We start from the raw sequence: 172,819 nt of genomic DNA, 5'->3' as shown, positions 1-172,819 counted from the left end.
ACGCCGTGCCCTTTGGCCTCTTTCGCGTCCTCTGGAACCAGCTTCTTGAGCTCGCCCTTGGCGGCCTCGTGATCGACGAAGGCGGCCCGGGTTCGGCAAAACACCCCTGCGAATTCCGCCCAGGAGTTGGAGGCACTCATGTCGACGATCCTGACCGCTTCGATTCGCGGCTTAGGCGGCTCGACACCAAACAGGTGAGGGGTCTCGCCGGTCTGGACGCAGTGCCAGAATTTTTTCTCCGCCGTGAGCAGCAGGTGCTGGTAGAGCGGATCGGCCGGAATGGTCATCTCGACCCATTTGCCGCCTCCGGTGATGATAGATAGCACCGCCGTCCTCGAAGCGGTGACCCACATATTGTGTTGCAGCTGCGCCATGTGCTTCTCGGCTGCCACTTCCTCCGAGAACGACCACGGCAGCATGAACTTGGCCTCGAACACCGCGCCGGTCGCCTCGACCCTGCCGTCCAGGGTGGCGGCCATCCACCTCTTGATCGGATGAAACACTTGCCGCTGCACCTGGGTGATGAATTGGCCGGTATTGCGTTCGTACCAGCGCCGGTTGAGGTCCTCGGTCGTGGTGCCGAGTTGAACGATCAGGTTATTTGAAAAATCCTCGGGCTCGAGCTCGCCGCGCTTTTCCCGCCACAGGCGGAGCAGGGCGGCCTCATCGTCGCCCATGATGATCCGGGCGTCGCTGCCACCGATAAAGGAGCGTCTTTGGTCATTTTGCAGCTTCAACATCCAAGTTCTCCCTAAAAATAATATTATAAACGATAATATTTATCGTTTACAGAGTCAATAATTTTCATTGGATTTGTAAAAAAACATCGAGTCGCGGATGATCAGGGAATGATTACATCCGCCCAATGCAGAGCAGCCCGAGGCCTACTTAGCTGGAGCCAACAGAACTTAGCTGATCGCGCCGGCGTCGGCATCATGACCATTCACCAATTCGAAAAGGAGGGGAGCCGGCCGCGTCGAGCTACCCTCGAAGTCGTAAGACGCGCCCTTGAGAATGCTGGCGTCCAGTTCATCGACGAGAACGGGGGCGGCCCCGGCGTTCGTCTACGAAAAGCAAATCGTGCTAAGCCATGACCGCTTATGCGCGAGCGGAGAAGGTTCAGAAGAAGGCCTCTGGCATAAGAGGAGTTCGATGCGTGATCTCGACGTTCTCCTGAACTCACTCGTGAGCACGATCGCAAAACCCTTGTTGCTATTCTGATCACCGAAGCTGCGTAGCGGTTGGTCAACGCTGCTCGACAGCGTACTGGCTCGCAGCGCGCGCCAGGCGGACGCACGAAAGCGAACAGCGCGCTGCGCGTGTCGACCGGATCTTGTCCTTTTTCCAGCACGGCGATCGCACTGGACATTCCGAGCACGACGTTGAACTCTGCGAATCAGTTTATGAAAAGCTACACTCTTAGGGCCCAAGGCTGGATGGTTGGGGACCACCTAGCGCGGAACGCAAAAAAATTTGCAGACCGGGCTACGGTATTGGTGAAGTTGAACCGCGCAATCTCCGCGACCGCAAATACTACGACGCCCTGTCGTAGCTCGCTCGCCTGATTTGCAGAACAAACCCAATTTCTCTCTGCAGAATCAATCCCACGCGTTTTTTGGACCGAGCTTAATGTGGTCGCACCGAATTCGCGGCCTTGCCGATGAAGCCCGCAAGCCCACGTTAGATCGCCAGCCCTGACGGCGGCATACGTTAGAGGGTCGTTAATTTTTGTTGTAAATGTTGCCACTGTGGAGCTTGGCGAATGTCGCCGGCTCCATTTCCCAGAGGGGTACATCGGGAACCTTGTCAGACCATGTTGTCTGCAGCTCGTTTTCTTTGGGAAAAACGGCATGAAGCATAACTCAAAGTCCAGATCCGCATCACGAAAGCAGCCGCCGGAAAATCCGTTCGATCGCATCTTCAAGACGGCTCTCTTGCGCTCGGAATCGAAACGCGGCTTCGAAGTGTTCCGCAACGAGATTTACGTCGAGCTAGGTCCTCAAACCCCAATTCAACACTTGGTCGCGCGGCAGATCGTAAACGCGCTTTGGCAGGTTGAGCGCCACCAGAACTTGGAGTCCGGAATCTTAAACAATGCCAGCTTGCCCGCATTGCAGAACCTTATTGAGCCGACATCCTTTTTTCACGGTATCGACACCAATGGTCTTGCATCGAAATACTTCAGCGATCCGGAGGCAAATCGGGAAATTCAAAAGCGTTTGGCTCAGCTCGGGATGAAAGAAAGTGATGTCGATGCCGAAGCATTCCGAATTCGCGCACCGGACCTGCAGGCAAATGACAGGCTCCGGGCATCCGCGCAAAGTCGCGCAATAAAGTTACTGCGAACCTTCAACGAACTCCGTCCTCGCTCCCAAGTCCCGCACAGTGAGGCAATGGATCATGTGCAGACCGACGGAATGGACAAGAGCCGAAACTGCGACGGGATCTCGGCCGATGAAAAAGAGCAGGACGCGTGACCAGTGCCCGCCAAATTGAGGCGAACAGGTGCAATGCAGCTCGGAGCACTGGGCCGCGCTCGCGCTCGGGTAAGAAACGGTCGAGCACGAATGCGTTCCGGCATGGCTTGTCTGTTGATCTACCTGCAATTCGCGGGGAAGAATTCGAGCTGGTCGTTGGCCTGCTCGCGGATTATCAAGTTGACGAAAGGGCCCGCAAGGACGCTCAAAACCTCGCTCGGGCCACTGTTGAGCTCGAGCGAGTCACGCAATACAAGTTATCACTCATCGAGCGCGTCGCGTTGGTTGGTCGGTTGAATCGTTCCTATTGGCTAAACCAACTGGACTCCATTATTTTCAGCACCCGCGAGATGCGGCAAATCGACCGGGCGTTGAAAGGCGGCAGAATGCCGCGTCTGCGCCGGATCAAGCCGCTCCCTTCTCTGCCGCCCGACGAACCGGAGCGTTTGTCCGAGGCGTTTCGTCGAGCCGTACCAGAGCTTTTAGCAGTCGAACGCTATGAAAGAACATCTGTGGCCCGGTTTATTCGGGCCTTGCACGCGATGGTTCGCTGGGAGCGTCTATGACAAATCCGATTGCAGCGCTTGTCGTGTGGGAAATTGGCCGTTGAATGTCCGCCAGCCTTGGCGTACATCCGCGGGCCGCAGGCCGCCCAGCCTCTTCCAGGTGGGGCTGAAGGCGAAAGCAAAGTGAAAAGTTGGAAATGGCCCAGCAAGCAGAAAATTCAAATCTGGGTTAGCCGCGATCGGCCTGGCGATCATTCTGAAGCTGCGGAATAGCCAATGGCCAGCGAGCGACAGGTCACCGCCAACCGTATAAATGCCCGCAAGAGCACCGGACCAAAAACTCGTGCCGGCCGGCAGCGCATACGGACCAACGCTTATCGCCACGGCCGCTGTATTCAATCGCGAATCGCGGGCGGAGATTGAAATACTCGCTCGCCAACTGGCCGGGGAAACCACGAATCCAATCATCCTTCAACATGCTCGGGATGCCGCGCATGCTGTTTTCGTTTTGGCGAGAATAAAGGTTTTGCGGATTGCTTGGGTCCAGCGCACCTATGAGCTCGGAACCGTGGAGTTTCCACCTGCATCCGTCATCCGGAAAAGTTTCTTCGCTTTCCTTGATGGAAAAGCCGGGCTGACACCATTTCCGTTCCAGACCATGCCGTCAGAAGGGCCTGAACGCCTCTCCGAGGCCATACGTAGGGCTCTGTCCCAACTTACCAAGCTTGACCGCTACGAAGCGCGAGCCGTTGCTCGACGCAACCGCGCTTTTCGCGCGCTCGTTAGCTTGCAGGGTAACAAACGAAATTAGGAGGTACCAATCGGCAGAACAGAATGAACGGGCCAGGATCCTCACCATATCAAAACATTTTTCGCTTCACCAAATTATGGCAGAGCTTTCGGTCCTTTAAGTACCAAGCTGCCACCTCCTCCCGAACGCCTTGCGGAGCCATCCGCAGGGCGGTGCTCGAAACAGCGAAATTTGGAAGGTACGAGGCGAGTTATCGCGCGCCGTGATCAGGCAATAGGCGCCATCGCTTGTCAAACGGTCAAGAGATCATGAGCATGAATTTGGCAGAACGAACCCAAAGTTTCGCAGTCAAGGGACGATGGGGCTGAAACCATCGCCGGCACCGTGCCCGAGCTTACGGATCTGCACCAACAATGGCGGCTGCGCTATACGCAGGCGGACGGCCGCCCCGGCCAACGCTGCGTTCTTCTGCCACGGCAAAGAAATAGCGGAGACGCCGAAGGTCATTTTTGCCATACCAAAATCGTATGGCTTGGTTGTGCGATGGTATTGGACCTGAAGTCAATGCGGGTGTCATCTTAGCGTCAACTCGATCCTGGGATTTTAGCGCGATGAGCGACGAACTTTGCCTGCTGCCCGCCACCGAACTCCGCGCGCGAATTGCCCGCAAGGACGCCTCACCGGTTGAGATCATGCGTGCCGTGCTTGCGCGCGCCGAGCGAATGCAGCCCGGGTTGAACTGCTTCATCACGCTCTGCGGCGATGAGGCGATGGCCGAGGCAAGCAAGGCCGAGCGTGCGGTCATGGCCGGGGAGCCGCTTGGTCTTCTTCACGGCATTCCGTTCACCGTGAAGGATCTGGTCAATACCCGGGGGGTGCGAACGACTTTCGGAGCGGTCCCCTACAAGGATAACGTTCCTGACCATGATGCGGTTGCCGTGGCGCGAATGCGGGCAGCGGGTGCCATCCTCGTAGGCAAGACCACGACGCCGGAGTTCGGCACCAAGTGCCTCACGGATTCGCCGTTGTTCGGCCGCACGCGCAATGCCTGGAGCGGCGCGCGCTCGAGCGGCGGCTCAAGTGGGGGAGCGGCGGTTGCCGTTGCCAGCGGCATCGCGCCTCTGGCGATCGCGACGGATGGCGGCGGCTCGACGCGGATTCCGGCGGCCTGCAACGGCGTTGTCGGGCTGAAGCAAAGCAACGGCGTCATTCCCCACAGCCAGGTGCAGGACGCGTTCGGCAACCAGACCTATGTCACCCCGATGACGCGCACCGTCGCGGACACCGCCCTGATGATGCAGGCAATGTCGGGAGAGGACGCTTCCGATCCGTGGTCGATGGGATTCCCGCAATGGAATTTTGTCGAGGGATCGGCTCCAAACGGCGATTTGCGCGGGCGCAAGGTTGCATTCTGCCTTGCGCCTTCAGGCCGGCCGGTTGCGGCCGATGTCGCAGCCGCATTCAAGGCGGCGCTTGTCAGGCTGGAAGCCCTTGGGGCCGAGGTCGAGGAGATGTCCGCCGACGGATTTGAGGTGGAGCCGATCTGGCGGGCCATCAATCACACCGCTTGGCGCGCACGATTCGAGAAGCTCGCGGCCGATCATGGCGATGTGCTGAGCGAGACCTTCATGAAGCAACTGGCGCTGGCCACGAAGGTAAGCGGTGTTGACTATCAGCAGGCGATGTTTGACCGTACGGCTCTGTTCCGGCGGATTCAGAGTTTGTTGCAGAGGGTCGATATTCTCGCGATGCCAACCATCACCCGCACCGCGCTTCCGATCGATCAGGACCTGTTCGGCACGATAGAGATCGACGGGCGGGTGTTGAGCGACGTCCGGCCAAGCTGGTTTCCCTGGACAATGCCGTTCAACATGACCGGCCATCCGGCGGTCAGTCTGCCCTGTGGCTTTGATGCGGACGGCCTGCCGATCGGCATTCAACTCGTCGGCAAGTTCCGTGGAGACATCGAACTGCTGCGCGTCAGCGCGTTGTTCGAGGGCTCGCAAGATCTTCTTGGCCGGTGGCCGGGGCTGGACGGCTAAACGAAAATGCGGCCGCCATCACACCTGATCACCGGCAAGGGACTGGCCGCCAACGAGGGAATCGAGACTTGAGCGTCTTCCTTTTCCGCCGCTTTCTGACGCTGCTGGCGACGCTGGTTGGCGCGTCGCTCATCATCTTTTTCGTTCTGGATGCCTTGCCCGGCAACGCCGCGCAGATGCTGATGGGAGCGGATGCCTCGCCTGACGCCGTCCGGGCGCTGACGGTCAAGCTCGGGCTGGATCAGCCGCTGTACTATCGGTACTTGCATTGGATCAAGGGGATGCTGACCGGCGATCTGGGCAACAGCTATGCCTATGGCACCCCTGTCGCCGGCCTGATTGCGGAGCGCCTCACGCTAACCATTCCGTTGGCGGTCTTGTCCATGTCCATGACGGTCGTGCTGGCCCTTTCTGCCGGAATCTATACGGCGGCAAATCACAACAAGCTCGGCGATGTGGGCGTGATGTCGCTGACGCAGTTCGGCATCGCGCTTCCCAATTTCTGGTTCGCGATCCTGCTGATCCTGCTGTTCTCGGTGAAGCTGCAATGGCTTTCGGCCGGCGGATTTGCCGGCTGGGACGAAGGCATCATTGCCGGGATCAAGTCGCTGCTGCTGCCCGCGATCTCGCTATCGGTGGTGCAGGCGGCGATCCTCGCAAGGGTCACGCGTTCGGCGGTGCTTGAGGTGCTGCGTGAGGATTTCGTGCGCACCGCACGCGCCAAGGGTTTGAGCAAGCGCGCCGTCTTGTGGCAGCACGTGCTGCGCAATGCGATGATCCCGGTGATGACGATCATGGGCCTTCAGTTCGCCAACCTGCTGGCGGGGACGATCGTGATCGAGAACGTGTTCTATCTGCCGGGTCTCGGCCGGCTGATCTTCCAGTCGATCGCCAATCGCGACCTGATCGTGGTGCGCAACTGCGTGATGCTGCTGGCTGCTGTGGTCGTCATCGTCAACTTTGTGGTTGATGTGCTCTATGCCTTCATCGATCCGCGCATCAAGGTACACAGCCTATGAGCACCCCGCTGAGCGCCTCGGTCGAAGTTGGGGCCACCACCGCGCGTCCGCGGCTTGCGAGCGGCTTCTGGCGGCGCGCGCTGCGCCACCGCAGCTTTGTCACGGGCGGCACGCTCACCCTGATGGTTCTCTGTGCTGCTTTGCTGTCGCTGGTTTGGACGCCGTGGTCGGCCTATGAAATCGACGTGGCCTCCAAGCTGCGACCACCGTCGGCCGCGCATTGGCTCGGCACCGACGTGCTCGGCCGCGATATCGTCTCGCTGCTGCTGGTAGGCGCCCGTTCCACCATCATGGTTGGCATCATCGCCGTCGGGATCGGTCTCACTTTCGGGGTCTGTCTTGGACTGATCGCCGCCGCGCGCAAGAGCTGGACCGAAGAAATCATCATGCGGATGAGCGACTTCACCTTCGCGTTTCCTGCGGTGCTCTCGGCCATCATGCTGGCGGCGGTGTTCGGCCCGGGCATGGTGACCTCGATCGTCGCCATCGGCATCTTCCAGATTCCGACCCTCGTCCGGTTGACCCGCGGATCGGCCAATGCGATCTGGGCGCGGGAGTTCGTGCTGGCCGCGCGCGCCTGCGGCAAAGGCGGCTTTCGCATCACGATCGAGCACGTACTGCCCAACGTGCTGCCGATCCTGATCGTGCAGGCGACGATCCAGTTCGCACTCGCAATCCTGGCCGAAGCGGCGCTGTCCTATCTCGGGCTCGGCACGCAGCCGCCGCAACCGTCCTGGGGCCGCATGCTGAACGATGCGCAGACGCTGCTGTTCCAGTCGCCGATGCTGGCAGTCTATCCGGGCGCTGCGATCGCCATCGCTGTGCTCGGCCTTAATCTGTTCGGAGACGGGTTGCGCGATCTGCTCGATCCCCGGCTGGCGCGGGAGCGTTGAACATGACCGGGTCCGCCAACGCGCCTTTGATCGAAGTCAGCAACCTCGGCGTGCGGCTCAACACCAGCCGCGGCCCCGCGCAGGCCGTTCGCGGCGTCAGTTTCTCGCTGAGGCGCGGCGAGACCCTGGGTCTCGTCGGCGAATCCGGATGCGGCAAATCCGTCACCGCGCTGGCGCTGATGGGCCTCTTGCCTGACAGCGCCGTCATCAGTGGCAGCATCCGCCTCGACGGCAGCGAATTGGTGGGCCTGCCGGATGCGAATTACTGCAAGCTGCGCGGTAATCGCATCAGCATGATCTTCCAGGAGCCGATGACCGCGCTCAATCCGATGCACACGATTGGCCGTCAGGTGGCCGAACCATTGCGGCGCCACACCAATTGTTCGGCGGCAGAGGCGCGCAAGCAGGCCATCGCCTTGCTGGATCGTGTCGGGTTGCCCGATGCGGCGAAACGCGTCGATGCCTATCCGCACCAGTTCTCCGGAGGGCAGCGGCAGCGCGTTACCATTGCCATGGCACTGGCCTGCCAGCCCGACGTGCTGGTCGCCGATGAGCCGACCACGGCCCTCGACGTCACCATCCAGGGACAGATTCTCGACCTGATCGCGGACATCGTTGCCGAACGCGGCATGTCGATGATTCTGATCTCGCACGATCTCGGCGTCATTGCCGAGAATGTGCAGCGTATGATGGTGATGTATGGCGGCACCGTCGTCGAAAGCGGCGCGACGGATGCGGTGTTCACGCGCATGGGACATCCCTATACGCAGGGTCTGTTTCGCGCTCGCCCGCGCCTTGGTGCGCGCAAGGGCACAAGGCTGAAGACCATCGCCGGCACCGTGCCCGAGCTTGCCGATCTGCCTTCCGGTTGCACTTTCGCCGACCGCTGCGCAATCGTCGAGGATCGTTGCCGCGTGGCGCCGCCGGCCGCGGTGGACGTCGGCGCCGGCCACGGCGTGCGCTGTCTCAGGACGGATGTTTCGATGGCCGAAGCGGTTGGAGTTTTGGGTGCATGACCATGCTGGACCAGGTGTCATCGTCCGCCGAACTGCCGCTGCTCGATGTGAAGGACCTGGCGCAGCGCTACACCTTGCCGCGCGAAAGCGTGTTCAAGCCGGCCGGACAAGTGCATGCGCTCAACGGCGTCACCGCAAAGGTGACGGCGGGCCGAAGCCTCGGTGTGGTCGGCGAGTCCGGATCGGGCAAGTCGACCTTCGCGAGGCTGGTGATGGCGCTGGAGCGGCCGTCGTCGGGTTCGGTATCGCTCATGGGCCGCGACCTGAACCGGCTGCCGGCCGACGAGCTACGCCGCGCCCGGCGTGATTTTCAGATGGTGTTTCAGGATCCGTACGGCTCGCTGGACCCGCGACAGACCATTGCACGCATCGTCGCGGAGCCCTTGACCGCGCTCGGACGCATGGATCGCGGCACGCTGCGTCAGCGCGTTGCCGACGTGCTGCGGCAGGTCGGACTGCGCGAGGCCGACATGGACAAGTTCCCGCACGAATTCTCCGGTGGCCAGCGTCAGCGCATCGCGATCGCACGCGCGCTGATCACCCAGCCAAAACTGATCGTCGCCGACGAGCCGGTCAGCGCACTCGACGTCTCCGTGCAGGCGCAGGTGCTCAATCTCCTGCAAGACCTGCAGGATCAGTTCGGGTTGAGCTACGTCCTGATCAGCCACGATCTGGCGGTGGTGGATTATCTCTGCGACGAGATCGCGGTGATGTATCTCGGGCGGATCGTTGAGCAGGGTAGCCCTGAGGATCTGTTCGCGCATTGCGCCCATCCCTACACGCGGGCGTTGCTCGAGGCGGTGCCGCGCGCCCGGGCCGGCGGTGTGCGCCGGCGCCGCGGTGCGCAGGTGATCGCCTCGCATTCGGTGGGCGCAACGGGATGTCCCTACGCGTCACGCTGTGCGCTCGCCGACCAGCACTGTCGCGAGGTCGCGCCTGCGCTGCGCAAGGTGGGCCCGGCGCAATCAGCCGCGTGCCACCGCGCCGAGACGGTGATGGCATTGCCTCCGGTAGCGTCGGAGGAGGGTTAGCCTTTTATGCGCGACTGGCTTAATCTGGTCGCGCGATATGTCAGGGGAGCAAGCGATGTTGAGGAAGTTAGCCATTTTTGCAGTTGTGGCCGCGTTCGCCGCCGCGCCGCTGCCGAGCCTGGCGCAGGGCAAGAAGGACAGCGTCGTCATGGGCATGACGCTGGAGCCGCCGGGGCTCGATCCCACCAACGCAGCCGCTGCGGCGATTGCCGAGGTCACGCTCTATAACCTCTATGAGACGTTGACCAAGATCAACGAGGACGGTTCGGTATCGCCCTTGCTGGCCGAGAGCTGGAAGGCGTCGGAAGACCTGAAAACCTATACGTTCAAGCTCCGCAAGGGCGTCAAATTCCACAACGGCGAGCCGTTCGATTCCGCAGCGGTAAAGTTTTCCTACGATCGCAACGCGGCGCCGACCAGCACCAACAAGGACAAGAGCCTGTACCAGGCGTTTGAGTCGGTCACCGCGCCCGACGCGGAGACGATCGTGGTCGTACTGAAATATTCCGAACCGAACCTACCGTTCCTGATCGGTCAGGCGGGCGGCTCGATCGTCGAGCCGAAGAGCGCGCCGACCAATGCGACGCAGCCGGTCGGCACCGGACCCTATACGCTCGGCGCCTGGGCCAAGGGATCGTCGATCACCCTGAACAAATGGCCGGATTATCGCAACGCCGCCGCGATCAAGCTTTCCAAGGTGACCATCCGCTTCATCGGCGATCCCGCCGCGCAGGTCGCGGCGCTGCTGTCGGGCGACATCGACGTGTTTCCGCGCGGCGCGGTGGCGCGCAGCGTGGCGCAGTTCAAGGGTGATCCGCGCTTCAATGTCCTGATTGGCGGCTCCAGAGCCAAGACCATCGTCGGCATCAACGAACGGAAGAAACCGCTCGACGATGTACGGGTCCGCCGCGCCATTCTCGCGGCCATCGATCGCAAGGCGATGATTGACGGCGCCGTCGATGGCTTTGGCACGCCGATCGGCAGCTTTTATACGCCGGGATCGCTCGGCTATGTCGACACGACAGGCATTAATCCATACGACCCGGAAAAGGCCAAGAAGCTGCTGGCAGAAGCGGGCGTTAAAACCCCGCTGGAGCTCAGCCTCAAGCTGCCGCCGCCATCATATGCGCGTAACGGCGGGGAAATCCTCGCCGCCCAGCTCGCCAAGGTCGGCATAACAGCCAAAATCGAGAACGTCGAATGGGCGCAGTGGCTGTCACAGGTGTTTGCCGGCAACGGCCCGCACAATTTCGATCTCACCATCGTCTCGCATGTCGAGCCGTTCGATCTCGTGAAGATAACCGAGCCTGACTACTATCTCGGCTATAACAACGAGGCCTTCAACGCGCTGTACCAGCAGATCAAGGCGACACCGGCCGAGGCCGAACGCGCCAAATTGCTCGGCGACGCGCAGCGCATGCTGGCGACCGATGCGGTTGCCGGCTTCCTGTTCCAGCCGCAATGGATCACCATTGCGAGCAAGAAGCTGAAGGGTGTGTGGAAGGAAGTCCCGCAATTCGAGAACGACTTCTCCGCCTGGTCCTGGGAATAGCCGCCTCGCGAGGGGCGGTTAGCGGACCTGTCGGAAGCTGTTGCGGCGACCATTGCGGCTGATCGCGTGAGATCATGGGGCGGCCGCTGAAATCGCGTGCGGACGTCCGCCTCTCACCTCGATCGCGGCAACGCCGATGATCGCGCCGACGCGGCGGGCGAGCCTTTCGACGGCCTGGCGGTCACGGACGTCAATGGAAGCCTGGATCTTGTATTCGCCGGCTTCCTGACGAGCATCGACGGCCGCCAAATGAAGGTCGGCCACGCGCACCTGGTCGAGAAGGCGGCCGAGCGCGGCATGTAGATCGCTTGCGTGCAGCTCCAGAATGAACACGGCGTCCCCATTCAAATTTGGAGAAGTTGTATCCGTATTTCGTGAGAAGAGGCTTCCTTTTGCCTGGCAAATTGGCAAACAAGCGGTATAAATATCCTCGGAAACTAACAAATACCCAGAATAGAGTTCTCGGTTATGAAGGCGACGCGGCGGAAGGACTCTCTGCGCCTTGACGAGACCGACCGGCGCATCCTGCGGGCGATGCAAGCCGATGCACGGCTCACGACGGCGGAGCTGGCCGACAAGGTCGGGCTGTCCACGACGCCATGCTGGAACAGACTCAAGCGGCTGGAGAAGCAGGGTTACATCGACGGTTACGTCGCGCTCCTCAATCAGGAGAAGCTCGGTCTGCCGGAAACAGTGATCATCGAAATCACGCTCGACCGTCACGATGAGGAGGTGCTGGAGCGGTTCGGAGAATTGCTCGCTGGCTTGCCCGAAGTGATCGAGGCCTATCTCACCACCGGAGATTATGACTATCTGGTCAAGGTCGCCGTCGAGAGTACGGCCGGCTACGAACGCTTCCTGCGAGAAAAGCTCTATCGCATTCCGGGTATCCGCCACAGCCGATCGTCATTCGCGCTGCGGTGCCTCAAGAAGCTGACCTCGATTCAGGTCTGATCCTCAGGTGTGCGGCTTGCGATCGCCTTCGCCCCAGACATGCCGCGAACGTTCGAGGTGGCGGCGCATCACCGCGACAGCGGCGGCCTCATCCTGCTTTGACAGCGCGTCGAGCAACTGGAAATGCTCGCTGGCCGACTGCGCGATATGCTCCCGGGTCGATCCATTCTTGAAGCCGTGAAGCCGAACGCGATCACGTAGCGTCTCGACCAGGTCGGCGAGGGGCTTGTTACCGAGTGTGGCGACGAGGCCAATGTGGAATTGGCGATCGGTCTCCAGGAACTCAATGAGATTGCCGTCATCGGCGGCGCGTTTCGTGGCTTCGGCAAGATCGCGCAGTTGCTCGGTCTGCGCGGGCGTGAGGCGGGCCCGCGCGATCTCGGCGACAACAGGCACTTCCAGCAGCACGCGGATCGCGAAGATATCGTTGAGTTCGCCAGGCGACAGCGAGACCACGCGGAACCCGCGATTTCGCACGGGCTCAAGCAGGCCTTCGCGCGCGAGATCGAGCAGAGCTTCGCGTACGGGCGTCGCCGAGACGCCGAGATCGATCGCGAGACGCGGGACGGAATAGAGCTGATCGGGTTGCATCTGTCCCGTGATGATCAGTCCGCGGATCACCTGCCTCGCTTGCTCCCGCAGGCTGGGCCCGGACACCAGGTTCGATGCACCGATTTGTCGAAGATCCATGGCTGTCACTACCCGAAACGCGCGGATGAGTAAATGTAACGTGTGACATATTACAGTTGACCACCATCATGTGCTATGTGATATATTACTGTAAAACAGCACAGATAGGGAGGTTTGCCGTGGTGGAACGCATTTTGATGATCGTGTCCGACACTGTCCGCTGGGATATGCTCGGCTACAATGGGGGCCACGTCCGAACTCCCAATCTCGATCGGCTCGCCGCGCGCTCGATGGTCTTCGATCGCTATTATGCGTCGAGCTTCCCGACAGTGCCTGCGCGCTACGACTATCTCACCGGCAAGCCTGCCTTTGCCGGCGTCGGCTGGGGTGCGCTGCCGCGCGCGGATCGCTCGATTGCAACCTCGTTGACCGAAGCGGGTTACACGACGCTCGGCGTGGTGGACACGCCGTTCTACCAGGTCAACGGCTATTCATATGATCGCGGCTTCAACTTCTTCTACGACATGAAATCCCAGCTCCTGGGAACGCCGCATTACAGCTCCTACACCGCGCCCAACAAGACCAAGCGCCAGGGCGAAGGCAAGCTCCCGCAATGGCCGATCACCGGCAAGGTGAAGCCCGATCCCCGCACCGGCGAAATGGATTGCCCGGCACCGATCACCATGGTGCAGGCAGCCAAGTGCCTGGAGGAAATCTACCAGGATAAGTTCTTTGCGCTGGTCGACACCTGGGATCCGCATGAGCCATGGGACCCGCCGGCCTATTACGTCAGACACTATCTTCCCGACTATGCCGGCGAGCGCGTGCACCCGCCCTATGGCGACTGCAAGAAGCACGGCATGACGGATCGCGACATCGCGGTGGCGCGCGCGCTCTATAGCGGCGAGCTCGAACTGGTCGATCGCTGGATCGGGCATCTGCTCGACCAACTCGTCTATCTCGGCATCGAGGACTCCACCGCCATTATCTTCGTCTCGGACCACGGCTTCCTGCTGGGAGAACACGGGCTGATGGGCAAGATGGTCCGCAGGGCGCCCGGCGAAGCGACATGGATGCGTTCGCCGCTCTACGAGGAGATCGCCAAGGTGCCGCTGTTGATCCACGTGCCGGGCGCAAAGCCGGGACGAACCAGCAAGCTGACCTGCGCGCTCGATCTGGCTCCCACGATCTGCGACATGGTCGGCCTGCCGCGCCAGGCGGAGATGCAGGGGCTCCGCTGCTTCCCGCCGTCCGCGGTCAGCCCTTCGAAGGGCGTGATCACGTGCTGACGGCTCTGCCGCTCGCCAATCCCGGCGAGACCGTCGAAGTGGTCGACGACCTGATGCGGACGGTGGTCGAATGGCAACCTGTCACCATCACCACGAAAGACTGGTCGCTGCTTTACGCCACTCCGAGCGAGCCGGTCGAACTCTATGATCTGCGCTCCGATCAGAAGCAAACGACCAACGTGGCGCCAAAGCACTCTGCCGTCATCCGTGCCTTGCTGGAGATGTACGCAGAGGACCTGCGCCGCGCTGGAGTCGCCAGCAAGTACAGCGATCCGCGTCTCGCCGCCTTGCTTGAACGCGCATGACGGTTCGCGACATCACTCGGAGGGGCTCGACGCCCAAGCTGCCGAGGCGGCATCGTCGAGATCGCTGAGGTGCCGCGGAAGACGTCGCTGAAAGCGTCCATCAAACAGCGCAAAGAATGGGACAGCGAATTGCTGTCCCATCCTCTTTCGTCCGCATCAAGCGAACCATCAACCTGCAAGAATACGGTGATGATGACGGCCATACCCTCGGCTGGCTAATCAGTCGACCCTCACCATCAGGGTGCGGCCGTTGACGTAGCCGATGGCATAGGTGTGGCCGTTCATCGTTCTATAGTGAAACTTGCGGTGACCGCCGACGACGGCATTGGGTTCGTTGTCGCCGAGTTGGCTGTGGGTGTTGTTGGGCCGGGTGGTCATGACTTCTCCATCTGGTCGAGAGGACGCGGCTATCGCTTCTCTCGGGTCGATTTTGAAGAATAGAGAACCACGCTTTGCCGCGCTGTTCCGTACGGAACAGCTCAAAGCAGCGAAATTCGAGTACTATATTTTTATCTAACATATTGAAAATGAAGAATTATATTGGAGAAATATAGTGCTGGCAGGTTGGCAATTACGAGCTTCGCGGCTATTTCGCTTCGCTGCGCCCGCATGCAGGTGGCAGAGCTTCAGAGTTGGAGAGGTCGTCGCTGCAATTTGTCGCAGCGATGGATCAAGGCAGCATCTAAATGCGCGACGCGGGCCTTGGAATATGATCCGTGACCACGTGTCATCCATTTGGTTTACAATTGGCCGTCGCGTTGACCGGCAGCTGAGTTCTGCCCGCATCCCGGAGACGTTTGCTTCCGGTTGCCTGCACTTGGTAGCTCCGCTAGCATCAATTTCCCTAATACAGCGGGTTGTACGATGCGCTTCATGATTCCGGGATCGCGGCGCTATTGCGGGCATCCGCTCGATCGACGAGAGGCCTTGGGCTTCGTCGGCACGCTGCTTGCGTCAGCAGCCCTCAGTTCGCCAGTACGCGCCGCCGATCCTGCCGGCCGCGTTGAAGAGATCAAGGGCGAAGCGTTTGTCGATACGAGCAGCCAGCAGCGGCCTTTGCAGAAAGCATCCTCACTTTTTGTCGGTGATCGCGTCGGGACGGGGCCATCCTCCCGGCTGACGATGTTGATGGGCGAGGACACGACGATCAAGCTCGGCGAAAAGGCGCAACTGGTCATTGACCAGTTTCTTTCGACGACCGGGGGCGAAATCTCGCTGCAGTCTGGTCCGATGCTTTTTGACCGGCCGAGCGGGAGCCGGCCCGTCGCAATGAAGATCAGGAGTTCCTACGGACTCATTGCCGTCCGCGGCACGAAATTCTTTGCCGGGCCGAGCAACGGCGTTTTTGGCGTGTTTGTCGATCACGGCACGGTCACCGTTTCCGGAGGCGGGAGCGAGGTCGTGCTACAGGCAGGAGAGGGGACAAACCTGGCTACTCCGGGTTCGAAACCCTCCGCGGCCTCCAAGTGGGGCACCGAGCGGATTCGCGGCGCTTTGGACAGCGTTAGTTAGCTTCTGATCAATTTCGCGCGGCATGCCGGAAAACTTCACGACGGAGATCCTGAGGACGCGGAGAGATTTTCCGGTCTGACGTCAATCATTGCAAACCGAGGCCTTTCATTCAGGCGGCAAATGTCCAGCAAAGATACTCTCGTTTCTCTTCTGTCGAAAACCGAACTCTTCAAGGGTCTGGCTGTCGAGGATATCGAGGCCTGCATTCCGTCCTTTCGCGAGGCCAAATTCAAAAAGGGACAGGCGCTGTTTACCCGCGGCGAGCGCGCGACAGGCCTTTACCTCGTCGCGGAAGGGCGTGTGCGACTGGCGATCGCCACCGAGGATGGTCGCGAATTGAGCTTTCGGCATGCGACAGCGGGCGAATTGCTCGGTGAAATTGCGGCGCTTGATGGCGGCACAAGGAGCGCCGATGCCACCGCCCTTACGGCGGTGACGACCTACCGGCTCGACAAGGAGGATTTTCGCAAGCTTTGGACCGCGCGGCCGGTGCTGTCCGAGCGGCTGATTTCGTTTCTCTGCAGCCGGCTGCGGGACACCAGCGGACAACTTGAATCGATCGCGCTGCATCCGATGCATGTCCGGCTGGCGCGCTTCTTCCTGGTCGCGATTGGCGACCGCAAGCCCGTGCCGGGAAAGCGGCTGCCGCTCGATCTCGGCATGTCACAGGGCGAACTCGCCCTGCTGCTCGGCGCCAGTCGTCCCAAGATCAACGAGGCACTGGGCAAGCTGGAGGAAGTCGGCGCCATTGGCCGCACGCTGGACCGAATCTTCTGCGATCCGCTCAAGCTCGCCGAAGTTGACGGGTCTCATGCTTAGCCAGCTGGGCAAGACTCATTCAGGCCTGATTGCCGGACTTCTAGCGCTCGCGCTGTTCCTCGCCGCCATATTGTTGATGCCGAGGGAATGGCGGAACGTATCTCGTGAACGGGCATTCGACGTGGTGCTTGCGGCTGACCGGCAGATCCGCCGATCGAAGCCGCATGAGACGGCTAGCGGCGTTCCGGTCGTCGTTGTCGACATCGACCGGCGTACGCTCGACGATTTGGGGCCGTGGCCGTGGCCGCGGGAGACGATGGCGCGCCTCGTCGAGGCGGTGGCCAGCGGCAAGCCGGCCGTCGTTGGAATCGATGTCCTCTTTACGCAGGTGGATACCCGCTCGCCAGCCGCGTTGGCACGACAGCTCGGCTCTCTCACCGGCAATCAGGACATCAGCGCGCTCGCCGGCGGTCTTCTCGACGGTGACAAGCATCTCGCCGCGGCGATGAAGAGCGTTCCGGTGGCGCTCGGATTCGTTCTCGATGCCGACAAGGCCGACGCCGTTCCAGGGGTACCGGTTCTCGCACGCCGCCCGGTCGTGCTGGATGGTCTCTGGCGCATGACCGGCGGCCTCGGGCCGGTGTCGCCGCTGGTCGACGCGGCGAAAGGGCTTGGCGCGCTTTCGTTGCCCGGAGACCCAGATGGCAGGATCAGGCGCGTGCCGCTCCTCGTCGGCGCCGGCGAAGCGATGCGGCCGGGCCTGGCGCTGGAAGCGATCCGGCTGTTTGAGCGCTCTCCGGCCTATTCCGTCGATGCCAATCCGCAGCGGATCATCGTCGGCGATCTCCAGGTGCCGCTGCCCGCCGACGGCCTGTTGCGATTGGCCGGCGCCGATATCCGCAAACGGGAGGCACGCACGATCTCGGCTGCTGACGTCGTCAACAATAACGCCATGCAACGCACGCGGCTTGCCGGAGCTATCGTACTAATCGGCGGGTCGGCGCCAGAGCTTGGCGGATTGCGCGAAACGGCAACTGATCCGCTTGTCCCGTCGGTCGAGATTCAGGCCGATGCCATCCAGCAGATTTACGCTGGCCGGGCGCCACAAGCGGTCCCGCTGGGCTTTGCTTTGACCCTGATGATGGGATTGATAGCCGTGGTCGCGGCGTCCGCTTTGTCGCCGGTGTTGGGTGCCTTTGTCGGCCTGACCGCTTTGGCGGCTCTCTGGTCGGGGGCGATCCTCGCGTCTCTGGTCGGGGATCGGCTGATCGATCCCATGATGCCGTCAATTGGAGGCCTGTTCGTCTTCATGACATCCTCCGTCAGCTCTTACGCGCTGGTGGCCCGTCGTGAAGCACGCATCCGGAGCCGCTTCGAGCAGCACCTGGCGCCTGCGGTTGTGAAGCGGATCGCCGAAAATCCGGGCCTCCTCAAGTTGAGCGGTGAGAAGCGCGAGATCACCGCGCTGTGGACCGACATCGAGGACTTTACCGCGATGACGCATCGCGCGGGACCCGAACAGCTTGTCGCCGTGCTGGACGAATATATTGAAGGGATGGCGGCCATCGTGATGAAGCATGGCGGGATGGTCGACAAGATCGTCGGCGACTCCGTCCACGCGTTCTTCAACGCGCCGCTCGATCTCAAGGATCATCCGCAGCGCTCGCTCGACTGCGCCGAGGAGATCCGGATATGGGCGAAGGAATTCCAGTCACGGAACGAACCGTCTCACATCGGCTTTGGCCGCACGCGTATCGGTATCGAAACCGGTGAAGCCATTGTCGGCGATATCGGGATCAGGTCAAAGCTCGACTACACGGCCCACGGCGATTCCATCAATTCGGCGGCGCGCCTGGAGGCGCTCAACAAGCGCTATGGATCGACCATCTGCGTCGGCCCATTCGCGGCCGCGCGCTGCACGACGACCCTGTTCAGGCCGCTCGGTGTCGCGTCACTGCGCGGCCTTGATGTGCCCGTCGAGGTTTTTGAACCCTGGCCGCCGGAGGCCTCGGCGGATTGGCGCGAACGATACATTGCGGCGTATCGGTTGATCGAAGGCGATAAGACTGGCGCGGCGCAATTGTTTGAGGACCTGGCCGCGGAGTGTCCCGGCGACCCCGTTCCGCGCCTGCTGGCCGCGGAGTTGCGGGCCGTGCTGTCGGCGTAGACCGGCGGCGCTCACAGCCTGGTCGGCGCACCACTTCCTAGAATGGCGGCAATCGCGGAATTGCCCTCCGCTTCGAGCGCTGTGATGCGCTCCCGCGCCCAGAGATAGGCTGAGTCGAAAATCTCGGTGTGGCGTTCGAATTCGGTTACGCCGACTCCGGCCGGAATCGGTGGCCGCATGACGTGATCGAGCGGTGCGGCCGGGATCGTATCATAGCGCTGATGGGCGACGAGACTCCGCCACAGCACGTTGATCGCGTTGGGCGCCGCCGGAAGCAGCTTCTTGCGGAACGGCACCAGCATCGCGGCAGCCAGTTCCAGCCGGCCGGGCAACGCCGCGTAGTCGACATCAAACCTCTCGACCTCGGGTTCGCCGAAATGCACGACCAGATTGGGGCCGCTCTTGAGTTGATGCATCGGATCCAGTGGGACGTTATCGATCAGGCATCCGTCGACCAGCATCGCACCATCCCTGGTGTAGAACGGCGGCAACAGCCCGGGTATCGCGCTCGATGCGCGCACCGCCTGCCAGAGCAACCCTGACTGGATCAGTTCAAGGCAGTGCGTCGAAAGGTTGGTTGCGACCGCCGCGAAAGGCCGCCAGCAATCCTCGATCTTGCACTCCGCCCCGTATTGTTCGGCGAGCGCGCGATCGAACGCCTTGTGATCCAGCAGCGCGTATCGTGGCCAGGTCGGGCGGCGGAAGCTGCGGCTCTTCACAAAGATCTCGTGGGCGCCGCGTTCGAGACGATCAGCCTCGAAGTTTTTGGCGAAGCCGGCGGCCATGGCGGAGCCGACGCTGGTTCCCACAAAGATGTCGAACATCACGCCGCGTTCGCGAAACGCCTTGTAGATGCCGGCATGCGCGGATCCGAAGCTTCCGCCCCCAGCGGCCACGAATCCAATCGCACGCCCGGACAGAAAGCGGATCAGGCTGTCGATGTCGTGCTGATCCTCGAGAGCGACGTGGTGGTGCATGAAGCAGGGTAGGCGCGCGAGCCACGCCGTGGTGCCGCTGACTTCGCCGCTGCGCCGGTCATGGATGCGCACGATCCGGCGGGCCGACACCGGATGCACCTGGCAGGCGAAGGTTTCGATGTCGGTCAGGCCTTCCGCGGGCGCATCTCCGCGACATGCCAGCACCACCATGTCCGCCTGCCGGATCGCCTTCCGCGTCCAGGCCGGGACCTCACCGCTGCCGAGATAGATCACGAGCGGCGAAACCTGTTCGAGCTTGTTGAGCCAGTCGGTGACTTCGGTGGCATCCAGTGCCAGGCCGGGAAACATCGAGCTGACGCGGGCCGGATCGACGATCTGGGCGTTGGTCCCGACGAGGGTCTCGCGCATACGTCGATAAAAGTCGGCTGGAATCGGCTCAAAGCCACCATCGATCAGCGCCACCGTGCGCGCCATCGGCGAGGTGCGCGTCGTTGGAATCTGCTCCGTTCGCTTTGCAAACCGAAGCGCGAGCGCTGCAAGCAGCGCCTCGGCAATCGCCGGCGAATTCTCCGCGAGGCTTTGGTAGGCGGCGCGCGTCAGCACGAGCACGCTGGTGTCGCGGATGGCGATCACATTGGCAGTACGGGCAAGGTTGGCGAAGAACCCGATCTCACCGACCAGTTCTCCGGCGCGCAGCTCGGCAATCGGGAGGGAGTCGCCAGTTCGGCGTACCGCGAGGGCGCCGTGCAACACGATATAGAGTGAGTCGGCAGGGTCCCCCTGCGCCACCAGCACTTCGCCGCGGACGAGGTCTTGCCGGACCATGGCATCAAAGGTCTTGAATCGCTGCTCCGGCGTGAGCGCCTTGAACAACGCGAGGTCCTCCGACAGCCTCCCCCACGCAAATACCGGACCTGGCTTACTCATCGGCGCCTTCCACTGCGAGGCTGTGATGCTATCGCCAGCAGGGCTCGACGGCGAGCGATATCAGGTTCGGCGTTGCTTATTGCGCTATTTCGTAACGGTCGACGCCTGACTGTGGCCGGACAGGCGGGTAGAGGATGTTCGTTGCTGCGCAGCAAAACGCGATGCGGCACTGCAACGACCGTCCAGAACAAAAGAGACCGCCTGTCGAGGCGGTCTCTTCCGGTCTGTCAACGCCTTCAGCCTTTAGAAGGGGAAGATGTTGCGGATGAGGTTACGGAGCCAGCCGAGGCCGTCGCCACCACCGGTGCCGTTGCCGCCGCCGCCGCCGGTGCCGCCACCGGTGCCGCTGCCGTGTCCGCCGGCAGGTTTGCCGCCGCTAACGATGGAAAGCTCTTTGTCATTGAGAAGTTCGTCGTTCATGGTCGTCTCCTGTTCTGTAGCGAAGGGATGATCCGCTTCGTCTATGGTCAGGAGATTAAGACCCGTGCGCGGCCTCGCGCAGTGACTGGCATCACGCTGCGAAACGACGTTTGCGCCGGGTGATTCATATCACTAAAGCAATTGGCGCTTGGCAAAGGAAGCAAACATTCCCGGCGTGTTGCTGAGCTCGTCATAGCTTCCGGTCTGCACCACCTTGCCATCGACCAGTACGATGATGCGATCCGCCTGGCGGACCGTGGAGAGCCGGTGCGCAATGACGATCCGCGTCACATTGAGGTTGCCGAGCGAGTTGCTGACGATCGCCTGCGACTGGTTGTCGAGCGCACTGGTCGCCTCGTCAAACAGCAGGACGCGCGGCCGGCGCGCGACGGCGCGGGCGATCATGATGCGCTGCCGCTGCCCGCCGGACAGCGTATTGACGCCTTCGGCGACCACGGTGTTCATGCCCATCGGCATCGCCTTGATGTCGTCCTCCAGGCCGGCGAGCCGCGCCGCCTCCCAGGCCTGGTCGAGCGGCAGCTGGACGCCACCGCAGATATTGTCGTAGAGGCTGCCGGTTGCCAGCTTGCCGTTCTGCAGCACGACGCCGAGCTGACGGCGCACCGCGCTGATGTCGAGCGTGTCGATGGCCTTTCCGTCGAGGAATACCGTGCCGGACTCCGGCTTCTCGAACCCCAGCAGCAGCCGGAACAGCGAGGACTTGCCGCTGCCTGACGGACCGACGATGGCGACGTATTCGCCTTGCGCGATTCGGAGCGAGACATTCTCGAGCACCGGCGGGCCACCTTGCGTATAGCGGAAGGTCACGCGCGACAGCTCGATCGTTCCGGACAGTTCGCCGGGGGATTTCCGTTCGTCCGACAGTTCGGCTGCCCCCGAAATCAGGGGCCGAAGGCGGGTGATGCGGGGGATCGCGATCAGGGATTCGCTGATGCCCGATGCCCAGGCGCCGATCGAGGCCATCGACTGCCCGAACGCGGAAAAGAAGGCCAGGAAGCCGCCGACGTCCAGTAGCAACTTGCTGTTCAGATATGTCGCCGCCGCGAAGATGATGAGGGTGGCGATCAGCGGATACGCCGTCTCGAAAACGCCGAGGGCATTGGAGGCCTTCTGCGACGAAATGAAATTGCGCTTCTGCCCGGCGAATTGCTTCGACCATACGGCGAGCGCGCGCGCGGTCGCGTCGGCGACGCGCAGCTTTCCGATGCCGGAGATCAGTTGCAGCACGAAGCCGTCGATCTTGCCCTGCTGGGTAAAATACTTGTTTTCGTAATAGAGGCGCAACGCGCTGGTGGCGACGATCAGCAGCGCCCGGATCAGCGTCAGCAATAGCGCGATCAATCCCAGCTTGACATCGTAGTAGAGCATCAGGGCGATGCTGAACCAGGCGAACACGCCCATCAGCATGCTGCGCAGCGCACGCCCGGTGAAGACCCGGCGCGCCGCGTCGATGCCCATCGAGCGGTCGACGAAATCGCCGACGGTGTATTCACGAAACAGCGATGTCGGCAGCCTGAGTACCCGATCGATCACCGCGGCCTGCAACCGCCAATCCATCAGGCCTTCGACCTTCAGCATCGCGAGCCCCTCCATGGTCTGGATACTGGCGATGGCGAGGGCCGTGACGGCGAGGGCGAGCGCACAGAACGTGAGCTGATCGAGTTCGCTGCGGGGGATCACCGAATTGATCAGGACGTTGGTGATCAGCGGCGTCACCAGCGACAACAACCCGATCGCGATGATCGAAATCGCGATGCGAAGGAAGCTGCCGGTGGAGTGCCGGAACGAGAAGGTCAGCAAGTCCCGGAACCGAAGCGGGCGGGCCGGAAGCGCCGGATAGAACGATACCGCCTCCGGCGCCAGTTCCATGGCGACCGATCGGTCGACCGGCCGCCGCGTTCCCGTTGTTGTGTCGAGCATCACATACCGGCGGTTTCCGCGGCGAATGAGCGCGACCGGATTTCGCGCCTCGCCGTGCCATGCGACCAGCGGCCCGGCGTCCTCGGTCCACCACTCGCCCCGCAACAGCGTCCGGCGCACGCGCAAGCGTGCCGCGCGGGCGATCTCGACGGCACCGTTAAACCCGGCCTGGGCAAGGACGGAGCGGGGCGGGACGGAGAACGGCATCTTGATCGCTTCGACGACGATCCGGCAGGCGTTGAACAAGGGATCCGCCGAGTCGGTCGCCATCTCGGTGTGGGTGGAGCGCTGTACGACGACGTCGGAAAGGCGTTCAAAGGATTCCGCGGTCTGCGTTGTGATCAATTCGGTGCGAAGCACGAGACGCCGTGCCTCCCGCTCGACGTCGCGGGCCAGATATTCCCTGATGCAGCCTGCCACGCTGAGGTGAAATTGGTCGATCGCGCGCCACAATTGGTCGGCGTCCGGCATCGTTTCACTACCGAGCGCGCCGCAGCCCGATTGACCCGCCTCGATCCACATGCCTGACGTCAGCGGCAGCGGCGGGCCTCCTGCGGCAATCGATGGTTCAAGCCCCATTGGCTTCGCCGTCCCGGCTTGCAGAGAGACCCAGACCATGCTGCGCGCCGGGCCGCGGCGCCGTTCACCCGGTGGGATCTCGGCCGCGCCATCGCTCGCGACTTCGAGCATGTCCCAGCTCGGGTTGGGTCCGGCGACCAGCCGCGCAAGCCGCCTGATCCAGGTGGTGACCAGGTCTGGGGACTGAACGTCCATGCGCGGCACAAGCAGGGCTTCGGTGCCGGGGCTTCCGACCGCGAGCACTTGAATTTGCGGATCTGACCGGTTGAAGCCTTCCTGCAGGTCGAGAATGATCTCCCCACTCTCGGCCCGAAACAGGTGATGCCGGGCGCCGTCGGTACTGCCTTCAACAAGCCGGACTGCGAATACATCGACATGCCCCGCGGTGATCTGGAGCGCGTAGCCGCGGTGATCGAGCAGCTTTGGATGCCGTCCATCGAATGCGAGGTGACCCGCCGGATGGGCGGCCCCTTCCTGATTGGCCATCGCCTGGGCCTGCTGGAGAAGAGATTCACTCATTCCTGCGCCACCAGTCTTGCGTACGTGCCCTGAAGGCCCATCAGTTGTTCGTGGGTGCCCCGCTCAACGATCTTGCCCTGCTGCAGCACAATGATCTCGTCGCAGTCCCGGATCGTGCTGAGGCGGTGCGCAATGATGATGCAGGTGCAGCCGCGCCGCCGCAGATTGTCATCGATGATCTTTTCGGTGATCGGATCGAGCGCGCCGGTGGCCTCATCGAGCACCAGGATGGAGGGGTTGGAAACCAGCGCCCGGGCGATCTCGATCCGCTGACGCTGGCCGCCGCTGAAATTGGTGCCGCCCTCGTTGATATAGCAGTCGTAGTTCCCCGTTCGCGTCGCGATGTCTTCGTGGATCACGGCATCCTTCAATGCCTGCGAAAGGTCGGCCTCGGTGATGGTCGAGTCCCACAGCGTGAGGTTTTCGCGTGCCGTCCCCTCGAACAGGAAGATGTCCTGGTCGACATAGGTAATCGAATTCGCAAATACCTGCGGCGGGATCTCCGGCAGATTCCATCCGTCGACGCGAACCTCGCCCGCCCAGGGTTTGTAGAGGCCGCACATCAGCTTTCCGAGGGTCGATTTTCCACTGCCGGAAGCGCCGACAAGGGCCACCCGCGAACCCGGATGGATATCGATCGAGATGTCGTCCAGCAGCGGCGGCTCCAGGATCGAGTAGCCGAATTTGATATTGCTGAGTTCGACCCGGCCGGTCAGTTTTGGCGGAAAGCGCTCCGGCGCGATCGTTGGCTTGTCCGACTTTCCGAGCGGATAATTGTAGACGTCTTCCAGGCGCTCCAGCCCGCCCTTGATGGTCTGCACGTTGCCGAAATAATTGACGAGCTCGGTCACCGGTTCGGAGAAGCTTGCCATCAGGGACTGGAAGGCCACGAGGCCTCCGAGGGTCAGCGATCCCTCGATGACGCGCAGGCCGCCAACACCGAGAATCGCGGCCACGGTCAGTCCCGTGAACAGCGTCGGCAGCATATCAAGATAGATCGAGGAGGCGCCGAGTTCCTGCTCGGCGTTCAAGGCCTTGGCCTGGATGCCGGCCCATTGGCCGAACGCCTCGTCCTCCAGACCGCTGGCCTTGAGGGTTTCGATGCTGCGCACCGCGCTGACGGTGGAGCCGACGAGCTTGCCTTGCTCCAGCGCGAGACTGCGGCTGAGATCCTCGCGACGTCCTCCGATGAACTTCAACGCCAGCACATTCGCCAGCGTCATGCTCACGCCAATGATGGCCAGCGGGAGATCGTAGATGGCCATCGCCGCGGCAAAGAAGATGATCGACGTCAGATTGAGAGCATTCGATGCGACGCCGCTCGAGAGCAGGCGGCCGATCTGCTCGTTCGCGCCCACGCGGTTGGAGATGTCGCCGGCGTGACGCTGCGTGAAGAACTCGACCGGCAGCGCCATGACATGCCAGAGAAAGCGGCTGACCATCACGACCGAAAGCTTGGTCTGCAACCGCAGCAGCAGCGATTGGCGCACCAGCGTCAGCAGCGCGCGGATGATCGCGGTCAAGGCCATGCCGATCAAGAGCGGAATGAACCAGCTGCTGGTGCGCTGGATCAGGATGTTGTCGATGAATATCTTCGAAAAGCCGGCTGCGACGATGGCGGGCACCACCAGCGCGAGGCTTACGAGCACCAGCAGGCCGACCGGGGTCTTCGAGGAGCGCAATTCGCGCAGCAGCAATCGCAAGCCTTGCGGCTTGCTGCCCGACCGCTGGAATTCAGCCGTCGGCTCCATGGTGAGCGCAACGCCGGTGAAGGCGAGATCGAGCTCGGCCATGTCGGTACGCCGGCGTCCGGTCGCGGGATCATTGATGTAAACGTCGTTGCCGTCGATCCCTTCGAGCACCACGAAATGATTGAAATTCCAATGGATGATGCACGGCATCGGCAGTTCGTGCAGCGTCGCCGGCTCCTTGCGAAAACCCTTGGCATCGAAGCCAAAGGTGCGCGCCGCCCGGACGATGTTGCTTGCCTTGCTGCCGTCGCGCGAGACGCCGCACGAAACGCGAAGCTGCTCCAGAGGAATCCACGCGCCATGGTGGGCGAGCACCATCGCCAGCGCCGCCGCGCCGCACTCGACGGCTTCCATCTGAAGAATGGTCGGCGTCTTCTTGACGTTCCTGCGCCAAAACAGCCTTCGGAACCGGTGCCAGAGGGAAGGCGGCCGGAACTGGGGCGGAAGCGGTTGCTGCGGCGGGGCGCTATCCATCAATTCCGGTCAACCGCCTGATGAGGGGCACCACCAGATCGAGCGGGCGTTGCCGCCGTGTGGTGATTTCCGCGCGCGTCAGCGTTCCGCTGGAGAGGCGGATCGGCGGCCCCTGTCCAACCGCCCAGCGGTATCCGCTGACGGTTTCGGGGTCCTGCTCCAGGCTGACCGTTGCGGCGTAGGCGGCTCCTTCCTTTGAAAACCGGGTAACCAGATTGTCGTTGTGGAGGACGGCTGCCATGCCCTGCGGCGTCATCGGGAAGTCCGAGATCGTCACCACGGTGCCGACCATGGTCCCGAATTCCTCGCGCTTTACCGTGCTTGGCTCGATGCGGACCGGCATCCCGAGCTTGACGTTCTTGCCGCGCTCGGCGGGAATATAGATCAGGGCTTCCAGCTTCTGGCCTTCGCTTTCGATCGCGACGACGGGTGCGCCGACCGCAAGCACGGCGCCCGCCGAGACCTTGATTTCGAGCACGCGACCATCGACCGGGCTGATGATCTGGGTGTTCTGGGTCAGCAGTCCCGCCGCGGATTCCATCTGCCGTCGGGCGTCGTTGAGGGCAAATTCGGATGTCTGGCTCTCACGTTCGCGCTGCGTTTCCAGATCGGTCTGTGTCGTCCGGATCTTCAGGATTTCATTGAACGTGTCTTCTTTTCGCTGCTGGGCGTCGTTGAGATCCCGGCGACGCTCCTCAAGCGTGCGCCGCGTCGTCAATCCCTTCGCCATCAGATCCTCGAGGGTTTTGACATCGTTCGACAGATAGTCGATGCGCTGCGTGGTCGCCTTGATGACCTGGTTGAACGCGGCTTCGAGCTTCGCAAAGTTCTGTGCCTTTGACGCGAGCTCGCGCTTGGTTTTGTCGATCAGGTCAGCGTGCTGGCGTTCCTTCTCGCGGAAAACTTCGACGGCAGCCTGGTGGCGTTGCTGGATGTCGGTCTGAACGATCTCTGCGATCGGTTGCCCCTGGGTGACGCGGTCACCGACCATGACGCTGATGGTTGCCAACCGGCCGGAGGCGGCTGAAGACGCCTCGACGACGCGGCCGCCACCGCTGATCAGAATGCCCTGGCCTTCAGCACGGGTAGGGACGCGGCCGACAATGCCCCATGTGACGGCTGCGATAAGGGCGATGCAAATGGCAAATACCAGCATCCAGTCGAACGGTCTGGTAATGCGGACGAGATGATCAAGCTGCTCGGGCGAGGCGGCACGCTGCAGCGCTACGGCGCGAAATGTCCGCTGCGAGAGATCGGTCATTTTCCCGGGTCCATAACCAAACCGGGGACGGCCTCCCCAGCCGCGAGCAGTCGCTGATTTTTCTCATCACGCACAGCTCTATTCCTCTCGGGCCGGATAATACACAAAAGCCGATGCAGAACAACCAAACGGGCCTGTCCACCCGCGCCGGAACGCGCATTCGTCGTGCAAAAATGACGCAGGCCAGCTTCGCTCTGCCCTAGCAGCGCATGCAATCGCGAACTATGCTTGGCGATCAGGTCCGAGGCTGATCCAATGGGCGTAACCGCCGTCTGGAAAATGATTGGTAGAGTGGTGGGGGGCGGCAAGAAACCCGCTTGCGCGCCCAATGGGCGATCCATAACCCGCCTGCGTCGCGAATGGGTGCGGCCGCTCGCCCTCGGCGTCACGATGCTCGTGCTGGCGCCGAACGTGTCCAGCAGCGGCGTCCTCAGCGAAAGCGATTTCAAAAAGGTCGAAGCCATAAAGCCGCTATTCCAGAACTTGATGGGTGATCTCGTTCAGACCGCCAAGCGACCCGATATTTCCACTGGCGACGCCGATTGCATCACGTCGACAATGCGGGAGCTGCTTCAGATCTCCGAGGAACTTTCGAGTTACGAATATCTCATCACGATCGAGAAGGAGATCACCGACTTCGGCGAAAACAGCCCGGTGAAGGGCGTCGTCAAATTCGCGATCGAAAAGACGAATACGATTCTTGCCGAGGAACGAAAACGATTGGTTCAATTGTCGGACCGCTGTTCGCGCTTCCCGCTGGCCTTCGGTAAAACGCAGCAGGCACTGCAGTTCATCGATACGACAACCAATCTCCTCAATTCCATTCAGGTACGCCTGTGAGTGAGTGGCGTTCATTGCCTGTCCCCTTATTCTGTGATTGCCAGAATAGGTTTGCGCGTTAGCTTCACCGTGACGGACGTCACAAAGCGCCGACACGACTTAAGGCGCTGCGCTCCTACCGCGTGAGAAGTCCGCGCTTTGCCGCCAGCGAGCAGAACCCGCAGCCGCCGGGAGCGGGCGTGGTTCGGCGGATTCCACATCAGCTCGATCCATCACGTGCATCGCCATGCCGTTCACGCGCGCAACGCTGGCAACGCCGGTGCTGAATCCCTGGCCGGTGCCCGCCGTCGGGCCGCATGGAGCTTCGATTTGGCTGGCGCCGCCGTCGGGGCTCTGGCGCCAGCCGTCGCAACGGCAAGACCACCGCGCCCGCAACAATAACACCGATCCAGCGAGACCGGTTCATCCGCCGGCCATGCCGACAGCAGGCCCGGGAATGGCAGGGGGTCAGCGACACCGTGGACTTGCATCGGCGGTTATGTCGGCCCGCCCGGCGGTGTTGCGGACTTGGCCGCCCGTGCGGGCCAAAGCCCAAAATACCGCGCTCCGCGGGCTAGCCCCGGTTGAACCGCGGGCATTTCACCTCGAAGATTCTCTTTGCATATCTTTGTATACATAGTTATACGTAGCGGAAAGCCCCGATCTGGCTTGCTGGGAGGTCGCGATTTCCAACACTGCTGAGGACGACACGCTTGTGATCTTTCCGGGCCCCGCGTCATCGCGGGCCGCCGGCGGGCTCGCCGAGCATGCCTATCGGGCCATCCGCAATGCGATCCAGGAAGGCCAACTCGAAGCCGGCCAACGTGTTCTCGAACTGGAGTTGTGCGCCTGGCTCAAGGTCAGCCGCACACCCATTCGCGAGGCGATGCGCCGCCTGCAATCCGACGGCATGCTGGTTCATGCGCCGGGCGGCGGGCTGTCGGTCGCGCAACACGATTTGCGCGCGGTGGCCGAACTCTACGATGTGCGTGAGCGGCTTGAAGGTACTGCCGCGGCACTGGCTGCACGCTTTGCCGACGCGACCGAAATCCACATGCTGCAGGCGATGCTGGATTCGCATCGTCAATTGCCTGATGACCCGAAACTACACGCCCGGGAAAACACGCTCTTCCACGAGCAAATCTACCGCGCCGCTCACAATCGGTTCCTGATCAAGAGTCTGCAGGACCTGCATGACTCTGTCGTATTGCTGGGCCGCACCACCTTCGCGGCACCTGGCCGCATCGCGGAAGCACTGGGAGAGCACCAGGCGATCGTTGCCGCCATCGCGCGGCGCGACGAGGCTGCCGCCGAAGAACTGGCCCGCCGTCACGTCCGCCGCGGCTACGAACTGCGCCTCAGCGCGATGGCCGAGGCCGCCCGCGCCGGATCGCAACATCGGATCGATAGCCGGAAAGAAATGCCCAACAAAGAATAATGCCGAACAAGACGCGAAGGCGCACGGCAATCGCCGCCTTGCTGCGATCCACACCAGGTCAATCCCACAGGAGTTGAGTAATGAGCAAGTATGACGTCATCGTCGTTGGTGCGGGCAACGCCGCTCTGGCTGCCGCGGTGTCCGCCAAGGAGAATGGTGCCGAGCGCGTCGTTGTGATCGAGAAGGCGCCGCGGGAAATGCGCGGCGGCAACACGCATTGGAGCGGTGGCGTGCTGCGCTTTGCCTTCGACGATCCCCGGGAAATCGGCGAACTGCTCCCCGACGTCGAGGATGAATACGAGAATTTCTATGACGGCGTATCGCCGTACTCGAAGGAGGATTTTCACGGCGACCTGATGCGCGTCACCAGCGGGCGCACCGATCCGGTGCTGTCGAAGCTGCTCGTCCACAACTCGTTCGACACCGTGAAATGGATGAAGAAGGTCGGCGGCATCAAGATGGAGCCGGCGATCACGCTTTCCGCGGTCAAGAAGGACAACGTCATGGTGTGGGCGCGCGGCCTGGTCGTGCGCGCCGAACACGAAGGCGTCGGCCTGTCGCGGAGCTGGTTCTCGACCGCCGAGCGGCTCGGCATCGAAATTCGCTATGGAACTGCGGCGACCGAGCTACTGGTGGGCGACGATGGCAGGATCAACGGCGTCAAGGTGCGTGACGACGACGGCGTCTCGGTCCTCAATGCCAGGTCGGTGATCCTCGGATGCGGCGGATTCGAAGCCAACGTACAGATGCGCACCCAGCACATTGGTCCGCTCGTCGGTGCGGCGAAAGTGCGGGGCACGCCGCACAACCAGGGCGATGGTTTGCGGATGGCGATGAACATCGGCGCGATGCCGTGGGGGCAATGGAGTGGCTGCCACGCCACGCCGATCAGCGCGGATTGGGGCGAGTTTGCACCACGCGAACTCACCGATCGCAGCAACCGGCTGAGCTATGTCTATGGCGTCATGCTAAACCGCAAGGGCCGGCGCTTCGTCGACGAAGGCGAAGACGGTGCGCTCTTTACCTACGCCAAGTTCGGCCGGGCGATCCTCGCCGAACCCGGCGCCAAAGCCTGGCAGATCTTTGACTCCAGGGTCGTCCACCTTCTCGAGCCGCGCTACCAGACCAGCAAGCCGATCACCGCCAACACGCTGGAAGATCTCATTGAAAAACTCGACTTCGACGACAGGGATCAGGCACTGAAGACGCTCGACGAATACAATGCCTGCGCTCGCGAGATGGACGACGGCTTCGACCCGACCAAGAAGGACGGCCTGTCCAGCAAGGGGCTGGCGCTCGAGAAAACCAACTGGGCGCTTCGGATCGCAAAACCGCCGTTCTACGCCTACAGTGCCACCGGCGGCATCACCTTCACCTTCGGCGGATTGAAGGTGAATGAGACGGCGCAGGTGATCGGCACCGACTGGCGGCCGATCAAGGGCCTGTTCTGCTGCGGCGAAATGGTCGGCGGCCTGTTCTACGACAATTATCCGGCGGGCACCGGCCTCGTATCCGGCGCGACGTTCGGGCGGATTGCAGGGCGCAGCGCGGCAGCGGCGGACTGAAGCCGTCACGGGAGAGCCGACATGAGTGAGTCGTCTGTTGCATCGTCGAAGGCAAGTTCGGCTGAGGACGCTTCGTCCGGAACAACGCTGCTCCAGCATCTGGCCCAACGGGTATTGGCCTTCGAGAAGCGTCAGCTCACGAAGGCAGCGGTCGCTTCGGCAAGAGCCTGCATCCTCGATGCGATCGGCGTGACGCTTGCCGGCTATCCGGAACCCTGCACGCAGATTCTTCTCAAGACTCCGGGCGTCGCGACGGCGCCCGGGCCCGCGCTGATATTCGGCTCAGCCCGGCGCACCAGCGCGCTCGATGCGGCGCTGATCAACGGTACGGCGTCGCACGCGCTCGATTTCGACGATTTCAGCGGCATCATGGGCGGCCATCATTCGGTGCCGCTGGTATCGACGCTGTTTGCGCTGGCAGAGGAGCGCGGCGGAACCGGCGAAGACCTCATCGTCGCCTACGTGATCGGCGTCGAGGTCGAGATCAGGCTGGCGCGGGCCGTCAATTTTCATCACTACGACAAGGGCTGGCATCCGACGGCGACGCTCGGCATTTTTGGCGCCGCGGCGGCCGCATGCCACCTCATGAAGCTCGATCACGCCAGGACGACGATGGCGCTGTGCATTGCGGCCTCGCTGGCAAGCGGCCTCAAGGCCAATTTCGGCACCATGACCAAGCCGCTCCACATCGGTCAGTGCTGCCGCAACGGCCTGCTTGCGGCCTTGCTGGCCGAGGGCGGATTTGACGCCGCTGCCGACGTGTTCGAGCATCAACAAGGCTTCCTCAACGTCTTCAACGGGCCCGGCACGTTCGACCCCGATAAGCTCTTTGAGAACTGGGGCGCGCCGTGGGAGATCGAGGCGAAATCGATCGCGCTCAAGCAATTCCCTTGTTGCGGCAGCACGCATCCCGCCATTGCCATGGCGCTCCAGCTGCGGCGCGAGGACAAGGTCAAAGCCGCGGACATCAGCCGCATCGAAGTGCTGCCGCATGGCCGGCGCCTGCGCCATACCGACAATCCGCATCCGCAGACGTCGCTGCAAGCCAAGTTCAGCGTCCAGTATGTCGTCGCACGGGCGCTGCGCTATGGCGTGCTTCGGCTGAAGGATTTCGAGGGCGACGCGCATTTCGATCCCGAGATCACACGGCTTCTGGATCTCACGACCGCAAGCCCGCACCCTGATATGGCCGACGATGGCGACGAACAATGGGGCACGGAAGTCATCGTGACGCTCAAGGACGGCACCCGCCTGTCGCGGCGCGTCGACAATCTGGTCGGTCGCGGCGGTGACAATCCGATGACTAGCAGCGAATTGTGGGACAAGTTCAACGACTGCGCCGCCCGCAGCCTTCCACGCGAGAATATCGCGCCGCTGTTCGAGCGGCTTGAAACCTTCGAAAAAGTCACCGAGATCGCGCAGGTCACGCGGCTGCTGGAAGTCAGTGAACTGCACAAGGCGCCGGCGAAGAAGGTCGTCTTCGCGCCGCGAGGTGCTCATGAGGCTCAGGAGACGACCTGGGTGCCCTGAGCGAGGCTTGCAACGACCTGACGATATCAGGCCGGCTTGGCCCAGTTCTGGTACATCTTCAGCAGCGCCACGATATCCTGGCCGCGAAAGCCCTCGGCCAGTGCAAGGGCATAAAGTTCGCGCGTTGCGGAAGCCGACGGCGTCGGCATCCGGGTCATTCGCCCGAGTTCGACCGCAAGTGCGAGGTCCTTCTCGCCCAACTCCATCTTGAATCCCGGCGAGAAATCTCCCTTGATCGCGTTCGGAAAGCGCTTGGTGAAGTGATGCGAGCGCCCGCCGCTGACCGACAGAACGTCATAAAGCTTGTCCGGTTCGACGCCTGCGGCCACGCCGAGCGCAAAGGCTTCCGCCGCGACCAGGACATTGCCCATCGACATCATGTTGTTGACGATCTTGACGACTTTCGCGGTTCCGACCGGGCCGGTGTACTTCCATTCGTTGCCGAGCAGCTTGAGGATCGGTTCGGCCCGGGTCACATCGGCTCGCTCGCCGCCGGCGATCAGGATCAGCTTGCCGGCGCGCGCCTCGTTCGGGCTGCCGCTGACCGGACAATCGACCACGGCGATTCCTTTGGCGGCCGCTGCTTCGGCGGCCTGCCGCATCGTTTGCGGATCGATGGTGCTCAGTTCGATGCAAAGGGTGCCCTTGGCCGCATGGGCGACGATGCCGTCGGCGCCGAGCCATGCTTCCGTCACCGCTTTCGGATCGGGCAGGCTGGTCAGCACGATTCCGCGGCCCGAGAGGGCCTCCGCAATGCTCGATGCCATCCGAAAGCCGTCCTTCGTGAGGCGCGCGCGCTGATCGGCGTTGACGTCATAGCCGACGACGTCGAGGTTGGACTCCCTCAGTCGTCCCGCCATCCCCGATCCCATCTGTCCCATTCCGATGACCGCGACCTTCTCAGACATGTCGTTCTCCCGATTCTTTTGTTGCGAGGTCGTGCCGAGCTATCGCTGAAGCAGACTCATCGCTCGACTCTATACAGAGGCGCCGGTGCCAAGGCGACGGCGCAGCCCCGCAGGCGGTGCAACGGCGTGCACCAAAGCCGCATGATGAAAACTGTAGACAGTTTGGGGCGAGGGCGGTAGCGTCCGTGCAATTCGGCCGGCCACCGCCGCGATGCTAGCGGCCCCGGCCTGCATCGGTTCAACAGATCATCAACGGGAGCGAGACTTGAGACAGCCTGTGCAGTTTGCCGCGATGTGTGAGCGTCCATGAAGATCGCCCAGGGAAAATTTGTCGTGACCGGCGGCGCCAGCCTGATCGGATCGCATGTCGCGGAACAATTGCTGAGTCAGGGGGCGCGGGAAGTCGTACTGCTCGACAACTACGCGCTGGGCAGTCCCGATACGGTCCGGTCGCTATTGGGAGACCCAAGAGTAAAGCTCGTGCGTGGCGATATCCTGCGCATCAACGAACTCTATGACGCCTTCGAAGGCTGCGACGGCGTGTTCGCGATCGCCGGCTTTCTGACGCTGCCGCTCAGCCAGAATCCGAGCCTTGGGCTTGCCGTCAATGTCGAGGGGCAAGTCAACATCTTCGAGGCGTGCCGCTATCGCAACGTCAAGAAGGTGGTGTTTTCGTCCTCGATCGCCGTGTACGGCGATCCGGCACCGGGCCTGATCGACGAGTCAGCCCCGGCGCAGCTCGGCACCTTCCAGCCCGCGACGGCGCTGTACGCGTGCACCAAGCTGATCGGCGAAAATCTCTGCCGTCTCTACAGCGCCAAGCACGGCATCCAGGGGGTCGCGTTGCGATACGCAACGGTTTACGGCGAACGCCAGCACTATCGCGGCGTCAACGCGCTCTACATCATGGAAAACTACGACCGCATCATGCGCGGCGAGCCGCCGGTGATACCCGACGACGGCAGCGAGGTGCACGACTATGTTCATGTCGCCGACGTCGCCCGCGCCAACGTGATGGCGATGGCGTCCGACGTGACCGCTGAAAGCTTCACGGTTGCATCGGGTGTCGCGACCGATCTCAACCGGGTGGTGGCGTTGTTGCTGAAGTTCACCGGCAGCGATCTCAAGCCCGTCTACAAATCGGCTACTTCGAGCGTGCGATCGAGCGTCACCAAGCAGCTCGATTTCAGCATCGCCAAAGCCGAGAGGATGCTGGGCTGGAAGCCTGAGGTTTCCATCGAGGAAGGCATCCGCCGGCTGCTGGAATGGCGCAAGGCGCAGGACATGCCAGCAAGCTGAGGGGAGCGCATGTCGGAATACGAGATTCTCGCGGTTCGTTACGCCCATAATGCCGACCGGCGCACATCCGAAAATTTCCTCGGCAGCGATGCGCATGACGGGCCGATGCCGATGGATTTCTTCGTCTGGGTGCTGAAGGGCGACGGCCAGACCATCATCGTCGATACCGGCTTCGATGCTGACATGGCCAGGCGCCGCGCGCGCAAGATAACGCGCCCGGTTGCGGAAGGTCTGAAAACTGCCGGCGTCGATCTTGCCGGCGTCAAGGACGTCGTCCTGACCCATATGCACTACGACCACGCCGGGAATCACGAGATCTTTCCGAACGCGCGCTATCACATCCAGGATCGCGAAATGGAGTACTGCACTGGCCGGTGCATGTGCCATTCCAGTCTGCGGCACCCGTTTGAGGCTGACGACGTCACCGCGATGGTGCGCAAACTTTTCCAGGGCCGCGTCAGGTTCCACAATGGCGCGAGCGAGATCGCCGACGGTGTCACCGTGCATCTGGTCGGCGGTCATTCGCGCGGTTTGCAGTTCGTGCGCGTCCGGACGCGTCGCGGATGGGTGGTGCTCGCCTCGGACGCTTCGCACTATTATGCGAATTTCGAACAGTACCGGCCGTTTCCGGTCGTGGTCGACGTCAGCGAGACGCTCGAAGGCTATGAGGCGATGCGTCGGCAGGCGTCGTCGCTGGCGCACATCGTGCCCGGCCATGACCCGCTCGTGCTACAACGCTATCCGGCGCAGCCGGGCGGGCCCGCAGACATCATCCGCCTGGACGCCGAGCCGCTGAAATAAGGACAGGGATCGGCCATGGCAAATGCTCGACTTCGTGCGGTGTTCATGCGGGGCGGCACTTCCAAGGCGGTGATGTTCCGAAGGGACGATCTGCCGACCAACCCGAAGGATTGGGACCCGATTTTCCTTGAAGTGATGGGTTCGCCCGACCCCAATGGCCGGCAACTCGACGGCATGGGCGGCGGCATCTCGTCGCTGTCGAAGATCTGCATCATCGGCCCGCCGAGCCGCTCCGACGCCGACGTCGACTACACCTTTGCGCAGATCGGCGTGCGCGACACTTTTGTCGACTATGGCGCCAATTGCGGCAACATGTCCTCGGCGGTCGGGCCGTTCGCGCTCGACGAGGGACTCGTGACGGCGCCCGCGAACGGCGAAGCCACCGTCCGTATCCACAACACCAATACCTCGAAGATCATCGTTGCACGCTTTCCGGTCGAGGATGGTTCGCTGGCGGCCACCGGCGACATCGAGATCGATGGCATCGCCGGGAAGGCGGCGCCGATCCGGCTGGAATTCCTCGAGCCGGGCGGGGCGCGGACCGGCAAGCTGCTGCCGACCGGAAACGCGGTTGACGATCTCGACATCGGCGGCGGGGAAAGCGTGAAGGCCTCCTGCGTCGATGCCGCTAACCCCTGCGTCTTCGTTGCGGCCAGCTCGGTCAGCAAGTCAGGCGATGAACTGCCCGACGTGCTCGACAATGATTCTGTCTTTCTGCAGCGGATGGAAGCGATCCGCTGCGCGGCATCGGTTAAAATGGGGATTGCGCCGGATCTCGATCAGGCGCGGCGGATGACCGGTATTCCCAAGGTCGCGATGGTAACGGGCCCGAGATCCGGACGAACGCTGTCGGGGCGCGAACTCGCGGCTGAAGATGCCGACATCTGGGTGCGGATGATCTCGGTCGGGCTGCCGCATCGCGCTACACCCATTACCGGAGCGATTTGCCTTGCGGTGGCGTCGCGCATTCCCGGAAGCATTCCGGCCGAACTCTGCAAGGCGAACGGTCCCATTCGTATCGCGCATCCATCGGGCGTCACGCTGGTCGACGCCGGCGTTTCGCCTGCCGGCTCCGGTGCGGTGAAGGCGGACTATGGCGCGGTCTATCGCAGTGCCCGCCGCCTGTTCGAAGGCAATGTGGTTTATCGAACGGCCATCGCTTAGTTGTATACAGTTGCGGGAACGCAGGTTTCCACGATTGATTGTCGTTCACGAAGGGACATACTAGAGCGTTTTCCAGCGAAGTGGACACCGGTTCGCGTCAAGAAAACACGTCAAAACAAGAATCTAGAGCTCCGTTCCGATTCCATCGGAACGGAAAAGGCTCTACTAAGTACAAGGGCTTGGCCGATGAGCGAACCGGCAGGTGTCTGTGCGGGCTCCCACGGGAGCGGTATCGAAAGGCTTTCATGAACGGCATCTTGAGCAACAAGGTCTCTGCCCAGTCGCTGGTGGATGCGCTCGCCGAGCGGATCGAGGCGGCGATCATGAGCGGGGACCTGCAGCCGGGCAGCAAGATCAGCGAGCAGGCGCTGGCCGCGTCGCTCGGTGTCAGCCGCGGTCCATTGCGCGAAGCCATCCGCCGGCTCGAAGGCCGAAAGCTGCTGCAGCGGACACCCAACATCGGCGTCCGCGTCGCAAGCCTGTCGCCGAGCGATCTCTATGAAGTGCTGCAGGTTCGCGAGGCGCTGGAAGGAATGGCCTGCGGGCTCGCCGCCCAGCATATGACGGACGACGAACTGGAGGCGCTTTCCGAGCTGCTGGACCAGCACCAGCAGCAGAAAAGCGTCCAGGAAGGCACCGGCTATTATCAGGAGTCGAAGGACTTCGATTTTCACTTTCGCATCGTCAAGGGCAGCCGCAATGCGCGGCTGGTCCAGATGCTTTGCGAGGACCTCTATTATCTGCTTCGCGTCTACCGCTACAAATCGAGTACAAAACCGGGGCGCGCCAAACAGGCGCTACGTGAGCACAAGGACATCGTCGCGGCGCTCATGCGGCGGGATCCCGTGGAAGCCGAACGCAAGATGCGGCTGCATATCAGCAACGCGCGCCAGTATGTCGAGGAGCAGATGAAGGAAACGGCCGCCCGGCAAGAAGTCGCGCCGCCCGTTCGGAAGCCGAAGGCGGGTGCGGCGTGGACAGGCAGAAGCAAGGCGGCGGTTCAGTCGCGCAGATAGCCTTGCGGTGAAGGACCAGCCGCCGCTTTCATCGGCCGGTTTGCTTTTGCGGCATTCCCTGCGGCGTGATCGATGTGATGATCGATGAATCGAGGGCCTCGTATTCGTGATAGCCGATGGTCGCGTATAGTTCGGCCCGCGTTTGCATGCGATCGATCAGGCGGTGGGTGCCGCCGTCTTTGCGGATGCCGTCATACAGTTCGGCCTGCGCCTTTGCGGCCACGCGAAGCGCGCTGACCGGCCAGATCACCATCTTGTAGCCGAGCGCCTCGAACTCGGACGCCGTCATGAACGGCGTTCGTCCAAACTCGGTCATATTGGCCAGCAGCGGCACCTTGATGGTTTCGGCAAATTTGCGGAACGCTTCCGGGTCATGCAGCGCTTCGGGGAAGATCGCGTCCGCGCCGGCTTCGACATACAGCCGTGCCCGGTTGATGGCGCTGTCGAGCCCTTCATCCGCGGCCGCATCGGTGCGGGCCACGATGTAGAGATGCCGCCGCGCCTTGGCGGCGGCGGCGATTTTGGCCGCCATATCCTCGGGCGCGATCAGCTTCTTGTCGTTGAGATGGCCGCACTTCTTCGGCAGGATCTGATCCTCGATCTGGACGGCCGCAGCGCCCGCGTCTTCGAACGCCCGCACCATGTTCATCACGTTCAGCGCTTCGCCAAAGCCGGTATCGCCATCCACCAGCACGGGAAGTTGCGACGCGCGGGAAACCTGCCGGACGAAGAAGCAGACGTCGTCGATCGTGAGAATGCCGAGGTCCGGAAGCCCCATCGATGCGGACATCGCCGCTCCCGACAGATACAGCGCTTCAAACTGCGCGGCCTTCGCCTGCAACGCGGCGAGGCCGCAATGGGCCCCGGGAATCTGCAGGATCCCGGGACGCAGCAGTAATTTCCGGAAGCGCTCGCCGGCGGCCAGCGTCGGCATGTCATTGGCGACCAGATATGTCATTTGGCTCCCGCCTGTTCTGTTTCGTTCCTGATCATATCCGTCATGCCTGCTTGCGTCGTGGCCCGAACGGGGCGGCAGGAATGTTTCCTGCATGAACCTTAAACTGTCAACAGTTGACTTTAGTCAATTCCCTAAGATAGGTTCCGCCATCCCGTCGCCCGATAGGGCCACGGACGAAAGCAACAGAAAAATCGAGAGGGGTTGGCAGCAAGCTGCTCCCCGACATCAGGGAGGTAGCCATGCGTGGATTTTTGAAGGTCGCGCTTCTTTCGGCGGCTTGCGCTGTTTCCTCATATTCGGCGTCAGCGCAGACATTGAAGCTCGGCGTTCTGGCGACGCTTTCCGGCGCCGGAACCGCGTGGGGGATGGCGATGCAGGGCGCGGCCGAACTCGCCGCCGAAGACGTCAACAGCAAGGGCGGACTGGAAGTCGCCGGCAAGAAGTACAAGGTCGAGATCGTCGCCTATGACGACCACTACAAGGCGGCGGACGCCCTGACCGCGTTCAACCGCATGGTCTACGACGACACCATCAAGTTCGTGGTTGGTCCGCTCGGGTCGGCGCCGGCGCTGGCCCTTCTTCCCGTCAGCACGGAAAACAAGGTCATCACCATGACCATGGCCTTCACCCCGAAGGCGCTGTCGGCGGATTACAAATACAGCTTCCGGCCGGTGATCCCGTCGGACGTGTTCTCCGATCCGCAAATCAAGTGGGTGGTGCAGAAGTTGGGTGCCAAGAAGATCGGCGGCTTGTTCCCGAACGACGAATCCGGTCAGCAGGTCGGAGCCGCCAACGAAGCTGCCTATGAGGCGGTCGGTGCCAAATTCGTTGCCAAGGAATTCTTCGAGCGCGAGCGCGTCGATTTTGTGCCGCTGCTGACGCGCGTGCTGGCGAAGGGCATCGATGCCTTTGAACTCAACGGCAACGCGCCGCAGACCGCAGGATTGCTGGTCAAGCAGCTTCGTGAACTTGGCTTCAAGGGGCCGATCATCCGGACCGGCGGTGACGCCACCGCTGACATCCTGAAGGTTGCCGGCAAGGATGCCACCGAGAACGTCTACGTCCATCAGCCGATCAATACGGATTCCCCGGCGATCCAGGAATACACCAAGCGCTTCGAGACAAAGTACAAGACGCCGCTGAATGCCTTCAGCCCGTTCTTCTACGCCAACGTGCAGATGGTGTTCGCTGCGATGCAGAAGTCGGGAACGGTGACGGATAGCGACAAGGTACGCGAAGCGTTGCTTGGCCTGAAGGATTTCGAAACCTTGCTCGGCAAGGTGAACTGGATCGGCGAAGCGCAGTGGAAATCGAACCAGCAGCTCGACGCACCATTCTACGTGGCGCAGCTCAAGGGCGGCGCGGCGCAGGTCGTGGCCAAGTGCACGCCCAAGGTCTGTGAATGAGCGTTGCAGGCATCTCCTGGAAAATAGACGCCGTCTGACGCGAGGGAACGGGCTTGGATTATTCGATACTTCTTGCGCAGGCTGTGCTGAACGGTCTCGTCATCGGTGTGATGTACATGCTGATGGCGGTCGGTTTCACGCTGGTGTTCGGGATCATGCGCGTGGTCAATTTCGCGCATGGCGAATTCTATATGCTCGGCGCCTTCACCGGATTCTTCACCTACGTCTATTGGGAGATACCGTTCATCGTCTGCCTTTTGATCGCGGCGCTGACGATCGGCATTCTCGGCATGCTGGTCGAACGCACGTTGATCCAGCCGTTTCGTTCGGATGAGATGTCGGGAATGATCGCGACGCTCGCGATCTCGGTGATCATTCAGAACGGCGCCGTGCTGCTGTGGGGACCTCAGCCGCGGGCGATGCCCGATATCGTGACGGGCACGCTGGCGATCGGTCCGTTCAGTTTTCCGTGGTCGCGGCTCGTCGTCATCGCGGCAGCCGCGCTGATCTTTACCGCGTTCTGGCTTTTCATGCAGCGAACCCGGCTGGGGCGGGCGATGCGGGCGGTCGCTCAGGATACCGAGACCGCACTGATCCAGGGCATCCGCGTCAACTACATCTATCCGCTGGCCTTCGGCATGAGCGTCGCGCTCGCGGCGCTGGCCGGGGCGCTGATGGGGCCGGTGTTCTCGGTCTCGCCCTTTGTCGGCCTCACGCCGATGCTCAAGGCTTTCGTGGTGGTCATTCTCGGCGGTCTCGGCTCGGTCCCGGGCGCCGTGGTCGGCGGCCTTCTGCTCGGCATGATCGAGAGCTTCACCGCCACGATCTTCGGGTCGCTGATGTCCGACATTCTGCAGCTTCTGCTGGTCATTCTGATCTTGCTTGTTCGGCCCGCCGGCCTTTTGGGACAAAGGGAGGCCTGACTTGGAGGGATCATCCATCGCCACGATGGGCCGCGACGAACCGCGCCTCGCGCCGCGCCGTCGTCTGCTGCCCGCTGCCGTGCTGGTCATTGTGCTCGCGGCAGCTCTCATCCTGCCGCAGCTGACGAGCAACCAGTTCTACATCCATCTGGCGAACCTGATGCTGCTCAATTCGATCTTCGCGGTCAGCCTGGGCCTGATTGCGTCGGTCGGGCAGATATCGCTCGGACACGCGGCGTTCGTGGCCGCCGGCGCCTACGTCTCGGCGCTTGCCGCGCTGAGCTTCAAGCTTCCACCCATCCTCGGCATCGTCTTGGCCGGGCTGGTGACCGGACTGGCGGCGGTGCTGCTCGGCAAGATATTGCTTCGGCTGCGCGGCGTCTATTTCGTGCTGGTGACGTTTCTGGCCGGGCAGGTCTTCACGCTGATCGTGCTGAACTGGGAAAGTGTCACCCATGGTGCCAACGGGCTGCTCGGCATTCCCGCGATATCGATTTTCGGTCTTCCGCTCTCGACCCGCCTGCGCTTCTACTATTTTGCGCTCGCCGCCTTCATTATCGTCGTGACCTTCGTCTGGGCGCTGATGCGCTCGCAGTACGGCCGGGCGTTCCGTTCCATCGCGGAGAACGTCCGCCTCGCCGAATCGAGTGGCATCGACGTGAGCCACTACCAGATCGTGGCCTTTGCGCTGGGCAGCGGCATCGCAGGGGCAGCCGGTGCGGCGATGGTCCACTACATCCGCTTTCTGTCGCCGGATAGTTTCACGTTCAACGACTCGATCGCCTACATCACCATGCTCGTCGTCGGCGGGCGTCACACGATGATCGGCGGCGTCCTTGGCGCGCTGTTCCTGACGCCCCTGCCGGAGCTGTTCCGCGGCTTCGTCGGCGCGCAGCACATCATCTACGGCGTGATACTGCTCAGCGTATTGCTGTTCATCCCGAACGGTCTGGTCTCGATCGGACGATCCTTCTTCAGCAAGGGCTCGGAGCCGGAGACGCCGAAATGAGCGCTGCATTACTGGAAGTGGATGCGATCAGCCGGCGGTTCGGCGGCCTGAATGCGCTGAAGGACGTTTCGTTCTCGATCAAGACAGGCGAGATCGTCGGGTTGATCGGCCCCAACGGCGCCGGAAAGACCACCTGCTTTAATGTCGTCAGCGGGGTCATGTCACCGTCATCAGGCGCCATTCGCTTCGAGCAGCGCAGCATTGTCGGCAAGAAGCCGAGCGCGATCGTCAGCGAGGGACTGGTGCGGACGTTCCAGGCCACGACGATTTTCCCGGATGCCACGGTCATCGAGAATGTCATGCGTGGTGCGTTCGCGACCACGCCGGTTTCGATGCTGGGTTCGATTTTCAACACCCGCGCCGCACGCACGGCGCTGTCGGCGACCCGAAGCCGGTGCGAGCTTTTGCTCGAACGCCTGTCGCTGCTGCAGTTCCGCCAGCGCCGTGCTGGCGAACTGTCCTATGGCGGTCAGCGCCGGCTCGGTGTTGCCATCGCGCTTGCCGCGCGTCCCAAGCTGCTGATGCTCGATGAACCGGTGGCGGGATTGAACCCGGAAGAAGCCGCGGATTTCGGCCGGTTGATCAAGGAGCTGCACAAGACGGAGAATATCTCGGTGCTGCTGGTCGAGCACCACATGCGGCTGGTGATGGGGTTATGCGACCGGCTTGTCGTGCTGGATCACGGCGAGAAGATCGCCGAGGGAGTTCCTGCGGAAATCCGGGCCAATCGCAGCGTGATACAGGCCTATCTCGGCGCCGAGGAAGCAGCATGAGCAAAGCGCTTCAGGTACGTGACATTCACGTCGAATACGGCCACCGGGTCGCCATATCAGGCATCAGCCTCGACGTGGCGCCGGCCCAGATCGTGTCGCTGGTCGGCAGCAATGGCGCCGGCAAGACCAGCACGCTACGGGCGATCATGGGGTTGCGGTCGCCGAGCCAGGGCGAGATCAACTTCGGCGACGTGCGGATCGACAGGATGTCGCCGCCCGACATCGTCTCGCAGGGCATCGCGTTGTCGCCGGAGGGGCGGCGGGTGTTTCCGCGGATGACCGTTCATGACAATCTGCTCGTGGGTGGCTACCTGCAACCGCAGGGCAGCAGCCTGCACGCATCCGTCGAGCGGATGTTCGGCTTCTTCCCAAAACTCAGGCAGCGTCGCGACCAGATGGCAGGCCTGCTTTCCGGCGGGGAGCAGCAGATGCTGGCGATTGCCCGGGCGCTGATGGCGGCGCCGAAAGTGCTGTTGCTCGACGAGCCGTCACTTGGGCTCGCGCCCATCATGGTGCAGGAGATCGGCCGCCTGATCGAAACCATCAACCGGGAGCAGGGCCTGTCGATCGTGCTGGTCGAGCAGAATGCCAATCTGGCGCTCCGGCTCTGCCACTACGCTTATGTGCTGGAGAATGGGCGGATCGCGTTGAGCGGTCCCGGCGCTGAGCTTGCCAAGAGCGATTACGTTCAACGCGCTTATCTCGGCGTTTAAGGCGACCGGTTCGGTAGTCGTATGGGGTGTGGACCCATTGGTGCACAGCCAAATCCGGATTGACGCGGCGTTGATGAAGGCCGACCTCCGGGATGACCGCTAACCGAACATGCTGCCGACATGCCGAATCGACACGATTGACCCAATGGATGTGAACCAGAACGCCAAACTCCGACACATATCCCAGGACATCAAGGTTCGCCCAGGGAAATGGCATGAGGCCGACGGATTGGAGATTCTGGAGCGCGCTTTTTGCCGCCACGATATTCCTGGGTTATTCAGCCGCATTCCTGGGTTATTCAGCCGCCGCTGACCAGTGTGATTCTGCGCAGGACCCCGAGGCTGCGATCGCTGACTGTACCCGGGGCATCAAGTCGGGGAAATCGAAAGGGCGCGATCTGGCGGCTTACTACAACAATCGCGCTGTCGCTTATCGCGCCAGGGGTGACAACGACCGCGCCATCGCCGACCTGAATGAGGCGATCCGGCTCGATTCGAAATTGGCCATGGCCTTCAACAATCGAGGTGCCGCTTATAACGAGCAGGGCGACAACGACCGCGCTAGCGCCGACTTGAATGAGGCGATCCGGCTCGATCCAAAGTTCGTCATGGCCTTCAACAATCGGGGTAACGCCTACAACGCCAAGGGCGATAACGACCGGGCCATCGTCGACTACAATGAGGCGATCCGGCTCGAACCCAAACACGCAAGGCCTTCCTCGGTCGAGGTATCGCCTTCAGCGCCAAGGGCGACAACGACCGCGCCATCGTCGACTTCGATGAGGCGATCCGGCTCGATCCCAAATCCGACGCGGCTTTCGATAAGCGAGGTGGCGTTTATCTCGAGCAGGGCGACCTCGACCGCGCGATCGCCGACTTCAGTGAGGCGATCCGGATCGATCGCGAAGATGCCAGCGTCTTTAACAGTCGAGGTAGCGCTTATCGCGCCAGGGGCGACCGTGACCGCGCCGTCGCCGACTACAACGCGGCGATCCGGCTCGATCCAAAGTCAGTCAAGGCTTTCGTCGGCCGAGGTGTTACCTATCACGCCAAGGGCGACCTCGACCGCGCTATCGCCGACTACAATGAGGCGATCCGGCTCAATCCGAAATCCCCGCTGGCCTACTTTGCGCGCGGGCGATCATATCTGTTTGCCGGCTCGGTCGAAAAGGCGCTGGCCGATCTTGACCAGGCAAGTGCGCATGCACCGGACAATGCCTATCTGGCCCTGTGGGTCGAGATCGCCAGTCAGCGAAACAATCTCCCGAGCCGCCTGGCGCAAACCAGTTCCCGGATCGACATGAACGTCTGGCCGGCACCTGTCATCAGATTGTTCATGGGCGAGATAACGCCCGCTGCTGCACTTGCTGCCGTAGACCATCGTGACGCCAGCAGGAAGAGGGGTCAGGTCTGTGAGGCGAATTTTTACGGTGGGGAGCTCTCACTGACGAAGGGGTTGAAAGATGAAGCAACGCGCCTTTTCCGCCTGGCGGCAAGCGATTGCCCGCGCAGTTTCCACGAGTGGGAGGCCGCCAATGCCGAACTGAAGGCGCTCGGCGTAGTTCCATGAGCGAGGGTCCGGGCCCTAGTTCACCGTTGCGCCTGATGACTGGATGATCTTCGTCCATTTCGCGGTTTCCTCCGCGAGGAATTGTCCGAAAGCTGCTCCTGAGACAGCGCCGGGCTCGGCGCCGAGTTCGGTGAAGCGCTTCTGCACGTCGGGCATCGTCAGGATCGCGTCGACCTCGCTTTCCAGTTTTGCAAGCACCGGCGCGGGCGTTTTCGCCGGCGCCACCAGCCCGAACCAGGCGGAGGCTTCGAAACCGGGCACGCCGGATTCTGCGACCGTGGGCACATCGGGAAGGGCGCTCGCGCGTTTGGCACCGGCCACGGCAATCGCCTTGATGGTCTTGGCCTGAACCTGCGGCAGCACCGCGGGGATGTTGTCGAACATCATTGGGATGTGCCCCGCGATGAGATCGTTCATGGCGGGTGCTGCGCCGCGATAGGAGAGGTGAACGATACTGATGCCGGTCATGCTCTTCAGCAATTCACCCGCAAGATGATTGGTGGAGCCGTTGCCCGACGATCCGAAGTTGATGGTACCCGGCTTTGCCTTGGCGAGCGCTACGAGTTCGCCGACGTTCCTGGCTTCGACCGACGGATGAACCATAAGCACGATCGGCACCGAGGCGACCAGCGCCACCGGAGCGAACGCCTTTGCCGGATCGTAAGGCAGAGTCTTGTAAAGCGCCGCGTTGATGGTGAGCGGTGGCGGCGCCGTAAGCAGCAGCGTGTGACCGTCCGGCTCCGAAGTCGCGACCGCATCCGCGCCGATATTTCCGCCGGCACCGGCGCGATTTTCGATCAGGAATGTCTGGCCGGTCCGCTCGCCAAGTTTTTGCGCCACGATGCGGGCGATGATGTCGTTGGAGCCGCCGGCCGGAAACGGCACGACGATCTTGACGGGGCGGGATGGATAATCCTGTGCCGTGGCGGTGCCACCGAACAGGAAGGCGCTGAAGGCGACAAGAATAGCGCGACGACGAAATGGCCCCATGCTGCGTTTCCTCATCCCTGCATCAGTCTTGCTTTCGCAAGATCTTATTGGTCGCTGATGGAGGAGAATTGCAGGATCAGGATGAATGTCAACCATGCGTTGTCCCGCACCCTATTGCCAGCAGCCTTCGAACTAGCCGAAGGCACGGTTCGGACATTCCAGATTGTATTCGCGATGGCGCGGGACGACGATACAACCTCGATTCACAATGCAACTGGCTGATGAACATGGCTCCGTATTGGCTCGTTCGGCTGAATGACGTTCTGATGTGGCTCAATCCGGTCTTGGGCCTTATCGCCGTGATCCTGGCATTGCTGACCATCGCGGCTGCGGCCGAGCGCTTTCCCCGGAATGCGGTGAGCTCGGTTGCTTACAATTACCCGGCCAGAGCGCGGCGGCCTGTCAATGTCCTCGCATCGGCCGAGTGTGCTCGTCCGGTTTTACCGCCCGAACTGCGGGACTTGCGACTTTACGATTAATCCACCCCGATCGCGCGGGCACCGCTCCCCTGCGGGGAATTGTTCCGATTGCGATGCCTCCCAGGATCAGGAGCATCGCGACCACCAGGTCGGCTGTGACCACTTCGCCAAGAATGATCGCTGAACTTGCGACCCCGACGACGGGTGTCGCGAGCAGCCCGAGCGATGTGACGGCGGCGGGCAGGCTGCGATTGACTGTCGCCATCGCCCAATAGGCCAATGCCGTTCCGATGATCCCGCTGAAGAGAAACAGCCCAGCCAGCTGCGCATTCCATTCCAGATGCGGAATACCGTCCTTTAGAAACGCCAGCACGGAGACCACCAGCGTTGCGAGCAGCGTTTGCCAGAACCCGAGCTGGAAGGGCGTGGAAATCCAGCGGTGCGCGCGCACGTAGACGATGCTGACCGCCCAGCACAGGGCAGCCAGCAGGATGCAGCCGCTGCCGGCCAGCGTGTTGGCGTCGGCCCAATTGTAGGCGAATGGATTGAACATGAGGGCGAGGCCGGCGAGGCCGACGGCCATTCCCAGTGAACGCGATGGCGTCATTCTCTCGCCGAGGAACAGCCAGGCGGCAGGCATCACCCAAAGCGGGGTCGTGTAGCCAAGGACGATTGAACGGCCGACCGCGGCGAATTGCAGCCCGAATGCGACCAGCGCTGAAAATGCCACCATGTGAAATATCGAATTGACGAAGATCACAGGCAGATCGCCGCGACGTGGCACGATCATCTCGCCCCGCGCGAACAGAAGCATGGCGAGGGCCACCGTGGCGATGGCGGAGCGAATCGCCGTGATCCACAGCGGCGAAGCGCTCTGCACGAGGATCTTGGTAATCGTCCAGTTCAGGCCCCAGGCGATCACGATCACCGCGAACAGCAGGAATGCGCCGCGGCGCGACAGATGGGTCTGCATGATGATCCCTGTTGGCGGACTGGGCTGCACAAACCATAACCTTGACTGGCACGATTGATAGGTCCATTTTCGAGAAAATCATGGATCCAGTTTTGTCCAGCCTGCTCTCCGGAACGATCGATCTGAAGTTCGTCCCGCAGGATGGCGGGAGCCTGACACGCCAGATCTACGATCGCCTGCGCACCGCAATCCTGTCGGGCGCCTTGCCGCGCGGATACCGGCTGCCGTCCAGCCGGGTGCTGGCGGAAGATTTCGGCGTCTCGCGAAACACGGTCTCAACTGTCATCGATCAGCTGGCGGTGGAAGGTTACATCGTCGTCGCACGCGGACGCCGGCCGGTGGTCGCGGCGGTCGAGAAAATGCAGCTGGTCTCCGCTGATCAATCTCCGGATCATGAGCGCTCCGGCTTCATGCGGGTATCCCGTTGGGCGAGGCAGGTCAGCCGGTCGGACTGGCACTTCACGAACGAAGGAGGGAGTCCGCGGCCATTTGCTCCGGGGCTCGCCGATGCCCGCGAGTTTCCACACGAGGTGTGGGCGCGCTGTCTGCGCCGTGCGGCCCGCAGCAGGCACGCGGCGGGAATCAGGGCCAACCATCCCGCTCTTCGCGCGGCGTTGCTCAGTCATCTCGTGGAGCATCGCGGCGTCAAGGCCGACGCGCGCAGGCTGGTCATTACGTCGTCGGCCCAGGCGGCCATCGAATTGATCGCGCGGGTCCTGCTCAATGAGGGCGATCTGGCGTGGATCGAAAGCCCGGGATATGGCGGCGCGCGCGTGGCGCTCGAGGCGACCGGTGCGCGGGTCAAGGGAATGACGCTGGATCGGAGCGGGTTGCGCCTGGCGGGACGGACTGATCGTCCGCGGCTGATTTTCTGCACACCCTCGCATTAATACCCGACGGGCAGGCTGATGCCGATCAAGCGGCGGCAGGAACTGCTGGCATTCGCCGCGGAGGCGGGCGCGGCTGTTATCGAGGACGACTATGACAGCGAGTTTCATTTCGACGGCCGGCCGGTGGTCGCGTTGCAGGGCATCGATACGGCCGGCAACGTCTTCTATGTCGGGACCTTCTCGAAACCGATGTTGCCGGATATCCGCGTGGGCTACGCGATCGTGCCCGACGGCCTCGTTGCGACATTCGAGAGGATGCAGCGGCATACCGGCCAGATGGTGATGGGGGCGATGCAGCTCGCGCTGGCGGAGTTTATCGGCGACGGCGATTTCGCCGCCCATATTCGCCGGATGACCCGCATCTATCGCGGCCGCCGTGACCACCTGACGCATGCGCTGACTTCAGCGGCCGGAGACAGGCTCGCGATCACGCCGCCGGCCGGCGGCATGCAACTTCTCGCCCGGCTGGAACCGGGATCGGATGACTGCCGTCTCGTGGCCGATCTGGCGAGGATTGGAGTCACGGCGCGGCCGCTTTCCCGTCACTTTACCGGAAAGACCGCCGAGCACGGGCTGTTTCTTGGATTCGCCGCCTGGAATGAAAGCGAAATCGATGCCGGTGCTGAACTTATCGGCAAGACGATCGCAAGGAATCTCCGCGGGCGATGATTCAGGCCGCAGGCCGGAAATGCCCGGGTGAATGTTTGGTATCGCGCCGGATCAGGCGGCGAAGGGTGGACGGCTCCGCATAGCCCACCTGCCGGGAAATTTGATCGACCGGCAGGCGCGTGGTCTCAAGCAGGTATCTTGCGGTCTCAAGCCGGATGCGTTGAACGAACTGAATAGGCGAGACGCCGCAGGTCGCGGCGATGCGCCGGGCAAATGTGCGCGGCGCGAGCGCGACGGCCTCGGCGAGTTCTTCGATCGCAAAATCGCGCGCGATGTTTTCCCGCACCCATTTTTCCGCCCTGGCGATTTTCGGGTCCTGGCTCGCCAGATAATTGATCGCCATGAACGGCACCTGGGAGCGCCGTTCATCCAGCAGCAGATAGTTGGCGCAGGCGCTGGCCAGCTTCGGTCCGGCGAACTTGCCGACAATGGCAAGCATCAAATCCATCTGCGCCATCGCCGCGCCGCCGGTCGCAATTGGCCAATCGGCGACGACAATCCGGTCGCTGGTCAGTTCGACCGTCGGATAGCGCTCGCGGAACAGCGGGCCAAGCCACCATGTCGTGGTCGCCCGCCGGCCGTCCAGCAATCCGGTTTCCGCGAGCAGGAAAGTACTTGCGCACGCCGCGGCGAGCGCGGCGCCGGCTTCGAACGATTGAATCAGCATGTCGCAAGCACGCCGGCAGGCCGGGCTCTTCAGTTTCGCGTCGAGTTCGTCTGCTGACGCAACTCCGAGGCCAAGACCCGGGACAATGACGAGGTCGGCGCCACGCAGCCTTTCCTGTTTTCGGCGCCGGCCCAGACGCACCGTCGTGACATCGAACGCCAAAGCGCGTTTGGCCGTCTTGCTGATCTGGTTGGCCGTCGCCATCACGTCATGGGTGATGGCGGCGCCGGAAGCCAGGCAGCCCTCGATTTCAACGACCGTCACCCTGGTCATGTCCAAAAATCCCCGATCAATGTCATTTTTGACACTAGGCAATCCGGCGCGGAATCGCAATGATCGGCATGAAGGCGGACGCGCGTCGTCAAATCCGGCGGCGCCGATCGTTGCGCGCGCAGGGAGTGACGCCAGATGCCAAAGCGATCCATGAAGCACGACGACCCGCTCGAGGATTTCGAGCGCCGCGAGATTACGCTCGAAGGCATCACCAAGGCGGTGCATGTCGCAGGCCGGGGGCCGGCGGTCATCGTGATGACCGAGATGCCCGGCATCAGCCCTTACGTCGCGCGTTTTGCCCGCTGGGTGCGCGACGCCGGGTTCACGGTCTACATGCCTTCGCTGTTCGGCCGCGATGGCGCTGTTCCCAACGTGGAAGAGGGCACCGCCGTGTTTCAACGCGCCTGCGTGAGCGCCGAGTTCCGTGCGTTGGCCGCCAATCAATCAAGCCCGGTGACGCAGTGGCTGCGGTCGCTGGCGAGATTCGCGCACGGGGAGTGCGGCGGTCCCGGCGTCGGCGCCATCGGGATGTGTTTTACCGGAAATTTTGCGCTGACGATGATGCTGGAGCCGTCGATGCTGGCGCCGGTCCTTTCCCAGCCGTCACTGCCGCTGAACGATCCGGCCGGCATCGAAATCGCGCCGGACGAAGTCAAGGCCGTCCGCGAACGGCTCGACCGGGAAGATCTGACCGTGCTGGCCTATCGCTTCGAGGGGGACAAATTCTGCATGGCGCAGCGCTTTGCGGCCTATCAGGAGGCGCTCGGCGACCGTTTCATCGGGCGGGTGCTTTCCGACAACGCGGCGAGCACCGATGTTCCCGAGTTCTTCGAGCGCTACGTCACGACGCCGCACAGTGTCGTGACCGCCCACCTGATCGACGAAGCCGGTCAGCCGACCATCGCTGCCCGCGACGAGATTTTGGGGTTTTTCAAGCAACGTCTGGCGCCCTGACGCGCCAGCGTCGCACAACTGCCACGAGATCAAGGGAGGAGCAATCGACAGCGCTCCGGAAAGTCTCGACCAGCCCGTCAATTTGCATCAACCTGACGCGTCTGCGTAATGTCACGCATTTAAAGTCGGCAGGGTGCAATTGCAGCTCGCCATCAGGCATTGTGAGAATTCTCCATGAGCGCTGAAATCAAACCCTATCGCATCTCGGTCGGCGACGATGTGCTGGACGATCTGAAGTCGCGGTTGCGGAACACGCGCTGGCCGGAGGCCGAACTGGTCGACGACTGGAGCCAGGGCGCGCCGTTGAAATGGATCAAGGATATCTGCCGGTACTGGGCCGACGAATATGACTGGCGCGCCCGCGAGGCACGCCTCAATCGCTTTACGCAGTTTACGACCGAAATCGACGGCCTCGATATTCACTTCCTGCATGTCCGCTCGCCGCATCCGCAGGCGATGCCGCTGATCATCACCCATGGCTGGCCGGGCTCCGTGGTCGAGTTTCACAATGTGATCGAGCCGCTCACCAACCCGACCGCATACGGCGGCAACGCCGCCGACGCGTTTCACGTCGTTTGTCCGTCGCTGCCCGGCTTCGGCTTTTCGGCCAAACCCGCCACGACAGGTTGGGGCGTGGATCGCATTGCCTCCGCCTGGGCGGTGCTGATGGACCGTCTTGGCTATGCGCGTTATGGCGCGCAAGGCGGTGACTGGGGCTCGGCGGTGACGACCGCGCTGGGCGCGCAGGACGGCGAACATTGTGCCGGAATTCACATCACGCTGGCGATGTCGGCGCCTCCCAACGTGGACGGACAGCCGACGCCGGAGGAGGCGCGGGCGCTGCAGGGCATCAAATACTATGCCGACTGGGATTCCGGCTATTCCAAGCAGCAATCGACCCGGCCGCAAACCCTGGGCTATGGGTTGACGGATTCGCCGAGCGGCCAGGCGGCGTGGATTCTCGAGAAATTCTGGGCCTGGACCGATTGCGACGGGCACCCCGAGAACATTCTCGGCCGCGACGAATTGCTCGACAATGTCATGCTGTATTGGGTGACGGCGACCGCGGCCTCATCGGCGCGTCTCTATTGGGAGAGTTTTGGGCCGAAACGCCGGACGCCCCACAAGGTCACGATCCCGTGCGGGGTTGCCGTGTTTCCCAAGGAGATCGTCACGCCGGTACGGCGGTGGATGGACGGAAGCTACACCGATATCCGGCACTGGCGCGAACTGCCGAAGGGCGGTCACTTCGCAGCCTTCGAGCAGCCGGAGCTGTTTGTCGGGGAGGTGCGAGACTTCTTCAGGACCTTGCGTCAGCCTGTGGCGCGTTGATCTGATCGTTCAGAGATACCAGGCGAGGACGGCCTTGAGCTGGGCATTCTCGATCACCGGCAGTACGACGATCTGATTCATCCCCGCCGCGCGCGCCGCCTGCGCCGCAACTGACTCATCGACCTTCAGATGCTCGTTGATCGCCGGCATGCCCGTCGCCCAGGCGCCACCGATGCTGCCTTCGCCTTTGCCGATGCTCTTTGACGCGTAAATCGATTCAAGCTCGATATTCTTGCTGCAATCGCCGGAATGAAAGACCAGTGCCGATCGCGATGAATTCGGTACCCAGATTTCAAAACGCTTGGCGATCGGGGTGGCCTGCGCGGACAGGAACGTCATCACCCAGGTTTTTTCAGGTGACGTGGTGTAGGGAATGCCGACACCGCAATTGATGCCGATTTCGGAGGCTTCTTCCCAACGCAGGAAGCGCTTGGAATTGTGCAGGTCCTTGATAATCAGCGGCATGCCGGCTTTCCAGGTCCGTCCGGGCAGGCCAAAGCCCCGTGGAAACTTGGTGTGCCGTGAATTGAACTCGAACATGTCGGCGGTGCCGTAATAGCCGTCGACAAGCCCCATTTCGTGGCTGACGTCGGCATCATTGTGCCAGAGTTCGATGGCGCCGACGTGCTTCTCGTCGTCGCCGCAGAACAGCACCATGACGGCCATCAGGAATTCACCGGCGAACACCGGCAGCGCCACGCCACAGGTCAGTCCGGCTTCGATCGCCTCGTCGGTGCGCTTGAAGTAGGAGTTGGCAAATTTGGTGAGAATGACCGGATGGCCGGAGGCCCAGGCTTTGCCGGGCAACCCTTCATCAAAGGCAAACAGCGCATTTTCGCTGACGGCCTTGAACTCCGAATACTCCTCGCTGCAAAGACTGCCGCCGAACTCCAGACGCGTGCGGGTCCGGTCGGGCACCCACAGTTCAACCACTCGAATGAACGTCTTCATCGGGACGCACCTATCGCCTCATCGGCGACCAGCATCCGCGATTTAGCGATGATATGTGCGATCAAATTACAGGCAAGCGCCGCCCAAACTTCGTGCGAAGTGCGTCAACGGGCAGGACGGAACCTCAATTCCGGTAGGACGGATCGATGCGATCGAGTTTACGCAGATAAGCGGGCCAGGCGAGGTCGCCATTTCGGGCCGGCCGGTCAACCCGCGGCCGCATCTTGTCGTAGGTCGCTTCGAGAATGCTTTGCGACGGATAAATCAATTTGGTGTTGCAGGACAATGCCATGATCTGCACCTGGCAGGCACGTTCCAGGCGCCACAGCACGTTGAACGCCGATGGCACAGTTCTGCCGACGACGAGCAGCCCGTGGTTTCGCAGGATCATGGCTTCGTGGTCGCCAAGGTCCCTGACCAGGCGGGCACGCTCGTCGACGTCGTCGGCGATGCCTTCAAAATCGTGGTAAGCGACATGCAGGAACCGCATCGAGGTCTGCGCCAGCGGAAGCAGCCCGCATTCCATCGCCGAGACCGCCATGCCGGCCGGCGTGTGTGTATGCGCCACGCAATCCATGTCGTGCTTGGCCATGTGAATGGCGCTGTGAATGACGAAGCCGGCGAGATTGACATTGTATTCGGTCGCGTTGAGCAGCGTGTTGCCGTCAACGTCGACCTTGATCAGGCACGACGCATCGATCTCTTCGTAGAGCATCCCGTAAGGATTGATCAGGAACTGATCTGTCGTTCCGGGTACCCGGCAGGAGATATGATTGGCGATCATCTCGGTCATGCCGTACAGCGCCGTGAGGCGGTAGCAGGCCGCCAGATCGACCCGCGCCTGCCATTCTTCCGCGCTTACCTGTTCGCGGACCGATTTCACGACCTTGATGGCGGGCGAGCTGACGGGGGGATTCATGGCGTTTCTCCGCTAAGCAGAATTTATGGGGTCGGGCAGGGCCCGATCATTTGGCACGGAGGATAGCTGCAGAATTCGCTGCGCCGCAAGGCAAGCCATGCCGGTTTATTGCAGGGCTGACGGGCGAAATCCGAATGCACCGGGTTGGCGCAAATCCGCTTCGATGCCAGTATCAGGGCAAGCGCGGCCGGCGTTTCAGATTTGGGACGATCGAGGGAGTACCATGACTGAAGGCCGCTATCGGCTGATTGGATCGACCGCGTCGCCTTACGCCATCAAGCTGCGCGCACTGATGCGCTATCGCCGAATTCCCTTTGACTGGGTCATCATGACCAGGGCGCTGCGCAAGGCGACCGAGCATCTGCGGCCTAACCTGATCCCGGTGCTGCAGTATCCTGACGGCACGTTTCGTGGTGAGACCACGACATTGGCGTACGACCTGGAGCGGCGTCATCAGGTACGGTCCGTCATCCCCAACGACAAGGCGGTCGCATTCGTGTCCGACTTGCTGGAAGATCTCGCCGACGAATGGGCGGTCAAGCCGTTGTTTCTGTATCGATGGTGGGATCCGGAGGATCAGGCGTATGTCTCGCGCTGGGCCGGCGAGGAGTGGTCGGTATCGGAGGCTGCGACCGGCAGCCCTGAGGAGATCGAGCAATTCCGACAGCGGCAGATTTCCCGCATGGTCATTCTCGGTGCGACCGCCGAGAACAAGCCGCTGCTCGAGGAGAGCTATTTGCGGATGCTGGCGGCCTTTGAGCCGCATGTCGGCATGACCAACTATCTGTTCGGCAGCCGGCCTTCGCTTGCCGATTTCGCCTGGTTTGGCCAGCTCAGCGAAATGGCGACCGATCCGACGCCGATGCGGATCATGCGCGAGAAGGCGCCCTTTACCGATCATTGGGTACGGCGGCTGGATGATGCTTCGGGCGTCGAGGGTGATTGGTATCCGCGCGAGCAGGCACTCAGCGGTATGGCCGAGGCGCTGTTGAGAGTTGCAGGCGAACTCTATCTGCCATTCCTAGTGGCCAACGCGGAAGCCTCTGCCAAAGGTCTCGATCGGCTGGAAATCAATGTCTGGGGCCTGCCTTACGCGCTGACGCCGTTCAAATATCAGGTGAAGTGCCTGCAACAGCTTCGCGACAAATTCGCAGCCTTGGATGCGGACGATCGTGCCGCGCTGCGACCGGTGCTGGAGCGCACAGGATGCTGGCCGCATTTGATGGCTGGCTAACAAGTGACAACGTTTCTCCCGTCATCCTGAGGTGCGCGCACTTGCGCGCCTCGAAGGACGACGGCCCGTCTGTGGCCGATTCATCCTTCGAGGCTCGCTGCGCTCGCGCCTCAGGATGACGGAACCTCGAGCCTAGTCCTTGGGAAAATCCTTGCGCATCGCGATCTCGGCGGCATCGCCGGGCGACAGGACATTGCCGTCGAATGCCGGCTGGCGTTCGGTGACGATGTCGTAGAGCGAGATCTGCTTGATGGGCTTCGCCATCAATTGCCGGATGCAGTCCGCCAATGTTCCGTTGTAAACGAGATACGGCGTCTTGCTGGTGACCCGCTCATTCCTGAGCGAGGGCCACTTTTTCAGGTCGGCAGGCGCGTCATAGGCAATCGGGAGGCTTTCTCTGAACATGCCCCGGTTCCGGCGTTTCAACCACCAGACAGGTTAGCCAAACCTGGTAAACAGATTGAAAACACAGGCGGTGGGTCACTTCCGGTGCCGGCTGCCCAGCGCGGCCGCGATCGAGTCAGGGTCCTTGATGCGCTGGATCAACAGGTCGATGCGGTCGCCGCCCCAGAACAGTTCGCCGTTGAAGATCATGGTCGGCACGCCGAACACGCCGAGATCCTCTGCCTCGTCGATGATGCGGTCATGTTCGGCCCGAGCCGGACCGTGGACATAGGTTTTGAATTCCTCGGCCGAACCGCCAATCGATGCAATCACGCCGGCAATATCCGACAGTTCGTCGATCTCGAGATCATGGCTCCAGAAGCGCCGGAACACCGTGTCGTGGTAGGAACGAAACACGCCATGACGCTGCGCGAACAGCATGCCGGCGCTGGCATAGAAGGCATCATAGATGCGCCGCGGGCCCTTCATGGTGAGGCCCTGCGCGTTGGCATAGCGCCGCGCGTCCATATAGGCGTAACGCACCTTGCGCCAGAAATGCGGTGTACGCTCTTCCACGGTGCCCATGAACTCGGCGACGCGTAGCGTATAGGGCAGCCATTCCAGCTCGACGCCGTATTCGTCCTCGAGTTCGAACAGCCGCTTGTTCGCGACGAACGCGTAGGGGCTCTTGTAGTCGGTGTAGATGCGCACGCGTGGCCTTGTCATCGCCATTCCCTGTCCCGATGGGCAATTGTTTCCGATCCGAACGGTGGAGGCAATCGGCGGATGCCGCGTTGATCGTTGGAAGAGCTAAACGAATGGATTGAGCCAAACGAATGGGCCCCGGTGCATTCAAGCAGCGCGGGGCCCTACATCTTCGTTATAGGCGAAGGATTATCTGGTAGACACCAGTGCATCTTCAAAATCGAAAAGCGCTTGGCCTTTGCGCTCCGATCTTGCGCATATGTTTGAATTTTTAGGCGGCGCAACGGGGCTAGCAGCTGCTGTTCACCCAATTTGCGTCGAGACCTTGCGGTTGAGCAAGGTCACTGGCTTAGCCGGTGGCGTCATGCTCCTCTCCAAGAGTGGGCCCGACGGACTTGCGTCCGCATCCGCTGCTTGCAGGTCGATCACATGATCGGTCGCTATTCCCGCGAAGGAGGGAGCCGAAGGCTCCGCTACGCCGACAGGTGCAGCGTCACAAATGCTGCGGCAGATATTGTCAGGTGTCAAGTTTATGCTGAGAAAAATCGCACTTGGGTTCCCGTGCATACGCCCGCCGGATGGAAGAGGGTTCCGCTCTTTAGCGTCATTTTAAAGCGATGAACTCATGCTTTGGTCTGGCGATACCGGGTGAAATCAGGATCGTGAGTCATCGTCCAGTAATCGACGAACCGCCATGGCATCGCCGAGAACACCCGGCCCTGGCTGTTGCGGTAGTAAGTCGTCATGCCCGGATGAGACCAGATCAACTGCTCATGCTCGGCGTCGACTTTTTCGATGTACTGATCGTGCGCGTCCGGACGAACATCGATCGCAGCGATGTCGCGTTCGATCATCTCGACCAGGCAGGCGCTGATGTAGCGGCTCTGGCACTCCGACTGAAAGATCACGCTGCCGCCATGCGCGGGCCCGGAGTTCGGGCCGAGCATGACAAAGAAGTTCGGAAAGTCAGGCACGGTGAGCCCGAGATAGGCGGTCGGGTTATCGTTGGCCCAGGCCTGCCTGAGGTCCTTGCCGTCACGGCCCGTGATGTTGAGGCGCGCTGCCATCTCGGTGACCTTGAAGCCGGTCGAGATCACGATGATGTCGGCCGGCCGCGATTTGCCGTCCGACGCGACAATGCCGTCTCTTGTGAAATGGTTGATGCCGTCGGTGACCAGTTCGACATTCGGTTTTGTCAGCGTCTTGAACCAGTTGTTGTCGAGCAGGATGCGCTTGCCGTAGGGCGGATAGGTCGGCACGCATTTCTCGATCAGGTCGGGACGGTCCTTGAGTTCGGACAGGATAAAATCCGTCAACTCCTCGCGATGGCGGTCGTTGCCCTTGTTTACCGCGCGCTCGGGATGCGGCCAGTTCGGATCCTTGCGCAGGAACGGCAGCAGGCCGTCGCCGTAGCGCCAGAACATGTTGAAGCGGTACCACTGCACATAGAAGGGCAGGTGGGCGAGCAGCCATTGCGCACCGTCGCTGATCGGGTCGGAATAGCCCGCGACCGGTCGCGCCCATTGCGCGGTCCGTTGATAGACGGTCAGCGATGCCACCTGGCCCGCGATCGACGGCACCAGCTGCATTGCGGTAGCGCCGGTGCCGATGACGGCGACATGCTTGCCGTCGAGCTTGATGTCATCAGACCACAATGCGGAATGGAGAGTCTGGCCCTTGAAATTTTCTTCGCCCTTGAAATGCGCGGGCGAGGGGTCGTTGAGCTGGCCGATCGCGCTCACGAGCGTGGTCGACTCAAAGGTCTCTTCGCCATCCGCCGTTTTCAGTATCGAAATCCAGCGCCGCTTGCTCTCGTCCCAGCGCGCAGACGTCAGTTCGGTGTTGAGGCGGAGGTGCTTTCGAATGTCGTATTCGAGCGCGACCTTCTTGAGATAGTCGAGCAGTTCCTGGCGCTGGGCGAAGTAGCGCGTCCATGGATTACGGGCGCCGAACGAGAAGGAGTAAGAGTGGTTCGGCGTATCGACGCCGCAACCGGGGTAACGATTGACATACCAGGTGCCGCCGAGTTCCGCGTTCTTCTCGACGATGGTGTAGGGAATGCCGAGGCGGCCCAGCGCGACGCCAAGCGCGATCGCGCAGACGCCGGCGCCGACAATCAGCACATGCTGCTGCGCCAGTTTGTCGTCGGCCGGATGTTTGGTCCAGCGCGCCTCGCGGGGGATAAAGCCCATTTCCTCGCGCATCAGCGGCGCATATTCCGGCGTGACGTTTTCGCCGAGCGTCGCGCGCATCATCTTCAGCATCAATTCGTCGCCGGGGTCCGATATCACGGGCTTGGGCTCGCCATTGGCGAACAGCTTCACGACGGCCGCGCGGATTTCGTCCTGCACTTCGGGGGGCAAGCCGGCCTCGGGATCGGGGATCAGGCGAACGTCGCGCCTCGGCTTGTAGGGCGGCTCCAGCCAGCGTTCGTCGCCGGTCATGTGGACCAGCACCATCAGCAGCACGCGGATATCGCCTTCGGCGATGGCCGATGCGAGATCGAGCTTCTTGCGGGGCATTTCGATGTTCATGCTCGTATCCTTGTTACGTGCCAGGCGCTTCGCGCAGGCCGCCATAGGCGGCCCAGGTGGTGCCGGCGATATATCCGGCGTCGACCGGCAGGTTGATGCCGGTGACACCGCTGCTCATCGGTGACAGCAACCACGCAATCGCCTGCGCGACCTCGATCGGCTCGACCAGCCGGTTCATTGCCGTCGGGCTTTCGAGCAGGCGCTTGTTGAGCGCGCCGGAGGCGATGCCGGCTTCGAGCGCCGCGGTGCGGGTGAAGCCGGGAGAGACCGCATTGACGCGCACGCCGGTACGCCCCCATTCGGCGGCAAGCGTTTGTGTGATCTGGATGACGCCGGCTTTCGCGGCCGTATAGGCGTGGATCGGACCTGAGGTCATGCCGGCGACCGAGGCGACGTTGACGATGGCGCCATGCCGGCGCTCGGCCATTTTGACGCCGACGCTGCGGGCGACCAAGAATGTCCCGCGCAGGTCGATATTGACCTCGCGGTCCCACTGATCCATCCGCACCCGCTCGATCGGATGCATCTTTCCGAACACGCCGGCGGCATTGACGAGGCCGCTGATCGGCCCGTGGGCTGTCTCGATATCGGCGATGCCGCTGACGACGGCGCTCTCGCTGGCGACATCGAATGGGGCAGGCCACAGGATCGTCCTGGTGCCGGCCAGTGGTTCCGGGACGATGTCGACGATCACAACACGCTGGCCCTGTTCGGCCAGAAGCGTGGCGGTTGCAGCACCAATGCCGCGGCTGCCGCCGGTGACGAGAACGATACCCTCAGCGCTCATTGTCGTTGCCTTTGCCGGCTGAATTGAAAAGCCCGCGCGTCATCAGCTTATGGTAGGCGGAGATGACATGGTCGGGCACGGCCGTGACTGCACCGTTCGAGTACGAATACCGCCGGCTCAGATAGCCGCGGGCACCCATCAGTATTTGGACGATGGCCTCGAATTCCTCGTCGCTATAGCTGTCAACCGTGCCGGCAAGGCGCGCGCGCTTCAGGATACGGACATAGGCCGTCGAGATGTTCTCGAAATGCTTCTGGTAGCCGATCGGCGCAAAGAACTCGGCCTCGTTGAGGATGCGCAGGAACTCCGGCACCTCGCGGATGAAGTCGAAAAAGGCGCTGAAGCGTTCGACTTCCTGCTGCGCGGTCTGTGCCGTGCCGGTGCGCGCACGGATGAAGCGCACCATGTCGATGCCGATTTTCGGCAGCAATTGATCCAGCAGTTCCTGGCGGTTTTCGAAATGATTGTAGAACGTGCCCTGCGCGACGCCGGCTTCCTCGGTGATGCGGGCGACCGAGGCTTCGGCATAGCCGTATTTGCCGACGATCTTGGTCGCGGCGTCGAATATCTTGCGCTTGGTCCAGGCGTTGCGCTCGACGCGGTTGAGTTTGGTGACCTTGCCGGAATTGGCTCGCGTTGCCTGCGTCATGAAGCCTCCAGTTCGGCGCGCAGCACGCGCTTGAGCACCTTGCCCGACGGATTGCGCGGCAGGCTTTCGCGGATGATCAATTGCTTCGGGACCTTGAAGCCGGCGAGCCGCGCGCGGCAATGATCGGCCAAAGCAGGCAGCTCCAGCGCGGCGCCTTCTCCCAGCACCACGATCGCAACAGGCTTCTCGCCCCAGCGTGCGTCCGGCATGCCGATGACGGCGCATTCGCGCACCTGCGGCAATTCATAGATCACGCGTTCAACTTCGGAAGAGGCGATATTCTCGCCGCCTGAAATGATCATGTCCTTCTTGCGGTCGGTGAGATAGAGGAAGCCGTCTTCATCGAGGTAGCCGACGTCGTCGCTGCGGAACCAATCGCCGAAGAAAGCGGCTGCGGTTTTCTCGGGATCGTTCCAATAGCCTTGGGTGACCTTCGGCCCGCGCAGGCAGATTTCGCCGTTTTCGCCGGCGGCAAGGCGGTTGCCGGCGTCGTCGCGGATTTCGATCTCGACATGGGCGATGGCGCGGCCGGTCGATCCAATCTTTTCGATCTCACGGCCGGGCTCCATAAAAGTGTCGCCGCCGCAGGTTTCCGTCAGGCCATAGGCGTCGATGTAGCGGGCGTTCGCAAAATATTCGGAGAAGCTGCGGATGCGCGCTTCCGGTGTCTTTTCGCCGCCGCCGATCGCCCATCGCAGGCTGGAGACGTCAAAGCTGTCGCGGGTCGGGCAGGTCAGGATCGCCGTGGTCATCACGGGCGCAAACCACGCCGCGCTCAGTTTCTCGGCTTCGATCGCCGCCAGCGCCTGCTCGGGTTCGAAGTTGCGGTGGATCGACAGCATGCCGCCGTGCCAGAGCACGGCTATGCCAGGCAGATCGAGCGCGCCGACATGGTAGAGCGGGCCGACCACCAGCAACCGCGTCTCCGCGTTCAGTCCGAGCACCAGCGTCTGGTCGGCCGACTTCCAGAAGATGTTCTCATAGGTGAGCATCACGCCCTTGGGCCGGTCCGTGGTGCCCGACGTGTACATCAGCCGGATCAGGTCGCGCGGTTGTCTTGGATGTATCGGGGCGGGGACGATGTCAGGCGCGAGCCGCGAGAGGGCGGATTGCGCGACCTCATCGAGTAGCACCACGGGAACGTTACCTGCTGCGATGCCGGCCAGCTCTTCGTCCGCGATCAGAATGCGCGCGCCGGAATTGCCAACGATGTAGCCGACCTCGTCGGCCGACAGCCGATAGTTGATCGGCAGAAACACCGCGCCGATGTGGCTGGCTGCAAATACCAGTTCGAGAAACGCGGTGCTGTTCTTCATCAGCACCGCGACGACATCGCCGGCGCCGATGCCGCGCGAGGCGAGCCAGCCGCCCACATGGCCGATGCGGCGGTGGAAGTCGGCGTAGCAGATCTCCTCGCCGCGGTATTTCAGCGCACAGCGGTCCGGGGTCCGCCTGGCGTGAAACGCGATGAAGCTCGAAAGGTTGATCATTTCTCGGCTCAAAAGGCCGGATTCCGGCCTGATCTCCCGTTAGATGAATTATGACTCGTAATTCATATTTGGCTTGACGTCACCCCCTTTGCTCTGAAATCTTGTGAGTACGGGGGCAGCACGATCCCCGGCTGGGATTTGGGCAGGAAACTGGGAACGCAAACCCGACAGGGAGGGAATAATGACGAGAACCCGCAAACCGGGCATCAGCCGCCGTTCAACGCTGGCGCTGATGGGCGCCGGTGCCGTGACTTTCGCGACACCGTGGGTGGCGCGGGCGCAGGCCAAGACCATCAAGGTCGGCATGCCCACCATTCTCTCCGGCCGCGTGGCGCAACTCGGAACGTCATCGCGCAACGGCGTGATGCTGGAAGTCGAGAAGGTCAACGCCGCCGGCGGTCTCGCCGGCCGGCAGATCGAGATGGTGATCCGCGATTCCAAGGGGCAGCCGCAGGAAGCCGCCCGCGTGGCGCGCGAACTGGTCAACACCGATGGCTGCGAACTCCTGATCGATGCCGAGGCCTCATCCGGAGCCTTCGCCGTGCACGAAGTCGCACGCGATCTCGGCGTGCTCTGCATTCACACCAATTCGGAAACCTCGGCGCTGACCGCCGATCCCAAGCAGCACATTCCCAACGCGTTCCGCACCGCGCGCCAGGGCGTGCATGACTCGATCGTCGGCGGCAGCTACGCGGCTGCGATCTCCAAGGCCAAGGGCCTGAAGAAATGGGCTACCTGCGCACCGGATTACGCCTATGGCCGCGACACCACCGGGGAGTTCACGCTGTATCTGAAGCGCTTTGCGCCTGATGTCGAGATCATCAGCGAGTCCTGGCCAAAGCTGTTCCAGCCTGATTACACCGAGGTTGTCACCAAGATCCTGCAGGCCAAACCACAAGCGCTGTATTCCTGCCTGTGGGGCGGCGATCTGACCTCCTACATCGATCAGGCCAACATCTATGCGCTGTTCACCCAGATGGAGGTGTTTGCGGTCAACATGGCCGACTACACCGCACTGACCGTGGTGAAGAACCTGCCCAAGGGCATTCATTCCGGCAACCGCTACATCAAGACCTATCCTGCGACCGCGGAGAACGCGGCCTGGGGCGATGCCTACAAGGCGAAATACAACGAGTACCCGACCAACTGGTCGTGGGAGAACGCAACCGCGATCATGTTGCTCGCCGAGGCCTCGAAGAAGGCGAATTCCGCTGACGGCAAGAAGATTGCGGAGGCATTGCGCGGCCTCAAGATCAAATCGCCGTTCGGCGCCGACGGCACCGTGACGATGCGGGCCGAGGACCAGACCCTGATCGGCTATGCGATCGGGTGGGGCACGACGATCCCGCAAGAGCCCTACGTGCCGGAAGTCAAGCCGGGTGACTGGAAGACGATTCTCGAACTCGAAGCCGAGTGGAAGAAGAGCAAGGGTTACACCTGATCGATCCGCGAAAAACGGAGGCAGCATGGGCTGCCTCCGCTCACGGCCCCATGGTTTTCGCGCGCCGATCGTCCGGCATGCCGTAACGGATATTTCCCTTGGATCTCGATACACTCACCGGCTGTCTCGCCAGCTCCGCCTGTCTGGTGACGCAAACCACCAGCGGCTTCATCATCGGCATGTTGCTGTTTCTCGTCGCCGTCGGGCTGACGCTGATTTTCGGCGTGCTCAAGGTGGTGAATTTCAGCCACGGCGCTTTCTATATGTTCGGCGCCTATTTCGCGATGACGGCATATCAGCTCACCGGCAGCTTTGCGCTGGCGATGCTATGCGGTGCGGCCGGCACCGCGCTGCTGGGCTTGATCTTCGAGCGCGTCTTCATGAGCCGGGTCTATGGCCGCGACGTGCTGATGCAGGTCCTGGTCTGCTACGCCTTCGTGCTGATATTTGACGATGTCGTGCGGATGATCTGGGGCCCGGAATTCAAGTCGATGGGGATGCCGGCGGCGTTCCAGATTCCGCCGCTGTTCATCGCCGGCGGCGTGGTGCCGCCGTACTATCTGCTGCTGATTGCCGTCGCGCTGGTGGCCGCGATCGTTCTCGGCCTTGGTCTTGCTCGCACCCGGATCGGCAAGGTGATCCGCGCCGCGGCGCATAATCCGGGCATGGTGTCCGCGCTCGGCATCAACACCGGCCTGATCTATGGCGGCGTGTTCGCGCTCGGCGGCATGCTGGCGGGGCTCGCCGGCGCACTCGCCGCACCCGTGCGTTCGCTGACGCCGGGGATGGGATTTTCGGTGCTGATCGAATCCTTCATCGTCACGGTGATCGGCGGCATGGGCTCGATCCTGGGCGCACTGATCGGCGCGCTCCTGATCGGCATGATCCGCTCGTTCGGTTCGCTCGGCTTTCCCCTGTTTACGGAAGGCCTGATGTATCTGTTCATGGTGATCGTGCTGGTTTCCCGCCCGACCGGCCTGTTCGGCAAGGAGGTCGCGTGACCGAATTGCAGGCCGAACAGGCGAGCAAGGTGCTCGACAACTCCGTTACCCAGGCCAAGCCGCGCCCCAACCGGGATGCCCTGATTGCGCTTGCGGTCTTTGTCGTGCTCGCCCTGCTGCCGATGCTCACCAGCAGTAAATTCCTGCTCGACTTCGTGATCCGCTGCGCGGCCTATGGGCTGTTCGCGACGTCGCTCAATCTTCTGGTCGGCTACACCGGCCTGACGTCCTTTGGCCATGGCATGTTCTTTGGCCTCGGCGCCTACGGCTTCGGGCTGATGATGCAGAAGACCGGTGTCGCCGTTCCGGTGGCTTTCGTGGCAACGCTGGCGATCACGTTTGTCGTCGCGCTCGTCATCGGGGCCATTTGCGTGCGGCTGAAGGAAATCTATTTTGCCTTCGTGACACTGGCGTTCCAGATGCTGATCCATTCGACCATCCTGTCCTGGGTGTCGCTGACCGGCGGCGATCAAGGATTGCGCGGCGGCATTCCCCGGCCGCCATTTTTGGGCATTGATCTATCCAACCATCTGCATTTGTACATTGTCAGCTGCGCGCTGCTGGTGATCGGCCTGTTCCTGATGCACCAGATCGCGCAGTCGCCGTTCGGCTACACGCTGCGCATGATCCGCGACAACGCCACGCGGGCGAGTTTTATCGGCATCGACGTCTGGCGCGCCAAACTGACGATCTTCGTGCTCGCGGCGCTGTTCGCCTCGACCGGCGGCATCATCATGGCGCTGTTCGTCTCGGGCGCCTATCCGGAATTCGCCTATTGGACGATTTCGGGCGAGGGCATCTTCATCAACATGCTCGGCGGCGTGACCACCTTCCTGGGACCGATGGTAGGCACCGCGCTGTTCCTGATCCTCAACGATACCGTCACCCGTGTGACCGAGTATCACGGCATCGTTCTCGGCATCGTGATCCTGTTCTTCGCCATCGGCCTGCGCAAAGGCCTGATGGATTTCGTGATCGAATGGTACGTGCAGCGCCGCGAGCGTTCCGGGGAGCGCGCATCATGAGCCCGGCGGCGAAAGCGCGGATCAGCGTGGTAACGGGCGGTGCCAGCGGGATTGGCGCGGCTTGCGCGCGGGAGCTCTCCGCAGGCGGCGATCTTGTGATGGTCGTGGATCGCGATTTGGCCAAAGCAAGGGATGTCGCCGCGGAACTTGGCGGCAAGGCCTACGTCGCCGATGTCGGGGACGAGACCAGCGTCGAGGCCTGCGCGGAAGCGATTGAGCGCGAATGCGGGCCGGTCGATGTGCTCGTCAACAGTGCCGGGATCATCCAGGTGCCGGTGCGGCCGCACGATTTGCCCATGTCGGCCTGGGACGACGTCGTTCGTGTCGACCAGCGCGGCACCTATGTCGCCTGCCTCGCCTTTGCCCGGCGCATGATCGCGCGCCAACGCGGCAGCATCGTCAACATCGCCTCGATCGCCGGCATGCGCTCGATGCCGTTACATGCCTACGCCCCGGCCAAGGCGGCCGTGATTGCGATCACCGAATGCCTCGCCGCGGAGTGGGGCCCCTCCGGCGTGCGGGTGAATGCCGTTTCTCCGGGCTATACGCTGACGCCGGCGCTGAAGAACGCGATTGATAAAGGCGAGCGGGATGTCTCCGCGCTAACAGCCAATGCCGCGCTGCGCCGTCTGGTCGATCCTTCGGAAATCGGTCGCGTTGTCGCCTTTCTTGCCTCCGATGCCGCGTCCGCGATCACGGGCGCCAATCTGCCGGTCGATTGCGGCTGGTTGGCCGGTACATCATGGAGCACCTATGGCGGACTTCGGGAGGCGAATGGCTAGCCATGCTGGAAATTCGCGCACTCTCGAAATCTTTCGGCGGCGTCAAGGCGACCGACAACGTGACGCTCGATTTCCCTGATGGCTCGTTGACCGCTGTCATCGGCCCCAATGGTGCCGGCAAGAGCACATTCTTCAACCTGATCACCGGTGCGCTGAAGCCGGATTCCGGCCAGATCCTGCTCAATGGCGTTGATCTGGCCGGGCGCTCGCCGCCCGAGATCGTGCGCCATGGCATCGGACGCGCGTTCCAGGTCGCAAGTATTTTTCCCTCGCTCACGGTGCAGGAGACGATGCTGACCGCCGTCGGCGCCGATCAGCGCCGCGCCGGTGTCATGCATCGACGGTTTCCGCTGGCTGAAACCCGCGACCGCGCCGAACACGCGATGGAATTGCTGGGGCTTGCCAGCAAGCGCAGCCGCACCGCGGCGACGCTGTCGCATGGCGACCAGAAGCTGCTTGATATCGCGCTGGCGCTGGTGCTCGATCCCAAGGTCCTGCTGCTCGACGAGCCCACCGCCGGCATGGGCACCGAGGAGCGCTGGCGCATGATCGACAAGGTCAGGGAGCTCTGGGAGAAACAGAAGATCACGGTCGTCTTCATCGAGCACGACATGGATATCGTGTTCAAGATCGCGCCCGAGATCGTGGTGTTGTGCTACGGCAGAATCCTTGCCACCGGCAAGCCCGATGCGGTCCGCCGCAACGAGGCCGTCATCGAGGCCTATCTCGGCACCGAACATCACGCGGAGGCCGCGATATGAGCGCGCAGCCGGTGGTGCAGGTCGAGGACCTCGACGTTTTCTATGGCAGCAGCCAGATCCTGTTCGGCGTCGGTCTGTCGGTGCGGCAGGGCGAGACCATGGCGCTGCTCGGCCGCAACGGCGCCGGCAAGTCGACCACGATGAAGGCCATCATGGGCCTGGCGCCGGCGCGCCGCGGCAAGGTCACCCTGCGGGGCAGGACCGTATCCGGGTTGAAGCCGCATCACATCGCCCGCGCCGGCCTCGGCTTCGTACCGGAAGACCGCCAGATTTTCCCCGAGCATACGGTGGAAGACAATCTGGAGATCGGCGCCAAGAAGGGCCCCGATGGCCAGGACGAATGGTCGATCCGGCGCATCTACGACGTATTTCCGCTGCTGGAGCCCTTGCGGCACCGGATCGCGGGACGTCTCTCGGGCGGCGAGCAGCAGATGCTGGCAATCGCACGCACCCTGATGGGCAATCCGGCGCTGCTGCTGTTGGACGAGCCGAGCGAGGGGCTGGCGCCGATCATCGTGCAAAGGATCGGCGAATTGCTGCGACAACTTCGCGGCACCGGCGCCACGGTGTTGATCGCCGAGCAGAACATGCATTTTTGCCTTGGCCTTGCGAGCCACGCGACGGTTATCGACAAGGGCCAGATCGTCTACACATCCGGTATCGAAGAGCTGAAAGCCAACGAAAACATTCGTCAGCGCTATCTGGCGCTGTAGCGATGTTTGTCATTCCGGGGCGATGCGAAGCATCGAACCCGGAATCTCGAGATTCCGGGTCTGGTCCTTCGGACCATCCCGGAATGACGGCTGAGGGTTGTCAGCGCTTTACAGGCAGGGAGAAAAGATGACCGGAAAGCTATCGCCGACGCATGAGGCGCCGTACCGGGGTCTGCGGGTGCTCGATTTCGGGCAGGGCATCGCCTCGCCGTATTGCGCGATGTTGCTCGGCGTCTATGGCGCTGACGTGATCAAGGTCGAGCCGCCGGAGGGGGACTGGTCGCGTTTCCTGGGTACGACCTATGGAAACCACACGACGCTGTCGGCGGTCTATAACCGCGGTAAGCGCAGCCTCTGCCTCGACATGAAGCACAAGGACGCGATCGCAATCGCCCGGCAACTGGCGAAAGACTGCGACGTCCTGATCGAAGGCTTTCGTCCCGGTGTCGCCGCCCGGCTTGGAATTGGCTACGAGGAACTCTCGCGCGACAATCCCGGCCTGATCTATCTCTCGGTGAGCGCATTCGGGCAGAGCGGACCTTACTCAAAGCGGCCCGGCTCGGATTCCGTTGCGCAAGCGTTTTCCGGCCTGGTGTCGATCAATGTCGGCAACGACAAGACCCCGCACCGGGTGGGCACCACAGTCTCTGACGTCGTAACCGGCGTCTACGCCTTCCAGGCGATATCAACCACGCTGTTCGCGCGCGCGACCACCGGCACCGGCCGCTGGATCGACGTCAATCTCTGCCAATCGACGGCGGCGCTGCTCGGCCACAAGGTCGCCGAGCATATTCTGGAGGGCGGTGCGCCGCGGGCGCTTAACGTGCCGGCGGGGTCCTATCAGACCAGCGATGGCTGGATGATGGTGACGCTGGTGAACGAGCCGCAATACAAGCGCCTGTGTGCCGCCATCGAGCGCGACGATCTCGCCGGCGATCCGCGCTTTGCGGACTTCGCCAGCCGGGCCGACGCGGCCGACACGCTGATCTCGCAGCTGCGCGAGGTTTTCCTGGCGCGACCGACTGACGTCTGGCTGTCGCGGCTGCATGCGGCCGATATCATTGCCGAACGCATCCTCAATCCCGGGGAGTGGCTGCGCAATCCTCACGTCGAAGCGACCAACGCGTCGGTGTGCCAGGATACCCCCTGCGTCGGCCCGGTCTACACGCCGCGCACGCCGGGTATTGCCAGCCTTTCCGAAGACGCACTTTGCCCCGCGCCGGATATCGGACAGGATAGCGTAGCGATCCTGACCGAGGCCGGGCTCGATCGCGGCACCATCGATGATTTGATCGCGGCCGGCGCGGTGCGTCAGGCCAGACAATAAGGAAGCGGCATCATGAGCGCTGAACTCGTTCGCTACTCCGTCTCGGACAAGATCGCGGAGATCATGCTGGACCGGCCGCCAGTCAACGCGCTGAGCATGCCGCTGATCGATGCGTTGCTGGCGGCGCTGCAGAAAGCAAAGGACGATCCGTCGGTATCATCAGTCATCATCGGCAGCCTGCACAAGGTGTTCTGTGCCGGGCTCGATCTCGACATCGTCAGGGGTAAGCCCGGGATCGAAACCAAGAAATTCCTCGAGCGGCTGTATTTCGCGCTGAACGATACCCAGTATCGCATGGGCAAGCCGACCATTGCCGCGGTCGACGGCGCGGTGCGGGCCGGTGGCATGACGATTGCGATCTCCTGCGACATGATCATCGCCGGCGAGGCCTCGACCTTCGGCTATCCGGAGATCGATGTCGGACTGATCCCGGCGATCCACTTCGTGCAGCTGCCCCGGCTGGTCGGGAAACACCAGGCGTTCGGGCCGCTGTTTCTAGGCGAGCCCTTTGATGCCGCGACCGCATTCCGCATGGGCCTGCTCAGCGAAGTCGTGCCGAAGGGAACCGCGCTCGACCGCGCCCGCGATATTGCGCGGAAGCTCGCCGCCAAGTCGCCGATCGTGATGAAGATCGGCCGCGATGCCTTCATGCGCGCGGTCGATGCCGATTTCCGCCGTTCGGTGGAGAACACGGCCGAGAGCTTTGCGCTGGTGGCGACGACGGAAGATTGTCAGGAAGGCTTGAACGCGTTCGTCGAAAAGCGGACACCAAACTACAAGGGGCGCTGATGGCCGGACTATATTTCGAGGAGTTCGAGGTCGGCCGGGAATTTCATCATGAGTTCAGCCGGACCGTCACCGAGATGGACAATACGATGTTCAGCCTGCTGACGATGAATCCGCAGCCGCTGCATATCGATGCGCATTTCTCCGAGAATACCGAATTCGGCCAACGGCTGTTCAACAGCCTCTATACGCTCGGCATCATGATCGGCATGAGCGTCTACGATACGACGCTGGGCACGACGGTCGGTAATCTGGGCATGACCGACGTCAAATTCCCAAAACCGGTGTTTCACGGCGATACGCTGAAATCCCATACGAAGATCATCTCCAAGCGCGCCAGCAAGTCGCGGCCGACGCAGGGGATCGTCGAGTTCGAGCACACCATGACCAATCAGCGCGGCGAAGTAGTCGCGAGTTGCCGCCGCACCGGGCTGATGCATTGCAAACCAAAGGCGTGATTTGATGCGATCCTTCCTGTTCGTTCCCGGCGACAGCCTGCGCAAGTTCGAAAATGCCAAGAAGACCGCGGCCGATGCGTTGATCCTCGATCTCGAGGATTCGATCGCGCCGGACGAGAAGGCCGGGGCGCGGCGCACCGTGCGCGAAATGCTCGCTGCGCGGAACCCGAGCCAGAAGATCTATATCCGCGTCAACGCGCTCGATACCGGCATGACGCTGGGCGACCTCGCCGCCGTGATCCCGGGCCGGCCCGACGGTGTCGTGCTGCCGAAATGCGCCGGCGCTGCCGACGTGAATAAACTATCCCTCTATCTCGATGCGTTCGAAGCCGCATCTGACATCGAACACGGAACCACCCGTATCGTGACGGTGGCGACGGAGACGGCGCGCGCGGTGCTCAAGCTGCTCGATTTCGAGAACATGAGCCCGCGGCTGTGGGGCATGATGTGGGGCGCGGAAGATCTTGCGGCGTCGCTCGGCGCCTCGCGCAACCGGACCGCCGGCCGATATCATGGGCCGTTCTTGCTGGCACGCGACCTCTGCCTGATCAGCGCCGCGGCTGCCGGCGTCGTCGCGATCGACACCATCGCTACCGACATCAACGATCTCGAAGGCTTACGGGAAGAATCGATCGCCGCGCGTCAGGATGGATTTCTGGCCAAGGCGGTGATCCATCCCAAGCATGTCGATGTCGTCAACGCCGCCTTCCTGCCGGCGGACGAAGAGATCGCCTGGTCGGAGCAGATCGTCAAAGCCTTCAACGACAATCCGGCCTCCGGCGTCGTCAAGATCGACGGCAAGATGATCGACAAGCCGCATCTGCGCGCCGCCGAAAAGATTCTCGCGCTGCGAGCCAAGTAGGGTGGGCAAAGGCGCTCTTGCGCCGTGCCCACCATCCACTTCGATGGCTTGAATGGTGGGCACGCTACGCTTGCCCACCCTACGAACTGCGGGCTCGGTAGAGCGATCCGTAGCCCGGATGAGCGCAGCGATATCCGGGTAGCTTTGCGAAGAGTCCCGGATGTCGCTACGCACGTGCCTCGTCATTCCGGGTTCTTGCTTCGCAAGCCCCGGAATGACGGTGAGAGATGCGACAAATTGGCCCGTCGGGCAAAGTTTCGCTTTTCCGGAAGGGCAAATCAGAGGCACATATATCGCCATCCCGTCCTACTCAGAAGGGCGTCGGCCGTCGTCACGGACGTTGGGCGGGTTGCGGTGGACGCTTGGCTCACGTCTGACGACGGCGTGGATTGAGCGTACGGCAAAACCGTGTGGTCCTGGCACCCGTTGCAGGTGTCAAGCTGTCGGGTAGGCGAGAGCTGAACGGCAGCGACGGAGTCAACCAAGAACTCGTCTCCGGGAGATCACGGCATAAGCCGTAAAGCCACTGCGCAGGGAAGGCCGGGTGTTCACCGCTGCCCTGTATGCTCGTGTGCACTTTGTTTTGTGCAATCCGCACACGAGACCGCGGGTGCAGCGCGCACCCGGTCTTCCCTGCGCCCTCTGTATTTAGGGCGGGAAGTCTCTGGCAAAGCTCGGGCGCAATGCGTCGCGAGAATGCGAAACTGCGTTTGGATGACGGTGTAACAACAAACACCGCCGTCGTCCCGGCTCAAGGCCGGGACGACGAGCAGAGAGCATGAGCGCTATGGTGGACCGCCTCTACCCGAAGTGCATGGCCCCAGACCCGCGGCGTGAATTGACTTTGCGTCTTGACCGGCGGCAAATGCGCCCAACTAACAAACCCTGAGGAAAACACCATGGTTGACGCGCTGATCATCGACGCCTGCAGGACGCCGCGTGGCATTGGCAAGGCTGGCAAGGGCGCGCTCGCGGGCATTCATCCCCAGCAACTCGGCGCCACGGTATTACGGGCGCTGGCCGATCGCACCGGGATCAATACCGCTGACGTCGACGACATCATCTGGGGCACGAGTTCCCAACGCGGAGCGCAGAGCGGCGATCTCGGCCGGATGTCGGCGCTGGATGCCGGCTATGACGTGCGCGCCAGCGGCGTCACGCTGGACCGGTTCTGTGGTTCCGGCATCACCTGCGTCAACATGGCGGCCAACGCCATCATGGCCGGCTCCGAAGATCTCGTGATCGCCGGCGGTACCGAGATGATGTCGATGGAGGGCCGCCGCGGCGAGGGGCCGTTCATGATGGACAATGGCAATCTTCGTCTGCGCGCCCGGCACCCGCAATCGCATCAGGGCGTCTGCGCCGATGCGGTGGCGACGCTGGAGGGTATTTCGCGTCAGGACGTCGATGGACTCGGTCTGGAGAGCCAGAAGCGCGCGGCCGCCGCCATCAAGGGCGGTCATTTCGACAAGAGCCTCGTGCCGGTTCATCGCGAGGACGGCAGCCTTGCGCTGGACCGCGAGGAATATCCGCGCCCGCAGACCACGCTGGAAGGCCTTGCCGGGTTGAAGCCCGCCTTTACCGCGGTCGCGGACTATCCGCTCGACGACAAGGGGACGACCTACCGCACTCTCATCCTCGACAAGTACCCCGATCTCGACATCAACTTCATGCACCACGCCGGCAATTCCTCCGGCGTCGTCGACGGCTCGGCGGCCGTTTTGCTGGCTTCGCCGAATTATGCCAAGGCGCATGGCCTGAAGCCCCGGGCACGCGTGGTTGCGATGGCGAACATGGGAGACTCCCCGACCCTGATGTTGAATGCGCCGGTTCCGGCGGCCCGCAAGGTGTTGGCCAGGGCAGGCCTCACGCTCGATGATATCGACCTGTTCGAAATCAATGAAGCCTTCGCCGTCGTCGCCGAAAAATTCATCCGCGACCTCAAGCTCGACCGCGACAAGGTCAACGTCAATGGCGGCTCGATCGCGCTCGGTCACCCCATCGGCGCGACCGGCTCGATCCTGATCGGTACCGTTCTCGACGAACTCGAGCGGCGCGACCTCAGGCGTGGCCTGGTGACGATGTGCGCCGCCGGTGGCATGGCGCCGGCGATCATCATCGAGCGAGTCTAAAGCGTTTTCGAGCGAAGTGGATACCGGTTCGCGTGAAGAAAACGCGTCAATAATAAACTAAGCGGCCGGAAACTGAAGCTCGAACGCGGCGCCCTTATCTGATGGCAAAAGCCGGATCGAGCCACCATGACTTGCCATCACGGCCCGGACGATCGCGAGCCCCATGCCGGTGCCGCCGGTGTCGCGGCGGGTGGTGAAGAACGCGTCGAATATCTTCTCCCGGTTGGGTTCCGATATCGGGTCTCCGTCGTTGCTCACGGTCATCTTGACCGTGGCGCCTTCATCGACCGCTGCCAGCCTCACATTCCCAGCGTTGTGACGAATGGCGTTGTCGGTCAGATGCGAAAGGACGATGAGCGCCTTCTCATTGGACATGCCGATCGAACGTTCGAGACAGCCGGTGGCGTCGATCGCGCGGGTGGGAAAGCGGCTCTTCAGTCCACTGATGACCTGGCTTAATTCGGTGTGTTCATTCTGCGGCGTGGTCTCGGCGCGCGCCAGTTCGCGCAGCCGCTGTGTCATGGCTTCCAGGCGCTCGGTGTCACCCAGAATATTCGATACGAAACTCTTCTGCTCCATCCGCGTGAGATTGTCGGTCTTGCTCTGCAGCGAATCCAGCAGGAGTTCTGCAGCGCCCTTGATCGACGTCAGCGGCGACTTCAACTCGTGGGTGAGATGCGACGAGAAGGTCGCGATGTAATCCGATCGGCGCGACAATTGCTCGGCCATGTCGAGGAAGCTGTGCGACAGCTGGGAAAACTCGCGGGTGCCGTAATGCGCCAGCGGCTGAAAGGCGTCGCGGTCGCCGCGGCTGATACGGGCGGCGCGATCGACCAGTTCGCGCATCGGCCGGGTGATGGTGCGGGAAAATACCAGGCCAATGATGACAGTGGCGAAGATGACGGCGAAGCCGGCAAGAATGAACTTGCCGCGCTCCTGATAGAGATGGTCGAAGATGTTGCTCGGCGTCCTCGATAAGTAGACGACGCCGGCAACGCGGTTGTTGACGACCACGGGCATGGCCGAAAACACGTGAACGCCGACGCCGCGGCTGATCGAGTAGATCGGCGGCGGGGGCTTGTCGGGGACCCTGATCCGCAACGCGGCGCGATACTGCCCCTGCAGCGCCGTCGCCACCTCCTCGATATGCGCCAGCGATTGGCCGACCTCGTTGCGGCCGGCGATCACGACGCCGCGGGGATCGAGAATCCGGAAACCCGCGAGCGTGACCTTCTGCGTTTCCAGGATGATCGGCATCAGCCGCGCGCCGATCTCGACATAGGCCTGAGATGCGGGAGCACTGGCTGGAAGTGCGTCGGGCCGCCGCCGCAGCAGGTCGGCGCCGGCGGCAAGGTCGAGCGCTGGCCGGATTGGCGTCATCTTGTCGTCCGAAACAGGACGCGCTTCGGGCGGGAGTTCAGCGCCAAGGACAACCCCGGCATTGAGGCGGGCCTCCACGTCCCGCGCATAAACCGCAGCTAATACCCGGCTTTGGGCAATCAACTCGGCCTGCGTCTGGTGAATGAGCTGGTTGTCATAGAGCCGAAAGAAGAACAGCCCGACCAGAGGCAATGCAGCCACGGCGGCCAACGCGGCAAAAATGATCATTCCGACCGACGGCCGCCATTTCTCGCCGGCCCGTGATGTCATGCGTGCGGCTCGCATCGGCCGAGTTTGAAGCCAACGCCGTGGATGGTCTCGATGACATTGTCGCAATTCACCGCGGCAAGCTTGGCGCGGATATTGCGAATATGGCTGTCGATGGTGCGGTCCGACACCTGGATGTTGAGCTGATAGGCGGCGTTCATGATCTGCTCGCGGCTGAAGACCACCGACGGCCTGGTCAGAAAAGCCCTGAGGATTCCGAATTCGATGGCGGTCAGGCGAAGCGGTGTACCGGCGAACGCCGCAACATGCTGTTCCGGATCAACCAGCAGCCCGCCCTGGGAAAGCGCCGCCGTCGCCTTGGTGTCCGACCCACGCTGCGAGGTGCGGCGCAGGATGACATTCACCCGCGCGACGAGCTCGCGCGGGCTGAAAGGCTTGGTGACGTAATCGTCGCCGCCGATCTCGAGGCCCAGCACACGGTCGATCTCTTCGTCGCGTGCCGAAAGAAACAGGATCGGAACGTCCGATAATTTTCGGATATCCCGGCAGACGTCCAATCCATCGAATTCCGGCATGCCGATATCGAGAATCAAGAGGTCCGGCCTGTCGGCGGCGAAGCGGGTCAAGGCCTCCTTGCCGTCCCGCGCCTCGAACACGGTCATCCCGGCCTTCCGGAGCGCGACCCGGATGACCTCGCGAATATGCAAGTCGTCATCGACGATGAGGATACGGTGTGTCAAACGTCTCTCCGGTGCTGGATCATGGCTAGCTTACGGTCGAACTCTTCTGGGCATCAAGGGTGCGCTGCAGCCGCCAGCTCCGAAATCCCCAGGTGCGCCAGGAAGCCAAGTCATTGCGATGCTGTTCTACGAGGCTATTGCGGCGGGAAACAAAGATAGGGTCGAAAAAGATACGGTCGAGGCTGCGGAGTGCAATCGCCTTGTCGATGGCCGGCAAGGCCTGGGGCCCGAGCTGGATCAGATAGTTGATGTCGACCGTAACACCCTTGCCTGAAACCTCGCGGCTATGGTCGACATTGTAGTTCGCGATGATGGCAGGGAAATTGATCAGTGAACAGATATAGAGCGTTGAGGTCAAAGTAATGAGGTTCGCGCGGATCAGCCAATCGTTCGAACGATTGAGCCTGATGCGGGCAACGATGAGCAACAGTCCGAACGCGACAAGCAGCATCCAGATGAAGGCCGCGACGCGCCACCAGGTCAGCAGGTAGATCTGCACATAGAGATCGAGCCGCAGGATGGATGACGCAACCAGCAGGACGTTCTGCGCGACCCAGAGATAGACGAGCGGCCGGATCACCTTCGACTGTTCGGCCGGGCCGCCGGGTCTCATTGCGACGAGCACGAATCCGGAAGCCAGCAACGCCGTGAGGATCAGGGGATAGGCGCCCCGATGCGCATAGGCCGCATGGCTGATATCGGCCGGCAGCGTCGCATTGCCCCAGAGAAAGAACACGTCCAGGGCGGTTTGAACCGCGAACAGCAAATTGAACAGGATCAGCGAACGCAGGATGGTCGCCGCACCGAGGAAGTCGACGTCATGAACGGGCTTCTCCTGCTCCTCGATTGCTGCCACGGCCAAATCGGCGGGCACCTCGGGCTTGCGGCGCCACCGGACGTGGATAAAGGGCCAAACCAGCGACAAAGCGGCCGCCCAAAACAGCACCCGTCCCAGGCTGACATAGGAGGTGGCGCTGCCGGGGTTCAGCAGGCTGATCCATTTCTCAAGCAGCGGGTTGGCCGATACGAACAGAATCGCGAAGATGCCGCTCAGAACCACCGGAATGAACCACACGGTGAAACCTGCCGTCAGCGCCGGGAGATTGAACGCGCTGATGGCGTCCCGGAGCAATCTGAACGGACCGACCAGATAAAGGTCGCAGAGCGCGGCGGCTTGTTCGGCAACACCGGTGAGATTGCTATCCGTCGTTAGCGAGAGGCCAACGCCGAGCGCCAGGACAATGAAGAAGAGTGAGACCGCATTGAATTCCTCGATGGCCGGGATGAGGGCGGCGAGCACAAGGAGGCCCGCAAGCAGAACCTTCGCCTTGTTCAGCCTGGTGAAATTGGCAAGCAGCGCGCCGCCGGTTAGTGCAATGGCGAAGATAACAGCGGACATTCCGGTTCGCTGGCCGTAGAACAGCCAGTCGGCCAATGCCGCGAGGGCCACGGCAATGGCCGGCTTGATTGGGAAAGTGTTTTCGCGAACAGAGCCCTGGGGTGCCGGCGTGGAGAATTCAGCCATCATTGCGCTGCCTGTCTGGAGGGAAAAATTGCAGACCGGCGCCGTCGAGGGAGGTTCACAGAGCCACCAATTATCATTGGCTAGACGTGGGGGAATGGGCATTTGAAGGTCGTCGCCGGTTTGCAAGACGAGCTATGGGCGGCCGTTGTGCAAATGCCGGGAAGGCTGTCTGCAAGACTTCAGGATTCGTCTGCAGTTTCTGTGCAGCCCCGCTTAAGTGCTCGCGCGGCAATAACAAGTTTGATACGGCGATGATCTCGCCTGTAACAAACGCACACAGCATCGTCCTTCATGCAAATCATCAAACGTATCGGCGTCGGCCTGGTCTGGTTCGCGGGGCTGGCTTTCATTTTCGTCGCGGCGAACAAGAACGATCCTTATCTGATTGCGTTGCGTGGTACGGGTAACATCGTTCTTGTCGCGGTGAGCGTTGGCGTTCTCGCCTGCCTGCTTCGTGGCGGTCACTGGCGCAGGCGAGGGATCGCGGGAAAACTACTGGTCCTGCTGTGGTGCCTGCCGTCGCTGTCAATGCTGTGCGCGCAAGCTTCTTTCGAGTTGCGCAAACGAAACGTTCTGCAGACCGACGTCGCGCAGGCGCGTAGCCTCGGGCAGCATTTCATGGTGGGGTATTCATCATTCCCTGAGGTGGCTGCCTTGGCCGAAAAAGGCCTGATCGCCGGCATCTACATCACCAAGCACAATGTACGAAGAGCACCGGAGACGCTGAAATCCGAAATCTCGGCGCTTCAGGAAAAACGACGTGCCGCCGGCCTGCCGCCATTGATTGTCGCCGCCGACCAGGAAGGCGGCATCGTCTCGCATCTGTCGCCGCCCTTGACCAAATTGCCGGCGCTCTCGACGCTGGCGAGCCTTCCGCCGGATGTTCGCAAGGAGAAAGCGGAGGCCTTCGGGCGAACGCACGGAAAGGAACTGGCGGCGCTTGGCGTCAACCTCAATCTGGCGCCGGTGCTGGATTTGCGACCCGACGCGAAGCGTAACCGGTTCGATTTCAACACGCTGATCGGCCACCGCGCCATTTCCGATGATCCGGCCATCGTGGCCGACATCGCCAGGTCCTATGTCCATGGGCTTGAGGCCTTCGGCGTCGGTGCGACCGTCAAGCACTTTCCGGGACTGGGGCGGGTTCGTGCCGATACCCATCACTTCAGTGCTGGTCTCGACACGCCTCTGGCGGAACTCGAAGCGTCCGACTGGCGGCCGTTTCGGGATGTGCTGGCAGGCTCCAGGGCGCAGTTAATGATCGGGCATGTGACGCTGACCGCTGTTGATCCCGACCGCGCGGCGTCGCATTCCCGGCTTGTGGTTGACGGCATCGTTCGCAAGAAGTGGAATTATCAGGGCGTCATCATGACTGACGATCTGGTGATGGGCGCGATCTATCAGAACAATGTCTGCACAGCGGTGGTGGAAGCACTCAATGCCGGCGTTGATCTGCTGCTGGTCGCCTTCGACGGTACGCAGTTCTATCGGATCTTTGCGTGCGCCAAGGAGGCGTCTTCTCAGGGGAAACTCGATCCGGTAACGCTGCGCGACAGCGAGGCACGGCTGAAGCGGGCATTTCCGCCGGATTGAGAGAGACGCTGTTCGCGGTCTCGGTGCTGGAAGGTCTGGCGTTTGCCATGTAGCATTATCTTACGACGCGCCGGTCGTCGCCGCAGGTACCATCGTGGCGGGCCGGAAAAGACGTCCTCGGGGTGGTGCAATGCAGTTCGGAATCTTCGATCAAAACGATCACGGGCCCTATCCGCTCAGCGAACAATATGAAAACCGGCTGCAATTGATCGAGTTCTACGATCAAGCCGGATTCCGTACCTACCATATGAGCGAGCACCATTCGACGCCACTCAATCTGACGCCATCGCCAAGCGTGTTCCTTGCAGCGGCGGCGCAGCGCACCAAGCGTCTGCGCCTCGGTGCGCTGGTCTACGTATTGCCGGCGCACCATCCGCTGCGGTTGGCCGAAGAAATCTGCATGCTGGATCATCTGAGCCGGGGCCGGATCGAGGTCGGGATCGGCCGAGGCGCGTCGCCGCATGAGCTGCATTATTTTGGCGTCGATCCGGACCAGGCACAGGCAATGTATGTCGAGGCCTACACCGTCATCATGCAGGCGCTGACGCGGGCCGAGGTGAATTTTCAAGGCAAGCACTATCAGTTCGCGAACGTGCCGATCGACTTGAAGCCGGCCCAGCTTCCGCACCCGCCGCTATGGTACGCGGTCCCGGTGCCCGAGGGCGCGGTCTGGCCGGCGCAGAACGGGATCAACATCGTGTGCGGCGGGCCGTTGCCGCGGGTACGCGAAATTACCGACCGCTTTCGCGCCGAATGGGCTGCGGCGGGCAATTCGCCGGATCAGCTGCCGCTGCTCGGGATCAACCGATTTGTGGTGGCGGCCGACAGCGACCGGGAGGCGATGGCGCTCGGTCGCCGTGCCTGGCCGGACTTCTACAGCAGCTTCATGAAGCTCTGGAAGAAGCACGGTACGTAGCCGCGTTTCGCCCGGCTGCCCGGGGATTTCGATACGATGGTACAAAACGGCGGTGCGATTGCGGGATCACAGGGCACGATCCGGGAGCAGGTCAGAAGGATGACCGAGGAGGCGGGCGCCAACTACTTCATCAGCCAGTTTTCGTTCGGCAACCTCAGCCAACAGGAGGTGTTGCACTCCGCTGGCATCTTCGCGCGCGAGATGCTGCCCGTGGCGCGGGAGCGCGTGGCGCAGACCGCCGGGGAACACCAAGGATGATCATTCGCGTTATCGCATCGAGCCGATCCGTCGAAATCGATGACCCCGGAAATTTCAAGGCATTCTCGGTCCGCATCGAAGGGGCAATGGATTCCACCGTACAGGCAAAACTGCTCGGCAGCGTGGCCGTGCGCAGCGATCGCAAGCATGCCTGGATTTCGGAGCAGGTCTTGCGCGATTGGCCTTCGCTCAGATGCGAGGCGTGGTGGCAGGATGGCCTGTCGAACATGATCGCAGCGGTGCAGAAATTCGGCTGGATCGACCAGATCAACCATTCGATCCGCGCCCACATCGAATACGCGCCGTAGCGGTTTGGCGCACTGCAGCCTCGCTCAGTAACGAGTGCTGAGCGCAGGTTTGTAGTCCTGCCGCCTGGACCACGACGCGTAATAGGCAACGCCCGCCATGATCGCGATTCCGGCGATGCTGACCAGGAAATGCATCGCGAGCGAATTCGGTCCCGTGATCAGGAAGAAATGCCCTGCAAAGGAAAGGAAGACACCGGCGCAGAAGACAGGCAACCATTCTTCCCCGCACTTCACGATCGGCCGCAGGGCTGGCTGTTGAAATCCATGCCAGTCTCTCGGGACCGCGAACGAGAAGAGGAAGGCAAGAGTGAGGAAATGAAGTACCCTGTAAGGGGCCAGATTTTCCCTTTCATTTGGAAGGAAGAAATTGAGCACGGCGTCAGGAACGATTCCAGCCAACTGCGGCAGGTTTCCGGCCGCGGTCACGATCAACGCGAACAGGAGATAGAGCAAAGCCGTCATGCGCAGGATCGAAAGATCCTGCAGCGAACGAATCGTCCGCATTTGCTTCGCGCTGCCCAAGGCGAACCAGGCGCCGAGCACGAACAGCAACTGCCAGGAGAACGGATTGAAGTACCAGTGCCCGTCCGGAAATGAGGATAGATTCCAGTCGAATTTGCGAGCGGCGACGTAAAGGACGATCGACCCGGCTGCCGTCAGGTTCGGCCGGCGCAATATTCCGAACAATACGACCGGAAAGAACGCCATCAGGACGATGAAGAGCTGCAGCACATCGAGGTTGAGCGGCTTGGCCTGGAGCAGCAGGCCGTAAATCAATGTCCGGATCGTGTGGCCGAGGATTCCGGCGACATTGAATTCGTGGATGATCTCGGGCGCCGCCGATTTCCTGGCGACGTATCCGATCAAGTCGATATAGATCACGAACAGGACGACATAGGCGGCGTATAGCTGCCATACGCGCCTGAAAATGCGGGTAGCGGTGACCAGGAAACCGCGCTCCAGCATCATTTTTCCATAGAGGATCGCGGCGGTATAGCCGCCGACAAACACGAACAGGTCGGTTGCGCCGCTGAATCCGAAATTCCGCAGGGTCAACATGCTGACCGCGTTATGCGGAATGTGATCCAGAAATAAAAACCAGGCAGCGATACCTAGCAGCAGACTGAGCCGGGGATCGCCGTCGCGTGCGGCAATTTCGGCCTTCATTGACGGAAACATGGAGTGTAAGAACTTTGCAAGCCGGAGAAAATCGAATCGCTTATTTAGCGCAATTGTCTGCGCTGTCCGAGTAGCCTTTGCGTGAAGAATATTTAAGGAAGCCGGCGGCGATCAAAGCCCGTTAATGATCACATTATTTTGACGACGGAATAAAGGTCGCGCGAGTTCAGACGGTTTCATGTTTCCGCAGGTCGCGTCGGTGGTCGAATTGGTCGGCCTGCAGATCGACGCTTGCCGTGCCAATGTCGGGAAGCGCGGCTTCGTTCAGAATGTCGGCGGTTATGTCCTCGACGGAGGAATCGACGATTTCATGGATAAAACTGATGTTCCTGTATTCACCCGACGCAATCCGCGAGATGACCTCGCGCCGGGTGATTTCAGGATCGACAATGGCCTCGCGGCCACGCCGGCCGTAATCGATCATCACGACGAAATACTGCATATTTGGCAATCTGTCAGTCCCCCTGGAACGGATGACCCCAGTATTGCTGAAAACCAGAAAAAGTCAAGCGAAAATTCGGTAAAACAGCAATCAAGGCAGAGCAAGGCCTGCTCCCGACGGCTGGTCGGCCGAATCACTTGATGGCTTTACCTGCCGAATCGCTTCCCTTTCTCCGGCATCCCGTTCGCTATTTTGCCTTGCCGGCCTTGCGTGTCTTCGCAGCTGCCTTATTGCGCAGGCGTTCGATCTGACCCCGCGGCAGGGTGACGCAGATCTCGCCGATCCATTCGAGTTTCACGCCCGTGATCGGCTTGGCGTTGAAGCTCTTGAGATTGACCAGAGGTGAGGACTTTCCTCGCTCGATCGTCTTCAAATAGCGCTCGCCGGTCTTCAGGCGCACAACGGCCTCTTCGCCGTAGAAGCTCGACAGCGGATGGCGCTGCTCGCGGAAAACCACGATAACGTCGCCATTTTCGTACTTTGGCAGCATGGAATCGCCCGCAACTTCAAAGGCGATGGTCTCTTCGGCCATCGGGAAGGGCAGTTCGACCTCACCGAGGCCTTCCGGCGGCACCTGTTCATGCTCCGGCTCGATCGTTGCGCCGGCGCCGACCCGGCCCATGATCGGCACCGAATTCAGCCCGAGATATTCCGTGATCGGCCCGATCTCGGACGCCTTGATCAGGCGTATCCCGGACAGGATTTCCGAGACTGCGCCCGCACGGACCCCCATGGCCTCCGCCAGGCCCCCCTTGCTCTTGCCCGTCCTCTCAAGTGCCCGTTCGATCATTTTGACGTCCAGCATGTGCTCATCCTTTCCCGAATTTCGGAAACACTAGCAGTTAGGATTACCAGAAATCAAGCTTGACTTTTTGTTCGGAATATCGGAAATAGATGGAGGTCGCCGGGCGGCGTTGAAAGAAACAGGAAATTCGGTAATGGAACCAACAGACTGGGCGCCCGAGCACTCGGGCGCGCTGCGGGAGCTTTTTGCCCTCCATTTGTCCTTTGCCAGGATCGCGGCAGCTATCAACAGGAAATTCAACACAGCTTACTCGCGCAATGCCGTGCTGAGCCGTGCCAGGCGGATGGGGCTCGCCTGGAACGATCGGGCCGGATCGTCTACATGCGTGCAGCCGCGGTTAGACCGGCCGGGTAAAATACACCTGGGGGAGTCGAGATTGCCCAGGGTTCCATGGCCGATGCCCCCGTATAGAGGGACGAAGCCGGTCGAGCTGCGTTGTGTCGAGATCGATCCGCGGCACCTTTCGCTGATCGAACTGGAGCGCGGCGATTGCCGCTACCCTTACGGCGGGGACGAAGAGGGCGAAGCCATCACCTTCTGCGGTCATCGACGCCGGCCTGGCTCGAGCTACTGCACACCGCACTTTCATCTGAGTCGCGGCCCCGGCACGCCATCGGAACGCACGGCGTGCACCGTCTTGCTCAGGCTGGTCGAGACGGCATGAACCGCAACGCCGGGTTCTTCCGGGCGCAATCCAAACCCCATCGTTCTTGAAAGGAGATCATCCGACATGCCGAGAGCCAAACGGAACAAGCCGTATAACCCTGCAAAGGCACACGACCGGAAATCCCGGGATTTGCCACGGGTCGCGACCGTCGAGGTCGACAATCCCCTGGCGCTGGAGCCGGGCGAGAAGATCGTTACCCTGCGTTCGATTCGCAACGATCCGCTTGCCCGCCTGCATTCGCATCGCCAGATCGATGAGGCGCAGTACCAGGGCGGGCGGGCCTTCCAGAGCGATTGGGAGAGAGCCGAACGCGGCCCGCGCGCCGTCGATCCGACCAGGGAGTACGTTGATGGCGGGCAGATGCGGGAGCCGATCACGGAGGGGCAGCGCAAGGCCGTGCTGCGGCTAAATCGCGCCGAGCGCGAGCTGGGGGCCGATGGTTCGGCGCTGGTGCATGACGTCCTGGTTCATGGCTTGACCATGGAGCAGGTTGGACAGAGGCGGGGATTACGCACGCAGCGCTGGAAGGACTATTTCGCACGCCGGTTCTGCGAATGCCTCGACCGGCTGGCGCTGATCTATGGGTTCGCGACAGCCAATCCCGCAAAAACGCCCCCGCGATGAAGCATTATTCCAGCCCTGCGCGGCGGAACCCCTCCAGATAATGCTCCCGATCGTCGTCGAGCTTCCAGGGCAGCTGCGTCGCGATCCAGGCCAGCGATATGTTGGGCTGGGTTCGCCGCAACTCCTTGAGCGCAGCTTTGGCGACCTCGATCTTTCCGGCCATGCCGGCGGCCACCGTCAGCACGCGGTAGGCGCCGCTGAGATCGCCGCGCTGGCGGGTCGCTTCGCGGGCGAGCGAGATCGCTTCACTATAATTCCTGCCGACGAACTGGGCATAGGCAGCGACGCCGTAATAGATCGCGGACGAGGGATCGCGCGGGCTCTGGCGGATGGCGCGCTGCGCGGCCGCATAGGAGTCCTGCCATCGCCCGCTATAGGACAGCGCCAGCGCGTAATATCCTTGCGCCAGCGAGAAGTTCGGGTTGAGCTGTAACGCCAGCTCGAATTCGGCCAGCGCGTGGTCGAGGCGACGGGTGGAGAAATAGACACTGGCGAGCGCGGTATGCGCCCACGCATCCTCGCTGTCGGCTGCAATGGCCGCAAGCGCGGCGCGCTCGGCGATGGGGGCTACGGTCGTAATGTCCGCCCAGCCCAGATGCACGCCGAACATGTGGTTGGTGGCGATCAGGGCCAGCGCCTGGCCGTAGTTCGGATCGATCGCAATCGCCTGTTCCAGGAGCGTCTGAGCGGCGGCGCTGTCCGTCCGCGTCACGCGCCAATGATGCGACAGCGCCCGCATAACAAGGTCCCACGCGTCCACGCTGTTCGGAGGTTTGCGCCGGCTGCGAAAGTTTTCGGCGGCATAGATCTGCGGCTCGATCGCCGCGACGATGGCATCGGTGATCTCGTCCTGCACGGCGAACACGTCGACCAGATCGCGGTCGTAATGCTCTGCCCAGAGGTGGCTGCCGGTCGCGGTGTCGTTGAGTTGCGCGGTGATGCGCACGCGATCACCGCTCTTGCGCACGCTGCCTTCGAGGACGTAGCGCACCCCCAGTTCGGCGGCGACCTGCTTCAGATGCACCGCCTTGCCCTTGTAGGAAAACGACGAGTTGCGGGCGATGACGAAGAACCAGCGCAATTTCGACAACGCGGTGATGATGTCTTCGCTGATCCCGTCAGAGAAGTATTCCTGTTCCTGGTCGCCGCTCATGTTGTCGAACGGCAATACGGCAATCGCCGGTCGATCCGGTAACGGCAATGGCCGGGGGGGCGGTTCGGCAGCTGCTTTCGCTGGCGCGGGGGGCGGATGAACGCCATTCACATGCTCGTTCACGTCTCCAACGAAACGCAGACCCTTTCGCGGAATTGTCCGGATCAGCCGTTGCTCCTTGCCGCAGTCGCCGATGGCGTTTCGGGCGGCGTTGATGCGGCTGTCGAGCGTTGAGTCCGACACGGTCCGACCGCCCCAAACCAGCGCGATGAGATCGTTCCGGCTGACGACGTGATCGCGATGCTTCAGCAGATGAACCAGCAAGTCGAATACTTGCGGCTGCATCGCAACCAGTTCGCCGTGGCGGCGCAACTCGCGAAGATTGGTGTCCAGAGCGTACTTGTCGAAGTCGAATCTCACGTGCGTTGTCGCATCCTTTCTCAACAAACAATCAAGTCCATCTCATGGAGAGGTCAAGCGTCCCGCAAAGTCTTGTCGGCGCGTTTCAGTCATCCTGCAAAAACCGAAGTCACGATCCCATTGCTCCCCACGGAGTTGGTTTCATGTCCGAAGCCCGAGCCATTGGCTCAGTCATGCCGACAAATCGAATGCTCAAATTCACTGCATTTCTGTTCGGCGCTGTGGCCTATTTCACATTTCTCTTCACGATTTTGTATGCGATCGGGTTCGTATCGGACCTGGTCGTGCCGAAGGCCATCGATACCGGCGCGAATTCGCCCGTTCTTGAAGCAATCGCCATCAATCTCGCGTTGCTGTCGCTGTTTGCCATTCAACACAGCGTGATGGCGCGCAAGGGCTTCAAACGATGGTGGACGCAGTTTATCCCGGAACCGTTCGAACGCAGCACCTATATGCTGTTTGCCAGCCTGATGTTGCTTTTGCTGTTCTGGCAATGGCGGCCGATTCCGACCGTCGTCTGGCAGATCGAAGAGCCCGAAATGGCCGCGACGATCGCCATATTATCGTTTATCGGCTGGGTGGTGGTATTTACCAGCACATTCCTGGTCAATCATTTCGAATTGTTCGGACTGCATCAGGTCACCAAACACCTGACCGGTCGGGAGATGCCGCCACCGACTTTCCCGACGCCGCTGCTCTACAATTTCGCGCGGCATCCGATTTATCTCGGCTTCATCATCGCGTTTTGGGCGGCGCCGACCATGAGCGTCGGACATCTGTTGTTCGCGGCGGTGACCACGGCCTACATCCTCATCGGGAAATTTCTCGATGAGCGACCTCGTCGACATGTTTGATGACGACTATCTTCATTACAAGCAGCGGTATCGATGCTGTGCCAGTGGCGCAGATAGATCTGATTGGACCCTTCAATTATCTGTAAGGAGACAGAGGCTATGAAGCATACGGGAAATTGTTTCTGTGGTGCGGTCGAAGTGCAGGTGACGGGTTCGCCGGAGGGCATGGGGTACTGCCATTGCGGCTCGTGCCGGTCGTGGTCCGGCGGGCCGGTGAACGCCTTTACGCTGTGGAAGCCGGAAGCGGTGGAGATCACATCGGGCAAGCAACACGTCGCGACATTCGAGAAGACACCGATGAGCCAACGCAAATACTGCGCGAAGTGCGGCGGGCATCTGATGACGAACCATCCTACGCTGGGGCTCGTTGACGTCTTCGCGGCGACGCTCCCGACGCTCCGCTTCACGCCGGGCGTGCACATCAATTATGCCGAGACCGTGCTGCCGATGCGTGATGGCTTGCCCAAACTGAAGGACTTTCCCGCCGAGTTGGGTGGTTCCGGTCAAGCCGTTCCCGAATGAGGGAATGAGCTTTCCATACCGGGAACGACGTGGCGAACCGGGTTCGCCGTGCAATCGCCTTGTGAAGCGTCGCCGCCGCTCGATCCCTGGGTGGGACCCGGATCGGGCGGCGTTCGTTTTTGGGAGAGAGCTATGTGAGAGGCAGGTCCCGCCCTGCAAATTCGGGGTTTGGCGTTAGCCATGGGCTTCCGGTAAAAGGCCTTGAAACACCTTTCGCGGCGCCGGCTATCTGTTCCGCCAGGCAAAATAACACGAGGAAATGCCCGACATGACCGCCAGACCGCAATTGCCGGAGCGCACGCCGCGCGCCAAGGGCGAACCGACCGCCCTCGATGGTCTGCTGGTCGTCGATTTCACCCGTGTTGTCGCAGGGCCCGCCTGTACGCAAACGCTGGCCGACTTTGGCGCCGAGGTGATAAAGATCGAAAATCCGGATGGCGGCGACGATACGCGTCATTATGAACATGCGGAAATCGGCGGCGAGAGTGCGGCCTTCCTCAGTCTCAACCGCAACAAGCGCGGCATTGCGCTGGATTTCACCAACCCGGCGGCGCTGGAGGTCGCGCGCGAATTGATCGCGAAAGCGGACGTCGTGGTGGAAAATTTCTCTGGCGGCGTGATGAGGAAATTCGGCCTCGACTATGAGTCGGTCGTTCCGACCAATCCGCGACTGATCTATTGCTCGATCTCGGCCTATGGCCGCAAGGGAGAGCTTGCCTTGCGCCCCGGGTTCGACCCGATCACACAGGCCGAAAGCGGCTTCATGTCGCTGAACGGCTTTCCGGATGCTCAGCCGGTACGAACCGGCCCGCCGATCGTGGACATGGCGACGGGAATGTCGGCGTGCAACGCGATTTTGCTGGCTCTGATCGCGCGCGACCGGCTCGGCCGCGGCCAGCAGGTTGAGGTGGCGTTGATCGACACCGCGGTAGCGATGACCGGCTTTTATGGCATGGCCTATCTGATTAGCGGCGAGAACCCTGGTCGTTTCGGTAATTCACCGAACGGCTCACCGACGGTCGGCGTGTATCAGGCCGCCGACGGGCCGCTCTATATGGCCTGTGCCAACGACCGGCTGTACCGCCGCCTTGTGACCGAAGTGCTGGAACGGCCCGACCTCGTGACCGACCCCGAGTTCGCCCATCGGAAAGACCGAACGGCCAACAAGGAAAAGCTGCGCGCCATCATTGCCGGCGTCTTTGCCAGCGACCGGCTCGAGAACTGGATGGCGAAGATGAAAAAGGCGAACATACCGGTCGGCTATCTGCGCACCGTCGAGGAGGGCTTCAACGCGCCGGAAGTGCGCGATCGCGATCGCCTCAGCCACATCCCGCATCCGACCGCCGGTTCAGTGCCCAACATCGAAACGCCGCTCAATATGAGCCTCACGCCGGCGATCGATCCTGTCGCTGCGCCGCTGCTCGGCGAGCACACCAGGGAAGTGCTGCGCAAGACGCTGGGATACGATGACCGCCGTATCGCTGATTTGGCCGAGGCGGGGGCTTTCGGAAAGACTGGCAATACCGGCTGATCGGCTGTCTTTCGTTTCCAATCGTGCCATCGGCGCCGGGCCTGATCCATTCGGACCAGTCCCGGCACGGTACATTTTTCCGCCGACCCCCTCGACGCACCGAATCGGGCCGTTTCGGCCGTTCAGTTCGGCTTGCTGCGAAGGTTGTTTTTTGGCATAGTTACAACCTGCTCAGGCTCCGCGCGATCGATTTCCAGGCGAGCCATGCGAAGTATCAGGGTCGCCGTCGTCAGGCCGAGCCGTTCGGCTTCTTGCGCAGCAGTATCTACTTTCTGGGCCAAGCCCTCACGCTTACCTGGATATGCCATTCCTGTTCCTCTTCTAAGGTGCGAGACCCACTTATGTTGCAGAGCTGCAGAACAAACTCGGAGCTCCATCGAGCGAAACGATCGAAAGCCTGCGACTGTTGAAGGCTTTCGTGAAACTTCCGTCCGCTCAGCGTTCCGAAATCATCGAGCTGGTCGAACGCCTGACTACGGACCATTCGGCTAACGATCCCTCATTGTATTGACCCCCATTGCACGCGCGCCTTGCTTCAATTGTTCGCCTGATTGGCGGGCGGACGGGTCGCGATCGCGTAGACTGCGCCGCCCTCGAGCGCTTCGGATTGGTGCAGCGTGCCGGCGGGCAGGTGGATGGTATCGCCGGCGCCGACGATGCGCTCGCCGCCGTCCCACATGAAATTCAGCCGGCCGCTAATGATCACGAGGATTTCATCTACCGGATGGGTGTGAAATCGATGCACCTTGCCCGCGGCGTCGTGCTGCAATTCGATGCTGCCTTGCTCGGGGAGCAGGTCCAGGATGACGGGATCGATGGCGAACTCGGTTTTCTGACTTGCAATGATTTGGGTCATGCCGCTTGCTCCTTGTCTTCGATTTGAGACGGTTTGCTCTGCGCGAGCTTGGCGAAGGGACAGCCTCCTCCGGATTCGTTATCGTCATGCAGGAAGTATTGCCGGTACTCGCGCCCGTCGGCGGCACCGTAACGGCCGAGATGCGGTGAGGGGCTTGCATTGTCGTAGGGGATGAGCCGCTTGCGTACTTCGGCGAACGCGGCGTTGGTGGCCTTTTCGCTACCAAGGATCTTCTCGAACACCCATCGTGGCTGGAAGGTGAGCATGAAGGCGCTCGACCGGCGGCTTTGCCGCATCACGTGTGCCGGCGTCGTGCACACCACGAAAATTGGCTCTCCGGCGAATGAGAACTCCCACATCGGATGATCGATCTGTTCGGGGATCTCTGCCGGCCATGGACTCTTGTCGAGCCGGGCCAACTGGTCGAGCGTCAGCCACATCTTGCGGTAATAGGCGTCAAGCGTCTGCACCGGGCGAGGTCGGGTGAACACGATCAACGAAGTGTTGGGACCGTAGGATCTGGACTCGGAGACGTATTGTGCGAGTTGGACCCCTAGAATCTCGACGTCGTAGGGATCGAGGAACAGATAGCGCAACTGGTCCTGCCGATGGCCGGTCACACCGAAAACACAGGGAAAAGGCCTCGCTTCGCTGCTCATCTGGGCTTCGAATTCGGAGAACATGACGCTTTGCCAACTGCTCACCGCATACTTCGAAGCGACTTCCTCTTTTCTCAAAAACAAACGCTCCATAACGCCCCCTCTACGTTCAATACGTCTAGCGAACTATCAATTTGGTCCTCATCAATAACGGCCCGGCGATACCCGGCAGCGACATGAGCAGCAGAATTCCGATAAGCATGCTGTAACCGGCGTCGCCGATCGCGGCAGCGCCGTGCACGCCGCCGCTGGCGGCAAGCGGACTGGCGGCAATCATGGCGAACCCGATAACGGGCTGTGCCGCGCCGGCGAAAATTCCCGCGGCCGTCGTGTTCACGGACGCGCCGACGCCGATCAGGTCGGAGGTGTATAGTTTTTTTGTGCATTTCAGCACCAGGGGCACCGTCCCGCCGGCGACAAGTCCGAGCGCCGTAAACACGAAGGTCACGTAGATCAGGCCGAACGCCTGTGCTATCGGCGGCAGCAGCATTGCAATCAGCACCATCCGCAGCACGCAGATGCGGATCAGCGCGGTGTCGAGCGCGGCTGCTGCGCGGTCAGCCATGTGACCGAGAAAGATCGAGCCGACTGCGTTACCGATCATGAAGGCGAGCAGGGGAGTGGCGGCCGCCGTCGGCGAGATATTGAAGAAATGCGCTACCATCGGAATCCCCCAGACGCCCGACAGTGTGGTCACGACGGCGAAGTGGGAGGCAAAAGTCATGGCGCAGCCCCAGTTGGCGAGCCGGGTCAGAGATTGTCCGGCGGCCACAACGACGCTCTTCAGCGTCTTGTTGCTGCGCGACACCGGATCAGGCTTCAGCACGACCTTGGCGAAGGCAAGGTTGGCCAATCCGACGGCGGCGATGAACAGGAAACACGCGCGCCAGCCGAAGCCGGTTACCGCGGCCGCGAGCGGCGTCGTCGCGATGACCCCGCCGACGTAGCCGGATACTTGCGAGATGCCCGACATCACGCCGAACCGCTCGTCGCTGAAGCTCTGCGCCACGAGCTTCAACAGCGCCGTGAATACCAGCGCGTCGCCGCAAGCGATGACGAGGCGCGCCGCAAAAACGTCGAGCATATTCGGCGCCAGCGCAAATGCAGCACTCCCGAGCGAGGATGCCACCATACTGAACAGCACCACGCGCTTGACGCCGTAACGGTCGACCAGAAGGCCCGCCGGAATCTGCATCAGCGTGTAGCCCCAGAAGTAGCTGGAGGCGAGCATCGCGACGCCGGCGGCGTCGGTGCTGAAGTCGTGCATGAGGTTCAGGCTGACCGATTGCGGCGACACGCGCTGCAGGAACGCGATGGCGTAGGCGATGGCCACCGCTGCCCAGGCCAGATAGGCGCGATCGGTGAACCGCGAGACCGGTGCGATCATGGCCTGTTGTCCGGGCATCGACATCATACCCTCGCGTATCCGACCGAGAACAGCGCGTCGGCCGTATCGGGAATTACACGGGACATCGCGGCGTCGACCAGCGACGCCGCGCCATGATAGTCCTGCCGGTGGTGCTTAATGTGGCCGTAGGCACCCCGCATGATCATGCCGGGTAGTTCCAGCAGTTTGCCGGGGTACAGCGAGGAGCACATCTCAATGCAGGCCGCTTGCAATGCGGGATCCTGCGTGTCCCCAAGCAGCGAGGGGGCAACCTTCTCGCAGATCTTGGCGTTGGCGGCCCATACGATGGGATTTCGCGTCCGCCATCCATAGAGCACGCTGTCACCCTTCTCGGCGGCACCTGAGCGCCTCAGAACTTCCGAGGTGAAAAACCCGTAGAGCCCGCGGCCCTGATGGGCGGGGAGCACTTCGGTTCCACTGCGATAGATGGCAAGTCCACTGGAGATCCTCAGCACGCGATAGACTGAAAACGCGGCCAGACCTGAGCTGCTAAAAACCAGAATGAGGCTGAACTTGCTGTCGAACGGGGAGGCGTCCGCCGTCCAATGCGGCTCGCTGGCTTTCCAGTTGACGGCGATGATGCCGTTCATCGCGTCCATCAGCGGTTGGCGGTCGGAGGCTGCAACGCTTGATGCATCCGGAAAGCTGTAGACTGCGTAGTCTGTCCAGGGCGATTTGATCGCCTGATACCGGGTGCCCAGATTTCGCGTCATCGCCGAACTCCAGTTACGCCCCTGAGCTATACAGGCGAGCCTCGAATGGCTTAAAGGACAATATGCCCTCGAAATCTGCCAAACCCCGACGCTCCGGGCCGCGTGAAACGCCATCGACGCGGCGTATCGCGATCGTCGCCTTTCCGGGCGTGACCCTGCTGGATATCTCCGGTCCGGCGCAGGTGTTCGCGGAGTTGGCGGCGATCGAGTTGCCTGGTCCGGGCTATTCCTTGTCCTATCTGTCAACCTCGGGCGGGTTGGTGCCGACAGACGTCGGGATGATGGTGGATACCGCTGCGATCGATAGCGTCCGGCCGCATCAGGTCGATACGCTGGTGATCCCGGGCGGGCCCGGTATTTGGGATATCCGCGAAGACGCCCGGCTGATGCATTGGATTTCGCAGACGCTGCCCAAGGCACGCCGGGTGGCATCGGTGTGTCTCGGGGCTTTCGCGCTGGCCTGGACCGGCGCGCTGGACGGAAAGCGCGCCGCGACCCATTGGCGCTATTGCCCGAGGCTGCAGGACAGCTTCCCCAGCATCCGCGTCGAGCCGAACGCGATCTTCGTCAAGGACGGGCGGGTCTGGTCATCGGCTGGCGTCAGCGCCGGCATCGATCTGGCGCTCGCGATGATCGAGGAGGACTTCGGCCACACCACCGCGCTCGACGTTGCGCGAAGGCTGGTGGTGTTTCTCAAGCGGCCCGGCGGCCAGAGCCAATTCTCGACCGTGCTCGCGGCGCAAGCCTCCGACGTCGAAGGGCGGTTCAGCGCGTTGCACGCCTGGATCATCGAGAATATCGCCAGCGATCTCAAGGTCGAAACCCTCGCTGCGAAGGCCGGGATGACGCCTCGGACTTTTGCTCGCACCTATGCCAGCCGCACCGGAATGACGCCGGCGAGCGGTGTCGAAGCGCTGCGGGTGGAAACCGCACGTCTGTTGCTGGAAAGCAGGCAGGTCGGCGGCGTGATCGAGGTCGCCAAACGCGCCGGGTTCGGCGATGACGAACGCATGCGCCGCGCGTTCCTGCGGCACCTCGGCGTATCGCCCACCGAATACAGGAACCGTTTTTCGGGCGGTTGAGCGGCGCCGCCGGGCCCCTGCGGCCACGAAGTTCCCCTGTGTTAGTCCCCAAAATGCGCCAAGCTCTGACGTTTTTGGCCACAATCCAAATCGACCGTGGCGACATGAAAACGCTGGCGATCATTTCGATTCTTGCGCTGCTCACGGTTTCCGGGGCGTACCGACCAGCTTTTCACGGGCGATCAGCAGACGACGCGAGGGGCGGATTGAACGCGCCTCACAAGCACCTTGGGGACGACGACGAGCATGCTCTCAATTGATCAATTCTTGCGATTCATCAGCGTACCGGCCGTGATGGCGGCATTCCTGATTGCCTCCCAGGTCTCGGGCGCGGGAATTTTCCATTGCAAGCCGATGTACCTCGCCAGCGAATAGCAGCCCTTCGTTCCGGCACCGGATTAACCCGTTCAAAGCGGTAGCTTTTCCCATTTGTCTGCGGCTAATGTGCCGCCAAAATGGGAGAGAAACAGCATGAATGATGGGACCCCCATCCGGCCGGCGAGGAATGTCGAACTCGGCGCCAGCGGCGAAGAATTCCAGAATCTCCACGAATTCGTGCGCAAGGCGCGGGCCCGGCTGAACCAGAACGCTTGGGACTATATCGTCGGGGCCTCGGAGACCGAGACGACCATGCGCCGCAATCGCATGGCCCTCGACGAGATCGCATTCCGGCCGCGGGTCCTGCGGAATGTCGCCCGGGTCGACGCGTCGACCAACGTCTTCGGCCGTAAGTTGCGCCTGCCGGTGATGATCGCGCCCGTCGGTGCGCTGGAGATTTTCGATCCCGATTCAGGTGCTGCGGTTGCGCGAGGAGCCGGCCAGTTCGGCGCTGCCCATATGCTCAGTTCGGTCTCCGAGCCCGGGCTTGAGGCTACGGCAAAAGCAGCGCCCGATGCGCTGTGCATCTTTCAGCTTTACGTTCGCGGCGACGATGCCTTTGTCGAAGATACCGTCAGCCGCACGATCGAAAGCGGCTATGCCGCGTTTTGCCTGACTGTCGACACCGCCCATTACAGCAGGCGCGAACGTGATATCGCCAAGCGCTATGTCCGCGAAAGCCGCATTCGCGCCACCGGCGGCGACTTCCAGAAGGGGCTGGAATGGCGGACCGTGAAGCTGATCAAGGACAAGTATAAAATTCCGCTGGTGCTCAAGGGCATCGCGACCGCGGAAGATGCGGCCATTGCGCTCGATCATGGGGTGGACTGGATCTATGTGTCGAACCACGGCGGACGCCAACTCGACCACGGCCGCGGCTCGATGCATGTGCTGCCCGAAATCGTAGACGCCGTTGCCGGCCGCGCCAAGATCATGGTCGACGGCTCGTTCTGCCGCGGCACCGACATTGTCAAGGCGATCGCCTCGGGTGCCGATCTCGTCGGCATCGGCCGTCTGCAATGCTGGGCGCTCGCCGCCGCGGGCGAGGCCGGCATCACCCGGATGCTGGAATTGCTGGAGGATGAAGTGATCCGGTGCCTCGGGTTGCTCGGCGTCACCAGTCTTGCGGAACTCGACAAATCCTATCTACAAGCGGCGATGCCGACCAACCTGCCGAGCGTGTTCAGTGCATTCCCGCTGCTGGATATTGAACCTTACCGGTACTGAGCACACGGCGTTACCTCTCGTCAGGTCTTGAACGCCACTTTCAAAGAGGTCGGCGCTGGTTGTCGGCTTGAGCTGAGTCGGTGCGCGCAAGAAGCTGCCGCGATGCAGACAAAATCTGATCGAAATCTGCCAATAGTCGAAGGGAATGGTGGACGATCCTTTCTCTGAACTCAGCCTCGAAAAGGCTATTGGCCTTCGTTGGACGCTGCGGGACATTCAGGCCCGCCGGCTGAAATTGTCGCCTGTCAGCGACGAGGATCTGCACGTGCTGACCGAACTCGGTCTGATTGAGATACGAGACGAGGGGCCGGTGCTGACGGAGGCAGGGGCAGCCGTGCTGTGACCCGATTTAGCGGGCCTTCAAAAAGCTCTCGCCTGAGTCGCATGGGGTGCATCGATAGGTCAGCACGTCGTAGCTCTGATCGCGTGGTTCGATCGTGGCCAGCCTCATTTGCGCGCCGCATTTGATGCAGGGCATTTCTATGCTGGTTTGAAAGCGCGTGCAGGTTGGCGTTGGCCGGAATGTTTGCAGCATTTGTTCCCCATGTTCCCGAGAGCGACGCAACGCCACAAACCGTCGAACTCGAGCCCCCGAATCACTATGCCACACTGTTGACATGATTGGAATCGGGTACGCTAGCCCGTATCGCTACGGCCCCGAAAGGAAATAATTCCTTTTCCGAAGCGGCTGGATTGACATCCCAGGAAGTGCGGCGCCGTCCAATACGGCGCAGACGCCTCCCTGAACTATGCTAACCTCCCGGAGACGACATTGGAGAGGCGATCATGATTGAACCGAAACTCGAAGTTCCGGCCGAGCTGCGCGATCTGGCCGAAAAAACCATCGATCAGGCAGAAAAGGCGTTCGGCATGTTCTTCGATGCCGCCGGCAAGTCGATGACGTCGATGCCGGGGCCAGGGACGGAGATTTCGAAGCAGGCGCTATCGTTCACCGAGCAGAACATGAAGGCAGCATTCGAGCACGCCCGAAAGCTGGTTCATGCGACCGACCTCCAGGAAGCGATGCGGATTCAGTCCGAATTCCTGCGAAGCCAGTTCACCAATGCCGGCGAGCATATGAGACAGATCAGCGGTGGTGTCATGTCGGCCGCCAAGGACGCGACCAAAGGCAAGTTCTGAACGGCAGCCGCTAACGCCGGCGCGCTATTGCGACTCCGAACAGGAACGCAACGAACAGACTCGCGAGGGGCGCTTCCCTGGTAATTGCGCTGACGGTGGATAGCGGCTTGCCGGGTTGCCGTGCCGTTGCGATCACCTCGGCTAGACGATCGACCGCGGACTGAAGCGCTGCAGACACATCCGTGATCGTGCGCGATACCTCGGTCGCGGTGTCGATCGCGCGTTCGGCCATGCTGGGCTGTAGCGGTGGAGGTGTCTCAATGCTCACTGTCGACACTCACTTTGTACTTTGAGATCTGTTCAGCATGCTGGAAATGCGCGAGTAGGCGATTTGTTCCGCCACGGTTCCGCGACAGGGCGGTATGAAGGCGGAACAATCGTCGGCCCCGGGATTTGATTCCGACAGCAATCAATCCGGGTTTCTAAAATGACGAACAATCATTCGAAGGAAAGCCATGCGACACGCCGCGGCGGAGCACCCTTGGCGGTCGCGATTGCAGTCGCGTGCGTTGGCGCGTTCAGCATGTTGATCGCTGATTACGGCCCGAGGAATAAGCCCAAGGTGCAAACGGCTGCCGAGGCTCATTACAGCACCACGGGCGACGCCGCCCGGGCGGCTGGCGCGAAGGTGATGCCGACCGATCCGAAACCGCAACTAGAACCCGATGCGCCGGGGCCGAAGCCCGTGCAGCCGGCAAACCCCATGCGGTCCGGGGACAACTAGTCGGCAGGTTGGTCCTCGCCGTGCGAAACCCTGAGGGCCGCGTCAATTCTCATGTGAACACGACGCTCGGCCATATGAATTAGCCGCGTCCTAGTCTTGCCGGTCACGGTCTGCCCGCCGATCTGAAATCGCCATTGCCAGACATCCGGTTCGCTGGTGGCCGTGACGCTGTATTCCACGCCCTTGTAAATCACGATCTGCCCCGTGCTGGGTCAATATCGTGAGGGACAATTCTTTGCCGCTGCAATCAATCCGGGAGATTACGGAAAATGGCCCGTGATCTGCATGCTTCCTATGCAGATCGCGCGATGGTCGCGTCCGTTCAGTCCGCATCCAACAACCATGCGCCCGTCTGCACCGTCAATTTTCGTTTGTTGGCAAGGCCAGCTTGCAAGAAGCCGCGAGGGCTGATGCGGCGATCCTGATTTCGCGTTTGACACGTCGGGCAAATCAGGGGCAGAAAATCATCATCGCGAAATCAGGCTTGTGACCGGTTCGTCAGCGTACGCTGACGAACGCGCCCCATACGGCAGCAAGCCCCGCTCCCACCAGGACGAGAAGCGGGTTGGCACAAAACGAACTGCCGTATTGGCACATCGTGACGCCGAGTGAGCCGATCTCGTTATGGCTTGCCGCATAGAACAGGCCCGACAGGATCGCGAGCACGGTAGCGACGAAATACACAACGGCCTCCTTGCGATCTGATTGAGCGTTGGTTGGTGCCCTGCGCCCAATGTTTCCATTTGAATGTCGATGCACCGCACCAATTTTTTTGCGCTTGACGCGTCGGGCAAATCAGCGGCACTTCTTCATCATCGCCGATATCGTAAAGCTCGCGCCGGTAAATCGGCCGCGGGCTTTTTCATTTGCAGCGATGCTATCCGCGGGGAAGTTTCAAATTATCCAACCTGTTGCATCGCATTTTCGGTAATTTGTTGACGGTCCGAAAAACATTTGACACGTCGGGCAAATCACCGGCAGATCTACATCATCGCGAAAATCGTGCAGAGCCCGGGCGGAGAAATCCGCAGCGGGCTTTTTCTATTGAAATTTTCCAATCGGACGGCGGCCGCTTGTCACGACGCCCCAACTCACAACGCCCGTCGCCTGAGGCGTCGCAGGCGCGCCGTCGTCCGAACCATTGAGATCATTATTAGCCGGCGCGCGCGAACGTGCCGGCGTGCGGCGTGACCAAGGTCATGGCCGCAAGCGGCCCCTGTAGCAGGGATACGGTTCGCGCCCGAAATGATCGCACCCCAGCGATCATGCCGCGCATTTTTCTCAGAGAGAGGCCGATGACCGCGTATCTGATCTCGCTCGCGCTGATCGGCCTGATTGCGATCGCGATATGGGAGGAGCCTTCATGAGCGCCTGTCTCGTTAATTTCGTTCCGCGTTCCAGAAACGATCGGGGAGAAGCGGGATTCTCCAGGCACGAGGGGTTAGATCGGTCGTGTCGAGCACCCGGTCTGCACAAAATATCCTGAAATCATCAACGTGAATTAATGAGAAATCGCACGAAAGAGCCAGGATCACCCATAGTCTGTCTAAGTAGTTTCTAATTGGTCGTGCGGCTGGGGCGTGGGAGCCTGATGACGAAAGAGTTTCGTACGCTTAAGAGGCGAACGTTGTGATGCGGCCGAACAGGACTTTCAGGGTCCGGGCGGCAACGATCCTGTTGCTGTGCGTCGTGCAAGCACCGATTGCGCGTGCCGATCCGGCCTCCTGCATCGAAAAAGTATCCTCCTATGTCGCGGAGCTGGACCAACTGCTTGCAAAGGAAAGAAACTGGATCACGCCGTTTGACGACCTCAATAATCGATAATTTCCGTTTCTGGATTGCGACACTGACGCCTTGCTGGAGGTTGTTTGGGAGGCGCGCTTCCGACGGTCGATAACCTACAAGCCTCGAGCGAAGGAATACCTGGTTCTGTTCTCAAGCAACGACGTAAGAGTCGGATTTTCATATCGCGCTTTGGAGAAGAAATCGAACCCGCCATTTGCCGTCTGGGTAAACAAGTAAGGGATTCATCGAGTGCCTGAAAGAATTCTTCTCACCTGCACAAAACGTGACGGTTGTTTGAGGGAAATCATGATGACGAAGGGAGCGGGTTGGGCCGCAATTGCGTTCGTGCTTTGCGCGATGCAGGTATCGATGACACGCGCTGATCCCGCCACCTGCATCGATAAGGTATCTTCGTATGTCGCGGAGGTCGACCAACTTCTTGCAACGCAAAAGAATTGGATCACTCCGTTTGATGATCTTAACAAGCGGTACGTGGAGTTTCAGGATTGCGATGCGGATGCCCTGTTGGAGGTAGTTTGGCGGTCGCGTTTTTTTCAACGGATAACCTACAATCCACGAGCGAAGGAATATGTCATTCGGCTTTCAAGCAAGGACGTCGAGGTTGGGTTTGCATACGATGCCAGAGAGAAACGGTCGAACACTCTTTTCGCCGTCTGGGCAAATAAGTAAGGAATTCACGAGTGACTGAAAGAATTTTCCTCACCTACACGAACGCGACCGCGATACCCTATCAGGGGTCGGTTCTCGGGCATCATATCGTGCTGAACTATGCTGATTCCGATGGAAAACACCTGCCGACGTCGGCTTTTCAACCGTGCGGCCGAGGAAATTGAAATATCAAAAGATGGAATCTATGTTGATGGGGTTGCGCGCAGCATAGCGATCGACTCAGGGTGCACCCATGAGATGCCACCACAAGTGTCAAACAAGAGCATTGCGCACGTTTGTATCGTTTGTCGCACTTGCTTTCTCGATCGCGACTTCAGCCGCGCTGCCGATCGATCTGCCTCCGCAGCCCGGTAGAGTTACTACGATCGCTGCCGGACGATCGCCGGCAAGCGAACAAAGCTGGCTGACCTATCACGTCGACATGCCCAAGGGAGTGTCGTTCCGCGAACAGCACGTGCATCAGGAAATCCTCGCCGTTCTGTTGAAGGATAACGCCAGCCAACTTCCCAATGTCAGTCCATGCGAATTGAAGGTTCGATTTCTCGATGGATTCGGGGATTTTGCAGTCGGGGCAGGGCACCCAAATCCAGCGCGCCGCCTTGCATGTCTTCGCGGCGCGATCGGCTATCTGTTGCGGCAACCGATCGGTGAGTTCGATTTCGGCGCGACAAAGAAGGACAGCGCCTATTGGACAAGAATGGGATACTCCGCGCAAACGTACGTGGAACCTGTGGCTCTTCTGGCGATTTACCAGAAGTATTCTCCGCTCCACCAAATCCATTCGGTCGGGAAGGAGGACTTGTCCAATGCTTCATTTGAGGAGTTCGATGCCTGGTTGCGTCGCAGTCGCGAGCAGAAGCTGATTAGCTTTGCCGGTGAACGCACGTTGCTTGATTCTCTCGATCTGCCCGTGCCCGACCCGATGCTCCTGGTGCCGGTCCCTTCCTTGAAATCTCCGCGCATTCCCGCCGGCGTACTGTTTTTCGAAAAGGAAAAGCCCGAGGTCCCCGCGCTCATCATGCTGAGCATTGATGCCAATGATCCGGACCCGGTCGATCGGGAGATAGCGGATCGCCTCGGCTGCACCGTGAACCGGCCGGCGCGCCCCGGCATTGCCAACCCCGGCCATGCGATCTCCTTTGTGAATTGTTACAAATCCAATTGGTTTGGAGACGGTTGGTTGAGTTTTGGCATCGGCAAGTCGGATGGCGCTAACTACCCGGATTATTGCCGGCAGGTACGAGAACTGACCAGCGATCCGCTCTTCGCCGCCGCGGTACGCGGCAGCGCGGAAGGATCGAAGGGCTTCTATGTCGTCCTTCCGCCGAAGTGCGAAACGGGCGAGTAATATTTGTCAGCGGCAGCTTGCGTCGGTCGCACCGAAAGCACCATTAGTGAAAGGAATCCATCATGGCTAGCGAGCCGTTTGAGGTCACGGACGACAAGGGAAACACAGTAACGGGAACTGTCGATGTATTTCGAGACGCCAATGGTCCTTACTTTGATCCCAAAAGCGAATACTACATGAATCCTCGATACGCGGATGCGCATTTCGATTATTTCAACACGAGAGAGGCCTGCACGATCGATCGGGACGTACTCAGCAGGGCGATGCAGGACGCCTTTGCGAAGGCCCTGACAAGGTTTGGAATCGAGAATCCAGGCCGTGCTAAAATTGCGGAGGATGTCGGCGCCTCGATCAACGCAACCAGGCAACAGTGCATTCGAAACGCAGACAAGTATGTCTCAAACGAAACATTCTCGTCCTCAAACTGGGAGACGGGCGAGACCTTCGGTGACCTGACTGCGAAAGCGTATGCAGAGGTGCCCGCTCCAAACGGGGGCATCCAGACCGTTGTCGTCCGTGAAAACAGTTGGCCTGCAGCTGACGTTGCTGCGCTCAAGAACTACGGTAGCGCCAACGCCCCCATCTTGAGCAGGCGCGTCATAACGCGCGATGGCGGCAGCAATACTGAAAACCGGGGCTCTCCTTCTGAAGGCATCGCCCCCGAGAATCCGACGCCGCAAGCACCACCCCCGCGAGTCGGTGGACTTGCGGGAATTTCCAGCAACACCAACCTGATGCGATACCTAGGCCGGAGAGATGGCGGCCACACCGCCAGCACCCGTATTCGACACCGGCCCCCCGGCCGCGCAGTTCGTTCTTCCCGATCAACTGAACTCCTCCGCCCTTCCCATAGACTGGGCCGCCGCTCTGGCGGGCCTCGGTCCGCCGAATCCGATGCAAGCAGCGCCTCCGCCGGAAGCGGAACGAACGCCAGGAATCTCCAGCACCGGGCCGGTCCGATATTTGAGCCGGAGGATTGCCGACCAACCGCAAGCATCCGTATTTGACACAAGCGCGCCGACAGTGCCGTTCATTCCTTTCAATGAGGTGTTTTCTCCCGTTCGCGGAAATGCCTCCGCTAGCGGAAGTGATGCCTCTTTGCCTGCAGGCGGTGCCGGCGGCTCGTCTATGCCAGGCCCCCAGGGATCGAGCGCTTCCACTCTCTTGGAATACATTCGACATCTGAACCAGCTGGACGCCACTAAACCGCAACCTTCCACGGCCGACCCGGACGCATCGCTCGCTCCCTCGGACAGTTCAATTCCGATGGGCGGTCTTGCGGGCCGGATCGCGGCACTTGCGGGCTTCGATCCCGACAATCCGGGTGCGCCGCCGCCCGGCGGGCTGCTCAAGCTCTTGCTCGCCGCCCAGCAGCGATAATCTCAAAGACCAAAATTCTGCTGGCTCGAGAATTATTGTCAGGCGAGGCCTGTCGCATCGGCGCTCCTGATCTTCTGCAATTGATTGACGGCCTGAAAAAGAATTTGACACGTCGGGCAAATCACCGGCAGATCTACATCATCGCGAAAATCGTGCAGAGCCCGGGCGGAGAAATCCGCCGCGGGCTTTTTTGTTGAAATTCTCCAATCGGACGGCGGCCGCTTGTCACGACGCCCCAACTCCCAACGCCCGTCGCCTGAGGCATCGCAGGCGCGCCGTCGTCCGAACCTTCATTAGCCGGCACGCGCGAACGTGCCGGCGTGCGGCGTGGCCAAGGTCACGGCCGCAAGCGGCCCCTGCAGCAGGGATACGGTTCGCGCCCGAAATGATCGCACCCCGGCGATCATGCCGCGCATTTATTTCCTTAAGAGAAGCCGATGACCGCATATCTGATATCGCTCGCGCTCATCGGCCTGATTGCAATCGCGGTATGGGAGGATCCCTCATGAGTGCCGAAATCATCCAGTTCATCCCGCGCCCCAGGCATGATCATGAACAGACCGATTTCCCGACGATTGCGTTCCGCTCCGCGGTACACGAGCCTGCGGCGGACCTGACCGACCTTACGCCGTGCGAATACGTCGCGGCGGATCATGACGAGACACGGTGAGGAAACCCTTGGCAGACATCCGCTCACTGGCACGGAGCCAGACCAAGACGGCCATCAACGTCCTCGTCAAAATCATGCAAAGCAAGGATGCGACGCCTGCGGCGCGCGTCTCGGCGGCCAACGCCGTCCTCGATCGCGGCTGGGGCAAAGCCGCGCAACCATCGGAGAGCGGCAATGAAGTCCCGGGCGGGCCTCCCCAACGCATCGAACGGCACATCGTCAATCCTGAAAATCCCGACAGCGAAAGTATTTGAACCGTTGCTTCGGCCCAGCAGGTACCGGGGAGCTTTCGGCGGCAGAGGCTCCGGAAAGTCGCATTTTTTCGGAGAGCTGCTGGTCGAGACCTGTCAGGCCGAACGCGGCACGCTCGCGGTCTGCATTCGCGAGGCGCAACGGACACTGGCGCAGTCGAGCAAGCGGTTGGTCGAGAGCAAAATCGCCGCGCTCGGCGTCGGCAGTGGCTTCAAGCTGTACAGCGACAAGATCGAAACGCCCGGAGACGGAATTATCATCTTTCGGGGCATGCAGAGTTATACATTCAAAGCCGTGATCACTGTGATAGTCACCGGATTTGTCGGGGCGGTCTGGCTCGGTATCAAGGCGACGCTTGGCAAGTGATCGCGGAGATGCGCCATGACCGGACTATCTCAGGCGTTTGTTGTGTAGCCACGGTCATCGATGTGGATTACCGACGGTTTGCTGAATGCGATCCGTCGAGAGCTGAAAGTTCAGCATCAGGTGGGGCCAATGTACCGGATTCGTGAGGTTGACGGGCACGACGATGAGATAGCCGATACGCTCCTGGAACTTCATCGGCTGACATTCCTGGATTGTGCCCCTATACCAAAGTTCGATCATGGGCATTGGTGGCTCGCTCGTGACGAGACGGAGCCAGTTGGCTTTGCGGGAGTTGTCCCTTCAACCCACGTGTCCAATGCCGGCTATTTCTGCCGGGTTGGCGTGCTGAGAAAGCACTGGGGACGCCGGTTGCAACTTCGTTTGATGGCGCCGTGGAGGGGCGTGCGCGGCTCAACGGATGGTGCTCGGTCATTTCCGACACGACTGACAATCTGTCGTCTGCCAATAATTTCATTCGCGCCGGCTACCGGCTGTTTCAGCCGCCGGTCCCATGGGCTTGGCCGAATACGCTTTATTGGCGCAAGCTCATTGGATAGCCAGCGTCCAGCATTCTTTCGAAGTACTCCTCGCCCGGTGGCCTGACGGCCGCCGGGCTCTTTTTCATTTTTAGCACGGTGCACAGGTTGCAGCAGCCCAATTTGGCGGAAGGGCCATGTTCCGCGCGCCTTGATCATTGGCGGTGAGGCGGTAGACTGGCCAGGCTCCAACCGCTTCAATTTCGCAACGGCGGGTTGAGCAAGGAAACGCCAATGCCAGGGGACGGCCGCAAGCCAGATGCAAGTTCGCTCGCGGGACCGGGAACGGGCAGCTATGCCGCTATCGTCGCGCGCGCCAGAGCGTTGATCCCGAAGCTGCGGGAGCGTGCCGCCAGGACCGAAGAACTGCGGCGCCTGCCACCGGAGACCGAGCGAGATTTACATGATGCCGGCCTGTTCCGGATCGTGCAGCCCAAACGCGTCGGCGGCGCCGAACTCGATTATGTTGCGCTGGTCGATTGCGCCGATGCGCTGGGGCAGGCGGATGCTTCCGTAGCGTGGAATTTTGCCAACCTTGCAAGCCATCACTGGATGCTGGGGATGTTTGACCGCCAAGCGCAGGACGCCGTCTGGAACAAGGGCGCCGATGCGTTGATCGCCTCGTCATTCATCTTTCCAGCCGGCCGGGCCAGAAAAGTCGATGGCGGATATGTGCTCAATGGCCACTGGCCGTTTTCCTCAGGCGTCGAATCCTGCGATTGGAACATGCTCGCCAGCGTGGTTTCATCCGACGATGACGCCGACGGCATCGAATATCGGATATTCCTGCTCAACAAGAGCGACTACAAGATCAACGACACCTGGAACGCGACCGGTCTGTGCGGGACCGGATCGAACGATGTCAGGGTCACGGACGCCTTTGTCGCGGAACAGATGACGGTCGCCGTGAGCGATCTCACTGGCGGGCCGACCCCGGGGAGTGCCGTCAACCCAAACGCCCTTTATGCGCTGCCGGTGTTCTCGCTGTTCCCCTATGTATTGTCAGGTGTCGGTCTGGGGAATGCACAGGCCTGCTTGAATGATTATGTCGAATTCGCACGTCATCGTGCCTCGACCTATAATCGTGCCAAGCTTAGCGATATGCAGACGACCCAGATCAAGATCGCGGAAGCCTCCGCCAAGATCGACGCGGCACGGCTGGTCATGCGCACGAATTGCATCGACGCGATGGCGGACGCTCGACGTAGTCACGTTCCGGACATAGCAGACAAGACGCGGTTGCGGCGTGACGGCGCGTTTTCTGTCAACCTCTGCACTGACGCTGTGTCGCTGCTGTTTGCTGCAAGCGGCGCGCGCAGTCTGTTTACGTCAGGTGCGTTGCAGCGACAGTTTCGCGATGCCCACGCGGTGAATTCGCACCTCGCGTTTAATTTCGATGCGGCGGGAACCAATTATGGACGGGTAGCGCTTGGCCTGCCGTCCGAAAACCTGACGCTCTGAGGCGAGGTGGATGTCCGACGCACCCAAACATCCGGCCGATCCCGCTAACGAGTTCGCCAGCGACAACTCGGCGATCGATCCCCGGGATTTTCGTAATGCGCTTGGTACGTTCGCTACCGGCGTCACTATTGTTACAGCGATGGCGGCTGACGGAAAGCCATATGGCGTGACCTGCAACTCCTTTGCCTCAGTCTCGCTGAATCCGCCGCTGGTCTTGTGGAGCCTCGGCATGTTCTCGCAGGGCTTGACCATCTTCCAGAACGCCAGCCATTTCGCAGTCAATGTTCTCGGTGCTTCTCAGCAGGCACTGGCCTCCCAATTCGCAAAATCCTCCGGCGACAAATTCGCCGGCGTGAGCTGGACGCCGGGGCTCGGCAACGCACCGGTGCTTGCTGACAGTGTCGCAAATTTTCAGTGTCGTGCCGCCAATCGGTACTACGGCGGTGACCACATCATCTTCCTGGGAGCCGTCGAGGCTTATACTTATAATGGGCAGGAGCCACTGTTGTTTGCTCGCGGCGGATTCGGCCGATTCCTTGGCGGCGATGACGGCAAATCCTGATGAACAGGAAAGATAAGCCCAAACGTGCTGGTACCAAGCAAAGGCGCCTCTTGCCCGACGATCGTCGCCGGGAAATTGTTGCGAAGGCGACCGAATTTTTCTCGGAAGAAGGGTTTGGCGGTGGAACGCGGGCACTGGCGCGACGGCTTGGGGTAACGCAGCCGCTGCTCTATCGTTACTTTCCAAGCAAGGACGACTTGATCAAGGAGGTCTATCGCACGGTCTATCTCGATCCGCTCGAAACCGGCTGGGAGAAGCTGCTGACCGACCGCTCGCGGCCGCTGCGCGACCGGCTGCTGGAATTCTATCGCGCCTATACCGACGCGATCTTCACCCGGAAATGGCTTCGCATCTATCTCTATTCGGGCTTGAAAGGTCTCGACATCAATCGCTGGTATGTCGGCATGGTCAAGGACAAGATCCTGACCCGGATCATCCGGGAGTGCCGTCATGAAGCGGGGCTTATCGTGCAAAACAAGCCGAGTGCGACCGAACTCGAACTGGCCTGGGTCTTTCACGGCGGAATCTTCTACTACGGCGTCCGCAAATACATCTACGAATCGCCGGTGCTCGAAGACAAGGATCGCATCATCAGCGATGCGCTGGATGTCTTTCTGGCCGGCTCCGAGCGGGTCAATGAAACCTCGCCTGACGTCCGCCGCGCACCGATCAAGGTGGTGGGATAAGCCAGCCGTTATTTTTCGGCTGTTTCCGCGCGATACCAGTCGCCGATCTCGCTTGCGGTCATCAGTGCCACGCCGTCATGGCCGATGACGTAGTCCAGCAGCGCCTCCAGATATTTGATGCGATGAGGAACCCCCGTAATATAGGGGTGGATCGAGATCGCCATGATCCGCGCGTTCGATTCGCCTTCGAGATAGAGCCGGTCGAACTGATCCATGCCACGCTTCAGGAATTGCTCGGAAGGCAGATGTTGCAGCGCATGGACGACGATGTCGTTGGTTTCGACCGAATAGGGAATGGTCGTGATGGTGCCGTGGGGCGTGGCGATATCCTGCGGCAAATCGTCGATGACCCAATCCGCGAGATATTCGATGCCGTTGAGACGCAGCAGATCGAGCGTTTCCTCGGTCTCGGTGAGGCCCGGGCTCTCCCACGATCGCGGTGCTTTGCCGGTGAAATTTGCAATTGTTTCGACGGAACGTTTGATCGCATCGGCTTGATTGTCGAGCTTGTGCATCGGCCCCTGCAGGAATCCGTGGCCCATAAACTCGAAGCCAGCCTCGAGCGCGGCGGACGCAACGCGCGGATAGGAACTGCAGACGTTGGCATTCAGGGCCAGCGTTACCGGCATCTTGCGGTCGGTCAGCGCCTTGAACTGCCGCCAGAAGCCGGCCCGCATGCCGTATTCGTGCCAGGACCAGTTCGGTACATCAGGCAGCAGCGGTTGGCCCATCGGCGGGCTCAGCACCGTCCGCGGCATCGCGTTCTCGATCCGCCATTCCTCGACGTTGAGGATCACCCACACCGCGAGCTTCTTGCCGCCGGGAAGCGTCAACTTTGGCCGGTCGATCTGGGCCTGATAGGGGATGCGGTCACTCAGAGCCACGGCAGATTCCTTGAATGAATTGATCTATCCGAACGCCTTGCCGGACATGTCTGCGTTAACGCGCGGCATGACTTTTTCCGCCATCAGGATCATCGACTGGCGTCCAAGCTCACGATCCTTCCAGTCCTTGCCGGCATAGAGCAGCGTACCAAAAGGCCCGGTCTCCTCCTGAAAAGCCAGCAGTTGGTCGGCTACGCTATCGGGTGTGCCGTGAATGATGAGCTCATCGCAGATCGACTCGAGTGTCACTTCGTCGTCGGGCTGATCGCGGCGCGTTTTGAACAGTTCGATACGGCCGCCGCGCTTTAACTTGGTGAATAGCGAGCGATAATAATAGACATATGGACCGTTCGGATCGGTGGCATAGGTTTTTGCCGTTGCAGCATCCTTGGCCACAAATACGCTTTTGGCGACCCGCCAGTTCGCCGTCTCTGCTGGGCGGCCAACGCGTTCGCAGCCTTCAACGTATTTCGGCCAATGGCTTTTGACCCAAGCCGGCATCAGGAAGTTCGCCGAAATCGGATCCCAGCCACGAGCGGCGGCTTCGGTCACACCTTTCGAGAACGGCGCCACTGCCGTCACCACGATCGGTGGATGCGGCCGTTGTAGCGGGCGCGCGATAAACCCCTGACCAATGTCCTCGATCAGGGTCTTCTGTACCGATACATTCCAGTACTTGCCCTGGAGGTTATACGGTGGCTCGCTTGCCCAGATCTCAAGGACCTGATTGATAGCCTCCAGGAACATCGCGTTGCGATCCGCGTCGAGATTGCCGAAAACTTCAGCGTCGGACAGCAACCCACCGGGGCTGATACCGAAGATCAGGCGGCCGTCGAGCATGTGATCGAGCATCGCGATCGATGCTGCAAGCGCCGCCGGATGAGTGTTCGGCATGTTGATGGTGCCGGTTCCAAGCTTGATTTGCTTGGTCGCCGCGGCGAGCCAGGCGATGAAAGCAATGCAGGAGGTGATGTTCTCGGCTTTGTCGGTGACGTGTTCGCCGACATAGGCCTCGCTGTACCCGAGTTCGTCGGCCAGCAGGAAGGCTTCGCGATCCTCTTTGAGAGACAGCCGCCAATCCTTGCCGACAGGATGGATGGGCATCGTGAAGAACCCGAGCTTCATGGTCTGATCCCCCAAGGGCAGGCTTCTTGTTTGGTAGGAAACGTGCGTCGGTCGCAACATGATAACAAGTCCCAAAGTCGCAGGCACCGAAATAATCACTCGATAAACAAACTTGACCTTTAGAAATTGTCGCCGTCTAATCCAAAGAAAAATGCCGATATCCGGCCGGGGAGGTTGCGTCGAATGAAAGCCTCGGCTTTCGCTTACGCCCGCGCTACCAGCGTCGTGAATGCGCTGGAGTTGCTGGCTGTTTATGGCGACAAGGCCAAGGTGTTATCCGGCGGCCAAAGCCTGATGCCGGCAATGAATCTGCGCCTGATCTCCCCCGAATTCATTGTCGATATCGGTGAATTGGCTGAGCTTCGCGGGATAGTTGTGAAAGGCGATGTCTTAACCGTTCGTGCGCTGACGCGTCACGTGGACGTCCTGAGATCTCCCGAAATCGCGACCCATGCTCCTCTGTTGAAGGACGCGACATCCCATGTCGCGCATCCGGCGATCCGCAACCGCGGCACGCTCGGCGGCAGCCTTGCGCACGCGGATCCGGCTTCCGAATTGCCGGCTTGCATGGTGGCGCTGGGCGCAACCGTCATTGTTTGCGGGCCACGCGGCGAGCGACGAATCCCTGCTCAAGAATTCTTCACCGGCATTTACGAAACGGCACTTTCGCCACAGGAACTGTTGGTTGCCGTCGAACTGCCTGTCGCGCGGAAAGATTCCACGCACTTCTTCCATGAATTTGCCCGCCGTCACGGCGACTATGCCATTGTCGGCTTGGCGGCGCAGTCGACCATCGTAGGCGGACAGTTCACTGATCTCCGCCTCGGTTTCTTTGCCGTGGGCGATCGGCCTTTGCTGGCCGGGGCTGCCGGGAAACTTGTTAACGTTGCCGTCACGCCGGAAGTCCTGGCCAAAGCCTCCGCGATACTGGGCGAAGAGCTGGATCCCCAAGGGGATCAGCAGGCTACTCCGGCCATGCGGCGGCACCTCGCGAAAGTATTACTTCAGCGTTGCGTGTCCAGGCTGCTTTGCCGTCCCGATTTGCAGTCGGGGGAACCCGCGCGATGACCCCTGTGCCTATCTTCCTCGAAGTCAATGGCGAGCGTATCGACGCCCATGTGCTGCCGCGGCTGAACCTGGCCGACTTCCTGCGTGAGCATCTGAAGTTGACCGGCACGCATGTCGGGTGTGAGCACGGGGTTTGCGGCGCCTGCACGGTACGCTTCAATGGCGAGATCGTGCGCTCCTGCCTGATACTGGCGGTACAGGCGCAAGAAGGGTCGGTCGAAACGATCGAGGGGTTATCCGACAGCGGTGAAATCGCGGATCTGCAGGCTGCGTTCCGCGACCGCAACGCTCTGCAGTGCGGCTTCTGCACACCGGGAATGCTGATGGCGGCGCAGGACCTGCTGAAGCAGACTCCAAAGCCGGATCGGGAAGAGATTCGTGCGCACCTTTCCGGTAACTATTGCCGTTGCACCGGCTATCAAGCGATTATCGATGCGATTGAGACGACGGCGCGGTTGCGCGCGGAACGCGCGCCATGACGCGTACACCTGAGGATCGTGCCGCGTTTTCGGTGCTCGATCGGCCGAACTCCTATATCGGCAAGACCGTGCCGCGGCCAAACCTCGACCGCCTGATGCAGGGACGCGGGTTATATGTCAGCGACATCGAACTGCCGCGCATGGCGCATGTCGTGTTCCTGCGGTCGCCGCACGCGCATGCAAAAATCACTGGTATCGATGCGGCAGCGGCAAAGCGCATGCCGGGTATAATTGCCGTCGTCACCGGCCAGGAAATTGCTGCGGTCATCACGCCGTGGGTTGGGGTGCTTTCGCACTTGAAGGGGCTCAAATCTGCGCCGCAAAGCGCGATCGCGGTTGATCGGGTGTGCTGGCAGGGCGAAGCCGTCGCGGCAATCATCGCAACTAGCCGCGCCGCTGCCGAGGACGCGGCAGAACATATCTCCGTCGCCTATGAAGAGCTCGACGCTGTGACGGACATGCAAACCGCGCTCGATCCCACAACGTCCGTGATCCATCCCGCACTCGGCGACAATCTGGCCTTCGAGCGTAATCATGATGCAGGCACCGTCGACGCGGTCCTTGCTGCCTCTGACGAGGTGGTGGAAGCAGAATTCATTTTTGGGCGGCACACCGGCGTGACGCTGGAGCCGCGTTCGGTAGTTGCCGATTGGAACGCAGCCGAGGCGCGGCTGACGATCTATCAGGGCACGCAGGCCCCGCATATGGTGCAGAATATTGCGGCGCTGCATCTCGGTCTTCAGGAGTCCCAGGTCCGCGTGGTCTGCAAGGACGTCGGAGGCTCCTTCGGTATCAAGGTCCACATCTACGCCGACGAAATGGCGACTTACGCACTGTCGAAACTGCTGCGGCGACCGGTCAAATTCGTCGCCGACCGGGTCGAGAGTTTTAACACCGATATCCATGCGCGCGACCATCGCTGCAAGGGAAAGATCGGCGTCAAATGTGATGGCACCATTACGGCGTTCGAGATCGACGATCTCACGGGTATCGGGCCGTATTCAATGTATCCGCGAACCAGCGCCATCGAGGCCAATCAGGTCGTCAACCTGGTCGGTGGGCCCTATGTGACCAAGAACTACCGCGCCCGGGCCCGCGTCGTGTTCCAGAACAAGAACGTCATGTGTCAGTATCGCGCGGTCGGGCATCCGATCGCCTGTTCGGTAACTGAGGGTCTGGTCGATCTGGCGGCGATGAAGATCGGCATGGATCCCGTCGAAATTCGCCGCCGCAATCTGATTGCCGACGACGCTTACCCCTGTGCTTCGCCTTCGGGTTTGCGTTTCGAGCAATTGTCGCATCATGCCGCGTTGGCGAAACTTATCAAGATGATGGATTATGACGCGCTGCGCGCGGAACAGGCAATGTTGCGGGCCAGAAACATTCATTGCGGCATCGGCATAGCCAGCTTTATCGAAGTCACCAATCCCAGCGCAGCATTCTATGGCGTCGGCGGCGCCAAGATATCGTCGCAGGATGGCGTGGCGGTGCGGCTCGATGCCCAGGGAGCCGTGGTCTGCCAAACCAGCATCACCGAGCAGGGGCAGGGATCGGAATCGCTCACCGCCCAGATCGTCGGCAGCGTGCTCGGTGTCTCGATGGACCGTGTGCGCGTCATTCTGGGTGACACCGACAATACGCCCTATGGCGGCGGAACATGGGCTTCGCGCGGCGCCGGCATCGGTGGCGAGGCGGCACTGCAGGCCACCAAGGAGCTGCGCAAGAACATCCTCGATGTCGCCGCCGCCATCCTGCAATCGTCACCCGGCGATCTCGACATCGTCAGCAATAGCGTTGTGAACGTTAGTGATGGCGCGCCGCGCATCGAATTGAGTGAATTGGCGAGGATTGTTTATTTCCGCCCCGATACGCTGCCACCGGGCATTCAGGCGGAGCTGATGGCGACACGGCATTTTGTCCCGCGCGAATATCCCTTCGCCTTTACCAACGGTGTTCAGGCCTCATGGCTGGAGGTCGATACCGACACCGGCTTCGTCAAATTGTTGAAGCACTGGGTGGTCGAGGACTGCGGCACGATCATCAATCCGCAATTGGTCGACGAGCAGATCAGGGGTGGGGTGGTGCAGGGCCTCGGCGCCGCGCTGTTCGAGAAATGCATTTATGACGAACGGGGCCAGCTCACCAACGCCAATCTGGCCGATTATCTGGTGCCGATGTCCGGCGAGATGCCGGACATCGATGTCGGCCATGTGGTCTCGCCAACGCTGGAATCGGAACTAGGCGCGAAAGGCGCCGGCGAAGCCGGAACGGCGGGAGCGGCGGCCGCGGTAACCAATGCAGTGAATGACGCGCTCAGGCCTTTTGGGACGATCATTACGGAAATTCCGCTGACGCCCCAAATTATCCTGACCGCACTGGGTCGCATCTGACGACGACGAGCTAAACCAGTGTTCACTCGGCTGCTGCGCTTGCGATCGATCTCGCTTTGGGATTGGTAACGACCACCTTGATGGCATCGTCAACACGCTCACGGGCGTATCTTAGCGCTGTTGGCAGATCGCCAAGTGGAAACGTATGCGTATGGATTTTCGTCGCATCGAAGCGCTTTTCTGCCATCAGCGCCATGGCGCGGCGGGTCGCGCTGCGGCCCTCGCCGCGAATGCCGTAGGCATAGATGTTGTTCTTTACGAGATGCGCGAGATCTATCGTGACGGGATCATGTGGGAACGCGGCAAGGCAAAGTTTTCCACCGCGATTGGTCATGTGAATGGCTTGATTGATCGTCGATTCGCTTCCTGCGCACTCGACGACGTAGTCGGCGCCAATGCCGCCGGTAAGTTGCCTGACGACCTGGACCGGATCCTCGTCGTTGATATTGACGACGCGGTCTGCGCCGAGCTCTTTGCCGATCGCGAGCCGTCTGTTGCGCGTTCCGGTCAGGATCACCGGGCTGGCGCCGAGCGCCTTGGCAACGGCCACCGCGAGCAACCCGATCGGCCCCGGACCGATCACAACGACGCTCTCGCCGGCCACCAACCCTCCCAGTTCGGTCAGGCCGTACATAGAGGTGCCGGCAGTGACGACCAGCGTTGCCTCCGCATCGCTCATGGTGTCGGGCACCCGCGCCAGCGTATTGATGTGGTTGACGGCATATTCCGCAAAACCGCCATCGGTAGTGAATCCGTTGGCGCGATGGCCCTTCTCGGGCTTGCCGTAATTCAGGCATGAGGTGTACATGCCTTGCCGGCAGCGCTTGCACTGGCCACAACCCGCGTGGATCTCCACGCTAACGCGCTCCCCAATTTCGAACTCATCGACGTCAGGCCCGAGAGCTGCGACGGTACCCATATATTCGTGGCCCGGCGTAAAATCCTTATTGAAGGGCAGGCCGCCCTGAATGCTCGCCGGCGAGCCTGTATGAATGATTTCAAGGTCGGTCGCGCAGATCGCAACTGCATCGATCCGGACCAAAACCTCCGCGCGTGCGGGAATGGGCACCGGCTTCTCGCACAACGAGAGATGGTCCGGGTCGCCCAGTACCCACGCTTTCATGCGATCAGGGATGAGCAGTTTGGACGAAGTTCTGACGCCGGCCGGCTGATACATGCAGCGGATCCTCTCACGCGCGAGCCTAGCGGAAATCGCAGTTGGGCGAAATTGCCGGATGCTGGAAGCGACGCGGCACCGTTTGCTGCATAGCAAAATGGTTTGTCGCAAATCCTTCATACGCGGCCTGTACTTGGTCCCCGGTTGGTGCTGAAATCCTTTCACTGCCTCGCAAAATTGGAGTTTTCCATGAAGACCGTCCGCTTTGTTCTTGCCTTGCTGGCGCTATCGCTAGTCGCGCCCGGGCAATCCGCAAAAGCGGCCGACGTCATCTGCTACAATTGTCCCCCGGAATGGGCGGATTGGGCCTCGATGCTCAAGGCGATCAAGGCGGACCTCAATTACGATATTCCTCACGACAACAAGAATTCCGGTCAGGCGTTGGCCCAGATACTGGCCGAGAAGAGCAACCCTGTCGGCGATATCGGCTATTTCGGCGTCACCTTCGGCATGAAGGCCAAGGCGCAGGATGCCCTCGAACCTTATAAGCCCGTCAACTGGGATCAGGTCCCAGCCGGCCTGAAGGATGCTGATGGCTTCTGGACGACGATTCATTCGGGCACGCTTGGCCTGTTCGTGAACAAGGATGCGCTCGGTGGCAAGCCGGTGCCGGCCTGCTGGAAGGACCTCCTGAAGTCCGACTATAAGGGTATGGTCGGCTATCTCGATCCGTCTTCGGCCGCAGTCGGGTATGTCGGTGCAGTCGCGATCAACTTGGCGCTCGGCGGCTCGGCGGCCAATTTTGATCCCGCAATCAGCTTCTTCAAGGACCTGAAGAAGAATGACCCGATCGTCCCCAAGCAGACTTCCTATGCCCGTGTGGTTTCGGGCGAGATGCCGATCCTGCTGGATTACGATTTCAATGCCTATCGCGCGAAATACTCGGAGAAAGGCAATTTCGAGTTTGTGATCCCTTGCGAAGGTTCTGTGGTGTTTCCTTACGTCGTTGGCCTCGTCAAGAACGCGGCGCACAAGGACAAGGCGAAAAAGGTTCTCGACTATCTTCTGTCCGACAAGGGGCAGGCGATTTGGACCAACGCCTATCTGCGTCCCGCGCGGCCGATCGAACTGCCTGAGGCCGTGAAGAAGAAGTTCCTGCCCGACAGCGACTACGCGCGCGCGAAAAATGTCGACTGGGGTCAGATGGAAAACATGCAAAAAGGCTTCGTCGACCGCTATCTCGCCGAGGTTCGCTGAGGCAATATGGCGTCCGGTTAGAGCGTTTTCGAGCGAAGTGGGTACCGGTTCGCGTGAAGAAAACGCGTCGATAAAGTAGAGCTTCGGTTCTGATTCGTCAGAACTGAAGCTCCGGGGCGCCTTCTGCGGATGTCGCATAGATCCTTTGTCTGGTTGTGCCTGTTGCCGCTTGCGGTGGTGACGGCGGCGTTTTTCCTGCTTCCGATGGCGCGGCTGGTCGTGACCGGGGCGGAAGGTCCGCAAGGCGTCGCGGGCTATCTGGCGATCCTGACCGAGCCGCGTTACCGCGCGACCTTGATCAATACGGTGGCGCTGGCAGCCGCGACCACCATTGTGACGCTGATCGTGGCGACGATTGCAGGAATGTTCCTGCAGCGACATCGCTTTCCCGGCCGCGCCGTACTGATTGCGATGCTGACCTTTCCGCTGGCGTTTCCCGGCGTGGTTATCGGCTTCCTGATCATCCTGCTCGCCGGGCGGCAGGGGCTGATCGGTGATGTTTCCAACCGCATGCTTGGCGAGAAGCTGGTCTTCGCCTATTCGATCTACGGGCTGTTCCTCGGCTACCTCTATTTCTCGATCCCGCGCGTCATTCTCACCATCATGGCCGCGGTGCAGAAGCTCGACGTCGGACTTGAGGAGGCCGCCCGTTCGCTGGGCGCGAGTCCATGGGCGGTGCAGCGCGATGTCGTGTTGCCGGCGTTGGCGCCGGCCTTCGTCGCTTCCGGTGCGATTGCCTTTGCGACGGCGATGGGGGCGTTTGGTACGGCGTTTACACTGGCGACCAACATCGATGTGTTGCCGATGCTGATCTATACCGAGTTCACGCTGGCTGCGAATTTTTCGACCTCGGCCGCGCTGTCGGTCGGGCTCGGCATCATTACCTGGTTCATTCTGGCGCTCGCCCGCTCCTTCAGCGGCAGCGCAGTTGCGGCGGCTGGATGAGCCATGCGTGACCGTCTAATCTTCACCGGCCAGCTAATTTTTACGTTGATCGTGGCCGCATTCCTGGTGGTGCCCGCAATCCTGTCGATTTCCGCGGGCGTTACCGTGAACTATTTTCGCGGTATCCAGTCCGGCGTAACCCTGCAATGGGTTGTCCAGGTCTGGCAGCTCTATGCCGGCACTATCCTGCTTTCATTCGTGATCGCCTTTGCAACCCTCGCAGTGACGCTGGCCATAGGTGTTCCCGCAGCCTACGCCTTGTACGTTCGGGGAGGGAGGCTGTCGCGCATCGTCGAGGAGATCATCACGCTGCCGCTGGCGATACCAGGTCTGGCAATCGCCCTGGCATTGCTGCTTACCTACCAGGGCTTCAGCGATTTCCGCCGTTCCTGGCTCTTCATCCTGGTGGGGCATGTCATTTTCACCATGCCCTTTATGGTGCGATCGGTGATGGCGGTATTTGCAACGGTCGATATCAAGACGCTCGACGAAGGTGCGGCGTCGCTCGGCGCATCACCATGGCGGCGTTTCCGCGACGTGATCGTGCCGAATGCCGTGCCGGGGATACTTGCCGGCAGCCTGATGGTGGTGACGCTTTCGCTTGGCGAATTCAACCTGACCTGGATGCTTCATACGCCCCTGACCAAGACGCTGCCCATCGGGCTTGCGGACAGCTACGCCTCGATGCGGCTCGAGGTGGCGTCGGCCTATACGTTGATATTCTTCGTAATGATCATCCCGCTGCTGGTGGCCATGCAATTTTTTGCCGAGAAGGAACAGAAGAGATGAACGCGTCAGCCGGACATGGCGCCTCGATGCGTATTGAGGCCTGCGGCAAGACGTTTATCGATGGAACGCGCGCGCTGGAGCCCGCGACGCTCGATATCGCCCGCGGCGAGACGCTGGTGTTGCTAGGTCCGTCCGGCTGCGGCAAGACCACGATGCTCCGCATCATCGCGGGCCTCGAATTGCCTGATCCCGGCGGCAAGGTATTGTTCGACGGCAAGGATATGACATCGGTGCCGATCGAACGGCGCAACGTTGGCATGGTGTTCCAGTCCTACGCGCTGTTTCCCAACATGAGCGTAGCTGACAATATCGGCTACGGCCTGAAAATCCGCGGTGTACCCGCCAAGGAGCGTGCGGCGCGTGTCGCCGAACTGGTCGCGCTGACCAATATTGCCGGGCTGGAGAATCGCCGCATCGACCAGCTTTCGGGAGGACAGCGCCAACGCGTGGCACTGGCGCGTGCAGTTGCAATCCGGCCGGGTATCCTGCTGCTTGATGAACCCTTGACGGCGCTCGATGCGGCGCTGCGCGACCGGCTACGCGGCGAACTCAACCGCCTGCTGCGCGCGCTTGGCATCACCACGATCTACGTGACGCATGACCAGGCCGAAGCGATGGAACTCGGCGATCGTGTTGTTGTCATGCAGAAGGGAACGATTGCCCAGATCGGTACGCCGCGCCAGATCTACTTCACGCCGCAAAGTCGCTTCGTGGCGGAATTCATAGGTGCCGCTAATATTATCGAATCCCCGATCGAGAACGGTTATCTCGTTTTACCGGGTGGGCGTCAGGCGATCGGGAACGACGCAAATTTTCCGACCGCGGTCGCCATGATTCGTCCCGAAACGATCCGCGTAGTGGAGACGGGGAGTGCTCCGCTTTCCGGCGTCATCGACAGCGTCAGTTTTATCGGCGACCGGCAACGTCTGGTTGTCAGCGGCGCATCGAGCAAGCTGATTACCGTCGATGCTCCCAACACGGTTCAAGCCAAGGCCGGCGAGCGGGTAGGGCTGTTGATTTCGCCGGAAGCCGTTCGTTTGCTGCCATCCGAAAGTTGAGAGCGCCAATGTCGCCAAAACCGGTTCGTATCGCTCAAATTTCCGATCTGCATATCAAGCCGCCGGGCTCGCTCGCCTATGGCCGCGTCGATACCGCCAGGGCCCTTGAACGTTGCGTAGTAGCGTTGAACGAATTTCAGCCGGCACCTGATTTTGTGGTCATATCGGGGGATCTCGCGGATACGCCGACCGCTGAGGAATATCAGTATCTCGCGCGGCTGTTGACACCCCTGAAGCTCCCGTTTGCCGGCATTCCCGGCAATCACGATTCGCGCGAACTGATGCGCGCTGCGTTTCCTTCCGCCCGGTATGCCTTGGCGTCAGGGCCGCTCAATCAGAAGATTGAGGTCGGAGGGCTGGATCTGCTGCTGCTGGACTCAAGCGTACACCAGAAGCCGCATGGCGAACTCGAAGAGCCCACGCTGCGCTGGCTTGACGCGACACTGGCTGTCTCGCCCGATCGGCCGGCGCTGCTGTTCCTGCATCACCCGCCGTTCAAGGCCGGAATCTGGCACATGGATCGCCAGAATCTCCTCAACGCCAGCGAACTCGCCCCCATCGTTCGGCGTCATCCGCGCGTGCAACTCATCGCTACCGGTCATGTCCATCGTGCGGCACTGACGATGTTCGCGGGCGTGCCGACCACGATCTGCCCGGCGCCGAACCATGCGGTCGATCTTGACCTTGCTGAACTCCGCGAGCCCTCGTTCAAGGTGGAGCCGCCGGCCTTCCACCTCCACACTTGGTTTCCGGGCGAGGACTTCGGCAGCATCGTCACCCATCAGGTGCCGATTGGGACGTTTGATGGCCCTCACCCATTTTTCGGGCCGAATGGAAAATTGCTGTAGCAGGCTCCTCGGCCCATTTCCGGCAGCGTTTTCGAAAACTGTCACTCCGACCTCGATACCCTCCTCGCTGCCCGGCCAGCCTTCTTCCCTGCCGGTTTATCCATCATTTCGTTGTTGACACACATTGCCAAGCTGGTTGTGGAGGAGCAATCATTCTCCGGAACGGAGTGGACTCACACCCCATGCTGACCGCCTGCGGAGAATCATGAAATGCGCCTGCTCCATTCATTGATTCCGGCGCTCGCGCTGCTCCTGAGCTCCGATGCAATCGCACAGACATCCTATCCGGACCGGCCTATCAAGATGATTGTGCCGCTGGCTGCAGCGAGTGCAGTCGATGTTGCGGCGCGGATCGTCACGCAAAAGATGGCCGACAACATGGGCCAGCAATTCGTGATCCTGAACCAGCCTGGCGCCTCAGGGATGATCGGAGCCGAGCAGGTCGCGCGGGCTGAACCGGACGGCTACACGATCGGGGGCTTCAACGACAGCATCATGACCATGGTACCTAACCTGCAGTCCAAGATGCGCTGGGACATATTGAAGGATTTCGAACCGGTATCGCTGGTTGCAACCGTGGAGTGGGGGCTGGTCGCCAGCAATCGGGCCAGCTTCAAGAGCGCGGCGGATCTGATCTCAGCCGCGAAAGCAGCGCCTGGCAAGATCGATTATGGCTCGGGTGGCCCGGGCAGCCCGCAGCATTTGGCCATGGCGATGTTCGCATCCGCGGCCGGCATATCGCTGACCCACGTGCCCTATAAGGGCGCAACGCAAGCTGCAACCGATGTCGCCGCAGGCCAGATTCCAGTCGGCTTCCAGGGGCTCGGTACAGTTGCTGCCCTGGTGCGCGGTGGCCAACTCAAACTGATCGGAGTGACTACCGAGAAAAGATTGGCGCAATTCCCCGACGTGCCGACCGTCTCTGAATCCGGCTTGCCCGGATTCTTCTTCAACTCATGGTTTGCGATTCTTGCTCCTGCCAGCACGCCGAAGGCGATCATCGCTCGGTTGAACGCCGAGGCCCTGAAGGCGGTCGGTGATCCCGAAGTACGCCGTAAGCTGGAGGAACTGGGATTTGCGGTGCGCGGCAGTTCGTCGGAAGAATTGCGTGTCATGACGCGTGATCAGCTTGCCAAATACGCGCGCGTGATCAAGGAAATGGGTATCGCGAACGAATAAGCCGGAGCGAAGCGGTCGGAGCGGCGTTGCGCCGCCGAGGTCTGTTACAGGCCCGAAATTGGTGCCTCAACGGCGTCCGGCTATTTCCGCGTGACGGGATAGCTGGATGTCCGTACCATCCGATGGCGGGTTCCAGGGTTATCGGAGCGTTAATGCCCGGGCTGCCTTTGCGTTTCGGCCGCTAAATCGACGCAGTAGGATGCTTTCCGGTTGAAATGCCAACCGGCGTTGATTACGGAAGAGCTACATCCCGAACAGTTTCTGGAGTTTGACTGGCGTGCCTCAACAAAGGACGGGTGAAGCTCAGGGATTTTCAAGCAGCAAACTGTCGGTTTTGCGCAAGCATCCCTATTTTGCCGACCTTGAGCCCGAAGCCTTCGACCAACTCTGCCGTTACGCCAAACACATCACGCTGAAGCGGGGAGCGACGATCTTCGCCAAGGGCGATCCCGGCAACAGCCTGTTCGCGGTGATCTCCGGCACGGTGAAGATCAGTATTTCGTCGCCCGATGGCCGCAATGCAATCCTGAATCTGATCGGGGCGGGCGAGATTTTTGGCGAAATCGCGCTGCTTGACGGATCTGCCCGCTCCGCAGACGCGACCGCGAACACCGCCTGCGAGCTCTTCACGATCGACCGTCGCGAATTCATACCCTTCGTACGCAGCCAGCCCGGCCTTGCGATGAAGTTCATTGAATTGTTGTGTACGCGGATCCGCTGGACCAGCGATCAGGTCGAACAGGTCATCCTTCAGAACCTGCCGGGCAGACTGGCCAGCGCGCTGCTCCGCTTGACCGAGAAACACAAGCTTGAACCGCAGGGCCGAACCATTGCGATTACCCAGCAGGAAATCAGCGAGATGGTCGGTATGACGCGAGAAAGCATCAATAAGCAGTTGCGGGCCTGGGCGGCGCGCGACTGGGTACGGCTAGAGCACGGTGCGATCGTTGTACTGAAGGCCGAGCCGCTGCAGGATTTGGCCGAAGCCGGATCTGGTGACGAAGACGAATAGCGGCGTGCGGCCGGCTAATTCTCCGGCGCGTTTCGCGAGATTATTCTCACAGGTCGAACACGGCCACAGCGCGGATCGGGGAGGCGGTGCCCCCGCGCCACTTCATCGGCAGGCCGATGAAGGTGAACCGGCCTTTACCGAGCAGCGCTTCCAGATTGCACAAGCTCTCGATGTGGGTGATGTCGAGGTCGAGACAGGCCTTGTGAACGAGCGCGTTCACGTCGCCTTCGGGGCCTGGCCGCATCGAGTCGATGCCGAAATGCACGATGCCTTGCTTGGCCAGCCATTCAGTTGCGGCGACATTCACGCCGGGATTATCGTTCGAATATTCCTTGCGCGGGAACGTGCGTTCGTGGTGACCGGTGCAGAGCAGTACGGTGCCGCCTTTCGGGACCGGCAGGTCGGCCTTCTTCACCGCCACTTCGAGATCGGAGGGCGTAATCTCGGCGCGCGGCAGAATGTGGCGCAGGTCGAGGCAGATACCCGGCACAATGCATTTCTCCAGAGGATACTGGTCGATCGATATGCCGCTCTTGCCGAAATGCCGGGGCGCATCGATGTGGGTGCCGGCGTGATCGACCATTGAGATGAACATCGATGCAAGTCCGTGCACGTTACCGGACTCGGCAAGGGATTCTTCGTGGGTCTTCCAGACGCCGTGGATGACAGGTGGATGGCCTGGATAGCTCGGGGTGCGGTGATAGAGCTCTCGGCTCAGGTCGATGATTTTCACGGTGGAGTCCTTCGAGGGAGGTTTCCGTAACGAGTCACCTTATGAACCCTGCGCGCTCGCGTTGTTCTTGTTGCCCTGCGCCGATCAACAAGTCGATCAGCTCCTGCGCTCGGGGCGCGTGGGCAGCCTTGGTGGCGATGCCAGCTGCGTACATGGTTGCCAGTTCGCAGCCGGGTGGCAGGGCGCCGGACAGTATGACGCCCTGGGTGCTGATGATTTCAGTCGATTGCGTGCAGCCGATTGGACGTCGTGCATCGGAGGCCGCCATTTCGCGCATGGCGGTGGCGCCATTCGGAAAAATCTTGAGCCGCGCGGCGACTTCATCGGTGATGCCGAGTTGCGCCAGAACCTTCGCGACGTGAATGCCGGCGGTCGAGGCGACCATGTCCGGCACGTAGATCGCATCCGATGCAAGCAGGCATTCGCGTAAGCCGACGGTATCCTTGACCGTAACCTGGGGATCGCCGGCGCGAACGGCGAGGGCGGTCTCTACCAAGCCGACATTCGCGATCGACGAGGCGACCACCAGCTTCTCCCCAGCAAGCTTGGCCACGATCGCTGCGGTCAAAATGACGATGTCGGCCGGCATTCCGCTGCGCAATTTGTCGGCCATGGCGCCAACCGCGCCAAACTCTCCCGCGATATCGAAACCGGTCTGCGTCTTGAATTTCGGAGCCAGGCTCGCCACCAGCCCCTGTGCTGCGCCGCCGCTCAGGATGTTCAGGCTGCTCATAAAGTCGATCCCATGGCGGCGATGATACTTTCGCGTGTAATTGGAAGATGGCGCACGCGCACGCCGAGCGCGTCGAACACGGCGTTGGCAATGGCCGCCGAGACCGGGCCATGGGCAGCTTCGCCGGCACCGACCGGGTCCATCTCCGGGCGCTGGATCAGTTCGACTTCGACCTCCGGCACCTCGCTGAAGCGAAGGATCGGATATTCCGTCCAATTGGTGCTGGTGATGCGTTGCCGGTCGAATCTGACGCGTTCCTTCAACACCCAACTCGTGGCCTGGATCGCGCCGCCTTCGATCTGGTTGATGACGCCATCAGGATTGATGGCTTCGCCGACATCGACCGCCAGAGTGAGCTTCCGGACGCGGATATCCTCGGCGCTTTCGATCTCGGCGACCGCAGCACAATAGGCACCGGTGTTCTTGTAGCGGGCAAAGGCGATGCCGTAGCCAATGCCGGGCTGCTTCTCCGGCTTCCACCGGGCGCGCTCTGCAGCAGCGCGAATCACGTCCTTTGCCCGCTCGTCCGTCAAGTGACGCAGCCGGAATGCGACCGGGTCTTCGTCGCGCTCCGTGGCGATCTCATCGAGGAAGGATTCGATTGCGAATACATTGCCCTGCGCGCCAAGCGTCCGCAGCGCGGAGGTGCGGATCGGCATCGTCGTCAGGCGATGGCTTTCGATCTGCCAGGATGGGAAGTCATAGAGCGGTACGGCATTGCGATCGCCGCCACCGCCATTGGCCTGCGGTGGATTGGTCGAGATCATCCGCGGAAACGGGTCTTCCAGCTCGAATCCCGCCAGCAATGCAGGTTGCACCGCGCGCCCGGGCCGCGCCACATGGCCGTTGCTCCAGATGGAATGGCGCCAGTCGATGATTTCACCCTCTGCGTCGAGATCGGCCTCAATCTCGATCGCCATGGCCGCTCCAAACGGCGCATCCGACATCTCGGCTTCGCGCGACCATTGCACCCGCACCGGCCGGCCGCCGGTGGCTTTGGCGAGCAATACCGCGTCGAGCGCAACGTCGTCGGCCGCATTGTGTCCATAGCAGCCGGCGCCCTCCATATGCTCGACTATGATATTCTCGGCCGGCAATTTGAGAACCAGCGCCAGATCGGTGCGCAGGAGATAGACGCCCTGGCTGTGGGTCCAGACGTGGACGCGGTCGCCGTTCCACTGCGCCATGGCGCAGGAGGGCGCGATCGAGGCGTGGGCGATGTAGGGGCGGGTATACTGCCGTTGAAGGGTCCGCTTCTTGGCACCGGGCGACGATGCTATTCGCTTGTCGATGATCGTTGTTTCCGAGGGGGCGGCCTTCAGGAATGCAGCTAAATCGCTCTCATCGGGGAGGGGCTCGCCGTCGGCCCACACCGCCCCCTTGCGTAGGGCTTGCAGCGCTGCCTCCGCGCCATGCTCGGTTTCGCAGACGACGCCCGCGAAACTGCCATCGCGCACGACAGCGACGAAGCCGGACATCGCGCGGACATTGCCGTCTTTCAGCCCGGTGAGCTTCGCGCGCGATTTCTCTGGCCGCAAGATGCGGCCGTGCAGCATTTCCGGCAATGCCCAATCGTGAATGAAGCGCGTCCGCGCGAATACCTTGTCGGGGATGTCGATGCGCTGCACCGAGTTTCCGGCGAGCACGCGGCGTGTGGCCGGTTTCGGTTTCACATCGGGCGCCGCGTCGCGATCGAGCGAGACTTCTTCCGCAAGCTCCCAATAGCTCGTCGTGACATTGCCCGGTCCTGAAATGGTGCCGTCCTCGACACCGAGCGAAGCGATGTCCACACCCAGCCGTTCCGATGCCAGTTGAAGAAAGATCTGGCGTACTTCGGCGCAGGCATGCCGCATCGCGCGTCCCGATTGTTGCACGGAGAGGCTGCCCGAAGTCACGCCCTCGTTGGGGCTGACAGCGGTCGACGCGCGGACCATCTGCACGCGGGAAATATCGATGTCGAGTTCGTCGGCGGCGATCTGGGCCAGGGCCGTTACAATACCTTGCCCGATCTCCACCTTGCCCGGCGAGACCGTCACCTGTCCCTGCGGCAAAAATTTCAACCAGGATGACAGTTTCGGGTTTGCCGCGAGATTTACCGGCAATTTGGGCGAGGATGGGCTGGGCGCTGGCTGGTTCATTCCGCCGCCATCTCGTCGGCTGCGCGCAGCACCGCCCGCACCATGCGGTTATGTGAGCCGCAACGGCAAAGGTTACCGTCGAGCGCTTCTTTCACCTCTCGGCTGCCGGCCATGGGATTTCGTTTCAGCAGCGCGGCCGCGCTCATGAGAATTCCGGCGACGCAATAACCGCATTGCAGCGCTTGCTCGGCGATGAAGGCGCGTTGCAATGGATGCGGTCGCTCAGGGGTCCCCAAGCCCTCGATGGTCGTAATGTCCTTGTCCGCCACCGACCACAGCGGCGTATCGCAGGCCGCCACGGCGCGATCGCCGATCATGACGTTGCAGGCGCCGCATTCACCGGCGCCGCAGCCGAAATGCGGCCCGGTCATGCCGATCTGCCCGCGCAAAATATCCAGCAGCGACCGATCGGAATCGGCGTGGACGTCAATCTCGACGCCATTGAGACGAAATCGCACGCTTGGCATCGGGCGCAGACCCTGGCTGGCGGTTCTTATTGCGGCTTGTCGAATTTCTTGACGACCTCCGCCCATTTCACAATATCGCCGCGCAGGAATTTGTCGAACTCTTCCGGGGTCATCGACATGGGAACCGCGCCCTGCTGGGTCCACAGCTTGACGATATCCGGCCGTTTCACCGCGGTGTTCACGGCGGCATTGATCTTGTCGATGACCGGCTTTGGCGTTCCCGCCGGCGCCATCAATCCCAGCCAGATGGTCGCCTCATAGCCGGCAACGCCGGCCTCGATCGCCGTCGGCACGTTGGGCAGCACGGTGGAGCGCGTCTTGCCGGTGGTCGCCAGCGCGCGTACTTGATTCTCCGCGACATTGGGCGCCATCGTCGGAACCGCGTCGATCATCATCTGCACCTGGCCGCCAATGACGCCGCTACGCGCCTCGCCACTGTTGCGGTAGGGGACATGCACGAGATCGACGCCGGCCATGGTTTTGAACAGCTCGCCGGCCATGTGATACGGCGTGCCTTGGCCGGACGACGCATAATTCAGCTTGCCGGGCTGGGATTTGGCCAGCGCAATGAATTCCTGCAGCGTCTTCGCCTGGACCGTAGGGTGTATCACGACCACGAGGTCGGAATAGTTGACCGGTGCGATTGGCGCGAGATCACGCATCAGTTCATACTTGCGCTGCGGTACCAGCGATTCATTGGCGGTTTGGGTGTTCGACATCATCAGCAGCGTGTAGCCGTCGGGTGGCGACTTGGCGGCCTCCTGCGTACCGATGACGCCGCCGGCGCCGGTGCGATTTTCGATGACGAAGGGTTGGCCGAAGCTTTCCTGCAGGATGCTGCCGATCTGGCGGGCGGTGACGTCGGCAGGGCCACCGGCGCCGAACGGGACGATCACCCGAACTGGCCTTGAGGGATAGTCCTGCGCCAGGCCTGTTGTCCCAAGAACGGCCTGTGCCGCGACAAGCGTTGCCGCCAGCGCAAGCGCCCATCTCAAGCGCATCATTTCAACCTCCCGAACCCGACCTTGTTCTGCTTGGCCTGTTGCCGGCCCAATCTGGCTTCAGCGGAAGTCTAGCGATCCGCGCGGTGATCGCCAGTACCTTCAGATGCGACATTCGTCGCGCTGCTGGCTTGTTGACCCACCCAGCCCCTTTCCAGCAACGCCCTCGTCCTATTTGACGTATTGCATCAATCAGGCCGCAACCATCTGCATCATCGACGCGAGGCTGGCCGTGGCCAACGCAAACAGAATCATTGAAAGTGGGAAACTGATTGCTGATCCAGGACACCCCGTCGCGAGGAATGTGACATGAAGTTCTTCTCCTGCATGGCTGTTGCTACCCTTCTGTTCGCCAGCAGTAGCGCCGTCACCAATGCCCAGACCCTTCCGGCCTATATGGCGCCGATCTCGGGTACATCAGCTGCAACCGCTTCGGATATCGCGACCAGGGATATGCTGGCGCTCAACACCGGCATGTTCGAGCTTTATGGCAATGCAGCAAAGATCTTCCAGAAGAACATCCTGGACAAGCATCCGGTGATTCTCGCCCTGTTCTCGGGCGCCGGCGGTCGGATGATCCTGTACCGGCCGGGGATGCCGCCAATGGATGCGCCGCAGGTGCCGATCGTCTATCAACTGCTGAAATCGGTCGGCCACAGCACGATGGCCCTGGCCCAGGTCGTCGGCCCCTATGTCGACAATCCCAATGACAAATCCTGGCGCGGGGCGATGCTGGCCTATCGCAGCCGCATGCAATCGGCGCTCGATGGTCTCGATGCTACGCCGATGGAACCCGGTTGGCGCGACAATAATCGGACCATCCTGCAGAACAACCTCGCGTTCATGGACGAGTGCGTCGCCAAGGGCGTCGTGCCGTTCGCCGCGCTCGAAGCCTTCGGCAAGAAGCAGGCGCCATATCTGGCGAAGAACGTGGCTTGGGCGGCGCAGACACAAGTCGGGCACTGGATGACGGTGTTGGCGGACTGGAAAAAGCAACTTGGCGCCGACTGGGACAAGACCTATGCCGCGAGCAACACGATCTATGTGGCGCGCCAGAACAACGTGTTGTTCAGCATCCTGGCGCAATTCTTCGGTCCTGACGCGATCAACAGCCGCTTGCTGCTGATCGAGACGGTTTCGTTCACGACGACACCAGCGGATATGTTGGAATCGTTGACCCGCATCATTGCGGATCGCTCGGTCGGCTCGCTGTTCTTTGGCAACTATCATCTGATGGACTACGAGCTGATGGGGGGTGACGCGCGTGTCGCGATCGTTGCGGAAACCGGCAAGCGCGGCATGACGCCGTTCCTGCCGCCTGTCGTTCCGTTCGGCTCGAAGCAATGGCCGACATTGGTGACAACAGGGCCGGGCCCCGCGTCGATCGCCGATCTGAAGTAGTTCCGATAGTGTTGACCGACAGGTAGGAACATGCGGCCTTCGCGGCGCGAATTTGTGAAATGGGTGTCGGCGAGCGGCATCGCCCTCAGCCTGTCGCGGCGGGGGTCGGCGGAAGCGGCCGGGTTGCCCCCACGTGCCTCTCTCCCGGGACGCGAGAGTTGGAACCCCGCGGCCAACGGTGCTGGCCGTATTGACGGTGTCGCCAAGGTTACCGGCGCGAAACTCTACGCGTCTGATTTCCGCGCGTCCGACCTGCCGGGCTGGCCGCAAACGACCTCGCACGCGATTCTGGTTCGCGCGCCAGATGCCACGCATGTCTATGTCGGAATGGATCTCGCGCGGCTGAGCGGTGCGCTCAAGCCGTCGGTGGTCGTGACCGCTGATGACCTCGACAAGATCGGCACGCGCGTTCCAGCATTCTACACCGGCGACCTGTTCTGTCCGGTCGGCAAGACGCCGATCTACATGGGGCAGCCGGTCGCGCTGTTGATCTTCGAGACGTTCGACGCCTTCGACCGGGCGCGGCTGGCGTTGCGAGACGGGACCTTCGTCAAGTTCGGCGAAGAGACCGGCCCGGTCGCGATACCAAGCTACGGTGCCTATCGCTTCACGCGGGTGGCCGGCGCAACGCCCGATGCGCCCGATGTCTATTCACCGATCCAGGCGGGCTGGGTCAGCCCGGGACGCTCCCAGATATCGCCACTCCCGGTGTGGTCGCCGCTCGCAAAGGACACGCCGGCGCCTTACTCCAAGGCCGCGGTCTATGGCGAACAAATTCGAAGCGAGCTCGCAGCGAAAAATTCCAATCTGCTGATGCTGGATCGCGAGTTCGAAACCCAATCCGTCGATCCGATGTTTCTCGAGCCGGAAGCCGGCATCGCCTGGTACAACAACAAAAGCGAAAGCCTGGAACTGGTCCTTGGTGTGCAGTCTCCCTATGAGGCGGCTGAATCGATTGAGCATATGCTCGGCAAGGCGAGCGCTCCATTCAAGCCGGCACGCATCAATGCCCAGTTCACCTATGTCGGCGGCGGGTTCGGCGGCCGCGACCACACCCCGTTCGTCCTCTATGTGGCGCTGGCGGCGATGTTCTTTCCCGGCCGTCCGGTCCGGCTGGCGCATGACCGCCATCAGCAGTTTCAGGCCGGCATTAAACGCCATGCCTTCAAGATGCGATCCCGGATCGGGGTTGACCGCACCACCGGCAAGATCACGGCCTTCGCCGCCGACCATGTGCTCGATGGCGGGGGCCTTGCCAACTTTTCTGTCAACGTGGCAACCGTTGCCGCGACTGCGGCGATCGGCATCTATGACATTCCCAAAGTCGATGTGACCACCGTTGTGGTGCATTCCCGCGGCGTCACGGCCGGGTCGATGCGCGGTTACGGCACGCTGCAGAGTATGACCGCGCTGGAAGTGCTGATCGACGAAGTCGCAGCTGCCTTGCCGCTCGATCCGATTGAATTCCGACGCCGCAACGCGCTCAAGCCCGACGGCCGGACCATGTGCGGCAATCGCTACAGCGTCTCGGTCCGCACCACGGAAATGCTCGACAAGCTCGAGAAGCATCCGATCTGGCAGCAGCGCGCGCAGCAGAAAGCGGCTGCGCGGCCTGGCACCCTCGTTGGCACCGGGCTCGCCTGCGTGACCAAGGACTACGGCGCCGGCGCCGATTGTTCGCTGGGGCGTGTCGAACTCTCGCCCGAAGGCCGGATTACGATCTATTGCGACCATGTCGAGATGGGAAATGGTATCGGCACCGCGCTGGCCAACCGGGTCGCGATCCATCTCGGCATCGTCGCCGACGAAGTTTCGGTGGCACGCGTCGATAGCTATGATGTCCTCGGGCTGGTCACGTCGGGCGATCCCTACACGATGGATCAGAAGACGCAGGATCGGGCAGAGAAAGACCCGCGCTGGGTGCCCGCGATCAGTACGGCGACCAGCGCCTCGGTCGGCGCGCATGTGGGAACCCATTCGGCGGCCGAGGCGGCGCGGGTCATCTTCCGGTATGGCCTGTGGCCGGCGGCGCTTGAGTTGTGGAACATCGCTCCGAGCGACCCGCGCGCAAAGGATTGGGCGAAGGCGCAATGGAAAGACGGACAGCTTGTTATGTCCGGTCTTGCGGCGCTGCCTTTGCCGGCACTGGCCGCGAAGGCGCATGCACGCAATCTGGTGACCGGCGCCATGGCGCACAGCTTCTCCCGCTGGGAGTGGTCGCGTGCGCGGTTTCCGTTCAACGGCGAACAATATCGCGCCGAGATCGATGCGCTGGCGGTGCGGAAGGGTAACGGCAAGTTCGCCCGGATCGATCGGGTCAGCGTCAGATTCCCGCCGGCCGTCAACAACCAGAGCGGCAACACCTACACCTCGATGTGTGGAACGCTGGTCCACGTCGAGATCGAGCGCGCGACCGGTGTGCTGCGTATCGCCAAGGCCTACAACGTATTTGAATGCGGCCGCGCATTGGTGCCCGAAGTGGTGCTGGGCCAGGCGCAAGGCGGCTTTGCGATGGGCGTCGGCTATGCCCTGCTGGAGAACCTGCCGCCCTACGAGGGCGGTCCCGGCAACGGCCAGTGGAATCTCGGGCAGTATCTTGTGGCGCGCGGATCGGATTTGCCGCTGCATGACCTCGAAACCGAGATGTTGCCGCCGCTGACGCCGGACGAGCCGCCGAAGGGCATGGCGGAAGTCGTGATGGTTCCGGTCGTGCCGGCGATCCTGAACGCCATCTTCGACGCCACCGGCCGCCGCTTCCAGTCCCTGCCGGTGACCACCAGCCTGCTCAAGGGAGTGCTCGCGTGACCAAATTGAGCATCACGATCAATGGCCGCGCGCACGGACCGACGGATGTTCGCGACGATCTTTCGATGAACGATTTCCTGCGCGAGTATCTCGGCATGACCGGCACCAAGTTCGGCTGCGGTGCCGCGCAGTGCCTGAGCTGCGCCGTCATCATCGACAACCCCGATGGGACAAGCTTCACCAGTCCGACCTGCGTCGTCTCTGCGGTGAGTTTCGACGGCAAGTTCATCCGCACGGTCGAGGGACATGCCAAGAACGGTGAGCTTACGACGCTGCAGAAGGCGTTTATCGAGCACTTCGCATTCCAGTGCGGCTATTGCACCGCTGGTTTCCTGAACGAGGGCCAGGTGTTGCTGGAGCGTCTGGCGAAGGCGCCTGTGGCACGCGCGGAACTCGAAAAAACCATCGCCGAAGCGCTCGACGGACACATCTGCCGCTGCACCGGCTATGTCAAATATCATGAGGCTGTACGTGACGTGATCCTCGCGGATTCCAAGCGCTATCTCGTGGCGAAGCAATGACCGGGCGCAAGGACCAGGCGACATGAAATCGAAACTGCGGTTTCAGCTTCTCGTCTCGATCGCTACCGTGGCGACGAGCATGCTTGCGGGCTACGCGGTTTCCGAAACTGCACCCCGGAACCTTGCTAGTCCTGAGAGCTTTGCATCAATTTCTGATACGGACGCGCGTTCGGCGGCGATGTTCACCGAACTCGGCAAGGTGCTGACCCATCCGCGCTGCACCAATTGCCATCCGGCCACCGACCGTCCGCGGCAAGGCGATGAGAGCCGGCTGCATCAGCCACCAGTCGCCCGCGGTGCCGACGGCCACGGTCTTCCGGCGATGCGCTGCTCGATCTGCCATCAGAATGCGAACTTCGAACCCGGTCGCATGCCGGGCCATCCGGAATGGCATCTCGCGCCGCGCGAGATGGCATGGGAGGGCAAGACGGTTGCCGAAATTTGCACGCAGCTCAAGGATCCCGCGCGCAACGGCGGTCGCAAGCCCGAGGAGCTGATCCATCACATCGGCGAAGATACGCTGGTCGGCTGGGCCTGGGCCCCGGGCGTTGGCCGCAGCCCCGCGCCCGGTACGCAAAAGCAGGCCGGCGCGCTGGTCGAGGCCTGGGTGAAGACCGGCGCGGCCTGTCCCGCGCAGTAATATCTGCGCAGTGACGTCGCGGCGATGGTCTATCTCGGCGTCTAATGCATGGCTTGGCTGCCGTTTTCGCCGGTGTGCCCGCCGATAAAGCTACTCGGCGACGGCGAATTTTGATGTTACCTATCGGCGCATGAACCAGCATGCCAAGGTCGACATCCGCCACTGCACCTGCCCACATGATTGCCCATCGGCCTGCGCGCTCGATATCGAGGTGATCGACGGCCGCAGTATCGGCCGGGTGCGTGGTTCCAAGCAGCAGACCTACACCGCCGGCGTCGTCTGCGCCAAGGTCGCCCGCTATGCCGAGCGCATTCATCATCCCGACCGGTTGTTGCATCCGATGCGCCGCACCGGACCCAAGGGCTCCGGTCAGTTCGCGCGGATCTCGTGGGATGACGCACTGGATGAAATCACCGCGCGTTTCGATCAGGCCGAGAAGGAGTTCGGTGCACAATCGGTCTGGCCGTATTATTATGCCGGCACCATGGGCCTGGTGATGCGCGACGGCATCAACCGTCTTGCCAATGTGAAGAAATACTCCCGTTTCTACTCGACGATTTGCGCCAACGTCGCCCGTATCGGATTTGCCATAGGCACCGGCAAGATCGCCGGCGTCGATCCGCGAGAGATGGGCGTGTCCGACCTTGTCGTGATCTGGGGCACCAACCCCGTGAACACCCAGGTCAACGTGATGACGCATGCGATGCGTGCCCGCAAGGAGCGCGGCGCCAAGATCGCGGCGATCGATGTTTACAACAACGACACCATGAAGCAGGCCGATATCAATATCCTGCTTAAGCCCGGCACTGACGGCGCGTTCGCCTGCGGCGTCATGCACGTGTTGTTCCGCGAAGGTTACGCCGATCGCGAATATATGGATCGCTACACCGATTGCCCGAATGAACTGGAAGCACACCTTGCGAGCCGTACGCCGGAGTGGGCCTCGGCGATCTCGGGCGTGCCGGTCGAGGAGATCGAGGCGTTTGCCCGGCTGGTCGGTCAGACCAAGCGTTCGTTCTTTCGTCTCGGCTATGGCTTCACGCGGAGCCGTAATGGTGCGGCGCAGATGCATGCAGCGCTGTGTATTCCGGCGGTAACCGGCGCTTGGCAACATGAGGGCGGTGGTGCGTTCTTCAACAATTTTGCGATCTGGAAGTTCGACGAATCCATCATCGAGGGCCACGACGCGCTCGACCGCAACACCCGCTGGCTCGACCAGTCGCAAATCGGTCGCATCCTGACCGGAGATGCGGAAGCTCTGAAGGGCGGGCCGCCGGTCAAGGCGATGCTGATCCAGAACACCAATCCGATGACGGTCGCGCCGGAGCAGGCGCTGGTGCACAAGGGGTTTGCGCGCGAAGACTTGTTCATGGTGGTGCATGAGCAGTTCATGACCGAGACGGCTGTCATGGCCGACATCGTGCTGCCGGCGACCATGTTCATGGAGCACGACGATCTTTATTACGGTGGCGGCCATCAGCATATTTCGGTCGGCGCCAAGCTGATCGATCCGCCCGGCGAGTGCCGTTCGAACCACGAGGTTTTGCAGGGCCTCGGCCGCCGGCTTAACGCTGTGCATCCCGGCTTTACGATGTCGCCGCGCGAATTGATCGACGCGACGCTGCAGAAGAGCGGTCATGGCGATATCGCGGACCTGGAGGCGGATCTTTGGCGCGACCTCCAGCCGGATTTCCGCACCTCGCATTACCTCGACGGTTTTGCGCATGCGGACAAGAAGTTTCACTTCAAGGCTGACTGGGCGAACCCGCCCTTCGGCAACGCCTTGGGCCCCTGGGCACAGATGCCGTCGCTGCCGGACCACTGGACCATTATCGAGGAAGCGGATGAGGCCCATCCGTTCCGTCTCGCCACCAGTCCCGCGCGCAGCTTCCTCAACACCAGCTTCAACGAAACGCCATCGTCGATCGCGCGCGAGGGCAAGCCCTCGGTGATGATGCATCCCGATGATGCCGCGGAGCTCGGGCTCGCCGATGGGGATGTCGTCACACTCGGCAACGTGAGAGGCGAGACGAATTTGACGTTAAAGCTGTTCGACGGGCTGAGACGCGGCGTACTGATCGCGGAATCCATTCAGCCGAACAAGGCCCATATCGGTGGTCGCGGTATCAACATGCTGACCGGAGCCGAGGCGGTTGCCCCCGTGGGCGGTGCGGCGTTCCATGACAACAAGGTTTGGGTGAAGAAGGCCACGCCCTCGGCTTAAATCCTGCTTGCAGTCCGGCGTCATCCTGCCGCAAATGTTCGCCAATCCATGGCAAACAGGGCGAGCGGAACAATGACCGACAACAGCAGCGTTATACGCGAGAAGCGCGGACAGGCGTTCTGGATTACCATCAACCGGCCGGACAAGCGCAACGCCATCAATGCCGACGTCGTCGCCGGTATCGCCAAGGGGTATCGCGACGCCCATGACGACAAGGAAGTGCGCGTCATCGTCCTGACGGGGGCGGGTGACAAGGCGTTTTGCGCCGGCGCCGACCTGCAGAACAGCGGCGCCGCTTTTGCGATGGATTTTTCCAGGCCGAATGTCGACTACGCCGATTTGTTGCGATTGTCGCAGAACGCCACCAAGCCCGCGATCGCGCGGGTAGGGGGCGTTTGCATGGCCGGCGGCATGGGCCTGCTGTGCATGACGGATATGGCGGTGGCTGCCGACCACGTGATCTTCGGGCTGCCCGAAGTGAAGGTCGGCGTGTTTCCGATGCAGGTGATGAGTCTGTTGCAATCGATGGCGCCGCCGCGCCTTGTCAATGAGTGGGCGCTGACGGGCGAACCGTTCGATGCGAAGGCGGCTCAGGCCGCCGGGCTGCTGAATTACGTGGTGCCGCCAGCCGAGCTCGACGCTAAGGTCGATTGGCTGATCAGCCGAATCGTCGACAAATCGCCGACCGCGATCCGGCGCGGCAAATATGCCATGCGCGCCATCGCTTCGATGTCGTTCGACGAAAGCATCGCCTACACCGAAAGCCAGATTGCCTTGCTGGCCATGACAGAAGACGCCAAGGAAGGCCTCAAGGCCTTCAGTGAAAAGCGCAAGCCCTTCTGGACGGGCAAATAGTTCGGTTGTGGCCTCCTACGTGAGCCTTGGGGGCCATAAAGTAAATCAATGACTTTCGATGCTAGGTGTCATTTCGAGAAAGAGTCAGGATCGCTTTTGATCGCTCCTGATGGCGCTTCTTGGAGGCCGAGATCAACTGTTGCGCGCACGCTTGGCATAGGTTGGAAGTTGGCTTGTAGATCAATGATGGGCCGCGGCGCGTAATCGGCATCCGTGAGGTCGCTGTCGGCACCTTCTGTGAAGTGCTAGCAAAGACGTAGCGGCGCCCGGACAGTAGGCCGTCAAGCGGCCATACCTCTCGATAGTCGAGTTGGCCCGCAGCGCCAACTCCGAAGCTTTCTTGCGACTGAACAATCCAAACACTGACTTGCTATTTCCTTCGCACCGACCCCGCAAATCCTGGTGGAAGAGCAGTTCGAACGGCCCCAACAATTAGTTGACCAATTGCGCCCTTCTGGATGCCTTTGCGCCTCGTCGGCCTTACTCACCAACGTTGATGCCATCACAGCCCAGGACCTCCTGCTGATGTGATCGTGCAGTCAGAAGACGCGGAGGCTCAAACAAATTCCATGATGCCTCATGAGCGAATGGTGTTGGTGATCGTGAATGAGCGGGATCTCTAGGATCCGTCAATACGGTGAATTCGACAACCCAAGCCCTTGGAGTCAGTCGGTACGATGTAGACCATCAGTCTGTGGCTGCCAGACCGCACCTAGGCTATTTACAAAGAACAGTGGTTGCGCCTTTTGATTTAAGAACGCAGCCGCAGTCAATTCGCCGCCGAAGCAAGCACCTGTGTCCAGGTTCAATCGATGTGAACGAAGATCTGGCAGCCTCGATTTGGTTGGAGTATGTCCGTGCACGACAAAGATGCCGTAATCTGCTTTGAATGACAGAAATGGCCCGCGGATCCAAAGTAGATCGTCCTCAGATTGGTCGGCGATGGGTGGCTGTAGCCAGCAGATGGGAGCATTTGGTGGCAAGACCACGCGAGCGAGCTTGTTTTGCACGACGGGTTGAAGCTGGAATTAAACCGGCTTGCTCGCGATGGCCGGCTCCATTGCGCGGAATCCGAAATCCGCACGTCGGGACGGCCGCGCGACCGCTTAATAGACATGATGGGGTTTTTCCAACCATTACCCCTGCTTGGAGGCTAACTCTTTGACGTTCACGTCGTGGCAATTTGCGGTGTTCGTGTCTGGGGTATTTGCCCTTTATTACTGGCCATTCGTTCGCCCGTATCAGGTCTACATCCTGGTAGTTGCAAGCCTGTTCTTCTACGGATTCGGGCAACCGGAATTGCTAGCGCTGCTCGCGATAGCGGTCTTCGGAACTTACTTCTTTCTCTTGAAGGCCATGGTTCGACGTAAGTTGTGGCTGCCGGCCGGCATTGCATTCAACCTCGCGTTATTAGCCTTTTTCAAATACAAATTGCTGTTTGTCGATCCCTCCTCACCGGCGCTCTCGGATGTTGGCGCGATTGACCTCTTGCTGAACCTCCCGCTGCCAATAGGCATTTCGTTCTTCGTTTTCCACAACATCAGCTTGCTGGTGGACATGACGAAACGCACCGGCCCTGCCCCCTCCCAATGGGATGTGTTTCTTTACATTATATTCTTCCCGCAGCTCGTCTCCGGGCCTATCACGCGGGCGGAAAACTTTCTGCCGCAAATCCAACCGAAATTTCTCAACGAAGTACCGTTCGTCGAGGCGGCGAGATGGATTGTCACCGGCTACTTCTTCAAACTATTTGTCGCGAACAACCTCAACACGCTCACGACCAACATGGATTTTCCTCTATACCATGCGCTTCGAAGCAGCGACCGTTGGCTCTGCTTGTTCCTTTATAGCTATCAAATCTATGCCGACTTTTTCGGATATTCTGCAATCGCGATCGGGCTTGGGCTGCTGTTCGGCTACCGTCTGCCAATCAATTTCAACTTGCCCTATATCTCGCAGTCATTTGCTGAGTTTTGGACGCGCTGGCACATTTCGCTGTCAACCTGGCTCCGCACCTATCTCTACATCCCGTTAGGCGGCAACCGCCATGGTCAAGGGCGGACATACCTCAATCTAATGATCGTGATGGGCCTGGGCGGTCTTTGGCACGGCGCCGGATTGAGCTACCTGGCATGGGGGCTAATGCACGGCCTCTTTCTGGTGATTGAGCGTCCGTTCCTGCCCTTGATAGAAAAACTTGCAGCAATTGCCGCTCTGCGTCGCGTGATCGTTGTGGCTCGCATGCTTGTTGTTTTTTTATGCGTCTCCTTCTTATGGGTTTTCTTCAAGCTCCCGAATTTCGAGCATGCGATGGATTATATTTCTGGTATGTTCGTTGATCAGTCCGTGCCCAACCCTGCGCGCATTTACCGAAGTCTGGCGCTGATCTATGCGCTGCCAGTCCTCATACAGCATTTTATTACCTCGGAGAGGCTCGTTGTGCTACGGGGTAACCTGGATCCCTATGTGTATGGCGCGATGGCAGCTCTGATGCTAATCGAAGCCGGTCCCGACACAGCGTTCATATATTTCCAGTTCTAGGTTGGACATGGACCGTACTACCTCGATGAGCTGGTTTGTGAAGGCGAGCGCTGCATGTGCCGCAGTATTGGCCATGTGCTGGATAGCTCCTCGGCTCTTCCATGACTTCCCGGACTTTCCCGCGACCACGACGGATGAAATACAGTCCAAGATTGCCGATCGTTATCTCAACAGCCCAGTTGCTCCGATCGCGTTAACGGGCAGTTCGTTCACCGTGCGATTGCACGAAGAATTTTTTCATAAACTTTACGTTCGAAATCTGGCGCTGCCTGGTGGATCTCCGTTGACCGGGGCAGCAATGATTGCGGCGGCGACCGCTGTTCGGCCGCGGCTCATAGCTATCGAGACCAATACTCTTTCTCGCGGTATCGACCAGGCAATGGTTGAGAGGGTCCGCACGAGCAATGCGGAGCCTGCGCGCGCACCCATGAATTTAAGGCCCCTTCGCACATTAGCCGCGTTGTACCAGCAAAAGCTCGACGATTGGCGGCGCTTTGACAGAGATGACAAATCTGCGCTTCTTCAGCAAGCGGCTCTAGAAGAGGCAATTCTACGAAAGCCGCCAGCCCCCGAATACAACCCACTTGAGCTCGCTGCTATCTTGGCAGAATGGAACAATCCGGATCACGATCAGATCATCCGTCGACATGTAGCCGAATTGAAGCACATCGTGGGCACGCTCGAGATGCAAGGCGTTTCGGTGTTCTTTTACGAACTTCCTCTGGGCCCCGCATTCGCGCGGTCCCGTTATATGACAACGGGCCGGTCAGCGATGGCAGAGGCCTTTGGGCACGACCACGGCAAATGGTTATCATTGGACTATCCATCCAACGAGATCCGATGGACCGATGGAGCACATCTTGACGACCGATCGGCTATCATCATGGCGCGCTCTTTAGAGAGAGCGATCGAGCGGAAAATGGGTAGCGAGGTGGTAAAGCGGACATCCTCAGACCTTGCCCGCTAAGGTTGGAGTCACCGTTTCGAGGCCTAACCACGAATTCACTCGCTCTGTCTAGAGCCGAGAGGAAGTTTCATAAAATTCGATGAACGATTGCTTGGGGCCTAGGTCGGATAATTTGCTCAATTGCCACGTTGTTCGCGACTGAAATTACGATGCGCATGCGGGCGATAAATTCACGGCCCTTAATAGATCGCCAAAAGGACCGGGCCGGCTGCACGGCTTTACCGGTTCAGATGGTTTGGATCGATCCTCGGCCTGATTGCGTTTGCGATCGACGTTCTGCTCTTCTTTTTGGATTCGGTCTTGGGAATCTTTGCCCGAAAATGAGAGAGCATTGGGATCGCGCCAGTGTCGGCTTATGATTTTGGTTTCCATCGGCGGGGTGGGCGGAGTGACGACCGGTGCGGGCGGCTCGATTGACTGCGAGATAGGTTGCGGTGGGGTCTCCGGACGCACGTAGTTGACCTCAAGCCGATCGGCCTTGCTAAGCGTATCTGGAGCGCGGTCAATACCAACCGTGAGTTGGTCTGCCGGGAGCTCTGCAACTGGGCCAGCAGGCGTTCTAGCCGCCTTGCCGGCGGCCAGGGCGCTGACAAGCGCTAGACATAAAACCGTAAGCCAGACCGTCCTAATCATCTTCTGCCCTAGACCGGTATCAGCAGTGCAGCCTCAGCACCGATTTGGGCGGTTAAGGGGCAGGATAAACTCGACAATGAGGGGGGCACACAAATCGCCGGCTTAACCGGCACAGGTGGCGCAGAGTTCCATAAAAATGGATTTGCGAATGCGCATCGACCGGTTAGTAGCGTGGGCTGGGCTCGGTGCGGCTCCGAAGGTTTAGCCCTATCTGAGAGATAGGGCTAAACCGGCTTAACACGGCTTGGCGAACGTAGACTTCAGCTCGCAACCCTTTTTCTGGGTCAGGTCGGCCAATTTAGCCCCATGCATCAGAAAGCGAAACGGACGCACGGGCTTTAGAAGATCTGAAAGCTCTAGCCCTGGCGCTTGCCGGCCTGAAAGTACGGTGATTGCGGGCGACAACAGTGTGAGCCGGAGAATGCGGCTCAGATAAGAGTCGTTGACCTTCTCGGCTTTCGCCAGTTCCGCCGAGGAGGCGTACTTGCCGCTTTCGATCATTCGCCAAAGGCGCGACCGCGAATGCCCTAAAAGTCAAATGGCGCGGGCTATTCGATACCGAACCGCCCCCTATAACCGGCGGTTCTTGGAGAGCCCGGCTAGCCTACCGGATTCAGGAGTTGGCTATGGCGGCCTGAAAAAGGAGACCGTTGAGCGGCTTCGGGTGCTGGGAAAGCAATGATGGCAAGCCAGGCCTTCAAGATGCGACGGGGCCCCTTGGCTTGAGCGGTCGTCCAAGCTTTGGCCGCGGTGGGCGCTCTTTAGGTCTGACTGGCATCACTGTTAAACGAACGCCCAGCCCCTCGAACAAAGCCATGACACGTCCGAGTTGAGGGTCGATCTCACCCCCAAATGTTTTGTACAAGTTGTCTCGGCGAAGGCCCGTCTCGCGCGCCATTGCCTTTACGTTTTGGGCTCTCATCACCCGGTTCAGAGCAATTAGAACTTCACGCAGGTCATTTTTGCGAAATATATCATCTAGATAGGCGGCGATCGCTCCTGGGTTGTCACGGTAGAGTTTCGGGTCAAATTCGTCGTCCGACATCATGTCCTCAGCGCACTTTGCCATTCAGTGTGGCATCTCGGTGACAGCTGTCAAAGCTGAATTGCGTATACTCCTTACATCGAATTTCTGGAATCGGTGCGACGCACCCCGCGCGACAAGGTAGGGAAATAGAGAGATGAAGAAAATTGTGCTCGCTCTGGCTGCGTTAGCGGCAATCACCGGATCGGCCTCGGCTGCTGACCTTGGGGCCCGTCCGTATACCAAGGCTCCGCCCCCCGTGGCTCCTGTCTATAACTGGACCGGATTTTACATTTTCGGCGGTGGCGGTGGCGGCATCTGGTCTGCAAACGGCGGCGTGGATGTCACCGGGGGCCCCTGCATCGTTTGCACCAACACCCGCACTGGCGGCGACGGCTGGTTCGGCACGGTGGGTGCCGGTTACGACTGGCAGAGCGCGGCTTGGGTGTTCGGTATTTTCGGCGACGGCACCTTCGGTAGCCTGAAGGGCAACATCGGTGATTCGAGCTTCACCGCTCCTGGCAGCCTCATTCCGGGCATCGTCGGCACCACGAAAATGGAGACCGCTTGGGCAGCTGGCGCACGCGTCGGTTACCTTGTCGCTCCGAACGTCCTCTCCTATGTGAATGGTGGTTATACGGGCACGTACTGGACGGGCAGCACGCTGCTGGGTTCAAACACCGGTACTGCGTCTGGTCTGCACACTGACCGCTTTAACACTCAGGGCTGGTTTGTGGGCGGTGGCGTCGAGAACAACCTGAACATCTTCGGAATCAATGCTCCGGGCTGGTTCATGAAGACCGAATATCGCGCGGCCTATCTTGATCGCAAAAACCTCCAAGAGCGGGTCGATGGCACCAATCTCCCGACCGGCTTCGACATCACCTTCAAGCCTTTCGTTCAAACGATCAGCACTTCGCTGGTCTATCGCTTCAACTGGGGTGCTGCGACCGGAACGCGGTACTGATCTCCCGATTGATCAACTCAAAAGCCCCGGCATCGCCCGGGGCTTTTTTTGTTGGGCGGGGCTGACGGCGCAACTTAAAGAAAAAGCCCCGCAGGTTAGGGCGGGGCAAAGTCGTTGAAGTACCTGGCGGATGATCCGCGTGAGGATTCAGCGCAGGCTAACAGGCCCAATCCGGCTCGGGCCACCCATATCGCGCAAGCCTCACCCTACTCTCAAATTTTCCGCCGATTCCTTGCCTCAAAAACGCGCCGCCCATGCATGTTACCTAGGTACAAAAGCGGCCCAGAAGCTTCATAAAGCATACCGGCGATCGACAGGGGCGGAAGGATCGGGACAAGAGGCCTAGTGCGAGAGCTGTCCCGAAGATCGTTGTTTGAAAGAATTCGTCTCTACGTTTCTTCGGCGCCAAATTTGTTTGCGGGGGCTTCGTCGACGAATGTCGACATCGGCGGACGCAGTCATAGGCGGGCGATCTTGCCTAAGTCTCCTTCAACTGGCTCTGGCGGTGCTGAGCGCTTCGAGCCGCCGTTCGATCGCCTTCAACCGCTCCAGAAGCTACAGCCTGAATTCATATCCATTCGGTCGGTGTCCGATCAGTTGCGTTCTTGCCTCGGATTATCCTGCATTAGCCTTCAGTCCCGCAGCTTCGATACCCGCGACGGCGCAGATCTCATCGTTGTCCGAGGTGTCGCCGCTGACACCGACGGCGCCAAGCAGAACACCACCATCCTGGATCAGCACCCCGCCGGGCACCGGAACGAGACGGCCTAGCGCCAGCGTGTTTATTGCGCTGACGAAATAGGCCTGCTCCTGCGCCCGCTGAAACAGCGCGCGCGAGCCCATGCCCAGCGCCAGTGCGCCATAGGCCTTGCCGTGGGCGATTTCGGCCCGCATCAGGCTGGTGCCGTCCTGCGCCGCCGTGACTTTGACGCAACCGCGGGCGTCGAGAATGGTGATGACCAGTGGCTTCAGCTTTTTCTCGACGCCTTTGGCAAGGGCGGCATCGAGAATCTTGCGGGCGACGTTGAGGGTGAGTTCAGCCATGGGTCGGTTCCTTTGCATGGGAGGAGAGAGGTGAATTCGGCTTTGCACGGTCGAGGCTCATCGCCAGAACGCGCGCGACGTGCAAGGCAGATCGCCCGCTGCCATCCTTGATCTGATGCCGGCACGAGGTGCCATCGGCAACGATCAGCGTGGCCTGGTCGGCGCCGCGGACGGCCGGCAGCAGTGAGAGCTCGGCCATTTCCAGCGAGGCGCGGTAGGTGTCGGCACCATAGCCGAAGGCGCCGGCCATGCCGCAGCAGCTGGACTCGATGATCTCCACGTTCAGGTCGGGCACGAGGCGAAGCGCCTTTTCGACCGGCTTGAACGCACCAAATGATTTCTGATGGCAGTGGCCGTGAACCAGCGCCTTGGCAGGCATCGAAGCAAGCGGCAGCCGCAAACGGCCGGCCTCTGCCTCGCGAACCAGGAATTCCTCGAACAGCATTGCATGCGCGCCGATGCTCCTGGCGGCGCAATCGGAGCGCAGGGAAAGCAGCTCGTCGCGCAGCGTCAGGAGACAACTGGGCTCCAGTCCGATGATCGGTGCGCCGCGCGCGGCGAACGGCGCATAGGCTGCGACCAGTCGGTCCAATTCGGCTCGCGCCTGGTCGACCATGCCCGCCGAAAGGAACGTGCGCCCGCAGCACACAGGCCGCGCGCGATCGGTCGGTTTGGGAATGTGGACGCGGTATCCGCCTTCGATCAGCACGCGCAGCGCGGCATCGAGATTTTCCCGTTCATAGGTACGGTTGAACGTATCGGCGAACAGCACGACTTCGCGGCCACTCTCCGGCCCGAAGGTCTCCGCATCGGTCCGGAACACATCGCGCCGGAATGCGGGCAGGGCGCGTTGCGCGCTGATACCGGCGAATTTTTCAAACAGCTTGCGGAGCAACGGACTACCGTTGCGGCAGTTGGCGAGCGGGCCGAACCGCGACGCCAGGCCGGCATAGCGGGGCAGGTACCCGACGAGCCGGTCGCGCAGCGATAGCCCATGCGTTGCCACACGTGCCGCCAGCACCTCGATCTTCATCTTGGCCATGTCCACGCCGGTCGGGCATTCGTGGCGGCAGGCCTTGCAGGAGACGCAGAGTTTGAGCGTGTCCATCATCTCGTCGGAAGCCAGCGCGTTGGGTCCAAGCTGACCGGAGATCGCCAGCCGCAGCGTATTGGCGCGGCCGCGGGTGACGTCCTTCTCGTTGCGGGTCGCACGGTAAGACGGACACATCACGCCGCCTTCGAGCTTCCGGCAGGCGCCGTTGTTGTTGCACATCTCGACGGCGCCCTGGAAGCCGGCGCCGGCGCCGGGATAGGCCGACCAATCGAGCGCTGTTTTCAGCTCGCCGATGCGATAATCCGGCGGATAGCGAAACAGCGAACGGTCGTCCATTTTGGGCGGATCGACGATCTTGCCGGGATTGAGGACATTACCCGGGTCGAAGCGCTGCTTGACCTCCCTGAAATCGGCAATGATGCGCGAACCGAACATCGTTTCATGGAATTCGGAGCGGACCAGGCCGTCACCGTGCTCGCCGGAATGCGAACCCTTGTACTCGCGTACCATCTCGAAGGTCTCTTCGGCGATGGCGCGCATCGCCTTGACGTCCTTCTCGAGCTTCAGATTGAGCACGGGACGCACGTGCAGGCAGCCTTCGGAGGCATGCGCATACATGGTGCCGCGGGTGCCATGTTTGGCAAAAATGCCGTTGAGGCGTTCGGTGTAATCGGCGAGATGCAGCAGCGGCACCGCGCAGTCCTCGACGAAGGAGACCGGCTTGCCCGCCTGCTTCATCGACATCATGACATTGAGGCCGGCGGCGCGGAAATCAGCGATGCCGGTTTGCAGCGCGGGTTCTGATATTTCGACGACGCCACCCCATTTGCGCTGCGGCTTGTCCCAACCGAAGCCGAGATCAGCCATCAGTTCGCCGAGCTGTTTCAAGCGGCGCTGGTTTTCAGCCTGGTCTTCCTCGGCGAATTCCACGATCAGCACCGCATCGGGGTTGCCGCGTACGGCGGTGCTGATGATCGGCTGGAACATCGCGATCTCGCGCCCCAGCTCGATCATGGTGCGATCAACCAGTTCGACCGCAATCGGGCGGAGTTTCACCAGATGCTGGGCCGCATCCATCGCCTCATAGAAGCTGCCGAAATGACAGACGCCCAGCACCTTGTTGCGGATAACAGGCCATAGCTTGAGCTCGACCTGCGTGGTGAAGGCCAGCGTGCCTTCGGAGCCGACCAGGAGGTGCGCCATGTTGTTCGCCGCGTGGCGCGGTACCAGCGCATCAAGATTGTAGCCGCCGACGCGGCGCTGCACGTGCGGAAACCTTTCGGCGATCTCGGCTGCCTCGCGTTTGCCGAGATCGAGCATGTCGCGGAACAGCGCAAGCCCGCTATCGGGTGAATTCACGCGCGCGAGATCGCGCGGCACTTCGCCGAAATGCAGCAGCGTGCCGTCGGCCAGGGCCGCATCCATCGATCGCGTATTGTCGCGCATGGTGCCGTAGCGCAGAGATCGTCCGCCGCAAGAATTATTGCCGGCCATGCCGCCGATGGTGGCGCGCGACGCCGTCGAGACGTCGACCGGAAACCACAGCCCGTGCTTCTTGAGCTGGCGGTTGAGGTCGTCGAGCACGATGCCGGGTTCGACCACGCAAATGCGGTTCTCGACATCGAGCGAGAGCACGCGGTTCAGGTGTTTGGAAAAATCGACGACGATCCCCTCATTGACGGTCTGGCCGCATTGCGAGGTGCCGCCGCCGCGGGGGGTGACGATTCGGCCAGCGTCCCCTGCGATGGCAAGCGTCCGCAAGGCCTCGTCCATGGTCCGGGGGACCACCACGCCTAGGGGCATCATCTGGTAGAACGAGGCGTCAGTCGCGTAGCGACCGCGGTTGAACGCGTCGAAGAAGACGTCGCCGGTAATCTCGCGAGCAAGACGCACGGCGAGGGCTCTGTTTTCAGCCGAATCTGGTGACTTTTCGGCCCCTGTTGCCGCCATTGCCTTGGTCTCGTGAGTGATCCTCAGTGTCTTGCCTGCCGGGGTCCGCCTTGGCAAGGCAAAGCCCTGCTTCTTGTGCATTGACGGGCCCCGCCGGGCGGGGGACAAGCCCGCCGAATAGTGATATTCGAGCGGCTCGTGAAACCAAGACTTCTGAAGACAAGACGGGAGGGACGCCCCATGACTGTGCACTCTGGACGGCATTTTCTGCAGATTCCAGGACCGACCAACGTGCCGGACCGGGTGCTGCGCGCCATGGACATGCCAACCATGGATCACCGGGGTCCCGAATTCGCCGAGATCGGCCACGCGGTGCTGGCGGCCATGCAGCGGGTGTTCCGCACCAAACAGCCAGTGATCATCTACCCGTCGTCGGGCACCGGTGCCTGGGAAGCGGCGATCGTCAATACGCTGCAGCCCGGCGACAAGGTCCTGATGGCCGAGACCGGCCAGTTCGCCGTGCTGTGGCGCGGCATCGCCGACAAATTCAAGCTCGACGTCGATTTCCTGCCCGGCGACTGGCGCCACGGCGCTGATCTGGAGCAGATCGAGGCCCGGCTGACGGCCGACCGCCAGCACAAGATTAAGGCGGTCATGGTCGTGCACAACGAGACCTCGACCGCTTGCGTCACCTATCCGCTCGAAGTCCGCAAGATTCTCGACCGCGTCAAGCATCCGGCGCTGCTCATGGTCGACACGATTTCCGGCCTCGGCTCCCTCGAATATGAGCACGACGCCTGGGGCATCGACGTGTCGGTCGCGGGATCGCAAAAAGGACTGATGCTGCCGCCGGGTCTCGGTTTCAACGCCATATCCGAAAAGGCGCTCGCGGCCGCGAAGGCCAATCCGGCCATGCGTTCCTATTGGGACTGGCAGGAAGTGATCGCGATCAACAAGGCGGGCACCTGGCCCTACACGCCGGCAACCAATCTGCTGTTCGGGCTTCGCGAAGCGGTCAAGATGCTCGAAGAAGAGGGGCTGGAGAACGTCTTCGCCCGCCACAAGCGCCACAGTGCCGCGACGCGCGCGGCCATCAAGGATTGGGGCCTGGAAACGCAGTGCCAGGAACAGGGCGCACACTCGCCGGCGCTGACCGGCGTGGTGATGCCGGAAGGCCATGACGCCGACAATTTCCGCAAAGTGGTGCTGGAAAACTTCGACATGTCGCTCGGCACCGGCCTCAACAAGATCAAGGGCAAGGTGTTCCGGATCGGCCATATCGGTCACTTCAACGATCTGATGCTGATGGGTACGCTGTCGGGCGTTGAAATGGGTCTCGATCTGGCCAAGGTGCCGCATCGTGGCGGGGGTGTGCTGGCGGCGATGGAAGTGCTCAAGGGGCGCGACGTCGTTTCCATGCCAAAGGTCGCCGTGGCCTGAACCGGTCTCGACCCAACAACGAAATGAACAGAAAGAACTGCGATGAACGCATCGGCAGCTGCAACTGAAGACCTGCTCTATTCCGTCGAGGACGGTATCGCCCGGCTGACGTTCAACCGGCCGCAAGCCCGGAACGCACTGACCTTTGCGATGTACGAGCAGATGGCGGCGATCTGCGAGAGCGTCAACCAGGACCGCTCGATCAAGGCGATGATCCTGACCGGCACGGGCGACAAGGCGTTCGCGTCGGGTACCGACATCTCGCAGTTCCGTGCCTTCAAGACCGCGGAAGACGCGCTCGAATATGAGGAGCGGATCGATCGCGTGCTGGGCACACTGGAGAAGGTCCGCGTGCCGACGATTGCGGCCATCGCCGGTGCCTGCACCGGTGGCGGCGCCGGGATTGCCGCCTGCTGCGATATCCGGATCGGCACCGAGACCACGCGCATCGGTTTTCCCATCGCGCGCACGCTGGGCAATTGTCTGTCGATGTCCAATATCAGCCGCGTCGTCGCCCTGGTCGGGCCGGCGCGGACCAAGGACCTGATTTTTACCGCGCGGCTGATCGAGGCCCCGGAGGCGCTGTCGCTCGGTCTGCTCAACGAGGTGGTGCCTGACGTTCCGACGCTGCAGCGCCGCGCCGATCAAACCGCCAAGCTCGTTGCTGGTCATGCGCCGATCACGATGGAAACCGCTAAGGAAGCGGTGCTCCGTATACGCCGCACGCTGTCGCGCGAGGAGGGCCGGGATCTGATCCTGCGCGCCTACATGAGCGAGGATTTTCGCGAAGGAATGGATGCCTTCCTCAACAAGCGTACGCCGAACTGGAAGGGCAAATAGGGTTCGGCCCTAGCTTCAATCACGATTGGATTTCCGTATCGTCGCTAACCTGGTTTGGTCGGCTCAAGCGAAAGTCATAGGCAGTGTGGGCTGGTTCGACTTGAACTGGAGCGGTTAAATCCGCACAATGATACCGTGTATGCTTGCGTTTCTTCAATTAAAACAAAGACATAGGGAAGAAGCACGTGGGACAGATTCTTAAAGCCACGGCCGCCTTGGCGGCCATGATCGTCAGCGTACCGGCGTTCGCTGCCTGGGAGCCGACCAAACCGGTTGAAATCGTGGTCGCAGCAGGTGCCGGCGGCGCTTCCGACCAGATGGCTCGCATGATGCAGGCGGCGATCCAGAAGAATAATTTGATGAAGCAGCCGATCGTGGTCTCGCTCAAGGGCGGAGCGTCCGGTGCCGAAGCGTTGATGTACATGAAGTCCAGCGACGGCGACCCCAACAAGGTGCTGATCGCCTATTCGCTGATTTACATGCTGCCATTGTCGGCGAAGATTCCCTTCAATTGGCGCGATCTCACGCCGGTGTCGGTGGTCGCGCTCGATCAGTTCGTGCTGTGGGACAATGCCGCCGGACCGAAGACCGTGAAGGAATTCGTTGCCGCCGCCAAGGCTGCGGGTTCGCCGTTCAAGATGGGCGGCACCGGCTCCAAGCGCGAGGATCACGTGCTCACTGTGTTCATGGAGCAAAGGACCGGTGCGAAGTTCTCCTATCTGCCCTACAAATCCGGTGGCGAAGCCGCGACGCAGCTGGTCGGCAACCATACCGAATCCAACGTCAACAACCCGTCCGAAAATCTCGAGGTCTGGCGGGCCGGCCAGGTCCGCGCGCTGTGCGTGTTCGACAAGGAGCGGATCGCCTACAAGACCAAGGTCACCGAGACGCAATCCTGGAACGACATCCCGACATGCAAGGAAGAAGGGCTCGACGTGCAGTATCTGATGCTGCGTGCGATGTTCCTTCCGGGCAAGGTCACGCCCGATCAACAGGCGTTCTATGTCGACCTGTTCCAGAAGGTGACGCAGACCGCCGAGTACAAGGAATACATGGAAAAGCAGGCGCTGAAGCCGATCTTCCTGACCGGCAAGGACATGGTGAAGTTCCTCGAGGAGGATGACAAGCTCAACACCTCGCTGATGAACGAAGCCGGTTTCGTGGCGAAGTAAGCCAGTCGTAGCGCGTTATTTCCCGGCAGGACCGTATCCAGCGATCCTGCCGAGAACGTTCTTGATCTCTGCTTTGGGCAGCAGCCGCGGTGTGCCGATCTGAAGGCAGCCGTGATATTGCCGCGCCAGCGCTTCGACCTCCACCGCAAGCCACATTGCCTTCGACAGCGAAGGTCCGACGGCGATCATGCCGTGATGCTCCAGCAGGCAGGCCAGGCGGTCCTCGAGTGCCCGCACGGCGTGTTCCGACAGCTCCTGCGTGCCGAACGTCGCATAGGGCGCGCAGCGGATGGTGTCGCCGCCGGCAACCGCGATCATGTAATGGATCGGCGGGATTTCCAGACCCATGATCGCGAGGATCGTCGAATAGGGTGGATGCGCGTGCACCACCGCGTTGACCTCGGGCCGTGCCTTCAGAATGTCGAGATGAAACCGCCACTCGCTCGACGGTCGCGGCGCCGCGTCGAACGAACCGTCCAGACCCATGAACACGATCTGCTCCGGCTGCATCGTTTCATAGGGCACGCTGGTCGGTGTGATCAGCAGGCCGGCGTCATGCCGCAGGCTGATATTCCCGGACGTGCCTTGATTAATGCCCAGCGCATTCATGCTGCGGCAGGCGTCGATGATTGACTGGCGCTTCTTCCGCTCGCTGGTGGCCGACATCCACTTTCTCCTGATCGCTGCGGCGTCGCGCCGTCAAATCGCAAGCCCTGTCAGAGGGCCTTTGCAGTAGGCGAACAATGGTTGATTATTGCGTCGCAGTATAGTCGAACATCCAAGCGTGCTGGGAACAAGCCGGAGCGGTCGCTCCGGGAAACATTCTGGGAGCAATCATGACGAATGCCGTACTCGGCATTATCGGCGGATCCGGCATTTACGATCTGCCGGGGTTGGAAAATGTCCGCGACGAGGCAATCGAAAGCCCCTGGGGCGAGGCTTCTGCGCCTGTCAGGCATGGTGTCATCGCCGGGCTGCCGATCGTATTTCTGCCCCGGCACGGCAAAGGGCACGTTCTGTCGCCCTCGGACATCAACTACCGCGCCAATATCGACGTCCTGAAACGGGCAGGAGTTACCGACCTGATTTCGCTCTCGGCCTGTGGTTCGTTTCGGGAAGATCTGCTACCCGGCACATTCGTGCTCGTCGATCAATTCGTGGACCGCACCCACAAGCGCGAAAGTTCCTTCTTCGGCAGAGGCTGCGTTGCCCATGTCTCGATGGCTCATCCGGTGTCACCGCGTCTATTGGTGCATTTGGCGGAGGCCGCCAGGGCCGAGGGCATCGCGGCCGTGCAAGGCGGCACCTATGTCTGTATGGAGGGCCCTCAGTTCTCCAGCCTTGCCGAGAGCCTGACCTACAAGACGCAGGGCTATTCGGTGATCGGGATGACCAACATGCCGGAAGCCAAGCTCGCCCGTGAGGCCGAGATCTGTTACGCCAGCGTGGCGATGGTTACCGATTTCGATTGCTGGCATCCACAGCACGATGCCGTGACGGTTCAGGATATCATTCGCGTGCTGAATTCGAATGCCGAAAAGGCCAAGGGCTTGGTTGCGCGCCTTGCCAGGGATTTCCCGCGCGAGCACGAACCGTGCCCGATCGGCTCGGACCGGGCCCTCGATACCGCGCTGATCACGGCGCCGGAGGCGCGAGATCCCGAATTGCTCAGGAAGCTCGACGCGGTGGCCGGCAGGGTTTTGCGTTCATGAAGGTCGATGGCAGGCATTTTCGCAGCATCTGGCTCGAGGCCGATGGATGGTCCATCGGGGCGATCGACCAGCGGCGGCTGCCGCATGATTTCGTCATCGCGCGGATGACGAGTGCGTCGGACGCCGGCGAAGCCATCCGTTCCATGCTGGTGCGCGGCGCGCCGCTGATCGGCGCAACCGCCGCTTATGGCATGGCGCTGGCCATGCGCGTCGATGCCTCCGACACCGCGCTTGACCTTGCCTACAAGATGCTGATCGCGACCCGGCCGACGGCCATCAACCTGAAATGGGCGCTCGATGAAATGCACGGGATACTGCGGCCCTTGCCGCCGTCAGGACGTGTCGCGGCGGCCTACAAGCGTGCCACTGAAATCGCGGAGGAGGACGTCGCGATCAATCAGGGCATAGGACAGCACGGTTTGGCGCTGATCGAAGCGATTGCCGCGACCAAGCCGGGACAGACGGTCAACATCCTGACGCACTGCAACGCTGGATGGCTGGCGACGGTCGATTTCGGTACCGCGACGGCTCCGATCTACCTCGCGCATGATCGTGGCCTGAAGGTCCATGTTTGGGTCGACGAAACCCGGCCCCGCAATCAGGGCGCTTCCCTCACGGCGTGGGAACTTGGCCACCATGGTGTTGCGCATACGGTGATCGCCGACAACACCGGTGGCCACCTGATGCAACACCGGATGGTTGATCTGGCCATCGTCGGAACCGACCGGGTGGCCGCCAATGGCGATGTCTGCAACAAGATCGGAACCTACTTGAAGGCGCTCGCCGCGCACGACAACGGCGTGCCGTTCTATGTTGCGCTGCCGTCGCCGACCATCGACTTTAGTATTGACGACGGAATAAAGCAGATTCCGATCGAACAGCGCGCTTCCGACGAGGTCGCGACCATGACCGGCCGCACCACCGATGGGCGTATCGAAACGGTGCGGGTGGTGCCTGCGGGATCGCCGGTCGCCAATTATGCCTTCGATGTCACGCCGGCACGGCTGGTAACTGGATTGATCACCGAGCGTGGTGTGCTGAGAGCTGAACGTGCTGCACTTGCGAGCACGTTTCCTGATCGGTTCCGATAGCGTTGCCGGTTCGCGTTGAGGAAAAGCGTCAAGTCAGTGCATTCGCTGAAGTTACATTGACGCGGGCAACGCCAGCACTGTATCCCGTATGCCACGTCAGCTAGCCGGGATAGATCTCACCCCATGTCCAATACCGACATCGAAATCGTCGTCGACGATCCGACCGCGCCGGAGGTCAATTCACCTGTCGTGACGAGCGTCCGCATCGTCGACGTCGTGGTGTCATTGCTCCTGCTGGCGCTGGCGCTGACGCTCGGGTGGGACAATTGGCGCACAGGCGCCGCCTGGGACTCCACCGGCCCACAGGCCGGCTATTTTCCGTTCTATCTGTCGGTGATCCTCGGTGGCGCCAGCCTCTATGGTCTCGTCACCGCTTTCCTGTCGCGCAAGGAAGCCGCCGAGACGTTTGTCACGCGGGCCCAGCTCCGCCGCGTCATGGCCGTGTTCGTGCCGACGCTGCTGTTCTGTCTGGCCATGCAATTTCTCGGACTCTATGTCGCGAGCTTCCTGCTGATCTCGACCTTCATGCGCGTGGTCGGCAAGATCGCCTTGTGGAAATCGCTGCTGACTGCCTTCGTGTTCACCGCTGTGATGTTTGTGACCTTCGACATCGCGTTTGACGTCATCATGCCAAAGGGCCCGCTAGAAGCGGCCCTCGGCCGATAGTAGATCGCAGGTAATTCGATGGAAGCCTTCGGTCTACTCATGCACGGCTTTGCCGTCCTGCTGACATGGAAGACGCTCGTCCTGATGATGGTCGGGCTGGTGCTCGGCATTTTCGTCGGCGTGCTGCCGGGACTTGGCGGACCGAACGGCGTGGCGATCCTGCTGCCGTTGACCTTCACGATGGATCCGACCTCGGCCATCGTCATGCTGTCCTGCATTTATTGGGGTGCGCTGTTCGGCGGCGCTATCACATCCATCCTGTTCAACATTCCCGGCGAGGCGTGGTCGGTCGCGACCACCTTCGATGGTTATCCAATGGCGCAGCAGGGCAGGGCTGCGGAAGCGCTGACTGCGGCGTTTACTTCCTCCTTCATCGGTTCGCTGGTGGCGGTGCTGTTGATCACGTTTCTGGCGCCGATGATCTCGTCCTTTGCGCTGAAGTTCGGTCCGCCTGAATTCTTTGCGGTCTATCTGCTCACCTTCTGTTCCTTTGTGGGGCTTGGCCGCGAGGCCAAGCACAAGACTGTCATTTCGATGTCGCTCGGTCTGCTGCTCGCCGGCGTTGGAATGGACACGGTGTCCGGTCAGTTGCGAATGACCTTTGGTTCGACCGACCTCTTGCGCGGCATTAATTTTCTGGTCGCGGTGATCGGCTTGTTCGGCATCAGCGAGATTCTGCTGACGATGGAAGAGCGCCTCGCGTTGCGCGGACACGCCGCCGGGATCAGTCTGCGCGTCGTGTTGTCGGTCTGGAGAGACCTGCCGAAATATTGGGTGACGCTGTTTCGTTCGTCGTTCATCGGCTGCTGGCTCGGCATTACGCCGGGTGGCGCGATTGCGGCCTCGTTCATGGGCTACAATCTCGCCAAGCGTTTTTCCAAGAACCCGGACGGTTTCGGCAAGGGCCGCATCGAAGGTGTGTTCGCGCCGGAAACGGCGGCGCATGCCTCGGGCACTGCAGCGCTGCTGCCGATGCTGGCGCTTGGTATTCCCGGCTCCGGCACTGCGGCAATCCTGCTTGGAGGCTTGATGGTGTGGGGCCTCAACCCCGGGCCTTTGTTGTTCGTCGAACACAAGGACTTCGTCTGGGGTCTGATTGCCTCGATGTATCTCGGCAACGTGGTCGGTCTTGTGCTGGTGCTGACGACGGTGCCGATCTTTGCCTCGATTCTGCGGGTGCCGTTCGCAGCGGTCGCGCCGATGATCGTGGTGTCCTGCGCGATCGGTGCCTATGCGATCCAGAATGCGATGTTCGACATCTGGCTGATGCTCGGCTTCGGCGTCGTCGGCTATGTCTTCAAGAAGATCGGCATTCCACTCGCGCCGTTCACCCTGGCGCTGGTACTCGGGAACCGCGCCGAGGATGCGTTCCGCCTGTCAATGATCGGATCCGGCGGTGACATGAAGGTGTTCTGGTCGAACGGCCTGGTTGGCTCGATTACAACACTGGCGATCGTTCTCCTGTTCTGGCCCGTGATCGACAAGCTATTTGGGAGCGTCACCCGGTGATGAGGACGGCAAAAAGCCCCGCTTAGTCATATGTTTGGGGGTGGATTCAGCGTTTTTTAACCGTGACTGCGCCAACTCCTCAATGGAACTCGATTATGTCCGCTTGTTGCTGGCGGGTAACGTTTCGCTGCTCACGACCAGCGCATTCGCTGCCGACTTGGCCCCGCGGCCATACACCGAGGCTCCCGTGATCGTCGATCCCGGCTACAACTGGACTGGCTTCTATGTCGGTCTCAACGGCGGCTATAGCTGGGGCAGGGCTCGTCACTCGGTCGATCCGGGTGCAACGTTTGCGATCACCACGTTTGGTCACAATGTCGATGGCGGTCTCGGTGGCGCCCAGATCGGTTATAACTGTCAGTTGGACCGGACTTGGGTGATCGGACTTGAAGCTGACATCCAGGGCACGGGGGAACGCGGACAATCGCGTGATCAACTCGGATCGATCAGAGTCGGCAACATAGGTGCGATCTTGTTCAAGCCTCCCTTGGTTTGCAACGTTCAGGGCCCGTGGCGGCGTCCTCGTTGACCCGAGTTTGTTGCTGTACGCGACAGGCGGTCTGGCGGTTGGTGAAGTCAAGGTGGCGACGACGCCTTCCGGAGTCTTCCAGCTGTTCGACGGCAACAGCAACGTCGCCATCGGCGCACCGTTCACGGTCACCGGAACCACGGTGTCGGAAGTGAGACGCGTGTGGTGAAGAAATTCGCCAGGAATTGGGTCGGCGAAGCTCGAATATCTCTATATGGACTTCGGCTCGACGACTTACTTCGGCGGTACGGCCAATCAGACCGTCGTCAAGTTCCATGACCATGTTGCCCGCGTCGGCATCAACTACCAGTTCACGGCCGCTCCCGTCGTCGCCAAGTACTGAGCGACAGAACGATAGGAAAAGCCCCGGTTTTCCGGGGCTTTTTCGTGTCGTGAGTTCCAGGCGTTCTGATGCCGCTCAGACCACCTTGCGTTGCCTGAGATCGGCGATCTCTTCCTTGCCGAAACCGAATTCGGCAAGCACTTCTTCGGTCTGTTCACCGAACTCCGGCGGACGTGCCGCCATGCTGCTTGGCGTCCGCGACAACGTTATCGGCTGGCCGACCAGCTGGATGTGCCTGTTTTCGTCGTTGGGCACGTGTTGCGCGATGCCGAGATGCTTGACCTGGTCGTCATCGAACATCTGATCAATCGAGTAGATTGGGCCACAGGGCACGCCGGCGGCGTTGAGCTCGCTGACCCAGGTCTCGGTGGATTTCTTCTCAGTAAGCTTCTCAATGGCGGCATTGAGCGCGTCGCGGTTCTTCGAGCGGGCCGGCGAGGTGGCGTAGTCGGGATTGGTAAGGAGTTCAGGCGCGCCGATCGCCTGCGCGCAGCGTTCCCAGATCCGACCGCCGGTGGTGGCGATATTGATATAGCCGTCGGACGTCTTGAAGACGCCGGTTGGAATGCTCGTCGGATGGTTGTTGCCGGCCTGTTTGGCCACGTCCTTTTCCATCAGCCAGCGTGCGGCCTGGAAATCCAGCATGAATATCTGGGCCTGTAGCAGCGAGGTCTGCACCCACTGGCCTTCGCCAGAGACATCGCGTTCGAGCAGCGCCGTGAGGATGCCAAGGGCGCAGAACAGCCCGGCAGTGAGGTCGGCCACGGGAATGCCGACCCGCATCGGGCCTTCGCCGGGGGCGCCGGTAACCGACATAAGCCCGCCCATGCCCTGGGCGATCTGATCGAAGCCGGGCCGCTTGTGATAGGGGCCATCCTGCCCGAACCCGGAGATGCTGCCGTAGACGATGCGCGGGTTGATCTTGCGCAGGCTCTCGTAATCGATGCCGAGCTTGGCCTTGACGTCGGGCCGGAAATTCTCGACCACGACGTCCGCCTTCTCGGCAAGGCGCTTGAACACCTCGAGGCCCTTCGGATCCTTCAGGTTGAGGGTCATCGCCCGCTTGTTGCGGTGCAAATTCTGAAAGTCCGAGCCTTGGCGCGGGCCACCCGGCTGCTCGCCGGCCGCGTCCTCCAGCAGCGCGTCGATCTTGATGACATTGGCGCCCCAGTCGGCGAGCTGCCGCACGCAGGTCGGCCCCGAACGGACACGGGTCAGGTCGAGGACGGTGAAACGGGAAAGGGCCTGCGAGGCACGGGGGGAGGGCATTTGACGAAACTCCGAAAGCAAGAATTGGTTAACGCGGGTAACGAGTAAGGAGTGTATCCTGGATTAGAAAGGTGACTATTGTCGTACAACATGGCAGGCGTGATTATAGATGTGGACGCGTGCATTACCTACCTGAACTATGGAAACGCCGCTGGTGGGTTCTCCAAATCTGCGGCAGCGCCGCTCCCAGCGCTACGCGGCCGAGGCTTCGCAGATGGCTCACACCCTGCCGCGTGTACTCCGGTCAACTATCGACATCTTTCCGAATGGCTGGTAGCCCGCAAGAATTGCCATAGAGGTTCGGGCCTTGATCGAAGCGCCAGTGAATTCTTCCCGCACAGGCGAGAGCTCGTCGAACGCTTCGGCCCGAGCCGCGCGCCGAGACTATTTGCTGGGTGGTGCAAATCTATTCCAGATCATTTTGGGGGTTACCCTACAGGTCGCTTTGGTACCTGTATTCCTGCACTTTTGGTCCGGCAGTGTGCTGGCCGCGTGGCTCGCAATTTATTCCGTCGACAATCTCGTTCTGATCGCTGACGGCGGTCTGCAGTTTCGTGTGATCAACCGCTTTCTCGGCTTCAAGTCGAAGACTGATTGCGACGGTCGAACGGCGCGCTTCTACGCGGCGATGCCGCGAATCTATTAGGGGGTTGCAGGGTCGCTCACGATGCTGCTGCTGGTCGGCACGCAATTTATTTCCCCTGCTGCTGTACTTGGATTTCAAGCCATACCGGACTTTGACGCAGCCTTTATGGTGATGACGGTCGGTATGTTGTTGAGCTCCCGTCCGGGTTGGCGTCGGGCGTATCGCGCGCGCGGGCTCTACGGTCAGGCGGTGCGGCTGCAGAATTGGGGTGCGCAGCTGGCGCAACTCGGTCAATTTGCTGCAACAAGTGCTCACTGCTCTCTATTTTCTGGTCATCGATGCGCCTTGCCAGTTTCCGTTCTTGCGCGGCGCGCGCGCCATTCGTGGAGCTGGATGTTCGGCCTGTTTCGCAAGGCCGCTCCCTTTGCGGTTGCCGGGGCGACAGAGTTGGCGCTGATCAATCTGCCTGTGTTGCTGGTCAGCGCACTGGTGTCCGATTGCATGGCCGTGGCTCAATGGGGCCTGACCCGCATTGTCGCCGGGCTGCTGCGGATGCTTTGCGTTCAGACCGCGCTTCCCCTGGCCGCCGAGCTTGGCCAAGATTATGCAATCGGCTTGAAGGAGCAGTTGTGTAGCCTTTACGCAGGCGGGTCGGTGTTCGTGACATTGCAGGCGAGCGTCGTCGTATCCGGGCTATTGCCGTTCTGGCCGGACTTTTTTGCGCTGTGGACCCACGGCACGGTTCCCTACGCGCCGTCGCTCTTCTGGTGCGGACGAAGGGCCTATAGCTGTCCGTTTTCCTGATTCTCTCGGTTCTGCTCATTCCGACGATGGGATCGCTCGGTGCGGTGCGGTCGTCGCGAGCAACCTGCTGATTCAGATCGGGCTTCTGAGCATCATCATTATCAGGGAAACGCTTCAAAAGGCCGTTTCGCCACCTTGCTTTTCTGGCAGCGATCATGGTTCTCGTGACGTCGGCCAGCTGGTCCATGGGAATTATGGTCCAGTCGTGGCTGCTACGATTTGCCGGCGAGTGCACGCTCTGGGTGATGATGGTCGCTCTGGCCGCGAGCCCGATGCTGAGCGGAAGTTTTCGCGCGCGGCTGATCGCGGCTATCCCGCGCTAGGCCATTACGAGAGCAGACCGGCCTGGCGAATGAGATATTGTCCGTAACCGGTGGCTTTCATCGGTTCGGCCAGCCGCAACAGCTGCTCGGCGTCGATGAAGCCCTGGGCGAACGCGACTTCTTCCGGGCAGGCGATTTTCAGGCCCTGGCGCTTCTCGACGATGTGGATGAATTGCGAGGCTTCCAACAGCGATTCATGGGTGCCGGCGTCGAGCCACGCATAACCGCGGCCGAACCGCTCGACATGAAGCTCGCCGCGTTCGAGGAACCATTGGTTCAGATCGGTGATCTCGAGCTCGCCCCGCGCCGACGGTTTCATTTCGCGCACCACGTCGACCACGCGCTCGTCGTAAAAATAGAGGCCGGTGACGGCGTAGTTCGACTTCGGCGCTTTCGGCTTCTCGACGATCCGCAAGGGGCGATGGGCGGCGTCGAACTCGACCACGCCGTAGCGCTCGGGATCGTCGACCCAGCAGGCGAATACGGTCGCGCCGCGGGTCTGCTGCGCCGAATTGCGCAACAGGGCGCGCAAATTATCGCCATAAAAAATGTTGTCGCCGAGGATCAGCGCCGACGGTTGGCCGGCAAGAAACTCCCGGCCGATCAGGAACGCTTCCGCAATCCCGCCGGGATGGTCCTGGATCGCATAGGATAGCTCGATCCCCCACTGCCTGCCGTCGCCGAGTAGGCGCTTGAACTGATCGATCTCTTCCGGTGTCGTGATAATCAGGAGTTCGCGGATCCCGGCCAGCATCAGCGTGGTCAGCGAGTAATAGATCAACGGCTTGTCGTAGATCGGCAGCAATTGCTTGGAGATGGCGAGCGTCAGCGGATAGAGCCGCGTTCCGCGGCCTCCGGCCAAAACGATCCCTTTGCGGTTCATGCGCCGTGCTCTTCGTGTTCGCTGTGTTGGGGCTTAAATCGGCGTCGCCTCGTTACCACGCGCCGTTCCACATCTCAAAACGCTTTCATTCCCGGTCGCCATCGGCTAGGGATGATGTAATGAAATATACCTAATTATATCAACATCTTACGAGAGGGGTGCGTTGCGCGTTCACAGCCACTGCTATAGCAATGGCACCCACGGTGCCTGGCATCGAAATCGTGCAAGCGCGCCAGCGCTTTACCTCAGGCATGACTGACACCGGCATCATGGCGGAGAGCGTCTACTGCACCTACTTCGATCACAATTACCTGTCGCGCGGGCTGGCCCTATATCATTCGCTGCAGCAGCATGAACCCGGCGCGAGGCTTTGGGTGCTTTGCATGAGCGAAGCCTGCCACCGCATCCTCACCGCGCTCGATCTGCCGGACCTCCGTCCGGTGCGGCTCGAGGTCAAGCCGTATCTCGAAGATGATCAAATCAAAGCCATTCGCAGTCTCTCGGTCGGCAGTCGCCGAGACCATATGTTCAACGTGTTTCGAAGGGTGAGAGTTATGGCTTTTCACGGTATCGATATCGTCACCGGCCGCGTCATTGTGGCGCCGGGCGGCTCGGTTCGTTAAGTCCTGTTGCCCCAGCGAGAGCCAGAATGCGGTTGCTGATCCTCGGCTATTCCTCGATCACGGAGCGGCGCGTCATTCCCGCCGCGGCGAATGTCGCGGCGATCGATGAAATTTCGATTGCCAGCAAGAGTCGTCCCCAGCCGAAAAACTGGCCGAAGGCCGGAGGCTTCTTTAGCGATTATGAAACGGCGCTGCGGAAAAGCGATCCCGATGCCGTCTACCTTTCGCTGCCGAACGCGATGCATGAACACTGGGTGATGTCAGCACCGGCATGCACGTCATCGTCGACAAGCCGGCGATGATGACGCCGGAGGGCAGTCAATGCGCCGTGAAGGAAGCGCGTCGCATCGGTCGTTTGCTCGCCGAGGCGACCGTATTCGGTTATCATCCCAGTTCGAGGCGTTGACGGATTTTCTTGGCCAGAATGGCCCGCTCAGCCACGTCGATGTGCAGTTCACCATCCCACCGCTGCCGATCGCCAATTTTCGTAATCACCGCGAGCTCGGCGGCGGCTGCCTGTTGGACATGGGCCCTTATGCCGCCGGCGTCATGCGGATGCTCGGCGGCGATCCGGCGTCGCAGGTGAGGGCGCTGACCGGCGGCAGACACCCCGAGACCGGCGTCGACATGGGTTTCACGGTGCAGGCACGGCTGGCGAATGGGGCGATCTTTCGGCCATTTCAGCTTCGAGGGCGAATACCAGAACCGCATGCTTGTGGTGGCGCGTTCGGGCTCCGTGATGATAGAACGCGTCTTTAGTCCTCCAGCCGAATTTCGAATGGAATGGCGCCGACGTGTCCGCAATGTCGAGAGCGTTGTAACGTTTGACGTCGCAGATACGTTCGCGCGCTTCCTGGAAGCGGTTGCTTCGGCGATTACAAGCGGCGACCATGAGCGTCTGCACCACGATCTGGCTGCCGACGCCGAATGTCGGGCCCAAATCGCGCAAGCGCTCGCGGAGCGCAACTGAAACGATAATGACGTGAGAAAACCAATCACTGTCTGGGACTATCTTCGGGAATATGACGAATTGAGCGACGAGATCCTCGCCACGGTGGATCGCGTGTTCCAATCCGGTCGCCCTTGTTCTAGGCCGGGCGTCAAATTCGAGCGGGAGATGGCGGCCTATCTGGGCGTGGCCGACGGGGTTGGCGTCAACAGTGGGACCGACGCCATTTACATCGCGCTCGCGGCCTTGGGCGTAAGGGCAGGCGATGAGGTCATCACGGTGCCCAATACCGCGGTGCCGACCGTTTCCGCGATCCGTACGCTTGGCGCCGGTGTTCGTTGACGTCCGCGACAGCGATTTTCTGATGGATGTGGAACAGGTCGAGGCCGCGATCACGCCGCGCACCACAGCCATCATTCCGGTTCCCCTGTACGGCCAGTGCGTCGATCTCGATCCACTGATGGCGGTTGCGCAGCGGCACGGGCTGAAAGTGATGGAGGATTGCGCGCAGTCGCAGGGCGCGCTCTACAAGAACCATCAGGCGGGCAGCGTCGGCCACGCCGCATCCTTTTCGTTTTACCCGACCAAGGTGCTTGGGGCCTATGGCGACGGCGGCATGGTAATGAGCAACGACGAGGCGGTGATCCGTCTTGCCCGCAGCCTGCGCTTCTTCGGCATGGAATCCCAGTATTATTCCGAACGCCACGGTTACAACTCCCGTCTCGATGAAGTGCAGGCGGCGATCCTGTCGCTCAAGCTGCCGCGGGTCGACGGCTGGATCGAACGCCGCCGCGCGATCGCAGCACGTTACGACCAGGGACTTGCCGGCAGCGGCCTGACTCTGCCACGCGAGAACCCAGCCGCCATACCTATTACGTGTACGTGGTCGAGCATCCGACCGACCGCGACGGCGTGCTGCAGCGACTGGCCAAGCGCGACATCAACTGCAACGTTTCGTACCCCTGGCCGATCCATATCATGCGCGGCTGCGCCCATCTCGGATATCACGAAGGCCAGTTCCCGGTCGCGGAACGCAAGGCGAAACGAATTTTCTCGTTGCCGATGTACCCACATCTGAAGGACGAGGAGGTTGACACGGTGATCGACGCACTGAGGGATGTGATCTGATGGCCGAGCGCGCGCACCTTGACTGGTTTCGCGAACGGCTGGTGGCCTCTCGGAACATCGAACCGACGGACCCGGCGCCGATCCTGGCGTGGCGTGAGGACCGGCGCAATTCGATCCAGTTCAAGGCGGACCTGATCGGCCTGCTGCAGGCCAAGGCGGAGCCGGGCAACATCGGCATCCTGCAATTCTGTCCGACTAGTGGTCGAATATCAAGCGCGCCCACGCCGGCAAACGGCCGCCAATGGTCGAAGTCCTCATCGCGGAGGCCGGCGTCCGGATCGTTTATCGGGCGGAGCATAATGAAGAGGGCGGCCGGTTCTGGCAGAAATCCAATGAAAACATCGTCGCATTCCTCGACGACGAGCGCGTGATCGAAACCGACCTGTCGTTGTTTCGCTGGGCAAGCCTCAGCCAGATCAAGGAGCTTGCCTTGATGGACAATCTGCTCAGCCCGTTCGTCAAGACCATCCTGTTGCCGCTGTAGCGGACGGCGGTCAGGACCGCCCGGGTCTCGTCACCGAGAAAAGGTAAGTCTCGGTCGCTGAATGATGCCCAGTGACGCCGTACACGTCGTATGGGATGCACGGCCATTCGCGTTTGAGCCGCAGTCCCGCGTCACGGCATAACGACATAACGACATCAGCTCCTGCTTGCCGAACACGACTTCGACGACCGGCGCGCCGTAGGCGTATTTTCGCAAGTACGTCGTTGGATGATCCGCAAAACCGGCACGGTATAAAAACGCAATCGCGCGACGCGACGCGCGCGGCCCCGCGGATCGCTGCCATAGGAAGCATTCTCGAGCCCGGACTGGCGGCGATAGAGCCAAGCCAGGAAGCGCGGATAAGCCGCGTTAAGCACGAGGATGCGCATGATTTCAGACTGCGATCCGGAAGCCGTAATTCTTGTCGATCCACGCCTGGTAGGCGCCGCTGGTCACGTCGCGCCACCAGGCTTCCTGGTCAAGATACCAGTGTATGGTCTGGCGGAGGCCGGCTTCGAACCCGACGCTGCATCGGCTGCCGAGTTCGGTCGCGAGTTTTGTGGCATCGATCGCATAGCGGTGATCATGGCCGGGCCGGTCGGTCACGAAAGCGATGAGCGAGCGGCAGCTCTTCGCTAAGGCCGCCGGACAGGATGGAAAGCGCGAGGCAAGGTTCTGGTCGGCCGCGAAGGCAGAATTCAGCGTGTCGCAGATCAGGCCGACCACGTCGCGATTGTTGCGTTCGTTGCCGCCGCCAACATTGTAGGTTTCGCCAACGCGACCGCGTTCGATCACGCTCATCAGCGCATCGCAATGGTCGGATACGTGCAGCCAGTCCCGGACGTTGGAGCCGTCGCCATAGACCGGTAGCGGCTTTCCCTCCAGCGCGTGGATGATCATCAGCGGAATCAGTTTTTCCGGGTGCTGATAGGGGCCGTAATTGTTGGAGCAATTGGTGATCAGCGCCGGCATCGCGTAGGTCGCCACGAAGCTGCGCACCAGATGATCGCTTGCGGCCTTGCTCGCGGCGTAAGGCGAATTGGGACGATACGGTGAGGATTCCAGAAAGGCGGTGTCACTGGGTCCAAGCGACCCGTAGACCTCGTCGGTCGACACATGAAGGAAGCGCGCGCGATCGATCGTGCCTGACGCACGCCACGCATCCAGCGCCGCCTTGAGCAGCGTGAAGGTGCCGAGCACGTTGGTTTGCAGGAAGGCCTCGGGATCGACGATGGAGCGGTCGACGTGGGATTCCGCGGCGAGGTGGGCGACGCGGGTGAATTGATGCTTGTCGAACAGCCGCCGTATCAGGGCGGCGTCCTTGATGTCGCCCCTGACGAAGACGATGCTGCCTTCCTTCATCAGCGGTTCGAGGCTGCGGACGTTGGCCGCATAGGTCATGGCATCGACGACAACCAGGCGGTCATCCGGACGCGCCGCACGCCACGCATGGACGAGGTTCTGGCCGATGAAACCCGCGCCGCCGGTGATCAGAACGCTCTGCATCGCAGGCTCCGGGTTGATGACGCCAAAAGATGGTTCCTCGGCAGCGCGTCAGAGTTTGCCATCGTAGCAGGCGATATTCGCTTGGCATCCGCTGGCGAACAGCACGAGAACTTATTGAAACAATAGGGGAATTTCCCCCGAATTCACCGCGATTGCGGTCGCGCGAGTGATAGTCGTTCGGATTCGGACCGTCAATACCGCGCTAAAACACCGAATTATGCAGCTATCAGGCAGGCTTAGCGTTCGTCTGCGATCACCCTGCCGTCGTTTGGCAGCGAGCCGGCGCCGACCAGTTCGACATTGCCGCCGAGCTTGGTCACCGCGCGAAGTGTTGTGGCGAGTTCGGCCTGAACGGTCTCGCTGGGAGACGTGGTCTCCGCCTTCAGCGTCATCAGATCGCTCTCGCCCGATCGCGTCACGACAAGGCGCAGCCGCCCGAGGTCAGGATGGCGCTTGCCGATGTCGGCGATCTGCTCCGGCCGCACGAACATGCCCTTGACCTTGGTGGTTTGGTCGGCGCGGCCCATCCAGCCCTTGATACGCATGTTGGTGCGCCCGCAGTCGCTTGTCCCCGGCAGCACTGCCGTGAGATCGCCCAGCGCGAGCCGGATCCAGGGGTGGTGCAGATCGAGCGAGGTGACGACGATCTCGCCGACGTCACCGGGGGCGACGGGATCGCCGGTGCCGGGCTGCACGATTTCGAAGATCAGGTCCTCGTTCACGACCATGCCGTCATGGGCCGCGGTCTCGAAGGCGATCAGGCCGAGGTCGGCGGTGCCGAACGCCTGGTAGGCATCGACGCCGCGCGCCTTGACCTCGTCCTGCAGTGATTTCGGAAAGGCCGCGCCGGAAACCAGCGCGCGCTTGATCGAAGAGACGTCGCGCCCGGCGCTTGCGGCGGCATCGAGCAGGATTTTGAGGAAGTCCGGTGTGCCGCTGTAGCCGACCGGCCGATAGGCCTCGATCAGCTCGAACTGCGCTTCGGTGTTGCCGGGGCCGGCCGGGATGACGGCACAGCCGAGCGCCCGCGCCGAGGCGTCGAAAATGAAGCCGCCGGGCGTCAGATGGTAGCTGAAGGTGTTGAGCACGACGTCGCCGGGCCGGAAGCCGGCCGCAAACAGCGCCCGCGCGCCGCGCCAGGGGTCGGCATGAACAGCCTCAGGCTCGAAGATCGGCCCCGGAGAGGTGAACAACCGTCCAAACGACCCCGGGAGGCCCGCCACGAGCCCACCGAAGGGGGGTGCGGCCTTGTGCAGGGCAGGGAGCTCGGACTTGCGCAGCACCGGCAGGCGCGCCAGTGCGGCCCGGTCGGTCACGGAAGCCGGATCGATGCCCTTCAGGCGTTCGGCATAAGCAGGCGCCGCCATTGCCCGGCGCAGCACGTCCGGCAGCCGCGAGAGCAATTCGGCCTCGCGCTGGATCGGATCACGCGTTTCAACGGCGTCGTAATGGTCGGTCATGAGTCAGTCTTTCTTTCGTCATTCCGAGGCGCGCGGAATCCATAACTACGATCGTGAGTATGGATTCCCCGATGCGCAAGTGCGCAGCCGAGGCCTGCGCCAAGAGGCGCATCCCGGAATGGCGGCTGTTACAGCCACCGCTTCCGTCTCTTGAAGCTCTTCAGGTTCTTGAAGCTCTTGCGCTGGTCGCCGGCGCCGCCGAGGTAAAACTCCTTCACATCCTCATTGTCGCGCAACTCGTCGGCGGAGCCGTCGAGCACCACCTTGCCCTGTTCCATGATGTAGCCATGGCTCGCGACCGAGAGCGCCGCCCGTGCGTTCTGCTCCACCAGCAGGATGGTGACGCCGAGGTCGCGGTTGATCTCCTTGATGATCCCGAACACTTCCTTGACCAGCAGCGGCGACAGCCCCATCGAGGGCTCGTCCATCAGGATCATCTTCGGGCGCGCCATCAGCGCGCGGCCGATCGCCAGCATCTGCTGTTCGCCGCCGGAGAGGTATCCGGCGAGCCCCGTGCGCTCCTTGAGGCGCGGGAAATAACGAAAGACCATGTCGATGTCGGCGCCGACCTCGTTGTCGGTGCGGGTAAAGGCGCCGAGCTTGAGGTTTTCCACCGACGTCATGTCTGAAATGATGCGGCGGCCCTCCATCACCTGGAAGATGCCGCGGCGGACGATCTTGTCAGGATCGATGCCGTTGATGCGCTCGCCGTCGAACACGATCTCGCCGCGGGTGACCTCGCCGTCCTCGGTCTTGAGCAGGCCGGAGATCGCTTTGAGCGTCGTCGATTTGCCGGCGCCATTGGCGCCGAGCAGCGCCACGATCGCGCCCTTTGGCACTTCGAGGCTCAATCCGCGCAGCACCAGGATGACGTTGTCGTACACCACCTCGATGTTGCGCACGTCGAGCAGCGGCGCGGTGGCGGCGGGGATGCTGCGCGTTGTTTCGACGGTTTCAGTCATGTCCTGATCACCTTCCGCTGTCATCACCCGCGAAAGCGGGTGATCCAGTATTCCAGAGGCATCTGCGATTAATCGAGACGCTGCGGCGTACTGGACCCCCGCTTTCGCCGGGATGACAGCTGAGTGTTGCCTACGGGATTACCAGCCCAGCCATTCGGCCTTGCGCGGCAGGTCGATGACCTTCACCTTGTCGAGCTTGATCGCGCCGTTCTTGACGAGATCGTTCAGCGGCGCATCGGTCGCACCGGCGACCTTCATCCGGTAGAGATCGACCTTGAGCGTGCCGCGGTGGTCCTTGTCGGTCCAGGTTGACGGATTGCAGACGCCGTCCATGCCGGCCGGCACCCAATCCTTCTTCTGGTAGAAGCCCTTCTTGACGTTCTCGCCGGTGGCGCCGCCGTTCTTGGCAGCCCATTCGACGGCTTCCTTCATGTAGAGCGCGGTGCAGACGCCGGCGATGTAGTGGACCGGACGGTAGGCGGTTCCGCCCGCATCGGACATCTTGGAGATGTCCATCACGGTCTTCATGCCGGGAGCGTTGCCGCCCCAGGCCACGGCGGTGCGCAGCGGAAACACCACGCCGTCGGCGGCGGCGCCGGCGGCCTTGGCGGCATTCTCGTCCATGCCCCAGACGTTGCCGAGGAACTGGACGTCGACGCCGGCAGCCTTGCAGGCGTTCAGGACCGAGATGTTCGAGCCAGCGGTGTTGCCGAGATAAGCGTAGTTGGCGCCGGAGCTCTTCAGGGTCAGGCACTGCGCGCTGTAGTCACCCGGCGTCAGCGCGAACACGATCGGCGGCAGCAGCTCGAAGCCGAGTTCGGCCGCGATAGCTTCACCCGCGGCCTTTGGCGCGTTCGGATACGGGTGGTTGGCGCCCATATGGACGAATTTCGGCTTGCCCGGCTTGCCCTTGGCCTTCCAGTCCTCGGCCGCCCAGGTCAGCATGCCGCGAACGGCGTCCGAATAGCTCGGGCCATAGAAGAAATTGTAGGGTGCGGGCTTGGCCTTGCCGCCGGCACCGGTCGGGTCCGAAAGGGCTGCGGCGTAGGACGCCGAGATGTCGGGGATCTTGTCTTCGGCCAGGAAGCCGGTGAGGGCTTCGGTGTCGGCGGTGCCCCATCCGAGAATGGCCGCAACCTTGTCGGCGCCCGACCATTTCTTGTACTGGGCGATCGCGCGCGGCACCTGATAGCCGTAGTCGACGGTATCGACCTTGACCTGGGTGCCGTTGATGCCGCCGTTCTTGTTGATCCAGGCATAGGTGTCGGCGACGCCCTGTCCGAACGGCGTTCCAACGTCGGACGTGGCGCCCGAATAATCGGCAAGATGACCCAGCGAGATCGGGGCTTGCGCGCTGGCTGAAGTCGCGCCGAGCAGGAGCGCAAGCGAGGCAGTGCCCAATAAAATCTTCATCGTCATTATATTTCCTCCGGTCTTTTGTTGAGGTCTTTGTCGTCGGTCCCGTTCCTTCCTCAATGTGAGAACGGGTAGAGTTTCCAGTAAGCCTTGATGCGTCGCCAGCGGTGCGCGAGTCCGTCCGGTTCAAAGACCAGAAAGACGATGATGATGATGCCGATGGCCATCTCGCGCAGGAAAGCGATGTTGTTCTTCAGTCCCAGGAACTGATCAATCGGGCTGTCGCGCAGCGCGACGCTGAGCCATTCCATCGATTCCGGCAGCAGTACCATGAAGGCCGTGCCCATCAGCGTGCCCATGACCGAGCCGATGCCGCCGATAATGATCATTGCAAGAAAAATGATCGAGCGGTCGATGCCGAAACCTTCATTGGAGACCACCTGGTTGTAATGCGCATAGAGCGCTCCGCCGACGCCCGCAAAGAAGGCGGCGAGGCCGAACGACAAGGTGCGATATTTGGTGAGATTGATGCCCATGATCTCGGCGGACAGATAGTGGTCGCGCACCGCGACCAGCGCGCGGCCGTCGCGCGAACGGATCAAATTGGTCACCAGCAGATAGCAGACGACGACGTAAGCGAGCACGACGTAGAAGTATTTCTTATCGCCGCGCAGCGAGTAGCCGAAGATCGAGAATGGCTCCGCGCTCGCAGGCACGCTGCCGCCGGTGAACCATTCAGCGCGTGCGAAGAAATCCAGCAGGATATATTGCGCGGCCAGCGTTGCGATCGCGAGATAGAGTCCCTTCAGGCGCGCCGCGGGCAGCCCGAAGATCAGGCCGACCGCTGCCGTAACCACGCCCGCGAGCGGAATACAGAAGAACACGGGGATGCCGAACCGGTTCGACAGATAGGCTGACGTGAAAGCGCCGAACCCGAAGAAGGCGGCGTGGCCGATCGAGATCTGGCCGGTGAAGCCGACCACGATGTTGAGGCCGAGGGCTGCGATGCCGAAGATGCCGATCTGGATCAGCAGGCTGAGGGTGTATTCATTGAGAACATGCGGCGCAAAGCAGATCAGGACGATGCCGACGATCATCGCGTTGCGGCTGGTCCGGGTCGGAAACACGGTGGTATCCGCCGCATAGGTGGTGCGGAAATCGCCGGCGGGGATCAGGGTCTGGGTTGCCATGATGGATTACACCCGCTCGATGTCTTTGGTGCCGAACAGGCCATAGGGCTTGATCATCAGGATGATGATCAGCGCATAGAACGGCGCGATTTCGTACAGATTGCCCCAGTGCAGATACTCGCTGTCGAGGAAATGCGCGAAGTTTTCCAATAGGCCGATGATGATGCCGCCGAGCACGGCGCCGCCGACGCTGTCGAGGCCGCCGAGGATCGCGGCCGGAAACACCTTGACGCCATAGGCCGAAAGTCCTGCCGAGACGCCGTTGACGACCGCCACCACGACGCCGGCCACCGCCGAAACCGTCGCCGAGATCGCCCAGGCCATCGCGAAGACGCTCTTGACCGAGATGCCGAGCGATTGCGCCACCTGCTGGTTGAACGCAGTGGCGCGCATCGCGAGGCCGTACTTGGACAGGCGGAAGAACCACGCCATACCCACCATCATCGCCAGCGAAACCGCAAGGCTCATCAAATAGACGGTCTGAACCTGCAGTCCAAGGATGTTGACATTCTGGGTCGTGAAGACGCGCGGAAACGGCTGCAGATTGACGCCGAACATCCATTTCATCAGCGCGGAGAACACGGTGGAGAGCGCAATCGTCACCATGATCACCGAGATGATGGGTTCGCCGACCATCGGGCGCAGGATCACCACCTGGATGGCGATGCCGAACAGGAACATGAACACCAGCGTGATCGGCATGCCCAGATAGAACGGTACCTGGTATTTCGTCAGCAGCCACCAGCACACCCAGGCGCCGATCAGCAGCAATTCGCCTTGCGCGAAATTCACCACCTGGGTGGCCTTGTAGATCAGCACGAACGACATCGCGACCACGCCATAAAGCGTGCCGACCACGAGGCCGTTGACCAGGAGCTGGATCAGTAGCTGGGTGTTCATTCCGCGGCCTCTGCGAGCGGTGCGTTGTTTCCGAGATCGACGACCCGCAGCGTGGTGCGGATGCGCTGGGTGGTGCCGTCCTGGAAGCGGATCACGGTGTCGACCGGAATGTCGCGCTTGCCGCCATAGATCGCGTCGATGATCCCGGCATACTTCTCGTTGATGACGCTGCGGCGAACTTTTCGGGTGCGGGTAAGCTCGCCATCGTCGGCGTCGAGTTCCTTGTAGAGCAGCAGGAAGCGCGAGATGCGCTGCGCCGGCGGCAGCGTGGCGTTGACGGATTCGACCTCCTTGCGCACCAGTTCATAGACTTCGGGGCGCGAGGAGAGATCGGTGTAGGTCGTGAACGAGATGCGGTTCTTCTCCGCCCATTTCGAGATGATCGAGTAGCGGATGCAGATCATCGCGGCCAGCGCGTCGCGGCCGGCGCCGAGCACGACGGTCTCGGCGATGTAGGGCGAGAACTTCAGCTTGTTCTCCAGATATTGCGGCGAGAAGCGTTCGCCGCGGGAGGTCTCGGCGAGATCCTTGATGCGGTCGATGACCACGAGCTGCGTATTGTCGTCGAAATAGCCGGCATCGCCGGAATGCATCCAGCCATCCTTCATGTCGGCGGCGGAGGCTTCCGGATTTTTGTAATAGCCGAGATACATGTTGGGGTGACGCACCACGATTTCGCCGACGCCGTTGACGTCGGGGTTGTCGACGCGAATCTCGATGTCGGATGCCATCGGCACGCCCGTGGTATCCGGATCGACCTTGCCGGCCGGATGCAGCGTGTAGGCCCCGAGCAGTTCGGTCTGGCCGTAGAGCGTGCGCAGCGGCACGCCCATGGCCTGGAAGAATTTGAACGTATCCGGCCCGAGCGCCGCGCCGCCGGTGGCGGCCGAGCGCAGCCGCGTGAAACCGAGGCGGTCGCGCAAGGCGCGGAACAGCAGCTGGTCGGCGAGCAGGGATTGCTTGCCTTCGGCAAGCGCCGCCAGGCCCGCCTTCATGCCGAGGTCATAGAGCTTTTGCTTGAGCGGCGAGGAGTCCATCACGCCGGCACGCACATCGGCCGCAATCGATTCCCAGACCCGCGGCGCGAACAGCACGAAGGTCGGCGCAATCTCGCGGAAATCGTGCATCATGGTCTCAGGCTCTTCGACGAAGTTGACCTTCATCCGGCAGAGCAGTCCTTTGCCGAGGGCGTAGACCTGTTCCATGATCCAGGGCAGCGGCAGCACCGAGACGTATTCGTCGTCCGGTCCCTTCGGATCGAAGGTGAGATACGTCGCGCAATGCCGGAGCACCCGCCCGGCGGCCAGCATCGCGAGCTTGGGATTGGCCGTGGTGCCCGACGTGGTGCAGAGGATGGCGACATCCTCGCCCTTTGTTGCGTCGACCAGGCGGTCATAGAGGCCGTTTTCGCGCGCGGCGCGGTCGCGCCCCATCGCCACTAATTTGTCGGCTTCCATCAGGCGCGGGTCGTCGTATTTCCGCATGCCGCGCGGGTCGGAGTAAATGATGTGCTTGAGGTTGGGCACGCGCTCAGCTAGTGCGAGCAGCTTGTCGACCTGTTCTTCGTCCTCGGCGAACACCAGTTTGGCTTCGCCATAGCTCAACAAATAGGCGGCTTCCTCATCCAGCACGTCGCGATAGAGGCCAAGGCTCATGCCGCCGATGGCGTGCGTGGCGATCTCGGCCGCCATCCAGTCCGGCCGGTTGTCGCCGATGATGCCGATAACGTCGCCGCGTCCGAGCCCGAGTTCCGTCATGCCCAGCGCGAAGTCGTGCACCCGGGTCTGGTAGTCGTTCCAGGTGAAGACGCGCCACAGCCCGTGATCCTTTTCGCGTAGCGCGATCTCGCCCCCGTGCTCCTTCGCGTTGAGGCGCAGCAGCTTCGGATAGGTGTCGGCCTTTGCGGCGCGTCCGGCGTAATCCATCATGCCGCGCTCTCCGCCGGAGCGTCATCCGGATCGACCAGGGCTTCGTCCTCTTCGCCGAGATAAGCGCGTTTGACATGGGGGTCGGCCAGCACCGCGGCCGGGTCGCCTTCGGCGATCTTGCGGCCGAAATCCAGCACCATGACGCGATGGGAGATATCCATCACCACGCCCATGTCATGTTCGATCATCATCACGGTCATGCCGAACTCTTCGTTGAGATCGACGATGTAGCGCGCCATGTCTTCCTTCTCTTCGAAGTTCATGCCGGCCATCGGCTCGTCGAGCAGGATCAGTTGCGGCTCAAGCGCCATGGCGCGCGCCAGTTCGACGCGCTTGCGCAAACCGTAGGGCAGGGTGCCGGCGGTCGCCTTGCGCACCAACTGCAGATCAAGGAAGTCGATGATCTCCTCGACCTTGCGGCGGTGCTCGAGTTCCTCGCGACGCGCGCCGGTCAGCCAGTACAGCGATCCCGTGATGAAATTATTCGTCAGCAAATGGTGCCGACCGACCATGATGTTGTCGAGCACGCTCATATGGTGGAACAGCGCCAGATTCTGGAAGGTACGGCCGATGCCGAGCGAGGGCCGCGCATTGGGATTGAGGCCGGTGATGTCCTTGCCGCGATAGAACAACTGGCCTTCGGTCGGCTTGTAGCGGCCCGAAATGCAATTGACGATGGAGGTCTTGCCGGCGCCATTCGGGCCGATGATCGAAAACAATTCGCCATCGTTGACGCCGAAACTGACCTCGGTCAGCGCGCGGACGCCACCAAAGCGCAGTGATACCCCGCGCACTTCCAACGTGTAAGCCACTCATTCCCTCCAGATACGGCGCTTAGGCAGCGCTCTTTATCTCTTCGCTCAATCGCTCTCGCGATCCTACATCGGCGGCTATTGCGAGACCATCCGACTAATGCCGAGCGCCGCGAGGCGTTCGACCTGCCGGTTGGCAGGAATACATGCGCGGTAACGCCGCACCCGCAATTCCCGACCGCTCCCGCGCATTGTCCGATCGCCCGGTTGGGGCATCAGCCGGCTGATGCGAGGTGGTCCTCAATAGTGGAAAGCGTTGCGTTGAAATGTCATGTGCCTGACAATTGGTCAGCAATTTTCGATCGTGTCGTCATGCGGCAGGTTTCCGCTCCCATGGAGCCTGGTAAGGACTTGGGGTCGTTGTTGCGGCGCAATATGATGAAGGCAAAGGTCGCAGGCGATGAGTCGATGAGATCATGATTGCCCCGGATTCCCTGAAACGCATCGCGTCCTGGTCACGCGAGCTGAACGAACGCGAGATCGAGATCGCGCGCGCCGGCATCGTCGAAAAATCCTACCGCGCCAATGAATTCATCTTTATGCGCGGCGACCCCTTCGAATACTGGACCGGCGTTGTCACGGGTCTCGCCCGGATGGGGATCGTATCCCGCGGTGGCAAGGCCGCCAGCTTCGCCGGCCTGACGGCAGGCGCCTGGTTTGGCGAAGGCTCCGTGCTCAAGAATGAGCCGCGGCGCTACGACGTGGTGGCGTTGCGCGACACCCGCCTGGCGATGATGAACCGCACGACCTTCATCTGGCTGTTCGAGAACAGCGTCGGGTTCAATCGTTTCCTGGTCCGGCAACTTAATGAGCGTTTGGGCCAGTTCATCGGGCTGCTCGAATACGGCCGCACGCTGGACGCGACCGCGCGCCTGGCACGTTCGATCGCCTCCTTGTTCAATCCCATCCTGTATCCCGACCTCACACCGCATCTGGAGATCACGCAGGAGGAAATCGTGGCGCTGTCGGGCATATCCCGGCAAAATGCCAACCAGTGCCTGAAGCGGCTGGAGAAGGAGGGCCTGCTCCGGCTCGAATATGGCGGGGTGACCATCATCGACCTCGATCGGTTACGCCGCTATGGCGAGTGACGCCGCAAATCCGTTCACCGCGGCGCGTGTTTTTAACTGGAATAGGTTTACCAGTGGGCTAGCCCGCACTGGGCGCCTAAAGGTCTGATTCCAAACGGTTTTAGGATTAGACTCCGCCGGGGCCGGATGCTATGGCCTGCGCCGCGTGGTTGAAGCCCCTTGCGCGTCCGGTTCGGCTGGGCGAATGGGGCTGCGAGGGGCTTTGCCGGCCCCGCGGACGTACCCGGAAGGGTTGGTGTGTCCGGCGGCCGGGGAACTTACTGGCGTTCGCGCTGCCTTGAGGCGGCGCCGGGGTGTTGGAGAGAATATGTCGGCTCAAGATTCGAAGCAGCGCGTTGCGCTGATTACGGGCGTCACCGGCCAGGACGGTGCCTATCTGGCCGAGTACCTGCTTGGTCTCGGTTACACCGTGCATGGCATCAAGCGCCGCTCGTCCTCGTTCAATACGGCGCGGGTCGACCATCTCTATCAGGACCCCCACGCCGGCAACGTGCCGTTCCTGATGCATTATGGGGACATGACCGACTCCACCAATTTGATCCGGTTGATGCAGCAGATCAGGCCGACCGAGATCTATAACCTCGCCGCGCAAAGTCACGTCGCCGTCAGCTTCGACAGCCCGGAATATACCGCCAATGCCGACGGCATCGGCGTGCTGCGCCTGCTCGAGGCGATCCGGATCCTCGGCATGGA

General features: G+C 61.3%; 172 protein-coding genes and 5 pseudogenes. 114 read left to right on the top strand and 63 right to left on the bottom strand.

Annotated elements, in window-relative coordinates; genetic code table 11:
• Positions 1–740: YqaJ viral recombinase family protein (locus tag JQ575_RS19510; protein ID WP_212034831.1), on the bottom strand; the 740-nt coding region annotated here is incomplete at its 3' end.
• Positions 741–1,850: 1,110 nt separating this feature from the next.
• Between JQ575_RS19510 and JQ575_RS19505 the strand changes: the two genes are divergently transcribed.
• The gene (locus tag JQ575_RS19505) at positions 1,851–2,477 is read left to right on the top strand and encodes a hypothetical protein (protein WP_212034830.1); all 627 of its coding nucleotides are present in this window, start codon (positions 1,851–1,853) and stop codon (positions 2,475–2,477) included.
• Positions 2,474–3,043, top strand: coding sequence for a hypothetical protein (locus JQ575_RS19500; RefSeq protein WP_212034829.1), 570 nt, complete (start codon positions 2,474–2,476; stop codon positions 3,041–3,043). The genes JQ575_RS19505 and JQ575_RS19500 overlap by 4 nt, the downstream gene beginning before the upstream one ends.
• On the opposite strand, the gene JQ575_RS19495 is transcribed toward JQ575_RS19500, so the two are convergent.
• Both JQ575_RS19495 and JQ575_RS19490 read right to left on the bottom strand, forming a co-directional pair.
• On the bottom strand, positions 3,038–3,382 hold the full coding sequence (locus JQ575_RS19495; protein WP_212034828.1) for a hypothetical protein: 345 nt from the start codon (positions 3,380–3,382) through the stop codon (positions 3,038–3,040). The genes JQ575_RS19500 and JQ575_RS19495 overlap by 6 nt on opposite strands.
• A 700-nt stretch (positions 3,383–4,082) precedes the next feature.
• Positions 4,083–4,250, bottom strand: a complete 168-nt coding sequence (locus tag JQ575_RS19490; protein ID WP_212034827.1) for a hypothetical protein — start codon at positions 4,248–4,250, stop codon at positions 4,083–4,085.
• Positions 4,251–4,345: 95 nt separating this feature from the next.
• On the opposite strand from JQ575_RS19490, the gene JQ575_RS19485 reads away from it, so the two are divergent.
• From JQ575_RS19485 to JQ575_RS19460, 6 genes are all read left to right on the top strand, one after another.
• The gene (locus tag JQ575_RS19485) at positions 4,346–5,776 is read left to right on the top strand and encodes an amidase (RefSeq protein ID WP_212034826.1); all 1,431 of its coding nucleotides are present in this window, start codon (positions 4,346–4,348) and stop codon (positions 5,774–5,776) included.
• A 68-nt stretch (positions 5,777–5,844) separates the two neighbouring features.
• On the top strand, positions 5,845–6,795 hold the full coding sequence (locus tag JQ575_RS19480; protein ID WP_212034825.1) for an ABC transporter permease: 951 nt from the start codon (positions 5,845–5,847) through the stop codon (positions 6,793–6,795).
• The gene (locus JQ575_RS19475) at positions 6,792–7,688 is read left to right on the top strand and encodes an ABC transporter permease (protein WP_212034824.1); all 897 of its coding nucleotides are present in this window, start codon (positions 6,792–6,794) and stop codon (positions 7,686–7,688) included. Before JQ575_RS19480 ends, JQ575_RS19475 begins: the two co-directional genes overlap by 4 nt.
• Positions 7,689–7,690: 2 nt before the next feature.
• On the top strand, positions 7,691–8,704 hold the full coding sequence (locus JQ575_RS19470) for an ABC transporter ATP-binding protein (RefSeq protein ID WP_212034823.1): 1,014 nt from the start codon (positions 7,691–7,693) through the stop codon (positions 8,702–8,704).
• Positions 8,701–9,735 (top strand): ABC transporter ATP-binding protein, encoded by a 1,035-nt coding sequence (locus JQ575_RS19465; protein ID WP_409364802.1) that lies wholly within the window; start codon positions 8,701–8,703, stop codon positions 9,733–9,735. Before JQ575_RS19470 ends, JQ575_RS19465 begins: the two co-directional genes overlap by 4 nt.
• A 55-nt stretch (positions 9,736–9,790) precedes the next feature.
• Positions 9,791–11,287, top strand: coding sequence for an ABC transporter substrate-binding protein (locus JQ575_RS19460; protein WP_212034822.1), 1,497 nt, complete (start codon positions 9,791–9,793; stop codon positions 11,285–11,287).
• Between the two features lie 72 nt (positions 11,288–11,359).
• Here the strand turns inward: JQ575_RS19460 and JQ575_RS19455 are convergent, their stop codons facing one another.
• A complete protein-coding gene (locus JQ575_RS19455; RefSeq protein WP_212034821.1) occupies positions 11,360–11,620 on the bottom strand; it encodes a hypothetical protein in 261 nt (86 codons plus the stop codon).
• A 135-nt stretch (positions 11,621–11,755) separates the two neighbouring features.
• Between JQ575_RS19455 and JQ575_RS19450 the strand changes: the two genes are divergently transcribed.
• A complete protein-coding gene (locus JQ575_RS19450; RefSeq protein ID WP_212034820.1) occupies positions 11,756–12,241 on the top strand; it encodes an Lrp/AsnC family transcriptional regulator in 486 nt (161 codons plus the stop codon).
• 3 nt (positions 12,242–12,244) lie between these two features.
• Here JQ575_RS19450 and JQ575_RS19445 read toward each other — a convergent pair whose 3' ends face one another.
• Entirely contained in the window at positions 12,245–12,931 is a 687-nt protein-coding gene (locus JQ575_RS19445) for a GntR family transcriptional regulator (RefSeq protein WP_212034819.1), read from the bottom strand.
• A gap of 119 nt (positions 12,932–13,050) precedes the next feature.
• On the opposite strand from JQ575_RS19445, the gene JQ575_RS19440 reads away from it, so the two are divergent.
• Complete coding sequence (locus JQ575_RS19440) at positions 13,051–14,160, top strand: sulfatase (RefSeq protein WP_212034818.1); 1,110 nt, start codon at positions 13,051–13,053, stop codon at positions 14,158–14,160.
• Positions 14,154–14,465: a hypothetical protein gene (locus JQ575_RS19435; RefSeq protein ID WP_212034817.1), complete on the top strand. Its 312-nt coding sequence runs from the start codon at positions 14,154–14,156 to the stop codon at positions 14,463–14,465. The genes JQ575_RS19440 and JQ575_RS19435 overlap by 7 nt, the downstream gene beginning before the upstream one ends.
• Positions 14,466–14,684: 219 nt before the next feature.
• Here the strand turns inward: JQ575_RS19435 and JQ575_RS19430 are convergent, their stop codons facing one another.
• Positions 14,685–14,843, bottom strand: coding sequence for a hypothetical protein (locus JQ575_RS19430; protein ID WP_212034816.1), 159 nt, complete (start codon positions 14,841–14,843; stop codon positions 14,685–14,687).
• A 486-nt stretch (positions 14,844–15,329) separates the two neighbouring features.
• Here JQ575_RS19430 and JQ575_RS19425 point away from each other — a divergent pair, with 486 nt between their 5' ends.
• The 3 genes from JQ575_RS19425 to JQ575_RS19415 all read left to right on the top strand — a co-directional run bounded on the left by JQ575_RS19425 (position 15,330) and on the right by JQ575_RS19415 (position 18,903).
• Positions 15,330–15,977 (top strand): FecR domain-containing protein, encoded by a 648-nt coding sequence (locus tag JQ575_RS19425; protein ID WP_212034815.1) that lies wholly within the window; start codon positions 15,330–15,332, stop codon positions 15,975–15,977.
• A 120-nt stretch (positions 15,978–16,097) separates the two neighbouring features.
• Positions 16,098–16,796, top strand: a complete 699-nt coding sequence (locus tag JQ575_RS19420; protein ID WP_212034814.1) for a Crp/Fnr family transcriptional regulator — start codon at positions 16,098–16,100, stop codon at positions 16,794–16,796.
• Positions 16,789–18,903, top strand: coding sequence for a CHASE2 domain-containing protein (locus tag JQ575_RS19415; RefSeq protein WP_212034813.1), 2,115 nt, complete (start codon positions 16,789–16,791; stop codon positions 18,901–18,903). Before JQ575_RS19420 ends, JQ575_RS19415 begins: the two co-directional genes overlap by 8 nt.
• An 11-nt stretch (positions 18,904–18,914) precedes the next feature.
• Here the strand turns inward: JQ575_RS19415 and JQ575_RS19410 are convergent, their stop codons facing one another.
• The 5 genes from JQ575_RS19410 to JQ575_RS19390 all read right to left on the bottom strand — a co-directional run bounded on the left by JQ575_RS19410 (position 18,915) and on the right by JQ575_RS19390 (position 27,713).
• Positions 18,915–20,768, bottom strand: coding sequence for a patatin-like phospholipase family protein (locus tag JQ575_RS19410; protein WP_212034812.1), 1,854 nt, complete (start codon positions 20,766–20,768; stop codon positions 18,915–18,917).
• Between the two features lie 243 nt (positions 20,769–21,011).
• On the bottom strand, positions 21,012–21,188 hold the full coding sequence (locus JQ575_RS19405; protein ID WP_212034811.1) for a hypothetical protein: 177 nt from the start codon (positions 21,186–21,188) through the stop codon (positions 21,012–21,014).
• Between the two features lie 132 nt (positions 21,189–21,320).
• Positions 21,321–24,227 (bottom strand): NHLP bacteriocin export ABC transporter permease/ATPase subunit, encoded by a 2,907-nt coding sequence (locus tag JQ575_RS19400; RefSeq protein ID WP_249166749.1) that lies wholly within the window; start codon positions 24,225–24,227, stop codon positions 21,321–21,323.
• Entirely contained in the window at positions 24,224–26,377 is a 2,154-nt protein-coding gene (locus JQ575_RS19395) for an NHLP family bacteriocin export ABC transporter peptidase/permease/ATPase subunit (RefSeq protein ID WP_409364805.1), read from the bottom strand. Before JQ575_RS19395 ends, JQ575_RS19400 begins: the two co-directional genes overlap by 4 nt.
• Before the next feature lie 67 nt (positions 26,378–26,444).
• Positions 26,445–27,713, bottom strand: coding sequence for an NHLP bacteriocin system secretion protein (locus JQ575_RS19390; RefSeq protein WP_212034809.1), 1,269 nt, complete (start codon positions 27,711–27,713; stop codon positions 26,445–26,447).
• A gap of 255 nt (positions 27,714–27,968) precedes the next feature.
• Here JQ575_RS19390 and JQ575_RS19385 point away from each other — a divergent pair, with 255 nt between their 5' ends.
• The 4 genes from JQ575_RS19385 (at position 27,969) to JQ575_RS19370 (ending at position 33,065) form a co-directional block, all read left to right on the top strand.
• Positions 27,969–28,553: a hypothetical protein gene (locus JQ575_RS19385; RefSeq protein WP_249166747.1), complete on the top strand. Its 585-nt coding sequence runs from the start codon at positions 27,969–27,971 to the stop codon at positions 28,551–28,553.
• A gap of 694 nt (positions 28,554–29,247) precedes the next feature.
• Positions 29,248–29,970, top strand: coding sequence for a GntR family transcriptional regulator (locus tag JQ575_RS19380; protein ID WP_312015968.1), 723 nt, complete (start codon positions 29,248–29,250; stop codon positions 29,968–29,970).
• Positions 29,971–30,050: 80 nt separating this feature from the next.
• Complete coding sequence (tcuA, locus tag JQ575_RS19375; RefSeq protein ID WP_212034808.1) at positions 30,051–31,535, top strand: FAD-dependent tricarballylate dehydrogenase TcuA; 1,485 nt, start codon at positions 30,051–30,053, stop codon at positions 31,533–31,535.
• 21 nt (positions 31,536–31,556) lie between these two features.
• Entirely contained in the window at positions 31,557–33,065 is a 1,509-nt protein-coding gene (locus JQ575_RS19370) for an MmgE/PrpD family protein (protein WP_212034807.1), read from the top strand.
• Positions 33,066–33,091: 26 nt separating this feature from the next.
• On the opposite strand, the gene JQ575_RS19365 is transcribed toward JQ575_RS19370, so the two are convergent.
• Positions 33,092–33,973 (bottom strand): NAD(P)-dependent oxidoreductase, encoded by an 882-nt coding sequence (locus JQ575_RS19365; RefSeq protein ID WP_212034806.1) that lies wholly within the window; start codon positions 33,971–33,973, stop codon positions 33,092–33,094.
• A 306-nt stretch (positions 33,974–34,279) separates the two neighbouring features.
• Here JQ575_RS19365 and JQ575_RS19360 point away from each other — a divergent pair, with 306 nt between their 5' ends.
• The 4 genes from JQ575_RS19360 (at position 34,280) to JQ575_RS19345 (ending at position 38,253) form a co-directional block, all read left to right on the top strand.
• A complete protein-coding gene (locus JQ575_RS19360) occupies positions 34,280–35,272 on the top strand; it encodes an NAD-dependent epimerase/dehydratase family protein (RefSeq protein ID WP_212034805.1) in 993 nt (330 codons plus the stop codon).
• A gap of 9 nt (positions 35,273–35,281) precedes the next feature.
• Complete coding sequence (locus JQ575_RS19355; protein WP_212034804.1) at positions 35,282–36,073, top strand: N-acyl homoserine lactonase family protein; 792 nt, start codon at positions 35,282–35,284, stop codon at positions 36,071–36,073.
• A gap of 15 nt (positions 36,074–36,088) precedes the next feature.
• Positions 36,089–37,237, top strand: coding sequence for a 2-methylaconitate cis-trans isomerase PrpF family protein (locus JQ575_RS19350; protein ID WP_212034803.1), 1,149 nt, complete (start codon positions 36,089–36,091; stop codon positions 37,235–37,237).
• Between the two features lie 245 nt (positions 37,238–37,482).
• Positions 37,483–38,253, top strand: a complete 771-nt coding sequence (locus JQ575_RS19345; RefSeq protein ID WP_212034802.1) for a GntR family transcriptional regulator — start codon at positions 37,483–37,485, stop codon at positions 38,251–38,253.
• Positions 38,254–38,281: 28 nt separating this feature from the next.
• Here the strand turns inward: JQ575_RS19345 and prpB are convergent, their stop codons facing one another.
• On the bottom strand, positions 38,282–39,211 hold the full coding sequence (prpB, locus tag JQ575_RS19340; RefSeq protein WP_212034801.1) for a methylisocitrate lyase: 930 nt from the start codon (positions 39,209–39,211) through the stop codon (positions 38,282–38,284).
• Between the two features lie 239 nt (positions 39,212–39,450).
• Between prpB and JQ575_RS19335 the strand changes: the two genes are divergently transcribed.
• From JQ575_RS19335 to JQ575_RS19305, 8 genes and pseudogenes are all read left to right on the top strand, one after another.
• On the top strand, positions 39,451–40,617 hold the full coding sequence (locus JQ575_RS19335; RefSeq protein ID WP_212034800.1) for an ABC transporter substrate-binding protein: 1,167 nt from the start codon (positions 39,451–39,453) through the stop codon (positions 40,615–40,617).
• Between the two features lie 53 nt (positions 40,618–40,670).
• Positions 40,671–41,540, top strand: coding sequence for a branched-chain amino acid ABC transporter permease (locus JQ575_RS19330; protein WP_212034799.1), 870 nt, complete (start codon positions 40,671–40,673; stop codon positions 41,538–41,540).
• Between the two features lies 1 nt (position 41,541).
• Positions 41,542–42,549 (top strand): branched-chain amino acid ABC transporter permease, encoded by a 1,008-nt coding sequence (locus JQ575_RS19325; RefSeq protein WP_212034798.1) that lies wholly within the window; start codon positions 41,542–41,544, stop codon positions 42,547–42,549.
• Positions 42,546–43,322, top strand: a complete 777-nt coding sequence (locus JQ575_RS19320; RefSeq protein WP_212034797.1) for an ABC transporter ATP-binding protein — start codon at positions 42,546–42,548, stop codon at positions 43,320–43,322. The genes JQ575_RS19325 and JQ575_RS19320 overlap by 4 nt, the downstream gene beginning before the upstream one ends.
• Positions 43,319–44,035, top strand: a complete 717-nt coding sequence (locus tag JQ575_RS19315) for an ABC transporter ATP-binding protein (protein WP_212034796.1) — start codon at positions 43,319–43,321, stop codon at positions 44,033–44,035. Before JQ575_RS19320 ends, JQ575_RS19315 begins: the two co-directional genes overlap by 4 nt.
• Before the next feature lie 215 nt (positions 44,036–44,250).
• A pseudogene (locus JQ575_RS46475) lies at positions 44,251–44,697 on the top strand (tetratricopeptide repeat protein); the annotation flags it as partial.
• 68 nt (positions 44,698–44,765) lie between these two features.
• A pseudogene (locus JQ575_RS46470) lies at positions 44,766–45,251 on the top strand (tetratricopeptide repeat protein); the annotation flags it as partial.
• Between the two features lie 84 nt (positions 45,252–45,335).
• The gene (locus JQ575_RS19305; RefSeq protein WP_212034794.1) at positions 45,336–45,605 is read left to right on the top strand and encodes a hypothetical protein; all 270 of its coding nucleotides are present in this window, start codon (positions 45,336–45,338) and stop codon (positions 45,603–45,605) included.
• Between the two features lie 15 nt (positions 45,606–45,620).
• On the opposite strand, the gene JQ575_RS19300 is transcribed toward JQ575_RS19305, so the two are convergent.
• Entirely contained in the window at positions 45,621–46,595 is a 975-nt protein-coding gene (locus JQ575_RS19300) for a tripartite tricarboxylate transporter substrate binding protein (protein ID WP_212034793.1), read from the bottom strand.
• Positions 46,596–46,997: 402 nt separating this feature from the next.
• Positions 46,998–47,987: a DMT family transporter gene (locus tag JQ575_RS19295; protein ID WP_212034792.1), complete on the bottom strand. Its 990-nt coding sequence runs from the start codon at positions 47,985–47,987 to the stop codon at positions 46,998–47,000.
• Between the two features lie 80 nt (positions 47,988–48,067).
• Between JQ575_RS19295 and JQ575_RS19290 the strand changes: the two are divergent.
• Positions 48,068–49,546 (top strand): annotated as a pseudogene (locus JQ575_RS19290) (PLP-dependent aminotransferase family protein).
• Position 49,547: 1 nt separating this feature from the next.
• On the opposite strand, the gene JQ575_RS19285 reads toward JQ575_RS19290, so the two are convergent.
• The gene (locus tag JQ575_RS19285; protein ID WP_212034791.1) at positions 49,548–50,486 is read right to left on the bottom strand and encodes a GlxA family transcriptional regulator; all 939 of its coding nucleotides are present in this window, start codon (positions 50,484–50,486) and stop codon (positions 49,548–49,550) included.
• A 135-nt stretch (positions 50,487–50,621) separates the two neighbouring features.
• Between JQ575_RS19285 and JQ575_RS19280 the strand changes: the two genes are divergently transcribed.
• The gene (locus JQ575_RS19280; protein ID WP_212034790.1) at positions 50,622–51,440 is read left to right on the top strand and encodes a dienelactone hydrolase family protein; all 819 of its coding nucleotides are present in this window, start codon (positions 50,622–50,624) and stop codon (positions 51,438–51,440) included.
• A 174-nt stretch (positions 51,441–51,614) separates the two neighbouring features.
• Entirely contained in the window at positions 51,615–52,772 is a 1,158-nt protein-coding gene (locus tag JQ575_RS19275; RefSeq protein WP_212034789.1) for an epoxide hydrolase family protein, read from the top strand.
• A 9-nt stretch (positions 52,773–52,781) separates the two neighbouring features.
• Here JQ575_RS19275 and JQ575_RS19270 read toward each other — a convergent pair whose 3' ends face one another.
• Entirely contained in the window at positions 52,782–53,723 is a 942-nt protein-coding gene (locus JQ575_RS19270; protein ID WP_212034788.1) for a GAF domain-containing protein, read from the bottom strand.
• A 124-nt stretch (positions 53,724–53,847) separates the two neighbouring features.
• Positions 53,848–54,642: a class II aldolase/adducin family protein gene (locus JQ575_RS19265; RefSeq protein WP_212034787.1), complete on the bottom strand. Its 795-nt coding sequence runs from the start codon at positions 54,640–54,642 to the stop codon at positions 53,848–53,850.
• A gap of 223 nt (positions 54,643–54,865) precedes the next feature.
• On the opposite strand from JQ575_RS19265, the gene JQ575_RS19260 reads away from it, so the two are divergent.
• Positions 54,866–55,876: a glutathione S-transferase N-terminal domain-containing protein gene (locus tag JQ575_RS19260; protein WP_212034786.1), complete on the top strand. Its 1,011-nt coding sequence runs from the start codon at positions 54,866–54,868 to the stop codon at positions 55,874–55,876.
• 132 nt (positions 55,877–56,008) lie between these two features.
• On the opposite strand, the gene JQ575_RS19255 is transcribed toward JQ575_RS19260, so the two are convergent.
• The 6 genes from JQ575_RS19255 to JQ575_RS19230 all read right to left on the bottom strand — a co-directional run bounded on the left by JQ575_RS19255 (position 56,009) and on the right by JQ575_RS19230 (position 62,425).
• On the bottom strand, positions 56,009–56,281 hold the full coding sequence (locus JQ575_RS19255; RefSeq protein ID WP_192738695.1) for a hypothetical protein: 273 nt from the start codon (positions 56,279–56,281) through the stop codon (positions 56,009–56,011).
• A 75-nt stretch (positions 56,282–56,356) separates the two neighbouring features.
• On the bottom strand, positions 56,357–56,986 hold the full coding sequence (locus JQ575_RS19250; RefSeq protein WP_212034785.1) for a 2-hydroxychromene-2-carboxylate isomerase: 630 nt from the start codon (positions 56,984–56,986) through the stop codon (positions 56,357–56,359).
• A gap of 602 nt (positions 56,987–57,588) precedes the next feature.
• Positions 57,589–59,499, bottom strand: a complete 1,911-nt coding sequence (locus JQ575_RS19245; protein ID WP_212034784.1) for an NAD(P)/FAD-dependent oxidoreductase — start codon at positions 59,497–59,499, stop codon at positions 57,589–57,591.
• Between the two features lie 13 nt (positions 59,500–59,512).
• Positions 59,513–60,286, bottom strand: coding sequence for an SDR family NAD(P)-dependent oxidoreductase (locus JQ575_RS19240; protein WP_212034783.1), 774 nt, complete (start codon positions 60,284–60,286; stop codon positions 59,513–59,515).
• A complete protein-coding gene (locus JQ575_RS19235) occupies positions 60,276–60,935 on the bottom strand; it encodes a TetR/AcrR family transcriptional regulator (protein WP_212034782.1) in 660 nt (219 codons plus the stop codon). The genes JQ575_RS19240 and JQ575_RS19235 overlap by 11 nt, the downstream gene beginning before the upstream one ends.
• A complete protein-coding gene (locus tag JQ575_RS19230) occupies positions 60,932–62,425 on the bottom strand; it encodes an AMP-binding protein (RefSeq protein ID WP_212034781.1) in 1,494 nt (497 codons plus the stop codon). The genes JQ575_RS19235 and JQ575_RS19230 overlap by 4 nt, the downstream gene beginning before the upstream one ends.
• Before the next feature lie 181 nt (positions 62,426–62,606).
• Between JQ575_RS19230 and JQ575_RS19225 the strand changes: the two genes are divergently transcribed.
• The 11 genes from JQ575_RS19225 (at position 62,607) to JQ575_RS19175 (ending at position 73,713) form a co-directional block, all read left to right on the top strand.
• Positions 62,607–63,866 carry an ABC transporter substrate-binding protein gene (locus JQ575_RS19225; protein ID WP_192738689.1) on the top strand — a complete coding sequence of 420 codons (1,260 nt, stop codon included), beginning with the start codon at positions 62,607–62,609 and terminating at the stop codon, positions 63,864–63,866.
• A 98-nt stretch (positions 63,867–63,964) separates the two neighbouring features.
• Positions 63,965–64,867 carry a branched-chain amino acid ABC transporter permease gene (locus JQ575_RS19220; protein ID WP_212034780.1) on the top strand — a complete coding sequence of 301 codons (903 nt, stop codon included), beginning with the start codon at positions 63,965–63,967 and terminating at the stop codon, positions 64,865–64,867.
• Positions 64,864–65,892, top strand: coding sequence for a branched-chain amino acid ABC transporter permease (locus JQ575_RS19215; RefSeq protein WP_409364801.1), 1,029 nt, complete (start codon positions 64,864–64,866; stop codon positions 65,890–65,892). The genes JQ575_RS19220 and JQ575_RS19215 overlap by 4 nt, the downstream gene beginning before the upstream one ends.
• On the top strand, positions 65,889–66,674 hold the full coding sequence (locus JQ575_RS19210) for an SDR family NAD(P)-dependent oxidoreductase (protein WP_212034779.1): 786 nt from the start codon (positions 65,889–65,891) through the stop codon (positions 66,672–66,674). The genes JQ575_RS19215 and JQ575_RS19210 overlap by 4 nt, the downstream gene beginning before the upstream one ends.
• Before the next feature lie 2 nt (positions 66,675–66,676).
• Positions 66,677–67,435, top strand: a complete 759-nt coding sequence (locus JQ575_RS19205) for an ABC transporter ATP-binding protein (RefSeq protein ID WP_212034778.1) — start codon at positions 66,677–66,679, stop codon at positions 67,433–67,435.
• Positions 67,432–68,148, top strand: coding sequence for an ABC transporter ATP-binding protein (locus JQ575_RS19200; protein ID WP_211998685.1), 717 nt, complete (start codon positions 67,432–67,434; stop codon positions 68,146–68,148). Before JQ575_RS19205 ends, JQ575_RS19200 begins: the two co-directional genes overlap by 4 nt.
• Before the next feature lie 127 nt (positions 68,149–68,275).
• Positions 68,276–69,475: a CaiB/BaiF CoA-transferase family protein gene (locus JQ575_RS19195; protein ID WP_212034777.1), complete on the top strand. Its 1,200-nt coding sequence runs from the start codon at positions 68,276–68,278 to the stop codon at positions 69,473–69,475.
• Between the two features lie 12 nt (positions 69,476–69,487).
• Positions 69,488–70,264: an enoyl-CoA hydratase/isomerase family protein gene (locus JQ575_RS19190; RefSeq protein ID WP_212034776.1), complete on the top strand. Its 777-nt coding sequence runs from the start codon at positions 69,488–69,490 to the stop codon at positions 70,262–70,264.
• A complete protein-coding gene (locus JQ575_RS19185) occupies positions 70,264–70,719 on the top strand; it encodes a MaoC family dehydratase (RefSeq protein ID WP_211998688.1) in 456 nt (151 codons plus the stop codon). The genes JQ575_RS19190 and JQ575_RS19185 overlap by 1 nt, the downstream gene beginning before the upstream one ends.
• 4 nt (positions 70,720–70,723) lie before the next feature.
• Positions 70,724–71,581, top strand: a complete 858-nt coding sequence (locus JQ575_RS19180; protein ID WP_212034775.1) for a CoA ester lyase — start codon at positions 70,724–70,726, stop codon at positions 71,579–71,581.
• 899 nt (positions 71,582–72,480) lie between these two features.
• Entirely contained in the window at positions 72,481–73,713 is a 1,233-nt protein-coding gene (locus JQ575_RS19175) for an acetyl-CoA C-acetyltransferase (protein ID WP_212034774.1), read from the top strand.
• A gap of 57 nt (positions 73,714–73,770) precedes the next feature.
• Here JQ575_RS19175 and JQ575_RS19170 read toward each other — a convergent pair whose 3' ends face one another.
• The 3 genes from JQ575_RS19170 to JQ575_RS19160 are packed head-to-tail and all read right to left on the bottom strand — an operon-like array spanning position 73,771 to position 77,586.
• Positions 73,771–75,363 carry an ATP-binding protein gene (locus JQ575_RS19170; RefSeq protein ID WP_212034773.1) on the bottom strand — a complete coding sequence of 531 codons (1,593 nt, stop codon included), beginning with the start codon at positions 75,361–75,363 and terminating at the stop codon, positions 73,771–73,773.
• Positions 75,360–76,061 carry a response regulator transcription factor gene (locus tag JQ575_RS19165; protein ID WP_212034772.1) on the bottom strand — a complete coding sequence of 234 codons (702 nt, stop codon included), beginning with the start codon at positions 76,059–76,061 and terminating at the stop codon, positions 75,360–75,362. Before JQ575_RS19165 ends, JQ575_RS19170 begins: the two co-directional genes overlap by 4 nt.
• A 25-nt stretch (positions 76,062–76,086) precedes the next feature.
• Complete coding sequence (locus tag JQ575_RS19160; protein ID WP_312015967.1) at positions 76,087–77,586, bottom strand: DUF4173 domain-containing protein; 1,500 nt, start codon at positions 77,584–77,586, stop codon at positions 76,087–76,089.
• Positions 77,587–77,877: 291 nt separating this feature from the next.
• Between JQ575_RS19160 and JQ575_RS19155 the strand changes: the two genes are divergently transcribed.
• The 4 genes from JQ575_RS19155 to JQ575_RS19140 all read left to right on the top strand — a co-directional run bounded on the left by JQ575_RS19155 (position 77,878) and on the right by JQ575_RS19140 (position 80,661).
• On the top strand, positions 77,878–79,179 hold the full coding sequence (locus JQ575_RS19155) for a glycoside hydrolase family 3 protein (RefSeq protein ID WP_212034770.1): 1,302 nt from the start codon (positions 77,878–77,880) through the stop codon (positions 79,177–79,179).
• A gap of 130 nt (positions 79,180–79,309) precedes the next feature.
• A complete protein-coding gene (locus JQ575_RS19150; protein WP_212034769.1) occupies positions 79,310–80,095 on the top strand; it encodes an LLM class flavin-dependent oxidoreductase in 786 nt (261 codons plus the stop codon).
• Positions 80,096–80,131: 36 nt separating this feature from the next.
• Positions 80,132–80,353 (top strand): hypothetical protein, encoded by a 222-nt coding sequence (locus JQ575_RS19145; RefSeq protein ID WP_212034768.1) that lies wholly within the window; start codon positions 80,132–80,134, stop codon positions 80,351–80,353.
• On the top strand, positions 80,350–80,661 hold the full coding sequence (locus JQ575_RS19140) for a hypothetical protein (RefSeq protein WP_212034767.1): 312 nt from the start codon (positions 80,350–80,352) through the stop codon (positions 80,659–80,661). The genes JQ575_RS19145 and JQ575_RS19140 overlap by 4 nt, the downstream gene beginning before the upstream one ends.
• A 24-nt stretch (positions 80,662–80,685) precedes the next feature.
• Here JQ575_RS19140 and JQ575_RS19135 read toward each other — a convergent pair whose 3' ends face one another.
• From JQ575_RS19135 to JQ575_RS19125, 3 genes are all read right to left on the bottom strand, one after another.
• The gene (locus JQ575_RS19135) at positions 80,686–81,840 is read right to left on the bottom strand and encodes an OpgC domain-containing protein (RefSeq protein ID WP_212034766.1); all 1,155 of its coding nucleotides are present in this window, start codon (positions 81,838–81,840) and stop codon (positions 80,686–80,688) included.
• Between the two features lie 166 nt (positions 81,841–82,006).
• Positions 82,007–82,282 carry a hypothetical protein gene (locus tag JQ575_RS44690; RefSeq protein ID WP_249166759.1) on the bottom strand — a complete coding sequence of 92 codons (276 nt, stop codon included), beginning with the start codon at positions 82,280–82,282 and terminating at the stop codon, positions 82,007–82,009.
• A 187-nt stretch (positions 82,283–82,469) separates the two neighbouring features.
• A complete protein-coding gene (locus JQ575_RS19125) occupies positions 82,470–83,087 on the bottom strand; it encodes an XRE family transcriptional regulator (protein WP_212034764.1) in 618 nt (205 codons plus the stop codon).
• A 133-nt stretch (positions 83,088–83,220) separates the two neighbouring features.
• On the opposite strand from JQ575_RS19125, the gene JQ575_RS19120 reads away from it, so the two are divergent.
• On the top strand, positions 83,221–83,751 hold the full coding sequence (locus JQ575_RS19120) for a GcrA family cell cycle regulator (RefSeq protein WP_212034763.1): 531 nt from the start codon (positions 83,221–83,223) through the stop codon (positions 83,749–83,751).
• 66 nt (positions 83,752–83,817) lie between these two features.
• On the top strand, positions 83,818–84,378 hold the full coding sequence (locus tag JQ575_RS19115) for a DUF6456 domain-containing protein (protein ID WP_212034762.1): 561 nt from the start codon (positions 83,818–83,820) through the stop codon (positions 84,376–84,378).
• Positions 84,379–84,382: 4 nt separating this feature from the next.
• On the opposite strand, the gene JQ575_RS19110 is transcribed toward JQ575_RS19115, so the two are convergent.
• On the bottom strand, positions 84,383–85,951 hold the full coding sequence (locus JQ575_RS19110) for a winged helix-turn-helix domain-containing tetratricopeptide repeat protein (RefSeq protein WP_212034761.1): 1,569 nt from the start codon (positions 85,949–85,951) through the stop codon (positions 84,383–84,385).
• Positions 85,952–86,094: 143 nt separating this feature from the next.
• Between JQ575_RS19110 and mddA the strand changes: the two are divergent.
• From mddA to JQ575_RS19095, 3 genes and pseudogenes are all read left to right on the top strand, one after another.
• Positions 86,095–86,862, top strand: a pseudogene (mddA, locus tag JQ575_RS19105) (methanethiol S-methyltransferase).
• Between the two features lie 42 nt (positions 86,863–86,904).
• Positions 86,905–87,327, top strand: a complete 423-nt coding sequence (locus JQ575_RS19100; protein ID WP_212034760.1) for a GFA family protein — start codon at positions 86,905–86,907, stop codon at positions 87,325–87,327.
• Between the two features lie 268 nt (positions 87,328–87,595).
• Positions 87,596–88,858: a CaiB/BaiF CoA-transferase family protein gene (locus JQ575_RS19095; protein WP_212034759.1), complete on the top strand. Its 1,263-nt coding sequence runs from the start codon at positions 87,596–87,598 to the stop codon at positions 88,856–88,858.
• 122 nt (positions 88,859–88,980) lie between these two features.
• Here the strand turns inward: JQ575_RS19095 and JQ575_RS19090 are convergent, their stop codons facing one another.
• The 5 genes from JQ575_RS19090 to JQ575_RS19070 all read right to left on the bottom strand — a co-directional run bounded on the left by JQ575_RS19090 (position 88,981) and on the right by JQ575_RS19070 (position 92,494).
• The gene (locus JQ575_RS19090; RefSeq protein WP_212034758.1) at positions 88,981–89,166 is read right to left on the bottom strand and encodes a hypothetical protein; all 186 of its coding nucleotides are present in this window, start codon (positions 89,164–89,166) and stop codon (positions 88,981–88,983) included.
• Between the two features lie 227 nt (positions 89,167–89,393).
• Positions 89,394–89,714 (bottom strand): cupin domain-containing protein, encoded by a 321-nt coding sequence (locus JQ575_RS19085; protein ID WP_212034757.1) that lies wholly within the window; start codon positions 89,712–89,714, stop codon positions 89,394–89,396.
• A complete protein-coding gene (locus tag JQ575_RS19080; RefSeq protein WP_312015966.1) occupies positions 89,711–90,418 on the bottom strand; it encodes a YqcI/YcgG family protein in 708 nt (235 codons plus the stop codon). Before JQ575_RS19080 ends, JQ575_RS19085 begins: the two co-directional genes overlap by 4 nt.
• 73 nt (positions 90,419–90,491) lie before the next feature.
• Positions 90,492–91,784, bottom strand: coding sequence for an MFS transporter (locus JQ575_RS19075; protein ID WP_212034755.1), 1,293 nt, complete (start codon positions 91,782–91,784; stop codon positions 90,492–90,494).
• On the bottom strand, positions 91,784–92,494 hold the full coding sequence (locus tag JQ575_RS19070) for a hypothetical protein (RefSeq protein ID WP_212034754.1): 711 nt from the start codon (positions 92,492–92,494) through the stop codon (positions 91,784–91,786). The genes JQ575_RS19075 and JQ575_RS19070 overlap by 1 nt, the downstream gene beginning before the upstream one ends.
• A 62-nt stretch (positions 92,495–92,556) precedes the next feature.
• Here JQ575_RS19070 and JQ575_RS19065 point away from each other — a divergent pair, with 62 nt between their 5' ends.
• From JQ575_RS19065 to JQ575_RS19050, 5 genes are all read left to right on the top strand, one after another.
• Complete coding sequence (locus tag JQ575_RS19065) at positions 92,557–93,576, top strand: GlxA family transcriptional regulator (RefSeq protein ID WP_212034753.1); 1,020 nt, start codon at positions 92,557–92,559, stop codon at positions 93,574–93,576.
• A 246-nt stretch (positions 93,577–93,822) separates the two neighbouring features.
• The gene (locus JQ575_RS45735) at positions 93,823–93,951 is read left to right on the top strand and encodes a hypothetical protein (RefSeq protein ID WP_283842629.1); all 129 of its coding nucleotides are present in this window, start codon (positions 93,823–93,825) and stop codon (positions 93,949–93,951) included.
• A 96-nt stretch (positions 93,952–94,047) separates the two neighbouring features.
• Positions 94,048–95,181, top strand: a complete 1,134-nt coding sequence (locus JQ575_RS19060; RefSeq protein ID WP_212034752.1) for an alpha-hydroxy acid oxidase — start codon at positions 94,048–94,050, stop codon at positions 95,179–95,181.
• A gap of 145 nt (positions 95,182–95,326) precedes the next feature.
• Positions 95,327–95,524, top strand: a complete 198-nt coding sequence (locus tag JQ575_RS19055) for a hypothetical protein (protein ID WP_212034751.1) — start codon at positions 95,327–95,329, stop codon at positions 95,522–95,524.
• A 443-nt stretch (positions 95,525–95,967) separates the two neighbouring features.
• Positions 95,968–96,321, top strand: a complete 354-nt coding sequence (locus JQ575_RS19050; protein WP_192738658.1) for a phasin — start codon at positions 95,968–95,970, stop codon at positions 96,319–96,321.
• A gap of 10 nt (positions 96,322–96,331) precedes the next feature.
• Here JQ575_RS19050 and JQ575_RS19045 read toward each other — a convergent pair whose 3' ends face one another.
• Positions 96,332–96,589: a hypothetical protein gene (locus tag JQ575_RS19045; protein WP_212034750.1), complete on the bottom strand. Its 258-nt coding sequence runs from the start codon at positions 96,587–96,589 to the stop codon at positions 96,332–96,334.
• Between the two features lie 159 nt (positions 96,590–96,748).
• Here JQ575_RS19045 and JQ575_RS19040 point away from each other — a divergent pair, with 159 nt between their 5' ends.
• Positions 96,749–97,045, top strand: coding sequence for a hypothetical protein (locus JQ575_RS19040; protein ID WP_212034749.1), 297 nt, complete (start codon positions 96,749–96,751; stop codon positions 97,043–97,045).
• On the opposite strand, the gene JQ575_RS19035 is transcribed toward JQ575_RS19040, so the two are convergent.
• Entirely contained in the window at positions 97,042–97,239 is a 198-nt protein-coding gene (locus tag JQ575_RS19035; RefSeq protein ID WP_212034748.1) for a hypothetical protein, read from the bottom strand. The genes JQ575_RS19040 and JQ575_RS19035 overlap by 4 nt on opposite strands.
• Positions 97,240–97,543: 304 nt before the next feature.
• Positions 97,544–97,729, bottom strand: a complete 186-nt coding sequence (locus JQ575_RS19030) for a hypothetical protein (protein WP_192738654.1) — start codon at positions 97,727–97,729, stop codon at positions 97,544–97,546.
• 503 nt (positions 97,730–98,232) lie between these two features.
• On the opposite strand from JQ575_RS19030, the gene JQ575_RS19025 reads away from it, so the two are divergent.
• The 9 genes from JQ575_RS19025 (at position 98,233) to JQ575_RS18985 (ending at position 103,536) form a co-directional block, all read left to right on the top strand.
• Positions 98,233–98,412, top strand: a complete 180-nt coding sequence (locus JQ575_RS19025; protein WP_212034747.1) for a hypothetical protein — start codon at positions 98,233–98,235, stop codon at positions 98,410–98,412.
• 265 nt (positions 98,413–98,677) lie between these two features.
• Entirely contained in the window at positions 98,678–98,869 is a 192-nt protein-coding gene (locus JQ575_RS19020; protein WP_212034746.1) for a hypothetical protein, read from the top strand.
• A gap of 270 nt (positions 98,870–99,139) precedes the next feature.
• Complete coding sequence (locus JQ575_RS19015; RefSeq protein WP_212034745.1) at positions 99,140–99,520, top strand: hypothetical protein; 381 nt, start codon at positions 99,140–99,142, stop codon at positions 99,518–99,520.
• Between the two features lie 265 nt (positions 99,521–99,785).
• Positions 99,786–100,868: a hypothetical protein gene (locus JQ575_RS19010; protein WP_212034744.1), complete on the top strand. Its 1,083-nt coding sequence runs from the start codon at positions 99,786–99,788 to the stop codon at positions 100,866–100,868.
• Positions 100,869–100,930: 62 nt separating this feature from the next.
• A complete protein-coding gene (locus JQ575_RS19005; protein WP_212034743.1) occupies positions 100,931–101,875 on the top strand; it encodes a hypothetical protein in 945 nt (314 codons plus the stop codon).
• A 408-nt stretch (positions 101,876–102,283) separates the two neighbouring features.
• Positions 102,284–102,445, top strand: a complete 162-nt coding sequence (locus JQ575_RS19000) for a hypothetical protein (protein ID WP_212034742.1) — start codon at positions 102,284–102,286, stop codon at positions 102,443–102,445.
• Between the two features lie 308 nt (positions 102,446–102,753).
• Complete coding sequence (locus JQ575_RS18995) at positions 102,754–102,918, top strand: hypothetical protein (protein WP_212034741.1); 165 nt, start codon at positions 102,754–102,756, stop codon at positions 102,916–102,918.
• Positions 102,919–102,926: 8 nt separating this feature from the next.
• A complete protein-coding gene (locus JQ575_RS18990) occupies positions 102,927–103,172 on the top strand; it encodes a hypothetical protein (protein WP_249166743.1) in 246 nt (81 codons plus the stop codon).
• A 4-nt stretch (positions 103,173–103,176) separates the two neighbouring features.
• Positions 103,177–103,536, top strand: coding sequence for a phage terminase large subunit (locus JQ575_RS18985; protein WP_249166742.1), 360 nt, complete (start codon positions 103,177–103,179; stop codon positions 103,534–103,536).
• A 54-nt stretch (positions 103,537–103,590) separates the two neighbouring features.
• Here the strand turns inward: JQ575_RS18985 and JQ575_RS18980 are convergent, their stop codons facing one another.
• Positions 103,591–103,782 (bottom strand): hypothetical protein, encoded by a 192-nt coding sequence (locus JQ575_RS18980; RefSeq protein ID WP_212034738.1) that lies wholly within the window; start codon positions 103,780–103,782, stop codon positions 103,591–103,593.
• Here JQ575_RS18980 and JQ575_RS46465 point away from each other — a divergent pair.
• From JQ575_RS46465 to JQ575_RS18965, 4 genes are all read left to right on the top strand, one after another.
• The gene (locus JQ575_RS46465; protein WP_409364804.1) at positions 103,705–104,139 is read left to right on the top strand and encodes a GNAT family N-acetyltransferase; all 435 of its coding nucleotides are present in this window, start codon (positions 103,705–103,707) and stop codon (positions 104,137–104,139) included. The genes JQ575_RS18980 and JQ575_RS46465 overlap by 78 nt on opposite strands.
• A gap of 167 nt (positions 104,140–104,306) precedes the next feature.
• Positions 104,307–105,533 carry an acyl-CoA dehydrogenase family protein gene (locus JQ575_RS18975; protein ID WP_212034737.1) on the top strand — a complete coding sequence of 409 codons (1,227 nt, stop codon included), beginning with the start codon at positions 104,307–104,309 and terminating at the stop codon, positions 105,531–105,533.
• A gap of 10 nt (positions 105,534–105,543) precedes the next feature.
• Positions 105,544–106,095 (top strand): flavin reductase family protein, encoded by a 552-nt coding sequence (locus tag JQ575_RS18970; protein WP_212034736.1) that lies wholly within the window; start codon positions 105,544–105,546, stop codon positions 106,093–106,095.
• Complete coding sequence (locus JQ575_RS18965) at positions 106,095–106,781, top strand: TetR/AcrR family transcriptional regulator (RefSeq protein ID WP_212034735.1); 687 nt, start codon at positions 106,095–106,097, stop codon at positions 106,779–106,781. Before JQ575_RS18970 ends, JQ575_RS18965 begins: the two co-directional genes overlap by 1 nt.
• 8 nt (positions 106,782–106,789) lie before the next feature.
• Here JQ575_RS18965 and JQ575_RS18960 read toward each other — a convergent pair whose 3' ends face one another.
• On the bottom strand, positions 106,790–107,665 hold the full coding sequence (locus JQ575_RS18960) for a polysaccharide deacetylase family protein (protein ID WP_212034734.1): 876 nt from the start codon (positions 107,663–107,665) through the stop codon (positions 106,790–106,792).
• Between the two features lie 24 nt (positions 107,666–107,689).
• Positions 107,690–108,790, bottom strand: a complete 1,101-nt coding sequence (locus tag JQ575_RS18955) for an LLM class flavin-dependent oxidoreductase (protein ID WP_212034834.1) — start codon at positions 108,788–108,790, stop codon at positions 107,690–107,692.
• 183 nt (positions 108,791–108,973) lie between these two features.
• On the opposite strand from JQ575_RS18955, the gene JQ575_RS18950 reads away from it, so the two are divergent.
• The 3 genes from JQ575_RS18950 to JQ575_RS18940 are packed head-to-tail and all read left to right on the top strand — an operon-like array spanning position 108,974 to position 112,727.
• The gene (locus JQ575_RS18950) at positions 108,974–109,858 is read left to right on the top strand and encodes a xanthine dehydrogenase family protein subunit M (protein ID WP_212034733.1); all 885 of its coding nucleotides are present in this window, start codon (positions 108,974–108,976) and stop codon (positions 109,856–109,858) included.
• Entirely contained in the window at positions 109,855–110,337 is a 483-nt protein-coding gene (locus tag JQ575_RS18945) for a (2Fe-2S)-binding protein (protein WP_212034732.1), read from the top strand. The genes JQ575_RS18950 and JQ575_RS18945 overlap by 4 nt, the downstream gene beginning before the upstream one ends.
• Positions 110,334–112,727 (top strand): xanthine dehydrogenase family protein molybdopterin-binding subunit, encoded by a 2,394-nt coding sequence (locus JQ575_RS18940; protein ID WP_212034731.1) that lies wholly within the window; start codon positions 110,334–110,336, stop codon positions 112,725–112,727. The genes JQ575_RS18945 and JQ575_RS18940 overlap by 4 nt, the downstream gene beginning before the upstream one ends.
• Positions 112,728–112,749: 22 nt before the next feature.
• Here JQ575_RS18940 and JQ575_RS18935 read toward each other — a convergent pair whose 3' ends face one another.
• Complete coding sequence (locus tag JQ575_RS18935) at positions 112,750–113,904, bottom strand: zinc-binding dehydrogenase (protein ID WP_212034730.1); 1,155 nt, start codon at positions 113,902–113,904, stop codon at positions 112,750–112,752.
• A gap of 189 nt (positions 113,905–114,093) precedes the next feature.
• Here JQ575_RS18935 and JQ575_RS18930 point away from each other — a divergent pair, with 189 nt between their 5' ends.
• The 7 genes from JQ575_RS18930 (at position 114,094) to JQ575_RS18900 (ending at position 120,932) form a co-directional block, all read left to right on the top strand.
• A complete protein-coding gene (locus JQ575_RS18930) occupies positions 114,094–115,101 on the top strand; it encodes an ABC transporter substrate-binding protein (RefSeq protein ID WP_212034729.1) in 1,008 nt (335 codons plus the stop codon).
• 129 nt (positions 115,102–115,230) lie between these two features.
• Positions 115,231–116,046: an ABC transporter permease gene (locus JQ575_RS18925; protein WP_212034728.1), complete on the top strand. Its 816-nt coding sequence runs from the start codon at positions 115,231–115,233 to the stop codon at positions 116,044–116,046.
• Between the two features lie 3 nt (positions 116,047–116,049).
• On the top strand, positions 116,050–116,835 hold the full coding sequence (locus JQ575_RS18920) for an ABC transporter permease (protein WP_212034727.1): 786 nt from the start codon (positions 116,050–116,052) through the stop codon (positions 116,833–116,835).
• Positions 116,832–117,893 (top strand): ABC transporter ATP-binding protein, encoded by a 1,062-nt coding sequence (locus tag JQ575_RS18915; protein WP_212034726.1) that lies wholly within the window; start codon positions 116,832–116,834, stop codon positions 117,891–117,893. Before JQ575_RS18920 ends, JQ575_RS18915 begins: the two co-directional genes overlap by 4 nt.
• An 8-nt stretch (positions 117,894–117,901) precedes the next feature.
• Positions 117,902–118,741, top strand: coding sequence for a phosphodiesterase (locus JQ575_RS18910; RefSeq protein ID WP_212034725.1), 840 nt, complete (start codon positions 117,902–117,904; stop codon positions 118,739–118,741).
• A 210-nt stretch (positions 118,742–118,951) separates the two neighbouring features.
• Positions 118,952–119,920 carry a tripartite tricarboxylate transporter substrate binding protein gene (locus JQ575_RS18905; RefSeq protein WP_212034724.1) on the top strand — a complete coding sequence of 323 codons (969 nt, stop codon included), beginning with the start codon at positions 118,952–118,954 and terminating at the stop codon, positions 119,918–119,920.
• Positions 119,921–120,197: 277 nt separating this feature from the next.
• Positions 120,198–120,932 carry a Crp/Fnr family transcriptional regulator gene (locus tag JQ575_RS18900; RefSeq protein WP_212034723.1) on the top strand — a complete coding sequence of 245 codons (735 nt, stop codon included), beginning with the start codon at positions 120,198–120,200 and terminating at the stop codon, positions 120,930–120,932.
• Between the two features lie 46 nt (positions 120,933–120,978).
• Here the strand turns inward: JQ575_RS18900 and JQ575_RS18895 are convergent, their stop codons facing one another.
• Genes JQ575_RS18895 through JQ575_RS18875 form a run of 5 tightly spaced genes read right to left on the bottom strand, consistent with a single transcriptional unit; the run spans position 120,979 to position 126,004 of the window.
• Entirely contained in the window at positions 120,979–121,665 is a 687-nt protein-coding gene (locus JQ575_RS18895) for a cyclase family protein (protein WP_212034722.1), read from the bottom strand.
• A gap of 34 nt (positions 121,666–121,699) precedes the next feature.
• On the bottom strand, positions 121,700–122,398 hold the full coding sequence (locus tag JQ575_RS18890) for a substrate-binding domain-containing protein (RefSeq protein WP_212034721.1): 699 nt from the start codon (positions 122,396–122,398) through the stop codon (positions 121,700–121,702).
• Complete coding sequence (locus JQ575_RS18885) at positions 122,395–124,536, bottom strand: molybdopterin cofactor-binding domain-containing protein (protein WP_212034720.1); 2,142 nt, start codon at positions 124,534–124,536, stop codon at positions 122,395–122,397. The genes JQ575_RS18890 and JQ575_RS18885 overlap by 4 nt, the downstream gene beginning before the upstream one ends.
• The gene (locus tag JQ575_RS18880) at positions 124,533–125,003 is read right to left on the bottom strand and encodes a (2Fe-2S)-binding protein (RefSeq protein WP_212034719.1); all 471 of its coding nucleotides are present in this window, start codon (positions 125,001–125,003) and stop codon (positions 124,533–124,535) included. The genes JQ575_RS18885 and JQ575_RS18880 overlap by 4 nt, the downstream gene beginning before the upstream one ends.
• 26 nt (positions 125,004–125,029) lie before the next feature.
• A complete protein-coding gene (locus JQ575_RS18875; protein ID WP_409364803.1) occupies positions 125,030–126,004 on the bottom strand; it encodes a tripartite tricarboxylate transporter substrate binding protein in 975 nt (324 codons plus the stop codon).
• A 309-nt stretch (positions 126,005–126,313) separates the two neighbouring features.
• Between JQ575_RS18875 and JQ575_RS18870 the strand changes: the two genes are divergently transcribed.
• From JQ575_RS18870 to JQ575_RS18835, 8 genes are all read left to right on the top strand, one after another.
• Entirely contained in the window at positions 126,314–127,405 is a 1,092-nt protein-coding gene (locus tag JQ575_RS18870; protein ID WP_212034717.1) for a hypothetical protein, read from the top strand.
• 30 nt (positions 127,406–127,435) lie between these two features.
• Positions 127,436–130,210, top strand: a complete 2,775-nt coding sequence (locus JQ575_RS18865) for a xanthine dehydrogenase family protein molybdopterin-binding subunit (RefSeq protein ID WP_212034716.1) — start codon at positions 127,436–127,438, stop codon at positions 130,208–130,210.
• Positions 130,207–130,731, top strand: coding sequence for a (2Fe-2S)-binding protein (locus tag JQ575_RS18860; RefSeq protein ID WP_212034715.1), 525 nt, complete (start codon positions 130,207–130,209; stop codon positions 130,729–130,731). Before JQ575_RS18865 ends, JQ575_RS18860 begins: the two co-directional genes overlap by 4 nt.
• 22 nt (positions 130,732–130,753) lie before the next feature.
• The gene (locus JQ575_RS18855; RefSeq protein WP_212034714.1) at positions 130,754–131,371 is read left to right on the top strand and encodes an Isoquinoline 1-oxidoreductase subunit; all 618 of its coding nucleotides are present in this window, start codon (positions 130,754–130,756) and stop codon (positions 131,369–131,371) included.
• A 130-nt stretch (positions 131,372–131,501) separates the two neighbouring features.
• The gene (locus tag JQ575_RS18850; protein ID WP_212034713.1) at positions 131,502–133,595 is read left to right on the top strand and encodes a molybdopterin oxidoreductase family protein; all 2,094 of its coding nucleotides are present in this window, start codon (positions 131,502–131,504) and stop codon (positions 133,593–133,595) included.
• 72 nt (positions 133,596–133,667) lie between these two features.
• Positions 133,668–134,450, top strand: coding sequence for an enoyl-CoA hydratase/isomerase family protein (locus JQ575_RS18845; protein ID WP_212034712.1), 783 nt, complete (start codon positions 133,668–133,670; stop codon positions 134,448–134,450).
• Positions 134,451–135,611: 1,161 nt separating this feature from the next.
• The gene (locus tag JQ575_RS18840) at positions 135,612–136,991 is read left to right on the top strand and encodes an MBOAT family protein (protein ID WP_212034711.1); all 1,380 of its coding nucleotides are present in this window, start codon (positions 135,612–135,614) and stop codon (positions 136,989–136,991) included.
• 7 nt (positions 136,992–136,998) lie between these two features.
• Positions 136,999–137,958, top strand: a complete 960-nt coding sequence (locus tag JQ575_RS18835) for a hypothetical protein (RefSeq protein ID WP_212034710.1) — start codon at positions 136,999–137,001, stop codon at positions 137,956–137,958.
• Between the two features lie 867 nt (positions 137,959–138,825).
• Here JQ575_RS18835 and JQ575_RS18830 read toward each other — a convergent pair.
• Positions 138,826–139,092: a hypothetical protein gene (locus JQ575_RS18830; RefSeq protein ID WP_212034709.1), complete on the bottom strand. Its 267-nt coding sequence runs from the start codon at positions 139,090–139,092 to the stop codon at positions 138,826–138,828.
• Between the two features lie 196 nt (positions 139,093–139,288).
• Positions 139,289–139,636 (bottom strand): addiction module antidote protein, encoded by a 348-nt coding sequence (locus JQ575_RS18825; protein ID WP_212034708.1) that lies wholly within the window; start codon positions 139,634–139,636, stop codon positions 139,289–139,291.
• Between the two features lie 136 nt (positions 139,637–139,772).
• On the opposite strand from JQ575_RS18825, the gene JQ575_RS18820 reads away from it, so the two are divergent.
• Complete coding sequence (locus JQ575_RS18820; RefSeq protein WP_212034707.1) at positions 139,773–140,582, top strand: outer membrane protein; 810 nt, start codon at positions 139,773–139,775, stop codon at positions 140,580–140,582.
• 615 nt (positions 140,583–141,197) lie between these two features.
• Here JQ575_RS18820 and JQ575_RS18815 read toward each other — a convergent pair.
• Both JQ575_RS18815 and JQ575_RS18810 read right to left on the bottom strand, forming a co-directional pair.
• Complete coding sequence (locus JQ575_RS18815) at positions 141,198–141,626, bottom strand: heme-binding protein (protein ID WP_212034706.1); 429 nt, start codon at positions 141,624–141,626, stop codon at positions 141,198–141,200.
• Entirely contained in the window at positions 141,619–144,630 is a 3,012-nt protein-coding gene (locus tag JQ575_RS18810; RefSeq protein WP_212034833.1) for an FAD-binding and (Fe-S)-binding domain-containing protein, read from the bottom strand. The genes JQ575_RS18815 and JQ575_RS18810 overlap by 8 nt, the downstream gene beginning before the upstream one ends.
• Positions 144,631–144,810: 180 nt before the next feature.
• Here JQ575_RS18810 and JQ575_RS18805 point away from each other — a divergent pair, with 180 nt between their 5' ends.
• The 3 genes from JQ575_RS18805 (at position 144,811) to JQ575_RS18795 (ending at position 148,022) form a co-directional block, all read left to right on the top strand.
• A complete protein-coding gene (locus tag JQ575_RS18805; RefSeq protein ID WP_212034705.1) occupies positions 144,811–146,010 on the top strand; it encodes an alanine--glyoxylate aminotransferase family protein in 1,200 nt (399 codons plus the stop codon).
• A 42-nt stretch (positions 146,011–146,052) separates the two neighbouring features.
• The gene (locus JQ575_RS18800; RefSeq protein ID WP_212034704.1) at positions 146,053–146,850 is read left to right on the top strand and encodes an enoyl-CoA hydratase/isomerase family protein; all 798 of its coding nucleotides are present in this window, start codon (positions 146,053–146,055) and stop codon (positions 146,848–146,850) included.
• Between the two features lie 224 nt (positions 146,851–147,074).
• Entirely contained in the window at positions 147,075–148,022 is a 948-nt protein-coding gene (locus JQ575_RS18795; protein ID WP_212034832.1) for a tripartite tricarboxylate transporter substrate binding protein, read from the top strand.
• Between the two features lie 15 nt (positions 148,023–148,037).
• Here the strand turns inward: JQ575_RS18795 and JQ575_RS18790 are convergent, their stop codons facing one another.
• Positions 148,038–148,688: a class II aldolase/adducin family protein gene (locus JQ575_RS18790; RefSeq protein ID WP_212034703.1), complete on the bottom strand. Its 651-nt coding sequence runs from the start codon at positions 148,686–148,688 to the stop codon at positions 148,038–148,040.
• 170 nt (positions 148,689–148,858) lie between these two features.
• Between JQ575_RS18790 and JQ575_RS18785 the strand changes: the two genes are divergently transcribed.
• From JQ575_RS18785 to JQ575_RS45730, 7 genes are all read left to right on the top strand, one after another.
• Complete coding sequence (locus JQ575_RS18785) at positions 148,859–149,734, top strand: S-methyl-5'-thioadenosine phosphorylase (protein ID WP_212034702.1); 876 nt, start codon at positions 148,859–148,861, stop codon at positions 149,732–149,734.
• Positions 149,731–150,825, top strand: a complete 1,095-nt coding sequence (gene mtnA, locus JQ575_RS18780; RefSeq protein WP_212034701.1) for an S-methyl-5-thioribose-1-phosphate isomerase — start codon at positions 149,731–149,733, stop codon at positions 150,823–150,825. Before JQ575_RS18785 ends, mtnA begins: the two co-directional genes overlap by 4 nt.
• 123 nt (positions 150,826–150,948) lie before the next feature.
• Positions 150,949–151,491 carry a tripartite tricarboxylate transporter TctB family protein gene (locus tag JQ575_RS18775; protein ID WP_192737886.1) on the top strand — a complete coding sequence of 181 codons (543 nt, stop codon included), beginning with the start codon at positions 150,949–150,951 and terminating at the stop codon, positions 151,489–151,491.
• A gap of 18 nt (positions 151,492–151,509) precedes the next feature.
• On the top strand, positions 151,510–153,000 hold the full coding sequence (locus tag JQ575_RS18770; protein ID WP_212034700.1) for a tripartite tricarboxylate transporter permease: 1,491 nt from the start codon (positions 151,510–151,512) through the stop codon (positions 152,998–153,000).
• Between the two features lie 187 nt (positions 153,001–153,187).
• The gene (locus tag JQ575_RS18765) at positions 153,188–153,529 is read left to right on the top strand and encodes a hypothetical protein (protein WP_212034699.1); all 342 of its coding nucleotides are present in this window, start codon (positions 153,188–153,190) and stop codon (positions 153,527–153,529) included.
• A 10-nt stretch (positions 153,530–153,539) separates the two neighbouring features.
• Entirely contained in the window at positions 153,540–153,698 is a 159-nt protein-coding gene (locus JQ575_RS18760; protein WP_212034698.1) for a hypothetical protein, read from the top strand.
• A 45-nt stretch (positions 153,699–153,743) separates the two neighbouring features.
• Positions 153,744–153,872 (top strand): hypothetical protein, encoded by a 129-nt coding sequence (locus tag JQ575_RS45730; protein WP_283842628.1) that lies wholly within the window; start codon positions 153,744–153,746, stop codon positions 153,870–153,872.
• 75 nt (positions 153,873–153,947) lie between these two features.
• On the opposite strand, the gene JQ575_RS18755 is transcribed toward JQ575_RS45730, so the two are convergent.
• The gene (locus tag JQ575_RS18755) at positions 153,948–155,141 is read right to left on the bottom strand and encodes a CaiB/BaiF CoA-transferase family protein (protein ID WP_212034697.1); all 1,194 of its coding nucleotides are present in this window, start codon (positions 155,139–155,141) and stop codon (positions 153,948–153,950) included.
• Between the two features lie 307 nt (positions 155,142–155,448).
• Here JQ575_RS18755 and JQ575_RS18750 point away from each other — a divergent pair, with 307 nt between their 5' ends.
• From JQ575_RS18750 to JQ575_RS18740, 3 genes are all read left to right on the top strand, one after another.
• Complete coding sequence (locus JQ575_RS18750) at positions 155,449–155,787, top strand: hypothetical protein (RefSeq protein WP_212034696.1); 339 nt, start codon at positions 155,449–155,451, stop codon at positions 155,785–155,787.
• A 21-nt stretch (positions 155,788–155,808) separates the two neighbouring features.
• Positions 155,809–156,531, top strand: a complete 723-nt coding sequence (locus JQ575_RS18745) for a hypothetical protein (protein ID WP_212034695.1) — start codon at positions 155,809–155,811, stop codon at positions 156,529–156,531.
• A 155-nt stretch (positions 156,532–156,686) separates the two neighbouring features.
• Complete coding sequence (locus JQ575_RS18740) at positions 156,687–156,854, top strand: hypothetical protein (protein WP_212034694.1); 168 nt, start codon at positions 156,687–156,689, stop codon at positions 156,852–156,854.
• Between the two features lie 4 nt (positions 156,855–156,858).
• Here JQ575_RS18740 and rfbA read toward each other — a convergent pair whose 3' ends face one another.
• Positions 156,859–157,737 (bottom strand): glucose-1-phosphate thymidylyltransferase RfbA, encoded by an 879-nt coding sequence (rfbA, locus tag JQ575_RS18735; protein WP_212034693.1) that lies wholly within the window; start codon positions 157,735–157,737, stop codon positions 156,859–156,861.
• Positions 157,738–157,940: 203 nt separating this feature from the next.
• On the opposite strand from rfbA, the gene JQ575_RS18730 reads away from it, so the two are divergent.
• From JQ575_RS18730 to JQ575_RS18700, 7 genes and pseudogenes are all read left to right on the top strand, one after another.
• Positions 157,941–158,360: a hypothetical protein gene (locus JQ575_RS18730; protein WP_212034692.1), complete on the top strand. Its 420-nt coding sequence runs from the start codon at positions 157,941–157,943 to the stop codon at positions 158,358–158,360.
• Between the two features lie 32 nt (positions 158,361–158,392).
• Complete coding sequence (locus tag JQ575_RS18725; protein ID WP_212034691.1) at positions 158,393–158,662, top strand: hypothetical protein; 270 nt, start codon at positions 158,393–158,395, stop codon at positions 158,660–158,662.
• 19 nt (positions 158,663–158,681) lie between these two features.
• Positions 158,682–159,119: a hypothetical protein gene (locus JQ575_RS46460; protein WP_409364800.1), complete on the top strand. Its 438-nt coding sequence runs from the start codon at positions 158,682–158,684 to the stop codon at positions 159,117–159,119.
• Positions 159,070–159,330: a hypothetical protein gene (locus JQ575_RS18715; RefSeq protein WP_212034689.1), complete on the top strand. Its 261-nt coding sequence runs from the start codon at positions 159,070–159,072 to the stop codon at positions 159,328–159,330. Before JQ575_RS46460 ends, JQ575_RS18715 begins: the two co-directional genes overlap by 50 nt.
• 12 nt (positions 159,331–159,342) lie before the next feature.
• A pseudogene (locus tag JQ575_RS46455) lies at positions 159,343–160,090 on the top strand (DegT/DnrJ/EryC1/StrS family aminotransferase); the annotation flags it as partial.
• Between the two features lie 95 nt (positions 160,091–160,185).
• On the top strand, positions 160,186–160,437 hold the full coding sequence (locus JQ575_RS46450) for a DegT/DnrJ/EryC1/StrS family aminotransferase (protein ID WP_409364799.1): 252 nt from the start codon (positions 160,186–160,188) through the stop codon (positions 160,435–160,437).
• A gap of 208 nt (positions 160,438–160,645) precedes the next feature.
• Entirely contained in the window at positions 160,646–160,921 is a 276-nt protein-coding gene (locus tag JQ575_RS18700; RefSeq protein WP_312015969.1) for an NDP-hexose 2,3-dehydratase family protein, read from the top strand.
• 393 nt (positions 160,922–161,314) lie between these two features.
• Here the strand turns inward: JQ575_RS18700 and rfbB are convergent, their stop codons facing one another.
• The 8 genes from rfbB to JQ575_RS18660 all read right to left on the bottom strand — a co-directional run bounded on the left by rfbB (position 161,315) and on the right by JQ575_RS18660 (position 171,035).
• On the bottom strand, positions 161,315–162,427 hold the full coding sequence (gene rfbB, locus JQ575_RS18695; protein WP_212034685.1) for a dTDP-glucose 4,6-dehydratase: 1,113 nt from the start codon (positions 162,425–162,427) through the stop codon (positions 161,315–161,317).
• Positions 162,428–162,663: 236 nt separating this feature from the next.
• Positions 162,664–163,887: a phenylacetate--CoA ligase family protein gene (locus JQ575_RS18690; protein ID WP_212034684.1), complete on the bottom strand. Its 1,224-nt coding sequence runs from the start codon at positions 163,885–163,887 to the stop codon at positions 162,664–162,666.
• Positions 163,888–164,015: 128 nt separating this feature from the next.
• Positions 164,016–164,849: an ABC transporter ATP-binding protein gene (locus tag JQ575_RS18685; RefSeq protein WP_212034683.1), complete on the bottom strand. Its 834-nt coding sequence runs from the start codon at positions 164,847–164,849 to the stop codon at positions 164,016–164,018.
• 138 nt (positions 164,850–164,987) lie between these two features.
• Positions 164,988–166,268 (bottom strand): ABC transporter substrate-binding protein, encoded by a 1,281-nt coding sequence (locus JQ575_RS18680; protein ID WP_212034682.1) that lies wholly within the window; start codon positions 166,266–166,268, stop codon positions 164,988–164,990.
• A gap of 53 nt (positions 166,269–166,321) precedes the next feature.
• Positions 166,322–167,395 (bottom strand): branched-chain amino acid ABC transporter permease, encoded by a 1,074-nt coding sequence (locus JQ575_RS18675; protein WP_212034681.1) that lies wholly within the window; start codon positions 167,393–167,395, stop codon positions 166,322–166,324.
• Between the two features lie 6 nt (positions 167,396–167,401).
• Positions 167,402–168,295 carry a branched-chain amino acid ABC transporter permease gene (locus tag JQ575_RS18670; protein WP_211997460.1) on the bottom strand — a complete coding sequence of 298 codons (894 nt, stop codon included), beginning with the start codon at positions 168,293–168,295 and terminating at the stop codon, positions 167,402–167,404.
• Complete coding sequence (locus JQ575_RS18665) at positions 168,292–170,223, bottom strand: long-chain fatty acid--CoA ligase (RefSeq protein ID WP_212034680.1); 1,932 nt, start codon at positions 170,221–170,223, stop codon at positions 168,292–168,294. The genes JQ575_RS18670 and JQ575_RS18665 overlap by 4 nt, the downstream gene beginning before the upstream one ends.
• A complete protein-coding gene (locus JQ575_RS18660) occupies positions 170,220–171,035 on the bottom strand; it encodes an ABC transporter ATP-binding protein (protein WP_212034679.1) in 816 nt (271 codons plus the stop codon). Before JQ575_RS18660 ends, JQ575_RS18665 begins: the two co-directional genes overlap by 4 nt.
• Before the next feature lie 416 nt (positions 171,036–171,451).
• Here JQ575_RS18660 and JQ575_RS18655 point away from each other — a divergent pair, with 416 nt between their 5' ends.
• Positions 171,452–172,126, top strand: coding sequence for a Crp/Fnr family transcriptional regulator (locus tag JQ575_RS18655; protein ID WP_212034678.1), 675 nt, complete (start codon positions 171,452–171,454; stop codon positions 172,124–172,126).
• Between the two features lie 307 nt (positions 172,127–172,433).
• Positions 172,434–172,819, top strand: a 386-nt coding sequence (locus JQ575_RS18650; protein WP_212034677.1) for a GDP-mannose 4,6-dehydratase, incomplete at its 3' end; no start/stop codon positions are given.

Origin of the sequence: Bradyrhizobium sp. JYMT SZCCT0428, from assembly GCF_018131075.1 — a bacterium.
Taxonomy (GTDB): domain Bacteria; phylum Pseudomonadota; class Alphaproteobacteria; order Rhizobiales; family Xanthobacteraceae; genus Bradyrhizobium.
This window is presented reverse-complemented; position numbering and strand designations above follow the sequence as displayed.

What these genes read in the sequence shown, in the direction of transcription:
- JQ575_RS19505 (WP_212034830.1), top strand. Translation starts at nt 1,851, where the DNA reads ATGAAGCATAACTCAAAGTCCAGATCCGCATCACGAAAGCAGCCGCCG.
- JQ575_RS19490 (WP_212034827.1), bottom strand. Translation starts at nt 4,250, where the DNA reads ATGGCAAAAATGACCTTCGGCGTCTCCGCTATTTCTTTGCCGTGGCAG.
- JQ575_RS19485 (WP_212034826.1), top strand. Translation starts at nt 4,346, where the DNA reads ATGAGCGACGAACTTTGCCTGCTGCCCGCCACCGAACTCCGCGCGCGA.
- JQ575_RS19475 (WP_212034824.1), top strand. Translation starts at nt 6,792, where the DNA reads ATGAGCACCCCGCTGAGCGCCTCGGTCGAAGTTGGGGCCACCACCGCG.
- JQ575_RS19470 (WP_212034823.1), top strand. Translation starts at nt 7,691, where the DNA reads ATGACCGGGTCCGCCAACGCGCCTTTGATCGAAGTCAGCAACCTCGGC.
- JQ575_RS19465 (WP_409364802.1), top strand. Translation starts at nt 8,701, where the DNA reads ATGACCATGCTGGACCAGGTGTCATCGTCCGCCGAACTGCCGCTGCTC.
- JQ575_RS19460 (WP_212034822.1), top strand. Translation starts at nt 9,791, where the DNA reads ATGTTGAGGAAGTTAGCCATTTTTGCAGTTGTGGCCGCGTTCGCCGCC.
- JQ575_RS19450 (WP_212034820.1), top strand. Translation starts at nt 11,756, where the DNA reads ATGAAGGCGACGCGGCGGAAGGACTCTCTGCGCCTTGACGAGACCGAC.
- JQ575_RS19445 (WP_212034819.1), bottom strand. Translation starts at nt 12,931, where the DNA reads ATGGATCTTCGACAAATCGGTGCATCGAACCTGGTGTCCGGGCCCAGC.
- JQ575_RS19430 (WP_212034816.1), bottom strand. Translation starts at nt 14,843, where the DNA reads ATGACCACCCGGCCCAACAACACCCACAGCCAACTCGGCGACAACGAA.
- JQ575_RS19425 (WP_212034815.1), top strand. Translation starts at nt 15,330, where the DNA reads ATGCGCTTCATGATTCCGGGATCGCGGCGCTATTGCGGGCATCCGCTC.
- JQ575_RS19420 (WP_212034814.1), top strand. Translation starts at nt 16,098, where the DNA reads ATGTCCAGCAAAGATACTCTCGTTTCTCTTCTGTCGAAAACCGAACTC.
- JQ575_RS19415 (WP_212034813.1), top strand. Translation starts at nt 16,789, where the DNA reads ATGCTTAGCCAGCTGGGCAAGACTCATTCAGGCCTGATTGCCGGACTT.
- JQ575_RS19410 (WP_212034812.1), bottom strand. Translation starts at nt 20,768, where the DNA reads ATGAGTAAGCCAGGTCCGGTATTTGCGTGGGGGAGGCTGTCGGAGGAC.
- JQ575_RS19405 (WP_212034811.1), bottom strand. Translation starts at nt 21,188, where the DNA reads ATGAACGACGAACTTCTCAATGACAAAGAGCTTTCCATCGTTAGCGGC.
- JQ575_RS19400 (WP_249166749.1), bottom strand. Translation starts at nt 24,227, where the DNA reads ATGAGTGAATCTCTTCTCCAGCAGGCCCAGGCGATGGCCAATCAGGAA.
- JQ575_RS19390 (WP_212034809.1), bottom strand. Translation starts at nt 27,713, where the DNA reads ATGACCGATCTCTCGCAGCGGACATTTCGCGCCGTAGCGCTGCAGCGT.
- JQ575_RS19385 (WP_249166747.1), top strand. Translation starts at nt 27,969, where the DNA reads ATGGGCGTAACCGCCGTCTGGAAAATGATTGGTAGAGTGGTGGGGGGC.
- tcuA (WP_212034808.1), top strand. Translation starts at nt 30,051, where the DNA reads ATGAGCAAGTATGACGTCATCGTCGTTGGTGCGGGCAACGCCGCTCTG.
- JQ575_RS19370 (WP_212034807.1), top strand. Translation starts at nt 31,557, where the DNA reads ATGAGTGAGTCGTCTGTTGCATCGTCGAAGGCAAGTTCGGCTGAGGAC.
- JQ575_RS19365 (WP_212034806.1), bottom strand. Translation starts at nt 33,973, where the DNA reads ATGTCTGAGAAGGTCGCGGTCATCGGAATGGGACAGATGGGATCGGGG.
- JQ575_RS19360 (WP_212034805.1), top strand. Translation starts at nt 34,280, where the DNA reads ATGAAGATCGCCCAGGGAAAATTTGTCGTGACCGGCGGCGCCAGCCTG.
- JQ575_RS19355 (WP_212034804.1), top strand. Translation starts at nt 35,282, where the DNA reads ATGTCGGAATACGAGATTCTCGCGGTTCGTTACGCCCATAATGCCGAC.
- JQ575_RS19350 (WP_212034803.1), top strand. Translation starts at nt 36,089, where the DNA reads ATGGCAAATGCTCGACTTCGTGCGGTGTTCATGCGGGGCGGCACTTCC.
- JQ575_RS19345 (WP_212034802.1), top strand. Translation starts at nt 37,483, where the DNA reads ATGAACGGCATCTTGAGCAACAAGGTCTCTGCCCAGTCGCTGGTGGAT.
- prpB (WP_212034801.1), bottom strand. Translation starts at nt 39,211, where the DNA reads ATGACATATCTGGTCGCCAATGACATGCCGACGCTGGCCGCCGGCGAG.
- JQ575_RS19335 (WP_212034800.1), top strand. Translation starts at nt 39,451, where the DNA reads ATGCGTGGATTTTTGAAGGTCGCGCTTCTTTCGGCGGCTTGCGCTGTT.
- JQ575_RS19320 (WP_212034797.1), top strand. Translation starts at nt 42,546, where the DNA reads ATGAGCGCTGCATTACTGGAAGTGGATGCGATCAGCCGGCGGTTCGGC.
- JQ575_RS19315 (WP_212034796.1), top strand. Translation starts at nt 43,319, where the DNA reads ATGAGCAAAGCGCTTCAGGTACGTGACATTCACGTCGAATACGGCCAC.
- JQ575_RS19305 (WP_212034794.1), top strand. Translation starts at nt 45,336, where the DNA reads ATGAACGTCTGGCCGGCACCTGTCATCAGATTGTTCATGGGCGAGATA.
- JQ575_RS19300 (WP_212034793.1), bottom strand. Translation starts at nt 46,595, where the DNA reads ATGGGGCCATTTCGTCGTCGCGCTATTCTTGTCGCCTTCAGCGCCTTC.
- JQ575_RS19295 (WP_212034792.1), bottom strand. Translation starts at nt 47,987, where the DNA reads ATGCAGACCCATCTGTCGCGCCGCGGCGCATTCCTGCTGTTCGCGGTG.
- JQ575_RS19285 (WP_212034791.1), bottom strand. Translation starts at nt 50,486, where the DNA reads ATGACCAGGGTGACGGTCGTTGAAATCGAGGGCTGCCTGGCTTCCGGC.
- JQ575_RS19280 (WP_212034790.1), top strand. Translation starts at nt 50,622, where the DNA reads ATGCCAAAGCGATCCATGAAGCACGACGACCCGCTCGAGGATTTCGAG.
- JQ575_RS19275 (WP_212034789.1), top strand. Translation starts at nt 51,615, where the DNA reads ATGAGCGCTGAAATCAAACCCTATCGCATCTCGGTCGGCGACGATGTG.
- JQ575_RS19270 (WP_212034788.1), bottom strand. Translation starts at nt 53,723, where the DNA reads ATGAAGACGTTCATTCGAGTGGTTGAACTGTGGGTGCCCGACCGGACC.
- JQ575_RS19265 (WP_212034787.1), bottom strand. Translation starts at nt 54,642, where the DNA reads ATGAATCCCCCCGTCAGCTCGCCCGCCATCAAGGTCGTGAAATCGGTC.
- JQ575_RS19260 (WP_212034786.1), top strand. Translation starts at nt 54,866, where the DNA reads ATGACTGAAGGCCGCTATCGGCTGATTGGATCGACCGCGTCGCCTTAC.
- JQ575_RS19255 (WP_192738695.1), bottom strand. Translation starts at nt 56,281, where the DNA reads ATGTTCAGAGAAAGCCTCCCGATTGCCTATGACGCGCCTGCCGACCTG.
- JQ575_RS19250 (WP_212034785.1), bottom strand. Translation starts at nt 56,986, where the DNA reads ATGACAAGGCCACGCGTGCGCATCTACACCGACTACAAGAGCCCCTAC.
- JQ575_RS19245 (WP_212034784.1), bottom strand. Translation starts at nt 59,499, where the DNA reads ATGAACATCGAAATGCCCCGCAAGAAGCTCGATCTCGCATCGGCCATC.
- JQ575_RS19240 (WP_212034783.1), bottom strand. Translation starts at nt 60,286, where the DNA reads ATGAGCGCTGAGGGTATCGTTCTCGTCACCGGCGGCAGCCGCGGCATT.
- JQ575_RS19235 (WP_212034782.1), bottom strand. Translation starts at nt 60,935, where the DNA reads ATGACGCAGGCAACGCGAGCCAATTCCGGCAAGGTCACCAAACTCAAC.
- JQ575_RS19230 (WP_212034781.1), bottom strand. Translation starts at nt 62,425, where the DNA reads ATGATCAACCTTTCGAGCTTCATCGCGTTTCACGCCAGGCGGACCCCG.
- JQ575_RS19225 (WP_192738689.1), top strand. Translation starts at nt 62,607, where the DNA reads ATGACGAGAACCCGCAAACCGGGCATCAGCCGCCGTTCAACGCTGGCG.
- JQ575_RS19210 (WP_212034779.1), top strand. Translation starts at nt 65,889, where the DNA reads ATGAGCCCGGCGGCGAAAGCGCGGATCAGCGTGGTAACGGGCGGTGCC.
- JQ575_RS19205 (WP_212034778.1), top strand. Translation starts at nt 66,677, where the DNA reads ATGCTGGAAATTCGCGCACTCTCGAAATCTTTCGGCGGCGTCAAGGCG.
- JQ575_RS19200 (WP_211998685.1), top strand. Translation starts at nt 67,432, where the DNA reads ATGAGCGCGCAGCCGGTGGTGCAGGTCGAGGACCTCGACGTTTTCTAT.
- JQ575_RS19195 (WP_212034777.1), top strand. Translation starts at nt 68,276, where the DNA reads ATGACCGGAAAGCTATCGCCGACGCATGAGGCGCCGTACCGGGGTCTG.
- JQ575_RS19190 (WP_212034776.1), top strand. Translation starts at nt 69,488, where the DNA reads ATGAGCGCTGAACTCGTTCGCTACTCCGTCTCGGACAAGATCGCGGAG.
- JQ575_RS19185 (WP_211998688.1), top strand. Translation starts at nt 70,264, where the DNA reads ATGGCCGGACTATATTTCGAGGAGTTCGAGGTCGGCCGGGAATTTCAT.
- JQ575_RS19180 (WP_212034775.1), top strand. Translation starts at nt 70,724, where the DNA reads ATGCGATCCTTCCTGTTCGTTCCCGGCGACAGCCTGCGCAAGTTCGAA.
- JQ575_RS19175 (WP_212034774.1), top strand. Translation starts at nt 72,481, where the DNA reads ATGGTTGACGCGCTGATCATCGACGCCTGCAGGACGCCGCGTGGCATT.
- JQ575_RS19170 (WP_212034773.1), bottom strand. Translation starts at nt 75,363, where the DNA reads ATGACATCACGGGCCGGCGAGAAATGGCGGCCGTCGGTCGGAATGATC.
- JQ575_RS19160 (WP_312015967.1), bottom strand. Translation starts at nt 77,586, where the DNA reads ATGGCTGAATTCTCCACGCCGGCACCCCAGGGCTCTGTTCGCGAAAAC.
- JQ575_RS19155 (WP_212034770.1), top strand. Translation starts at nt 77,878, where the DNA reads ATGCAAATCATCAAACGTATCGGCGTCGGCCTGGTCTGGTTCGCGGGG.
- JQ575_RS19150 (WP_212034769.1), top strand. Translation starts at nt 79,310, where the DNA reads ATGCAGTTCGGAATCTTCGATCAAAACGATCACGGGCCCTATCCGCTC.
- JQ575_RS19145 (WP_212034768.1), top strand. Translation starts at nt 80,132, where the DNA reads ATGGTACAAAACGGCGGTGCGATTGCGGGATCACAGGGCACGATCCGG.
- JQ575_RS19140 (WP_212034767.1), top strand. Translation starts at nt 80,350, where the DNA reads ATGATCATTCGCGTTATCGCATCGAGCCGATCCGTCGAAATCGATGAC.
- JQ575_RS19135 (WP_212034766.1), bottom strand. Translation starts at nt 81,840, where the DNA reads ATGTTTCCGTCAATGAAGGCCGAAATTGCCGCACGCGACGGCGATCCC.
- JQ575_RS44690 (WP_249166759.1), bottom strand. Translation starts at nt 82,282, where the DNA reads ATGCAGTATTTCGTCGTGATGATCGATTACGGCCGGCGTGGCCGCGAG.
- JQ575_RS19125 (WP_212034764.1), bottom strand. Translation starts at nt 83,087, where the DNA reads ATGCTGGACGTCAAAATGATCGAACGGGCACTTGAGAGGACGGGCAAG.
- JQ575_RS19120 (WP_212034763.1), top strand. Translation starts at nt 83,221, where the DNA reads ATGGAACCAACAGACTGGGCGCCCGAGCACTCGGGCGCGCTGCGGGAG.
- JQ575_RS19115 (WP_212034762.1), top strand. Translation starts at nt 83,818, where the DNA reads ATGCCGAGAGCCAAACGGAACAAGCCGTATAACCCTGCAAAGGCACAC.
- JQ575_RS19100 (WP_212034760.1), top strand. Translation starts at nt 86,905, where the DNA reads ATGAAGCATACGGGAAATTGTTTCTGTGGTGCGGTCGAAGTGCAGGTG.
- JQ575_RS19095 (WP_212034759.1), top strand. Translation starts at nt 87,596, where the DNA reads ATGACCGCCAGACCGCAATTGCCGGAGCGCACGCCGCGCGCCAAGGGC.
- JQ575_RS19090 (WP_212034758.1), bottom strand. Translation starts at nt 89,166, where the DNA reads ATGGCATATCCAGGTAAGCGTGAGGGCTTGGCCCAGAAAGTAGATACT.
- JQ575_RS19085 (WP_212034757.1), bottom strand. Translation starts at nt 89,714, where the DNA reads ATGACCCAAATCATTGCAAGTCAGAAAACCGAGTTCGCCATCGATCCC.
- JQ575_RS19075 (WP_212034755.1), bottom strand. Translation starts at nt 91,784, where the DNA reads ATGTCGATGCCCGGACAACAGGCCATGATCGCACCGGTCTCGCGGTTC.
- JQ575_RS19070 (WP_212034754.1), bottom strand. Translation starts at nt 92,494, where the DNA reads ATGACGCGAAATCTGGGCACCCGGTATCAGGCGATCAAATCGCCCTGG.
- JQ575_RS19065 (WP_212034753.1), top strand. Translation starts at nt 92,557, where the DNA reads ATGCCCTCGAAATCTGCCAAACCCCGACGCTCCGGGCCGCGTGAAACG.
- JQ575_RS45735 (WP_283842629.1), top strand. Translation starts at nt 93,823, where the DNA reads ATGCTCTCAATTGATCAATTCTTGCGATTCATCAGCGTACCGGCCGTG.
- JQ575_RS19060 (WP_212034752.1), top strand. Translation starts at nt 94,048, where the DNA reads ATGAATGATGGGACCCCCATCCGGCCGGCGAGGAATGTCGAACTCGGC.
- JQ575_RS19055 (WP_212034751.1), top strand. Translation starts at nt 95,327, where the DNA reads ATGGTGGACGATCCTTTCTCTGAACTCAGCCTCGAAAAGGCTATTGGC.
- JQ575_RS19050 (WP_192738658.1), top strand. Translation starts at nt 95,968, where the DNA reads ATGATTGAACCGAAACTCGAAGTTCCGGCCGAGCTGCGCGATCTGGCC.
- JQ575_RS19040 (WP_212034749.1), top strand. Translation starts at nt 96,749, where the DNA reads ATGACGAACAATCATTCGAAGGAAAGCCATGCGACACGCCGCGGCGGA.
- JQ575_RS19020 (WP_212034746.1), top strand. Translation starts at nt 98,678, where the DNA reads ATGCGGCCGAACAGGACTTTCAGGGTCCGGGCGGCAACGATCCTGTTG.
- JQ575_RS19015 (WP_212034745.1), top strand. Translation starts at nt 99,140, where the DNA reads ATGACGAAGGGAGCGGGTTGGGCCGCAATTGCGTTCGTGCTTTGCGCG.
- JQ575_RS19005 (WP_212034743.1), top strand. Translation starts at nt 100,931, where the DNA reads ATGGCTAGCGAGCCGTTTGAGGTCACGGACGACAAGGGAAACACAGTA.
- JQ575_RS18995 (WP_212034741.1), top strand. Translation starts at nt 102,754, where the DNA reads ATGAGTGCCGAAATCATCCAGTTCATCCCGCGCCCCAGGCATGATCAT.
- JQ575_RS18980 (WP_212034738.1), bottom strand. Translation starts at nt 103,782, where the DNA reads ATGCCCATGATCGAACTTTGGTATAGGGGCACAATCCAGGAATGTCAG.
- JQ575_RS18975 (WP_212034737.1), top strand. Translation starts at nt 104,307, where the DNA reads ATGCCAGGGGACGGCCGCAAGCCAGATGCAAGTTCGCTCGCGGGACCG.
- JQ575_RS18970 (WP_212034736.1), top strand. Translation starts at nt 105,544, where the DNA reads ATGTCCGACGCACCCAAACATCCGGCCGATCCCGCTAACGAGTTCGCC.
- JQ575_RS18965 (WP_212034735.1), top strand. Translation starts at nt 106,095, where the DNA reads ATGAACAGGAAAGATAAGCCCAAACGTGCTGGTACCAAGCAAAGGCGC.
- JQ575_RS18955 (WP_212034834.1), bottom strand. Translation starts at nt 108,790, where the DNA reads ATGAAGCTCGGGTTCTTCACGATGCCCATCCATCCTGTCGGCAAGGAT.
- JQ575_RS18950 (WP_212034733.1), top strand. Translation starts at nt 108,974, where the DNA reads ATGAAAGCCTCGGCTTTCGCTTACGCCCGCGCTACCAGCGTCGTGAAT.
- JQ575_RS18945 (WP_212034732.1), top strand. Translation starts at nt 109,855, where the DNA reads ATGACCCCTGTGCCTATCTTCCTCGAAGTCAATGGCGAGCGTATCGAC.
- JQ575_RS18940 (WP_212034731.1), top strand. Translation starts at nt 110,334, where the DNA reads ATGACGCGTACACCTGAGGATCGTGCCGCGTTTTCGGTGCTCGATCGG.
- JQ575_RS18935 (WP_212034730.1), bottom strand. Translation starts at nt 113,904, where the DNA reads ATGTATCAGCCGGCCGGCGTCAGAACTTCGTCCAAACTGCTCATCCCT.
- JQ575_RS18930 (WP_212034729.1), top strand. Translation starts at nt 114,094, where the DNA reads ATGAAGACCGTCCGCTTTGTTCTTGCCTTGCTGGCGCTATCGCTAGTC.
- JQ575_RS18925 (WP_212034728.1), top strand. Translation starts at nt 115,231, where the DNA reads ATGTCGCATAGATCCTTTGTCTGGTTGTGCCTGTTGCCGCTTGCGGTG.
- JQ575_RS18920 (WP_212034727.1), top strand. Translation starts at nt 116,050, where the DNA reads ATGCGTGACCGTCTAATCTTCACCGGCCAGCTAATTTTTACGTTGATC.
- JQ575_RS18915 (WP_212034726.1), top strand. Translation starts at nt 116,832, where the DNA reads ATGAACGCGTCAGCCGGACATGGCGCCTCGATGCGTATTGAGGCCTGC.
- JQ575_RS18910 (WP_212034725.1), top strand. Translation starts at nt 117,902, where the DNA reads ATGTCGCCAAAACCGGTTCGTATCGCTCAAATTTCCGATCTGCATATC.
- JQ575_RS18905 (WP_212034724.1), top strand. Translation starts at nt 118,952, where the DNA reads ATGCGCCTGCTCCATTCATTGATTCCGGCGCTCGCGCTGCTCCTGAGC.
- JQ575_RS18890 (WP_212034721.1), bottom strand. Translation starts at nt 122,398, where the DNA reads ATGAGCAGCCTGAACATCCTGAGCGGCGGCGCAGCACAGGGGCTGGTG.
- JQ575_RS18885 (WP_212034720.1), bottom strand. Translation starts at nt 124,536, where the DNA reads ATGAACCAGCCAGCGCCCAGCCCATCCTCGCCCAAATTGCCGGTAAAT.
- JQ575_RS18880 (WP_212034719.1), bottom strand. Translation starts at nt 125,003, where the DNA reads ATGCCAAGCGTGCGATTTCGTCTCAATGGCGTCGAGATTGACGTCCAC.
- JQ575_RS18875 (WP_409364803.1), bottom strand. Translation starts at nt 126,004, where the DNA reads ATGCGCTTGAGATGGGCGCTTGCGCTGGCGGCAACGCTTGTCGCGGCA.
- JQ575_RS18870 (WP_212034717.1), top strand. Translation starts at nt 126,314, where the DNA reads ATGAAGTTCTTCTCCTGCATGGCTGTTGCTACCCTTCTGTTCGCCAGC.
- JQ575_RS18865 (WP_212034716.1), top strand. Translation starts at nt 127,436, where the DNA reads ATGCGGCCTTCGCGGCGCGAATTTGTGAAATGGGTGTCGGCGAGCGGC.
- JQ575_RS18855 (WP_212034714.1), top strand. Translation starts at nt 130,754, where the DNA reads ATGAAATCGAAACTGCGGTTTCAGCTTCTCGTCTCGATCGCTACCGTG.
- JQ575_RS18850 (WP_212034713.1), top strand. Translation starts at nt 131,502, where the DNA reads ATGAACCAGCATGCCAAGGTCGACATCCGCCACTGCACCTGCCCACAT.
- JQ575_RS18845 (WP_212034712.1), top strand. Translation starts at nt 133,668, where the DNA reads ATGACCGACAACAGCAGCGTTATACGCGAGAAGCGCGGACAGGCGTTC.
- JQ575_RS18835 (WP_212034710.1), top strand. Translation starts at nt 136,999, where the DNA reads ATGGACCGTACTACCTCGATGAGCTGGTTTGTGAAGGCGAGCGCTGCA.
- JQ575_RS18830 (WP_212034709.1), bottom strand. Translation starts at nt 139,092, where the DNA reads ATGATCGAAAGCGGCAAGTACGCCTCCTCGGCGGAACTGGCGAAAGCC.
- JQ575_RS18825 (WP_212034708.1), bottom strand. Translation starts at nt 139,636, where the DNA reads ATGTCGGACGACGAATTTGACCCGAAACTCTACCGTGACAACCCAGGA.
- JQ575_RS18820 (WP_212034707.1), top strand. Translation starts at nt 139,773, where the DNA reads ATGAAGAAAATTGTGCTCGCTCTGGCTGCGTTAGCGGCAATCACCGGA.
- JQ575_RS18815 (WP_212034706.1), bottom strand. Translation starts at nt 141,626, where the DNA reads ATGGCTGAACTCACCCTCAACGTCGCCCGCAAGATTCTCGATGCCGCC.
- JQ575_RS18810 (WP_212034833.1), bottom strand. Translation starts at nt 144,630, where the DNA reads ATGGCGGCAACAGGGGCCGAAAAGTCACCAGATTCGGCTGAAAACAGA.
- JQ575_RS18805 (WP_212034705.1), top strand. Translation starts at nt 144,811, where the DNA reads ATGACTGTGCACTCTGGACGGCATTTTCTGCAGATTCCAGGACCGACC.
- JQ575_RS18800 (WP_212034704.1), top strand. Translation starts at nt 146,053, where the DNA reads ATGAACGCATCGGCAGCTGCAACTGAAGACCTGCTCTATTCCGTCGAG.
- JQ575_RS18795 (WP_212034832.1), top strand. Translation starts at nt 147,075, where the DNA reads ATGATCGTCAGCGTACCGGCGTTCGCTGCCTGGGAGCCGACCAAACCG.
- JQ575_RS18790 (WP_212034703.1), bottom strand. Translation starts at nt 148,688, where the DNA reads ATGTCGGCCACCAGCGAGCGGAAGAAGCGCCAGTCAATCATCGACGCC.
- JQ575_RS18785 (WP_212034702.1), top strand. Translation starts at nt 148,859, where the DNA reads ATGACGAATGCCGTACTCGGCATTATCGGCGGATCCGGCATTTACGAT.
- mtnA (WP_212034701.1), top strand. Translation starts at nt 149,731, where the DNA reads ATGAAGGTCGATGGCAGGCATTTTCGCAGCATCTGGCTCGAGGCCGAT.
- JQ575_RS18775 (WP_192737886.1), top strand. Translation starts at nt 150,949, where the DNA reads ATGTCCAATACCGACATCGAAATCGTCGTCGACGATCCGACCGCGCCG.
- JQ575_RS18770 (WP_212034700.1), top strand. Translation starts at nt 151,510, where the DNA reads ATGGAAGCCTTCGGTCTACTCATGCACGGCTTTGCCGTCCTGCTGACA.
- JQ575_RS45730 (WP_283842628.1), top strand. Translation starts at nt 153,744, where the DNA reads ATGGACTTCGGCTCGACGACTTACTTCGGCGGTACGGCCAATCAGACC.
- JQ575_RS18755 (WP_212034697.1), bottom strand. Translation starts at nt 155,141, where the DNA reads ATGCCCTCCCCCCGTGCCTCGCAGGCCCTTTCCCGTTTCACCGTCCTC.
- JQ575_RS18745 (WP_212034695.1), top strand. Translation starts at nt 155,809, where the DNA reads ATGCTGCTGCTGGTCGGCACGCAATTTATTTCCCCTGCTGCTGTACTT.
- JQ575_RS18740 (WP_212034694.1), top strand. Translation starts at nt 156,687, where the DNA reads ATGGTTCTCGTGACGTCGGCCAGCTGGTCCATGGGAATTATGGTCCAG.
- rfbA (WP_212034693.1), bottom strand. Translation starts at nt 157,737, where the DNA reads ATGAACCGCAAAGGGATCGTTTTGGCCGGAGGCCGCGGAACGCGGCTC.
- JQ575_RS46460 (WP_409364800.1), top strand. Translation starts at nt 158,682, where the DNA reads ATGCGCCGTGAAGGAAGCGCGTCGCATCGGTCGTTTGCTCGCCGAGGC.
- JQ575_RS18715 (WP_212034689.1), top strand. Translation starts at nt 159,070, where the DNA reads ATGCTTGTGGTGGCGCGTTCGGGCTCCGTGATGATAGAACGCGTCTTT.
- rfbB (WP_212034685.1), bottom strand. Translation starts at nt 162,427, where the DNA reads ATGCAGAGCGTTCTGATCACCGGCGGCGCGGGTTTCATCGGCCAGAAC.
- JQ575_RS18690 (WP_212034684.1), bottom strand. Translation starts at nt 163,887, where the DNA reads ATGACCGACCATTACGACGCCGTTGAAACGCGTGATCCGATCCAGCGC.
- JQ575_RS18685 (WP_212034683.1), bottom strand. Translation starts at nt 164,849, where the DNA reads ATGACTGAAACCGTCGAAACAACGCGCAGCATCCCCGCCGCCACCGCG.
- JQ575_RS18680 (WP_212034682.1), bottom strand. Translation starts at nt 166,268, where the DNA reads ATGACGATGAAGATTTTATTGGGCACTGCCTCGCTTGCGCTCCTGCTC.
- JQ575_RS18675 (WP_212034681.1), bottom strand. Translation starts at nt 167,395, where the DNA reads ATGGCAACCCAGACCCTGATCCCCGCCGGCGATTTCCGCACCACCTAT.
- JQ575_RS18670 (WP_211997460.1), bottom strand. Translation starts at nt 168,295, where the DNA reads ATGAACACCCAGCTACTGATCCAGCTCCTGGTCAACGGCCTCGTGGTC.
- JQ575_RS18665 (WP_212034680.1), bottom strand. Translation starts at nt 170,223, where the DNA reads ATGATGGATTACGCCGGACGCGCCGCAAAGGCCGACACCTATCCGAAG.
- JQ575_RS18655 (WP_212034678.1), top strand. Translation starts at nt 171,452, where the DNA reads ATGATTGCCCCGGATTCCCTGAAACGCATCGCGTCCTGGTCACGCGAG.